The organism is Streptomyces sp. NPDC013157 (genome assembly GCF_042899865.1).
Taxonomy (GTDB): Bacteria; Actinomycetota; Actinomycetes; order Streptomycetales; family Streptomycetaceae; genus Streptomyces.
In genome coordinates, this window is sequence record NZ_JBIBAK010000014.1 from 1 (window position 1) to 227480 (window position 227480).

Consider the following 227480-nt stretch of genomic DNA (forward strand, 5'->3'; position numbering starts at 1 on the left):
AAACCCTGCGCCCCGTCCTCCGCCACGCCGACCGCACCCCGTGAACGACTGCCCCAGGACATGAACCACGGCGAGCACGTCCCACACCGACAGACACCAGTGCCGATCACCTCCCACGCACCGGACACCTTGACAACTCCCGCCGACCACCGTGCCGACCGCCCGCACCATACCCGTGTCCACACTGATCCGCCCAAGGAACTTCACCGCCAAGTCCAACAAGGCATACACCACGCGACAACGGACCCCAGCCAGTAGAACCGCACCCCCAACGAAACCGGATAGACCGCACTGCCCGGCGAACAACGCGACAGCCCGAACACCCCCCGCACACCACCCCAACCCCCACAAAGAACCTCTCCAAGCACCCCCGACCTTCCTCGACGTCGGCTCAGCCGAGACGTTCCGCGACGAGGTCGTCACCTACGCCACCCGCCTGTGGCAGGCCGGCAAAGTCGCCGAGCTCCACGTATGGCCCGGCGGCTTCCACGGCTTTGACGGCCTCATCCCCCAGGCAACCCTCTCCCAGGCCTGCCAGCCGGCCCAGATGGAGTGGCTGCGCCGACTGCTCGCGGAGTAGCGGGGCAGGCCGGAGCCCGAGGGACACGCGGCCGACGGACTCGACGGTGCGGAGAGCCGACCCGGCTCGGCCGACTGCCGCTGTTGGTTGCTGGAATGACCGGTCGCGCTCGCCCGTGTTCGTTGCCGGTCGAGTCACCCCTACCCGCGGCTGTCATGGCAGGGATGACGTCTTGGCGTTGTGGCAGCGTGAACAAGTGGTCCGGGGGTCAGGATCCGGTGCTGTAACGGCTGAGCATGAGGGCGACGGCTTCGTCCACGATCGCGGCGTCGGTGGGGTTGGGCGGGACGAAGTCGGTCCGTACGAGTTGGGGCCACAGGAACTGGCTGCAGATCATGCCGAGGAACTGTTCGGCCACTTCGGCCGCCGACTGCGGCTGTCCGTCGGCCGAACGGAAGTCGAGTGTGCCCGCCTGCGCCTCGGCCTCCAGGTAGCCGCGGAGCCGGTCGAAGAAGGGTCCGCGATCGATGGCGAAGCCGGTGCCGACGATGTCGGCGAGTTCCGGCATCTGGGGCAGCTCGGTGATGATGAGGCGGCACAGCGCCGCCGTACCGGGCCGCGCGACCAGGCAGGCGTAGTCACGGCCGATGTGGTCCAGACCGTACCGGGGGTCGCCGGGCGGGGGCGGTTCGGCGTACTCCACGTCCAGCTGCCACTGTTCGGAGGTGACGGCCGCGAACAGCGCGGCCTTGGAGGGGTACCGCTTGAAGAGGGTGCCGGTGGAGACGCGGGCCTCCTTGGCGATCTGAGCCAGGGAGGTCTTGTCGTATCCCCGGGCGAGGAAGAGGTCGCGGGCGGCGCGGATGATACGCGCACGGTTCTCCTCTTTGATCTGCGCGTGATACCCGGCCTGGCACGCATCGCCACCGCTTTCCGCTCGGTCACGGTCCGCCACCGCCATACCCACGCCCCTCGCCCGTCTCCGGCCGCATCCTCGCTGTCAGAGGACGGTCTGGCCGCCGTCCAGGATAAGGTCCTGGCCCACCGCGAAGGCGGAGGCGTCGGAGGCCAGATACACGACGGCTTCCGCGACCTCCTCGGGCAGACCCATGCGGCCCAGCGGGATGCCGGCGCTGATCCCCTCCAGGACCGCCGCCTGCTGCGCGGCGTCCTCGATCCCGAGCTTGGAGTACAGCGGGGTGTCCACCGGGCCGGGGCTGATCGCGTTGAACCGGATGCCGTGCGACCTGAGCAGGTCCGCGTTCCACGACCGCATCAGGGAGCCGAGAGCCGCCTTTGTCGCGGCGTAGGCGTTCGAATGCGCGTAGCCGCCGTGCGCGCTGCTGGACGCGTTGAGGATGACCGAGGACGGGTTGGCCAGCACGGGCACCAGGGCCTGAGTGAGAAAGAAGACGCTCTTGACGTTGATGTCGAAGAGCCGGTCGAAACTGTCCTCCGTGTGGTCCTCGAAGGGCCGCCAGTCCGAGACGCCGGCGTTCAGGAACGCCACGTCCAGCTTCCCGAAGTACTCACCCACCTGCTTGGCCAGGGCGCGCTGCGCATCGAGATCGCGCGCATCGGCCCGCACCACCGGCACCTTGTCCCCGAGGATCTGTCGCGCCCTGTCGATGCTGGCCGGGGTGACGCCCGTGACCAACACGTCGGCGCCCTCCGCGATAAAACGCTGCGCGGTCTCCAGACCGATGCCGCTCGTGCCGCCGGTGATGAGGGCGCGCTTGCCCGCAAGACGATTCATGTTCGCTGTTCCTCGCCGAGAAGTAAGGTAAGTCGATCGACTCACCACATGAAGGTAGCTCCCGCGCCACGCTTACGGCAAGTCGATCCACTTACCATCAGCGGCCCGGGGTGGTTCTGCTGAGCCGGGAAGGTGGCGAACGAGCGGGCCGCTTCCGGCGACCGAAGCTCCTGAGATCCACGCCGCGGGACGCTGTTTTAGCGCCTCGCCGGTATGCCCAGAGCCCGATGAGCGCCGCGAGATTTGTGCGGGGCCGCCCAGGCTGGGAAGACCACCATCTCCCGACTCCTCACCGACGGCCGCGACATGGCATTCGAGTTGCGCACGCCTTGCACACCGGCGGCACGGATCGTCGCTGCGCGAGCGGGGTGAGGCCCGCCCCGCCTCGAAACCGAGCGGAATCAGGCAGCGTCGACGAATATGTCGAGCGCGAGATCACCCTCGAATCCGGCAGGGCTGTAGACGGACAGGTCGGTGACGCCTTCGTCGAGCAGGACCTCGTCGTCGATGAACAGGTTGCCGGTGCACGTGCGCGCGTCACGCGTGAGGACGGCGTACGCGGCGTCAGCCATGATCTGCGGACTACGGGCTTGTCCGGCGCCGCCGACCACGTTGCGTACGGCGGCGGTGTCGATCAGGGTTCGCGGCCACAGCGAGTTGGCGGCGATGCCGTCGGCGGCGAGTTCCTCGGCGAGCCCGATGGTGCACAGACTCATCCCGTACTTCGACAGCGTGTAACCGAGATGCTTGCCCACCCAGTGCGGCGCGAGGTTCAACGGCGGCGACAGGGTGAGGATGTGCGGGTTGTCCGCTTCCCGCAGGTGCGGGATCGCGGCCTTGCTCAGCAGGAACGTGCCGCGCGTGTTGATGTCCTGCATCAGGTCGTACCGCTTCATCTCCAGCTGCTCCGTCGACGACAGGTCGATCGCGCTGGCGTTGTTGACCACGATGTCGATGCCGCCGAAGGCAGTGACCGCGGCGTTGACGGCGGTGCGTACGTCGTCCTCGTTGCGGACATCACCGACGACGGCCAGCCCCTTGCCCCCCGTGCGCTCGATCTCCTCGACCGCGGTGTGGACCGTGCCTTCGAGCTTCGGGTGCGGTACGGCGGTCTTGGCGAGCATCACCACGTTCGCACCGTCGCGGGCCGCGCGCAGGGCGATGGCGAGTCCGATGCCGCGGCTGCCTCCCGACATCAGGACGGTCTTGCCGGCCAGCGTCCGTGTCATGGTCGAACCTCCACAATCGATTGGTTAGCTAATCATACGCGATGCGAATGATATGGTCCGCGCATGACTTCCACTCCCGCACGCCAGAGCGACCGGCTCTACCACGAGCTCCTCGCCCCGAAAGAGACCCAGTCCGTACGCGCCGCCGTGCGCCGGATCGCGGAAGAAGAGGTGGCTCCGCACGCCGCGGCGATCGCGAACGGCGACGAGCGCACCGACGGCTTCCCCCGGCAGGTGTTCGACGCGCTCGCATCGGCAGGGGTCTTCCGGATCCCCTTCCCCGGCGAGGTCGGCGGCGACGGTCTGACCCACCCGGCGACCGCCACCGCCGCGGCGATCGAGGAACTGGCCTACTACTCCAGCAGCGTCGCGGCCGTCTTCGACGTGCACTGCATCCTGGCGGGCAACGCCCTGCGGCAGGGCACCGAGGAGCAGCAGCAGCGCTGGCTGCCCAAGGTCGCAAAGGGCTCGGTGGTCGGCGCGTTCGCCACCACCGAGCCGGACGCCTCCAGCGACCTGTCTCCGCAGGCCGTTCAGACCGAGGCCGTACGCACCGAGACCGGTTGGGTGCTGAAGGGCCACAAGCGGTGGATCTCCAACTCGCCCGTGGCCGCCTTCGTGGTGGTTCTCGCCCGCACCGGCGAGCGGCCGAGCATGTTCATCGTCGACACAACGCTTCCGGGCGTTCAAGTGGGCCTTGCCGACCGCAAGATGGGCAACCGCGGCCAGCTCACCGCGGACATCCGCTTCACGGACGTACACCTGTCCGACGACGACCTCCTCGGCGGCGCCGAGGGACACGGACTGCGCCACGCACTGTCCACACTGACCTACGGCCGGATCGGCATCGCGGCCGCCGGGGTCGGCATGGCACAGGCCGCCTTCGACCACACCGTGGCCCACCTGTCGACGCGACACGCCTTCGGCAAGCCGGTGGCCGCCAACCAGCACTGGCAGTTCCTGCTCGCCGAGCGGGCCACCGAGATCGACAACGCCCGCACCCTCGTCACCAAGGCCGCCCTGCGCCTGGACGCCGGCAACCCGTCCCCGGAACCCGAGGCCGCGATGGCGAAGTACTACGCCACCAAGCTGTCGGTGGACATGGCGCGCGACGCCGTCCAGGCTTTCGGAGGCCTCGGCTTCGCCCGCGAACTGGGCGCCGACGGCAGCCCTGGCCCCGTCGAGGCGATCTACCGGGACAGCAAGATCGGCGAGATCTACGAGGGCACCAACGAGATCCAGAAGTGGGTCATAGCCCGGCAGATCTTCGGCCGGACCATCGCCGGCTGAAGGCCCCGCGCATTCCCTGCCCCTCGAGCCCCGATTCCGCGCACCCCGATCGCTGCCCCGGTCCGGTCACCTCATGGGTCCGGCCACCTCAGGCCTTCTCGTACGATGGAGCCAGACGATACGCAGGGCTAACCATAGGCGGGATAAACGATGTCCGAGGCTCCGCTGGTACCGGGGACCGTGGCCGAACACACCATCTGCCTGCTGGTCAAACTCGGGCAGGTGGCATTCAGGATCGCCGAAGACGGCATCAGCGGAACCGGCCTGCGCGTGCGCCACTACAGCGTCCTGCAGGCCCTGGCCGACAATGGAGCCATGCCGCAACTGGCGCTCGGCTCGTTCCTGCGCATCGACCCGGCGACGATGGTGACGAGTCTTGACGACCTGGAGCGGGCCGGATACGCAGAGCGGACACGCGATCCGCAGGACCGACGCCGGTACGCCGTCGACATCACCGACGACGGGCGCAAGGTCCTGGCCGACCTCAACCGCACACTCGTCGGTCTCGACAGCGAAATCCTCGCCGCTCTCGGCACCACTGAACGGCACTCGCTCCACGCCCTGCTGGGCAGCCTCGCCGGGAGTCCCGCTCTCACCGCCATGTTCGATGCCGTCCGCGAGCAGAGCGGCGCGAAAAGGGCGTAACAGCAGTAGGGCTTCGCGGCCGGCGGCGGCCTCGTGCCGGTCTGCCCGCTTGCAGATCGCCATGACGGCGACGACCTCCCAGGCACGACGGCCGGCCTCATCGCAGGGATGCCGACCGACATCAGCGAGGGCCTGCCTCATCGACCGACACCTCCGCGAAGGAGAGCGCGCGCATCCTCACGCCGCTCGCCCACGGACAGTTCCTTTCGGCGGCCGGTTCAGCGCCCCCCGTAGCCACGGCACACGCCCAGGCACCGTGTCGAGGCTGAAGGCCACGACCGGGCCGTGCACACCGGGCCTGAGGACGACATCCGGCTGAGCCACGCGGGCGGCGCCCCACACCAGGGGGGATCCCGTCATCTTGTACGGATCCGGCCGGTGAGGGCCGTCGCGGCCAGGGACCGGCTTCGCTCGTGGTGGAGGCACGCGTCGAAGACTGACCTCGCCCGGGGTCCGGGCGTAGCCAACCGAGCAGCAGTCAGGTGCGCGGCCTCTTGCGCTCCATCGATAACGAAGTTATGTTGCCGCCATGAAACGTGACTTGCAGGGCAGAAAACTGGTTGTCACCGGTGCGGCACGCGGTATCGGGGAGAAGGTGGCCCGCCTGGCCGCCGCCCGCGGGGCCCGGGTGACCGTGATCGGCCTCGAAGCGGATCGGTTGCGGGCTCTTGCCGACGAGCTGGGTCCCGCCGCTTCGTGGCGTGAGGCCGATGTGCGCGACGGGGCCGCTCTGCGATCGGCGCTCGACGAGGCCGCCGAGGTCATGGGCGGCATCGACCTCGTGGTCGCCAATGCCGGCGTCGTGGCGTACGGGACGGTGCGGCAGACGGACGAGGCGTCGTTCGAGCGGGTCCTGGACATCAACCTGAACGGCGTGTTCCGCACCCTCAAGTACGCGACGCCGCACCTGGAGCGCAGCCGGGGCCACGTGCTGGTCGTCGCGTCCGCGCTGTCGTTCATGCCGCTGGCCGCGATGGCCTCCTACGGCGCGAGCAAGGCCGGGGCCGAGCTGCTCGCCCTGACCTACCGGCAGGAGGTGGCCCACCTCGGAGTCACGGTCGGCGTGGTGCACCCCTCCTGGATCGACACGGACCTCGTGCGAGGCGCCGAGGCGGACCTCCCCTCGTTCCAGGACCTGCGGGCGCGCCTCCCCTATCCGGGCAATGTCACCACGAGCTCCGACCGGGCGGCCGCCGCGATCGTCGACGGACTCGTGCGCCGGCGCGCCCGCGTGTACGTCCCGCGTGCGGTCGTTGTGGCCAACTGGGCCAAGGCGGCGCTGAATTCACCGCTGGCCTGGCCCTGGGCGAGGCGCTTCGCGGCCCGGGCGGTGCCGTCCCTCGAACGGGAGGTCGCGGCGCTGGGGAGGCAGGACCAACTCACGCCTGGCACAGATGCCCCTCCCGCGGAGACCAGGGCGTCCTAGCCGGCCGCGCACCGGGGCAGCACCCGACGACCAGGCCTCTCAGCGGCCTTGGACGATCGAGTCGTACAGGCGGGCGCCGGTCTCGTGGGAGGCCTCGGCACGTTCCCGCTGGTCACCCAGCCCGACAGCGAAGGTCACGCCCATCGGCAGGAGCACCTGCGCCACGGCGTCGTCGAACTCGACGAAGTGTTCAGCCAGTTCGAGGGTGATGTAACCGTGCACGTAGCTCCACAGCTGGGCGGCGATGACTTCGGGTTCCTGCCGCTCGACCCTGCCGGAGTCCAGGAGCCGTTCGCATGCCGCGGTGACATGGGCGTGGGCTTCCCGAAAGGCCGGGGAGTGCCCGCTCAGGCGGCGGTCCGTATCCGGCAGAGGCCGGTAGGTCGCCCGAGTGGACAGGCCGAACATCAGGTCGTAGAGGTGAGGGTTCTCGCGGGCCTGCCGACGGCAGGTCAGGGCCATGGCGAAAAGATCCGCGATCGGGTCCTCCGTCACCGGTACCCGGCCGAACGCCGCGCCGAGTTCCTTGAACCCGTGGTCGGCAACGGCGCTCATCAGCTCGGGGATCCCGCCGAAGTGGCTGTAGACCACCATCGTCGACAGTCCGCTCGCGGAGGCCACCGTGCGCGCCTTCACAGCCGACGGACCCTGCTCGGCCAGCAGGCCGATGGCCGCCTGCACAAGTCGTTCCGGTGCGTCTTCGAGCCTCGCCCGCCCTGCCATGTTCTGTACGCCTCCACCGTTGACACACCGGAAATAACTTGGTTATGTAATTCTTCACGGCAATAGTACACATCGCATGTGACGTGCCGCCTTCGATACACGCGTCCGCCTTCGGACACGTCATCACGCGCTGGTCCAGTCTCCTGCCGCCCGTGCGGGCACAGCGTGTCGGGGCGAACCCGACCTCATCGCTGCGACACGCATCCGCGGCCGTCCCGACGCACTTTCCCACCCCCGCCATGAACTCAGCACGGGAGCCGAACTCATGCCATACAAAGACAAGGGCCGTCTGACGATCGAAGATCGCGGGGCCGTCCTGATCGTCCGGGTCGACGGCGGCCCGCATCAGGAGTTCGGCCTCGACATCGCCCAGCAGCTGGACAGGCTGGTGGCCCGAGCCGACCGCGATCCGAACGTCCGTGCCGTCGTCTTCACCGGGGCGCATCCCCAGCGGTTCGTCAGCCATGCCGCGGTCCGGTGGCTGCAGGAGGAGGGCGCCGCGAGCCCTACGGTCGGCCGGCGCGGTGCCGCGGCCGTCGTCCGCATGGCGAAGCGCGTGGACCGGTCCCGCCTCCTCGGGCCCGTGATGCGCAGGACCCCGATGCGGGGAGCCCTTCAGCTGGAACGTCTGCACACGACCTTCCTGCGGATGAACGCCAGCGGCGTGCTCTACGTCGCCGCCCTCAACGGTTCGGCTCTCGGCCTCGGCGCGGAGTTCGCCTGGGCGTGCGATCTGCGGGTCATGGCCGACGGGGACTTCTTCATCGGCCAGCCGGAGATCCTCCTCGGCATCATCCCGGGCGGTGGCGGCACCCAGCGGCTGACCCGCCTGATCGGCACCCACCGGTCCCTGGCCGCGATCCTCGAAGGCAAGCCGTTCACGCCCGCGGAAGCTCTCGCCAACGGGGCGGTGGACAAGGTCGTCGCGCAGGACAAGGTGGTCGCGCAGGCGGTCGAACTCGCCGAGCACTTCGGGAAGCGGCCGAAGGGGTCGGTCGCGGCCGCCAAGAGGTCGGTGTACTTCGGCGGCTCGATGTCACTGGAGGACGGCCTGCACGTCGAACGCGCCGAGTTCTTCACCCAGGTCATGTCGAAGGAAGGACAGAGGCTGATGCTCGACTACCAGGCCATTACCCACGCCACCGGCGAACTCCCGCTCTACACACCGGGCACCTACGCCCGGGCCCTCGCGTCGGGCAGCGTGCCGGGCCGTCGCCCGACGAGCGGGCGGTGAACCGACGATGACCACTCAGCAGTCCTTCACCCGTCACGACATCACGTTCCCTTCCGGCGACAGCACCTGCGCCGGTTGGCTCTACCTCCCCACGGGCGTCACGTCTGCGCCCGTCGTCATCCTCGGGCACGGCCTCGGCGCCGTCCGCGAGATGCGCCTGGACGCCTTCGCCGAGCGCTTCGCACAGGCCGGCATCGCCGCGGTGGCCTTCACCTACCGGCACTTCGGTGACAGCGGCGGCCACCCTCGCCAACTCCTGTCGATCAAGCGTCAGCTCACCGACTGGGACGCCGCCCTCGCCTACGTCAAGGCACGCACGGACGTCGACCGCACACGCATTGCCGTATGGGGCAGCTCGTTCGGCGGCGGCCATGCCATCACCGTCGCCTCACGCCACCCCGAACTGCGCGCGGCCGTGGCGCAGTGCCCCTTCACCGACGGTCTCGCCTCCGCGCTCGCGCTCGGCCCTGCCGCCTCGCTCAAGGTCCTCCCCGTGGTAGCCCGCGATCTGGCAGCCAGAGGCCGCGGAAAGCCGCCCGTGATGGTGCCGATCGCCGCCACCCCCGGCACACCGGCCCTAATGAACGCCCCGGACGCCCTGCCCGGATACCAGGCGCTCCAGCCCGCGGGAACGACGTTCCGCAACGAGGTGGCGGCGAGGGTCATCCCGACCATCCTCGCCTACCGGCCCGGGCGCGCGGCCAGGAAGATCACCATCCCGATCCTCTTCTGCGTCAGCGACACCGACTCCGTCACGCCTCCCGCCCAGACCCTCCGCTACGCGCGCACCGCACCCAAGGGAGAGATCAAGAGGTACGACGCCGGCCACTTCGACTTCTACACCGGCGAGACCTTCGAAGTACTGGTGCGCGACCAGATCGAGTTCCTCACCCGCCAGCTGAACCCGGCAGCCGCCACGTCAGCTGCGTGACCGGACCGCATCACACCCAGACAGGTACGCCCTCGCCATGAATTTCGCATCTCTGCCCGACCGCCGCGCGGCCCTCGACCCCGACGGGGCCGCGGTCTCGGACGGCCGCCAGGCCCTCACCAACGTCCAGTTGCTGCGTCGCGTCCAGGCGGCGGCACGTCACCTCCAGGACCTCGGGGTCGGCCCCGGCGACGTCGTGGCCCTCAGGCTGACCAACCGCGTCGAGTTCGTGCTCCTGCTGTTCGCCGCCTGGCGGCTCGGCGCCACCATCACGCCGGTCAATCCGAGCATGACCGACATCGAAGTGGCCCGGCAGCTCACAGACTCCGGCGCACGCCTCCTGGTGAGCGAGGACGGTGAGGCCGCCGTGGCGGACGGGACTGCCGTCCTCGCCGTCGGCGAACTGCACCACGCAGCGGCGGAGCCGGATCAAGCACCCCTTGCGGACCCGTCCGCGCTGGCCCTGCTCATCTACACCAGCGGCACGACCGGGGTTCCCAAAGGCGTGATGCTCGACCACGCCAACATAGACGCCATGGCGGACATGGGGCGTCGGGCGCTGGAGGTCGGGCCGGCCGACCGGTGCCTGCTGATCCTGCCGCTCTTCCACGTCAACGGCATCGTGGTCAGCACCCTCATCCCGTTGCTGGCGGGCGCGAGCGTCACCATCGCCGACCGGTTCCATCCCGAGACCTTCTTCGACGTCGTCGAGCGCGAGCGCCCCACCTTCTTCAGCGCCGTGCCGACGATCTACAGCATGCTCGCGGCGCTTCCGGACCAGGTCCGCCCGGACACGTCGTCCCTGCGCTTCGGAGTCTGCGGCGCGGCACCCGCCTCCGCCGAGCTGCTGACCCGGTTCGAGGCCCGTTACGGGTTTCCGCTCGTCGAGGGGTACGGGCTGTCCGAGGGAACCTGCGCATCCACCATCAATCCTGTTGCGGGCCCCCGACGCGCCGGAACCGTGGGACTGCCCTTCCCCGGCCAGGAGATCCGGATCGTCGACGCCGACGGCAGCGAGGTGCCGCCGGGCGTGGAGGGAGAGGTCGTCGTGCGGGGACCCAACGTCATGCGGGGCTATCTCGGCCGCCCGGAAGAAACAGCCAAAGTCCTCGTCGACGGCTGGCTGCACACCGGCGACGTGGGCCGGCTCGACGCCGACGGATACCTGACCCTGGTCGGACGTTCGAAAGACATGATCATCCGTGGCGGGGAGAACATCTACCCCAAGGAGATCGAGGACGTCCTCGTCGGTGACCCATCGGTGCTCGAGGCCGCCGTGATCGGCGTCCCCGACGAGAAATGGGGAGAAGTCGTCGTCGCCTACGTCCAGCCCCGACCGGGTTCGACCGTCGATCCCTCGGCTCTGCAGTCCCTCTGCGCACGCAGCCTCACCGGCTTCAAGCGCCCGACCGCGTTCTTCGTGGTGGAAGCCATCGCGAAGAACGCGGTCGGCAAGATCGACAAGGTCTCGCTGCGCGCTGCCCACACTGAGGTCTCTGCGCGGGCCTGACCTCCATGAATGGCGCTGTGGGCTGCCTGCGGTGGCGGCCCTCAGCTCCGTGCCCGGGGCCGAGTGGCAGTTCCGGGCTCCCCCGGAACTGCGCGGGCTTCGCCACACGCCCCGCCTGCCGGGGACATCCGCGGAGTTGCTCGCAACGGCGGCGCAGGCCCTTGGCTGACTGGGCGGCGACGGTGAGGGCCGTCGCCGCCCAGCCTGACCGGTGCGCTCGCCCCCAGGCCACAGACCGTGAGGAACCTCAGCGACGATGCGGTTCAAGCAGGACGGCACAGACGGCTCGGGCATCTCCACGCTGATGTCGGACGCCGGGCTCACCAACGGAGCCTTCTACGCGCACTTCGCCTCCACGGACGACCTCGTCGCCCACGTCATGGCCGACCACGTGCGCACGCAGGTCGCGAGCCACGGCACGCTGCGGCCCGGCCGCGCCGGACTCGAGGACCTCGTCCGCGAGTACCTGTCGCCTGCGCACCGGGACCACCCGGGCACCGGATGGCCCTCCGCCGCGCTGTTCGACGAGATCGACCGCTGCGCGGGCCAGACCAAGCAGGCCTACACCGGCGCGCGGGACATTTTGGACGAGATCGCCGCCCGCCCGTCACCTGAGGACTCCCAGTCCGCTCGTGGGAAGGCCACCGGGCTCTACTGTTGGTGGAGACGTTGCAGCTGCCCCGCGCCCTCTCCGGCCGGAAGTTCGCCCGACGAGGTCCTCGAGGAGGGCATGGAGAACACCCTCACCTTCATGCGCTGAGGTGCACCGAGGAGGACGGCTCACGGCCCTCGCACAGTCGCCGGGGGCTTCGCCAGCCGGAAACACACATCGCGTATGGCGGCCCCGGACACCCGCCTGGCCATCGCCCAACTTTCAGGAAGCAAGCGGGTCAGCAACCCCGACCGGGCCGCCCGAGCCACTCGCCCAGAGGCAACACGGCTCTGAGGCAGCCTCCTCGGCCCGGGCGTCAACGGCACTCCATGCTCACTGTCGTTCGAGGAACTCGAGCGCTGTCTCCACCTGCGCCGGTCAGCTGCGGTCCTTCGGCCTGAACGTGGATCACCAACTCCTCGATCAGCCGGGTCATCCACCGCTTTCACCGACTGCGGGACAGTTACCCAAAAGAGGTCTCTACCCGGATTCACAGGCAGCCCAGTCCGCTTTGAGAATCTCTGCCATCAAGTCATCTTGTTCCGAGGTGAGTTGACCGGCGTTCCTTTTGGCACGCGTCTTGCAGAGCCAGGGTCCGATCATGACGCGTTCTCCGTCGACCTCAACCCATTCCCGGGCACCGGGCGGCCGGTTCCAGTGCTCGACGAAGAGCCCGAGGACCTGCGCGGTCTGCTCGAAGGAACGGCGGGGCCGCTTCGCCGCGGGAGGGCTCATCCGCCTCGCAGGGGGCAGGGCGGTGGCGTTCGGGGTCAGCCGCAGGCGGGCCAGGAGGTCGCGTTGCCCAGGGGCGAGCCGGTCCCAGGTGGAGAACTGGCGGTGCAGCCAGCTTCCCACCTTCACCTCGTCGATCACCGTGTCGCGGCGCAGCGTGGCGGGGCTGTGGCCGGCTTCGATGTGGCGTCGCAGGAGGTGGTATTTGCGGTGCCAGTCGGGGCCGTGCGGGAGGGTCCAGTGGGGGTCCAGGGCGGCGAGCTGGGCGTGGCGGTCGGGGTGGAGGCGGTGGTTGCGGGCGAGGGCTCGCTGGCTGACGAGGAACTGTCCGCCGGGCTGGTGGAGGGGGATGGCGAGGTGGCCGTGCTCGGTGTGGAAGGCGGTGACGGTGGTGAGGTGGCCCTGCCAGACTGCTTCGTGGTCGTCCCAGATCATGCCGAGCGCGTCGAGTTCGGCGGTCCAGTCCTCGGTGAGGAGGTTTTGTCTGCGGGCGGTGCGCTGGCCGGCGATGAAGGTGCCGAGCCGGTAGCCGTAGGCGTCCTCGTAGTCGGTGGGGACGCGCAGGTGGTGGTGTTCGGCGTGGAAGCGGGTCGCGGCCGCGAGGCCTGCCCGGCGTGGGGCGGAGAGGGCCGCGTTGTCGGCGGGCCAGGCGATCAGGTCCATGGCCCGGGCGATGACGTCGGGGTCGAGGGTGAAGTCGAAGCGGAAGCGGCGGGCGAGGAGCGTGCGGGTGCCTTGTCCGAGGCGGTGTTTGGCGGTGGTGCGCGGAGCACGGGCGGCGATGGTCTGGTCGTGGTGGCGCAGGGCCGCGGTGACGAGCCAGAGGGCTTCGTAGGGGGTTCCGAGGAGGTCGGTGGGATCGGCGCCGTGGGGGATGTAGGCGGGGATGACGAGGCTGGCGGTCTTCGTGTCCTGGGTGGGAGGTTTACGCAGGGCGCGGCCGAGGGCTTGGACGATGCGGCGGACGCTGGCGGTGCGGTCGGCGAAGACGACGGCGTCGACGGCCGGCAGGTCGACGCCCTCCCCCAGCACCTGGGCGTTGGTCAGCACGGCCCGGTCGGCGGCGGCGAAGTCGGTCAGGATGTCGTGGCGCTGGCCGGGGTTGTGGGTGCCGTTGATCGACTGGACGACCAGGTCACTGGTCCAGGCGGGACGTTGGGCTTCGGTGAGAGTGCGCAGGGTGTGGGGGAACTGGCGGGCGAAGTCGGTGGCGTCGGCGACCTGCTGGAAGTACACGATCACGTGGTGGAGGTCGTGTTCGGTCATCGCTTTGAGGATCGCCAGGTGCAGGGCGGTGGTGCGGCGTGCGGCCGGGCCGAAGCCGGAGTAGGTGTCGGGGGTGGTGAGTACGGTGCGCAGGTGGGTGTCGGTGATCGCGGGGACGACCAGTTGATAATCGGCGAGGACTCCGTCCTCGATGGCGTCGGCGTGACTGTAGGTGTGCAGGCGGGGGCCGAAGGTTTTCGTGTCCGCCATGGAGGCGACGAGGGCGGGGGTGTCCCAGGCGGGTGCGGTGGTTGCGGTGCGCTTGGGCTGGGGGCGGGTGGTGGGTGCTTCGGTCAGGCGGGGTGGGTCCCATTCGTAGGGGGTGGCGGTCAGGTAGAGACGGCGGTCGGCGCGGATGCGGGTGTGGTCGTGCAGGACGGTCCAGCCCTTGTCCCAGCTTCCTGCGGTGCGGTGTGCCTCATCGACGATCAGGAGGTCGAAGGTGGGTGCGGGAGCGCGGGTGTGCTGGGTCTGTTCGATTCTCGGGAGGGAGTCGAGCGTGACGAAGACGGTGGCGTGCTCGTGCCGGGCCAGCCAGGTCGCCAGGAACTCCGGGTTGTTGGTGCTGTGGACGGCTGCTCCGGCCAGGACCGGGTGCTTGGCCGCAGCCAGGGAGGAGACGGCCATCATCGGCTCTGGGCGTCCGTCGTTGCGGGCTGTGCGGGCCCACTGTGAGATGAGGTCCAGACTCGGCACGGCGATCAGCAGGTGCCGGGCATCAAGGGCTTCGGCGGTCCGCAGCGCGGTGAGCGTTTTTCCAGTGCCGCAGGCCGACACCATGTGTCCGCGGGTGTGTGCGCGTGCCAGGTGACGTGCCGCACTGTCGACGGCCCGCTGCTGGTCCGGGCGTAGTGAGAGCCGGGCGGGGCAGGCGCGGGAGGCGGTGACGGCGGCGATCTCGGCGATGGGCTCCTCGGAGGGCATGAAACAAGATCCTCAGTGCGCGATGGAGCGGTGGCCGGCGGGATCCATCGTGTCGGGTGTCCTTCGCTGAGTGGTGTTACGGGGGCTTGCGGGCCGGGCCGGTCGGGCGTGGGTCGTGTCGTGCAACGCTAGGGGATGCCGCGGGGCTGGTCTGGAGGCTAGGCGAACAGGGCTTCTACCAGGACTGCTTGGAGCCTCCCTTCTTCCAGGGCGGTCGTGATTTCGGCTGCGGAGGGGTCCCTGGTGAGGCCGGTGCACAGGATCGCGCAGGGCGGCTCGTTCTGGACCATCTTCCACATCGCGTCGGACAGAACGGTATTTGGGACGCGGAAAGTCTGCGTCTCTTCAAGGGTGGGGCCCCCGTAGTACAGGCCCCTGAAGGTGCGGTCCCGGGTGGCGAAGACTGCCTTCCACTTCTGGTGGGGCTCGGGGATGGCCTCTCCCTGCCAGGTCGGCCGGATGAAGCGGCTTCGATCGACGTCGGTCTCGGCCAGGTGGGTGGCGGGGCTCACCACGATCGTGTACGGAGGCCGCCGCCGACCGACTGTCAACTCAGTGATCAACAGCGTATTTGTCAGACGGCCGAGAACGGCGAACGGCGGGCGAGCGGGGAAACGGACGTCCCCTACGCCGGGGAGCTGTCAGAGAGCCGTATGGAAGCTCTGGCCGATCTCGACCCCGGGTGGCGCCCGGCGTGGGAGATCGGATGGCAGCGCGCCCTGCGGCTTGCCCTCGCCCACACGAAATCCGGGGCCGCACTCCCAACCGCGGCCGGTCAACTGATCGTCCAGGGCGAGGACCTGGGCGTCTGGATCGCCGGACAGCGCACCGGATGGGACAATCTGACGCCCGCGCAGCAGTGGCTCCTGGAGACGGTCGGGATCGAGCCCCCGGCGGAGGGTGAGCTAGTACCCGGCGCACCCCGCACGCAGGACGCCCGATGGGCCGCCAACCTCGCCGCCGCCCGCCAGTACCACGCACGGGAGGGCCATCTCCTGGTGCCCCGCAAGCACCTCGAAACGATCATCGTGGGCGAAGAGGCCGGCAGCGGCCGGGAAGAGGTCGTGAAGCTCGGAGCCTGGTTGGACAACACCCGCCGCAGGGCCGGGAAGCTGAGCCCACAACGCCGCGCCGACCTCGACCAGTTCGGCATGCGCTGGTAGACAGCGGCCGGACACGACGTTGCCCACCCCCGGGAACTCAGGGGGCGGGCAACGGTCGTACACGTGGTCGTGAAGGGCGGTCGCCTACGCGGCGAAAGGCTCCATGAGGCTTCAGCCGAACGATCGTCCTCATGGGCAATAGGTGAGGCCCGGGGACACTGTCCCCTTCACAACCACACCCCCTACAGCACGGACGGACAGTCGGGCATTCCCCGAGCAGACAAAGCGAACAAGGTCCGCCGCCGCGCAGCAGACGGCCCGCTTCGGCATCGAACGGAACACCTCAGTGAGCGGGACGCCTCCACGAGCACGAAGCAGACGAGGCGGCCGCGCCGACGACGCCGCTGGCAGCCGGGACACCTTCGCGAGCGAGCACGGAGCGGACCTCAAGGCCACCATCGAAGAAGCCGGCTTCACCGGGACACCTCCGCGGGCGCGGAGCGGACACCGTCGCCGACCAGGGTGGCTAGGGCGGCGTCATTGGGGACCACGGAGGCGGCCCGAATCGGCCCCACTTTGTGAAGATCGCTGCTCGTGAAGGTGGCCTGCAAGTCTACCGGTCTCGCGTGCCTTGGTAACAAGATCAGCTCGTCATGCCGTAGCGCTTCTCTTGGCAAGAATGTTCCCATTGACGCAGGTAGTGCGGGTGGGATGGGGACGCGCTCGGTGCAGTAGTTCGCCACCAGCGGATGGAGCTGGAAGTTTCAGATCAGCACACGGGAGGTGGCAGCCCTCGTGGTTGGTGGCCCTGAGCTGTGGTGATGAGATGAGTCCAGCAGCACCGCTGCCTGTTTCAGGTGTGCCAGCAGTGCTTTGCGACTTGGATGAAGCCGCGTACCAGTGGGCTGCATGCTGCCCTTGGCCAGGTCACGACGAGATCACTGGACGGGCGGTCACTTAGCGGGACGACGACCAGACCGGCGGGCAACGGCTGATCGATGGGAGCGAGAGCCGATGTACCGTTCCACAGGACCGCTTGCAGGCACTCCTGGATCGTTCGCATGACCGGCGACGCGTCGTTGTCGTTGTCTCCGCTGCCGGTCCAGTACGCCGTCCACACCGGATCGGCGCCCTCCGGCAGCCGGACCCACCGGCGGCCGGCGAGGTCGGTCGACGAGACCGAGGCGTGACCGGCGAACGGGTCATCGTTACGCATGACTACGCCGACGGGTACCGAGCGCAGGACGTGCATGCTGATGCCGGTGTCGTCGAAGGGAGTTCGGGTGATTGCCACGTCGACCAGCCCGGCGCGGAGTCCGGCTGTCGGGTCGCCGAGGTCGGATTCGTGGATGATGACGTGGACGTGTGGATAGCGGGCCCGGAAGAGCGAGACCAGTCGGCCGCCGACCTGTTCGGCCGCGTCCGCCAAAGTCCCGACGGCGAGGGGTGCCGTGCCCGCCGCGGCGGCCACTCGCCTGCGGATCCGGTCGGCTCGCCCCAGCAACGCCCCCGTTTCGTCGTACAGAACCTTTCCAGCGGGCGTGAGGGTGACGCCCCTGGGAGTGCGTTGGAACAGCAGGACGCCGAGTTCGTCCTCGAGCTGCCGGATCGCGCGGCTCAGTGGTGGCTGCGTCATGTGAAGGCGGTTCGCCGCCCGGCCGATGTGGCACTCCTCGGCGACGGCGATGAAATACCGGAGCGAGCGAAGGTCCACCTCAAGCACGATACCCGTGCGGTATCGGACGTTCCCAACGGGTCTTGGACAGCGGACAGAGCGACGGCCAACGATGGAAGCAGCAGATCCGACGAGGAGGAGTTTTCATGGCCGCCCCTGCCCTCACGGTCGGGTGTTTCCCGTACGACACGACGCGGGCACTGTTCGATGGGACCGTAAGCACCGACGGCATCGACGTCACGATGAAAACCGGAGCGACCCTGCCGGAGCTCTTCGAACGGCTGATCCGCGGAAACGAGTTCGACGTAGCCGAGCTCGGTCTCACGTTCTACCTTCGGCTGCTGGAGACAGGACTGCCGTACGTAGCGTTGCCGGTCTTCCCGAACCGCGTGTTCCGCCACTCGTGCATCTTCGTCAACGTCCACAGCGGGATCACGGAACCGGGCGATCTTGCGGGCAGGACCATCGGCGAGTTCGGCGTCTACGGGCAGGACTCCGGTGTGTGGGCTAAAGGGATCCTGATGGACGAGTACGGATTCAAACCCGAGGAAAGCCGCTGGGTGATCGGCGGCCTCGAACACCCCGCGCCCCCCTTCGACTTCATCCCCCATCCGCACCCGGCCGAAGTCGACGTGCGCGTCGCACCCGGGGGAAAGACACTGAGCACGATGCTCGACGCCGGTGAGATCGACGCACTGTTCTCGGCGAACGTCCCCCAGTGCGTACTCGACGGATCCCCGAACGTCACCCGGCTGTTCCCCGACTTCGAGCCGCTCGAACGCGACTACTACCGGCGAACCGGCATCTTCCCGATCATGCACACCATCGTCATCCGGCGGGAACTGCTGCGGGACCATCCCGGACTCGCGCAGAACGTCTACCGCACCTTCTCCCGGGCGAAGGACGCCGCTGCCGAACGCTATCGCCACAACCGCAGGCTCTACCAGGTCCAGACCATGATTCCGTGGATGAACGCCCTGGTGGATCGCAACGGTGAAGAGTTCCTCGAGGACTGGTGGCCCTACGGCATCGCAGCCAACCGCGCCGCCCTCGACACCTGCCTGCGCTATCACCACCAGCAGGGCCTGACCAGCCGGCAATGGAAGATCGAAGACGTCTTCGCCGGGGAATCGCTCGACACATCACCGCCCTCCTTCACGAGCAGCGATCTTGACACAGCGGGGCCGATTTGAGCCGCCTCGGTGGTCCCAAATGACGCCGCCATAGCCAACCAGGGCGTGGCCTTCCTCTACGGGACACCTCCGCGGGCGCGGAGCGGACCGCCAGACCTGATACGTGCGGTAACCCTGGGGCGGGGCGCCTCCGCGGGAGCGGAGGTGCCCCGACGGCTCATATCCGGTGACCGTTGACGGCACCGTCGGCTCCGCGCGAGCGGAGGTTTCCCAGCGGAATGCAGGGTCAGGAAGGCGCCGTGATCGACCCGGGCGGGGACTCACCGGGAACCGGGGTTCGGAAAGGTACTTCCACCGGGCTACGAGCCCGACGGCGAGACCCTGGTGCGGGAGATCGACGAGGAACTGCAGACGGCGATCGATCCCGGCTCCATGGTGCGCTTCGTCACCTTCGAGATCGGCGAGGGCCATCGGGATCACGGCCCCTTCAGGATGCTCTGTTACACCGCCGGTCACCGCGGTGAACTGACCCCGTCGAGGGAGACCGCCGAGCAGGCGTGGTTCCGCTACGCCGATCGGGACCGAGTCTCGGCCGTCGACGATGGCCTTCGACGCGTTTCACGAGGCCGGGCGGCTTCCTTGATTGCGTGACCGCGGCCTTCACGGTCGCTTCTGCGGTCCTCTTCTCCGCCGCCTACGGCCCACCGTCGAAGAAGCCGGACTTCAGGTCCCGGATGATGGCGTCGAGTGGGTGCCCGCTGACGACGAACGGTCCGTTCCAGGGCGCGCTGAGTGCGAAGAGCAACGCCAGGCTCAGCCCGACCACGCTCGCAACCCCGACGATGAGCAGCGAGGTTCGCAGACTGCTGCGGAAGACCAGTGCGCCGGAGTTCACGATCAAGGCCACCCCGCTGACCACGAGCGTGACGACGTAGAGAGCGGGAACCTCGCGTGAGGCGGCCGCGACGCGGGCGCGACGGCTACTGGTGACACCGTCCAGGGAAACCACCAGCTCCGTACCCGTCGCCGTTCCCACACCGGGCCTGGCCGCCTCGGCGCGGACCCTGCGCTCCAGCCGTGCGATCGATCGAGCGGTGGCCGGGTCGTCGCCGGACGCCGCTGCCGTGCCCTCCCACTCCCTGGCACGCGTGGTCCGCAAGTAGTCCAGCAGTGCCGCGTGGATCGGCTCCGACTGGACCTGCGGACTGGTCGCCGCCCATGCCAGGCGGGAGGCCGCGGCCGCCTCATCGCTCACCAACCCCTCGGCCGCGCGCAGGTAGCCGGCCTCGCTGGCCAGTGAGAGTGCCGCAAAGATCGCGAAGGCGGCGCCGAGCGTCGGCATCAGGGGTGTGGCGATCTGCGGCACCCGGTCCCGTTCACCGACCGGTACGAGCGCCCGGACGCCGACCCGCGCCACCGCCGCAACCAGGAGGGCGAGCAGGAGTCCGCCCGCAACCAGCACCACCGCCGGCAGCGAGGTCAACCAGTCCACCACATCACCTCCAGCGAGTTCCCGCGAGCGCTCCACGGCGACGCGACATCGGGCCTCGCGACCTGGAGCTCCTGGTCGATAACTTTCAATGAGCGATCACATGATCACAGGTCGAGGACCCCAGAAGCTCGCGACGCCCGGCAGGGCATCTCTTTCGGCCCAAGGCACCACTCACACCATGGGTGTGGATCCGGTGGGCCTTGCGGCCAGCGGGCGGCAGACCGATACGTTCACGGTCGCCGCGTACGGCGAACTTCACGATGACGGCCTGGTCCCGGCGCGCGAGGATCTCGACGAGTACTGGTGAACCCGGTTATGCGCACGTGCGGAATGGTTGATGTTCTGTGAGGTTGCCAAGCGGATCCGACCACCGCCAAGACCACTCCGATGTACGGCCTCATCGCGGTCGCACTGTCTCACCAGTCGCTGGTTCAGCGTCGCTTTCCAGTCTCGGGGGCGGTGGCGCTCTGGCTGGCGCGGCGCATGGCCTCGTACAGCGCAGCGTCTTCCGGCGGGTCCGGCAGCGGGCCGCGGGCCGGGGCCTGGAAGGACTGGATCATCCAGGCGACCAGGCGGCGCCAGGCGTCCGGGGCGGCATCGGCAGTGGCGCTGAGGACTCCGGCGTTGGCCATCAGTAGCAGCACGAGATCGCGGCTGGTGAAGTCCTCGCGCAGCTGCCCGCTGTTCTTGGCGCGGCCGATGAGTTCGAGGAAGCCCTCGTATGCCTGAGCGTGGTATGTCTCCAGCTCCGGAACGCCCGGGAAGTTCATGGTCAGGATGTCGGCGAAGCCGCGGTCGGCGGCCTGCATCGCGCAGACGTCCTGGATGTAGCCGGTGAAGCCGTGCCACGGGTCCGGATCGGCCAGGGCTGCGTCGGTGGCCTGCGCGTACGCCTTCATGCGGTCGGCGAAGACCGCGGCGAGCAGGTCCTCCTTGCGGGGGAAGTGGCGGAAGAGGGTGGCGATCCCGACGCCGGTCTCCCGTGCGACCGAGGCCATCGACGCGTTCAGCCCGTCGCGCCCGAAGACCGTGCGCGCGGCGGCGATGATCCGCCCCCGGTTGCGCTCTGCGTCGATGCGCTTGGACTGACCTGCGGAAACAGTCGCGTCGGCGCTGGCTTCGGTGTGCGGGTCTCGGGGGCTCATGACGCCAGACTAGCAAACCGGAATGCCTTATCCGATTCTCGTGTTACGGTGAGCAGCGAACCGGATAGAGCTTTCCGGAAATGAAACGGATAGCCCTATCCACCACCCCTCCAGGGAAAGGCTCTCTCATGCCCACCATCGCCATCGTCGGTGCCGGCCCTCAGCTCGGTCTCGCCATTGCCCGCACCTACGGCACTCACGGCTACGACGTCGCACTGATCGCCCGCAACCGGGCCAAGCTCGAAGTCCTTGCCGGCGAGCTGGCCGCCGAGGGCATCACCGCCGCCGCCTTCCCCGCCGACGTCCTCGACCGCCCCGCCCTCACCCAGGCACTCAAGAACGCAGCTACGCACTTCGGCGGCATCGACGTCCTGGAGTACTCCCCGGTCGGCGGCCTCCAGACCGTCATGACCACCCCGGGCGCCACCAAGCCGGCCGACGTGCAGCACGAGATGGAGTTCCAGCTCTACGGAGCGATCGACGCCACCCGTGCGGTGCTGCCCGCCATGCGGGAGGCCGGTGCGGGCACCCTGCTGTTCACCACCGGCGCCGGCTCCGTCGACCCCGTGCCGCAGGTCGCCAACGTCAACGCCGCCGCCGCGGCGCTGCGCAACTGGGTGATCAACTTGCACAAGGAGCTGGACGGCACCGGTGTCCAGGCGGCGCACGTCGCCATCAACGTGTCGATCGGCACGCCGGCGATCCCCGGATTCCCGACCGCCCAGCCCGAGGAGATCTCCCCGGTCTACTGGGACCTGCACACCACCAAGCGCGACCAGGCCGAACTCGTCTTCAGTCTCTGAAGCCCATCAGCCACCCGTCCTCATGGCCTCCCGGTATCTACGCCGCGCACTTCGTCATCAACACCTGGCCCGGGGGGCGACCCCGAAAGCATTCCCTCGGGGCCGCCCCCGAGCAAGTCGCGCACCTTTCCCCGGACCCGCCCGAGGTGCGCGAGCCGATGTCGCAGCTGTCGGCATTCAAGCGCCTGGGTGAGCCGGAGGAGGTCGCCGACGTGGTGGTCTTCCTTGCCACCGACCGGGTGCGGTGGATCACCGGTGCATCCCTCGACGCCACCGGCGGCAGCCTCCTCGGCTAGCCGCCCGCTCCGTCCCGTTCCCCTCCTCGCTCTCGTCCCGAAGGACTCCACCTCTCATGAGCATCTTCCTGTGGATCGTGCAGGCCGTACTGGCCGTCTTGTTCGCCATGGCCGGTGTCATGAAATCCACCCAGCCCAAGGACAAGCTCGTCGAGAAGCTGCCCTGGGTGGGCGACTTCTCGCCCGGCGCCGTCCGGTTCATCGGCATCGTGGAGTTGGTCGGCGCCCTCGGGCTGATCCTGCCCGCGACCACCGGCATCGCCACCGCCCTGACGCCACTGGCCGCTGTCGGCCTTGGCATAACGATGCTGCTGGCCGCGGCCTATCACGCGCGCAAGAAGGAACTCCCCGCGATCGGCCTCAACGCCGTCCTGCTGATCCTCGCCGCGCTGGTGGCCTGGGGACGCTTCGGCCCGTACAGCTTCTGAAACCGCCACCCCTCTACCGCAGCTGCTGAACGAAGGCCATCAGGCCACCGCCCCGGTCCGGCTTCTTCGGGCGTGACCCTGTCAGCTCCGCCGTGACCGGCGAGGACGCTGCCGTCTTCCTGCTGTCCGCGTGACCGCTCTCGCGGTCCGGCTTGTGTCCCACCCGGTCGATTCGAAGGAACCAGCATGCCGAGAATGTCGTTCAACGAGGCGTCCCGCACGTGCCTCACCACGAAGTACGCCACGTTTTCCGGTCGCGCCCGGCGGTCGGAGTACTGGTGGTACTCAGTGCTGTACGTGATGGCCACTGCCGTGATCGGAGGGATCGGCTGGGCAGCAGAGGCCCCGCTGCTGAGCGTCCTCCTGCTGCCGTTCATCGTGCCGATGCTGTCCGTCTCCGTCCGCCGGTTGCACGACACAGGCAGGACCGGCTGGAGGATGCTCATCGCTCTGATCCCGGTCGTCGGCCCCGTCCTCTACCTCGTGGGCATGACCGTGGACAGCGTTCCAGGTGCCAATCAGTACGGCCCGTCCCCCAAGGCAGACCATTGAGCGGGCCGCGGCTGAAATTCCTGTCCGAGGAACCCCTTTTGACGCTGACCCAGCAGGAGCAGGACACGCTACAGGACCTGGTGCAGCGAGCCCTCTCCCGCCAGCCATGATCGCGATCAGTGCCCTCGCCGGACCAGAGGTGTCGGTCAACCCTTGCTCAGCGCTTGCTCAGCGTGTTTGGACTTGACGCAGACGTCACGGTCGTACGCCCACGCACAGGGGGAAGACGCGCCGGTCCGTCTTTGATCGAGCCCGCGCCCGCCCCACGAGGGGCCCGCGGTGAGAGGAACACCGGCGGTTGGGACGACGGGGCGTGTTGCCGGCGTCAGCCGGAAGGGCAAGGTTTGTTCGGCTGGCTGTCGCTGCTACGGCCTCTGCTGATGTCGGCGGCGTACTCCGTTCGTGCACTGCCGACGGCGTCGGCCATTGGGTGGCGGCCCTTATACCGACGCCGAGGACTTGGCTGAGAACGGCGGGTGGCATCTGGGCGGCGAGGTCCTTCAGGGCGCTGTTGCGGCCGCGTCGGGAGGGCAGGCCGTAGGCGGTGAGGCGGGAGCGGAGGTGGGCCGTGCCGCGCGGGCGACCTGGGAAGAAGCCGGGCAGGAGCCAGGGCTGTTCGGCCCGGCCGAGGCCGGGAGGGCCCTCGCGGTCTTCGGCCAGAGCGAGCAGGAGCCGGTGGCGGTCCTCGACCTCGCAGTACCGGCGGTACCGGATGCGGCCGTTGCAGCCGTCGGCGGTGTGGATCAGGTGCAGGGGGGTGCCGCCGTGCTCGGCGGCACTGCTCACCGTGAGGGGGATGATGAGTATCCGGAACACGATGTGTCCGCTCCAGATAGGCGTCGTCCTGTCGCCCTTCGCCACCCTCACCCTTCGTGACCTGCGCATTCATGCTAGGTCTGTCATTGGAGGGCGTCTGGCTGGGAGCCGACGGCGGTCCGCGGTCCGGCTGGGTGGGGCGTTGCGGCCGGGCCGGCTCAAGTCGGCGATGCCCAACGCGGTGTCCGGGCGGCAGATCGGGCAGGCCGGCCGCGCTCTTCCCCGGCCTGCCGCTGCCGCAGGCCGGCCGCGTGGCGATCGATGCGGTCCACCCCGCATGGCATGCCAGACACGGATTCTGTGGAATCAAGATTGTCAAGGTTGCCTGGTGTCGGTCGGCGGAAGGCGCTAGCAGCGGACGCCGTGTTCGTGGTGGCCTTCGGCGGGGACGCGGCACCACGGGCGGCCTGAGCTCCGGTCTCGTCGTCGCCGCGGCCCGGCTCCCGGCGGCGTCCTGGCCCTCGCGGTCCTGCCGGTGGCAGCCCTCACCGCGTACCGCCAGTGGGCCTTTAGCACACCCAGGTGTGAGGTGGTTGTGTGCGTGTTCGGTCTTTCCTTAATTCTCTGAGAAATTTTCTACAACCATCCGGCTCAGATGTCCGTCTGGTTAACACAAGGGTATGTAGAGGTTGATGTAGAGGAGCTCAGAACGTGACCGTGCGTTCCTTTGCCCGGCGGATGCGACCGCGAGTCGAGCGGAAGGCCGCCGAGAAGGTCTGGCAGCTGCGCACCATGCGGCGGCGCCGCATGGCGGCGGTCACGGACCCGGTGCTCCGCCCGGTGGCGGTGCGCGGCCAGCAGCTCTACGGACGGGTCGTGACCCGGTTCAGCGCCGCCGAGGCGGCCGCCGCCAACCTCGGACTGGTCCTCGCCGCGCTGGAGCAGGACGGCATCCCCTACTTCCTGGTGCCGGCCTCGCGCACGCGCCACACGGTCGGTGTGAATGCCGTGGACCGGGAGCGTCTCCTCACCGCCCTGGAGGCGCAGAACGCGGGGAAGGCGGTGTTCATCGGCAGACCGCTGCCCGGCGGAAAGCTCAGGCACCCGGCCCTGTTCATGGACGGTGTCCTGCCGGCCGCGCTGCGTACGGCCCCGGTCCTGCGGATCGGGGAGAACCACCTGGGCCCCGCGGGCCAGCTGCTCGCCGGCCCGGAACTCGCCTGCGACGTCGAGTTCTGGGAGGACGGGGCACAGCTCCTCGCCTCCGCCGCAGGGCCCCGGCGCCTGGCCTCGGTCCAGCCGCAGGCCTGCGAGGACGTCTTCGCCGAGTCCCTCGTCGCACCCCGGAACAACGGCATCACGGACGTACTGCCGGCGTCCGAGCAGACACCGGCCGTGGTCCGGATCGGCGACCGGGAGCTGCCGAGCTTCGCCGCGCTCACCCTGCCGACCGTGAACGACGTGACCTTCCCCGTCGACGTCGTCTACACCTGGGTGGACGGCGAGGAGCCGGAGATGCGGGCCAAGCGCGCCCGCTACCAGGAGCACGGCACCGCCGAGATCCTGGACAAGGAGACCAACGCCTCCCGCTACACCAGCCACGACGAGCTGAAGTACTCACTGCGCTCGCTCGCCATGTACGCCGACTTCGTCCGCCACATCTACCTCGTGACCGACGGCCAGAAGCCGCACTGGCTCGACGACACGGCCCCGGGGATCACGGTCGTCGACCACCGCGACATCTTCCCGGCGGACGTCCTGCCGGTGTTCAACTCGCACGCGATCGAGACCCGGCTGCACCACATCCCCGGCCTGTCGGACCACTACCTCTACTTCAACGACGACGTGTTCGTCGGCCGCCGGGTCACCGCGGAGCACTTCTTCCACGGCAGCGGTCTGATGAAGATCCCGGTGTCCCCGCTCAAGATCGGGATCGGCAAGCCGCACGCCGAGGAGACCGCCACCAACTCCGCGAGCAAGAACGTCCGCCGACTGCTGCTGGAGAAGTTCGGGCGGATGACCACGAACAACTTCATGCACACCCCGCTGCCGCAGCAGCGCGAGACCCTGCGGGACCTGGAGGACCTCTTCCCGCAGGACATCGGCCGCACCACGGCGTCCCGCTTCCGCTCGCCGCAGGACATCGCTGTGACGGCCCCGCTGCTCTACCAGTACGCGCTGATGACCGGCCGCGGTGTGCCGGGCCGGTTCGGCTTCCGGTACGTCAACATCAGCCGTCCGGACGCCGAGGCCCGCCTGGCCGACCTGCGCCGCACCCGCCGCTTCGACTTCTTCTGCCTCAACGACGTCGACGTGCCGCCGGAGGAGCGGGAGCGGGTCGGCCTGCGGATGCACGAGTTCCTGGAGGACTACTTCCCCTTCGCGAGCCCCTTCGAGAAGCCCTTCGAGAAGCAGAACTGACGGGGGCTGGGGGGCATGGACATCCGTCACCGCTTCACGTTCACGGCGCCCGCCGGCCTGCGCGCCGCCCGGGACCTTCTGGCGCACCTGTGCGCCTGGCTGTCGGCCAGGCTCTGGGCGCTGCGCACGACCCGGGCCCGACGACGCCTGCGCGCCGCCGTCCCCGGGCGCGGGATCACCTTCGGACCGACGCGGCTGTACGGCCGTACGGTCGACGCCTACACGGCCGCGGACGCCGCCGAAGCCGATCTCGAACGGGTCTGCACCCTCCTGGAAGGGCTGCACGTCCCGTACTTCCTGGTCCCCTCCGACCACGGACACGGCGCGCCGCGGCAGGCCGTCGGCGTCGAGGAGACCTACCGCGACGCGATCCTCGCCCGGGCCGCCCAGCGCTTCGCCGGCACCGCCGGGTACGTCGGCGCCGTCGGACCGGGCGGCGCCGTGACGAGCGCGGTGCTGTGGGCCGACGGCAGGCTGCCCCGGGCGCTGCGGCGGGCCGCCGTACTCCGCACCGGCGTGGTGCGCCTCGGCCCGGCAGGGCAGGTGCTCAGCGGCCTGGAGACGGGGTGCGACATCGAGTTCTGGCGGCACGGCCGGGACCTCGGCGCCCCCTCGGACTCAGCCGGGGGCAGCGCCGGCGGCACCGATCCCGCCTGGCTCACCGTGCCCGGCAGCCGGCTGCCGGACGTCTTCGGGCCGGCGCTCGTCGCCCCGCGCCGCAACCCCGTGGCGGAAGTGCTCCCGGTGACGGCGCGGCAACCGGCGGCGGTGGCGGTTCGCCGCCGCACCGTCCCGACGTTCGCCCCGTTCGCCGAGCCCGGCATCGACGAGGTGCTGTTCCCCGTCGACGCCGTGTACACCTGGGTGGACGGGGACGACCCGGCGATGGCCGCGAAGCGCCGGGCCCACCAGGAACTCTCCGACAACGTCATCGCTCCGCGCGAGACCGGCGCCTCCCGCTACACCAGCCATGACGAACTGAAGTACGCGCTGCGCTCGCTGGAGATGTACGCCGGGTTCGTCCGGCACGTCTACCTGGTCACCGACTCCCAGATCCCGTCCTGGCTGGACCCGCAGGCGGAAGGCCTGACGGTGATCGACCACCGGGAGATCCTCCCGCCCGACGCGCTCCCGGTCTTCAACTCGCACGCGATAGAGAGCCGCCTGCACCACATCCCGGGCCTGCCGGAGCACTACCTCTACTTCAACGACGACGTCCTGATCAACCGCCCGGTACACCCCGAGCACTTCTTCCACGGCAACGGCATCGCCCGCATCCCCCTGTCTCCCCTGAAACTCGGCGTAGGCGCCCCGCACCCACTCGAACCCGCCCCGAACTCCGCCGGCAAGAACGCCCGCGAGGTGATCAGGCGCTTCCACGGCAGACACATCACGCACAAGTCGCTGCACACCCCGCACCCCCAACTGCTGTCCGTGATGCGCGAGATGGAGAGCCTGGGAATCAAGGAACTCGAACGGACGCCCTATTCCCGTTTCCGCTCCACCTCCGACGTCGCTCCGGCATCCACGCTCCACCACCACTGGGCGATGGCAACGGGCCGGGCCGTCCCCGCCGACTACCGCTTCCGCTACGTCCAGCTGGGCACACCGGACATGCACCGCCGCCTGGCCCGCCTCGCGGCCGGCGAGGACATCGACTTCTTCTGCCTCAACGACGTGGACACGCCCCCGGAAGCCAGACCGGCAGCCCAGGCCGCCATCCGCAGGTTCCTGGACCGCAAATACCCCTTCCCGAGCCACTACGAAAGAGCCCCCCGCACCAGCACCCGCCCCATCACACCGCTCACGACGAGAATCCCGTCCCAGCCCACACGGGAGGAAGCACAGCGCCGCGAGACGTAGACGGCCCAAGGCGGACCGGGCAGCGAAACAGCACCGTGAGTGCGTGCGTACACCCCGGTGGGCGGTGCTGGCCCGGCTCGTCTACGGCGTCGACGGCCCGCAATCCATCACCGCGTCCACTGCGGCCGGCCGCCGACGCCGCGCATGATTGCTGGCCGCCGTCGCCGCCGGCCGGTACCAGGTCCTTGCCGGGCAGGCGCGCAGCCTCGGCCTGCCCCGGCCCACCGGTCACTTCGCCCACGTCAGCAAAGCCGACGGCACGCGCGGGCCGTGGCGGTCGCAGCTGACGGAAGGGAACTGGCCGGAGAACTACGCACCCTGCAAGGCGCCGTGTACTGCTTCGTCGCCGCGCTGAGCATGATGCGCGACTCCGAGATCCAGGAGATCGGCCGCGGCGCGGTGACCGTGCACTGCGGCTCGCCCGCGGTGCGCTCCCCCCTGAGGGCGGCTGTGTGGTGGGCGGGGCGCAGGATCCCACGGTGTCCCCCGCCTCGCGGCGCAGGGGTGCCACTCCTGCCATCGCGACCGAGGACTTGCCACAGCCGGAAGGGCCCACCAGGGTGGTCCACCGCTGTTCCGCCACCACCTGTGCGATCCGGTCGTTGTCGGCGTCCCGGCCGAAGAACGCTGCAGCGTGCACCTCTTCGAACGGTTCGAGGCTGCGAAACGGCGAGGGAGGACGCGCCAAGTCTGCCAGCGGGGGCCAGGCCGCGACCAGTTCACCGATGGGAATCATGAAGCCGACCGCCGGCTCGCCCAGTTCGGCTTTGGCTATCATCCCGATCACAGCGCCGAGATTCTGGTCCCATACGGGGCTGCCGCTGAAGCCTCGTGAGACGCGATAGCCGTTTCCGGCTCGATCGACCTGAATCTGGCCGTCGGCCTGCCGCCCGCGCAGGACGCCCTCGTGCCAAACTCCCTGCCCACGTCCCTCGTGTCCGGGAAGAACGTGCCGCCGGCCTCGCCCGACGCCCTCATCACTCCCCGCTGGACGGCTCGGGGACAGGGCCATCCGCTGCGGGCTTCTTCCAGGTGAGCGTGACCTTGAAGTTGGCCGCCGCCGCGGTGGTCGACACCACGACATCAGCCTGGGCGGGCTGAGGACGGCCCCGGCTCCCGTCGGCAGGTGCCCCCAGTTCCTCGCCCTCACCAGGCGAGACCACCGCAGGTCAGTCGTGACGGAACCCGCCGAATCCGCCACCGTGGTCACCCGGCCCACCGTGATCGTGGTCACCCGGCCCACCGTGATCGTGACCGTCACCGCGGTCGTGGTCGTGGTCGCCGCCCGGGCCGCCCGGGCCGCCCGGCCTCGGCGGGAGTTCGACGGTGTCGCAGTAGATCACCGGCCCCGGCGTCGTGAGCGAAATGGGGACGTCGGGGCGGATTCCCTCGGTTTCGAGGACCAGCACCCGCAGCGGCCCACGCCGTCCGGGCGGTAGCGGGATCTGGCCCGTGTAGAAGGGCGTGTGGGAGGACTCCGCGTCCACCGAGGTGAGTTGGATGGTGGTGTCGTCGAGGGTCACCCAGCCAAGGTCGTCGTCGTCGACCAGACGGTTGCGGCGTTGCAGCGTGGCGGTGATGCGTGGCGACAGGGAGCCGGTGGGGTCCCAGGAAGGTCCGCTGACGCTGACCGTCAACGGATCGCCGAGCGTGACCCGCAACTCGCGGTCGGGCAGGGTGCGCACCAGGTCGGCGAGGACGGTCTTGGAGATCTCGGCGCCGGGAACGGATTCCGGCTGGTAGCGGACGAGGGCGAGCCGCACGAAGGGAAGACACGTGTCCCCGGTGTCCAGATCCAGGTCACAGAACCAGCGGCCGGCCTTGTCCGGGTCATCGCCGGGCTTCGGAACGGCCTTCTCGAACTGTGGGGCGAAGCCGACGACCAGTACGGGGAGTTCGATCGAGGGGGGATCGAGAGGGAGCGGCTTCGGGGTCCGCTGCACCGCGTTGGTGAACATCTCCGGGGTCGGGGACACGACCGGTGCGGAACGGTGGATGGGGTCGCGACCCATCAGGGTGACCCAGGCATCCCGTACGGACGTGGGGTCGCCTCCCGGCGGTTCGCCGAGAACCACGCCGAGCAGTTCGCCGTCTCCGGAGGAGTACCAGGGGCGGTCCAGGTAGACCCGGATCCCGCGACCGTGCCGACGGTGGACGATGACGCCGGGCGGTCCTTGGACCTCCTCCAGGGTGAGGGTGGGCACGCAGTACTGCAGTCGCGGCGCCGTGGGGCGTGCACTGCTCGGTACGGAGTGTTCCTGCGGCCGCCCCGCCACGGTCAGCACGTTCTTGCCCGGCGTGGCGAACTCCGCCGGGAAGTAGTCGGCGAACTTGCTGCTGGCCATCGGGTGGTAGCGCACCGCCCGGTGTTTGGTGTCGCCGAACTCGTGCTTACCGGGGTTGGGTGGGCCGGGGTGCTTGTCCGGGTCCGCCAACGCATCCGCGGCGTCAGCCTTCGCCTTCTTCTCCGCCGCCTCGGTATTGAAGGTCAGGACGTCGGCCCGGAGGAGGGCGGGTTCGGCGCCCGGGTCGCCCGTCTGGCTCGCCGCCCACGCCGTCAACAGGCCGAAGACCGGGGCGGTCATCTCGCGGGTGTCGCGGCCCTCGCGGCCGGCGTCCCGCACCTCGGTCCACTCGGCTATCAGGTCGACCCGGTCCGTACTGGCCTCGTCCAGTGCGATGGCCCCGGAGAGGTGTTCCGCGGTCGCTCCGAGGGGACGCAGGGTCGTCGGCGGCACCGGCTGCACGAGGCTCAACACCGGGGTCTTCAAGGGCAGTTGGACCGCGTGGACCAGTGTCAGTTCCTGCCAGGGGGTGAACATCCAGTGCCGACTGGCGGCGGCCAGTGCCAGCACGTCGTCGGTCCGCCGCGCTGCCGCCGCCCTCCTCGCCGCACCTTCCCCCTCACCCTCCCCCGCGAGCCTCGGTGCCGATTCCTGCCGCTTCCGGCACCAGCCGGCCACGCCCATGATGTGCTCGTCGAAGTCGATCCTGGAACACACCCGGACGGTCGCCACGGCGCCCTTCGGCAGCGAGACGGTCAGCACCCGGGACGCCTCGTCGAAGCGCGGCGGCGCGGTGCCCTCGGCCAGCCGCAGCCTGAGGGAGCGCGGGCGGTGCCAGGCGTCGCCGTCCCAGGGGACCGGGAAGGGCTGCCCCTCGGGCATGCCCGGCAGGTCCAGGAAGACGGCGCCCGTGGACAACGGATCGGGGAGGTAGGGGAGTTCGATCTGCTGGCCCGTGTGCAGCACGGTGTTCGCCGGATTCTCGGGGTCCGCCGCCGGCGACTTGATCGTCTTCACTTCGACGTCCGGCTGGGACGGGTCGCTCAGCGAGCCGCTCTCCCGAACGGCCAGGTCGTAGACCGCGTTCTGTACGTTCGCGTCCGTGGATCCGATGGCCTCGTCCAGCAGCCCGTGCCACTCGATGCAGCGCAGCGACGCCTTCGGTGCCACCACATGGCGTTCGTCGGTTCCCCGGTAGGGGTCGTGGGCTCCCGACGTGACCGGCGACGACCGGTTGAAGTCCGCGGCGTACTGCTCCGCCGTCATACCGGCTCCGGTGCCGGCCGCGGTACCGGTTCCCGTGCCGGTGCTGGTGCCGTCGCTGCCGCAGTCGACGACGGCGAAGCCGCTCTTGCGGCCGAGTGCGATGAGAGTCGTACAGCCGGGTTTGCCATCGGCGTCGCTGCCCGTGAAGCCCTGGGCGCGTTGCTCGGCGGCATAGGCGGCCCTGGTCTGGTCGCCGAAGAATCCGGTCGGGCCGGCCGGGAGGGGATGTCCCTGGTCGATGAGGGCCTGCTGGACGATGCGTACCTCGTCATTGGTCATGCCGGGCTGGACATTGGCCCGGTGGACGGTGACAACCGGCGTCGTCCCCGAAGTGGCCGGCGGCGGGCCGGATCCCGGGCTGCTGCGGATCACCAGCCGGAAGTCCGAGGCGCCTTCCCCGAACCGGAACCTGGACACCACGGTGGGCGCCAGAACGGGCTCGAACCTCTGGAAGGTCAGCAGCCCCGCGTCGTCGGGGAGCAACAGGGCCTTCCGGTCCTCCAGCCTTTCGGCGGCCGTCCCGTCCCCGTCCGTTCCGTTGTCCGCCAGGTCGACCAGAGCGTCGGCCTCCGACTTGTCGAGCCCGTTGCCCGCCAGGTCGACGGTGCGCATGCGTACCCGGTACTCGTTGCCGAACCGCAGCCTGGGCAGCGTGCCGGCTCGCACATTCGGCGTGATTTCCAACGGCAGTTTCGTCTGCGCCTCGTTGTCGAGTGGCACCGGCTCGTTGGGGTGGCGGTCCTCGTCGAGCGAGCCCGCATCGGTGTCGAGCACCAGGCCCGGCCGGGGCGCGGACAGTGACCAGCCGTCCCAGGTGGCCAGTTGCTCGGGCACATAGAGGTGGTCGGGGTGCATCGCCTCAGGGGGCGGTCTCAGCAGGTGGGCCTGGAAGAAGCCTTCGTCGGAGGCCGTGAGCAGGAGCGGGCCGCCGTGCGGCTTCCGGTATTCCACCTCGCGCTCGTGCAGCGAGAACCACTGACCCCGGGTCTTGTCCCAGATGTCCAGCCGGTGGCCGCGCACCAGGTTCTCGGCGAAGAGTTCGGGGGCGGGCACTTGGTCAGCTGAGGTGTGGGGGACAGCCCCCGGATTCTGCGGGTCGGGTGTCGCACCTTGCGCCTGCTGCTGCCCGACCACCCGGGTGAACGCCGCGTCGTGCTCGGCTGCCCGGGCGAACTCCTGCCGGAGGCTTTCCATGCGCTCGTCCCTGACCAGCGCGATCCCATGGGTCCGCACCGTGGCGAGCCCGGTGGCGCCCTCGGCGGGCCCGATCATTTTGCCTGCGGCGGCGTCGATGTCGGCCGGTTCGAGAGTGAAGTTCCCCTTCAGTTCCACCAGGCCGCGGGCGGGTGGCGTCAGCGGGCCGTCGGTCGGTACCCCGGCCCGGGGGGCGAAGGCGCGGTGGTCCGGAAGGAAGACATATCGCGTGCGAGGCGACACGTCGTGCGACGCCCCCTCTCCCAGTTCGGACTTCCAGTGGGGGATGACCTTCAGGAACAGCTGCCCTGACGAGACGGGAAGCAGGTCGGCCGGAAGGCGGAAGTCCAGAACGAGTCCGAGGTGCCGCAGCAGGGTGGGGTGATCGCCGAGCCAGGTGAGCATCTGGTGGAAGTCGGGGTCGTGCTTCGCGGGTCGCGGTGGTGGCGGCGGTTCTTCGCCGCCGAGGGTGGGTGGCTGCGGCGGCATGGCGATCGTGTGGAAGCTGTGCAGGCGCTGGAGCTCCGGAGGCATCGGTGGATCCTCGTCCGCGGTGATGTCGCCGACCGCCGTGGGCACGTCCCTGGGGCCCACGTCACCGGGACCCGCGGCGCCTCCGGACCCGTCGCTCGGGGAACCGCCATCCGTTGAAACGCCGTCGATGGAGCTGCCGTTGGTTGCCCCGCCGTCCGTAGGGCCGTCACTCGGTGGCATCACCAGGTCTCTGGTGGGGGGTGGCGCCTCGGGCGAGGCCATGGCCGCTTCGGCGTATTTGTCCTTGGTGAAGGTGCTGACCTCCTTGGTGGAGTAGGTCTGGCAGATCTGGTCCGTATGCCTTTCGAAGGTGTAGGGATCGAGCGGCGTGCCGGCACCGAAGAGGGCCTGCCACAAGTGCACGTCGGGCAGCGGGCCCTGCGGCTTCAGCCCGGTGACGAAGGGCGTCGAGGGAGCGGGCGTGGTGTCGGGCTCCTCGTCCGCCTCGGTGGATGTGGAGGGCTCGACGGTGCCCTCGCCGGCGGCAAAATCAAAAGTGGCGAGTGCGATCTTTTCCGGCCAGCGGAGGAAATCGGGGAAGTGCGGGTCCAGCGTGAGGCGTTTCGTCGGGTCGGGCGGGGCAGGCCCCAGCAGCCGCGGCGCGATGAACACCGACACCTTGACCTGCGTACCGTCGGCCGTCAGCCCGGCGGGGAGAACGGTCCAGTTGATCTGCTGTTCGAAGTCCATGGTGGTCTCCACGCGGCTCGCTCACGCGGCGAACGCCGCGCAGTACTTCGGCCAGTCATGCTCCTTCGAGAAGCACTGCGCGAAGGTCGGGTCGACCGGCGCGCCGGCGAAGGTCCGCTCCAGTTCGAGCGAAACGGACTTGCTGAAGAAGGCGATCCGTACGCTGACCGTGAGGGTGCCCCTGCCACGGACCATCGACTGCTTGCCCTTCTTCTCGTACGTGAGCTCCAGATAGAATTCGACGGACACTGTGACGATTCCCAGCACCGTCAGGAAGCCGTTGCACCGCAGGTAGCCGGTCAGTTTGACGTCGTCCTTGCCGTCGACCTTGGCGAGCATGAAGCGGATGCCCGCCATGATGGAGACCCCGCCGCTCGCGACCCCGAGGTCCAGCGCCGCGGCGCCGCCGAACTCGATGGCACCATCGACCTCCTGCACGCCACTGGCGTCGACCAGCAAGGAGAAGTAGCCGCCTCCGCCGAACAGGGAGACCGTGAGGTTGAAGGGATGCTTCTGCTCGCAGACCGAGAAGCGGAAAGAGACCGGCTTGCCATCGAAGGGGATCGCCAGCTCGGCCGACAGGGCGAGATTGGCCAGGTTGAAGACGCCGAGGGGGAGGGTGGGAAGGGCGAGTGTGTATCCGGCACGAATGCCGGTGGTCTGGACGTCGATGAACGCGCCGGCGCCGAAGACATCGACGGGCAGGGCGCTGCGGAGGGTGTTGACGAACTCCATGGCACCCCGGAATTTCAGCTCCACACCGGAGGCCGTCACGTCGGGCTTCTGACCCGGGCCGGTCTTGAACTTCAGCTCCTCGAACTCCACTCGGGCCATGCCCAGGAAGTCCAGCGCGAAGTGGCTCAGGCTGCCCTGCACCGTTGACTTGTCGACGGCGTCCATCGAACGGACGGTCCGGGCGTCCAGGATCAGCGACGCCTTGGACACGTCGATCAGGGCGGCCGGGGGCGGGGCCAACGGCGGCTTCCACACGTACCGCAGTTCCTTGCCCTGTCCGTCGGCCAGGTCGCGCATACGCAGCACGGGCGCGGGCAGCAGACCGTTCGCGTCCGCGAGTATGCTCTCGATCTGCTTGTCGCTCAGCTGCCGCAGTGCGCCGAGTTGGTCCTTGACAAGGCCCTTCAGGTACTTACTGAGGTCGATGCCGAGCAGCTGTGCCCCGCCGAAAGCTTCCCTGATGGCCTTGATGTCGTTCACATCAGCCACCGCTCCGGTGGCGGGGTCCGTCTTGAAGACGTCGGGGATGACGCCCGCCTGGCTGGTGATCGTCTTCACCGCGGCATTGGGGCTGGAGAGTCCGCCCGCCTGCTCCGCGCCGAAGACGAGCTTGAGCGAGTCCGTCAGATCCAGGTACGCCCCTGCCGGATGCCCGTCCATGGTCTGCCGCAGATACGTGTCGTTGAACTCGACCTTGAGGTTGCCGGCGCTCGGGGTGAACTGCTCCACGGCGGGGACACGGACCTCAGCGGCCGCAACACAGGGTTGGCCCACTACCGGCGCGCCGTTCGGCCCGAGCCGGAAGGTCAGGGAGCCGACCGCGTGACTGGTGCTGCCGGGAGCGCCGGGCGGGGGCTGCGCCATCGCCATTACCTGGCCATGCAGCTCCCGCTTCTGGCGCTGCTCCATCTTGCCGGGCTCGGCCGGTGTGTTTTCCTTCTCCGGATCGTAGAGGTCCTTCAACTGCTGCTGTTCATTGGTCAGTCCGTCGGGAACGAACACCATCGGCATGGTGAAGCTCACCTTGCGGGCCTCGGAATCCGTGCCGATCAGGGTGAATTCATGGTCCTTGCCGGATTCTTTGAGGCGCACCCAGAAGGCCGCGAGGTCCGGCTCGTCCTGTTCGGGGGGCAGTGGGGGGTCATGAGGAGGCTTGGGCGGAATGATCAGCGGAGTGACGCGGTCGGTGATGCGCAGCACCTGGAACGGCATCTCGCGTCCCTTGTGCTGGAAGCCGTTGGCTGCTCCGTACGTCATCTCCGGCTGCTTGACGATGATGCGGTCCTCCCGCTGTAGGTAGGCGACGATTCCGTCGTCCGGACGCGCGATGAAGAGTCGCTTGTACTCCTGCATGTGCAGGGCCTCATGGCCCGTGGACAAGCGGCCGTGGTGGACGATGCGGACGTACTGGTCACGCCCCAGCCCTGTGATGTGGTCGTAGGCCACCAGAGCCGGGGCACGCCGATCGACCTCCTTGTAGCGGGCGAGGGCAGGAGCCGACAACGGAACCCAGGCACCGTGCAGATGGGCCGAGGTGCCCATGGGCGTGATGAGGAACTGCTCCGCGCGCAGGGGATCACTGTGGACCTCGAGCGGCCCACCTATTCCTGGCAACGGGATGCGACTGGTGAGGGTCACGAGGTCCTGCAGGACAGGCGCTACGTACGGAGCACCGGGTGGCAGCGTCCCACCGTTCGTGACCATCGCGAAGGCCCGCAACTTCACGCTGCCGTCAGATGCACCGAGCCCGGCGCCGACCGGTGCAGGGTGCAGCCGGACATGCCACAACGCGGTGCGGCCGTCGGCTTGTTGGGGTTGCGGTCCGCCCAACCAGTCCACGGGCTCGTCGTAGCTGATCAACAGCCGGGTGGGGAACTCGATGACGCTTCTGGGGATGCCCTGGAAGACCGTCGTCCCCGGCGTGTCCGGCATTTGTTGGCCATCGGGCACCCTGAGCGGCACCAGGCGCTCCCAGTCGAGCAACCCGTCCAGCGACAGCTCCAGCTCCTTGATGTCGGCCGGCACCGAGAAGGCCAGCCGGGTGGAGCCGGCGGTGACTGCCTGCATGGGAGCAGTGACCTTGCTCAGATCGTCGGGGACCTCTTCCACCACATGCTGCGGCGGCAGACCGACGAGGATGAAGGCGTTCAGTGCGTCGGGGGCTCGCACGAGACGGTGGCGGGCGCTGTCGAAGTGCAGGCCCATCAGTGCGATGTCGACGACAAGCATGTCCGCCGGCCGCACCACCCGGAACGGCCCCTCCGCGACGTCCACCTCGTGCGGCGGCGGGGGTTCCGGGGGCCCACCCCCAGGATGCGGACCAGGACCGGGGCCGGGATGCGGACCAGGACCAGGGTGCGGGCCGGGACCGTGCGGGGGGCCAGGGTGCGGGCCGTGCGGCGGACCGAACCCGCCGCCTGGGCCACCACCCCCACCGAACCCGCCGCCCCCGAAGCCACCCCCGAACCCTCCGCCGCCGGCGCGGTCGCCGCGCTCGCCGCCGTGGTCGTCGTGCTGTTTTCTCTCCTCATCGGGATGGTTGCGCAGCTCCTCCCCGAGCCTGAGGGACACAGGACGGCGGGTACGGAATGACATGAGGAACGCCTCATCCGGGCTCATGTGAAGATGAAGAAGAAGTCGTGCGTGCGGTGAGGCGCGACGAAGGCACCTTCACCTCTCTTCCACGCTCTCTTCCATGCTCACTCCGGTGGCGGACGCCCGCCACCGGGGAGCGACAGCCGTCGCCGCATCGGCGAGGGCGGCCGGGTACGCGTCCCCGATCAGCGGCGAGGTCTCGCCCGGCACCTCGTCGGCCGCCAGGATGGGGTGCGACATGCGCCGTTGAGACCGTAGGGCAGGTGCCGGCTTCCGGACGACCGTGAAGAGCCCGAAGAGGTGCCCCGCGACCACGGTGGGACCTTCTCGCGAGGTGGCATCGGCTCCCTTGGTGCCCGTGGGTTCCCGGTACCGGCGGACGCCCGACGGCGTCCCGGCCCGACTGCCGCCTCTCCAACCACGGTGACGCCCCGTCGAGTTGCCGGCGAGCGCGGCCGGGGGCGATCGGGTGCGGGCCCGCACCCAGGGGTCTAGCGTGGAAAGGGAGCCGCCGTGCCGCCCCTGACCCGGACGACGTCCCGGCCCCCCACCCTGCCCCTCTCCCCCAGGCGGATCGCTATGTCCTCCACCGTTCGCATCGCCGGCGCGCTGCCCACGCCGGACGCCGACCCGAGCCTGAGCGTCGTCTTCGCCGGCGGTTGGTCGGTGGGTTACGACTGGGCGGCGGACCACGTGGTCACCGCGGGTGCGCCGACCCAACCGCTCTTCCCCGCGCCGTTCGACCGTGATCTGGACGGCACGCTGCTCGGCCAACAGGCCTTCAGTGACTTCGAGTACGTCTTCCAGGGCGGCAACTACCAGCGGATCAAGCTCGTCGGGCTGCAGCCGGACGGCGACCCCGCCTCGACGGCGGACAACTGGTTCCTGCCGTCCGACTGGACCACGCTCGACGCCGTCTTCCCCGGCGGTGGCGTGAAGAGCGGCTTCGCCTACTTCTTCCACGGCCCGGACTACATGCGCTTCGACTGGCCGGCCAACGCCGCCTCGGCCGGCTACCCGAAGCCGATCGGCCCGAACTGGCACACCAGCGGCGACTTCACGCACGACCTGGACGGCGAGATCACCGGCCTGCGGGCCTTCGGCACCAAGGCGTACCTGTTCCGGACCGTCACCACCATGGTGAACCAGGACGGCCGACGGACCTCGAGCGGTGGCTTCGTCGTGAATGCGCCGGTCTACTGCCGTTACGACTTCAACCGCGAGGTCGTCGACAACACCGTCACCGATCCGGCCGACGTCGTCGGGCAGTGGAACGGCCTCTTTCCGCTGCTCGACGCCGGACCCGCCATCGAGCTCGCGCTGGACTGGATCGGCCGGGCCGAGACGGCGGCCGCCGTGACACCGCTCGCTCCCGCCACCCTGACGGCGTTCGCGCATCACTTCATGACCAGGTCCCCGGACACGACCGTGGTCAACACGGTCCGCGATCGGCTCCGGCAAATCCGCGAACGGCTCACCGCACTTCCGGACCAGTTCAAGTGGACGGCGGACCTGGGGTTCCCGGCAACGACCACGCCGGGCACACTGACCGAGATCGGGAACGAGTTCTCGACCTTCCACGGTCCCAACGGCCGAGCGGCGGCGCTGATCCACGAGGCGAGCCACTTCCGCTTCGACGCCGGCGTCGACGTACCGGAGTGGTCGGGCGAGGTGGTCGCCGGAGTGCCGCAGAGCCCGGCCGTGATCAACGGTGTCACCATGCCCCGCTACAGCACCATCCCGACCGCAGACGCCCTGGTCAACCCGAGTTCGTACGCCGCGTTCGCCCAGGAGACCGCGCTGGGCGAGGACACCCGGTTCGGTGCCGCCCGGCCCCAGCTCTGAACGTGGCGCTCATGGAGCACCCATGCGGTACTCATCCAGCACCCGCCGCCTCACCTGCTGCCTCCCCCGGCGCCGGAGCCGTCCGCATGGCCACCCGGTACTCGCTCGGCGACATCCCCACCGCCGTCCGGAAGGCGCGGGAGAACCGGTCCGGCTGGGGGGGTAGCCCCAGCGGGTCGCGACGGCGTGGATGGTCAGGTGGGACAGGGCGGCGTTGGCCAGGTCACGACGGCAGCGGTCGAGACGCTGCTGCCGGATGAAGGCCATGGGGGTGGTGGCCTGCTGTTGGCAGACGCGGTGCAGGTAGCGCAGGGAGATCTGATGGGCGGCGGCGATGGTCTCCGGGCCCAGATCGGGATCGCCGAGGTGCTCGACGATGAAAGCACTGATCCGCAGGAACAGCACGTGCTGGCCCGACCTGCCCGTACTCGGCACCGCAGAGGGCATCGGCCTCCGCGGACATGAGCGCGTCGGCAAACGTCTTCACCATCGCGCGCAGCAGATCGGGACTCGCCGCGGCGAGGTTGCCCTCGGCGAGGGCATGCACCGGCAGACTGTCTGGAGCGGCCATCGTGCTGATCTCCTTCAAAGACTTGGTCGTCTTGAACGATCAGCCGATGGCCGTTCGTCTATGCGGGCCTCATCCCGACGCCGGAACAAACCCCCGGATCAGGTCGAACCCGTACACCACTTCTGTGGACGCAACCCCCGGCCGGGGCCTTGAGGAACAGGCTCCAGCGGCCGGACAGCGCAACGGGAAGACAGTCCAGCAGGACGTCAGTCAGTAGCAGGGCCACGACCACCAGAACCTGCCTACCAATATCGATGTCAGCAGCGGCACATAGGGTCTGGGCTCATGACTGAACAGCAGTGGGCGGGAGTACGTCAGCGGGTCGAGGCGGCAGGTGCAGGACCTGCGGGCAGCAAAGTGTTCGGGGCCTTGGGACACAAGTGGGTTGTGGAGGACCCGCTCACCCAGGGCGAACTTGTCGAGCTCGAGGCTCAGATAGGCGTGCAGCTGCCGGAGGAGTACCGGGCCTTCCTGCTTCATGTCGGTGCAGGTGGCGCCGGCCCCGCGTACGGCCTGTTCCCCGTTCGACGCGTGCAAGGCCGCTGGCGCTGGGAAGGCGACGGCGCTGAAATGGTCGACCTGTCGAGGCTTGCCGCGCCGTTTCCCGACCAGGGTCCGGATCCGAAGCTGCTCCAGGAACTCCTCGCCGAGTGCCCTGAGGAAGAAGACTTCGATGACATGGAAGACTTCGACGACGCCATGGAGGCGTGGGACGAGCGGTGGGGAGCGACCATGTTCGCCCCGGAACGCACCGCTGGCGCGATCGTAATCTCCCACCGGGGCTGCGCCCAGAGGGAGTGGCTGATCATCAGCGGCAGCCACCGCGGCACGATCTGGTCCGACTGCCGGGTGGACGACGTCGACCTCGCCCCGCTCCTCGGCGAGGACGGTACGCCCGTAAGGTTCGCCCGCTGGTACACCGACTGGCTGCAGAAAGCCGAACACACAGCCCTGTCGGCACCGTAAGGCCCGGCGCCCCGTGGTGCTGAACACCGTGGTTGGCCAGACGGGCCAAGTAGGGCGCTCAATCACAGCAGCGCCGTGACGGCATACCCCAGCTCACCCGCATGCCGTCTATGAGAACAAGTCGGACCGCGAAGCACTCCAGAGACGGAGACCGGGGAGGCGGAGACACGAGCTGTGCGACTTGGCCCCGGGCGGGCCGTCTACACCCCCCTCAGCTGCGATACCTGAGCAGCAGAGGACGGGACGTCGCGACACCTCACCCGCACTGCGTACCAAGGCTGGCGCGTTCTGCCCCGCTCGGAGTTCTGGTGAGACGATGCCCGTCCAGCGCCACAGAGCTCTTGGCGGATCTGGCCTTGCCGCAAGCAGCGCGGGAGCGGGCCGTCCAGCCAGGTCAGCCGTCTTCGGCGGCATCCCGTCGAATCTCGATGATCGGCAGCAGTTGGCGTGGGCCCGCTGATGTTCTGGGCCTTCGTTCAACGTCCCTGTCCCTGCCCGCGGCGCTGGGCGGGGCGTGAGGTGCGGCGCGGACGGCGGGACTGCCGCGCCTGGCCCTCGAAGGGCTGGGCGGTGGGTGAAGAGAAGCCGCCGGGGATGCCCGGCCGTGCGGGAAGCGGCACCTGGGTTCCTGGCCCTTGACCGTCCCGGCGCTGGTCCGCGCGGGGGGGCCGGGCGGCGCGGGCCAGGATGCGGGCGTTGGGGATCAGCGGTGCGCACGCCTCACAGACCTCTGAAAGTGTCCACACGCGTCCGACGACGGGATCGTGCTGCAGGACCAGTGTGACGCCGCCGGCGCAGTGGGCGGGCGTGTCCGGGTGGGTGGCGCACTGCGTGGAGCCGCAGTGGCACCACGCGTGTGCGTGGACGGTGGCCACCCGTGCGTGGGCGGCGGCGTGCTGAGCGGCGAACGTCCGAAGCCCGGCAAGGTCCTTGGAGCGGGGCGGCATCCGACAGGCCGCGGTGCTGCAGGTGACCGTAGCGGTCCGGTCGGCGTGCCCGGTCAGGCGGACCGTCCAGACCCGGCCGGGGACGCGGTCGGTGGAAGGCTCACTGGCAGCAGTCGTCACAGGCGTCCGTTCCTGAAGGGATCAATGGGGGTGGAGCAGTCCACTATGAGCTACCCGGCGCCGGTACGGCATCACCTTTGCGTCGGCACTCCGGTGTGCATTCAGCATCGTGGGGTTGCCGAGCACTACTACGGAAGCCGAGGCCGACCGGGATCCCGCAGCGTGGAAGCACCCCTGGCCCCGGCCGGAGGTCCGGGGCCACAGGACGTGCTCGTGGTGGTGAAGGGGTGGTCGCCTACGCGGCGGCGAAAGGCTCCATGAGGCTTCAGCCGAACGATCGCCCTTACGGGCAATGAGTGAGGCCCAGGGACACCGTCTCTTCCTGCGCGGCGATCTCCGGTTTCCGCTCCACCAGTCACAACCGGCTGATCCAAGCGAAACCGCCTAGGCCGCTCCTGCGGTCCGGTCATGGCCTGCGGCCGAGGCCCGGGGCGATGGTGGGGCCGGGGCCTGCAGTTCGTCGGAGTCGGGCGTTGCGGCGAGCAAGGGTCCCAGATCGTCGGAGGGACGCCGTGGTGTGCTGCCCTGTGGTGACCTTCGTCATCGGCATGATGCTCGCACCGGCTGCTGCGCCCCGATGCAGGCTGTCTTACTGCGGCATGTCGGGCTCGGGGCCGTCGGCGGCGTTCGGCTCGCCGGTCGTACTCCGGGAAACCATCTGGGACGAGATGGTGTGCCTGCGCAGGGTGCGTGAACCGGTGCGCCAGTTACTGTGCGCCGTGATCAGGCGTTGCCTTTCACCCGGTTCGGAGTCCTGCAGGACCATCCGCAGGGTGAGCAGGTCGCGGATGATGCGGGCCAATTCTGCGACGATGGACTCACCGCGCCGAGACCGTCGCACGAGCAGTGTCAGGATTGCTGGTGCGCAGATCAGCAGCGGATGCAGATGCGTCATACCGGGGCTCTCCATGGTCTTTTAGAGGGCATCTGATCTAGGTACTTGGTAGTTAGAGATGTTTTTGTGACTGCTGGCGTTGGCGGTCGTTGCACGGTGTGTGAGTGATCGTCGTCCGTACCGCAGTGATGTGTCCGATGCCCGCTGGGCCCTGATCGAGCCAGTCTTCACCGCCTGGCGGGCGAGACGGACTGGGCCCGGAACGGCAGCCCGGGTGCACGACCTGCGGGAGATCGTCAGCGCGATCCTCTATGTCAACCGCACCGGCATCCCGTGGGAGTACCTGCCTCACGACTTCCCGCCCTGCAAGACCGTCTACGACCACTACGCCAAGTGGGAAGCCGACGGCACCACGTAACAGGTCCACGACCTGTTACGCGACAAGACCCGCCGAGCCCACGGCCGCAGCACACAGCCGACCGCGGCCGTTGTCGACGCTCAAAGCGTGAAGACCTCGGCAAACGTCGCCGAGACCAGCCAGGGCATCGACGCCGGCAAGAAGATCAAAGGGCGCAAGCGGCACCTCATCACAGACACACTGGGCCTGGTCCTCGCCGTACTCGTCACCGCCGCCTCCGTGCACGACACCACCGGCGGCAAGTTGCTCCTCGACGACCTGGCCGTGGCACATCCCAGTGTCTCCAAGGTCTGGGCGGACGGCGGCCACCAGAGCAGCATCTTCAATCACGGCGCCGGACTCGGTATCGACGTGGAGGTCGTGCAGCGGCCACGGGCCAAGGGTTTCGAGCCGCTGCCGAAGCGGTGGGTGATCGAGAGGACGTTTGGCTGGCTGATGCAGCACCGCCGCCTTGCCCGGGACTACGAAGCCCTGCCGCAGAGGTCCCGAACAATGATCCACTGGGCGATGGCTAACAAAATGTCGCGCGAGCTGACCGGAGAATCCGCACCAACCTGACGAATCGAAACGAACATCCCGCTCACAACTTCGTGAACATGATCATATGCTCTCTTAGTGCCGCAACAGGCAACATGGGCCCACTCTCAAAGGTGGGAATCGGGGCGGGGCTGCTGCGGCTGGAAATGCCGCGTAGCCTGCACAGCTGTGGACAGGGAACGCAGTGCTCGGCAGCTCCGCCTGATTGGCGAGACGGTGGAGATCGCGAGTGCCGTCGGTGCGGAGGTGTGGCTCCGCGGGGGCTGGGCCGTGGACTTCTTCATCGGCGAGGTCACGCGTGAACATGTGGACATCGACTGGTTCGCCTGGGCACAGGACGCCTCTGCTCTGACCGCTGGTCTGCTGCGCTCCGGCTTTGAACCTCTGTCCGGGCCGCCTGCGGACCAACAGCTCGATTTCCGCAAGCAGGGCGTGGAGAGCAGCTTCGCTCTCTTGGCCAAGGACCGGGTCGGGCGCGTTGTGGTTGCCGGCGGCCCCTGGGCCGGACAAGTGTGGCCGGCCGGCATGCTCGATGCTTCTGCTGGCCGCATCGGGACACTGCGGTGCCGGATCATCAGTCCCCGCGCCCAGATCGAGATCAAGCAGATGATGCCGGTCTGGGTTCCGGGACGGCCCCGCCGCATGAAGGACACCGAGGACATCAGCCAGCTGGAGGCGGCCCTGCGGGAGCAGGACACCGGCCCGGCATGAGGGTTAGAAGGTGCCCAGCCGCTACCGTCTGCGAGTGGCAGAACGGGTGCGCTTACGCGAGATCGATAGGGAGGAAGGCCGAGAACCTTCGCGCTGCCCGAGCGTCACGAGATCAAGAAGATCGCCAAGTCCAGGCCGGCCGAACACGGCCTGCCGTTTTCGACCTGGAGCCTGGCCGAACTGGCCGACTTCCTGGTCGCCGAGGGGGGCGACGACATCAGCCACGAGGGCCTACGGGTCCTGCTCCGCGAGGAGGGTGTCTCTTTTCAACGCATAAAGACCTGGAAGACCTCCCGTGCCCCGGACTATGCCGCAAAGAAGGCCCGCGTCGAGCACCTCTACGCGATCGCCGACGGAGAGGTCATACCCGAGGACAGCGAGCCCGAAGTCGTCTTCTGCCTGGACGAGTTCGGCCCACTCAACCTTCAGCCCCACCCCGGAAGGCAATGGGCCGAGCGCGGCGGACGACACAAGGATCCCGACCGGGAACCCCCCACCGACGGGCGACCTACAACCGCCCGCACGGGGTGCGGCACCTGCTGGCCGCCTACGACCTGGGCAAAGACAAGCTCTACGGGCGCATCAGGCCGAACAAGAACCGCACGAGGTTCCTTCGAGAAGGACACCCGAGTCAGCAGCTCGTGGCTGAACCGCATCGAGGCCCAGTTCACCGCCCTTCGCTACTTCGCTCTGGACGTTGCCTGAAGCGGCACTGGTTAACCGTCGTTGCATTTGGCGATGCGACTGCTCTCAGTTGGCGGGTAGTCGGGTGCCGACGATCACGCTGAGGTCTGCCGCGAGGCGTAGCTCTGTGGCGCGAAGTCCGGGGTGTTCGAGCCAGTGCAGCCGAGACTGGTCGGGGACGCCGTTGAAGCGAGGTGGCCATGTGGTGGCCGGGGTGAAGTCGTCGATCACTACCGTGCCGCCGGCGGCGAGCAGGCGAGCGGGGTCCGCGGCGCCGTTGCCTTTGGCCTGGCCTCCGCCGTCGAGTACGAGCAGGTCGTAGGGGCCGCGCTCTTCGACGCGCTGCCAGTCGCCGTGGAGGATCACCACGTCGGGGCAGTCCCGGAAGACTTCCGCAGCGATGTGGGCTCGGTTCGGGTCCCGTTCTATGCTGGTCAGCCGGGTTCCTGGGGCCGCGCCGGAGGCCAGCCAGGCCAACCCGACGCCGCAGCCTGTTCCGGTCTCGGCGATGCTGTGGAGTGCCCCTGCGGCCAGCACCTGGAGCAGACGTCCCTGTTCGGGCCTGCAGGAGAAGGCGAAACCGTGCGTGCGCGCCGCCTCGACGGCCCGCTGGACCAGCGGAGGCAGGGTGTGGTCGTCTCGGTAGGCGTCTGTTCCCTGAAGCGACATGCCGCGCATTATGGCCGTGCAACCGTGCCGTTGAGTCGGCGGTAGCAGATGAGAGCGGCGGCAATTCCGGCGAAGGCAAGGAAGCGGTCTGGCTTGCGCTCGTCGCGCCGACGCAGGCGGCGTATGCCGCTCAGTCAGCTCACGGTGCGCTCGACGGTCCATCGGTGTCGCCCCAGGCGGGCCGAGGACTCGACGCCCTTGCGGGCAATGCGCGGCAGATGTTGCGATTGCGTAGCCATCGGCGCAGATGGTCGTAGTCGTAGCCCTTGTCCGCATGACATTTGTCGGGACGGCGCCGCCTCGGTCCGCGGCGGGACCGGATGGGCGGTATCCCGCGCACCAAGGGTTCGAGGCCCAGGCTGTCGTGGGTGTTTGCGGCCGGGATGCCGATGGACAGGGGCAGACCGGCTCTCTCTGTGATCAAGTGGATCTTCGATCTCTTCTTTCTCCGATCGACAGATTCGGGCCTGTCAGATCCCCCCTTTCGTCGCCCTCATGTTCACCGAGTCGACCGCGCACCGTGACCAGTCCAGTTCACCGTTCCGACCGAGTTCGTCCAGCACCAGTCGGTGCAACTTGGCCCGGACCCGGGCCTTGCTCCACTCGGCAAACCGCCGGTACACGGTCGACCAGGACGGCCCGAACGATTCCGGATTCTGCCGCCAGGCGCAGCCGGAAGTGGCCACGAACATAATCGCTGCCAGCACCTCCCGGTCGCCGTAGCGTGGACGGCCACCACCTTGCGGTCGAACCGGTGCGACCGGCACCACCCGCTGGAACAACTCCCACAACCCGTCCGGGACCGATCGCTCCATGATCGTCACAGTCAGGCAGGCTACCGATCACGCCAAATACAACGAGGTCTCAAGCAGTAGGGCGATCAACACCAGCAGTACTACGCGCTCAAGATGGAGTGGGGCAGGTCGGCGGGAATGGCTCCAGAGCTCTCGGTACGCGTCCGGAGCGATGCGTCACGCGCTGTCGAAAATTTCGAAGGTGCCGACGACTCAGTGGCGGCCGGCGGTCGGGGGCTGGGCTGTGCTGCTGCGCTCGACCAGGCTGGTGGCCAGGTCGACGCGCAGCGCGGACGGTGGGTTGCCGCGGGCGAGGTCGATCACCATGCGCGCGGCGACCTCGGCCATCTCGGTCAGCGGCTGGCGGACGGTGGTCAGGGGTGGGCCGACCCAGCGGGCGATGGGCAGGTCGTCGAAGCCGACGACGCTGAGATCCTCCGGGATGCGTAGGCCCAACTCCCGTGCGGCCTCGTAGACGCCGAGCGCCTGCAGGTCGTTGCCGGTGAAGATCGCGGTGGGCCGGTCCTTGAGGCGCAGCAGCTCCAGGCCCGCCCAGTAGCCGGTTTCGTGGTAGAAGTTGCCCTCGCGGATCAGCGCGGGATCGAAGGCGACGCCGCCCGTCTCCAGCGCGGCCCGATAGCCGTCGATCCGGGCGCGGCTGCACATCATCCGCCGTGGTCCGGCGATCATGCCGATGCGCCGGTGGCCCAGGTCGAGCAGGTGGCGGGTGGCGGCGAGGCCGCCGTTCCAGTTGGTCGTACCGACCGCCGGCATGTCCTGACCGGGGTCCCCGGCCGGGTCCATCACCACGAACGGGATATCACGACTGGTCAGCTGTGCCTGCTGGGCCTCGTCGAGTCCCGACAGCACCAGGACCACGCCGGTGGGGCGGCGGGCGAGCACCCCGTCCATCCAGGACTGCCCGACGCTGAGCCGGCCCGAGGATTCCGACAGGACGACGCTCATCCCCTCTTCGCGCACGACGTTCTCGACCCCGCGGATGACCTCCATCGCCCAGGCGCTCTCGAGCTCGTGGAACACCAGCTCCAGCAAGGGGCTGGACGGGGCGCTGTTGCTGCGTCGCCGCTGGTAGCCGTACTGATGCAGCAGCTCCTCCACCCGCTCGCGGGTGGCGGGGGCAACGTCCGCGCGGCCGTTGACGACTTTCGAAACAGTCGGTGTGGACACCCCCGCCTCGCGCGCGATTTCGGCGAGTGTCGCCGCTCTGGTCACGAGCCCCTCCTGTGCTGCCCTGGTGTGCGAAGTACGTAGCCCTCGCGGCTGTACAAGACGGATATTAGCTGGTCAGGGCCCCAGCCGGTACGACCGAATCGAGATCTTCCAAACCCTTGACGGAGATCGACGTTACGCCTAGGTTTCCCGCAGCATTCGGAACATTCTTCGAAATTATCGACGGAGTGGCAATCCCATGGGTTCTCTTCGCGTGACCGTTCGCAACGGTGCGACCCGGAACAGACTCGCCGCAGTAGCGGCAACGACCGCGCTGCTGCTCGGTCTGACCACCGCATGCGGGTCGAGCGGCGGCTCCAGCTCCGGGGCGATCCACGTCCTCGTCTACGGGGACTCCGCGAACAAGGTCGAAAAGCAGATCGTCGACACGTTCAACAAGACCTCGAAGGTCAAGGTGGTGCTGGACACCATCCCCGGCGCCGACTACCAGGCCAAGCTCAACACGATCATCAACACCCCGCAGGCCCCGGACGTCTTCTTCAACTGGGGCGGCGGCAGCATCGCGCCCTACGTCAAGAAGAACCTCCTGCTCCCCCTGGACGACATGATCGCCAAGGACCCGGGGCTCAAGGCCAACTTCCTCCCCTCGGTGTTCAACACCGCGGTGGTCGATGGCAAGTCCTACGGTGTCCCGATGCGCGGCACGCAGCCCGTGCTGCTCTTCAACAACAAGAAGGTCCTGGCGAGCGCCGGCCTGAGCGTCCCGCAGACCTGGGACGACCTGGTCAACGACGTCAAGGTGCTCAAGGGCAAGGGCCTGACCCCGATCGCGCTCGGCGGCGGCGACCAGTGGCCCACCCTCATGTGGTTCGAGTACGTCTTCGACCGGGTCGCCGGGCCGGACCTGTTCCAGAAGGCGCTCGCCGGTGACAAGAGCGCGTGGGCCAGGCCGGAAAGCCACCAGGCCCTGGGCATGCTGAAGCAGCTGGTCGACGCCGGCGCATTCGGCAGCAACTTCGACTCGGTGAAGTTCACCGACGGCGGGTCCCCGGCGCTGCTGGCCAAGGGCAAGGCCGCCTTCGAGCTGATGGGCTCCTGGGAGTACTCCACCCAGCAGTCCAACAACCCCGACTTCGCCAAGAACGACCTCGGCTACAGCTCCTTCCCGACCGTCAGCGGCGGCAAGGGCGACCCGAAGGACCTCGTCGGCAACACCAACAACTTCTACTCCGTCCTGAAGAAGACCAAGCACCCCGACGCCGTGGCGGCCTTCCTCAAGCTCATGTACTCCGACGAGTTCGTGAAGGCCCAGCTCGGCATCGGCAACCTGCCGACCACCACCAACACCGACAAGTTCCTGTCCACCTCGGCCAGCCCGGACTACTCGAAGTTCCAGTTCAACCTGGTCAAGGCGGCCCCGTCGTTCCAGCTGTCCTGGGACCAGGCCTACCCGCCGGCCGCGGCCACGCCGCTCCACACGGCCATTCAGAAGTTCTTCGACGGCAAGACCGACGCCAACGGCTTCATCCAGGCGATGCAGTCGCTGTCCAACTCCTGAGTAGGACCGATGAGCTCACTTTCTCTCGCAGCCGTGTCCGGCCGCCGCCTCAAGGCGCGCCGGGCCGGCGTCGGAGTGACCCGCCCGGGCTTCCTCTGGGCGGTACCCGCGACCGTCTTCTTCCTCCTGTTCGCGATCCTCCCGCTGGTGCTGGTCGCGGTGCTGTCCTTCACCAGCTGGGACGGCATCACCTCGCCGCACTTCAACGGCCTGGCGAACTGGACCAAGCTGATCCACGACCCGGTGATGACCCAGAGCATCTGGCTCACCCTCGTGCTCACCGTGCTCGGGGTCGTGACGCAGACGCCCATCAGCATCCTGCTGGGCGTCTGGGCGGCCGGCCACCAGCGCAACCGGGCCGTGCTGTCCGCGGTCTTCTTCGTCCCCCTGCTGCTCTCGGCGACCGCGGTCTCGGTGGTATGGCGCGCCCTGCTCGACCCCAACTTCGGCATGCCGGGCCAGCTTCCCTGGCTGTTCGGTGACGGCAACCTGCTCGGCAGCCAGACCGGTTCGATCGGGGTGCTGACCTTCGTCGGAATGTGGCAGTTCACACCCCTGCACACGCTCCTCTACCAGGGCGGCGCCCGCGCGATTCCGCAGGTGCTCTACCAGGCCGCGGCGATCGACGGGGCCGGCACCGTGCGGCAGTTCTTCCACATCACCCTGCCACAACTGCGCAACACCGCGATCACCTCGATGATCCTCATGGTCGTCGGCGGGCTGACCACGTTCGACACGGTGCTGATCCTCACCCAGGGCGGCCCCGGCACGGACACCACGGTCAGCGCGTACTACATGTACCAGCAGAGCTTCAAGAACTTCGACTTCGGCGCCGGCTCGGCCATCGCCCTGGTCCTGGTCGTGGTGGCCACGCTCATCTCCCTGGCCGTGGTCCGGCTCTCCGGCTACGACAAGATGCGCAGCACGGCGGAGGGGATCTGATGCGACAGCGCCCCAACTACCTTGCCGGTCTGGGCTCCCTGATATGGCTCGCTCTGGTCGGTCTGCCGCTCTACGTGCTGCTGACCGCGACCCTGCGCACCACCTCCAACTACTCCACCCAGGGCCCGCTGAGCTTTCCGTCGCAGCTGACCCTGAGCAACTACCTCAACGCGTTCTCCAACGGCTTCGGCCAGGACTTCCTCAACACCCTGATCGTCACCGTCAGCGTGGTCGGCATCGTGCTGGTGGTGGTGCCGCCGCTCGCCTACGCCATCGTGCGTGCCCAGGGCCGGACCATCACCGTCGTGTTCCGGGTCTTCCTGCTGGGACTCGCGATCCCCGCGCAGGCGGTGATCGTGCCGATGTTCTACGTGATCAGCCAGGCCGGGCTCTATGACCACCTGATCGGCGTCATCCTGCCCACCGCCGCGTTCTCGCTGCCGGTGTGCACCCTGGTGCTGACCGGGACGATGCGCGACATCACCCCTGAGCTGTACGAAGCCATGGCCATGGACGGAGCCTCCCCGCGGCGGGTCTTCATGCAACTGGTCCTGCCGCTGTCGAAGAGCGGACTCTCCTCCATCGTCGTCTTCTCGGCCCTCCAGGCCTGGAACGGCTTCCTCTTCCCGCTGATCCTCACCCAGTCGGAGTCGACCAAGGTGATCACCCTCGGTCTGTACAACTTCCAGACCGAACACGGCGTCGACGTCCCCGGACTGCTCAGCGCCGTGGTGCTGTCCATGCTCCCCATCTTCATCGTCTACCTGTTCGCCCGCCGCGCCCTGGTCCAGGGGCTCATGGGGGTCGGAGGAAAGTGACCGGCAACATGAACCCCACCGTCGAGCTCGCCACCCCTGTGTGGCGGGACGTCTCGCTCGACCCCGCGACCAGGGCCGACGCCCTGATCGCGGCGATGACCCTGCGGGAGAAGACAGCGCAGCTGGTCGGCGTCTGGGTGGGCGCCTCCGACGAGGGCGGCGAGGTCGCCCCGCACCAGCACGAGATGGAGGAGCCGCCGGACCTGGACGAGTTGCTGCCGAACGGTCTGGGCCAGCTGACCCGGCCCTTCGGCACCGTTCCCGTGGACGCCGCCGTCGGTGCGCTCTCCCTCGCCCGCTCCCAGCAGCGCATCGTCGCCGCCAACCGTTTCGGCATACCCGCGATCGCCCACGAGGAGTGCCTGGCCGGGTTCGCGGCCTGGGGGGCGACCGCCTACCCGGTCCCGCTGTCCTGGGGAGCGACCTTCAACCCCGAGCTGGTGCGCACCATGGCCACCGCCATCGGGACCGACATGCGCGCCGTCGGCGTCCACCAGGGTCTCGCCCCCGTGCTCGACGTGGTGCGCGACGCCCGCTGGGGCCGCGTCGAGGAGGCCATCGGCGAGGATCCGTACCTGGTCGGCACCATCGCCACCGCTTACGTGCAGGGCCTGGAGTCCGCCGGGATCGTCGCCACGCTCAAGCACTTCGCCGGCTACTCCGCCTCGCGGGCCGGCCGCAACCTCGCACCGGTCTCCATGGGCGTCCGTGAGCGCGCCGACGTCATCCTTCCCCCGTTCGAGATGGCGCTGCGCGAGGGCCGACCGCGCTCGGTCATGCACGCCTACACCGACACCGACGGCATCCCTTCGGCCGCCGACCAGGAACTGCTCACCGGTCTGCTCCGGGACACCTGGGGCTTCGACGGGACGGTGGTGGCGGACTACTTCGGCATCGCCTTCCTCAAGCTCCTGCACGGCGTCGCCGGAAGCTGGGACGAGGCCGCCGGGCTTGCCCTCGCCAGTGGCGTCGACGTCGAGCTGCCGACCGTCAAGACATTCGGACAGCCGCTGCTCGACGCGGTCGAGGCCGGCACCGTCCCTGAGGAGCTGATCGATCGCGCCCTGCGCCGGATCCTCGTCCAGAAGGCACAGCTCGGCCTGCTCGACCCCGACTGGAACCCGGTTCCGCACGCGCTCTCCGGAGCGGAACTGGCCGCTCCCGAGGCGCTGCGCGGCAGCGTCGACCTGGACCCCCCGGCCAACCGGGAGTTGGCGCGCGAGCTGGCGGAGCAGGCCGTCGTGCTGCTGCGCAATGACGGCACGCTGCCACTCGGCCGCCCCCGCCGGATCGCGCTGATCGGCCCCAACGCCGACACCCCGACGGCCGTGCTGGGCTGCTACTCCTTCCCCGTGCACGTCGGCTCGCAACACCCCGAGGTCCCGACCGGCATCGCGCTGCCCACGCTGCGCGAGACCTTGGCGGCCGAGTTCCCCGACGCCGAGATCTTCTCCGCGCCCGGTGCGACGGTCGACGGCGACAGCACGGCCGGCTTCGCCGAGGCGGTCGCGGCGGCCCGCGTCGCCGACGTCGTAGTGCTCGCTCTCGGGGACCGCGCCGGCCTGTTCGGCCGCGGCACCAGCGGCGAGGGATGTGACGCCGAATCGATGCAACTGCCCGGCGTGCAGCAGCAGTTGCTCGACGCCCTGCTGGATGCCGGCACGCCCGTGGTGCTCGTCATGCTGGCGGGCCGCCCTTACACACTGGGTCGCGCCGACACGGAGGCGGCGGCGATCGTCCAGTCCTTCTTCCCTGGGGAGGCGGGCACCGAAGCGATCGCCGGCGTGCTGAGCGGGCGGGTGAACCCCTCCGGACGGCTGCCCGTGAGTGTGCCGCGGCACAAGGGTGTTCAGCCCTCCACCTACCTGGCCGCCCGGCTGGCCCAGGACAGCGACGTGTCCAGCACCAGTACCAGCGCGGCCTACGGGTTCGGGCACGGGCTCGGCTACACGGAATTCGAGTGGTCCGCGCTCGACGTCAGCGTCGCGGAGACGGGCACCGACGGCAGCTTCCGGATCGCCTTCGAGGTCCGCAACACCGGCGATCGCTCCGGCTGCGAGGTGGTGCAGTTCTACCTGCACGACCCGGTGGCCTCCGTGGTCCAGCCGATGCAGCGCCTCGTCGGCTACCGGCGCCTCCCGCTCGAAACCGGGGAAGTCTGCCGGGTCCTCCTGGAACTTCCCGCGGACCTGGCCTCCTTCACCGGCCGCGCGGGCCGTCGCATCGTCGAACCCGGCGAGCTGGAACTACGGATCTCCGCCAGCAGCACCGACCACCGCATCACGGTCCCGCTGCGCCTGACCGGCCAGGTCCGGGAGGTCGACCACACCCGCAGGCTGCACCCCGTCGTCACCGTCGAGTGCCACTGACGCAACGAGAGCCGCGCGTGTACACCGACCTGCCCGAGGAGGCCCGCTCGTACGGCGGCGAGGCCGGCCTGACGCCGGTCAGCACCGGACTGAGCACCGTGGACACCTTCGACGGCACCTTCCCGGGCTTCGGCGAGGAGCCGGTCAAGGCGTGGCTGCGCCTGCCGGGCACGGCGACCGGCCTCCTTCCGGCCGTCGTGCAGTACGTCGGTCTTGGCGGCGGACGAGGGCATGTGCGGGAGAACCTGCGCCGGGCGTCCGCCGGGTACGCCCACCTCCAGGTGGACACGCGCGGGCCGGGCTCGGGCTGGAGCCGGGGCGCGACCCCCGACTCCGGCCCGACCGGGCCGGAGGTCTCCGGCGTGATGACCCGAGGCATCAGCTCTCCGCGCACGTACTACTACCGCCGACTGCTCACCGAGGCGGTCCGGGCCGTGGACCGTCCGCCGACTGGACCGCGTCGACCCCGACCGGGTCGCCGTGATCGGACAAGGCCAGGGCGGCGGCACCGCACTCGCTGTCCCCGGCCTGGCGCCACGACTCCTACGCCGAACTGCCGGAAGGGCGACGAGTGAGTCGCTGCGCACCGGATCCGCTTCCTCCTGCCGCACGCGGAGATCAGCTTTCCGAACTGACGCGGACGAAACCCGGTGAACAGGGCTGTCCAGGAGCGGTTCGACGCCGTGATCCAACCAGCCACGACACGATCATCTCACCCGTGACCAGCGGTTACGGCACCCGTTGGACTCGCTCCACGGCACCCGGCTGCCCGAAAGGAACACATTCTGTGCGAACGTACGACAACCCTGTGATCAGCGGGTTCCACCCCGATCCGAGCGTGTGCCGGGTCGGTGACGACTACTACCTGGTGTGCTCCAGCTTCGAATACTTCCCCGGGCTGCCGATCTTCCACAGCAAGGACCTCGTGCACTGGGAGCAGATCGGCAACGTGCTCGACCGGTCCGAACAACTGCCGCTGCCTCTCCCCGGCGCCAAGGCGTCCGGCGGCCTCTACGCCCCCACGATCCGCCACCACGACGGCCGTTACTGGGTCATCAACACCAATATCGACGGCGGCGGCAACTTCGTCGTCTCGGCCGAGCGGCCCGAGGGGCCGTGGAGCGACCCGGTGTGGATCGACCTGCACGGGATCGACCCCGATCTGGCGTGGGAGGAGGACGGCACCTGCTGGTGCGCGTTCTCCGGGCCCGAAGGCGGCATCAACATGGCCAGGATCGACCCGGTCAAGGGGGAGGTTCTAGAGGGGCCCTTTGCCACGTGGTCGGGCAGCGGCCTCAAGTATCCCGAGGCGCCGCACCTCTACCGCATCGGCGACTGGTGGTACCTGCTGATCGCGGAAGGCGGCACCGAACGCGGCCACAGCGTGTCCATCGCCCGCGGCCGCTCGCCACGCGGCCCCTGGGAAGGCGCACCCGCCAACCCCTTGCTGTCCCACAGCGGTACCGCCCGCTCCATCCAGAACACCGGCCACGCCGACCTGGTGGAGGCTCCCGACGGCAGTTGGTGGATGGTGCTGCTCGGCGTCCGGCCCCGCGGCTTCACGCCCGACGTGCACGTGCTCGGACGGGAGACGTTCCTGACCCCCGTGGAGTGGGACGAGGACGGCTGGCCCGTCGTCGCGCCCGTTCCTGAGAGCCACGCGGCCCCGGGCGGTGCCTGGCACCCCGTTCCGGCCCTGCCCGCCCGCGACGACTTCGACGAGTCCGTTCTCGCGCCGCAGTGGGTCTCGCCGTTCACCCGCCCGGAGGGCTCCTGGTCGCTCACCGAGCGCCCCGGCTGGCTGGCCCTCAACGCCACCGGCACCACCCTCGACCGCCCCGGGTACACCTTCGTCGGCCGCCGCCAGCAACACCACGACTGCCGCGTCACCGCGGCGATCGACCCGGGTGCGGGACGCGGCGGCCTCTGCGTGCGCCTGGACGAAGCCCACCACTACGAACTGGAGGTCGGGAACGGAGAGGCCGGCGTCGTCGCCCGGATCGGTCCACTGCGCCAGACCGTGGCCAGCCGACCGGTCCCGTCCGGGCCGCTGACCCTCACCGTCGCGATCCGGACGAACGACCTTGTGCCCGCGTCGCCCGAACTCACCGATGGCGGGACCACCGGCCCTGACACCGTCGCCTTCTGGGTTGGCGATCCCGACGCCTCGGACGCCCAGCCACTCGTCGAACTGGACGGGCGCTACCTGTCCACCGAGGTCGCCTGCGGCTTCACCGGCCGCGTTATCGGCATGTACGCCACCGAGGGCACGGTCGCCTTCGACTGGTTCGAGTACGCCCCGGCCTCGGCGCCCTCCGCTTGACGCCTGGCGTTCGGCCGCGTGCGGCACCTGCGTCCGTGCGGGCGCCGCACGCGGCATGCCACGAGACCGCCCCGTCAAAGGGAGTGGCCGACGATGTCGACCCGGGACGCACCGGTGGCGGCGAGCACCTGGTCGACGAAGAACGAGAGCTGCTGGGCGCCCTCAGGTTACCGGGACTCGTGCAGAAGGCCTCGGCGTTCACGACTCCGTTGGGAAAGTGCCGCTGCCCCGGACCGGCCGGCCCCGTTGATCGGCTCCGGCTGGGTGGAGCAATAGGGGGCCAAGGTCGACAACTACCGCTTCCCGAAGGGGGAGAACGTCGCCGGGAATGGGCCGAGCAGGTCGGGCGGGACGGTTCCCTCTCCTGGACGCCATCGATGGCCCGACCGCGCCGGCCTTGCTGCGCGAGATCCCTGCGGTGGGCATCGTGCGCCGGGCCTGGGCAGAGCAGTATCACCGGGAGGCAGAGGGGGTGCGCCGGCAGGAGGGCAAGGACCTTCCGCCGGCCAGAGACAGGCCTTCCTCCCCTTAGCTTGATCATTGACCTTGCTGCTGTTTCAGGCGGACGTGTTCGGTGCGGGACTCGATTCGTTTCACGATCTTCCCTGGCCCGTGACGGGAGGCCGGCCTGCGGCTCTTCGAGCCGGGTGGGCGTCCTTCTGCCCCTGGGTGATGTCGAAGGTGACCGCCTGGCCTTCCTGCAGCTCACGGAAGCCGGAGACGTTGATGTTGGAGTAGTGCGCGAAGGCGTCCGGCCCGCCGCCGTCCTGCTGGATGGAGCCGTCCGCGGCGCATTGCGCGCGCAGCAGCCGCAGGGCGTCCGCGGGCGGTTACTCGCGCCGTTCGAGCCCGGCTCCGACGAGTTCCACCAGCCAGCCCGGGATCAGCCGGTCGGGAAGGCGATCGATCCAGCCCGCCAGCTCTGCCCAGGGGAGATCCAGCACTGTGCCCCTGCGCCGCAGCACGACGAGCAGTTGGGCCCACCGGATACGACTTCCGCCTTGTCCTGGGCGACGGCGGTCACAGCCCCAACCGCGGTGGAGTCCTGCTCCCTGATGCCTTGCGCAGGTTATGGCGGTCGGGCGATCAGCCGGTCGGCTGGGGCGGGGCTAGTCCGTATGGTCGCTGGTAGCGGTTCAGTCTGCCGCACTCGCCGACTCCGGTCGTCCGTCCGACGGAGCCCGTCGACTGGACCGAGGCCCGCGCCCTGTGAAGTGACGTAAAGGTCACAAGGCGCATCCTGCCCTGTGATGTTGGGCAGATAACTCGGCCGCATCAACACTGACATGAGGAGCGTCAAGGCCGTGACCGCCTCACCCGTCAAACCTGCCCCTGTCCCGACCGCCCCTGGCGGGCTCCCGCTGATCGGGCACGCCCACCATCTGGCGCGGACCCCGCTGCCGTTCATCACCTCGCTTCGCGACCACGGCAGCGTCGTCCGCATTCGTCTGGGCCCGACCCCCGCATACGTGGTCACCGATCCTGTGCTCACCCGTACCGTACTGGTCACCGAGGCGGCGCACTTCGCCAAGGGCGGCAAGATTTTCGACGTCCTGAGGGGTGTCTTCGGCGACGGTCTGGCCACTGTCGCGGACGGCGACACCCATCTGCGCAACCGCCGCCTGATGCAGCCCATGTTCAACAAGGCCCATATCGCCACCCGTGGCAACGCCATGATCGACCAAGTCAGGTCCATGGTCGGTGCGTGGCAAGAGGATCAACTCCGCGACGTGTTCGCGGACATGAACGACGTCACCCTCGCCGCGTTCCTCGTCGCTCTCTTCGGCATGGATCTACCCGCGAACCTGCAAAGGGAGTTCACCGTCCTCATGCCCGTCATCACGAAGGGGGCGATCCGGCAGACCCTCCTGCCCCCCTGGGTGACCCGGCTCCCGCTGCCCGCGAACCGCAGCCACACCCTTTGGGTCGCCCGCCTGCGCGCCCTCATCGACCAGGCCATCGACCACCACTCCGCTCGGTCGGCGGGCACACCCCCCGCCACCGCCCACGATCCGGCCGAAGCTGCAGGATGCCCCCACAAGGCCGCCGACAACGAAGAGGCCGGGTTGTTCGAAACCCTGTTGGCAGCCGGGGATCAGTTCACCCGCAGGCAGCTCCAGGATGAAGCCATCACCCTGATGAACGCGGCGATTGAGACCACGGCCACCACCCTCGCCTGGACCTTGTACGAGCTCACCCAACACCCCGAGATCGAACAGCGTCTGCGCGCCGAACTCGCCGCCGTCTGTTCCGGCCGGTCCTTGCGCCAGGAAGACCTCGACCGGCTCCCCTACGTTCGTCAGGTCCTACAGGAAGCCGTCCGCAAATACGGGCCGGCCTGGATGGTGACCCGAACCGTCACCCGGGACATCGACCTCGGCGGACACCACATCCCCCAGGGCGCCGACATCGTGTGGAGCCCCTACCTCCACCAGAACGACCCCGCCCACTTCCCCGAACCGGCCACCTTCGACCCCGACCGCTGGCCTCCCGATCGCGTACCCACAACCCGCGATTCACTCTTCGCCTTCGGAGACGGCCGCCGCAAATGCATCGGAGAGAATTTCGCCTGGACCGAAATGCAGATCATCCTGGCAACCGTCCTGCAGACCTGGCCCCGTCTTCGCCTCGTCTCCCGCCCTCCCCGCCCTCAGACGGCCATCACCGTCAAGCCGGACAAACTGACCATTTCCTTCGGAACCTCCTGATCGCCAGGCGCTCACCCGACCCACTCCCGAAAACCCAAAGATCCGGTCTCAGCAGCCGCCCGGGACGCTCCTCGGAGATCGCCACCGCCCGCTACAACTGTGAGGATGTTGAGGTGCCGCCTCGGGCGGTGGTCCGGCCCGCGCCATGACCGCCCCTGGTGCCTTGCGTTTGATCGTGACGTACAGTGACAGGCGTCCATGCGGTTGGCCGGCGGGGACGCCTTCCCCGCGGCCCATCAGCCGAATCACTGGTCGTCACCACAACAGGCTTGCTGTCACCGAGCCCGATGGCGCAGTGTTCAACTTGCGTTGAACGAGGGGGCGCGAAAGGGAGGCGGGCGCGCCTCTTGACTGCGGGTTGACGCAAAACATTCACGGGGGGGGTGTTGTGGCCGGACGAATACTGACGCGGGGCCGCCCGATGGGTTTGGCCATTCTGCTCCTGGTGCGTTTGACGGTGGTGTTCCTGGGCGTTGAGGTCGGCGCCGGCATCCTTCTGCACGTCACGCAGAACATCTGGCTGACGTTGCTCGTCTATCCGGCGCTCTATGTCCTGGCCTTCTTTCTCCTCGCGCTGATGGTGCCGGGCATGGAAGAGCCCAAGGGCTGGGCCGTCGTGGCGATGACCGTGGCCCCCATCGCTGCTCTGGTCGTGATGCACCTGACCATTTCGGGCCTGGACCAGCGGGCGCTGCACGCCGACGGCCGGGTGGAGCGGGCCACGGTGACCAAGGTGTACTGGGTCGACCAGGGTGCCGATCCGCCGACTCACGTCGCGCAGCTGGCCGATCCGTCAGGACAGCCGCTACCGGGCGTAGTGTCCGGGGACGGGCTGAAGGCTGGCCAGACCATCACCGTCACCGTGGATCCCCATGGGAAGATCCCGGTGCTGCTGGGCACCCCTTCGACGGGTTCGGGGAAGTTTTGGCTGGCGGGCATCACCGCGGGCGTCGAAATCCTGTTCCTGGCGTTGGCGGCCTACCAGGGCGTCGCCTACCGGCCGGCCGCGAAGACGATGGACAAACCGAAGCGAACGCAGAAACCCGAAGACGTTCCGGCATGACACACCCGCAGCATCGGCCTCGACGTTCCTCGACTCCTGGATCTACGTCAGACGGAGACTCCACGTCCACCACGCAGCCGGGACGGTAGTGGCCAACCGTCTCTGAGCAAGCCGGCCAACCGTCAATGACACCGTGCTCACCAGCGGTCTCGCTCAGATGGACCCGGTCGCGCTCGCCCGCCACCTCGGCGGCCTCGTCTTCCACGCCGCCGCCAAGGACGCCCGGGTCAACCCCGAGCAGGCCGTCCTCAACGGCGTCCTCGACAACAGCTTCCGCCGCCTCGCGCCCGACGAGCCGCGCACCGACCTCGGCGGCGACGAGTGGGCCAACGAGTGGCCCAAGAACTCCGCCTGGGACTTCGTCGCCCTCGGCAAGGGCCACAACGTCGCCTACTCGACCGAGTTCCTGCGCGCGCCCTCCACGAAGTCGACCCGGACATGCTGGTCAATATCGAGCACGAGAAACCGAACTCGGCCGCGTCGAGGGCACAGTCGGTCACGATGTGCCGCTTGCGCCCGGGTACCTTCTTCCCACCGTCGTAGCCGCGTGGCGGCCGGCACCGCCGCGGCGGCCCGCACCGACTGCGCGTCGATGATCCCCGCCGTGGGCTCGGCATTCACCGCCGCTTGGGCCGGGCCCCTCATCCAGCTTCTCGTCAGCCTGCCAGACGGCGCCGCCACCAAAGGTCAGGCCACTGCCGATCAGCGGCGAGCGGATCGGGCAGCGTCCGCTCGACGTACCTGGCATCCAGGGCGTGCACTTGGCGCTCCAGCTGGGCGCGGGGCCAGGGAGACAACCGCTGCAAGACCTCCTCAAGCACGTCGCGAGCGTGCCGCACATCGCCGAAGGAGCAGCCGCGGCACGAACACTCCGCATCCTGCGGATACAGAGGTGTTCGTCCGGGGGGCTGCAGAAACGCTCGATACCGCCGCAGCGCCCGTTCGGTGGCACCGGGATAGACGAAGTAGTCGCCCGAGAACCTCTCTACTCGATCTATGGCGACGCTGGTTCGGGCAGAGAGCCCGTGGATCCGCTCTGGAGGCAAGCCCCACGCGACACGGAGAGGCTGTTCAGCGCGCAACGCGCCGGGCCGCTTACGCGGCATCGACCTTTCGGTACATGGACATGAGCAACATCATGCCAGCGCCTAGGGTCCGACGACGGCCAGGAAACCGCACCCGGCATCGCCCCATCTCCCCAGGGCTCAACCCCGCATGCCGTCCGAGACGGAGTAGCGGGACAGTCCTCAGGCACGGGCCATCATGGCCGAGTCACCTCATTGTGCAGCTGTTGCGAGACGAAAAGGGTGCGGAGCATGCCGGAATCAGGCGGAGGTCTCAGCCGGGCCCGTCCATTGTGAGTACGAACTCGGCTGCCGCGCACGGGACTTGCAATGCCACTTCGTGATTCTGCACAAGTGAGAACCCCCAGCGGAAGTCGGCAGTCTCCGGGAAATGAATGCGTAACGAAGGGCCTATTGACATCCCGTCATGCCTGACCGGCTAATTGTCCGGGACGTCATCCTGCACGCAGGTCTCCCCTGTTCCCGGCCCGATTCCGAGGGCCCGTCACGATGGGTACGAAGTGAAGCAATCGCAATTCCGAAGAGAGCGAATATCCGTGGCCCCGCGGCTCCGTTCGGGTGTAACCGCCCTGGGGCTCGCCGCCCTTGCTCTGCTCTGTATCGAGGCGCCCGCGCACGCCACGCCGGCCACGTCCTCAGGTGCCGCTGCCCCTCCGGCCCGCCTCGACAAATCTCCGGACACCGAAGCCGGCGCGGCCACCGGCCTGACTCCCGTGTGCGGCACGCCTGCCAAGGGACACGCGTCGTGCTTCGCCATGCGCTCCACGAGTGAGTCCCCGTTGCTCCGGCTGGCCGCGGCTCAGACGCCGCCGGGGCTCGGACCGCAGGACCTGCAGAGCGCCTACAGCCTCCCGGCCGACGGCGGCGCGGGGCAGACCATCGCCATCGTGGACGCCTACGACAACCCCGGCGCCGAAGCGGACCTGGCGGTCTACCGCGCCCAGTACGGGCTGCCGCCGTGCACCACGGCCAACGGCTGCTTCAGCAAGGTGGACCAGCGCGGTGGCACCGACTACCCGCTGTCCAACGACGGCTGGGCCGGTGAGATCGCCCTCGACCTCGACATGGTCTCCGCGGTCGCCCCGCAGGCACACATCCTGCTCGTGGAGACCGACAACGACGGACTCGACCGGCTCGCGGCCGGGGTCGACAAGGCGGTCGAGCTGGGCGCGAAGTACGTGTCCAACTCCTACGGCCGCTCCGGCGACTACGCCTCCGACGTCCCGACGTACGGCGCCTCCTACGACCATCCCGGCGTCGCGGTCGTCGCGGCGAGCGGGGACAACGGCTACGGCGTCGCCTTCCCGGCCACCCTTCCCACGGTGACGGCGGTCGGCGGCACCAATCTGGTCGCCGACCCGGGCACTGCCCGCGGGTGGGACGAGACCGTGTGGAAGCGCGGCTCCTACGGGCCCGGCTCGGGCTGCGCGTCGTACCAGTCCAAGCCCTCCTTCCAGCAGGACACCGGATGCCAGGGACGCAGTGTGGCGGACGTCTCCGCGGTAGCTGACAACGTTGCCGTCTACTCGACGTTCGGCAGCCACGGCACCGGCTGGCAGACCTACGGCGGCACCAGCGCGGCCACCCCGGTGATCGCCGGCGTCTACGCGCTGGCCGGCCCACCGCGCCCGGGCACCTACCCCAACGCGTATCCGTACACGGCCGGCGGCACCGGACTGAACGACATCACCTCCGGATCCAACGGCACCTGCGCCGCCGCCTACCTGTGCACCGCGGGCACCGGCTACGACGGCCCCACCGGCCTGGGCACCCCGGCCGGACTCGCGGCCTTCCGCAGCGGCCCGAGCGGGACCCTGACCGGCAAGGTGACCGACACGAGGACCGGCAAACCCGTCGCCTACGCCACCGTGGCCTCCGGCCTCGACGTGGCCACCACGAGCGCCGACGGCACGTACACCCTGAACCTGCCCGCAGGTGAGGTCGACGGGCTCACCGTCACGGCCTTCGGCTACGCGTCCACGGCACCGCTCTCCCTGGAGATCGCGGACGGCCAGGCCGTGACACGCGACTTCGGCCTCAAGGCCCTGCCCCGCACCCATGTGCGCGGCACGGTCCGGGACGGCTCGGGGCACGGCTGGCCGCTGTACGCCCGGATCGCCGTCGAGGGTTCGCCGGAGGCGCCGGTGTGGACCGACCCGGTCACCGGCCGGTACGACATCTCCCTTCCGGAGCAAGCCGGTTACACCCTGGACGTCACCGCGGCCCTGCCCGGTTACGAGGCGGTCACCCGCGAAGTGACGGTGGGCAGGAAACCCGTGACCGCCGACAGCGCCCTGGCCGCCGACCCGGACGCGGCCACCGCCGTCGGCTACGCCCTCCACACCACCGAGCACTCCGAGGGATTCGACACACCGACCGCGGCACCACAGGGCTGGACGGTGGCGAGCGCGGCGGACAGCGACAACGGCTGGCAGTTCGACGACCCCACCCAGCGTGGCAACGCCACCGGCGGCAGCGGCTCCTTCGCGACCGTCGAGAGCGACAACGCGCCCTTCGGACCGCATCAGGACACCTCGCTGGTCAGCCCCGCCTACGACCTGTCGACGGCGCAGTCGGCCAGTCTCACCTTCAAGACGCACTACATCACCAACCTCAGCCAGCAGCACATGACCGTGGACGCCAGCACCGACGACGGCGCCACCTGGCAGAACGTGTGGGCCGGCCCCAAGGCGAACGGCGAGGCCGACCACCTCACGGTGAGCGTCCCGCTGCGGCAGTACGCCGGGCATTCGTCGGTGCGGCTGCGCTTCCACTTCGTCGCGAACTGGGCCTACTTCTGGGAAGTCGACGACGTGAGCGTGCAGAGCCGGACGCTGGAGCCGGTGCCGGGCGGGCTGACGGTGGGAACCGTCCAGGACGCCCGCACCGGTACGGCGATCATCGGCGCGAAGGTCGCCGACGCCTCGGCGCCGGACACCGCCGTACTCACCGTGGCCACGCCGGAGGACCCGGCCGTGGGCGACGGTCTCTACACCCTGTTCTCGCGCGCCCCCGGCGTACACACCCTCCGGGCCACCGCGGACGGCCACCGGCCCCTCACCCGCCGGACCGTGGTGCACCGGGACCGGGCCACCCACAGGGACTTCGCGTTGAAACCCACCACGTAGGCCTCGATCACGGTGCCGTATCCACGGGTACGGCACCGTGCGCGGCGATGCCGGGCCGCACAACCGCCCTCGCGGCAGACCGCCCGAAGCCTTCCGCCGAGACACCTGGCAACCACCTTGCGGGCCCGCGCTTTCCTGACTCGATGCCCTGGATCACCGCACTCCTGCGTATCACCGACCGACCACGGCATCGCCCAAGCCCTGGCTCTCCCCCAGCCACCCCCGTTCGGCCGCCAGCAGGGCGATCTGGAAGCGGGTGCGGGCGCCGAGCCGTGTGCCCGCGTCGCTGACATGTTTCTGAACGGTGCGGCGGCTCACCTTGAGTACGCGGGCGATCGTGTCGTCCTTCATCCCCGCGGCCATCAGGTGCAGGATCTCCCGGGTACGCGGGTCGGGTGACCCCGTCGCCCCGGTGTCCGGCAGCGGCGTGCCGTGGTGGCCGCAGGCCGGCGGCAGCGCATCGGTCCGGCTGGAGAGGGACATGGGTTCGGCATCTCGCCACACACTCTCGAACAGGTCCGACAGCGCCTCGACGAGCGCGGGCGAGTGAACCACCAGTGAGCCGGCGGACGGCCGGTCCCCCCGCACCGGCAGCAGCGCCGCGGTCCGGTCGAACACCACGAGTTTCACCGGCAGCCGTGGCGCCAGCCGAAGTTCCCCGCCTCGCCCGGTGCCGCGCACCGCCGTGGCCAGGGACACCTCGTCGGAGAAGCCTTCGGTCTCGTACACGGAACGCATCCGCACCCCGTCCGCCACCCCTGATGCCTCCGCGGCCACCCCGAAACTGGTGACGTAGGGCGGTTTCGCCAGGTGCAGCACTTCGGTCGTACATCCCTTGAGCAGCTGGGCGTAGCGCGCCGATACCTCGTCCTCGCGCTCCAACAGCTCCACCAGGTGTGCCGAGCGCGGTCCGGACACCGTCTCGTACTTCTCGTGCAAACGCTCCACGAGCCCTTCGGTGCGCGCCAGTTCAGCCCGCCGACGGGCCAGCAGGGCGCTCAGGGAGGTGCGTGGGGGGCCGGCCGCCCAGCGAGGCGCGGCAGCGTCGGTGGGCAGGGCGAGCGAGGCGTCGGCGAGGTCTCGCAGAGCCCGCGCCGCGTCCGCCGTGGACACTCCGACCGCTGCCGCGACTTCGTCCGCGTCAGCCGAGGGCACAGTCACCAGGTGCTCCAGAACGCGACCGGTCAGCGGGTCCAGACCGGCTCCGGACCATGGGCTGTCCGCGGGTGCGTCCATGGGGTTTGCCACTCCTGTGTGCTGCAAGACCGGGCGGACTTGAGCCCGACCGACGGGGTACCGGCCTTGATGCTACGTTGATGCTGGCGGGCCCGGCGGCCGAGGGCGCCCTGATCGTGTTGACCGCCCCCGGCAGGCAGTGCTGGAGTCGGCACGTGGACAGCATCCCCGCCAACCGGCGGCTCTGGAACCAGATCAGCAGCGCCTACCAGCACGAGCACGACCCGCAGATCGGCGCCGCACCCCGGCTGTGGGGCATGTACTCCATCCCCGACGCGCACCTGCACGCCCTGGGCGACGTCACCGGCAAGCGCGTCCTCGAACTCGGCTGCGGCGCCGGCCAGTGGTCCAGGGCGCTCGCCGCCGAGGGCGCCACCGTGGTCGGGCTCGACCTGTCCGAAGCCCAACTCGCGGCAGCGGCCCGCGCGATGGGAGCGGCCCGCTACCGGCTGGTGCAAGGCGCCGCCGAACAACTCCCCTTCGCCGCCGACAGCTTCGACCTGGTGTTCTGCGACTTCGGTGGGCTCAGCTGGGCGCCCCCGCACCTGGCCGTCCCGCAGGCCGCACGCATCCTGCGCCGAGGCGGGCGCCTGGTGTTCAACGTCGCCAGCCCGTGGTTCGAAGCCTGCTACGACGAAGCCGCCAGCCGCGTGACCACGACGCTGCAGCAGGACTACTTCGGGCTGGACACCATCGCCGAAGACGACGGCGCGACCAGCTATCAGCTCACCTACGGCGGCTGGGTCAAGGTCCTGCGCGGCGCGGGTCTCGTCATCGACGACCTCATCGAGCCGCGGCCCGAACCCGGAACACCCAACGGCTACAACGAAACCGACCCACCCGACTGGGCACACCGCTGGCCGGCGGAACTGCTCTGGGTCACCCACAAACCGTAAGTTCCGTCGCGCCGAGACGTGAAGGCATCCCCTCGCCGGACAGGCCCTATAGGACTTGATCGTCTGGGGCACGGCTCCCGAGCGCCGCACCGAGGCGGTTGCGCGACCGCGCGTCGGTCCCCTCTTCCCGCGAGGTCATCTCGTCGTGGCGGCGGAAAGCCTTCGCCGCCACACGTACAGGGCCACAGCGAGGGTGAACAACGGGACGCCGACGGCAACGGCGATGTAGAAGCCCGGGGTGGCCCAGGCCGGCCCCGGCCACACGGACACAACGACGTCCGCCGTGTCGTCAGTCGGCTCAGGGTCGCCGCTGGGATGTCCTGGGTCGCCGTCCGAGACCGTGACCTGGCCGCTCCCCCCGGCGCTGTCCTTGTCGATGCGCACGGTGAACGGGAAGGTCGTCGTGGCTCCCACCGCCTCGACGCGCGCTGTGCACACGTAACGTCTGGCACTCGGCTGCCTGGCGGAGGCTTCGGCAAGTGGTGTGCCGTCAGCGGCGACGGCCCGGCAGTCCTGGTCGATCACCTCCTCGTCGCGTTCGGCACTGTACGGCGACGCCACGACAGTGGTGCCCTCCGGCACCGTGAAGACGACCTTGACCGTTGACGTGAGCGCACCGGGCCCGTTGTTCCGCGCGCCGATCCGCACCGTGGCGCGGCTACCGAGCGGACCGTGCACCGTGCCGGCGACCGCGGCCAGTTCGCTCTTGTTGTCGACGGTCACGCGGAGCACCTGCGGATCGTCACCGGTGCTCGTCGCACCGGCGTCGGGACGGGGGGCCGGAGCGAAACGCAGTGGAGGCCCGTCACCCGGCCGGTACGTCGCTGCGATCTCGTCCGGCGGCACGTAGTCGGTGCCGATGGCATCAGCACTGAAGTTGACGGTCGGGTAAGTGGCGTCCTCCGTGGCCCGCAGATGTTCGCGCGCATCCAGGCCGTACGACCGGCCGGGTGGAATGACGATGTCGTCCGCGGGGAGTCGGCACCATGCCGAAGTATCGCCTCGGTAGCGGCAGTTGCGATGCCGGTCGCTCAGGGTGATGCCGTCGTGCGCCTCCATGCGCAGCGCCACGCCACGGGCGGGCACATCGCCGACGTTACGCAGCGTCAGTCGGACCGCCAAGCTCCCGCCGGGTTCCACCGGGCCCGGATCCCGGTGCAGCGCGACCCGCAGCTTCGGTCTGCCGATCACGATGAGGGAGTGACCACTGACGGGTTCCAGGCCGGGCGCGGTCACGCGGTAGCGCAGCACTGCGGAGTCGCCCGCCTCCGCGCCCTTCGCGGGACTCAGGTGGAAGGCCTGGATACCGCCTGAGCCTGTCGGGCCTGCCTGCGTGTCGCAGTGATAGACGGGCAGGTGGACAACACAGCTGTCGAGTGCCCGCTTGACCGTGACGATGCCCTTCAGATCAGCGGCGTCGAAGGTCACCCGTAATCTGGCCGTCTGCGCGTCGGCCCTCTCTTCGACCTGCAGGTCAGACACGGGCTGTTGTGGATCGCGGGAAACGTAGAAGACCGAGGGAACGACCAGCTTCACCTCGGCTCCCCCGCTCGAGGAGCACCCCGAGAGGACGGATGTCATGGTGACCAGCGTGAGCAGGAGGCCGACGGCAGCCTTGCAGGCACGAACGACCTGGTTCGTTTCCCGACCCTGGCTCCCTCGACTGCGAGGGTCGCGCCGCAGAGTGTCCATGCGGCCACCCTGCCAAGTCGAGATCACGGCCACGCTTCACTGCGGTCACGGGGGCGCCTTGGCCGCCACGTCACAAGCCTGCGTAGGCAACAGCCTTCTCCACTCACCTCACTGGACCGAGCCTGGACGTCCGGGTACCGGTTGATCCTTGTTCCGGCATCCACAGCCGGCGGGCGTGTGCGACAGGTGGCGAGTTGCTCGTTTCGGAAGTGGTTCACACCTGTCTCGGAGGCCCTCGACCCCGGGCCGGACTCCGTTACACGTCTTTGCCGGAGGCGTGGGGATGGGGCTGTGCCGCCGAGGTGTGCGCGGCGGCACTCGGCTGGTTCTCCGACGCGCAGTCCGGCGAGGCGGTGGTGCTGTGCACCCAGACCGCCACCTGAAGGGTGCTGCACCAGGCTGAGTGAGGGCCGGCCGGAGCACGTTGGCGTGGCTGTCTGGTCATGACGCGAGAGCGAGGTTGTGCATGTGGGTAACGGCCTGGACCGCGTGATGAAGACCGTCGCCCCGCTGGCGGCAGTCGCGGAGGATCTTGTAGTTCTTCATCCGGCCGATGACGTGTTCCACACGCGCACGGACCTTTCGGTGCTCGGCGTTGTCGTCCTCCTCGGCCTTCAGCAAGGCCCGTCCCGGGCGTTTGCGGTGCGGCACCGTCGCCCAGCACGGTCACCCCGTCACAGTGCGAGCTCAGCCAGGACGCCCGCCAGGCGTGGGCTCGGCGGTGGTCCCCGGCACCGGACGCGCGGCCGCGATCTCCGGCCGGGTGTCGGCGTCCACGATGACCTGCGGCTCGATCACGAGCAGCGGCTCCAGCCGCTGGATGACCCGGCACACCGTGGAGGTGGAGACACCGAGCAGCGGGCCCAACTACCGCATGGTCGGATTCGTACGTGTCAACACCCCAGCAATACAAGGGAGATGCCGAGCTCAGAGCCTTGTGCAACACTCTTTGAAGGTTGTCCCGCAACCGCTGATTGCGGCGGGCGCCGGGCTGTCTCCTGTGCCGGGTGCCATTGAGCGGCGCGGGCGTTGTCAGTGGGCGAGGGCACACTGACGGCATGAGCGCCTCTTCGTCCACCGCAGCCGACGCGTGCCGCACCTCTTCCGTCTGGGTGGAGTCGATGGGCGGACCTCTGATCGTCATCCCCGTCTCCGCTCTGGCCGCGCGCGGTGGACGACCTGGCAGGTGTGATCACCGTCGGCGAGAACGGTGCGCAGGCACCGGTGCTGGCGGACGAGCCGGCCACCAGCTGCTACCTGCCCGAGCACCGCGCCTTCCTACGGTGGCTCGCCGCCGACTCCGAGGGCGGGCTGAAGGCCGCAGCAGAGGCTGTCCTCGGGGCCCCGGCCACCGAGTGGGCGGAGTCGGTGCGGCGGAGCGGGGTGTCGTCGGCGGGGGCGACGTACGACTCCGTGTCCGCGCCGTCGATCGTCTCGTGCGGGAACTCGCCGACCAGGTGCCTGGCGTGCCAGCCGCCCAGCGTCCAGCCAGCCTCGTCTGCCGGCCACGAAGATCCTCGGCAGGTCGTCGCGGAGGCGGTGCTTGACCGGGTCGTGGCCGAGGACGAAGGTACGGCCGAAGTCGGCCTCGTACTCCTCGAAGATCGGCCCGAAGCCAACGAGCTGTTCGGCACGACCCGGCACTGGCACAAGCGGATCGTGCGTTCGGGACCGAACACGCTCAAGCCGTACCGGGAGAACCCGCCGGACCGGGTGATCGCCGCGGACGACATCGTGTTCGCGGCAGTCCGCGCTCCTCGATCTCCGCGAAGAGCCGCTCGGCCCTCGCCTGGGCAGCCAGCAGTCGCGCCGCGCGCGTGGGTTCGTCATCTGCCACGGCGCCGAAGCTGACCAGCCAGATCATCCCGGGCAAACGGGATTCCTCATGGCTCCGACTCGATCCGGGCCGACGCCGCACCGAACGCTCGATGGCGGGCTCCCCGGCGGAGCGCTCCTGCTGAGCGTCCTGCCGATTTCGCTACAAGTTCCGAAATTATTCGTGATGGCTCGGCCACGCCCGTGCAACACGGCGTTCGTAGCTTCGCAGTCAGCGATAACGCTGCTTTCCCGCGAAATCCAGGAGCCCCCGAATGCCCCTCCCCTCCAGACGCGGTGCCCTGAAACTGACCGCCGGCCTGGCGCTGCTCGGCGCCGGTGCCCTCACCGGCTGTGGCCGTGGCGACGCGACCACGGCCGCGAAGTCCTCCGCCACGCCCATCGACGACTCTCCGGCCACCGGCACCCTGAACGTCTGGGCCGCCCAGGGTGACGCGGATGTCCTGGACAAGGTCATCAAGCCGTTCAAGGCGGCGAACCCGAAGCTCACGGTCAAGTTCACGCTGATCCCGAACGCCGAGTACTACACGAAGCTCCAGTCGGCGATCGCCGCGGGCAAGGGACCGGACGTCGCCCAGTTCTTCCCCGAGTCGCAGGCTCAGTTCCTCGACCCGTCGATCCTGCGTGCCGTTCCGGACGACCTCGTCGACCCCAAGTCCTTCTTCACCAGCCTGTGGGACGCCGGTCTGGTCAAGGACACCGCCTACACGGTCCCCTGGTACGCGTACACGTACGCGCTCGTGTACCGCTCCGACCTCGCCAAGAAAGCAGGCGTCACGGCGCCCACGACCTGGGCGGGGGTGGTGCCCTTCCTCAAGGCGCTCCAGGGTGCTGGGGCGGCACACGGGCTGGGGGCGGACATCGGGTGGGACATCTTCAATGGCCAGGACGTCGCCATGTACGCCTGGCAGGCGGGCGGCTCACTGCTCTCCGGGGGGAAGTGGACGCTCGACACCCCGGCCATGGCCGACGCGCTCACGTACAACGCGTCGTTCTTCACCTCCAAGGTCGCCGACACGAGCGGACCGACCTTCCTGGACGCGCAGCCGTACTTCGTGTCGGGCAAGACGGCGATGATGATCACCGGACCGTGGGTCGTCGGACAGCTCGACACCGCGGCGAAGAAGACCGGCTGGACGGCGAACCACGTCGCCACCGCCCCGCTGCCGGCCGGCTCGTCGGGCAGCGTGTCCTTCTCCGCGGGCGGCAGCTGGGGCGTGCTCGCCGACACCGGCAACGCCGACGCGTCGTGGAAGTTCGTCCGGTACCTCGCGAAGCCCAGCACCCAGGTCGCGCAGTACAAGGCGTACAGCTCGCTGCCGGCCGTCGTCTCCGCCTGGGACGATACGGCGATCAAGGGACAGCCGCTGCTCGACGCCTTCCTGACCCAGCTGAAGAACACCCGGGCGTTCCCGCAGGTGTCCACCTGGCAACAGGTCGCCACCCGGCTCGGCAAGGAGATGGAAGCGGTGGCCAAGGGCACCGAGAGCCCGGCGAAGGCGGCGGCGAACGTGCAGGCGTACGCCGAGAGTCTCGGCACGGGAGCGCAGTGAGGACCCGCCGGACGGCCGTCGCCTGGCTGTTCCTCGCCCCGTTCACGCTGGTCTTCCTGCTCTACACGGCCGTGCCCACCGTCGCCGCGCTCGGTTTCAGCCTCACCGACCTGCGCGGCTCGGACCTGCGGCACCCGCTCGCGGTGGACTTCACCGGCCCGGAGAACTACGTCCGGCTGTTCCAGGACGACAGCTTCGTGAAGGACATCGGCAACACCGCCCTGTTCGTGGCCGTCGGTGTACCCCTCACCATGGCGGTCGGGTTCGCACTGGCCCTGGCACTGAACTCCGGCATCCGGCGGCTGCGCGGCACCTTCCGCACCGTCTTCTTCGCGCCGGTCGTCACCAACGTCGTCGCGGTCGCCCTGATCTGGCGCTACGCCTTCAACGAGAACGGCACCGTCAACAGGGTCCTGTCCGCCTTCGGCATGGCCGGTCCGAACTGGCTGGACGACACCCATCTGGCCATGCCCGTGGTCATCGCGCTCGGCATCTGGCGCAACTTCGGCACCGCGATGGTGCTGTTCCTCGCCGGGCTCCAGGCGATCCCCGGGGACGTGTACGAGGCGGCGGCCCTCGACGGGGCGGGCCGATGGCGGCAGCTCAGGCACATCACCCTGCCCATGCTGATGCCCACCACCCTGATGGTGTCGGTCCTGCTCACCGTCTTCTACCTGCAAGTCTTCGACGAGCCGTACCTGCTCACCGACGGCGGCCCGCTCGGCTCGACCGAGTCGGTCGCGCTGTACACATACCACCAGTTCGGGTCAGGCCAGCTCGGTATGTCGTCCGCCGCGTCCTTCGTGATGCTCGTCCTGGTGGCCCTGGTGAGTGTCGTCCAGTTCCGACTGCTGAGGCCCCGCTCATGACCGCCGTAGCCGCGTACCAGAACGCCCAACCCACCACCGCCGGCCAAGCCGTCGTACGCCGGCGGTCCCTCTCCCAGCCCCTGCTGTACGGCGCGCTGGTGCTCTGCGCGCTGCTCACGCTGCTGCCGTTCGTCTGGGTGCTCGGCGGTTCGCTGCGCAGCCTCGACGAGATCCGCTCCGACCCCGGCGCCTGGCTGCCCCACCACGTCACCCCGGACAACTTCGTACGGCTGTTCAGGACACAGGGCTTCGGCCGGTTCCTGGTCAACAGCGTCGTCGTGGCGGTCATGGTGGTCGTCGGCAACGTCGTGGCCGCGTCGGCCGCCGGATACGCGCTCGCCAAGCTGGAGTTCGCGGGCAGGCGGCTCGCGTTCGGCGCGGTCATGGGGGCGATGATGGTGCCGTTCACCACGGTTTTCGTCACCCAGTTCGTGATCACCGTCGACCTGGGGCTGGCGGACACCCTGACCGGCATCGCGCTGCCCTCCGTGGCGCTGCCGCTGTCGGTGTTCATCATGCGGCAGTACGCGCTGTCCATCCCCGACGAGCTGCTGGAAGCCGCCCGGATCGACGGTGCCGGGGAGTTGCGGATCTTCTTCCGGATCTTCCTTCCGCTGGCCGGCCCCGCGGTCGCGACGATCACGATCATGTCGTTCCTCACCTCGTGGAACAACTTCATCTGGCCGCTCATCGTCGCCCAGAGCATGTCCACCTACACCCTCCCGGTGGGCCTCGCCGCCACCAGCCAGGCCGCCGCACACGTCACCGACTACGGTCTGATGCTCGCCGGCGCGATCGTCGTGATGCTGCCCGTGCTGGTGCTCTTCCTGTGCCTCCAGCGGTACTTCGTGCAGGGCATCGCGGGAACGGGGATGCGGTGATCACCACGGACACGGTACGGGCCCCGGCGGGCACGGTCGTCGGCCGCCGCGTGGACCGCGTGCGGCGCTTCCTCGGCATCCCGTACGCCGAAGCGCCCGTCGGCGCACGGCGGTTCGCGGTGCCCGTCCGGCGCGGGCGGTTCACCGAGCCGTACGACGCGTCCCGGCACGGCGCTACCGCACAGGCGGTGCCGCTGTCGGCAACGACCACGATCCCGGAGCCGTCCGTGCCGGGCGACGACGTGCTGAACCTGAGCGTCGTGGCCCCGTCCGGCGCCGAGCGATGCCCGGTCCTGGTGTGGATCCACGGCGGCGGCTTCCTCGCCGGAAGCCCGGCGAGCCCCTGGTACGACGGGCGCTCCTTCGCCCGCGGCGGGGTCGTCACCGTGACGGTCGGCTACCGGCTGGGCGTCGACGGATTCGCGCCGCTCGACGGCGTACCGGCCAATCTCGGGCTGCGCGACATGCTGCTCGCTCTCGACTGGGTACGCGAGAACATCGCGGCATTCGGCGGTGATCCCGATCGGGTCACCCTCGCCGGGCAGTCGGCCGGAGGCGCGGCGGTGCTGGCGCTGCTGTCGTCACCGGCCGCCCGGGGTCGCTTCCAGCGGGCAGCGAGCGTCTCCGGTGGCTTCTTCGAGGTGGCACGGGACACCGCCCACAGCTTCCTCGAACGACTCGGGGACCGCCTCGGTGCACCGCCGACACGAGAGGGATTCAGCGGCTTCGGCGTGGACCGGCTGCAGGAGGCCGTGCAGGATTTGAGAGGCGAGGAGGCGCTGGTGCTCGGACCGGTCACGGACGACGACATCCTGCCGGTGTCCCTCGCCGAAGGTCTCGCCGGGCACGGGCTGGACGTACCGCTGCTGCTCGGGGCGACCGGCGACGAGTTCGACGGCGGTGTGACGGCGGACGCGGCAGCGCGGTCCGCCCGCACGGCCGGCACCCGGGTCACCGACACCCTCTTCCGCGCCGCATGCCCACGCGTGGCACGCGCCCGGCGGAAGGCCGCCGCCGGCACCTGGCTGTACTCCTTCGAGTGGCCCTCCCCCATCACCGGTGGCGCCACGCACTGCATCGACATCCCGTTTTTCTACGACGTCCTCGACGCCCCGGGCGTCGCGGCGGCCCTCGGCCCGCGTCCGCCCCGGGAGCTGGCTGCGCGGATGCACGCGGATCTCGTCGGGTTCGTGCACGGACGACAGCCGTCCTGGGCGCCCGCGACGGGCGAGCCGGGCGATACGGCACGCGAGTACGGCCGTCCCGGCGCCGCGCCCGCCACAGACACCACGGGCGGGTACGACCCCGTGGTCCCGGCAGCGGCGGAGGCGTACTGATGGCGGGGATGAACCAGAGCGCGGTGCGCCGGGTCAACACCTCGGTGATCCTGCGGGCGCTGGCGGTGTCGGCCGGGCCGACGACGCTCACCTCTCTCTCCGAACGGACGACTCTGTCACGCCGCACCATAGAGCTGATCCTGGACTCCCTCCTGGCCGCCGGCTGGGTGGCTGAACTCGACCGGGTACCCGCCCAGGGCTGCGCCGGCCGGCCCGCCCGGCGCTACGAACTGCGGGCCGAGCACGCCCTGCTGGCGGCCGCGCAGATCACGACGGAGACGGTGTCTGCGGTCGTCGCCGACGTGCGCGGTCGTATTGTCGGCCGCGCCCACCGGCCGCTGCGCTCCTACCCGGACCCGCAGTCCTCGCTCGACGACGCGGCGACCGTGGTCCGGGAAGCCCTGGAGAACGCGGGCGGGTCGCCGGAGCGGCTGCGCGCCGGTGCGCTCGCGAGCGGCGGCGCGATCGACGACGACGGGGTGATGCGGCGGCTGGTGCACACGACCCGGTGGGAGGGCGTGGATCTGCCCACGGCACTCGCCCGCCGGATCCGGGTGCCCTGGTTCGCGGACAACGACACCAACCTCGGTGCCCTCGGGGAGCGTTGGCGTGGCGTGGCCAGCGACCACGACAACGTCGTCTGGGCGATGCTCGGCAACCGGGCCGGCCTCGGCATCCTGATCCGGGGAGCGGTGCACCGGGGACTCGACGGCGCGGCCGGCGAGATCATCGAGGCGGTGCCGATGCGGACGGACTCGGTCGAGGACCGGCCGGTCGCCTGGCTCACCTCGCCGGAGCCGCAGCGACGCGCCATCGCGCTCGGCCGCGTCGAGGCCGCCCGGGCGGGCGAAGCGGGCGCGCTCGCCGAGGTCGACGAGTTCGTGGCACACATCGCCACCATCCTCACCACCCTGTCCTGGACGGTCGCCCCCTCCCTGATCGTGCTGGGCGGCGGACTGGAGGACGCGGCCGACGTGCTGCTGCCCCGGGTCCGCGAGGCACTGCGCGCCGCCCGCACCCCCGCCGTCGAGTTGCGGGCCACCGGCCTGGGCCGCGACGCCGCCCTCGTCGGCGCCGTCAAGCTGGCGCTCGACCGCATGGACACCGAGTTGTTCGGGCCTCTGGTACCGAGCCTCTGATCCCCGCGTCATCGATCCCTTGGAGTCTTCTGTGCCCCGCACCCCCCACGCCCATGTCCTGATCGTGGGCAGCGGCATCATGGGCGCCGTCGCGGCCCGGCTGCTGCGCGAGTCCGATCCGGCGCTGCGGATCACGATGGTCGAAGCCGGCACCGCGATCGGCGAGAAACCCGGCAGACACCTGCACGACCTCGACGACCCCGCCCTGTGGTCCCGGTACAACGAGCAGGTCGCCACCGGCATCCAGGGCATGTACACGGGTGCCGAGGTGGTGCGCGAAGTGCCCGGCGACCTCACCTCCCTGCCGCCCGGCATGTATCACGCCCTCGCCTTCGGGGAGGCCGCCGAGGCGATGCCCCAGGCGGCGCTCGCGTGGAACGCGGGAGGCATGGGCGTGCACTGGACGGCCGCGACACCCTGGCCGGCCGGGCACGAGGTGTTCGACTTCGGGGACGCGGCCGGGTGGGCCGAAGACCTCGACACCGCGCGGCGACTGCTCGCGGTGGCTCCGGCCGCGATCGGTCCGACCCCGATCGGGCACCTGGTCCTCGACGTACTGCGCCGCCGCTACGGCGGCATCGGCCCGGCCGACCGCCGCCCGCAGCCGATGCCGATGGCCGTCACGCCGACGGCCGCCGGCCCCATGCCGCGTACGGCACCCGGGACGATCTTCCCGGCGCTCGCGACGGGCACGGACCCAGCCTTCGCCCTCGTCACCGGCGCCCTCGTCACCAGGCTGCGGGTCACACACGGCCGGGTCGCGGGCGCCCGGCTGCGCCGGGTCACCGACGGCTTCGAGACGGACCTGGACGCGGACGCCGTGGTGGTGTGCGCCGACGCGCTGCGCACACCCCAACTGCTCTTCGCCTCGGGCATCCGGCCGGACGCACTGGGCCGCCGGCTCAACGAGCACGCCTTCGTCACCGCCCGCGCGCTGCTCGACCCCGACCGGTTCGGCATCGGCCTCGACGCACTGCCGCTGCCACGCCCCGGCGAGTTCAGCACCGACTCCCTGTGGCTGCCGCACAACGGCGCCGAGCAGCCCTTCCACGGCCAGATCATGAACCGCACGTACCTGGACGAGACAGGACGGCCGCTCGCCCACTCGGTCGGCATCTCGCTGTACGTCCCGGTCGAGTCGCGGCCGGAGAACCGGCTGGTGTTCTCGGACTCGGACACGGACCTCGCCGGGATGCCCCGGATCGGTGTCGAGTTCACCCACTCCGCCGCCGACCTGACGCTGATCCGCCGGGCCCAGGACGAAGTCCGGTCGCTGGCCGAGGAGTTCGGCCCCTTCGACCCCGCGACCGAGAGCGCCCTGCTGCCACCCGGCTCGTCACTGCACCTGACCGGCACCGTCCGCTCCGGCCCCGCCGACGACGGCACCAGCGTGTGCGACCCGGACGGCAGGGTGTGGGGCCACGACAACCTGTACCTCGCCGGCAACGGCGTGATCCCCACCGCGATGGCCGCGAACGTCACCCTGACGGGCGCGATCACCGCCGTCCGGGCCGCCCGCGCCATCGCCGCACACACCGCTCGCCGGCCGGAGTCCACGCTCACCACCCCCCGACAGAAAGTCTGAACATGATCGAAATCTCCAGGGAGTTCCGCGTCGCGCTGCCCGCATGGATCGACGACGAGCTGGCCGACGTGGCCGCCGTCATCCCCGACCGGACGGACCGGATGCGGCTCGTGCACCGGCTGGCCGACCGCAACTGGCGCGAGGGCAACGGCGGTCCGTTCGCCGCGCTCGTCGCCGAGCAGGACACCGGCCGGATCGTCTCCGTGGGCGTGAACGTCGTCCTCGCCTCCGGGGTCTCCAGCGCGCATGCCGAGGTCCTCGCCCTCGGCCTCGCGCAGACGGCGACCGGCAGCTGGGACCTCGGCGGCCACGGCCTGCCGCCCCACGAACTCGTCGTCAACTGGCGTCCATGCGTGCAGTGTTACGGCGCCAGCCTGTGGTCCGGGGTACGCGGCCTCGTGGTCGCCGGACAGGGCCCGGAACTGGAGGAGATCACCACCTTCGACGAGGGCCCGCTCGGCGCGGACTGGGCCGAACAGTTCGAAACCCGCGGCATCAAGGTCGTCCAGGACGTGCTCCGCGACGAGGCACTGACCGTGTTCCGCGCCTACCGGGAAGCCGTCGACGCGGACGAGGTCGCCGTCTACAACGCCCGAGGAGGTTCGGAGTGACACCGCGCTTCGCCACCGACATCATCACCTTCTACCACCCCGACTTCTGGGGCCTCGACTCCGCCGACGCCGTGCGTGACCGGGCCCTCGCCCACCCCTTGGCCTTCTGGGAACGGGTGATGGACGCGATGGCCGAATCCGGCGTCACCGGCATCGAGCTGACCTTCGCACCCGGCGACATCGGCTCAGCACTGCGCGCGTTCGGCAGCGCGTCGGCGTTCCGACGAGAACTGGCCGACCGCGGACTGTCGGTGGTCAGCGCCTTCGTCGCCGACAGCGACGCCCCCGACTGGCGCGACGACAACAGCCTCCCGGCGATCGTCGCCGACGCGGAGCGCCGCGCGGCCTTCCTCGCCGAGGCCGGAGCCGACCTCCTCGTCGCCGGACTGCCCATGCGTCAGACGTTCGGGACCCGCCCACCCCTCTTCGTCGACGCCGACTACATGAACCGCCTCGCCCGAGTCGCCCACGCCGTCGGCGAGGCCGTCGCCCGGCACGGCGTGAGACTCGCCCTCCACACCGAGTCCAACAGCACTCTCTGGTACGAGCGGGACATCGACCTGTTCATGGCCCTCACCGACCCGCAGTACGTCTGGCTGTGCCCCGACTCCTGCCACATCGCCCTCGGCGGCGGCGACCCGGTGGCCGTCGCCCGCCGCCACACCCCGCGCATTGCCCTGGCCCACTGGAAGGACGCGGTCGGACCGATCGGCACCCACCTCACCATCGACGACACCGTGTACGCCCAGCAGCAGCCGTACATGACAGAACTGGGCAAGGGCATCGTGGACTGGCCAGGCTGGGCGGAGGCCATGTCCCGCACGCCGGGTGCCGGCACGGTCCTCATCGAACTCGACATGGCACCCGACCCGGTCGCGGCGCTCCAGGCCGGAACGGCCGTGGCGCGGGCATCACTGAACAGGGCCGCGTGAACGCTTGGGTCCGGATGGCACTCACCGGGTGAGTTTCGTCCAAGGGCTACGGCTCGCTGCGGAGCGAGCCGCGCCCTCAGGCGTTGTGGACGACGACGTCGGGGCGTTGGCCGCAGTCCTCGGGACGTCGATGGCTTCGCCCCTCACGGGTGTTGCGGGCGGCAAGGCACTTGACAAGGCGGACGCGGTCCTCGTCGGTGGGCATGGTGATCCTCACGGGGGGGGCGACGAACGGAGATGAGTGGTGATGAGCCCGTGGTGGCGGGTTCAGGCGTCTCGTCGGCCGTGGGCGATGCGCCCGCTGCTCCATGCCCGCTGGCGGCCCCCCGTCGGAGGTGGGTGCTGTGTACGGCACATGCGCGCATCACGACGACTCGGTCGGCGAGCGCAGGACTGGTTGCCGGTCAGCAGCTGGGGTTGGGGCAGGTGAGCCTGGCGACTACTGTCCGCCGACGAAATCGGATATGGCGGCCGCGACGCGGCACAGGGCGGGATCGATCGGGCCAGGTGCCTCCCGGAATTCTCCGAAGTCCCCGACTGCTTCCGCGTCAAGGGGCTCCGGCGCCGCGGCGGCCTGGCGCAAGTGGGGCCTGACTCCGCCGCCCCGCGCCCCCGGCCGGCAAGCCGGTGCGGCTCTCGGCGACCGGAACCGTTCCGCTCTTCACCCGCGTACCGACCGCGCAGAAGGTCGTCTTCATCACCGTGGACGACGGACAGGAGAAAGACCCCGAGTTCATCCAGATGCTGCGGGACCTGAGGGTCCAGAGGTGTGCGGCGACCAGAAGATCCTCACCAAGGAGTACCGCACCGGGCCGCTGCTGTTCCGCCCGCCCTACGGCGCGTACAACACCAACACCAAGATCGCGGTCGGGGAGTGCGGACCCCGCGCGATCGTGTGGTGGCGGGAGTCCATGCAGGTCCGCACCGTGCGGTACCGGTCAGCAGACAAGAAGCTGCACCCCGGAGACATCATCCTGGCCCACTTCCGCGGGCCGTCCGAACTCAAGGGCACCACGATGACGCACATGTTCGCCAACCTGCTCCGGCGCATCCATGAGCAGGGCTTCGCCGTGGCCCGCCTGGAGGACTGCATCCAGCCGCCGACCAGACGAACAGGCGGATGACCCGGCCGACGTTGTCGTAGTTGTCGTACAGTCCCGGGTCCGTGGGAGAGGCCGTCGCGGGACATCGTCGACAGCTGACGGGCCCTCCTCAGTAACGGTCGCAGGTCTCGCGCAGGTAGCCGTCGTGGCCGGCCGGTGTGACGTCGAGGTCACGCCGCACGACGCTGATCCGGTCGCCCCAGCCCGCGCAGGCCTTCCTCAGGCCCTTCTCGGTGTATTCGACGACGATGACGTGGTCGCCGAACGCGCCGACGTAGGATCCGCATTCGTCGTACTGCCCGCATTCCTCCACCACCGCGAAGTCGAGGCCGACCCGCTTGCGGTCCTTGGCGAGTTCGAGGGTGTTCTTCTGGGCGATGGCAAGGTGCCGGGAGTGTGCGTGGCGGGCGAGCAGGGTCTGGAACGCCTCGGCGTCGGCTGCGGTCAGCAGTCCGTGCGGGGCGCGGGTGTAGCTGTCGTAGTTGTCCGGCTCGACGGCGTCGAATCCCTTGTCGGCGCACTGGTCGATCCAGCCGTCCACCTTCTCCGCGATCCGCGCGCGCTTGCCCGGGGTGCTGATGTCGAGCATCGCCTCGCCCCAGTCCTCGTCCATGACGACCTTCCCGGAGCGGTCCCGCAGCAGGAGGTCGGCGTCCCATTCCTTCTGCGCGTCGGGCTGGGCCTGGAACGCGTTGACGTAGCAGATGTTGTACAGGCCCGCGGCGGGCGACGCCGTGTGGTCGCGGGAGACCACGGAGACGCCTTTCGGCGGGGTGTAGGCGCCGCCGAGCTGGTAGTCGACGCCGGCGTGGACGGGCGGTGTGGAGACTTTCGCCGTCGAGGCTTGCGGGGTGCTGCCCGTGTCGGTGGTGGTGCTGGAGCAGCCGGCGGTGAGGGAGGCTGCGGCCAGGACGACGGCGACGGCGAGGGGGACGGCGGCGCAGGAGACATCTGCCTGGGACTTGTGCATGACGGCCTGTCTCTGGACGGGAGAGCATGCCCCGCCTCGGACGCGCGTGGTCCTGGCGACTGGGGCCGGGCTGACGGGTCGAAGGTCCGTGTCACCGGCTGGGAATGCCATGGTTCCGCGGACCGCGACGGCGCTGGGCGGTCCGACACCGTGACGATATCAAGTCGTCGCAACCGACTTGTGCCGCCTGCGGGGGCGGGCCGGGCCGGGGACGTCCGGCCGCGGCGTGGGGCGCGGTCAGCCGCGGTCGCCGCCGGCGTCGAGCGGTGCCCGCGGCAGGGTGACCCGGAAGGCGGCGCCGCCTCCGGGCGCGTCGGTGACGGTGAGGTCCTGCCGTGGTTGCGTACGACGTCCCGTGCGATGGCCGGCCCGAGCCCGGCTCCGCCGTCGTCGCGGCTGCGCGCCTCGTCGAGGCGGACGAAGCGCTCGAAGACGCGGGCGCGGTGGGCGCGCGCGATGCCGTGACCGTCGTCGGCGACGAGCAATGTGATGCCGTGTCGATCCGGTCGGGGCAGGCTCCGCTGCCCCGACGCGTGCACCGTGCGCCGCTCCCGACGCGGCTCGTCGTCAGCCCAGTCCGCGGGCGTCCTGCTTCAGAGCCGTGTCGACCGTCAGTGCCGTGGCCACGACCAGGCTCCGCAACGGCTCGGGGAGTTGCTGGTGGATCTGGAGAACGTAGTTGTCCGCCGTGGTGAACATGGTCTTGGCGAGGCCCTCCCAGGTCTTGGTGATGCGGGCGACCTCGGTGCCCGCCTGGTCGACGACTGCGAAGTTCCAGGCGCGCCAGTTCTCTCCCTTGATGGCGCCGATCTGGGTCCCACCGGCGTTGATGGCGAAGTTGATCTTTCCGAAGACGTTCTGCTGGACCAACTCGCCCACCAGTTCTCCGTCTGGACGGGCAACGATCACCCGCGACTTGAATATCTTCGCGGGACGGGTCAGGTGCAGCACCGGCTGCCCCTGGGCGTCCCGGATCTCCAGCCTGTGGGTGAAGTACTGGTCCCAGTCGCTGATGAAGCGTACGACCTTGCGCAGCGCGCTCTGCCCGACCTCGGCCACGGACCCGAGCTGGTTGCCGTGCTGGTCCATGACCTTGTACTCGTTGGTCAGCTCTATGAGTTTGGCCTTCTGGTTCACGACCAGAACAGGTTCGGTGAAGAGGGTGCCGCCGCCGGGCCCGCTCGGGGCGATCCCGGCCTGCTGCCGCACCTGGCGACTGACCTTCGGGTCAGGAGTGTTCGATTGTGTGGTCACTGCGGCAAGTTACTCCCCGGGGGCCGCGTCCCGGTCGGCCGCGCGCCGTCTCGTGGCCACACCGTGACGAATCGCGGGGCATCGACGCCCTGCGTCGTACACCTCCCCGTCAGTCGGGGTCCGCGCGGGCGGTGAGTTCCGTCTCCACCAGGCGGTACAGGTGGCGGCGGGCGTCCTGGGTGCTGAGCGGGGGCGACTGGCGGAGCCGCTGGAGGGCGAGGCCGTCGGCCAGGGCGGCGAACCGGACGGTGAAACCGTCGAGGTCGCCGCTGCTGAAAGCACCGTCCGCGACGCCCCGTTCGGCGAGCGCGCGGATCTGCCGGTGCCAGGCCGCGTAACGCTCGGCCTGGCCGCGCGCGAACGCCTCGTCGGTGGCCGGTTCGCCCGCGTGCCAGTAGTCGAACCACATCCGCCAGTGCCGGTCGGTGTCCTCGGTGAAGAGGGCGTCCACGAGCAGCCGCAGCGCCTCGGCGCCACTGCCGGCCTGCTCGGCGGCCTCGCTGAGCTCCTGGTAGTAGCGCTCGATGTGCAGCACCATCGCCTCGGACAGGATCTCCTGCACGCTGCCGAAGTGATAGGTCACCGTGCCGACCGACACGCCGGCCGCGGCGGCCACGTCCCGGACGCCCACCGAGGCGTAGCCGCGCTCCGCGATCAGCGGGACGGCCGCCTCGACGATCAGCCGCCGGCGCACCTCGGTGGGCTGGCGGGTGCGCTCGGCGGCGGCGACGGCCCGGCGCGGGGCCTTCGCGGAGCGCTGCGGCTTGGCGGCGGTCATCCCGACGTCCGCGCGCTGGTGTGGTGCCAGGACCGCTTGACCACTGTCTCTCCGTTCGCCCGTGCCTCGATACGGCTGTCCATGACGAAGTCCGCGGCCGTGGCGCGCAGCTCCGTACGCGCCATGATCTCAGCGTCGTAGTCGTCGCCGCGCCGCAGCCGGATCCGCCACTGTGACACGGCGCTCGCGGACAGCGGGTCGTCGGCGCGGATCCGGTACGTCTCGCGTGCGCTCTCCTCGTAGCGGAGCCCGTCCGGGTACGTCCGTGATCCCCCGTAGTTGGGGTCGACCTCCAGGGTCCACTCCCCCGCCACCACGTCGTGCGTGACCAGCCGCTCGGGCCGGGCCTCGGCGGGCTCGTCGTACGTGACCGGCAGCGGCGGGGACTGCTCCGGCTCCTCGAAGGCGATCGGCGGTTCCGCCCCGGCCGCCCGCACCGGCAGCAGCACGGCGCTGTCGGCGGGTACGACCCGCAGTTCGCCGCGCTCGCCGTGCGGCCACACCCATGGCCAGTAGGCGTCGGAGACGGCGACCCGGATGCGGTGTCCGGGCGGGAAGGCGTAGCCGTTTCCGGTGAGTTCGACCTCGACGTCCTCGTACGTCCCCGGGGTCCATTCCACCGCCCTGTCCCGGCCGTGCCTGCTGAGCAGGTTGAGCACTCCGCGGGTGACGAGTGTCGAGGAGCCGTCGGATGCGACGTCGCAGAGCCGGACGATCACGTGGGCCCGTGCGGTGGCGCTGTCCAGGCGGAGCCGGACGCGGGGTCTGCCGAGGATCTCGACGCGTTCGGCGAGGGGCTCGGAGTCGAAGCAGACCGAGCGGCCGTCCTCCTCGCGCTGGTCGGGCGGCAGGTCGCCGGCGTTGCCGAAGGGGAAGAACCGGCCGGCGTCCACTCCGGTGTGGAGCGGGGAGCGGACGAGGACCGGGGCGCGGGTGCCGGGTGCCAGGGCACGTTCGCTCCAGGTCACCCTCGGGGACGGCCAGTTGTCGGCCCCCACCCAGCGGCCGGGCATCACGTCGTACGAAGTGGCGGGCGGGACGGGGTCGTTGATCCAGGCGCGCAGGAGCGGTTCCCGCATGACACCCGTGTCGGTGTCCTTGAGGTGCTGGTCCCACCAGCGCAGGGTCTCCTGGAGGAAGCCGATCGCGGGGCCGGGTGGCAGTCCTCGGTCGGGGTACTGATGGGACCAGGGGCCGAGCAGCCCGCGCACCCGGTCGGCCGGGAGGTGCTCGACGAGGCGGAACACCGTGTCGCGGTACGGGTCGTGCCAGCCGCCGACCGCGAGGACGGCGGCGTCGATGGCCGTGTAGTCCTCGCAGACGCTGCCGTGTCTCCAGTAGCCGTCCCGCTCCTGGTGGTCGAGCCAGGTGTGCAGGAGGGGTTGGAGGGCGTCGAGGCGCTCGCGCCACATGGGCAGCCAGCGGTCGGCGCCGACGATTGCCGGGTCCGGCGGGCGGGAGGCGAAGGCCAGCATGGTGCCGGCCCAGGCGAGCATGTCGATGCCGAGGACGGCGCCGCCGGTGTAGTGGACGTCGTTGTCGTAGCGGTCGTCGGTGGAGCAGACGGTGACGACCGCCTTGAGCGGTTCGGGCGCGAGGGCGGCGATCTGGAGGGAGTTGAAGCCGCCCCAGGAGATCCCGAACATGCCGACCTTGCCGGTGCACCAGGGCTGAGCGGCGAGCCAGTTGACGACGTCTACGCCGTCGGCGAGTTCCTGGGCGTCGTACTCGTCGCCGGGGGTGCCCTCGCTGTCGCCGTGGCCGCGGATGTCGACGCGGACGGAGGCGTAGCCGTGTCCGGCGTACCAGGGGTGGCGCTGGGCGTCGCGGGGCGCGGTCCAGTCGGTCTTGCGGTAGGGGAGGTATTCGAGCAGCGCGGGCACGGGGTCGGCCTCGGCGTCCACGGGCCGCCAGATCCGCGCATGCAGCCGGGTGGTGCCGTCCCGGGTGGGGATCCAGACGTCCTCGCGGACGACCTGGCGCTCGAACTGTTCGCGGTACTTCACGAAACTCCTTCGGCCACGGGGGTGTTGAGGGGCGCCCAACGGCGGACGCGGTGACCGTCTCCGAGGTCGGTCCAGCCGGCGTCCGCGTCGGTCACGTCCGCCCGGTCGAGGGCGTCGTCGGTGCGGGACGGTGCGTCGGGGCCGGGTTCCAGGGCGGCCGCCATCAGCCGCCGGGTGTAGGGGTGGCCGGGCGCGCCGAAGACGGCTTCGGTGGGGCCTTCCTCGACCACGACTCCGTGCCGCAGTACGACGACCCGGTCCGCGATACCACGCACCACGGCGAGGTCATGGCTGATGAACAGGCAGGCCAGGTCGCGTTCCCGGCGCAGGTCGTCCAGGAGGCGCAGCACCTCGGCCTGGACGGAGACGTCCAGGGCGGTGGTGATCTCGTCCGCGATCAGGACGTCCGGTTCCCCGGCCAACGCACGGGCGATGCCGATGCGTTGGCGCTGCCCACCGGAGAGCTGGGCGGGCAGCCGGTCGGCGAGGGCCGGGTCCAGGCGTACGTCGGCGATGAGCCGGCGGGCCTGTTCGGCGGCCTCGGTGCGGCCGGTCGCGGTGCCGAAGAACCGGAGCGGACGGCGGACCGCGTCGCCGACGGAGCGGCGGGGGTTGAGGGAGGTGTCGGCGTTCTGGAAGACCAGTTGGACCCGGCGCCGCAGTGAGAGCGGGCGCTTCGGGGCGGGGCGGGCCAGGTCCCCGGCCTCGTGGGTCATGGTGCCGCCGGACGGGGTGCGCAGCCCCGCCAGGGTCCAGGCCAGTGTGGACTTCCCGCTGCCCGACTCGCCGACGAGGGCGAGGACTTCGCCCCGGCGGACGTCGAAGGACACGCCGTGCACGGCGCGGGTGCTGCCGTAGTCGATGGTCACGTCGTTCGCGGCGACGGCTACCGGCGCGTCGTCGGGGACGGCGGCCTTGGCGCGGACCGTCCGCTCCCCCGCCTCGTCCACGACCGCGAGTCCGGCGTCGTCCAGGCGCGGCACGCTCGCCAACAGCCGCTTGGTGTACGGGTCCTGGGGTGCGGCGAACAGTCGGCGGGTGTCCGCCGACTCCACCACCCGGCCCGTGCTCAGGACGCACACCTCGTCGGCCATGTGCGCGACGACGCCGAGGTCGTGGCTCACCAGGACGGCGGCCAGGCCGAGTTCGTCGCGCAGGGCGGCGATCAGGTCGAGGACGCTGCGCTGGGTGATGACGTCGAGGCCGGTGGTGGGTTCGTCGAGGACGAGGACCTTGGGACGGGCGGCGATGGCCATGGCGATGGCGACGCGCTGCTGCTGGCCCCCGGAGAGTTCGTGCGGGTAGCGGCGGGCGAGTTCGGCGGGGCGGGGCAGGCGGACCTGGTCGAGCAGGTCGACGACCGGCACCTTCCCGCCCGCCTCTTCGATCTGCCGACCGATGCGCATGGTCGGGGTCAGCGCCTGACCGGCGTTCTGGCCGACCATGGCGACGGTCCCGCCGCGCAGCTGCCGCAACTCCCGTGCGGACAGCGCGAACACGTCCCGCCCGTCGACGTGGACGCTGCCGCCGGTGACACGGGAGCCGTGCCGCAGATGGCCCAGCAGGGTGGCGGCGACGGTGGACTTGCCGCTGCCGGACTCGCCGACGAGGGCGAGGGTACGGCCCGGGGCCACCTCCAGGGACACCTCGTGCACGACCGGTACCTCGCGGCCTGCCGAACGGTAGGCGACGCAGAGGGAGTCGACGGAAACGACAGAGGTCATCAGGAACCCTCCCTGATCCGGTCCACGCCCCACGCCTTGGCGAGACCGTCGGCCGCGAGGTTGAGCCCGACCACCAGGGTGGCCAGGGCGATGATCGGCGCGAGGCTCGCCATCGGGACGACGGTGATGGCGGTGCGGTTCTCGGCGACCATCAACCCCCAGTCGGGGGTGGGCGGGTCGGCGCCGAAGCCGAGGAAGGACAGTGAGGAGATCAGCAGCACCACCCAGGAGGCGCGCATCGCGAACTCGACGCAGACCACGTCGGTGATGTTCGGCAGCACCTCGCGGCGCAGGATCGCCCAGGTGCTCTCGCCACGGGCGCGGGCGGCGGTGACGTAGTCCATGGGCACGATCGCGAGGGCGGCGCCGCGCACCACGCGGACGACCTGGGGGACGTAGACGACGGCGATGGCGAGGACGATCACCGCGGGCCCGGTACCGAGGGCGGTCACGACGACCAGCAGGGCCAGGATCGACGGTACGGACAGGATCGCGTCCAGCACCCGGCCGAGCAGGTCGTCGAACCAGCCGCCGCGCAGGGCGGCGGCGCAGCCGACGACCGTGCCGAGGGCGACGGTGACCAGGGTGGCGGCGACGGACACGCCGAGCGCGTACCGGCCGCCGTACAGGACCCGGGCGAGGATGTCGCGACCGTACTGGTCGGTGCCGGTCCAGTGCTGCGGACTCGGGCCGAGCAGGGCGTGCGAGGCGTCGCCCGCGATCGGGTCGTAGGAGGTGAGCAGCGGTGCGAGCAGTGCGACGAGGATGTGGACGGCAACGACGGCCAGGCCCGCGAGGGCGGTGCGGGAGGAGCGCAGGGCGCGCCAGGCGCGGGTGACGGCGTGCGGGCCCGCCGGAGTGGCGGCCGTGGTCGCCGGGGTGGTGTCGAGTGCGGTCACCGGGTCCTCCCTCGGGTGCGGAGCCTGGGGTTGAGGGCCATGGCGCCGAGGTCGGCGGCGAGGTTGCAGACGACGTAGATCACGGCGCTGACGAGGGCGATGGCCTGGATGACGGGCAGGTCGCGGTTCTGTACGGAGGAGAGCATCAGCTTTCCGATGCCGGGGTAGTTGAAGACGTTCTCGACGACCGCGACCCCGCCCGCGAGCCAGGCGACGTTGAGGGCGATCACGTGCAGGGTCGGCAGCAGGGCACTGGGCAGGGCGTGCCGGGTGACGATCCGCCGGGTGGACAGGCCCTTGAGGCGGGCGGTGGTGACGAACTCGCCGGCCATCACGTCGATGACGGAGGTACGGGCCATGCGCACGATGTAGGCGGCCATGACCACGGCCAGCGCGAGCGCGGGCAGCCATGTGGCGGGCAGGAGTTGGCCTACGCTCGCCTCGGGGCCGTACAGGACGACCGCGGGGAACCAGGGCAGTGCGACGGAGAAGCACAGCACCAGGACGGTGGCGACCACGAACTCGGGGACGCTCATGCCGACGAGGCTGACGGTGGAGATGAGGTGGTCGGGCCAGCGGTCGCGGTAGAGGCCGGCGAGGACACCGAGGACGAGGGACCCGGTCACCGCGAACAGGACGGTGACGACGGCTATGAGCGCCGAGTTGCCGAGGTACTGGGCGACTTCGCCGCCGACGCCCTTGCCGGAGACGAGGGAGGTGCCGAGGTCACCGTGCAGGGCGCCCTTGATCCAGTCGACGTAGCGTTCCCAGGCGGGCCGGTCGAGACCGAGCTGGTCGCGCAGGGCTGCCACTGCGTCGGGGGTGGCGTCCTTGCCGAGGATCTGGGTGGCGACGTCACCGGGGAGGGCCTGGACGGCGAGGAAGACGAGGACGGAGGAGAGGAACAGGGTGCCGACGGCCGAGGCCAGCCGGCGCAGGGTGAACGACAGCATGCTCAGGCCCCCTTCACACCGATGTTGAGGTAGTCGAACTCGAAGCCGTGCTCGGCGTAGCCGCGGACCTTGCGGGAGATGCCGACGAGCCGGTCGGCGAACATCGGGGTCATCGCCCCGCCCCGTTCGATCACCAGTGTCTGTGCCTCGCCGTACAGTTCACGGCGCTTCGTGTCGTCGGTCTCGGCGCGGGCCCGGTCCAGGACGGCGTCGAACTCCTTGTCGGACCAGGCGGTCTCGTTGTAGGAGGAGCCGCTGCGGAAGATCTGGGTGAAGAGCTGGTCGACGGGCCGGCCGGTGAACCAGTAGGTGGCCATCAGCGGCTTCTTCATCCAGATCTGCGTGTAGTACGAGTCCGCGGCGGCCGTCTTCACCCGGATGCGGATGCCGGCCCGCTTGGCGGATTCCTGGTAGGCGAGGGCCATCGGCGTGAACAGCGGGTCGTAGGAGGAGGTGTAGAGGTCGACGGCCAGGCCCTCGTATCCGGCCTTCTTGAGGAGGTGGCGGGCCTGCTCGGGGTCGTGCGCGGGGTGGGCGGCGAGGTGGGCGGGGTCGCTCGGCGGTACGGGGTTGTCCCAGCCGGCGGTGCCCGCGCCCTGGAGCGCCGCCTTCACGACGTGCTCGGGGTCGTAGGCGAGTTTCATCGCCTGGCGGACGCGGACGTCGGTGAAGGGCTTCTCGGTGGTGAGCATCGGCAGCACGTACCACTGCGCGTCCTTCACCCGGGCGACGGTGGCTCGTTCGGAGGCGGCGACGACGCGGGCGGTGGCGAAGTCGAGGTTGGTCTGGGAGAGCAGGTCCACCTGGCCGGCGAGGAGGGCGTTGGCGCGGGCGGACATGTCGGCGACCGAGTAGAAGGCGATGGCGTCGAGGACCGGGCGGCCGGCCCAGTGGTCCTTGTTCGCGATGACCCGGCCGGGGCCCGCCGGGGCGAAGGACTCCAGCGTGAAGGGGCCGGTGCCGATGCCGGTGCGGCCGATGCCCTTCGCGCTCCCGTCCGGGACGACGTAGCAGTTGTAGTGCGTCAGCAGGCTCGGGAACTCGGCGTTCGGGGTCTTCAGCGGGACGACGAGGGTGTGGGCGTCGGGCGTGCGCAGGGTGTTCGGGTCGACGAGCGGGGCAAGGACGGCGGCCTGGGGTGAGGCGGTCGTCTTGTCGAGGATGTGGCGGAGCGTGTACGCGGCGTCGACGGAGGTGAAGGCGCGGCCGTCGTGGAAGGTGACGCCCTTGCGCAGCCGGAAGGTCCAGGTGCGGGCCCTGGTGTCGGACTCCCAGGACTCGGCCAGGTCGGGGGCGAGTTCGCCGTCTGCGCCGACGCGGACCAGCCGGTTGTAGAGGGCGCCGAGGTATTCGTAGGCCGACAGGGAGCTCGCCGGATCGAGGGTCTCGGCGTCGGAGGCCGGGGGCCGGGCGATGCGCAGGGTGCCGCCGGGGTCGGGGGCGCCCGTCGGGGCGGCAGCCGTCAGGTCGGGGGCGGCGGCTGCCCCCGTACAGCCGGTGAGCAGCCAGGACGCGCCGAGCGAGGCCGCGGCGGCCGCGCCCGCGGCGAGCATCGAGCGGCGCCCCGGGAGGTGGGTGTCGGGCATGGACCGACCGTCTCTCTCGCTATTCGTTCAGTGGAACGATTGAGTGAAGTCCGTGAACGATAACCAGCGGACGACTCCCCGCCAACCCGTCGGACGCAGAAATTAACCTCGGGACACGCACCGGTAACGCCCGCCCCGCCGAATCGGGTGCCGGTACGCCGGACCGGCACCGGCTCCGCCCCGCACTCCCGGGCCGGTGGATCAACTACCTTGCCCTGAGGGTGCGTTGACAGTGGACGGGATCGGCGCGACGGTGAGGGTTCCTGTTGGGCCCCGAGAGCGGAGGTCGTCACTTGGCCGGTTCGTCTGCACCTCGCTCGGACATCGATCTCGTCGAACGCGTACGCGCACTCCAACCCCTCATCCGCTCGCACGCCCTGCGTGCGGAGCGGCAAGGGCGAGTCGCCGAGGAGGTCGTCGAGGCTCTCGCGGGCGCCGGGATCCACCGTATGAACGTCCCCCGCCGCCATGGGGGTTACCAGAGCTCGCTGCGGACGCAGGTCGACGCGCTGAGCGAGGTCTCCACCGCGTGCGGGTCGGCCGGGTTCATGGCGTTGATCCAGGCCGGGTGCGCGTTCATCGCGGCCCTGTTCCCCGACAAGGCACAGGACGAGATCTTCACCCATCCCGATGTACGGGTGGGTGGCACGCTCATCCCTGGCTCGAAGGCCGTTGCGGCGGACGGTGGTTACGTGGTGAGCGGGAAGTCCCCCTTCGCAACCGGCTGTCAGGATGCCGACTGGCATCTGCTGACCGCGTCGGCCGACACCGGACAGGGGCCGCCGGAGATGCTGTGGCTGGCGATCCCCATGACCGATCTCAAGGTCCTGGACGACTGGAACGTCTCCGGCCTGGCCGGGAGCGGCAGCAACACCGTCGTCGCGCAGGAGGTGCACGTACCCGCCCATCGCGTACTGGCGGTCGGGCCGTTGCTGGCGGGCTCGTTCCCGTCGCAGCGCGCCGGCACCGACCCCTTCTACCACATGCCGGTGCTGCTGCTGTTCTGCGCCTGGACGGCCGCGAACGCCCTCGGTCTGGCACGGGCGGCTCTGACGGAATTCAGCGAGCGCATCCATCAGCGCGGGATCCCGTACACCTTCTACGAGCGCCAGCACGAGGCCCCGGTGACGCATCTCCAGTTCGCCGAGGCCGCGATGAAGGTCTCCTCCGCGGAACTGCTCGCCGCCGACTTCGTGGGGCTGATCGAATCCCGGGTGGCCGGCGGAGAGCCCTACACGACCTTGGAGCGGTCCCGGATCAGGGCTCAGTGCGGGTATCTGGCGCGGTTGTGCAAGGAGGCCGCGGACCTGGTCGGGTCCGCTTCGGGTGCCTCGTCCCTGCACCGGGAGGTGCCGATCCAGCGGATCGTGCGGGACCTCAACGCCCTGAACCTGCATTCGTTCGTCAATCCCGCCGCCAACCTGGAGTTGTACGGCAGGGTGCTGTCAGGGCTCGACGCCGGGACGCCGTTCCTCTAGTGCTGGGTTCCTCCGGCGCCCAGCGGTGCCGGCCGGGTACCGCTCGGCGGCTCGGTCACCGCGGGTGTGTTCGGCTCAGGGCTCCGGGTTCAGGCAGGTCGGTAGGGGGCCCGTGGCAGGGGGCGGGGCGGCCAGGCAGGCGGCGGCACGTTCCGGGCCCAGGAACGGGGCGAGTACGGAGAAGGCCAGGCCCGGCAGCAGTGCGGGCAGTTCGGCGGTCCGGCCGGTGGCTATGCGGCGGTAGATCGCGGAGTACACACCACCGACCACCGTGTCGACCAACTCCTCCTCCGGAATGGGGAGTTCCAGGTCGGGCAGGTCGGTGAAGTAGTCCCGGAAGCGGGTCAGCAGGTGTTCGCGGGCCTCTCGTCCGGCGGGGCCCACCGCGTCGATCTCGACGATCGCCATCGCCGCGAACGCGGGTGCCTCGGCGAGGATCACCAGCAGTGCGCCGAGGCCGGCGCGCACCTGCCCCGGCCAGTCGCGGGCCTGGGCACGGGCTTCCTCCATCGCGGCGAAAACCAGGGAGGTGCCGTGGTGGTGCGCGGCGAGGAAGGCGTCCTCCTTCCCCTTGAAGAGCTCGTAGAAGACCGGCCTGGTCACGCCGGCGGCCTGGCAGATGTCGCTGACCCGGGTGCCGGCGTAGCCGACCTGGGCGACGGTGCGGACGAACCCGTCGAGCAGCCGGTCCCGTTGGTTGGCGGCGACGGCCTCCGGCGAGGTGCGGCGCGGACCCCGCCGCAGCGAGCGCTCCGGGTCGCGCCCCTTGCGGGTACCGGGCAACACCAGCGGAGGCGGCACCGGCGAACCTGCTGCCATTCCAGGCCCCTTCTCACGACGTCACGTGTCATGCCTTGACGTTGAATACTCGTCAGGTTTACAACCTTCACAGGTTTTCTTCTCACGCGGACCTGCGGTGGACGACCTGCTGGAGCCGTCAGTGTCACGCACCCGCAAGGCGCCAACAAGTGCCCCGGCGTCCCTGACACCGGGTCAGCCATCAGCAACGCGCACCGGTCCGGCAGTCCGCCACCCAGGACCGCCATGCCCGGGCCGTCCGTCCTTCTCCATGTCCGGGACGGGCGCCCCTTCCTCATACCACCCGCACGCCCGAAAGAGGACTCCCGCATGCGCAGAATCGGTGTCTCCGCCTTAGCCGTCACCGCCGCTCTGTCCGCCCTGACCCTCCTTCCGGCCGCCTCGGTATCGGCGGCCGGCTCCGTTCTCACCTACGGCAGCGCCGGCGGCAGCGCGGTCTCCGTGGGCGACGTACTCACCGCGTCACTGGCGAGCGGCACCAAGGCCACCCTCGCCACGGCCAGCGGCGGCTCCAGCGGCATCACCTGCACCGGCTCGTCGCTGTCCGCCACGGTGACGTCGAACCCCGCCGCCCCGGGCACCGCGACCGAGTCCGCGACCTCCCAGACCTTCAGCGGCTGCACCAGCAACGTCCTCGGCGTCACCGGCGTGCAGAGCGTCACCGTCAACAACCTGCCCTACACCACGTCAGCCGCCTCGGGCGGCGCCGTGACAGTGACCCCGGCCTCGGGCAGCACCATCCAGACCACGGTGGTCCTCTCCACCCTGCTGGGCACCGTCAACTGTGTCTACCGGGCGTCCGGTCTTTCCGCGGTGAGCTCCAACACCGGCAACAGCCTGACCTTCACCAACCAGGCCTTCACCAAGGCGTCCGGATCGTCCCTGTGCGCGGCAAGCGGATACTTCACGGCCGCCTACGCGCCGGTCGTCGACAGCAGCGTCAGCGGCTCCCCGGCCGTTTACACCAACTGACCGCCGGCCGGCAGAGTGGACTGACACCCGGCCCAGAGGTCCGGCCCGCCGCCCCCGTGACGGCCGGCCGGACCTCTGGCATGCGGACCTCGCCCATCCCCGTTCGACTGCGCGAGGCGAGGGGACGCCTCGGAGAGAAAGGGGCCCGCGTTGGCGGAGACCACGAGGCACGCGGAGAATACGAAGGACGCAAGGATGGCGGTCGAGGCGGGCGGCGGCCATGTCGAGTCGCCGCCTCCGTGATCACCCGAGGTTGCGGTCCGTACGGTGGACGGTCCTCCTCCAGGACCCGCCGTACCGGATGTGCGGCGCCGAGACCGGCAGCAGGCCGGACGTCCACACGCCGTCCGTGCCGCGCAGGAGACGGACCGGTGAGTGATGCAGACGTTCCTGCCCGACCCCGACTTCCGGCAGACGGCGCTCCTGCTGGACCGGCGCCGACTGGGCAAGCAGCGCGTCGAGGCACTGCAGGTCCTCCGCGGCCTGACCGTCCCCGGCTACGGATGGCGCCGCCACCCGGCCGTACGGATGTGGACCGGTTACGAGGAGGCGCTCGTACGCTACGGCCTGGAGATCTGCCGGGTCTGGCGGGAGCAGGGACACCAGGACAGCTGCGCCGCCTCCCTGGTCGCCGACCTCGCCGCGTACCGTCCCGGCGCCCAGGTCCGTGACCAGGCGGAACTCGCGGCCGCCGGGGAACTCCCGCCCTGGCTCGGCGACGAGTCGTTCCACGAGAGCCACCGTTCGGCACTCGTCCGCAAGGACCATGACGTGTACGCCGGCCTGTTTTCCGGCGTGCGCGACGACCTGCCGTACGTGTGGCCCTCGTCGGATCGCGCCGACAGCCCCACCGGCCGGTGAACCGCGTGCCGCCGCTTGCGGCCAGGGCGTGCGGTGCATCGGCTCGGTGCCGAACGCGTCCGTTGCCAAGTCCGACGAGCACACCCCGGCACACCGGAGCAGGCGGGGCCGACCGACGAAATGCGTTTCATGAGGTGTTGCAAGGCGCAGGGTGGGATCAGCGATTCGTGCGGCCACCGCATGTCCGTCGGCGCCGGCGTCGCCGACGCGCCGCGGGCGAGCAGGGCCGCGATCGCGGGCTTTCCTGAATCCGCCCCCGGAAAGCAGCCCACTCGCCACACTGGCATCTACGCCGTGGAGAAAGGGGCTCCGCGGTCCATCGGGGGTGCGAATCATGGACGTCCTGCTGAGTGTGGTGCCGGACAGCGCTGCGAGCGCAGAGGAGAGGGAACGGCTGGCGAGGAGGCTGCTGGCCGAGTTGCGCGGGCTGGACCTCCACACGTTGCAGGCCGTGGCCGACGGCGCCCCGCGTGAGGGCTCGAAGGGGGTCACCGCGGGGGCGGTCGTCCTGGCGCTGAGCGTTCCGGGCGGCGTGCTCACCTCGCTGATCGGACTGGTGCAGGACTGGCTCGGGCGGCAGGTCGGCCGAAATCGTGTCTCGATCACCCTAGACGGCGACACACTGGATCTGCCTGCGCCGACTCCCGAAGAACGGCAGCAGCTGATCGACGCGTTCGTGCGCCGTCACGGCGCGGGTGGGGAGTAGTCGTGGGAGGCCGGTTCGCCCTGCTGATCGCCACCTGTGTCTACGAGGACCAGGGGCTGCAGCAGCTGACCGCGCCCGGCCACGACGCCGAGGCACTGGCCGAAGTCCTGCGCGACCCGGACATCGCCGGGTTCGAGGTGACGACCCTCGTCAACAGACCGCACCACGAGGTCGGGTCGGCCATCGGCGATTTCTTCCGTGCCCGCAGCCACGACGACCTCACCCTGCTGTACTTCACCGGGCATGGCCTCAAGGACGACGACGGCCGCCTCCACCTGGCCACGGTCAACACCCGCCTCGCCAACCGCACGTTCACCTCCCTGCCCGCCGAGCAGATCGACCAGGCCATGACCGCCTGCATGTCGCGCCGGCAGGTGCTGATCCTCGACTGCTGTTACAGCGGCGCCTTCCCTGCAGGCCGGCTCGCCAAGGGCGACACCGACGTGCACGCGCTGGAGCGGTTCCAGGGCCAAGGCCGTACCGTGCTGACCGCCTCCGACGCAGCCCAGCACGCCTTCGAGGGCGACCGGCTGCACGGCAGCGCCCCTCGCTCGGTCTTCACCAAGCACCTGGTGCAAGGGCTGCGCGACGGCAGCGCCGACCTCGACGGCGACGGCGACATCACCCTCGACGAGCTGTATGCCTACGTCCATGGCAAGGTCGTCGCCGAGATGCCGCAGCAGCGGCCCAAGAAACAGGAGAACATCGAGGGCCGTACCGTCATCGCTCAGAACGTCAACTGGGCCCTTCCCGCGCAGCTCCAGAACGCGCTGCAGAGTCCATTGGCGACGCAGCGGCTCGGGGGTGTGGAGCAACTCGCCCACCTGTACCGCATCGGCAACGTGACGGTCCGCGCCCGCGCGGCGGAGCAGCTCCGGCTCCTGGCGGACGACGACAGCCGCACCGTGTCCGCCGCGGCAGCCACCGTGGGAGAAACCGCCGGACACCCCCCGAACATCGCTGCAGGGCCGGCTGAGATCCAGGATCTGATCGACCAGGCGACCGAGGAACGTGACGCAGGCGCGCCCGAACAGGCCGAAGAGCGCTACTGGTCGGCTCTCGATCTCGCCATAGAGCACCGCGCCAGACGGCAGGAGGGCTGGGCCTGGGACGGCCTCGGCTCCTGCCGTTGGAGAGCCGGGGACTTCGCGATGGCGCTGAGGTTCTTCACCCGCGCCGATCGCATCGCCGACGAGACAGGTGACATGCTTCTGAAGACCTGGTCCCTGTACAACTTCGGCGTGGACCGGCGGGAACACGGCGACGTGTCGACCGCCAAGGACTTCTTCCGGCGGGCCCTGTCCGTAGCAGACGTCCATCGGTGCCACACAGCGGCAGGCTGGATCCACCACCAGATGGCCAAGATGGCGCATGCCGAGGGGGATGCCGACCAGGAGCGGGAGCACTACGAAGCCGCCGTCCACAACGGCCTGGCCGGTCACAACGAGTCTCTGACCGGCTGGAGCCTGGTTCACGTCGCCATGTGCGCAGAGCAGGCCGGCGACCTCACGCAGGCAAGCGAACACTACAGGCGCGCCGTGGAAGTCAGCTCCCGGCTCCGCCCTCGGTGGATCGCCCGGGAAGCCGAGAAGGGACTTGTGCGGATCGCCGGTCCGGCGGACCGCACACCGCACCACGACGGTACCGGGGCCTGACCCCCGGTCAACGCGCGCCGCATGGTGGCCTGCTGCGTACCGCGTAGACGAGCCCTCACCACGCCCCTGGCCAAGGCCGAGCCACCGAAGAAATGCGGCTCGTTAGGATGAGTCGGTGATCTTCAGAAGGAAGCAGAAGGCGTCGGACCTGGCCGCCGCCGTGTCCGAGCTGGAGCAGGCAGTGGCCGCTCGCGACGGTGCCCGCACCGAGCGGGCCTTCAAGACGGCGACGAGTAGGCTGCAGTCGGCGACGGAGACCGAATGCATAGCGGTGGGGCCCCGGTTGGCCGCGCTGCTTCCCGCTTTTCCGCCCACCGGCCCGCGGCCGATGCTGGCGACGGCGGCCGGCTTCTGCGTGGAACGCGGTGCCGACCCGGCGGCCTGTGCGGAGCCGATCCTCGACGGCACCCACCAGGACCTGCTCGACGCCCTGGAGTTCGCCCGCCTCTGGACCGCGACTGGCGGCCCCGAGGATGAACTGCCTGAACCCGACACGGAGGTCATCGACGACGCGCTGATGGCCCGACTCGGCGACGAGGCACACGAGGCTCTGCGGCTGGCGCTCGCCTGGTGCTCGGTCGAGGAGTGGCAGCCGCCCGCGCTGGCCGTGCTGTGCCGCAGCGCTGAGGTGCGCCGCCGATACGCATCCGCGCTCCTCCCCGCCTGCCGCGACCTGGCGGCGCTGGAGCGGCACGACCTCAAGTGCCTGGCCTACGCCTTGGCGATCTTGGACGACGAGCCCCTGGTGGTGCTGCACCGGCCCACTGGGACCGGGTTCGAGGTGCGCATCGGCGGCATCGGGGACAACTTCCAGTTGCACACGCTGCTCGCCCACGTTCTCATCGGCGGCAGACACGTGCCCGGCACCGCACCGTCGGCGGAGAGCGTCCGTCTGGCCACGGACCCCGAACCGGCCCGGGGGCGCACCGGGATCGTCTCGACCGGGGCCTTCGAAATGCTTGCTCCGGACGGGGAGCGGATCTGGAACGAGGGGCTGCCTGACGACATCCCCGTTGTGGAGGGGCGCCGCCTGCTCGTGCTGGACGAGCCGGCGTACCCGCGCAGTTGGAACGCCGACCGGTTCTTCCCGATGCTCCCGGGCACGGTCGAGGTGGCCCGTGTCCTGTCCGCAGACGAGGCGCAGACCTGGTTCGCCTGCACCTCGTCCGGCAATGGGACCAGGCGGACGTCTTGACCTGGTCGACCAGGCCGCCGCCGCACGGCGTCGACTGTTCTGCTACGGCCGGAAGTCGGGGCTCGGACCTGCCCGCTCCGTCGAACGAGGAGTGCGCCGGAGCGCTGTCGGAACCACTGAACATCCGCTGTCTCGTGATGGTGGCTGAGACAGCCCGAAAACCGCCCGGCCGGTGTGCAGTGCGGCCGGCAGCGCTGCGCCGTGAACGAGGTACGGCCGCAAGTCGAAGAGGTGCTGTTCTCCTCGCTGGACCGTGCCGGTGGAGTCGGTCGAGGTGTCCGACATGGTTGTCCGGGTCGAGGCCCCGAAATACTGCCCGGCAGGCGACCGGCCCCGGCCGTGAGCGCCCCTCAGGGCGAATACACGGCTCCTGTCCGCGGTGCGGGCAAGCCCGTCGTGGTGGGATTGAGGGAGCGCCGGATCATCTGTGACGAGGCGGCTCGGCATGGCGGGCGGACCGATCAGCGGAGGCGGTAGAGGGCGTGGTTGTCCACCGGCTCAGGCGGTGTCAGGTCGTCGGAACGCTTCGGCGTTACGCGCGCACCAGTCGGCGAAAGTCCGCGGCCTGCGTCCGAGCAGCCGCTCCACGGTGTCCGTCCGGAACCCTGCGGTGTCGGCCCGCATGAGGGTGAAGCCCTCCGTGATGGCCTCGGCAAGTGCCTTGGGTGCCCCGTCGGGAAAGCGGAACCGTACGGCCTCGGCCGTTGTGGCCGTTGCCCGGACCTCGATGTCGCGGCCGATCGTCTCGGCGATGATCCGGACCTGTTCGGCTACGGTGAACACCTCGTCGCCGGTGAGGACGTACTCCTTGTGGTGGTGGCCGGCCTCGGTCAGGGCGAGGGCGGCGACCGCGGCGATGTCCGCGGGGTCGATCGGCGCGTAGCGGCCGGGGCCGACCGGGTCGAGGACGTATTGTCCCTCGCGGATAGTGAGCAGCCAGTCAAGGGCGTTGGTCATGAAGCCGCCGGGCCGCAGGAATGTGGCGGGTATGCCGGACGCGCGGATGATCTTCTCGCGTTCGTGGTGCCAGCGCCCCATGGCGGGTATCGGGTCGAAGGTGACGTGGAAAGAGGACAGGTGCACGATGTGACGCACCCCTGCGGCCTCGGCTGCGGCGATGGCGGCGGCGGTGTGGTCGGTGCCGATGCCCTGTGTGAGCAGGAAGAGTCTGTCGACGCCGGCGAAGGCGGGAGCCAGTGTCGTGGGCTCCCCCAGGTCGCCGACGGCGCGCTCGGCACGCTCGGGCAGTCGTGCCGCGCGGGCGGGGTCGCGGACGAGCAGACGTAACTTCGCGCCTTTCGCGTCGAGTTCGCGAACGAGTTCACGGCCGATGTTCCCGGTGGCTCCGGTGACCAGTATCATCATGGCTCCTCAAAGTCGTTTGCCGTCTAGTGAATCCGAGCGGACGTTAGCCGGTTAATGATTAGCCGTCAATCGACTTGCGCGCGGCCCGGGCGTCCGGCCCCCGCACACCACCGAAAGGCTGCGATGTCAGAGTTCCTGGACCTGCACGGCAGAACGTCGAAGGTGCTCCGCGCCCTGGCCGACGGGGCCATGCGACGCCATGGGTTGCACGTCGGACAGAACTACCTGCTCGCCGTGTTGTGGGAGCGGGACGGCAGCACGCCCGGCGAAGTCGCCGCCGCACTGAACGTCACGACGCCCACCGTCGTCAAGATGGCCGACCGGATGACCGCAACCGGACTGCTCACCCGCCGCCGTGACGAACGGGACAACCGACTCGTCCGGCTCTGGCTCACTGACGCGGGGCGTGCGCTGCGGAAACCGATCGAGGCGGAACGGCGGTTGATCGAGGAAAAGGTCACCGCGGATCTCACCGAGGCCGAACGCGAATCCCTCTTGAACGCCCTGACGAAGGTCCATCGGGCGGCGAGCAAACTACTGAGCGAGCCCATCGATCACGGCGACTCGGCCATCACCTGAAACCAGCTCGCCACCGACGGCTTCCCCGTCCCCGACGAGCTGCTCGCCCAGCCATCCCCGCCTTTCGGTGCAACCACATCCACTTCAACGGCCGCTATGCCTTCACCTGGCCCGCGGCGCCCGGCCTGCGCCCGTTGCGTGATCCCCACGCGCACGACGAGTCGGACGACGGCGAGGCCGAGGAACGGAGACGCTGTACGCGGCCTGATCGCTTCCGCCGGCACCAGGGCGGTGGTCGCAGCCATCCGTATTCGCCACACGCTTCCCGGCCGGGCTCTTCTCGGACTTGTACGGCGCCAGGAGGTGGCGGGCCAGGGCGAGTGCGGCGAGCAGTGCGACGAGCACGCACACGCCCCACCAGCCGGCCTGGCTCCAGACGCGTACCCCGAGCCAGGAACCTGCGCTGCCGCCCAGGTAGGCGCAGGTCATGTAGGCGGTGTTCAGTCTGCTGCGGGCGTCGATGCGCAGAGCGTAGACGCGGACTTGGTTGGCGACCATGCCGGCCTGCATGGTGGTGTCGAGGAGCAGCGTGCCGAGTGTCAGGGCGACCAGTCCCAGGGTGCCGCCCCGGGCACCCATGGTGAGGATCGCGGCTGAGACGAGGACGCCGAGCAGGCAGACGAGGTTCACCGGATCGGGGCCGTAGCGGTCCACCAGGCGGCCGGCAAGCGGGGTGCAGACCATGGTCGCCGCCCCGACCAGGGCGATCATCCCTACCGCCTGGGCACCCAGTCCGTAGGCCGGTCCGGCGAGCAGGAGCGCCAGGCATGTCCAGACAGCGGAGAACCCGGCGAAGACGGCTGCCTGGTAGAAGCACGAGCGGCGCAGGTCAGGCTCGGTGCGCAGCAGGCGCAGCGGCTCGGCCAGAAGCGCTGTGTACGGCCGACGGGAGGACGGCGTTGTGGTCGGCACCGCGAGGGCCAGGACGGTGGCGAGGATCAGGGCCAGGATGGCGGCGATCAGGTAGGGGGCCCGCCAGCCCAGCCACTCACCGAGCGTGGCGCTGAAGGTCCGCGCCAGCAGCATGCCGCCGGTCGATCCGCTCAACAGGGTCCCGATCACCGCTCCTTGGCGGTCGGCGGCCACGAGACCGGCTGCCAGTGGGCCGACGATCTGCGCACCCACGGTGGCCAGGCCGACAAGGGTGCTGGCGGCGATGAGGGCCGGCAGACCCGGTGCGCAACCCGCCGCGGTCAGTGCCAGGCCGGTCAGGGCGAGGAGGACGACGAGGTACGGGCGGTGCGGGAACCGGTCGCCGAGCGGCACCAGCAAGACCATCCCGGCCGTGTAGCCGGCCTGTGTGGCGGTCACCACCGAAGCGGCCGCATCAGGCGACACGTGCAGCCCGGCGGCGACCAGCGGACCGACGGCCTGCGGAAAGTAGATGTTGCCTACCGCCACGGCGCACGTGACAGCCAGGATCAGGATCATCCGGCGGCTCATCCTTCAGTCCACCGGCCCCCCGCCGCGCAGATGACCCGACCGGAGACGAATCCCGGCGCGATGGCGTTCGCGGTCATGCCACACGGTCCGAACTGGAGAGCCGGGGACTCGGTGAATCCGACCAGACCCGCCTTCGCCATGCGCGGGCAGACGGCCCGGGCGGCGAAGAACGGGCCGCTGCGGTTGATCCCCGGGACCACCGTCCCCCGCTGCTGCGTGGTCATCCCCACCAGGCCGGCACGGGGGCCGATGCGGGCGTCGTCGACCAGCACCGTCGGCGGCCCACCGGTGGCAGCCGCCCTGTGCTGCAGATGAGTTGTGTGTGTCATGGGAGGAAGTCCACGGCATCGACGCTGCGTCGCCCATCGATGTAGCGTATGCCTTAATGATCAGCTTTGTGCTCGGCGTCGAGGACCTCGCGGACACCCGATTCGCCCTCTCGCCCCTGCACGAAACCCTGTTCAGCCTGCGGGTGCTGCAGGATCCGGGCCTGTCGGCGCTGCATCTGCCCTGGCGCAGGTCCGTACTCGGCAGACTCGGCACGCTCGACACCGGTCTGCTGATGTCCCTGGTCGCCCAGCGGCGCACTCTCCCCGACTTCCTGACCCCGAATCCCGCGAGCTTCGCGCCCGCCTTCGAAGAAGAACTCTCCGTCGTCCGTCAGGCGTCCTGCGCTCGAGTCCGCCATGACCTGCTGCTCGCACACGCACCCGACCCCGTCCCCGAAGCCCTCCGCGACGCCACCGCCGCCGAAGACGCACCTGTCGCCGGACTCCGCAACGCCATCTGCGATCTGCTGCGGCAGTACTGGGAGCTGGCCCTCGAACCGGTATGGCCGCAGATGCGGTTGGTACTGGAAGCCGACATGACCTACCGTGCCCGTCGGCTCGCTCTGGGCGGCGCCCGACAGCTGTTCGCCGGCATGCACCCGAACCTGCGCTGGCAGGACGGAGAGCTGCACATCGACAAGATGATCAGCAAGCACCGTGTTGCGGCATCCGGCCGGGGGCTGTTGCTCATGCCGTCCGTGTTCGCACACAAGCCTGCGCCCCCCGTCAGCCCGGACGAGCCGCCGAGCCTGGTCTACCCCAGCCGGGGCGTAGCCACGCTGTGGGGCACGGAGATGCCCACCGTCGACACAACCGCCCTGGTCTCTCTGCTCGGTTCATCCCGCGCGAGACTGCTCAGCCTCCTGGAAGAGCCGCTGCCCACCGTAGAACTCGCCCGCCGTCTCAGGGTCACCCCGAGCGCTGTCTCCCAGCACCTGGGTGTCCTGCACTCCACAGGACTGGTCACCCGGACACGTGACGGACGGCATGTGCTGTACCGGAGAAGCGCACTCGGCGACCGACTCACGACCACCTCTACCAGACCGCGCACCCACGACAACTGAAGCCGTTGGACCCGTTGGCGGTGGCGCGGCACAGGGTTCGGGGCGCGGAGACGCGGTCGGCGGAGAGGGAACGGTGGACGGCGGGACTGTACGAGATCTGGCGGCGCGCGGAGGTGTCGCGCCGGCTCGACGTGCTGTCGGGCTTCATCGCGATGTGCGTGGCGGGGGACGACCACGCGCGACACCGTCTCGCCCAGCTGGTTGCCGGCGCTGACGCGGCCCTCTCCGCCTCGCCCCCGGATCTGGCGGTCGCCTCGGAGCACCTGGACGAACTCGTCCGGTGGGCTGACACGGAGTGGGCCGATCATCCCTGTCGTCCCGTGGAAGCCCGCCCCGACGAGGCCGACCGGCAGACGCGTGGCTACGCCAAGGATCTCCGGCACGCCGCACTCTCGGCCGGCGTCCGGGACGAGATGGGCCGCATCGAACTCGGTCTCGAGGTGCGGTTCCTGGCTTTGTGCCGCCGACCGGGGCTGGACTGTCGGACCCGGCAGGACATCTTCTACGTCGCCGGACGTGCCGCGATGGCCCTCGACCTCGGGCACCTGGAAGCAGCGGAGCGGGAGATCCGGCGCATGGAGCAGGTGGGTTCCGTGGAGCGACGAGAGAGCCGCTGCGGCTGATTCGCGGCTTTCCGAGGTCCCCAGGTGTGGAACGATCTCTTCACATGGCTGGTGTGACCACGGCTCCGGAACCGCATGGGACAGCCCCGTTCAGCGGGCGGCAACCGCGCGACTTCCGCAGGCTGATCGTCTGTTGCGGCGAGAAGGTGCCGAGCCGGCTCGCCGGCGGCGCCCCTGGACACTGACACTGCGCCAGCTCGCCCAGCCGTTCGGCATCTCCAAGTCAGCTGCCGATCGCATCGTCAACCACGTCGGGCCGGTGCCGGCGCCGCCGACCAGTCCAAGAACCGGCGCGAGGGCCTCCGTCGGCCGTACCCCCTTGATCGCGGACGGCGGTCACCGAGGCACCGGCCCGGTCATCCCACACCGCCGCGAACCAGGCCAGGCCGGCCCCCCCCCTGGTCCGGGGTGCGGCCGACGGGTCCGGCACGGCTTCCGTGCAGGTGGCGGTTGGCCAGGAGCGGCCGGGTGGTCACCGTGGAACTGTCCCCGCCGCCCCTCGCCTCGGTCGCCGCGTCGAGCCTGCACCTAGGCAGACACAGGATTGAGGAGGCTCAGTGAGGCGAGACGTCCATAGGTGGGATGTCCAGGGCACGCGCTACCGACCGACCACGGCTGCGGACGCCGAACTTGCCGAAGATGCACTTCAGATGGTCCTGCACGGTGTAGAGGGACAAGGTCAGTTCGGACGCGATCCCGGTCGAGGACCGGCCGGAGATCACGTGCTGCAGGATCTCCCGTTCCCATGCTGTCAGCCCGTACCCGAGGGCCAGCATCTCGGTGATGCCGGAGGTCGGCGTCGGCTGGATGACGACCGAGGTCCCACTGGCCGACGCGCCGTTGCCCGGATCGCCGCCGAGCGGCGAGGGCCACCGCCCCGTGCGGGACCGTACCCGCAGATACGCCTCCTCACCCCGGCCGGCCCGGGCGTCCGCCGACACCTCGTGCAGGGCCTGGGCACCGATCTCGTCCAGCCAGCGTACGAGCCCGTCCTGCCCGGCGTCACCGCCGGCGCCCTGATGATCACCGAGGCCGGCGGCATCGTCACCCGCATCGACGGCTCCCCGTGGAGCCCGGGCGCCGACACCATCCTGGCCACCGCCCCGGCGCTGCACACCCCCGCCGTCCGGGTCCTGGCCACGGTCGCCTGAACGGGCCCGCGGCCACGGACATCATCGAGAACCGGAACCCGGAGACATGTCGTGCACGTGACCATTCTGGCCGCCTCGGGCGCCGTCGGGTTCGCCCTGACCCGCCAGGCCCTCGAACGCGGGCACACCGTCACCGCGGTCGCCCGCACCCCGGCACGTATCACCGTGCCCGACTCACCCCGACTGACCCTCGTGGCCGCCGACGTACACGATCCGGGGAGCATCGCGGAGGCACTGCGCGGCAGCGAGGTCGTCCTGTCCGGCCTGGGCGTGGCCCGGGGGGACAAGCCCGGCGCCCTCACCATCGGTTCCCGCGCGGTGCTGGACGCGCGGCCGGGCGGGATCGTCTGGCTCGGCGCCTACGGCACGGGCCCGTCCGCGCGGCCCGCCGGCTTCGCCACCCGCACCCTGCTCAAGGCACTGGGCGCGGAACTGACCGACAAGGTCACCGCCGACGCCGCCGTACTGGCCGCCGGAGGCACCGTCTTACACTCCGGCCCCTTCGCGAACGGCCCCGCGAGCACGACGCGCCGCACCGTCGGACTGAACGAGCCCCCCCTAGCGGTTCTTCCCGGCCCGCATCAGCCGGGAGACGGTCGCCGCCGCCATGCTCGACGAGGCACAGACCCCACGCTTTCCCGGCCGGATCGCCGTCCCCCTCGGGGCCTGACCGCCGGGCGGGGCACCGCTCCACAACCGGGAGGGTCGCGCACCGGGAGCACGGCTGGGGCCATACCCGATCGTCCTTCCACGAACTCGGCTCGCGGAGGGTCACGCGGCGGCGCGCCGAGAGGCGGCTCGCCGGCTGGAACACGCACGCACAACCACCGGTCGCAGTCAGGAACCTGAGACGCCCCGGCGACATCGCCGGGAGCCGGAGCACCGCCGGTGCACAAGCTGCCCAAGCTGTTCGGCTGACGGCCGAGGCACTGCTGACTCAGCCTCACCCCGGACCGTCGACCGCGAATCCCGGGCGACACGGTCGTCCGTCCGGCAGCAGTTCGAGGGTGCGATCTGGCGGTTCAGGACCGGCGGGTTGTCCGATGCGACCGAACCTTGAGCATGTGCGTCGAAACTCAAGGGGGCAGCGTCGCTGACGCCTGTCCCTGGGAGTACTGGTATCGGCGAGATCTGGAACGCGGCGACCCGGCTGCCGACCATGAACGCATGGCACATGTACTCGTCACGGGCGGAACCGGGTTTCTGGGTTCCCACACGATCGCGCAGCTCCTGACCGCCGGGCACACCGTCACGACCACGGTGCGCTCACTGACCCGGCGGTCCGACGTCGAGCGGATGCTCAAGGTGGCTGGATCGCCGCACGCGGACCGTGTCTCCTATGTGGAGGCGGATCTGACGTCTGACCGGGGCTGGGACCGGGCGGTGGCGGGAGCCGAATACGTCCTCCACGTGGCCTCGCCGTTTCCCGGAACGCGGCCGAAGGACGAGGACGAGGTGATCGTCCCGGCCCGTGACGGGGCCCTGCGTGTGCTGCGCGCCGCCCGGGAGGCGGGTGTCCGTCGCACTGTGCTGACCTCCTCCTTCGCGGCGGTGGGTTACGGTCACGGGCGCACCGGACGAACGTTCGGCGAGGACGACTGGACGGAGACCGACGGGCCGGGGGTGTCCGCGTACATCAAGTCCAAGACGGTTGCCGAACGGGCCGCCTGGGACTTCGTCGAGCGCGAGGGCGACGGGCTGGAGCTGGCGGTCGTCAACCCCGTGGGCATCTTCGGGCCGGTCCTCGGACCGGACTACTCCGCGTCGATCCGTATCGTCCACGCGATGCTGACCGGCGCAATGCGGGCCGCGCCGCCGATCTGGACCAACACCGTGGACGTCCGAGACGCGGCCGACCTGCATCTACGTGCCATGACGGCGCCCGAGGCCGCCGGGCAGCGATACTTGGCGCTCGCGGGCGAGCCGATCTCCTTCCACCACATCGCCCTGGCGTTGCGTGCGCGGCTGGGCGAGGCCGCCGTCAAGGCCCCCACCGGGACGGCCCCGGCCTGGCTGCTGCGCCTGCTGGCCACGGTCAACCCGGCGCTGCGTGAGATGGTGCCGCAGCTGGGCGTGGTACGCCGGGCGTCCAACGCCAAGGCCCGCAAGGAGCTGGACTGGTCTCCTCGTTCCAACGAGAACGCCGTCGTGGCCACCGCGGAGAGCCTGGTCCGTCTCGGGCTGCTGAGCGGTTAGCGTCAAGAGCATGACACGCGAGACGGCCGACACCCTGGGCGAGTTCCTGCGGGCCCGGCGCGGGCAGATCAGCCCCCAGCAGGTCGGGCTGCCCGTCGGCGAGCGGCGCCGGGTCCCCGGACTGCGGCGCGAGGAGGTCGCCCAGCTCGCCGGCATCAGTCCCGAGTACTACCTGCGCCTGGAACAGGGCCGCAACCTCAACCCCTCCGACCAGATCCTGGCCGCCCTGGCCGGCGCGCTCCAGCTCGACGAGGACGCCGTCGCCTACCTGCACCGCCTCGCCCACCCCGCCCCACCCAGCCGCAGGCCGCGCAGCCGCCCCCGTACCCACCAGGGCGATCTCCAGCCGCTGCTGGACAGCTGGCCGCAGACCCCTGCCTATGCCCAGGGGCCCAGCGGACGGGTCGTCGCCGCGAACCGGCTGGCCGTGCTCCTGTGCCCGTTCTTCGCCATCGGTCACAACCCGCTGCGGGCTGCCTTCCTCGAACCCGAGATGCGCAGCCTCTATCCGCAGTGGGACGACATGACCGCGAAGGCCGTCTCCGGACTGCGCGCCGTCATCGACGTCGACGAGGCCGACCCGGAGCTACTGGAGACCATCGGCGAACTCACCGTCGCCAGCGAGCGGTTCAGCACCCTGTGGACGCGCCGCGAGGTCCGCCGCCGCGACACCGGCCTCACCCGGCTGAACCACCCGTTGGTCGGCGAACTCGACCTGCACTACGAGAAGATGGTGCGTCCGCAAGCCCGCCAACTGATCGTCGTCTACTACGCCGACCAGGACTCCACCAGCGCCGAGCGCCTGGCACTCCTCAGCAGCCTCTGACAGCGTGCGAGGACAGCGGATCCCACAGCAGCGAGGCGAGTGAGCTTCTTCCGGTCCCAGCCCCATGCGAGGTGAAGCGTGGGGACGGCCTTCACGAGGCTCGCCGTCCCCACCCCTGCGGCCGTGGACCGCCTCGCACCCGCAGCCCTGGCTGCGTCACGGCGGCGGGTGCGCACGACACCTGCTCATCACCCGCACCGGGAGCTCAACGCCGTCCTTTCCTCGGAACGCGCCTCCGGGGCCGTCGTCCACCGGGCCGAGCGGCGCGGTCTGCTGAGCCCACCATGAACAGGCGCTTTCTGAACCCGCGCGCCTGGTCCCCGGACGGCTCACGCCCGGCCGTCGCGGCACCCCGCGGCTCTGCCCACTCGGCGTGGTTCGCCGTGTAGTACATCCGCCGCCGGTCATTCCCGGTGACGATCTCGGATGATCCGACCGGCCATCGCCGCGGCCCGGTCCGGGTGCTTCTCGGACCAGGCGCCGAGATGTTCTTGGACGGCCTCCCCGACGCAGGCGCGCACCTCGGCGCCGCCGAGCCGTCCGCGGATCGGGCCGAGGAACTCGGGGTGGTCCAGCTTCACCGACACGACGGCGGTGAGGCTCCCACCGAACCGGCCGGTGCCTGAACCCCCGGCGGACCCGAGCGGGCGAGCGCCGATCGGGTGCGACCGGCTTCTCGCAAGGGCCGCGGAGCCCCGCGGCCAGCGCCCTGATCAGGCGGAGTTGGGTGCGAAGCGGAACTCCCATCCCCGGGAGTGGTCGCGGAGGGGCACCGGAGCACGACCATCTTCCGGATTCGCGGCGAGGACGCGGGAGTCGGATTCGAACCACTCTGCAAGATGATCCAGCTTCAGTGGCACTTCGCAGTTGATCGGGGCCGTGTCTCACATGGACGGGTTCGATTCGCTCGAAGCCTCAGATGCCGAGTCCCTCAGACGGTTCGATCGGGGGACATTGCGTCCGAGGACGGGCCTGATTCGGTCGTCACACGAGAGAACGCGCGATGCGGAATCCGACGTCGTCGACCTGGAAGGTCGGGTGGCTGCGGCGCCGTGCGGAGGCCCGGCAACTCCAGTGCTCATCGAACCAGCCGCCGCCACGGAGCACTCGGTACGTACCGTAGACCTCGGCGTCGTAGACGTCCCAGCACCAGTCCCAGACGTTTCCGAGCATGTCGTGGAGCCCCCACGCGTTGGGCTGCTTTCCGCCCACGTCGCGGATGCGTTCGTGGGAGTTGCCGCGATACCAGGCGATGTCGTCGAGTTCCGCGTAACGCGGTCCTGTCGTACCGGCGCGACAGGCGTGCTCCCACTCCGCTTCGGTCGGTAGCCGGTAGCCGTCGGCGGTTGCGTCCCACTCGATTCCCTCGTCGCCGCTACGGAGGCGGTACGCGGGCGTGAACCCGTCGCGCCGGGACAAGGCGTTGCAGAATCGCACCGCGTCCCACCAGGAGACGGACTCGACGGGCAACCGGTCCCCCTGGGCGACACTCGGCCGCCCGCCTGTGACCTGCGCGTACAACGCCTGCGTGACCGGGAACGCCGCGAGCTGGTAGGGCGAAACCTCGACCGACCAGCTGCGCTGTGTCCGCCGGTCCGACAGCGTCACCGGCCCCGGCGGGATGGCGACCATCTCGTTCCCCGTCATCACGTCCATGATCGGGAGATCCTAACGAGACCTGCCCCGGCGGAACGGCAGAACCGAAGGGGAACGGCTGAGAAGCACCCGGCGGCACGTGCTCCGGGCCGGCTCGACCGGCCTATCGGCGGCGCTCGGAACGGTCGTCGTACCATCCGCAGGCGCCGCGTCGCGGACGGACGCGGGCGGGCCGCTCCCGGCCGCAGCGCAGAACTGCCCCGCCGTGGCCACCAAGGTCGTTCCGCGGTCCGCGCGCAACGCCCACGTCGCCTGCACCGACGACGTCCCCACCGCCACGGTCCCGTCCCACGGCCAAGACGGCCAAGACGGCCAACAAGCCGACCTGCACCAATGGCTAGCCAGGATCATCCTTTCGCCGGCCGGCCCCATTCCCAGTGCGGGAACGGGCCAGGGCCGGTCGATGCCCGCCGACGTCAAAGGCCCTTCAGGACGCGATCGAGTGCCGACCGGCCCGCCGGCCCCCAGTTCGGCTTGCCGCCGGGCAAACCGCGGTCCCCGTTCTGGCCCATCAGCATCAGGAACAGGCACTTCATCGCGGCCAGTCCGCGCGCCCGCCGCACCGTCGCCGCGTCCGCGTCCGCGTAGTTGTCGAAGAACCGTGAGGCGCCGCCCGCGGGGAGCAGCAGCCACGCGGCCGCAAGGTCCCATGCCGGGTCGCCGGTGACGAGTGCGCCGAAGTCGACGATGCCCGCCAGTGTCCCGTCCGCGACGACGACGTTGGCGGGATGCAGGTCGCCGTGCACCCACACCCGCGGGCCCTCCCACTCGGGAGCCGCCACCGCGCCGTCCCACACGGCCCGGATGTCGTCCTCGGCGAAGGGGCCGAGGTCCACGGCCCGCAGGAAGCTCTCGAAGCCGTCCGTGCACTTGCTGGGAGGAGCGCCGAAGTCCGAGGCGTCCGGCGCATCGGCGGGCGCCTCCGCATGCAGTGCCTCGAGGAAGGCGGCCAGCGTGTCGGCAGCGTCGTTGACGCGGGTGATCGAGCCGTGGTCCAGCGGCGTGCCTTCCACCCATGTCATGACGGTCCAGACCTTGGGGAAGCGCTCGGACGGTGCCCCGCTCCGCACCGGGGTCGGGATCGGAAGCGGCAGGCGCGGGGCCAGCACCGGCAGCCAGCGGCGCTCCTTGAGCTGCGGATCGGGGAGCGTGTCCATCCGCTGCATCCGGACGGCCAACTCGTCCCCGAGGCGCCACATCTGGTTGCCCCAGCCGCCCTCCACCTCCCGGATGGGCAGCTCCGCCAGGTCCGGATGCTGTTCCCGCAGCAGGGCGCGGACCAGATCCTCGCTGATCTCGATCTCGGATTCGATCACGCCAAGTCACAGTACTCGAGGTGGGCGGAGCCGACCTTGTCCTGGGAAGATCCGGCTTCCGGTTCGATCTGCCCGGCCCTGGAGCCAGCCGGCGGTTCCGGGCGTGCATCGACTCAAGAGGGGCGTCCTCCAGTTCGGTGCCGACGAGGTCGGCCTGCCCGGCCGTTCCTCGGGTGCCTGGGCTCACCTGGGCTGGCCCCCAAGCCAGCCGGTTCCGGCAAGATCAATCTCAGCGCGGCTCTGCACCGGGCAGCAACGAATTCACCCCCGCCAACCGAGCGCGGTCCTCAGGACAGGTAGCCCTCGACCTCTGAGGCGGGCCGGACGTTCGCCTCGCCCGGGTCCTGCCCCGCCTCGATCCTGGCGCGGCGCTGCCGCAGCAGGTCCCAGCACCGGTCCAGTTCGGTCTCCAGGCTTGCGAGGCGGGCGTGCTCGGTCGGCTCGTCGATCTCCTGCCGCGCCAGACGATCACGCAGCTCCTTCTCCTGGCTGATCATTTCCGTGATGTGGCCGAGGATCTCCCTCTCGGCCCCGGCCTCGGACCCTGCCATGGCTGCCCCTTCCCGGACGACATGTGGACGGTGGTCTCGGCGAGGGCGTCCGCCCGTCCGTGCACCCCTGCCCCCTCACTACCTTCTCTCACCCGGAGCTCAAACGCATCGGGCAGAGGACCACCGGTTCCTGGCCCCTCCCAGAAATGGCGCGCCGACGCCATCCGGGCAGGGTACGGTGGCCCGCGGACCGGGGGAAAGCGGTTGCTGAAGGTCGGGGACGGGGACAGGGGAGGATCACCGCCGATGGCGTCGACGTCGGAACGGCCGCTCGACCACCGCTACCGGGGCGAACACCCCGTCCGGACGCTCGCCTATCTGCTGCGCGCGGACCGGCGGAAGCTGGCGGCGGCGGTCGTCGTGTTCACCGTCAAGCACAGCCCCATCTGGCTCCTGCCCCTGATCACCGCGTCCGTCGTGGACACGGTCGTCCGGCACGGGCCGGTCTCCCGGCTGTGGACGTCCGTCGCGGTCATCATGGCGATCCTGCTGGTCAACTATCCGCTGCACGTGCTGTACGTACGGCTCCTCTACGGCAGCGTCCGCCGGATGGGGACCACGCTGCGCTCCGCGCTCTGCACGCGGATGCAGCAGTTGTCCATCGGCTACCATTCCCGGGTCAGCGCCGGCGTGCTCCAGGCCAAGGTCGTACGGGATGTCGAGACCGTCGAGCAGATGGTCCAGCAGACCGCCGAGCAGGGTCTGGGCGCGCTGACCGTGCTGGCCGGCGGACTGGTCATCATCGGCGTCCGCACACCGGAGTTCCTGCCGGTCTTCCTGGTCGTGGTGCCGGCGGCGACGCTGCTCGTGGCCCGTTTGCGGGCGCGGCTGCGGACCCACAACGAGCACTTCCGCCACGAGGTGGAGACGCTGTCCTCGCGGGTGACCGAGATGACGCGGCTCATCCCGGTCACCCGGGCCCACGGCCTGGAAGGCAAGGCGCTGCGCCGGATGGACGGCACCCTGAGCCGGCTGCTCACCTCGGGGATGCGCCTGGACCTGGTCAACGGCCGCTTCGGCTCGCTGGCCTGGGTGGTGCTGAACGTGATCGGCGTCGCCGTCCTGGCCGCCGCCGCGCTGGTGTCGTACTACGGCGTGTGGGGCGTCACGCCCGGCGACGTCGTCATGCTCAGCGCCTTCCTCACCACGCTGACCAACTCCACGACGACGCTGACGAGTCTGGCGCCGGTCATCACCAAGGGCCTGGAGTCGGTGCGTTCGGTGGGCGAGGTGCTCCAGGCTCCCGAACTGGAGGACAACGAGGGCCGGGTGGAGGTCAGCGCCGTCCGTGGGGCGGTCGCCTTCGAGCGGGTCGGCTTCGAGTACGAGGACGCCGGGCGGGCGGCCGTGGCGGAGTTCAGCCTCGACGTCGCCCCGGGTGAGACGGTCGCGCTGGTGGGCGCCTCGGGGGCCGGCAAGTCCACCGTGCTCAACCTGGTCATCGGGTTCATCCGGCCCACCTCCGGCCGGCTGCTCCTGGACGGCACCGACATGAGCGGCCTCGATCTGCGCACCTACCGGCGGTTCGTCTCGGTCGTGCCGCAGGAGTCGATCCTCTTCGACGGCACGGTCCGGGAGAACGTCGCCTACGGCATGGAGGACGAGGCCGACGAGGAGGCGGTGCGCGCCGCGCTGCGGGATGCCAACGCCCTGGAGTTCGTGGACCAGTTGCCGCACGGTCTGGACACCGTGGTCGGCGAGCGCGGCGCCCGGCTCTCCGGCGGCCAGCGTCAACGCCTCGCGATCGCGAGGGCGTTGATCCGGGATCCGCGCGTCCTGGTGCTGGACGAGGCCACCTCCGCACTGGACACCCGCTCCGAGGCGCTGGTGCAGCAGGCGCTGGCCCGACTGCTGCGCGGCCGTACGACGTTCGTGGTGGCCCACCGGCTGTCCACCGTGCGCGGTGCCGACCGCATCGTGGTGATGGACGAGGGCCGTATCCGCGAGACCGGCACGCACGAGGAACTGCTGCGCCGGGGCGGCGCCTACACCGCGCTGCACGGCGGCCAGGTGGCCTGACGGGCGTCGGCGCAGGGCCGTTGCTCGATACGAGCGGGCAACCCTCGGCAGTCTTGGTCCTCTTGAATCGTTGTCGCACCTCTTGACCTTGGTTTGAGGGCCGGACTACCGTTCCCGCGTCCACCTCGATTGAAACGATTCAATCACCCTGTCCGTAGCCGCCCTTGGGACCACTTGGGGTTGAACCATGCTCGAATCCTCCTCTCAGCGCGGCGGGGCGACCCGCCGGTCGGTGCTTGCGGCCGGTCTGTCGGCCGGTGCCCTCGCCGCTCTCGGGCCTGCGGCCGGTGCCTTCGCCGCACCCGGTGGTGCCGTCTCCGCAGCTGCCGGACCCGCCGCCGACTGGTTCGCCCAGCCCGCCAAGGCCGTGCGGCCGAAGTTCCGCTGGTGGTGGCCGGACGGGCTGGTCGATCCGGCCGAGATCGCGCGGGAGATCGACCAGATGGCGGACGCGGGATTCGGCGGGGCCGAGATCGCGGCCGTGCACCACAGCATCGCCGACACCTCCGTTCTGGACACCGGACGCCACGGGTGGGGCAGCACCCCCTGGCGCGACGGTGTGAAGGCCGCGCTGCGCCAGGCGGCCCGGCGCGGACTGACCGTGGACCTCACCCTCGGCCCGAGCTGGCCCGTCGCCGTACCCGGTGTCACCCCCGACGACGAGGCGGCGGTCAAGGAACTCGCCTACGGCAAGGTCACGTTGACGGGCGGTGCCGGGTACGACGGACCGGTGCCGGCCTCGGTCTACCCGGCCGCTTCCGGAGTGACCGTGCAGCGGTTGTTCGCGATACAGGCCGCCCGGGTCAACACCGCCTACTCCAGCGGCAAGGCGACCGGCCTGGATGCCGACAGCGTCACCGACCTGACCGCCCGGGTCTCCGGCTCCACGCTGACCTGGACCCCGCCGGACTCGGCGACCTGGGTGATCCTGGCGTACTGGCAGCGGGGTTCGGGACAGCAGCCCGAGGCGGGCCCGCACTCCTCCCCCGCCGCGTACGTCGTCGACCACTTCAGCGCGGCCGGTACCGCGGCCGTCACCCGGTACTGGGACCGCGAGATCCTCGACGCCGGCCTGCGCAGACTGCTCGCATCGGCGGGCGGCGCCTTCTTCGAGGACTCCGTCGAGCTGGAGACCAAGGGCCTGCAGTGGACGCCCGCGCTGCCCGACGCGTTCCGCCGGCACACCGGGCGCGACCTGCTGCCGTACCTGCCGGCCGTCGTCCTCGACAACGGCAACCAGATCTTCGCCTTCGAGGCCCGGCTCACCCAGGAGATCCGCCACGACTTCTGGGAGACCGTGTCGAACCTGTTCAACGTGCACCACCTCGGGGTCCTGCGGGACTGGGCGCACGGCCACGGCATGAAGCTGCGCTCGCAGCCGTACGGCCTCCAGACCGACGCCATCGCCTCGGCGGCCGTCCTCGACATCCCCGAGGGCGAGTCGCTCGGCTTCAAGAACCTGGACGACTACCGCTGTCTCGCCGGCGGCCGGGACATGGCCGGGCACCGCATCCTGTCCTGCGAGGCGGGCGCGTACGCGGGCGGCGCCTACAACACGACCTGGGACAGGTTCCTGCGCACCATGGGCGGCGCGTACGCGGCGGGCGTCAACCAGACCGTGATCCACGGCTTCTCCTACGCGACGGCGCCGGGGGTCGCCTGGCCCGGGTTCGCGGCGTTCAGCCCCTACAACGGGACGGTGGGGTACGGAGAGTCCTGGGGGCCGCGCCAGCCCACCTGGCAGCATGTCCCGGACATCGCCGGCTACCTCGGACGGGTGCACCAGGTACTCCAGTCCGGCACCGTCCGCGCCGACGTCGCCGTCTTCCGGCAGACCGGGTACAGCGCCACCGGCATCGGAGCGTCCTGGCTCACCTCCACCGGCGTCCCGCTCGGCTGGACCCACCAGTTCCTCAGCGGGCCACTGCTCGACCTGCCCTCGGCCAGGGTGTCCGGAAAGCGGCTCGCGCCGGACGGGCCCGCCTACAAGGCGCTGTTCCTCGAAGGCGACTTCTTCTACGGTTCCAGCCCGACGCTGGCCGTCGCCGACGCCCGCAGGCTGCTCGCGTTCGCCCGGGCCGGGCTGCCCACCGTACTGTTCGGCGCCTTCGACCAGGCCCTCACCCCGGGCCTCCCCGACGACGCCGAGACCGACGAACTGCGTGCCCTGACCGCCCAGTTGCTGGCCCTCCCGAACGTCCGCAGGGTCACCGACAAGACCCTGGTCGGCGCGGCCTTCGCGGACCTCGGCGTGACGCCCGACGTCGCCTACGGCACGCCCTCGACCCTGCTCAACGCGCACCGGGCGACCGACGACGCCGACTTCTACTACTTCTGCAACGGCAAGCACGCCGAGACTGTCAAGCCGCCGGTGGCCGCCGTCGACCACGACGTGACGGTGCACAGCACCCGGCGCGCCGGTTCCGGCACGGTCCCCTATCTGCTGGATCCCTGGACCGGGCAGGTCACCCGGCTCGCCGAGTACACCCAGGACGGGGACGCGTTCACGTTCCGGGTGGCGCTCCAGCCCGGTGAGACGCTCGTCGTCGCGCTGGCGCGGCCCGCCGCGTTCGGGGACCGTACCGGGGCACGTCCGCACGCGGTGGCGACCGAGGCGGACAGCGTGCTGTTCGCGGACGGTTCGCTGGCCGTGCGCGCGGCGACGGCAGGGACGTACGTCACGACCCTGTCGAACGGCCGCACGGTCACCGCGCAGATCCCCGAGGTGCCCGCGCCCGTCGCCCTCGACCAGTGGACCCTCACCGTCGACGACTGGCGGCCCGGCGCCGACGCCACCAGCACCGAGGTCGTCGGGCACACCCTGGCCCTCGACGCGCTGCTGCCCTGGTCGCAGATCCCGGAGCTGGCCGACGTGGGCGGCATCGGCCGCTACCGGACGACCGTCACACTGCCGGAGAACTGGACCTCGTCCACGGGGGCCGTGCTGCGGCTCGGCAGCGTCGGCGACACCTGCCGGGTGACCGTCAACGGCACCCGGGTCGGACCCGTCGACCGCCTCGACCCCGAGGTGGACCTCGGCGGTGTGCTCCGCGCGGGCACCAACACGGTCGAAGTCGAGGTCGCCACCCCGCTGTTCAACCGGCTGCGGGTCAGCAACCCGGCGGTGTTCGGGACGGCGACACGCCAGGCGTACGGCCTCGTCGGCCCGGTCCGGCTCGTCCCCTACGTCCAGCGGACCGTGGCCTGATCCGGGGAGTGGGCGACGCTGTTCAAGTGGCGTCCGCGGACAGGCGTGGGTCGGCGGCGACGATCGCGCGGACCGTTTCGGTGACCAGCCGGCGGTCCAGGGGTGCGTCGGCGAACGCCCGGTGCATCGGCCAGCCCTCGATCAGCGCGTCGAGGGCGCGGGACACTCCGGGCGCGAAGTGCAGGGCGAGGCTGTCCCTGCTGCGTTCGAGCCAGGTGCGGGTCGTGGCGGAGACCGCCTCGTTGTGGTTGGCGTAGGCGTACATCTCGAAGATGAGGGTCATGTCGCGTTCCGTGGCGTAGGCCGGACCGCAGATCAGCTCGACGACGGCCGCCTCGGCCTCTGCCGTGGAGCCGGCGGACTCCAGGGTCCGCCGGTAGAGCCCGGACATGGTGTCCGACAGCCGGGCGAAGGCCTGGGCGAGCAGGTCCGCCATGCCGTCGAAGTAGTAGGTGAGCGAGCCCAGCGGGACGTCCGCCCGCGCCGCGATCTTCCGGTGGGTGGTGCTGTGTACGCCGCTCTCGGAGATCACGTCCAGGGCTGCATCGAGGATCCGCTCCTTGCGTCCGGGATCGTTCGGGATCTCGCGTCGTGTGCCGCTCACGCCCTCAATGTGCCATGGGTTGCCCCCTGCCGAGTGTGTACAGACGTACAGGTCAGTGTGTACGGTCGTACAGACTTGTGTAGGGATCCCGCTGGAGCCACCGCTCATGACCTCTGACCTCGCCCGGCGTCGCACCGCCGTCTTCGTCCTCTTCTTCGCGCCCGGGCTGACCATCTCCTCCTGGGTCACCCGCACCCCGGACGTACGCGACCTGCTCGACGCCTCCACGGCGCAGATGGGTCTGATCCTGTTCGGGCTCTCGGTCGGCTCGATGCTCGGCATCCTGTCCTCGGGCACGGTCGTGGCCCGCTGGGGTGCCCGGCTCGTCATCCTGGCCGGCACGTCGGCCGTCGCCGCCGGTGCCGCGGTGGTCGGGGTGGGGGCCGCCGTCGGTTCGGGGGCCTGTGTCGCGCTGGGCCTCGGACTGTTCGGTCTCGGCATGGGCGGCGGCGAGGTGGCCCTCAACGTCGAGGGCGCCGAGGTCGAGCGGCTGCTCGGCCGCTCCACGCTGCCCGCCATGCACGGCTTCTTCAGTCTCGGCACCGTGCTCGGGGCGGTCGCCGGCATGTGCCTGACGGCGGTCGGCTTCCCGGTCCTGGTCCATCTGCTCGTCGTGGCCGCGGTGGTGCTGGGCGCGCTGGCCCTGGTCATCCGGCGGGTCCCGGCCGAGGTGGGCCGGCAGACCGCCGCCGGACGCCGCGCGACGGGCGCGCCGCGCGCCGCGGTGTGGAAGGATCCCGCACTGCTGCTCATCGGCTGTGTCATCCTCGCGCTCGCCATGGCCGAGGGCACCGCGAACGACTGGCTGCCCCTGGTCATGGTGGACGGCCACGGCTTCGACGCCGCGCTGGGCTCGGCCGTGTACGCGGTCTTCGCCGCCGCGATGACCGTGGGGCGCTTCGTCGGCGGACGGTTCGTCGACCGGTTCGGGCGGGCGGCGGCGCTGTGCGGGAGCGCGCTCGTCGGGGCCGCCGGGCTGGCCCTCGTGATCTTCGTCGACAACCAGGCGGTCGCGGCTGCCGCCGCCGTCCTGTGGGGCCTCGGGGCGTCCCTCGGGTTTCCCGTGGCGCTCTCCGCGGCGGGCGATTCCGGTGCCGACTCCGCCGCCCGCGTCGCGCTCGCCGCGACCGTCGGGTACGTGGCCTTCCTGGTGGGCCCGCCCTCCCTCGGCTACCTCGGTGAGCACTTCGGGCTGCGGCACGCCCTGATCCTGGTGCTCGTCCTGGTGGTCGCCGCCGTCTTCGCCACACCGGCCGCGCGCTCGCCCCGGGGGGCGGGCGATCCGGAACCGGCGGGCACCTGAGGCCAGAACCCGTCAGGTACCCGCCGGCTCCCGCCCGCGGGCCCCACGAAGCTGTTGCCGAGGATGCCGAGCCGGGCACCGACCTGTGCCCGGGCTTCCGTCTCGCCGGTTGTGCCGAGGGCCCCGGACCGCCGGGCGTCGTCGAGCCCTCGGTCCGCGCTTCGTGCCGGTGGCCCGAGCCGCTCGTCCCGTCGATCCAGCCGCCCAGTCCGGGGCGTGATCTCCAGAACTCCGCCGATGCAGAGAATGCCGGCGGTGGACGACCGACTCCTGCCGGTTGAATCCCACCCCCTGAGTTCTGACTCCAGCGGCGGGGTGGTGGTGGGCGTGTCCGGTTGCTACTCGGCCTGCAGGACGAAGAACAGGAAGCACAGGAAGCGCGGCTTGGCTGCGATGACTTCGGGGAACAGCTCGCGGGCGGCTGGATCGGGCTCCGGCTCGCTGATGACGGTTATCCGGAAGCCGGCCCCGGTGAAAGCCTCGATCATCGCGTGCAGCGGCCTGTGCCAGAGGCTCATCAGAGCGGTCTGGCCGCCCATGGTCCACTCTTCGGTCCAGTTGGTGGTGTCGAAGTACTTGTACTCGGTCTCGCGGCCGGCCTGCCGGTGCATGAGGTTGACGGCAAAGGGATGGTCGACAGACGCGATCAGCCGACCGCCGGGCCTGAGCACGCGGCGCAGCTCGGCGAGTGCCGGCCCCCAGTCCTCCAGGTAGTGCAGCACCAGGGAGGCGACGACATCGTCGAACGTGTCATCCGAGTAAGGAAGCGGGCTGCCCAGGTCCGCCACCTGCAGGTCCGCATCGCCGAGCCGCCTCCGGGCCAGCTCCAGCATCCCGGCACTCGCATCGAAACCGCTCACGAGGGCGCCACGGTCGCGCAGCGCCGCGAACAGGGGCCCGGACCCGCAGCCGGCGTCGAGGATCCGCCGGCCGGCCACATCTCCGGCCAGTGCCAGCATCGCGGGCCGCTCGTAGTGGGCATTGATGAGGTTGGTTTCGTTTTCGGCCGTGTAGGCCTCGGCGAAGCTGTTGTAGTCGTTGACCTTCGGCGGATCCACAGTCACCGCGGGCGGCGTGGTGCGCCCGGTGGAGCTCGTGTGCTCTTGGTGCTCGTTGGAGATCATGGTGCGGGAGACGTCTGCCGCATCAGCTCGGTTCCTGTCGCTAGGTGCGCGAGGTAGGTGTCCTCGCCCAGGCCCGCGTCCCGGCAACGGGCGTGGTCGCGCGTCCACACACGCGGGACGCACAACTCGCCGGTCTCGTCACGGCACAGCATGGACTGCACGCCACAGCGGTCGGCCTCTCCGGCCCACTCGGCGAACTGCAGGCAGTTCTTGCGTGGCAGATCTGACAGGAGCCCGATTTCTTTCACACAGCCTTCGTTGATCAAGGGTGGCTGCAATCAGTTGTCTCGGACAGTCCGGGCAAGTTATCGGTGCCAGCTGCTACGAATGGCGGCATGACCGACGACGAGATCATCCATGCGATCCGGGAGCAGGATGCCGCCGCTCCTCAGGCGGATCCCTCTCGAAGCCGCCGGCGGTGGGTTCGGCCGCTGGGGTGAGGCTTTGGCTCTCGATACGGACTACAGCTTCAGCGACAGTGGTCGGCTGCTGGAGGCGTACTTGGGCTGGCGCGGAACCCCCAACTACCCGAGGCCTGTTGTACCGCTCCTGACATGGGGCTGTGCGATCTGGTCCCTCGTCGACTACAGCACCCCCGAAGGCCACAGGTGAGGTTGGGATCCCAACGCCCGATGCCCGGAACACGGATACGCTCTGTTCCCCGAGGACCTCACTCTTGCGGAACGGCTCTGCGGTTGGCTGGACGGACGAGACGACTTCCCGAAGGCGCCCGCAGGTCCGTACTGCCTGACGAAACCGTGCTTCGGCTGACGGTGGCAGGGCGCGGGTGGAGAAGTCGGTGGCAGGCTGACCGCCCGTAAGGGACGATCACGACGTGCACCGCCCTGTTCCTGCCAGACGCGCCCGAACGCGTTGAGCGTTGTGGTGCCGTGCTGTTGACGGATCGATGCTCGGCCTGGCGCTCTCCACGCCGGGCCGGAGAGGACGCGTGTGTCGCTCGCTCTTGAAGATCGCTTGGCCATCACCGAACTGGTCTCGTTGCATGGTCACCTCGTTGACGACGGAAGCCTTGACCGGTTGGAGGAGTTGTTCACCTCCGATGTGGTCTACGACCTCACTGACTTCGGCCAGGCGCCGCTGTCCGGGGTGGCGGCCATCCGAGAAGCGGCCTGGGTGCTGGGAGCCGCCAACCCCGTCGCGCATCACGTCACCAACGTCGTCGTAATGGCGTCGGTGGACGGTCGGGTGCAGGTCCGATCCAAGGGGTTGGGCATCAAGGCGGACGGCTCGTGCGGTTCCGTCTCCTACGACGACACCGTCGTGCGCACCGCTGACGGCTGGCGGATCAGTCATCGCAAGATCTCGCCACGCCGAACTCCCTTGAACGGGATGACAAAGCCCGGCTGACCAAGAACGTCTCACCTGGTCCTAGCTGGTAAGGACGGCATTGTGCAGGCGGGCGACGCCGAGCATGGCGTGGTGGAGACCGTCGCCCTTCAGGCGGCAGTCGCGCAGGATCTTCCAGGTCTTCATGTAGGCGAAGACGTGCTCGACACGGGCCGGACTTTGCGGTGGGAGGCGTTGCGCTCCTCCTGCCAAGCGCGACAGTGGCCTTGGCTCCGGACAGTTCCCATGCCTCGCAGTCGTGGTTGGCGGAGGTACCGATGGTTCTTCGACTGCTCGGCGGCCGTATGGTCGCGAGTGGGGACCAGGGTGCGGTCTACGATCAGGACGGCGTCCTTGCTGAACCCCTTACGGAGCTTGAGCGCGAGTAACCGCCCGAGAGGGCCGATGACGCGGTGGGCGGCCGACTTCGATACCCCGAACAGCGGCGCCAGCTGCCGCAGGGGCAGGTTCGTCCGCCAGTACGCGGCGACCAGCAGCAGCCGGTCCTCGAACGGAGGGCTCCACGACCGGCCCTTGCGGACACGGAGATCATTGCGGATCTGAGCAGCTGTCCAACGGTCATCAGTCCGTTAGGGACAGGCAGAACTCGTTGCCTTCGGGATCGGCCAGGACGATGTTGTCCGCGTGCCGGGCCTGAACGGTCGCACCGAGAGCAGTCAGACGCTGCATCTCCGCTTCTGAGTCCACAGCGAGCAGGTCCAGGTGAACGCGATTCTTCGCGGCCTTGGCCTCTGGCACCAGTTGGAACCACAGGCGGGGCCCTCCGTCTGGCGACTCAACTAGGACAGTGGGGTCATCCTCAGTCGAAGACGATGTCGTGGAGGGCCGGGAGAGCTACTCGCGCCGGTCGTCGGCCGAAGTCCAAGGCCAAGATCGTCTGACATGTCGTTCGGGGCCGTCTTCGGGTTCTGCTTCACCGCTCTTGCGATCCGTGGCCTGGCAGGTACGCCGAGAGCGCGTGGGAGGGTGCGGGGATGCAGGAGCTGGAGCGGATCACGGCTCGCCCGCGGGAACTGGACACGTCGCCGCGGAGTTGGCCAAGCATCTGCAGGAGGTCCAGGCCGAGCGGGAGGAGCTCGTGATCGCCTGGGCGAAGATGCCGAGTCCCACCGGCCGAGCCGGCCTGCGGGGAAGAACCGGGGCCGTCGTCGCCGAACTGCCGGTGTCGGGTCATCGAGCGGTGAGGACGTGCGCCCATGGCTCATCGATGTCGGCCAGACCCAGCACGGCGACGACGTTGTCGAGCATTCCGGCGCCGAACCAGCGCCGCACGGCGTCGTCGTCGCCCAGCAGCTGCCGAACGGTGTCAACCTGCTTGGCGTAGCACCGACGCACGGCCTGTGCCACCAGCGGCTCGCCGACGGCACAGTTCGCGTGCATGAGGAAACGCAGGATGTTCCGGTCCGCGACGAGCGCGGCATAGGCGCCGCGTGCGGCATCCAACGCCGCCTCGGGAGCCAACCCCGCCCCACCCGACGCCGGCGAGTGCGCGACCAGCGTTTCGGTCATGACGACGGACACGTGGTCGACCGCCGCCGCGAACAGCGCTTCCTTGTTCGGGTACAGGCGGTAGAGATACGGCTGAGAGATACCGACCCACTCTGCGATCTCGTGCGTCGTCGTACCGTAGAAACCTTTTTGCGCGAAGCAGTCGACCGCGGCGGCCATGATGGTCCGACGTCGTTCGTCGCTCTTCGTGCTGGTACCGGCGGCAGGCATGGGCGTCAGTCAAACACGACTCCCTTCAGCCTCCAAACGTCACGCTGAGGTCGGAGTCGGACGGTACGTCGTCGGGCGTGAGCGCCTCGATCGCCACCAACGGGTTCCAGTAGTCCAGGTAGTGGGTGATGAGCCCGTCGTCATCGGTCCGCACGACGGAGATGCACGTCTGCTCGTACGGCTTGCCGGTCGGCAGCGCAGTGCCCTTCGAGCGGAATTCAGCGATCACCAGACCCGGATCGACCGTGTCATGGAATACCAGGTCGACGAACTCCACGTCGAAGGTCTCGGGAAAGTTGCTCATGTGCGCGACCAGTGCGTCCCGCCCTGTCACCCGCCGAGGCACGCCGGCCGGCGCGTACGGGAACTCGAGCACCGCGTCCGGGGCGAACAGCTCCACCCATTCGTCGGTGCGTCCTGCCGCGGTAAGGCGCAGGTGCTCGGCCAAGGCGTGCTGAGCAGTGGCGCGGCGGTCGGCGTCGCCTTCCTTGACTGTCATCTTCCCTCCTACGTTAGTGGTCGACCTATAACCTACCATGCCGACACCGTTGAAGACGCTCCCTCGGCGACGGGCGACGGGCGACGGGCGACGGGCGGCGGGCGGCGGGCCGGTACTACCGGCGCCCGCCACGCTTCGCGGAAGATCGTCGGTCACCGGGAGACTTCGCGGTTCGTCAGGACAGCAGGGCCCTCACCAGGGCGGTCGCCCACTTCGGGTCGCTGCGTACCTTGCCGAGAACGCGCCAGCTCTTCAGGTGGGCGAAGCCGTGCTCGACCGGCGCCCGCACCGCGGCCAGCGCCTTGTCGGACAGCTTCTGCCCTCGCGTCAGGGGCCGGTTCCGGGCGGCCCTGTAGCCGGTGATCACCGCCGGATCGGCGTCGGGACCGCTGTCGTCGAGTCCGACGAGTCCCAGGTCGGCCATGGCGCCGAGACCGGCGGCCCGCAGGCGGGCGGGGAGCTTGTCGTGGCGGCAGGCGGTGTCAGTCCGGCAGAGGGAGCAACCTGCCGCTCCAACGCTCGTCGTCGACGTCGTCCGGTTGCCTCAGCCGGATGTCAAAGGCGTTCTCTACCAGCGCCAGGACGCTGTACAGGGGCGCGACCTGCCCTGGAATGAGCCCAAGGGGCCTCATGGCGTCTTCGAGTCTTGCCGGGTCATGCCCGGTCGGTTCGATCGCCTGGAGCGTGTGGAAGTCGACGATGATCTCGCCGCCCACCGCGTACTTGAACCAGTACATGGGCTTCTCGTTGTAGTGAAGCACCACGGCCTCCGTGCCCATGGAGACGCGACTCAAGATCCTCTCATCGAGTCCATGCACGCCACCCTGCTCCCATGCCCACGTCCACGAGCCGTCGATGCCGCTGGTGACGACGGGTTCTTCATCGTCGAACAGGTCGTCACCCAAGTCGTCCACCAGATCCACGGCGTCTCGAAGCGCCAAGGTCTCCGGGTCCACCCCCATGCGGGTAAGCAGCTGAGCAGGGGGCAGATCCCGCACGAAGGTCAGTGTGTAGATGGGGAAATCGCCCTCTCGGAACAAGTCCAGTCCGCGGTCCATCCCTGTGCTCGTCATGCCGTGGATGCTGCCACACACCACCGACACGCCTCCCAGACGGGCGACGAGCCTGGACCAGGTGCCGTGCTGCTGCCAGGGCCAGACAGTCGTAGACCCGAGTCCCGGAGTCCGTGGCGTTCCGGTGCATCGTGCTGGCCCGCGCGGGCGCAGGTCGCACCGAGAACCTCCAGGCGCGCGGTCAGCTCCGCCTGATGCGTTGCCGAGTTGGTGACGAGATCAAGGTGCGCACGATCCTTGGCCGTTGTCTTGGTTTCAGGGACCGGAACGACGTCGACGCAGACGGTGACCCGGTCCGGCCGGACGAGGCCGCCGGTGGGTCCGACGGGGTGGGGCGCCGGAGCTACAGACACTCCAGCCGAGCGGTTGCGGCCAGAGGCGGCCCCGGCTGCGGAGCGGTCAAGAGCCTTCATGTTCACCATGACAGGTCGCTGTTTCCATGCCGGCGACTCTGTACGCCCGTTCTGCCAGTGCCGCATGCGGTCTGTCTGCAGGTGACCGGCCCGGTGGCGCCCTGCACGAGCCGAGGTGGGGACCGTCAGCCGGTGCCTCCGTCGCCGCCCGTGCCGCCGTTGGCGCTGCCGTTGCACCGTCCGGCGCAGATCCCCCCGTCCCGGCTGCCGTTGCTCCCGTTGACGGTGCCGTCGCAGTTGCCCGCGCAGACCCGGTCGCCGATCCGCACACTGCCGTCGCCCGCGCTGACAGCGCCGAACAGGATGTGGCTGCCGCCCGGTCTGGCGCTGTCGGCGGGAAGCGGCCGCGACGGCCATGCGGCTCTGGGGTGCCGGTGCCGGCGCCGCCGTCGCGGCCGGGGCCAGTGCGCCGACCGCGACACCGGCGGCCAGTGCGGCCGAGGCCGTGAGTCCGAGACGGGCCTTCCAAGAACGCGTACGCATGGCATTCCTCATTTCGAATGAAGTGTCTGCCGTACGGTGGCTGCGCCGTGGAATGTTCAAGAGCGCCCCGGCCCACGCCGGGCCGGGTAGCCGCCGCCGATGAGGCCGCCACCGCCTGCACCTCGGTCGCCGCCGGCGCCGCCACCGTGGACGAAGCTCACGACAGGCGCGGCGGGCATCGGGGCGGCCACCGCGGCGGACGCCGGCAGGACGACGCCCCCGGTGACCACCGCGGCCGAGGCCGCGAGCGCCGCGAGACCGAAGCGCCGACGCCCGGAACCGTTCTTGCTGCTGGTTCGAAAAATGCGATTCATGGATTCTCTCCGGTCGATGCACGGGGTTTTCCGTCTGCCCCGGAAATTCCGGTGCGGATTCAAGTCCCGCCGTTCTGCCTCATTTGTGTTCCGGATTTCCTTTCCGGTGAGGCCCGCACTTCAAGTACGCCCGGCGGACACCGCACGGTCACGTTCCGAGGGGTCGTGACTTGACCCGACGGGATGAATCGGGTAGTGCGCGCGAAAGGGGGCCACGAGGCATGCGGGCGGGCGGCGTCCTCACGGAGCCGCGCCGGGGTCGCGCCGGTCCGTGCGTGTTCCTGTGGCGGTCAGCGGCCGGTGGAGGCGGGGCGCTCCTTTGCCGGGTCCAGGCCGGCCATCAGTTCCGCGAAGGCCCGCACGGCAGCCGGGGAGGTGAAGAGCCGGTCGAGGCGGGCTCGGGCCAGACGGTTCAGGAAGGGGCCGCAGCGGGTGCTGTCCCCGGCGTCGTGGACCGTCTGGGTCAGCCAGTGGGAGAACTCCTGGTCGCTCCATACGCGCCGCAGGCAGCGCTCGGAGTAGGTGCGCAGTGCGGTGTCGTCCCCGTCGCGGACGTGGTCGCGGACGGCGCGGGCGAAGAGGTCGGCGTCGTACAGGGCGAGGTTCATACCCTTGCCGCCCATGGGGGACACGATGTGGGCGGCGTCCCCGACGAGGAACAGCCGGCCGTACTGCATGGGGTCGGTCACGAGACTGCGCAGCCGGAAGGTCTCGCGGTCGGTGACCGGGCCCGCGGCGAGGGCGGGGTCGGCGAGCCGGGTGCGCAGCGCGCCCCAGACCCGGTGGTCGGGCCACGCGTCGGGCAGGTCGTCGGGCGGGCACTGGAGGTAGTAGCGGCTGCTGTGCGGCCCGCGAGGGAAGTGCGCGGCGAAGCCCTGCGCGCTGACGGCGAGCAGGGGGTGGGCGGGGGGTGGGGCGTCGGCGAGGACGGTGAGCCAGCCGATGCCGTGGTCGAAGGTGTGCGCGGTGAGGTGGCCGCCCGGGACGGCGGCGCGGGTGACGCCGTGGTCACCGTCGCAGCCGGCGACGAAGGCGCAGGTGATCGCGTGCGGGGTGCCGTCGGCGGAGCGGTAGCGGACCACCGGGCGCTCCCCCGTCAGGTCGTGCAGGGTGACGTCGGCCGCCTCGTAGCGCAGGTCGCCGCCGTCGGCGAGGAGGGCTGCCGTGAGCCTGTGCACGAGGACCTGCTGGGGACACAGACGCGCCCCGGGGCCCTCCCCGCCGCCGCTGTCGTCGACGAGGTGGCTCACGCCGTCCACCCGGAACTCCAGGATGCCGTCGTGCGGCGGCCCCGCCAGCACCAGGTCAGCCAGCCCCCAGGACTCGAACATCCGAACGGCGCGAGCCTCCACGATGCCGGCCCGCTGCCGCTGCGCCACGTGCTCACGGCTGCGGCGCTCCAGGACGACACAGTCCACGCCGCACCGGCGCAGCAGAGCGGCCACGGTCAGCCCGGCCGGACCCCCGCCGACCACCACAACGGTCGCGCACTCCCGCACCTCGTCCAACTGCCGCTGCGCCTCGGCCACTTGGCACCTCCGGAGCCAGCGTAGCCGCGCAACCGGCGGACTGGGGCCTCGACCACGACGAGTTGCCGTTGCCGATGCATGGACAGGCCTCCCGCACCGGGAGTGGCGTCTTGGGCGGCAGAGACGGGGCGGCTGCCAAGGCACGACTCCCGGGCCGGTCCCGAGGCCGTCAGGTGTCCTCGGCTTCCTTGAGGTCCAACTGGACGCTGCTTGAGGTTGCCAGGGCGACAAACAGCGGCATCTTGGACAGCGGTGGAGGTTCGCCTGCCAGTCCGAGTCGCTGCCATGCCAGCCGAGCCGAGATCTTGAGCACCCGGCGCGCGCGCATGACGAGCAGGAAGGCGAGCGGCAGTTCTACCAGCACGGCCGAGGCTATGCTTTCCCACACGTCGCCTCGCCCCCAGCTCAGGGAAACGTCGAACCAGGCATCGCAGACCAGGAGCGTGGCCGCCACGAAGGACATCGGGACCAGGGCCTGCCGCCTCAGCCAGACCGCCAGCCCGGCGCCCGCCAGCGACACGAGCAGCATGACGTCGAAGCCCACCCAGACCATGGGCCAGTACCGAGCCTCGAAGCGATCGGGCAGCGAAACGGCCAGGAAAACGGTCCAAGGGACGAGCACGAACACGCACAGGGCAAGCTGGCCTACCGCCCGTCGGTGGCGGCGACGCAGCGTGGGACCGTCCAGTGCGAACGGCTTGACCGTCGTACCCGTCGTACCCGTCGTACCCGTCATGGCGGTGGGGTTGCTCTGCTCGCTCATCCTCGCCTGTCCCTGATATCAGCTCCCGGCCCGGGCCGATTCCGTCGGTGACCGCACTGCTGATCGCGTCACACGGGCACGGCGCGGGCGTGAGGCCACGCGGTGAAAGCCGCCGATCGCCCTTCGATGGTACGGCGGCCTTCCATCCGGCCTGCAGGCAGAGCCACTGACGGCGTCGGCGACGACCACGAGCGCCGGTTGGGCGATCGGAGCCGCGCTGGTACGACGGGGGCGCCGAGGAGGTACGACCCGCCGACCCGTCCGCCGCTGATCAGCCCTCGGCCTGCCGGATTCGGCCCCGCAGCGCGATGTCCCGGGCGAGCGTGAGGCTCCCGATCAGCTCGGCGCGGGTGCCGAGGGCGGACGCGGCGACCATGACGCGGCTGTCGAAGCCGGGTTGGGCGAGCCGTTCGATCGAGTCGCGGACGCCGTCGACGAACGCCTCGCCCGCCTGGCTCATCTCGCCGCCGATGATGACGGCCGCGGGGTCGAGCAGTGCGCACAGATTGGCCAGGACCCGGCCGAGGGTACGGCCGGACTCGGCGAAGATCTTCCGGGCCACCGGGTGGTGGGCGATCTCCGGCAGCCGGGACCGCAGGTCGGTGTCGCCCGGGTAGAAGTCCTGGACCTGCTGAAGCACCTGGCGGACCGAGACGATCGTCTCCAGGCAGCCGCGGTTGCCGCACCGGCACCAGTCTCCGTCCGGGATGACCTGGGTGTGCCCGATCTCGCCCGCGGCCCCGAAACTGCCGCTGACCGGGATGCCGTGGACGATGAGGCCCGCCCCGATGCCGTCGGACGCCTTGACGTAGATGAGGTTGCCGCGGTTGTCGGTGGCACCGTGCCGGTGTTCGGCGAGGGCTCCGAGATTCGCGTCGTTGTCGAGGGAGACCATCAGTCCCGTCCGGGAGCCCAGTTCGGCCGCCAGATCGAGCCCGGACCAGCTGGACAGGATGGTGGGCGAGGCGATCGCCCGTTTGCTCATGTCCAGCGGCCCCGGTATGCCGACGACGCACGCGCTCACGGGGCCGTCGACCGTGAGCCGGACCTCCTCGACGGTCTGCCGGATCACGTCGGCCGTGATGTCCAGGGCCGCGGTCGGCCGCCTGTCCACATCGATCGCCACCCGCCGCTCGGCCCGGACGGCCAGGTCGAGGGTGGCCGCGGCGACGGTGAGATGCCGGTGGCTGACGTCCACCCCGACGACCGCGCCCGCCGGATAGCGCGGCCGAAGCCGTCGGCCGGGGCGCCCACGGCCGCCCGTGTTCTCCCCCCGGTGCTCGGTCAGCAGCTCCTCGGCGAGGAGGTCGCGGACGACGGCCGCGACAACCGGACGGCTGATGCCGAGCGCCGCCTGCAGTTCGGGGCGCGACGCGCTCCCGTACCGCCGGACATGGGCCAGGACCTCGTCACGAGCCGACACGTGTCACCTCCCTTGTGAGGGCGTCAATTTATGTCTGGCAAGAGCGGAATTCCAGAGGGTTGACGCGTCGAATGTGCGAATTTAACCTCCTTGAACGTTCGATCTTTTATAGAGCCACCTGCTCTGACTCGAATTCTGTCCAGCGGAGACATAAATCGTCGAGCACTTCAGTGGTGAGGAGTCCGCATGGAGCCCGATCGGAGATCGGTACGAAGCCACGGCAGCCGTTTACGCCGTACGGCGCTGATCGCGGCGGTGAGCGCGGCGCTCCTCGCCGGGAGCACGGCCGTGGCTCCCGGCGCCTCGGGCGCGGGCAGCGCGGACGTGACCGTCAAGGTGTCCGCCCGCGTCGCCGCCCTCATCGCCCGGATGACGCTGGACGAGAAGCTGTCCTTCGTCCATGGCGGCACCGATCCCCGGGCGCTCGGGCAGGCCGGGTACATCCCGGGGGTGCCCCGCCTCGGCATCCCCGAACTGCGGCTCACCGACGGCCCGGCGGGCGTCCGGGTCAACGAGCACGCCACCGCGATGCCGGCGCCGGTCGCGCTCGCCTCGTCCTTCGACGACGGGCTGGCCCGGGAGTTCGGCCGGACCGTCGGACGCGACGGCCGCGCGCTCGGCCAGGACGTCCTGCTCGCGCCCATGACGAACACCATCCGGGTGCCATACGCGGGGCGGAACTTCGAGACCTTCAGCGAGGACCCGCTGCTCAGCTCCCGCATGGTGGCGGGCGAGGTCGCGGGCGTCCAGAGCCAGGGCCTGATCGCCACCGTCAAGCACTACGCGGAGAACAACCAGGAAGACAACCGCATGGGGGTGAACGTCCACGTCGACGAGCAGACCCTGCGTCAGATCGAGCTGCCCGCCTTCGAGGCAGCCGTCAAGGCCGGCGCCGGGGCGGTGATGTGCTCGTACAACTCGGTGAACGGCAGCCACGGCTGCGGCAGCGACGAGCTGCTCGACTCGGTCCTCAAGGAGCAGTGGGGCTTCACGGGCTGGGTCATGTCGGACTGGGGCGCGACCCATGCGACGACCGACATCGTGAACGGCCTCGACCAGGAGATGCCGAGCGGCGTCTACCTCGGCGAGGAACTGAAGACCGCGATAACCGACGGCACCGTTCCGGTCTCGGAGCTGAACGATTCGGTCGCGCGCATTCTGCAGCAGATGACGAGATTCGGTCTCCTCGACGGTGCGGCGGCCCACCGGCCCGCACGCGATCCGAAAGGCGGCGCGAAAGTCGCCCAGAAGGTGGCCGAATCCGGCGCGGTCCTGCTGAAGAACACCGGCGAAGCGCTTCCGCTGACCGGCGCGGACACCAGCATCGGGCTCGTCGGCCCGACCGCGAAGACGCCGAAGGTCACCGGCGGCGGCAGCTCCAACGTCGTACCGGACTCCGCTGCCTCGCCGCTGGACACCATCACCGCGCGGGCCGGCCGGCACGCCACGGTGCGCTACGCGGCCGGCGTCGACACCGGCGACCCCATTCCCGCCTCGGCCCTCAGCCCCGCCCTGCCGGTCGACGCGGACGGTACGATCCCCGTCACACCGGACGCCTCCTTCGACTACAGCGGCACCCTCACCGTGCCGACCGACGGCGACTACTCCTTCGTCTTCGACCTCCCCGCCGCGTACGGCCTGGTGAAGATCGACGGGAACAGCGTCATCACCGGCTTCCTGGGCTCCAGCAGCGCCACGGTGCACCTCACGGCGGGAGCGCACAGCTTCGCGGCCGGTGCCCTCGCGATCCAGGGCGGACCGACGAAGGTCCGGCTGAACTGGGTCACCCCGCAGGCCGCGCAGGCCGCACGGGAGCAGGCGGTGGCCCTGGCCCGCCAGGTCAAGACCCCCGTCGTCTTCGCCTACGACGACGGCACCGAGGGCTTCGACCGGAAGAACCTCTCCCTGCCGGCCGACCAGGACGGGCTGATCTCCGCCGTCGCCGACGCCAACCCGAACACGATCGTCGTCCTCAACGCCGGGTCGTCGATCGCCATGCCGTGGCTGTCCAAGGTGAAGGCGGTCCTCGACATGTACTACCCCGGGGAGAACGGGGCCGAGGCCACCGCCGGGCTGCTCTTCGGCGACGTGAACCCCTCGGGCAAGCTCACCCAGACGTTCCCCGCGAGCGAGTCCGCGACACCGGTGGCCGGCGACCCGCTCAGGTACCCGGGAGTGGACGACCAGGAGAACTACTCCGAGGGCGTCTACGTGGGCTACCGCTGGTACGACAAGGAGCGGTCCGCCCCTCTCTTCCCGTTCGGCTACGGACTGTCGTACACCTCCTTCGCCTATCGCGACCTCGCGGTACGGCAGAGTCACGGCGCGTTGACCGTCTCGTTCACCCTGAAGAACACCGGCACCCGCGCCGGTGCCGAGGTCGCCCAGGTCTACGTCGGGGCCAGCCGCGCGACCACCGCGCCGCAGGCGGTGCGCTCGCTCGGCGGCTATCAGAAGGTGCGGCTGCGCGCGGGTCAGTCGAAGACGGTACGCATCCGGGTCGACGCCCAGCAGCTGGAGTACTGGAACACGTCCTCCCACGCCTGGGTGCTCGGCACCGGGAAACGGGACGTGTGGGTCGGCTCCTCGTCGCGGACGCTCCCCCTGCACGGCGGCGTCGGCGTCACCCGCTGACCGCCCGGCCACTCCCCACCATCAGGCGTGCCGGCCGCACCGCCGCGGCCGGCATCCCCCCAGAGAGGTCTCCATGACTGCGAGCAGAATCCGCACTGCCCTGGGCGGCGCGCTGATCCTGTCCATGACCGCCGTCGGGCTGCTGCCCGCGACGGCGTCGGCGGCAGCGCCCGTGACGGCGTCCGCGAGTGCGGCGACCGTGGTGCCCACCGACCACGGCGCCGTGCGCGGCGCCGTCTCCCAAGGCGTCGAGCGGTTCCTGGGCATCCCCTACGCGGCCTCCCCCACCGGCGCCCTGCGCTGGAAACCGCCGCGGCCCGCGGCGCGCTGGGCCGGCGTTCGGGAAGCCACCGCCTTCGGCGATCCCTGCCCCGTACTCCCCAGCGGCAACGGCCCGCGCAGCGAGACCGAGGACTGTCTGGACGTCAACGTGTGGCGGCCGGCGGGAGTGCGGGCCGGCGCCCGTCTTCCCGTGCACGTGTTCATCCACGGCGGTGGCCTGACCAACGGCAGCGGCGCGCAGAACGACGAGTCGAAGCTCGTACGGGAGACGGGCGTCATCGGCGTCTCGCTCAACTACCGGCTCGGCGTCTTCGGCTTCCTCGGGCTGCCCGCCCTCACCGAGGAGGGCGGCGAGTCCGGCAACTACGGCTTCATGGACCAGCAGGCCGCGCTGCGCTGGGTGCAGCGGAACATCGCGGCCTTCGGCGGGGACCCCGCCGCGGTCACCATCGACGGCGAGTCCGCGGGCGGCTGGTCCGTCTGCGGACATCTGGTGTCGCCCGGCTCCCGCGGTCTGTTCGCCCGTGCCATGATGCAGAGCGGATCCTGCCCCAGCGAGCCGCAGGCTCAGGCCGAGACGGCCGGAACGGCGTTCGCCCGGCAGGCCGGCTGCGACTCCACCGACCAGGCCGCCGTCCTCGGCTGTCTCCGGTCGGCTTCGGCGGGTTCGCTCCTCGACGCGAGCCGGGCCTTCTCGGCCGCCTTCGTGGACGGGACTCCGACGTTTCCGGTCAACGTGCGCGAGGCGGTGGGCAGCGGCCGGTTCGCCCGCGTGCCGCTGGTCGTCGGTGCCAACCGTGACGAGGGCCGCACCTTCGCCCAGGGCTACATCGGGGCGGGCAAGGAGGCCTACCTCGCCTTCGTCCAGGGCGTCGCCGGGGACCGGGCCGACGAGGTCCTCGCCCGCTACCCGTGGCCCGAGTCGTCCGGCACGTACACCGCGGCGTACCTCGTCGGCGCGATCATGACCGACTCGGGGATGATCGGCGGGATCGGCGGGTGCGGGCAGCGCTCGCTCGTCCGGACCTTCGAGCGCTACACCCCCACCTACTCGTACGAGTTCGACCACCGCACCGGGCCCGGCCTGACGCAGATACCCGGTTACGTCTGGGGAGCCGGCCACGCCGCGGAACTCGCCTACATCTGGCCCAGCTTCGACAACGGCACGCCGATCGCCCCGCTGTTCGACGCCGGCGAGCGCCGGCTGGCCCGCGAGATGACGCAGTACTGGGGCGCCTTCACGAGGACCGGCCGACCGCACGTCGCCCGGCAGTCCGCCTGGCCCGCCTACCACAGCGGCAAGGGGTTGACGCTGTCGCTGCGGGCGGGAGGCAGGAGTGTCCTGATCGACGACGCCCAGGTCTCCGCCGAACACCGGTGTTCGTTCTGGGACACCATGGCGGTCAGCCACGGCTCCTGAGGGCACGATGCGTTGGGCACGACCAATGACCGCCCGTCAGCGGGCAGGCGGTCGTCGTCGAAGGGGCGCCCGAGCGTGGACCGGTCGCCGTGCGTCGACGCACGGCGAGCGGTCCACGCTCGGGCGCGAGGTCTAGAACTGCTCGACGAAGTAGGGCTCGACGGTCATCCAGCCGTTGCCCGAGGCGCCGTTCAGCCGGCCGGAGGAGTTCTGGGCGAGGGTGTACCAGGACTCCACGTAGTCGGGGTCGTCGGTGAACCAGCTGTCGGGGATCGCGCTCAGGACCGCGTTCACCAGCGGGATGTAGGTGCCCTGGTCGGTCACGGTGAGCAGCGCCGTGGTGATCGCCTGCGCCAGCGCACGGTAGTTGGTGCCGTCGTCGTCCTCCATCATGACGACGTCGGCCAGGTTGTACTTGTAGTTGGACCAGTTGACCAGGATCTGGTTCGGGTAGTAGACGGTGCCGTCGTAGTCCAGGTAGGGCATGTCCACCGAGTCGACGCGCGCCGTGCCGTCCTGGCCGAAGCCGGTCACCAGCGAGAACATCTCGGCGGCGCCCTTGAACCAGGGCTCCTGGTCGTCGTTCACCTCGACGGCCGTGACCTTGGTCGCCCACCAGCCCGCCGCGCTCGCGGCGTCGGCGCTGTTCGCCGCCGCCTTCTTCGGGAGGGAGTTCAGGCCCTTGTCCGTGAAGGCCTTCCGCAGCACCTTCAGGCCGGCCCGGTGGGCCTTGGTGACGTCGATGTCCAGGATGTACAGCGGGCGGTCGGGAACGTGCGCGGTGCCGATCGTGTGGGCGTGGCCGCGGCTGTCGTAGGCCGTGATGTCCTTGGCGTCGTCGTCGGGCGCGGCGACGGCGATCCAGGGAGTGACTTCGGCGTTCAGGTGCGACCGCATGGACGGCGCGCCCAGGCGGACGCGCAGCAGTGACCCGGTCGACGCGGGCAGGCCCTTCAGGTCCACGATGCGACGGTCCGCGGCGGAGACGGAGGCGTACAGGTCCCTGCCCTCCGGGGAGGCGGTCCGGCCTGTCAGCGCCTGCAGGTCCACGTCCTCGGTGCCGAGGGCGGCCGCCCGGACCTGTGCGCGCCACCGCGGGTCACGCAGCGAGGCGGACAGGGCCCGCGCGATGTCCCGTTCGGTCGACCACACCGGAGATTTCCGGAACGTCGTGGCCTGGTCCCCGGCGTCCCGCACCGGCGCCGCGATCGCCGGCTGGACGGAGGCGCCGATGACCGCGGACAGCATCATGCCGATGAGGAGGCCGCGTCTCTTGCTTGATCTGCTCACCATGCTCCTTGTGTTGTCGGTCGCCGCCGCGCCCACGATGGACGGGCGGCCGTCATTGGGTGATGACCCCGGAAGCAAATTTGTCCGGGGCATGACATGCGGAGTACGCGCGGGGCGAACGCGCATCCGCGCATGGAAGACATGAAAGATCGGAGCTGCACCGAGGTCTGGCCGGTTCGCCGCACACGGCTCGCCTCGGCGGCAGCCGAAGCGCCAGCGAGCCGCGGTTGGGGAGCGCGGCTACCGGGGGCTGTCGGCGGGCGGCCGTCCGCGAGGACTGGTCAGCGAACCGAGCATGATCTTCTCGGTGTCGGCCAGATACGTCTCCGCCGCGCGCCGCGCCCCCGCGACGTCCCGGCCGGCCACGGCCCGTACCACCGGCACGAGGCGGTCCGCCGCCCGCGCCGCGTCCTCGAACGGCGCCCGCAGCGCGGCCCGTACCGGAAGATAGGCGTTGAACAGCGTGTTCGTGAGGAGCAGATAGACCCGGTTGCCCGTCGCCCGTGCCAGTTCGCGGTGCACTTCCACGTCGGCGAGCTGGACGGCGTCGGCGTCCGGGCCGTCCGCGACCTGACGCAGCAGGTGTTCCAGCCGCCGGGCCTGCCGGTCCGTTCGCCGGTCGGCCGCGCGGCCGGCGATCAGGGTGCCGATGTGCCGTCGTACCTCGAAGACCTCCCGCAGCCACGTGGGGTCCTGTGCCGCCAGCATCGGAAGCAGGTCGGCGCCACCGATCCGCAGGTAGTCCAGGACGCGTGTGCCGATGCCGTGCCGGGTGCTCAGCAGTCCCGCCTGCTCCAGCCGCGTCAGCGCGTGCTTCAACGTCGTACGGGTGACCCCGTACCCGGCGGCCAGCTCCCGCTCGGGGGGCAGCAGGGATCCGGGGCCGTGCGTGCCGCTGAGGATGTCCTCACGCAGTCGTGCTTCAAGCAGGTCGACCACGGTTCGACGCGGAATGCTCTCGACGGCCACGGAGGATCTCCCAGGCTTCGGTCAGTGGTTCAGCGGCTCACCGGTCTGGCGGCCCACTGGTTCAGCGACTTACTGGTCTAGTGGCTCAGCCACTGCCTCAGTGAAGCAGTCCCCCGACCGCGTCGTCAATTACCTGTGACGGCCGAGGAGTTGAGCACGGTCCGCGCCGCTGAAAGCTTCTGTCCCGCAGGCGGGGATCCGGGGCTCCGGGGCCGGTCACAGGGTGGCTCCGTAGGGGTCCCGGTCCTCGGGGACGAGCGGTGTCGCGGGCGCCGTGCTGCCGACGCGGACGGTCTCGCCGGAGGTGACGGCCTCGTCGATGGACACCATGGTGTCCAGGACGTGGTAGCCGAGGTCGCCACTGGCGATGTGCGGTCCTCCGCCGCGGACGGCCCGCGCCATGTCCAGGACTCCCAGTCCGCGGCCGCCCTCGACGCCGACGGGCGGGACGGTCTCCCACTCCGCCTCCCGGCCCCGCTGCGGCACGCGGGTGATCCTGACCTCGCCGGCGAAGGTGTTGGGGTCGGGCAGGACCAGGGTGCCCTCGGTGCCGGTGATCTCGACGAACCCGGTGCGGGTGAGCGGGGAGTCGAAGCTGAAGACACTCTGGCCGACGCCGCCGCTCTCGAACTGCGTGAGCGCGGAGACATGGGTGGGTACGGCGACGGTGAACTCGGTGCCCGCGCGGGCCCCGCTGCGTACCGTTCGGACCGTGCGGGCGGTCGACCCGAGCGCGGCGACCCGGGAGACCGGCCCGAACAGGCAGACCAGGGCGGTGAGGTAGTAGGGCCCCATGTCGAAGAGGGGGCCGGCGCCTCTGGCGAACAGGAACTCCGGGTTCGGGTGCCACAGGTCGGGTCCCGCGTACTGCATGACGGTCTGCGCGGACAGCGGGGCGCCGATGTCGCCGCGGGCGATCGCGCGCAGGGCGGTCTGGAGGCCCGGGCCGAGGATCGTGTCCGGGGCGACTCCGACCCGCAGGCCGGCCGCGGCGGCCTGGTCGAGCAGGGCTCGTGCGTCGGCGCGGTCCACGGCGATGGGCTTCTCGGACCAGACGTGCCTGCCCGCCGCGAGGATCGCCGAACTGACCTCGGCGTGCACGGCGGGGACGGTCAGGTTGACGATGATCTCGACGTCCGGGTGGGCGAGGACGTCCGCGGCCGTTCCCCACTCCTCGACGCCGTACGCGCGGGCCTGGGCCTCGGCCCGCGCGGTGTCGAGGTCGCCCACGACGGCCACGTGCAGGTCGGGGTACCGGGTGAGGCTGGTCAGGTACTGGTCGCTGATGTTGCCGGCGCCGATGACTCCCACGCCGACCGGGTGGTGTGCCGTCATCAGGCGATGCCCTTCCCCTTCAGGTAGGTGATGCCTGTCGCGATGCCCTCGAAGACGTCGCCGTCGTAGTGGTCGAACTCGATGACGGCGTACTCGGCGTGTGTGGCCGCGGCCAGCGAGGCGGCCAGCGGGATCTGCCCCCGGCCCGCCGCGACCTGCCCGGTGTCGGCGGGGTCGAAGGGGGCGCCGGAGGTGAACGGGTCGTCGATGACGGGGCCGTCCTTCACGTGCAGGGCGCGCACCCGGGAACCCAGCCGGCCGAGGAGGGCGACGACGTCGTTGCCGCCGGCCGCGGCCCAGAACAGGTCGATCTCCAGGACGACTTCCGGGTTCAGGAGGTCGGCGAAGCGGTCGAAGGCGCTGACGCCGGCGACGGTGTGCACGAACTCCTGGGAGTGGTTGTGGTAGCCGACCCTGAGTCCGTGCCCGGCGGCACGCTCGGCGGCCTCGTTCAGGAGGGCCGCGGTACGGGCGACCTCCTTCTCGTCGGCCCACCGGGAGGCCGGCACGAACGGGTCGAAGAGGATTTCCACGCCCAGTCGCCGGGCGGCCCGGAACGTGTCGTCGAGGTCGGTGCCCGACGTGCCGTCCGGCGACAGGAAGCCGGCGTGTCCGGTCCGTGCGGACAGGCCGTGCCGGGCGAGCGCGTCGGCGAGTTCGGCCGCGCGGTGCGTGAAGCCGAAGGCCTCGACGTTGGTCAGCCCCAAGGCGGCCAGACGGCCGAGGGCGGCGTCTTCGTCTGCCTCCAGAGCCTGGCGTACGGAGTAGAGCTGAACCGACAACTGTGGTGTCGACAAGGGGGACTCCTCTCGTGGCGGACGGCCGGGAAACAGAATACCGACAGGGGTGATGGTTTCTAGGGGTCGTTAGCATCTCGTTCATGGCAAGGGAAACGGCGCGGCCGGGGGCGGCCCCGCGGAACTACCCCAAAGGGGAACGGCGGCGCGCCCAGATCATCGAGGCCGCGTTCACCGCGTTCGGGCAGGTCGGCTACCGCAACGCGAGCATGGTGCAGCTCGCCGCCGCCTGCGGTGTCTCACGCGCGGGCCTGCTGCACCACTTCCCGACCAAGGAGTCGCTCCTGGAGGCGGTCCTGGAGGCACGCGACCGTCAGGACGGCGAGCACTTCCTCGAGTCGGGCGCACTCAGCCAGGACGGCCTCGCCTACTTCGCCGCGATGATCAGGCTCGTCGCGCACAACCAGGCCAACCCCCTCATCGTGAGCCTGTTCGCGGTGCTGTCCAGTGAGGCCACGGCGGCGGACCACCCGGCGCGCCCGTACTTCACCGCACGCTACGAACGCACCCGCCGCGAGATGCAGTCGGCCGTCGACGACCTGGCACGGCGCGGGCTGCTGCGCCCCCATGTGGACGCCTCGCACCTGGCGGCGGATCTGGTCGCGTTCATCGACGGCCTGCAGGTCCAGTGGCTGCTCAGCCCGGACACCATCGACATGCCGGATCACCTGCGCGGGATGCTGCGCAACGTCATCGGCGTCGAACTCCCCTAGTCTCCAGTGGTTTCCAGCCTGTTGCGACGTTCCGGAAAGGCCGAGTCGGCGTGGATGTGTACGAGGCGGTGGACAGCCGCCGGGCCGTACGGGCGTTCAGCGATCGGCCGGTGCCCCGGGAGGTGCTGACCCGGGTGCTGGCCGCGGCCTCGCGGGCGCCGTCCAGTGGGAACCTCCAGCCCTGGCAGGTGTACGTGGTGTCCGGCGAGCCGCTGGCCGAGCTGAAGCGGCAGGCCACGGCCAGGGCGCTGGCGGCCGACCCGGGCGACGAGCGGGAGTACCCGATGTACCCGGCCGAGCCGGCCGCGCCGTATCCGGAGCGCTTCGCCGCCGCGGCCGCGCAGCGGTACGCGGCGCTGGGCATCGAGCGCCAGGACCCGCAACGGCCCGTGAAGATCGCCGCGTTGAACACACAGGCGTTCGGCGCGCCCCTCGTGCTGTTCTGCTACCTCGACCGGGCGATGGGCCCCGGGCAGTGGGCGGACGCCGGGATGTACCTCCAGACGGTCATGCTGCTGCTGAGGGCAGAAGGCCTGCACAGCTGCCCGCAGGTGATGTGGACGATGTACCGCCGGACGGTCAGCCGGCTGGTCGGCGCCGGTGACCGGCTCGTGCTGCTGTGCGGTGTCGCGGTGGGCTTCGAGGAAGAGGGCGCGCCACGGGTCCGCACCGACCGGGCCGCGGTGGCCGAGACGGTGCGGTTCATCGGGCTTTAGCGGGCTTGCCGGCCCGGGTGGGGCGGTGTGCTTGAATGCCGGGTATGGACGGCTCCGCCCGCATGTGGATCAGCGAGATCCCCTCCCTCGACCCGGACGCCCGGGGAGTGATTCTCGACCTCGACCAGACATCCGCCGATCCGGCCGAGCGGATCGCCTGCATGCTGCTGAACCGCGGGCACGAGGGCGAGGCCGGGGTGTTCTACCTGCTGCCGGAGGATCTTTCGGCACGCTACGAGCGGACCGGGAACCGGCTCGCCGTGTCCCTGCTGGCCCGCCGGGACGTACTCGCCCAGGACCTGGTCTCACGGCCGGCCGCGCTGCGTGCGCACCTCGACCGGCTGCCCCGCGACCCCTTGCATGACGGCCGTGTCGTCCTCGTGCGCCGGGAGACCGTCACCGACTTCGTGCCCGCCGAGCGGGACGGTTTCCAGCAGCCCGTGGTGCTGATCGACCACAGCGCCGAGGACGGCGACGGGCCGGTCGCCCTGACCGAGCTGCTGAGCCTGTTCGAGAGGCACGAGGCGGGCGTCGTGGTCGTCGCCGCGCCCAAGGCGGCGCAGGCCTGACCGCACCGGCCCGCCACTGCGCCCCGCGGCGGACGGATGACGGTCACAGCCCGAACAGGCGTGCCGCATTGTCGTGGCACACCGCGCGCAGCCACTCCTCGCCGAGCTCCAGCCGCTCCAGGGCGTGGAGCTGGTGCACGTAGGGGTACGGGATGTTGGGGAAGTCGGAGCCGAGCAGGACGCGGTCGCCCAGAGCGGCGATCCGGGGCAGCGCCCGGGGCGGGAACGGCATGAACCGCTCGGTGAAGTCCGTGAAGGCCATCGTGGTGTCCAGCCGCACCTCCCCGTACCGCTCGGCGAGGCCGGCGAACTCCTCGTACTCCGGCATCCCCATGTGCGCGATGATCAGCCGCAGCCTCGGATGGCGGGCCAGTACCCGCGCGACCGGACCGGGACCGGTGTGCTTGCCGGGGGCGGGACCGGAGCCGCAGTGGATCACGACGGGAATCCCGGCGTCGGCCAGCAGACCCCAGGCCCCGTCGAGGAGTTCGTCGGCCGGGTCGTACCCGCCCACCTGCACGTGCGCCTTGAACACCCGGGCGCCGGCCTCGACGGCCGCCCGGACGTACGTCTCGACGCCCTGTTCGGGGAAGAGGGTCGCCGTGTGCAGGCAGTCGGGGGTACGTCCGGCGAAGTCGGCGGCCCACGCGTTCAGCCAGACCGCCATGCCGGGCTTGTGCGGGTAGAGCATCGAGGTGAAGGACCGGACGCCGAACTCCCTGAGGAGAGCGGTGCGTTCCGCCTCCTCCTTCCGGTAGGTGATGGGCCACGCGAGGTCGCCGATCAGCGGTCCGTTCGCGTCGAAGTAGTTCCAGACCTTGTGCAGGACCCGCTCGGGCATGAAGTGGGTGTGGACGTCGATCAGCCCGGCCAGGCCGAGCCGTTCCCTGAAGAGCCGGATCGCCTCAGGTTCGGCGGGGACGGCGGAGGTGGCGGGGGCCGTGCGGTGATCGTTCATACCGCCAACGATCGGTGCCGGGGAGCGACGAGTCCAGCCCCAGCCGCATCGGCCGGGCGCGGACCGGGACCGGCGCAGTGGTGACGAAGCGTCAAGTTTCTTTGATTGATGCGGAATTCAGGCGACAGCACTGGCGCTCCACACCTACCAGCGGGTAAGTCATGGCTCTGCCACCTTCGGCAACTCGTGTCACAGCGAAGGGATATCCCGTGCGTCTGCGCCCCCTGCGCGTCCTGTGCTGTTCCGCCGTCCTCGCCCTGTCGGCGCCCGCGTTCCTCCCGGGCACCGCGTCGGCCGCGGTCCCCGCCTCCTCGGTCTACCTCCAGAACTACGTCACCGGTCTCAACGCCGCCGACAGCGGCGGCACCGTCGCCGCGCACAACCCCAAGGGCAACGAGGACCACCAGCAGTGGACCGCCGTCGCGGTCAGCGGTGGCTACCAGCTCCAGAACGCCGACGAGTCCGGCACCTGCCTGGGACGCAGCGGCACCACCGCGGTCACCGCCGCCTGCGGTACGGACGGCACCACCTGGACGATCACCGCCGGCGCCGACGGCACCTACTCCGTCACCGTCCCCGGCACCTCGCAGTACCTCACCGGCTCCTCCTCGGACTCCGGCGCCGTACAGGTCGGCTCCTCCGGTGACCTCGCCCGCTGGTACCTCACCCCGGTCTCCTACGCCACCACCGCGATGCCCTCCGCCGACACCCGCACCCTCGACCAGGTCACGTTCCTGACCGCCCACAACGCCTTCGCCAACGGCTCGGACGGCAACTTCGCGTCCTTCCCGGTCAACCTGTTCCCCAACCAGAACTACGGCATCAGCCGGCAACTGTCCGACGGCGTGCGGGGCTTCATGCTCGACGACTACACGGTCTCCGGGCAGGCCGTGCTGTGCCACAACAGCTGCTCCGGCGTGAGCAACCCGGTCCCGCTCGCCACCGACCTCCAGCGCATCGTGGACTTCCTCAAGGCCAACCCCGGCCAGTTCGCCACCGTGTTCCTGGAGGACTACGCCTCCTCCGACGTGCTGAAGTCCTCCCTCGCCTCCGTCAACGGCCTGTACGACGTGCTGTACCGGCCCGACCAGGAGGGCGTCGCCACCAAGGGCTGGCCCACCATGGCCGACCTCGCGGCCCGCGGCAAGCAGTTGCTGGTCTTCAGCGACCGGACCCGGGCGAGCGACACCGCCAACGGGTATGCCACCCGCGACACGTTCGGTGTGATGTACCAGCGCGAGTGGACCGTGGAGAACTACTGGTCCATGGGCGGCGGCCTCGGTGACTCCGACTGGTCCTGCTACAGCCGATGGGGCACCGACAGACCGCTGACCACGGACTCGTCCGCCTTCCACCCGCTGTTCGTGATGAACCACTTCCGGGACTATCCCATCGCCGGCACCGCCGCCACCGACAACGGCAAGATCCTCAACCGGGCGCAGAACTTCTGCACTCCCGCCGCCCGGAAGAAGCCCAACTACGTGGCCGTGGACCGGTACGACACCGGGTCGCCCACGCCGCTGAGCACGGTGGGCAGCCTGAACACGTACGTCCTCGCACCCGGACAGTGAGCGCGGGCCGGGCGAGGCGGCGGGTGGGCCCTCGCCCCGCCCCGCCCGGCCGGGACCGGGCACGTCCGGCTCAGGGGCCGTCGCGGTGGGAGCCCGGGGTGTGGCCGAAGGCGCGGCGGAAGGCGTCGATGAAGGCGCTGGCCGACGAACAGCCGCAGGCGTGGGCCACCGCCGTCACCGGCATCCGGTCGGCGAGCAGGACCAGGGCGTGCTGAAGGCGCAGCTGGGTGCGCCACTGCGGGAAGGTCATGCCGAGGTCGGCGCGGAAGAGCCGGGAGAGGGTGCGGTCGCCGGCGCCGACCGTACGGCCGAGTTCCCTGAGGGTGCGGCCGTCGGCCGGGGCGGCCCGCAGGATCGCGCACACCTCGCGGAGCAGGGGTGCGGTGGGGGCGGGCAGGTGCAGCGGCTGCTGCGGTGAGGCCTGCAGCCGGTCGAGCAGGACGGCACGCAGGCGGGCCCGTTCCGGGCTGTCGTCGTCCTCGTCGCGGGTGTAGGCGATGATCAGCTCGCGCAGCAGCGGCCCGACGGCGAGCACGGTGGGGGTGTCGAGCGCGAGCGGGTTCTCGGCGGCGGGCAGTCCGACGAAGTGGAGTTCGAGTTCGCCGTAGGCCCGGTGTGCGTGGACGGTGCCGGCCGGCACCCAGATGGCGCGGTTGCCCGGGGCGCCCCGGGCAACCGCGCCGGTCGTCACGGCCAGCACGCCGCGGCCCGCGTAGACGATCTGGTGGTCGTCGTGGCGGTGGGCGTCGACCTCGTGGCCGGCGGCGAGCCAGCGGGTCCGGGTCGGCGCGACGGCCTCGTGGCGGATTCCCGTCTCACTTGGCAGATGACCGGAAGCGCGACAGGCGGCCCGGCCCGGAGCATGGCGGGGTGCGAAGGAACTCGTCGATCACTCTGCTCTCCGTCGGCCATGGCCGTGTCGACATCTACCAGGGCGACGTCGCGGCGCTGCTGCCGTTCTTCGTCGCCGAGCGCGGGTATGCGTACGCGGTCGCCTCCGGGGTCGTACTGGCCGCATCCGTGCTTTCGTCGGTGGCGCAGCCGCTGTTCGGGCGGTCACCGACCGCCGGCCGCTGCCCTGGCTGCTGCCGGTGAGCACCCTGCTCGGCGGTGCGGGGGTGGCGTTCAGCGGGCTGGGCGACTCCTATGCCCTGACCCTCGTGTTCACGGCGCTGTCCGGGATCGGCGTGGCCGCCTACCACCCCGAGTCCGCCCGGGTCGCGCGGCTCGCCAGCCGGGGCAGCCACGGTGCGATGGCGGTGTTCGCCACCGGCGGCAACATCGGCTTCGCACTGGCCCCGCTGATGGTGGGTGCCGTGGTGGCGGGCTGCGGGCTGCGCTGGACGCCGTTGCTGGTGATACCGGCGCTGGCCGGTGCCGCGCTGTGCCTGCCGGTGCTGCGCGAACTGCGGAGCCCGGGCCCCCGGGCCGCCCCGTGGAGGTCATTCGTGCGCGCTGGGCACCCGGAGCGGGTCGTGAGGAGCGTCGGGCTCGGCGGCGGCGAGTCGCTCGCCCAGTTCGCCCAGCCGGCTGTGGCCGAGAGCGGAGCGGACCTTGGGGAACCACTCCTTCTCTTCCTCCTCGACGTGGTGCCGCACGTTCTCGATGAGAACGGTCATCTTGGCGTCGAACCGTTCGTCTTCGGGGTCTGGGCCCGCCAGTTCGGAGAGCATCCGCAGGACGACGTGATGTTCCTCGACGCTCTCCAGTACGTGGTCGGTGGTGTCCGGCACGGCGGCACGCGCGGCGGGGTAGAAGATCTCCTCCTCGATCCAGGCGTGGACCGTCAGCTCCTCGATCACCCAGTCGGCGATCTTTCGCCTGGTCTTGTAGGCACGGTCCCCGGCCTGCTCGAACTCCTTGAACAGCTTCTCGACCGTCTGGTGGTCGTCCTTGAGCAGCACAATCGCGTCCATGGGCCCGCCTTCGCGTTGTCCGGGACGTCCCGCAAGAGAGCGGGGAGTTTTCGCTGGTGGAAATACCGAAAGCCGATCGGCTCCCACGCTCCGGTTACGCCCGGCAGTGCGTCCGACTCATCCGAAGCGCGCCTTTTGCGGCGTACTGTCATGTCGTGAATACAGTTGATTACTGAACGTAATCACCGCCAGTCAAAGTGCACGTCCACACCATGTCCCGGCTGCGGGTACGCCGCGGGTTGCGAAGTGAAAGCGAACTGCTGTGCGCCGAACTCGACGCGGCGTAGGCTGAAGGTGCGTTCTTGATCCCGGCGCCCCCGTCGACAGACGGCGTCGTCCTTCGGCAAGCGGACCAGCTTCCCTGTTGTGTGCTCAGGTGGTCTCCTACCGGCGGTAGCACCGGTCCGTCGGCGAACTCGCTGCTCACCTTTCGAGCGCGCCTGCACGGATGCAGCCTCTGCGGTGGCTTCGGTACGGGCGGGAAAGCCGAGGCGCTGTGCAATTTGTGCATACGATGATCCGGTACCGAGGCGATGGCCGGGTGACCGTCTTCCTGGAGGGTGAGATCGATCGGACCACCGTTCCTGCCGTCGGCGCCGCCCTGGCGACATGTCTGGCCAACAGGATGACGGAGATCGACGTCGATCTCGCCGCCGTCGGATTCTGCGACGCCAGCGGTCTGAACGTCTTCCTCGAAGTCTCCCAGCACCTGGCCGCCTCGGATGGCGAGCTGCGGCTGCACCATCCAGCCCCGGTCGTGAGTCGGCTCCTGGACCTCACGGGCACGGGATTCCTCCTGGCAGAAGAGGAGTCGGGCGTTGAACAGCCTGCAGCCGAGACAGCTCAGCCGTCCGGCGAAGTCGCATGATCAGCGATCGGATGGCGGAGATCCTGCGGCTGCTTCAAACCGAGGAGTGGCCGGACGTGGCGGCGGATGCGGCTGAGCTGCTCGCTGTGGACGGGATTGCGGTCAGCGCGGGCAACGCACCAGGAGGGACGGAGATCCTCTGGTCCTCGGGCAGCCTCTCGCGTGACTTCGAGGACCTGCAGCTCACCCTCGGATACGGACCGGGGCCGGACTGCCTGGCCGACGGCATCGCGGTGCGCGTGCCCGATCTGGGCCGCGTGAGAGAGGACCGCTGGCCCGCCCTCCTCGTCGAGGGGTCCGCCCTGAACGTTCGGGCCGTGTTCTGCTTCCCCCTGCACATCGGTGCCATCACACTGGGCGTGCTGACCCTGGTCAGAAGGACCCCAGGGCACCTGACACCCCTGCAGGGCGACGATGTCAACGTACTGGCCGTCGCCCTGACGAAGCGCGTCCTGGATCTCGGGAGCCCGCTGCTGTCGGCCGCGGAGAACCAGGACCTGGTTGCCCCGGTACTGCATCAGGCGGTCCTCCACCAGGCGACCGGCATGGTCAGCGTCCAGCTTTCCGTAACCCTGGCGGAGGCTCTGCTGCGGCTCCGTGCCTACGCCTACGGCAACAGCCGCACCCTCACCGACACAGCCCGGGACGTCGTGGACAGGCGGCTGCGGCTCGAACCCGACCCGCACCCGACGAACGTCACCGAAGACGAAGACGAGGACTGATCTCGATGGCAACCCGTGAACATCAACTCACCGAAGTCTTCGTCGAGGTGGCCGACTCCCTGATCGACGACTTCGACGTCATCGACTTCCTGCAGAAGCTGTCCGTGCACTGCATGGAACTGCTGGATGTCGCCGCCGTCGGCATCCTGCTCGCGGACGAGAACGACAAGCTCCACGTTCTCGCCGCTTCCGACGAACACACCCGGCTGCTGGAACTTTTCGCCCTCCAGCACGAGCAGGGCCCCTGCGTCGACTGCTACCACGACGGCCTGCCGCGGATCAACGTCAGCCTCACCGACCCCACGGCGACCACCAGGTGGCCACAGTTCGCCCGCAGCGCCCAGGACACCGGTTTCGTCTCCACCAACGCCCTGCCGCTGCGGCTGCGCGGACGGGTCATCGGCGCGCTCAGCCTGTTCAGGGCGGGGCCCGCGCCGCTGGCCGAACAGGACCTCTCCCTCGCCCAGGCTCTCGCCGACGTGGCGACCATCGCCATCCTTCAACAGCGCACGCTCGCCCACAGCGAGGCCGAGCGCGACCAGCTCCAGTACGCCCTCAACAGCCGTATCGTCATCGAGCAGGTCAAGGGCATCCTTGCCGAGCGATGGCAGATGCCCATCGACGAGGCGTTCGGCATCTTCCGCGCGTACGCTCGCGCCCACCACCGCAAACTCTCCGAACTCGCCCGGGCCATCGCCGGCGGCACGCAGGGCACCGACACGATCCGCGCCTTTCCCCCGCGGGCAACGCAAACGGACAGCTGAACCTGCCGAGCTCGTCCACCGATCGTTCCCGCCGCGCCGAGGGGCGATCGCCGGCCTGCTTGCGCCTGGGCACGGTGGACGCCGGCCGGAGGCGCGCTCCGCAGATGCCAAGCGACGACACCACGTCGGCGCCGTGACCATGAAGCCGCGTACCGCGCCCGGTGCCGTCCCGTCGGCGCCCACCAGTCGTCGTTCACGCTTCGATCGGCCGGGTAACCACACACCACGGACCGCCGAATCATGACACCAGCCACGCCCGGCCGGGGCGCCTCAAAAAGATCCCGCTACGAGCCCGTACGCGTGGACGGGGAATTGGTGCACCATGGCCCCGGGACTCCTTGACGAGCCCCGGGGCTCTCGCGTGCCCGGGGGCGCGAGTTCAGGCGATGCGTGGGGATCTGGAACAGAGACCACTCACATCGCCTGTAGCCGCCGTCGCTCAGGCTCTCCACACGACCGACCTACCAGGCCGGGGCCGCGTCGTGAACCAGAGACCCGCCCGGTCCGAAGTGTCAGGGGGCACCGGTGAACTTGAACTCGCCGGCGTGGTCGCCAGTCCCGCCATCGAAAGGCCGGACCGACTGGTCCTGGTCGCGGCGGAGTGGCCGAACGACCGAGCAACCGCAACCGCGTCACTGACCCGCTCGTCGACAGGTGGCCGCCGGCTGATCTGACTCGGTGCCGCCCAGTTACACTCGGCCGGCTCAGTCCGCCGGGTGGCCTGGGGTGATGTCATGGGTGTCGTTCAGCGTCAGCAGCGGGCTTCTGGTGCCCGAAGGGTTGTCCGCCGCCTCCGGAGCGAGCAGGAAACCGACGTGGTCGCCGCCGTCGATCCGGTTCTCCACGCGACCGACGAACCAGGCGGGGGCCTCGTCGAGGATCAGCGATCCGCCCGGTCCTGGATGCCACGGGATGTGCGTGAACTTGTCGGTGCGGTCGCCGGTCTCGCCGCCGAAGAGCCGGGCCAGCCGGTTCCGGTCGCGGCGGAGGAGATGGACCGCCAGACGTTCGGCACGCTCGGCGACCTGGTACGTCCGGTTGGCTTTGGACAGCCAGACCATGAACCGGGCTGGCCGGATCGAGCACTGCGAGGCGAATCCGACCAGGCAGCCGGCTCTTTCCCCATCGGCCACCGCGGTCACGACGTACATCGGATAGTCGAGCAGGTCGGTGAAGGGATCAAGATCGGTCACGGTAGCTGGCTCCCGCTTCAAGAGATCGGACATCGGGTCACTCCGCGCCCTGTCGGTGTGCCCCTGCGGCGCCCGGATGATCATCGAAGTGTCCGCTATGCCGTGTGAGGTCCAATTCGCCGGGCACTCGGAACAGTGACGCATGGGTCGGGTGTGCCCTGCGAGGCTCGCCCGTGAGGCGCCCCCTCATATCGAGCCACCCGACGAGTGAGTCCGGTGACACGCTCGGGGCGCGGGCTGCGAGATGTACATGTGATTGACACGACGACCCGGAACGACAGCGCGGGCGACTCGGTGCTGGCCCCGTGGCGGGTGTACGCCCCCAGCACGACACCGTGTTGTCGACCCGGGCTCTCTACCGGGAGCGCGTCTGCGCGGGGGCCGCTGTCCTGGACATGGGATCCGGTGCCGGTGCCCTCGCGCTGGCCGCCGCCCGGCGGGGCGCCCACGTCACCGCCTTCGACAGGACCTCCCGGGCGGTCCTGGCCACCCGGTTCAACGCCCGGCTCACGCGACTGCCCGTCGAAGTCCTCCACGGTGATCTGTTCGGCCCGGTTGCCGGCCGCAGGTTCGACCTGGTCGTGAGCAATCCGCCCTATGTCCCCGCGCCCCCGGGTCCGTCCCGCGCTGCCACCACACCGCGGTGACGTGGGATGCGGGTGCCGACGGACGCCTCCTGCTGGACCGGATCTGCCGCCGCGCGCACACGTCACTGGTTCCCGGCGGTGTGCTACTGCTCGTGCACTCCGCGCTGTGCGGCATCGCACCGACCCTGGCCGCGTTGGAGCGGTCGGGACTCCAAGCCCGGGTGATCGACCGGCGTCTCGTGCCGTTCGGTCCGGTGCTCCGCTCGCGCGGGGCGTGGCTGCGAGAGCGGGGGCTCGTCGACGCCGGCGAGGAGAAGGAAGAGCTGGTGATCATCCGTGCCGAACGATGACGGTCCCGGACCCGAGCGGTCCGGGAAGCACACGGCACGGGAGGACCCCGGCCTGTCGTCTGAGATGCGGCCGGGGTCCCGGGCTGCTGTTGAGGCTCTGGTGTGTCGGCCCGGCTCAGCCGGGAGAAGTCTGCGGTGTGCCGGTCCGGGCTCCGACGGCTGTGGCCCCGGTGGCCGCCACTGGAGTGCGCACGGCCCTCACCTCGCCGTCGGCGGAGCGGAAACGGCCGGGATCTGCGGGCGTGCCGCGGGATCGCGGACTTCGTGGTCTTCTCGGCGCGCGGGCACGGGCCCCCGGTGAGCAGCGCCGACAGCGGATCGAGCACGGCCGTCGGCGAGGACCCGAGGGGAGCGCAAGAGATCCGGAATGACGTGAGGCAGCGCGTGCTGCCGGGGATCGGCGTGAGGGAAACGGTCGCAGTCATGACGCGAACCCTGCTCCGGGCCGACCGGAACCGGCCCGGCGTGATCAGATCGCCGAAAGTGACAGCGACATGGAAGCCGGTGCACGAAATACCCTCGGTCACACCGGCATACTCCCACGCCGGTCCGACCAGACTCCCCGTCCGGGCAGCGCGGCCGGCCCAGGACCGTGCACATGGAGCCTGCCATGCGGGATCCGGTGACAACACCCCAGGCCGACACGCGGAGTGCGGACCCGGGGGCGGTCCGGCGGCCACCGTCAACGGACTGCGACTCCCAAGCCCACGCTGTCCTTCACAACGGTGGACATACTCTCCATGAGCCGCCCGACCTCCGCGACCGTGGCGGCGGGCGGCACCACCAGCAGGTCCCACCGGCCGCGGCCGGGCGCCAGCAGGCAGACGATGGACGGGGAGCGCTGGGTGGTCGTCCGGCGCAGGCGTACGACCTGGTTGGCGACGAGCAGCCGAGCCGGGAACGCGGACCATACGGCCTCATCCACAAGGGCGCTGGTGATCTGTCCCCAGGCGTGCGGCAGGCCGCCCAGCAGCCTGGGCAGTTCGGACGCCAGATCGGGCGAGTGGGGCCACCAGACGCCGTCGATGCGCCGGGCCATGTGGCCCTGTGCCGGCTGGGACGCCAGGCGCAGGCGGACGGCGGACGTCGAGGAGAGCGGGGGCGGTGGGGCGAGTGTCATGGAAACTCCTGAAGGGGATGCGGTCGCTCGGGTTCACACGCGGCGGGCGGCGATACGGTCCGGGGTGGGCCAGCGCACGTCCCTGACCCAACCGAGACATTCGAAGAAGCGGATCAAGGCGGCGGACGGATCGAGCTGGCCGCGGTCGACGCCGTGCCGGGCACAGGTGGGATCGGCGTGGTGCAGGTTGTGCCAGCTCTCGCCGAACGAGATCAGGGCCAGGGGCCACAGGTTGGTGGCGCGGTCGTGGCGACGGGTACGGAACGGGCGCTCACCGATCACATGGCAGAGAGAGTTCACGCTCCACGTCACGTGGTGGAGCAGGGCGATGCGGACAAGTCCCGCCCACAGCAGGGCGGTCAGGGCGGACACCCAGCTGCCGCCGATCAGCCACCCCACGGCGAAGGGCAGCGCGAGGGTGAGCACACACAGGGCCGGGAAGGCCCGGGACACGGCCCGGATGTCACGGTCAGCCAGCAGATCGGGAGCGTAACCCGTCGCGGACGTGGGGTCGTTGCGGAACAACCAGCCGACGTGGGCATCCACAAGTCCCCGCAGGTGACCGCACACAGACGTGCCGTAGCGATACGGAGAGTGAGGGTCGCCCGGCCGGTCGGTGAAGGCGTGATGGCGGCGATGGGTGGCGACCCAGCCGATCACGTCCCCCTGGAAGCTCATGGACCCGGCCACCGCGAGCGCGATGCGCAGCGGCCGTACGGCCCGGTAGCTGCCGTGGGTCAGACCACGGTGGAAGCCGACCGTGACGCCCAGGCCCGTGACTGCGTAGAGCAGCGCGGCGAGCAGGACATCGACGGGATGGATCACGCGCCCCCACGACAGCCAGACGGCCAGACCGACTGCCAGGAACGGGAGAAAGACGATCAACGCCGTGATCGCCAGGGACAGCCGCTCGCTGCCGGTGCGCTCGGCAGCCGTTCCCTCGCGCGGGAAGGGTGCCCTCCCCTCGTACTCCGGGGACGGCGGGGAGCCGTCCGGCGGGACGGCGGACGGGGAACGGGGGATACGGAGAGACATGCGCGGTCCTTGACCTCGGTGACGACAGTGCGGCCGGGGTCTTGGGCTGCGCCTCTTCGACGGTGACTGCGTACCGCATCGCTGAGAGCGGATGCGAGTCGCACGGACGGTGGATACGGGAGCCACAGGGGCTTGGGCTGGTGAGGACGTGGACAGGGGGCGGCGGGTCCCTCAGGCCGTCTCGCCCGGGTGGGTGCGATCGTCGGGCGGTCTGCTCGAGTCGAGCCAGGAGCCGAGCGGACCGGCGGCGCGCGAGGCGTCCAGTGTGAGGTGCAACCGCGTCCCGGTGCCCGAGGGGCCCGCAGGATAGCTGCGCTGCTCATCGCCGGCGAACAGCACCCGAAGCGCGTCCGCGACGCGTCGGGCCGCTTCGGGGTCGGCGGAGACCAGGCGAACCTCCACCCGGCCCTGCCCACTCGGCTCGTGCGCGGCCTCGGGACGGGATGGGCGGTGCGGGGCTTCGGATGTCACAGGGCGGAACCTGCCCGGACCTGAGCGGCCCACATCTCTCGTACGACGAGGACGAGACCGGTCTGAACACCGGCGTACGACGTGCCCTCGACTTTTTCAGCTTACTCCTGCCGCTCGGGACAGCCGCGCCGACACACCTGAAGTGGTGCGGTGTCCGCCGAAGCCGTCGGCCGGCGCCCGATGACGGCAAAGACAGCCCTGCCGGGCGCCCGGACCTCCAGAGGTCATCCTCGGGCTCGTGGCGTTTCCCGCCGGTCCGAGGGTCCTCCGCGGGGATCGGGTGTGCCTGATGGGTGCCGGTGGCGATGAGGATCTGTGCGGCATGGGTGACGTCGTCGGCTCGGACGGCCCTGGCCATCGCGGCAAGGGCGGCGTCGGGTGTCGCGTGCGGCGGGACCACGAGAAGGGAGGAGTGGTCCTGGTCGCCCCGAGTGATCAGGACGGTGTCATCACCGACCGGGAAGGAGTCGAAATGGACGACCTGGTCGTCGATGACCAGGCGCGTGGGAAGTTCATCCCATGCGGCCAGAAGGTCTGGGGCGACGTCGGCACGGACGCCATGTGGTCCTCGAGCACCATCAAGGTCATCGGCAGCGAAATCGATGACCCGGACTTCGCCGACAGGCTCTCCCGTCTCATCGGCGACCACGGCGCGGAAACCACGTCCACCTCCGTCTCCGAATAGGGTGAGTCCACCTCGACGTCGATGCGGCAGGAACGGACCCTTCCCGCGGGCGCGATCCGCGCCCTGCCCGAGGGCACGTGGTACCTCGAACCCGGCGCCGACGCCCTGGCCGCCGCCTCCGCCCACGCGACGAAGGCCATCACCGCCCGCGCTGTCGCCAAGCAAACGCCTCGCCAGGGCGACTGCGACATCGCCGCCTGCCCCACCGCGCGTCCTCACTTGCCTCCAGTTCGGTTCGGCCCGCACATGCACCGCTGCCGATTCGGCGCCAGCCGTCTCCACCCGTCACCGGCGCTCCCTCTCGGTGCTCGCACGGTCACCTGGTCATCTCCCGGAGAAACACGCCGGCACCACGACCGGCCCATTTTCATCCTGCCGCCCGAAACCGCCCCGGACGCACACGAGCGGGCCGGCGTCGCCGTGTTCGGGCTCATGTCCCACACCATCGAGGCGCCGTGGATGTCGGCGGTGGTGCGGACCGTGAGCAGGTCGGCCGGGTGTGCCTCGATGAACCGGTCCCAGACGGCGATCTCGGCGAGGGTGTGCTCGTACGGCGGCAGGTCGTCCATGGTGTAGCCGAGGGTGATGTTCACGGCGGTCAGGCCGGAGGCGTGGGCGTCGGCGATCGCGTGGGCGTCGACCGCGAGTTGTTGTCGAGCTGGCCCAGGGCGTTGACGATCACGGGGCGGCCGGAGGCGGTGTCGGCGTCGGTCACTGGGCGTCCTTCTCGAACTCGGCGCGGTCGAAGCGGTGTCCGCGTCTGACGGTGTACGTGATGGTGCGCAGGTTGCCGATGTCGTGGAGGGGGTTCTCGTCCAGGACGGCGAAGTTGGCGAGCTTGCCGGGTTCGACGGTGCCCATGTCCGCCTCGGTGCCGGCGGCGCGGGCGCCGACGAGGGTGGCCGAGCGCAGGACGTGGGCGGCGGGGACGCCGCAGCGGTCGACGAGGAAGGCGAGTTCGCCGTACAGGGCGGGGAAGGGGTCGGCGGGGTCGGTCTCGTGGTCGGTGCCGGTGCAGACATCGACTCCGGCGCGGTACGCCTGGGCGGTGACGGCGGCGGCCAACTCGGCGTTGCGGGCGGCCCGTTCGGCGGACTCGGCGCTGTCGCCCCGGAGTTCGTCGCTGGCCCACATGGACGCGGTGGCGTCCAGGACCGTGCCGCGGCGGCGCATCTCGGCGAAGAGGGCGGCCAGTTTCGGGTCGTCGCCCGCGGCGAAACGGTCGTGGTCGACCGGCGGTTTGGTCTTGTAGCTGCTCAGCGGCTCGGTGGGGTCCTCGAAGGCGAGCAGGGTGACGTGGGAGACGCTGTCGACGCCCGCTGCGACGACCTCGCCGGGCGCGGCCGGGAAGACGGTGGCGTGTGCCCAGACGGCGATGCCCTGGCGGTGTGCCTCGGCGGTGACGGCGGCGACGGTCGCGGCGTCCAGGTCGGCGTAGACCTTGATCGCGGCGGCGTGGGTGCCGCGGGCGAGGGCGACGGCGATCGCCAGGTCGGTGTCGGGGGTGACGGCCTGCATCCAGGGGACGGCGCCGGGTACGGCGCCGCGGGAGACCTCGTGGGTGCGGGGGTCGTCGAAGAAGGAGGGCCCGGCCATGAGGGCGGCGTAGCGGATGTCGGGGCCGGGGATCTCGCCGACCAGGGTGGCCCGGGCGAGGTCGCCGATGTGGCGCAGGTCGTCGGCCATGTCGCGGACGGCGGTGACCCCGCCGTTCACCAGGCGCCGGAGGACCGCTTCGGCGACGGGGCGGTCGGGCGGGGTGGCCAGGTGCTGGTGGGTGTCGATGAGGCCGGGGAGGACGAACCGTCCGTCGAGGTCGACCTGGGGGGCGTCGGCGGCGTGCGGGGGCAGCGGGTCGGCGTCGCCGGTGACGGTGTGCAGCCGGGCGCCGTCGGTGACGATCGTGGTGTTCGGCCGGAGCGGGCCGCCGGTGCCGTCGAAGAGGGTGGCGCCGCGGTAGACCGTGACGGTTCCGGCGGGTGGAGCGGCCCAGGGGGTGGGGGCGCCCGGGGGCAGGTCGGTCATGGTCACCCTTCGGTCCGCTGAGGCTGTGCTGCTTTGTTACGTGGTACGTAACAGCTGTATCGTGTGGTGAAAACCCAGGTAACTGTACTCTGCAGCCGGTGGACCGCCGCAAGGGCCCGTACCGGACAGGACGCGCCGGGCCGCGCAGCGCGGCACCGGGGCCGAGAGGGAAGAGCCGCCGTCATGCCCGACGCACCCGTCGCCCCGGGGCCGCCCCGGTCGGCCGTGGACAAGGCCCTCGACCTGGTCGAGGCCGTCTCGCGCGCGCCGCAGCCCGTGCGGCTGACCGATCTCGCGGCCGAGGTCGGGCTGCACCGCGCCACGGCGTACCGGATCCTGCTCGACCTGGTCCGGCGGGGCTGGGTGCTGCGGGCCGGCGACCGGTACCTGCCGGGCGCCGCCGTGCTGCGGATGTCCGCGTCGGCCGCGGGCAACTCGCTGACCGCGCTGGCCCGTCCGGTGCTGGAGCGGTTGTCGGCCAGGACCTCGATGATGGTGAACCTCCAGGTGCTGGAGGAGGGCGGCGGCCGGGTGATCGACGTGGTCAGACCCGAACGGCTCGCCATGATCAGCCATCTGCGGGGCGAGCTGCTGCCCGTACGACGGTTCGCCGGGCCACTGGCCCTGGTCGCCGCGCTCGAACCGGAGGCGCGGAAGCGGTGGCTGGGCAGGCTGCCCGATGACGACGCCGACCTCACGCGGGAGTTGGCCGAGGTCGCGCGGACGGGTATCGCCGTCGAGCACGGCCGTAACGACAAACTGGTGGCTTCCGTCAGCCGCGCGGTCGTGCCCGCCGCTGGGGCGCCGGTGTGCGCGCTGACGGTCGTGGGGCCGGAGGCCGAGTTCGACGGCCCGAAACTGGCCGCCGTGGAACGGGAGTTGACCGTGGCTTCCGATGAACTGGTGGCGGCGCTGACCGCCGACGGAGCGGAGGCGGGCCGATGAGCGGTGTGCTGGTGCTGGACCGCCGGCAGACGGCCGCGGCGCTGGAGCCGGCCGCCGTGCTCGACGCGGTGGGCCGGGCGCTCGTCGCCGTCGCCCGTGGCGAGGTCTCCGTTCCGCCGCGGATCGCCGCCCTGACGCCGGCCGGCCTGCTCGGCGCGATGCCCGGGTACGTCGGCGGGCTGGGCCTGGCCGCGAAGCTGGTGACCGTGACCGCCGATCCGGAGCACCCCGGACGGAGTTTCCACCGCGGGCTCGTGGTCCTGTTCGACGAGCATGACGGGCGGGCTCTCGCACTCGTGGACGCCGAGGCGCTCACCGAAGTCCGGACGGCCGCGTCCGCCACACACAGTGCGCTGGCCCTGGCCGCACGGCCCGGTCTCGGCCGGGTGGCGGTGGTGGGGACGGGGGCGCAGGCGCGGGCCCAGTTGGCGCTCCTCGCCGCCGTCCGGCCGCAGGCGGAGGTCGCCGTGGCGGGCCGCGACCCGGTGCGGGCGGGTGAGGCGGCCGTGCTGTTCCCGGGTGCGCGGGTCGCCACGGGCATCGAGGACGCCGTGCGCACGGCCGACGTGGTGTTCTGCTGCACCGGCGCCACCGCTCCCGTCGTCCGCAGGGAGTGGCTCTCCCCCGGCGTCCATGTCTCCTCGGTCGGCGGCTCGCAGGGCCCCGAACTGGATCCCGGCACGGTCCGGGACGCGGCCCTGTTCGCCGAGTGGACCGGCGCGGCCGCATCGCCGCCGCCGGCGGGCGCGCACGAACTCCAGGACCTGCCCCCGGGGCGGTCCCCCGCCCTCCTCGGCTCCGTCCTCGCCGGCGACCACCCGGGGCGGGACGGTGACACCGGGGCGCTCACGGTCTTCAAGTCCACCGGGCACGCCGCGCTGGATGTGGCGGCGGTCCGGGTGGCCTACGACGCGGCAAGGGCACGGGGGTTGGGGGTACGCGTCGACCTGTGACGGTCACCGGGACCGCCCTGCCGGGAGAAGCCCCTCCCCCACCCTTTGTTTCACAGTACATCTAGATGCATAATGTGATTATGGACGACCGGGTCGAGGAGCGGGCCGCCGACGGCCGACCGGGCGGCGAGGCGGGTCTCGCCGGGGCACCGGAGCAGCTGATGGCCGCCGTCGAGCAGTTGGTACGGCATGTACGGCACAGCGCCACCGCCGGCGGCCTGAGTACCGCCGCCTCCTCGGCGCTGGCCCGGCTGGGCCGGGAGGGTCCGCTGCGACTGACCGAACTGGCCCGCGCCGAAGGCGTCTCGCAGCCGGGGATGACCCAGCTCATCGGCCGGCTGGAGCGCGCGGGGCTGGTGGCGCGCAACGCCGACAGCACCGACGGCCGGGGGGTCCTCGTGGAGATCACCGCGACCGGCCTCGACGTCTTCCGGCAGCGCCGCGCCGAGCGCACCCACGCCCTTCAGGAACTGGTCGAGGAACTGACCGGGCCCGAACAACGGGCCGTACGGCTCGCCCTGCCCGCCCTGGCCCGCGTGATCGAGGAGCGCCGGGCACGCGGCTGAGGCGCAACCCGACCTGCGCGCCTCCAGGAGAGACACCCTTCCGCCTCCGTCCCGTCCGTCCGCATCCGGAGAGAGGACCGTTGATGAGTGCACCGCACCAGAGGGCCGCGAGCCCCTTCAGGCAGCCGAAGGCCGTGTGGGCCGTGGCGTTCGCCTGCGTGATCTCTTTCATGGGCATCGGCCTGGTGGACCCGATCCTGCCCGCGCTGGCCGACAGCCTGCACGCCTCGCCCAGCCAGGTATCGCTGCTGTTCAGCAGCTACCTGATCGTGACCGCGGTCGCGATGCTGATCGTCGGCTGGGTGTCCAGCCGGATCGGTGCCAAGCGCACCCTCGTCACCGGTCTCGCGATCATCGTCGTCTTCGCCGCGCTGGCCGGCGCCTCCGGCTCGATCAACGGCATCGTCGGTTTCCGGGCCGGGTGGGGGCTGGGCAACGCCCTGTTCATCGCCACCTCGCTGGCCGTCATCGTCGCCTCGGCCAGCGGCGGCTTCGCCGGGGCGATCATCCTCTACGAGACCGCCCTCGGCCTCGGTATAGCCGTCGGCCCGCTGCTGGGCGGCGAGTTGGGCGGCATCAGCTGGCGGGGGCCGTTCTTCGGTGTCGCCGTCCTGATGGCGATCGCGCTCGTCGCGACGCTGGCCTTCGTGCCGGCGCTGCCCAGGCCGGAACGCCGTACCTCGCCGCTGGCGCCGATCACGGCGTTGCGTCACCGTGGCCTGCTGACCATGGGCATCATGGCCCTGCTGTACAACTGGGGCTTCTTCACGATGCTCGGCTACGCGCCCTATCCGATGGAGCTGAGCGCCCATCAGCTGGGGCTCGTCTTCACCGGCTGGGGGCTGCTGGTGGCCGCGTTCAGCGTCTTCTTCGCACCGCGTCTGCAGGCCCGCTTCGGCACCGCACCCGTGCTGTACGCCAACCTCGTCGGCCTCGGCGCGGTGATGGCCGTCATCGCCGCGGGCGTCGGCACGCCGACGGTCGTGATCGTCGCGGTGATCGTCAGCGGCATCTTCATCGGCGTCAACAACACGCTCACCACCCAGGCGGTGATGGTCGTCTCGCCGGTCGAGCGTCCCGTCGCCTCCTCCGCCTACGGCTTCCTGCGGTTCATCGGCGGCGGCCTGGCCCCTTACGTCGCCGGGAAGCTGGCCGACGCGACCGACCTGAGCGTGCCGTTCTACCTGGGCGCCTGCACCTTCCTGCTCGCGATCCCGGTGCTGGCCAGCGGGCACCGGCTGCTGCGGGACGCGGAGGCCCGCCTGGCCGGAGGCGAGCCGGCCGTCCCCGCGCTCACGCCCGTCGGGCGGCAGACCGCGCCCGGCACGGCCCCGGTCGTCGTGGCCGTCGGCGCCCACGGGCGGGCCGCGGCCGTCGTGGACGCCGCCGCCCGGCTCGCACGGGACACCGGCAGTCCGTTGGAGGTGGTGCACGTCCAGCGGACCGCCGTCGTGGAGGAGTTGGCGGCGGACACCGAGACCCCCGATGAGGCCCGGGCCGCGGTCGTCGCCCATCTCGACCGGCTCGCCGCCCAGGGGTTCGCCGCCACCGGCCAGATCCTGGACAGCGTCGGCGACCACGCCGCCGCAGGCCGGGTCCTCGCCCGGCATGCGGCCGAGGTCCACGCCCGCGCCGTCGCCGTCGGCCGCTCACCGCGCGGACCGCTCGCCCAGTTCGCCGACGGCAGCCTCACCACCGCGCTCGCCCACGCCGCGACCTGCACGGTCGTCCTGGTCGACCCGGCCGACGCGCCGCTTCCGCTGACCGCGTCGACGCTCGTCGAACTCCGCGAACGGCCCGCCTGATCCGGGGGCGGCCGACCGTACTGTCGCAGGAAGGCGTGCGGTTGAGCCGGTCGCCCGAAATTCGTTCGGCGCCCGTCCTGCAGCGGAGCTAGCCTCGCTGCTCATGGGAGCACGAGCGCAGTACGTGGTGGTCGAGAACGGCGCCTGGCAGCGGTACTACTCACACTGGGCCGCCAACCGGGTGGTCCAGGATCTGCTGCCCGGCCCGGCCGCGGCGACCCGCTGCTTCCGCGCCAACCGGGAGATCGACGAATGGCTCGACGACGTGTGGTGCGAGGGTGCGGCACTCGTCGACCACGACCGCCGGATCCTGCTCTGGTTCGCCTACGCGGGCGACTGGGCCGACCACCTCGCCGCCCGCTCCGTACTGGCGCGGACATGGCCCGGCTGGGACGTCCGCTTCGCGCACGACGGCATGGGTGACCTGACCCACCACCTGGGCCTCGGCAGGGACCTGACCCGTACGCCGGGCTGGTTCGAGACCTTCGAGCCTTCCGGGTTCGCGGCCAGCGAGTACACCGAGCCCTCCTCCGTCGTCTCCCTGCGGCTGCCCGACGGAAGCGTCCGCGCGTGGGGCAGCGACTGGGAGCCCGTCGAGCACCTCGCCGGCGGCCCCCGCCTGGTCGACCTGGTCGCCGCGTCGTCAGCCACTCCTGCGCTCACGGACATGCCGCACGGCGGTGTCCATTTCGACCCGCAGGCCCGCACCGTCTCACTGTGGGCGGTGCAGACCGTGGCCGGCGTTCACGACTGGCCGTTGCCGCGCTGGGAGGACTGGGTCCTGGACTTCCGCGGCGACGACCACACCCTCCAGGCCGGGCTGCTCCCCGCGGACTTCCCCTTCCCGGCGCCTCCGCTCGCGACCGCACTACGGGGGCTCGGCGACTGCTTCGGAGCCCCGCTGCCCGACGTGAGCGCACTTCTTGCCCGCGCCGCGGGTGCCCCCGGCCCTGAGGGCACCACCTCCGTGGTGAACCCCGCCGCGCAGGTGCCGCACGAGCCTGCCGATCCCGCACCGGCCGAACTGGCCGCGCTGCGTGGGGCGATCGATGTGCTGGTCTCAGAGGCGGAGGCCGGCTGACCAAGCCCGGGTGGGTGCCCCGGTCCGGCGTGGAGTCATCGCATACCGAACCCGAACACCATGTCGGGCCAGCCGGTGTCAGGCGTTCGGCCGTCGAGCGCCTCAGTGATCGTCCGCTCCTCGTACCGGAAGTGGGATTCCATGATCGCCGCCAATCCGTCGAGTTCGCGCCCGATCGCCTCCAGGGTTGAACCACGCGGTTCGGCAGCCCCGTCGGCGAGTTCCCTCACCCGGGACAGGATCGAGGCGATCAGTCCATAGTCCTCGACGAGATTCGCGACCGTCGCGGCAAGATCCGGGCGTTCTCGGAGCAGTTGGGAGAACATCCCGTTGTCCTCCCCCTCATGGTGCGAGGACAACGCGTTGCAGAAAGCCAGGCAATGAGTGAGCAGCACGTCGTCACCCGAACGACGGTGTCCCAGGCCTGTCCTGATCTCACGGATCTGGCGACGCAGTTCTTCATGCGCTCGCGCAAGTTGCCGGCTCAGGGCGACCGCGCGGTCGCCGTCACGGGAAGCCACGGAAGGCGGCCCCTTCGCTTCCGCACCTCCATGCCTGACGCAGACCGTCACCGGCACGCGATGCTGCCGCCATACGATCATGCGACGCGGTGGAACGGCAAGCACGATTGCCGTTCCAGCGGCAGCGCCGTGACGGCGCGGGCGACACACGTGGGTGCGGGCCGTCAGGCCGCCGTGCTGCCGGACCGCCTCGGACGAGAAGGTCAGCCCCGGTTCGGCCCGGTCACGCCCTGGGTGGGTGCGGCGGGCCGGGCCGGCTCCGCGGTTTCCTGGCCGGTGACCACCTTGGAGGGGCGGTTGCCGCGGTCCAGGCGGCCGCCGGTGACGGCCAGGCCGAGGCCGGCCGCGGCGAGGAGCGCGCCGACCAGGTTGGGTGCCGCCCAGCCCCAGCCCGCCGAGATGACCAGGCCGCCGAGCCAGGCACCGGCCGCGTTGGCCATGTTGAAGGCGGAGTGGTTGGAGGCCGCCGCCATCGTCGGGGCGTCCTTCGCGTTGATCATCAGCAGCATCTGGACGGGGGTGGTGATGAGCGCGCCCATCGCGCCGATGAAGGTGACCGTCACCAGGGCCGGCACCGTGCTGTGGACGGTGAAGTAGAACGTCACCAGCGCGGCGCCCAGCAGGATGATCCCTGCGTACAGAGTGGAGCGCAGGGCGCGGTCGGTGAGGGGGCCGGCGACCAGGGTGCCGGCGGTCATACCGACGCCGTAGAGGGCGAGGACCCAGGTGGTCGACGAGTCGGAGAGGCCCGTCAGGTGCGTCAGCATGGGGACGAGATAGCTGTAGACGGCGAAGAAGCCGCCGAACCCGACGACGGCGGTGGCCAGGCCGATGAAGACCTGCCGGTTGCCCATCGCACGCAGTTCCTGCCGGATGCCCGCCTGCGGGCCGCGCGGCTGGTGGGGTACGAGCAGGGCGAGGGCGAGGAGCGCCACGAGGCCGATGACGGCGACCGCGCAGTAGGCGTACCGCCAGCCCAGGTGCTGGCCGAGGGCGGTGCCGGCGGGGACGCCGACGATGTTGGCGATGGTGAGGCCGAGGAAGACCCGGGAGACGGCGCGTGCCGCGCGGTCGGAGGCCACCAGCCGCGAGGCGACGACGGCGCCCACGCCGAAGAGGGCGCCGTGCGGCAGTCCGGCCAGGAAGCGGGCGGCGAACAGCAGGCCGAAGTTCGGGGCGAGCGCGGACGCCGTGTTGCCCACCACGAAGAGCCCGGTCAGCAGGAGCAGCAGCCGCTTGTGGGGCACGCGGGCGCCGATGCCGGTCAGCAGGGGGGCGCCGACGACGACACCGAGGGCGTAGGCCGAGACGAGGTTGCCGGCGTGCGGCACCGACACTCCGACGCCGTCCGCGATCTGGGGCAGCAGGCCCATGGTGGCGAACTCGGTGGTGCCGATGCCGAAGGTGACGACGGCAAGGGCCAGCAGAGCCAGAGGCATGATGAGCGGGGGAACCTTTCGGGGACGGCGGGTCCGGGAGGGGAGGCCGGACGGAAGCGAATGGTTTCTTCACCTTCCGTGGCCGACCGCACCGAGCGCCCTTGCCCAGTCCACCCCCGAGAACGTTGCAGCGGAATACGGCGAGCGCGCATTCCTGGATGGGCCCACGCGACGGGGTGACCTGCGTCACGCGAGGGAGTGCCGGCTGGGCCTACTGCTGTGCGGTGGCCTGCCGGCACTCCGCGCACCGTCCCCGCCAGGTGATCTCGGCCTCGTCGACGCCTAATCCCTTGTCCTCGTCGGAGGTGAGGCACGGTGCCGCGCCGACGCTGCAGTCGACGTCCTCGATCGTGCCGCACCGGCGGCAGACGAGATGGTGGTGGTTGTCGCCGACGCGCAGTTCGTACCGGGTGGGTGAACCGGCGGGCTCGATGCAGCGGACCAGTTGGGCCTTGGTCAGGTCTTCCAGCACGTTGTACAGGCCCTGCCGGGAGAGTCCGCCGGCCTCGGCCCGGTCCGTGCCGATGCGTGTCTCGAGGTCGGCCGCCGTGGAGCATCTCGGCCTGGATCCGAGTGATCGCGGTGGACTCGCTGCGCGGCCGCGCCTACGACCCTCAGGCCCTGATGGCCACCACCCGTTCCAGCGCCTACTGGTGCTCGGGCGGCTTCCGGCTGCCCGCGGTGCTCGGCTGGGCGCTCGCCATCGTCGCCGGCCTGCTCTTCACCAAGGCCTCGACCAGTGCGGACGGCGTCTGGTTCGCGGGGCCCCTCAGCGACACCTGGTTCGGTGTCAACGGCCTCGGCTGGGCGGTCTCGACGGCCGTCGCCGCGGCGGTGTACGCCCTGTGCGGCAGGCGCGGCACACCCGCCCGGTTTGACAGCGGTGAACCCGCCGCCGCCCGCCTCCAGGAAGCCGGCCGATGAACCGGTCGACGAGCCGGCGGATCGTGCTCGCCGGGAACGTGATCGCCGACGTGGTGATCGAGATCCCCGCGCTGCCCGAACGCGGTGGTGACGTCGTCGGCACCCGTACCGTGACGACCGCGGGCGGCGGTTTCAACACGCTGGTGGCGGCCCGCCGGCTGGGCGCGGAGGCGGTCCACGCCGGTCTGCACGGGACCCGACCGCACGGCGATCTGGTCCGGGCGGCGGTGGCCGCCGAGGACATCGGGACGCTGCTGCCCGCCCGCGCGGACGGCGGCACCGGCTTCACGGTGGCCCTGGTGGACTCCGGCGGCGAGCGCACCTTCGTGACCAGCTTCGGAGCCGAGGCCACGCTGGCGCCGGCCGACATGGCCGCGGTCGGGGCCCAGCTGCGTCCGGGCGACCTCGTCCAGCTCTCCGGCTACGGGCTGGCCCTGCCGGGCAACGGCCCACTGCTGTCCGGCCTCACCGCCGCGGTGCCCGCCGACAGCATCCTCTGCTTCGATTGCTTCGATCCGCGCCCCCTGGTCGCCGACATCCCCGAGAGCGTCCTCGCCCCCGTCCTGGCCCGCACCGACTGGCTCAGCGCGAACGCCCGCGACGCCCGCATCATGACCGGGCACGAGGATCCCCGTACCGCGGCGGCGGCCCTCGGGCAGCGGCTGGCCCCCGGGGCGGGAGCGCTCGTCCGGGCCGACAGGGACGGCTGCCGGCCGGCCGCCCCCGGGCAGCAGCCCGTGCACGTACCGGGTTTCCCGGTCACCGCGGTGGACGGCAACGGCGCGGGCGACGCGCACGTCGGGGCGTTTCTCGCCCTGCTCGGCCAGGGGTTCGACGCGCTGACGGCCGCGCGCGGGGCCGACGCGGCGGTGGCCCTCTCGGTGACCCGTCGCGGCCCGGCCACGGCGCCCGACCGGGCAGAGCTGGCCGTGTTCCTGGCCGGCGACCCGCTCGCCGGGCAACTCGCCTGAATTGCCAGGGCCTTGGCGAACTTCGCGTCCGGTTCCGGGAAGAGAGTCGCGCCGTCGGGTCGTTGAACGCCAAGCCGTGGTCGGTGTGTGGCCGGACGGCGGCTCGTCGGCCAGGGCTTCTCCCAGCGAGGAAGAACGGTGATCACGCGATGAAGGCGGTGCGGTTCCACGCGTACGGCGGGATCGATGTGCTGCGGGTGGAGGAGGTCGAGCGGCCGGTGCCGGGCCCCGGGCAGGTGCTGGTCGAGGTCCGCGCGGCCGGGATCCAGCCCGGCGAGGTGATGATCCGCGAGGGTGCCCGGCACGGGCGCTGGCCCGCGACGTTCCCCTCCGGGCAGGGCAGCGATCTGGCCGGCGTCGTGGTGGCGGCCGGGCCCGAGGTGCGCGGCTTCGCGGTGGGCGACGAGGTCCTCGGCTTCACCCACGGCAGGGCGAGCCACGCAGAGTACGTCGTGGCCGAGGACGTCAACCTGGTGTCCCGTCCCGAAGGACTCCCCTGGGAGGTGGCCGGATCGCTGTACGTGGCCGGCACCACCGCGTACGCGACCGTGTTCGCGGTGGACCCCCGGCCGGAGGAGACCGTCGTGGTGTCCGGCGCGGCCGGCGGCGTGGGGGCACTCGCCGTACAGCTCGCGCGGCGGCGCGGTGCCACCGTCGTCGGGCTGGCGAGCGAGGCGAACCACGCCTGGCTGGCGGCCCACGGCGTCGTCCCGGTCGTCTACGGGGAGGGGGCGGCCGAGCGGATCCGGAAGGCCGCCGGGGGCAGGGACGTCGACGCGTTCATCGACACCTTCGGCGACGGCTACGTGGACATGGCCGTGGACCTGGGCGTACGGCCCGAACGGATCAACACGATCCGTGACTGGTCGGCCGCGGCGCGCGTCGGCGCCCGGACCTACGGGGAGGGCTCGGCGGCGGCCGCGGTCGTCGTCGGTGAACTCGCGCGGCTCGCCGCCCGGGGCGAGCTGGACGTCCCCGTCGCCCGCGTCTACCCGCTGGAACAGGTGCGGGACGCCTTCCGCGACCTGGAACGGGGACACGCCCAGGGCAAGATCGCGCTCCGGCCGTAGTCCCGCTCCGTACCGGCGGCGGCGGGCGCTCCCGGGCTGAGCGGGCGGGGCGCAGCGGGCATGCTGGAACCATGGTGGTGATCGCCGTGCTCTTCGCCGTCCTGGGTGCCGTCAGCAACGCGGCGGGCACGGCCTTCCAGCGCAAGGCCGCCTCCACCGTGCCCGGCCGCAGTGGAGTGCGCCTGCTGCTGGTGCTCATGCGGCGGCCGGCCTGGGCCGTCGGTATCGCCGGAGTGGCGGGGGCCGCGGTCTTCCAGGCGCTCGCCCTGGTCAACGGGCCGATGGCGCTGGTCCAGCCGCTGTTCATGCTGGAACTGCCGTTCGCGCTGCTGATCGCCGTGCCGCTGATGCATCGCAGGCCGAGTCCGGAGGGATGGCGGACGATCGCCGTGGTGGTGGCCGGCCTGGCCCTGCTGCTCGCCTCGGCGGCCCCGTCCGGGGGCCGGCAGCAGGCGTCCATGCAGCGCTGGATCCCGGTCCTCGCTCTCACCCTGGGCGCCATCGCCGTCACCGTGCTGCTCGTACGGTCCTCGTCGTCGCCGCTGTTCCGCGCGGCGGCCCTGGCCACGGGTGCGGCGATCGGGAACGCGCTGACCGCCGCGCTCATGAAGTCGGCCACCGGCCGTCTCGCCGACGACGGACTGGCTGCGTTTCTCACCGCCTGGCAGACCTACGGCTTCGCGGTCACCGGGATCGCGGCGCTGCTGCTCCTGGAGAACTCGCTGCAGGCCGGTCCGCTCGTCGCCTCCCAGCCGGCGCTGACGATCGGCGATGCGGCGGTGAGTCTGCTGCTGGGCGTCACCCTGTTCGACGAGTCGGTCCGCACCGGGTGGTGGCTGCTGCCCGAGGTGGCCGGGGCCGGTCTGATCCTGTGGGGCGTGACCCGGCTGACCCGGGTCGTGCCTCACCTCGTCGATGTCATGCAATGAGGCGACCGCAGGACCACCGCGGGTCCGGCCGACCGGTCGATCCCGGCCGATACCGCCCGGCTCTCGGCAGTTCAGTGGCTGTTACACGGGCCGCCGTCCCTCGCGCCGACGACTGGTGAGATGATCACATGGTGGGGTTGGAAGAACTCGTTCGGCGCCGGACGCGCCGACCCGTCACGCCGTGATCCGGCGTCCCTGACCACCGAGTAGACCTTCCACGCCCCCGGAAGGGGAAACAGAGTGTCCGTGTTCCAGCGCATCCTGGTCGCCGTCGATCCCAGCCCCGCCCGCCGCTCCGCCGTGCGGCTGGCCGGCGAGCTGGCCAAGCTGACGAACGCCGAGGTCCGCGTCGTACACGTCATCGCCTCCGCCGCCTCCGTCGCCGCGGTCGTGCCCCTGGAGGAGGACGCCGAGGCCAAGGCGGTCCTCGACGAGGCGCTGACGGCCCTGCGCGAGCAGGACGTCAAGGCTGAAGGGACCTTGATCAGGGGGCTTACCACGCAGGTCGCGACCGCCATCGCCGACACCGCCGAGGAGTTCGGGGCCGATCTCATCGTCCTGAGCCCGCACCACCGGAGCTCCGTCGAGGCGCTGTTCGACCCGCGGGTCAGCGACGCCGTCGCGCACCGCACCAACACCGCGATCCTGCTGGCCCCGGACGGCCACGACGAGGTCTGACCGGCCACCGGCCGACACCGGCCACCGGCCCCGGGGCCAGCTGCGGATTCGTCGTCCGCGGCGGGCCCCGGGGCCGTCGGGCCGTGGAGCGGTGGGCGCGGCGTCAGCGGCGCCGCCAGGGCAGTGCCTCCTGTTCGCCGCTGTCGGCGTCCATGCGTTGCAGGGCGGCGTTGACGGCCTCGCCGATCTCGGCGAACTGGGTGACCTGCTCGGGGGTGAGGGCGTCGAAGACGGCTCGGCGTACCGCCTCGACATGGCCGGGGGCCGCACGCTCCAGGAGGCTCATGCCGGCCGTGGTGAGGACGGCGTGCTGGTTGCGGCGGTTGACGGGGTCCTCGCGGCGGTCGACGTAGCCCGCCTCCTGGAGGCGGGTCACGGCGTGGGTGAGCCGGCTCCGGGTGATCTTCAGTCGTTCGGCCAGCTCGGACATGGTCAGGCTGTGGTCCTCGACCGAGGACAGATTGGCGAGGAGTGTGTAGTCGGCGTGGGTCATCCCCGCGTCGCGCCGCAGCTGGCGGTTCAGGTGGTCCGACAGGTGCGTGGAGAACTGGACGTAGGCGAGCCACGCCCGTCGTTCCTCGGGGTTCAGCCAGCGTGGCGTCGTGGTCATGGGCGCAGCCTAACCATCAACGTTTGAGCATTCAAACCTCGCGCGGGGCGGTCCGCCCCGAGGGGATCCCGTCTCCTCGGGGCGGCCCGGGTCAGGCTCCGACGTACTCCGCAAGGTGCTGCGCGGTGAGCGTGGAGCGGGCCGCCACCAGGTCGGCCGGGGTGCCCTCGAAGACGATCCGGCCGCCGTCGTGGCCGGCGCCCGGGCCGAGGTCGATGATCCAGTCGGCGTGGGCCATGACCGCCTGGTGGTGCTCGACGACGATGACCGACTTGCCGGTGTCGACCAGCCGGTCCAGCAGTCCGAGAAGCTGCTCGACGTCGGCGAGGTGCAGGCCCGCGGTCGGCTCGTCGAGGACGTACACGCCGCCCTTGTCGGCCATGTGCGTGGCCAGCTTGAGGCGCTGGCGCTCGCCGCCGGACAGGGTGGTGAGGGGCTGGCCGATGGTGAGGTAGCCGAGGCCGACGTCCGTGAGCCGCTGGAGGATGCGGTGGGCGGCCGGGGTGTGCGCCTCGCCCGCGGCGAAGAACTCCTCGGCCTCGGTCACCGGCATCGCGAGCACCTCGCTGATGTCCCGGCCGCCGAGGCGGTAGTCGAGGACGGACGCCTCGAACCGCTTCCCGTCGCAGTCCTCGCAGGTGGTGGCCACGCCGGCCATCATCGCCAGGTCGGTGTAGATCACGCCGGCGCCGTTGCAGGTGGGGCAGGCGCCCTCGGAGTTCGAGCTGAAGAGGGCCGGCTTGACGCCGTTCTCCTTGGCGAAGGCCTTGCGGATCGGGTCGAGCAGTCCGGTGTACGTCGCCGGGTTGCTGCGCCGGGAGCCGCGGATGGCGCCCTGGTCGACGGAGATCACCCCGGCGCCGGCCGGGATCGAGCCGTGCACCAGGGAGCTCTTGCCGGAGCCCGCGACACCGGTCACGACGGCGAGGACGCCGAGCGGGATGTCGACGTCGACGCCCTGGAGGTTGTGGGTGCTCGCGCCGCGGATCTCCAGCGTGCCGGTGGGCTTGCGGACCGTGTCCTTGAGGGCGGCCCGGTCGTCGAAGTGGCGGCCGGTGATGGTGCCGCCGGTGCGCAGGGCCTCGACGGTGCCCTCGAAGCAGACCGTGCCGCCCCCCGCCCCGGCGCCGGGGCCGAGGTCGACGACGTGGTCGGCGATGGCGATGACCTCCGGCTTGTGCTCCACGACGAGGACCGTGTTGCCCTTGTCGCGCAGCCGCAGCAGCAGGCCGTTCATGCGCTGGATGTCGTGCGGGTGCAGGCCGGTGGTGGGCTCGTCGAAGACGTAGGTGACGTCGGTGAGCGAGGAGCCGAGGTGGCGGATCATCTTGGTGCGCTGGGCCTCGCCGCCGGAGAGGGTGCCGGCGGGGCGGTCGAGGGAGAGATAGCCGAGGCCGATCTCCACGAACGATTCGAGGGTGTGCCGGAGCGTGGCGAGGAGCGGTGCCACCGACGGTTCGTCGAGGCCGCGCACCCAGGCCGCCAGGTCGCTGATCTGCATCGCGCAGGCGTCGGCGATGCTGATCCCGTCGATCTTCGAGGAGCGGGCGCCCTCGCTGAGCCGGGTTCCGTCGCAGTCGGGGCAGGTGGCGAAGGTGACCGCGCGCTCCACGAACTCGCGGATGTGCGGCTGCATCGACTCCTTGTCCTTGGAGAGCATCGACTTCTGGATGCGCGGGATCAGACCTTCGTAGGTCATGTTGATGCCCGCGATCTTCATCCGGGTCGGCTCGCGGTACAGGAAGTCCTGCAGCTCCTTCTTGGTGAACTTGCTGACGGGCTTGTCCGGGTCGAAGAAGCCGGACTCGATGTAGAGGCGGGAGTTCCAGCCGCCGCCCTTGTAGCCGGGGACGGTGATCGCGCCCTCGCTGAGGGACAGGGTCTCGTCGTAGAGCTGGGCGAGGTCGAGGTCGGTGACGGCGCCCCGGCCCTCGCAGCGCGGGCACATGCCGCCGGTGATGCTGAAGCTGCGCCGCTCCTTCACCCTCTGGCCGGCGCGTTCGACGGTGACGGCGCCGGCCCCGCTGATGGAGGCGATGTTGAAGGAGAACGCCTTGGGCGAGCCGATGTGCGGCTTGCCGAGGCGGCTGAAGAGGATGCGCAGCAGGGCGTTGGCGTCGGTGGCGGTGCCGACGGTGGAGCGCGGGTCGCCGCCCATCCGCTGCTGGTCGACGATGATCGCGGTGGTCAGTCCTTCGAGGACGTCGACCTCGGGGCGGGCCAGGTTGGGCATGAAGCCCTGGACGAAGGCGGGGTAGGTCTCGTTGATCAGCCGCTGCGACTCGGCGGCGATGGTGTCGAACACCAGCGAGCTCTTGCCCGAGCCGGAGACTCCGGTGAAGACCGTCAGCCGGCGCTTCGGGATCTCGATGCTGACGTCCTTGAGGTTGTTCTCCCGCGCGCCGTGTACGCGGATCAGGCCGTGGCTGTCGGCCACGTGCGGCGTGGACGTCGTCTTCTCGGTCTCTGTGGCCATGCTCAAACCCGTCTCCGTCTGCTGCGCGGGGTCCTGGTCGATCGCCGCCACGCTAGCCGGGGTCAGAAGCCTAATGCTTCTCCATTCCTGACCGGTTCGCGTGCACCGGGGGCGACGCCCGGTTGCCCCGCCCGCTGCCCGGCGGATGCGCGGGGGCTCAGCCGAACCACCGGGTGATCGACACCCGCTGGGGACGATGACGCGGGCAGACGGGTCGAGCGCGAGCGGCTACGAAGATTTTGCGTTCTCGCGGGACACCCATGAACCGGCCCCCACCTGCGCCGAGTCCGCTATGTCCGCCCGTACGCCCCACAGGTAACGGTGAGTTCACCCGGCTTCTCTTCCTCGACAGTCTACGCGCGTGGTGTCATGCCCACGCTCACCCACCCCCCACGTGAGCGTCTACTCGACTAGGAGTCACGCACATGCTGTCGAAGCTTCTCGTTCGCGCGGGTGTCGCCCTGGCGGCCACTGCGGCCGTGGTCACCACCGCGGTCCCCGCGAACGCCGCGAGCTACTCCGCGTTCGCCTTCTCGCTCAGCAGCAGCGAGCCCACGATCTACGACTTCATCAACTCGGCCACCAGCTCGCTCGACATGACGATGTACGAGCTGGAGGACACCACGGCCGTCAACGACCTCATAGCCCTGGAGAACAAGGGCGTCACCGTGCGGGTCGTCCTGGACCAGGCGCACAAGAGCGCCAACAACTCCGCCTACACCTCCCTCACGAACGCGGGCGTGGGTGTGGTCTGGTCGCCGTCCAGCTTCGTCTACACGCACCAGAAGACCATCACGGTCGACGGCACCAAGTCGCTCGTCCTGACCGGCAACCTGACCTCCCAGTACTACTCGACCGGCCGGGACTACGGCGTCTTCACCGACGACACCAGGGACGTCGCGGCGATCGAGAAGGTCTTCAACGCCGACTACGCCGGAACCTCCGTCACCCCCACCGACGGCGACCACCTGCTCTGGTCCCCCACCGACTCGCGCAGCCGCCTGCTGACCGTGGTCAACGCCGCCACCAAGACGCTCGACGTCGAGGAACTGGAGTTCAGCGACAGCACGGTGGTCAACGCCATCGTGGCGAGGGCCAAGGCGGGCGTGAAGGTGCGGGTCGTGCTGGAGACGCCCGGCGACTACTCCAGCGAGGTCTCCGCGGTGAAGGCCGCCGGCGGCACGGTCGTCGGCTACTCCGACCCCAACGGCTTCTACATCCACGCCAAGGCCATGGTCGCCGACTACGGCCTGTCCACCCAGGAGGTGGAGGCCGGCTCCATGAACATCAGCAGCAACTCCCTCTCCAACAACCGTGAGCTGGGCATCATCCTCACGGGCACCGGGGTGGCGCAGTCGGTGGCCACGACCGTCGAGACCACGTTCAACAGCGACTACTCGGGCGGCACAGCCGCGTAGCGACCGGATTCCGCCGGCCCGCCCCGGCCGTGCCGCACCACGGCCGGGGCGGGCACCGCCCGTGGTGCGGCACGGAGCCCGGTGCCGGTCGGCCGCTGTTCGGCAGGCCACCCACGCCCTGTACGTCCGCCACCTGGCCGTAATCTTGCGCACGTGAACGCCGAGATCGCCCCGGACCCCCTGGACGCCCCGCAGCCCCGGCCGCAGTCGCTCCTGCTCGCCTTCTTCGGCAACCACGTACTGGAGCAGGGCCCGCTGGCCGTCTACTCGGGCAGCATCATCACGGTCCTGGGCCGGGCGGGCGTCGGCGAGCAGGCCGTACGCTCCACGCTGACCCGCATGGTCAACCGGAACCTGCTGCAACGCCAACGGCAGGGCCGCAAGATGTACTTCGGCCTGACGCCGTCGGCCACAGAGATCCTCCATGACGGCCGGCGCCGCATCTGGGAGACGGGCGCCGTCAACGACGACTGGGACGGATCCTGGACCCTGCTGGGGTTCTCGCTGCCGGAGTCCTGGCAGCGCCAGCGGCACGATCTGCGCTCCCAGCTCGGCTGGTCGGGGTTCGGTCCGCTCTACAGCGGCCTGTGGATCGCGCCCGGCCGGGTGGACGTCTCCGGCGTCGTCGCCGAACTCGGGCTCTCCGCCCACGTGAAGATCTTCCACGCGCTGGCCGACGAGGCCACGGACATCGACCTCATGATCCGCGACACCTGGGACCTGGAGTCCGTCGCGGCCCGGTACGAGGACTTCCGCACCCGCTGGGAGGCCTGGCGGGCCGGCCCGGATGACGACGCCGTGGTCACCCGGCTGCGGCTGGTCAGCGAGTGGCTGGGCATCATCCGCACCGATCCCCGGCTGCCGGTCCGGCACCTGCCCGCCGACTGGCCGGCCCACGAGGCGGAGACGGCGTTCCACCACCTCGCGGCCGAGACTGAGGCCCCGGCCCGCCGGATGGCCGCGGCCCTGCTGGAGACCACGCCCCTGTGACCCGCCGTGTGCGGAGAACGGGCGCGCGGTCTGCGCGGAATCCCTGATCAGCCCGGATGGCGCGGCGATCTATGCTGCTGGGGGCAGGTGGTTCGCCAGACCGTCGATGGAGAGGGTGCCGGGGTACGGCGACGCTCCCTGTCCGGCATCCGCACCGTGTCCGTCTCTCCCGAGGAAGCCCCGTTGAACTTCTGGTCGATCTATGAGCATGGTTTCGCGCGCGTCGCCTCGTGCACGGGCCACACCGTCATCGCCGACCCGCGCGCCAACGCCGACGCGGTGCTGCGACAGGCCCGCCGTTGCGCCGAGGAGGGCGTCGCGGTGGCGGTCTTCCCGGAGCTCGGCCTGACCGGTTACTCGATCGAGGACCTGCTGCTCCAGGACGCGGTGCTCGACCAGGTCGAGGAAGCCGTCGAGGCGGTGCGGGCCGGTTCCGCCGGGCTGCTGCCGGTCCTCGTCGTCGGCGCCCCGCTGCGGCACCGCAACCGCGTCTACAACTGCGCGGTCTTCGTGCACCGCGGCCGGATCCTCGGGGTCGCGCCCAAGTCGTACCCGCCGAACTACCGGGAGTTCTACGAGCGGCGCCAGATCGCCGCCGGCGACGACGAGCGGGGCGGCACCATCCGGATCGGCGGCGAGAGGGTGCCGTTCGGGGTGGACCTGCTCTTCGAGGCGGAGGACGTCCCCGGTCTCGTGCTGCACGCCGAGATCTGTGAGGACATGTGGGTGCCGGTGCCGCCGAGCGCGGAGGCGGCGCTGGCCGGCGCGACCGTGCTGGTCAACCTCTCCGGCAGCCCCATCACGGTCGGCCGCGCGGAGGACCGGAAGCTGCTGTGCCGCTCCGCGTCGCAGCGCTGCCTCGCCGCGTACGTCTACGCGGCGGCCGGGCTCGGCGAGTCGTCGACGGACCTGTCCTGGGACGGCCAGACCATGATCTACGAGAACGGCGCGCTGCTGGCCGAGACGGACCGGTTCCCGCTCGACGACCAGTACGCGGTGGCCGACGTCGACCTGGACCTGCTGCGGCAGGAGCGGGCCCGGATGGGCTCGTTCGACGACAACCGCCGTACCCACGCGGCCCGCGCCGGCGGCTTCCGGACCGTTGTCTTCCGGCTCGACCCGCCGGCGGCCGACCTCGGGCTGCGGCGCCGGGTGGAGCGCTTCCCCTTCGTCCCGGCCGACCCGCAGCGGCTGGCCCAGGACTGCTACGAGGCGTACAACATCCAGGTCGCCGCGCTCCAGCAGCGGCTGGCGGCGATCGGCGGCCCGAAGATCGTCATCGGCGTGTCCGGCGGCCTCGACTCCACGCACGCGCTGATCGTCGCCGCCCGTGCCATGGACCGCGCGGGCCGCCCGCGCAGCGACATCCTGGCCTTCACCCTGCCGGGCTTCGCGACCGGCGAGCACACCAAGGGCAACGCCCACCGGCTGATGAACTCGCTCGGCGTGACGGCGGCCGAGCTGGACATCACGCCGACCGCGCGGCTGATGCTGGAGGAGATGGGCCACCCGTTCGCCGCCGGCGAGCCGGTCTACGACGTGACCTTCGAGAACGTGCAGGCCGGGCTGCGCACCGACTACCTGTTCCGGCTGGCCAACCAGCGCGGTGGCATCGTCCTCGGCACCGGGGACCTGTCGGAGCTGGCGCTGGGCTGGTCGACGTACGGCGTCGGCGACCAGATGAGCCACTACAACGTCAACTCCGGGGTGCCGAAGACGCTGATCCAGCACCTGATCCGCTGGGTCATCAGCAGCGAGCAGTTCGACGCGGAGACCGGCAGGACCCTCGCGGCGATCCTCGACACCGAGATCAGCCCGGAGCTGGTGCCGGGTGAGGAACTGCAGTCCACCGAGTCGAAGATCGGCCCGTACGCGCTGCACGACTTCACCCTCTACCAGGTGCTGCGGCACGGGTTCCGGCCGTCGAAGATCGCCTTCCTGGCCTGGCACGCCTGGCACGACCGGAAGGCGGGCGCCTGGCCGCCCGGCTTCCCCGAGGGCGAGCGCAAGGCGTACGACCTGGCGGAGATCCGGCACTGGCTCGACTACTTCTGCCGCCGCTTCTTCGCCTTCGCCCAGTTCAAGCGCTCGGCGATGCCGAACGGACCGAAGGTCTCGGCGGGCGGTTCGCTCTCCCCGCGCGGCGACTGGCGTGCTCCGTCGGACAGTTCGGCGAAGGCCTGGCTGCACGACCTGGCCCGCGTCCCCGAGTAGCCGCCGGATCGGCCTGCCACGCGCGGAGCCCCGCACCCGATCCGCCGGGTGCGGGGCTCCGCGCGTGGGTCCGGTCCGCCGTCAGTCGCCGGCCGGTCGCATGACGAGGCAGGTGGTGGTCGCGTGGGCGATCAGTTTCCCGCGCTCGTCGAGCACCTTTCCTTCGGCCGTGGCGGTGGTGCGGCCGACATGGATGACGTTCCCCTCGGCCCTGAGGGTCTGGCCTCCGGTGTGGGCGGCGCGGATGTAGTTGACCTTGAGTTCGAGGGTGGTGTAGCCGACGCCTGCGGGCAGGGTGCTGTGGACGGCGCAGCCCATCACGGAGTCGAGGAGGGTGGCCGCGATGCCGCCGTGGACGGTGCCGAGGGGGTTGGCGAAGTCGGGGCGGGTGTCGAGCGACATGACCATACGGCCGTACTCCACCTCGTCGAAGCGCATGCCGAGCAGCCTGCCGATCGAAGGGGGCACGGTGTCGGTCGGCCGCGCGGACTGTATCCAGTGCATCAGTTCGAGGCCGGACAGGGCGGCGAGGTCGGTGGTGGACACGGGTGGCTCCTCGGTGTGCTGGTGGCGGTGCGGGCCGGTCCGCCGCTCTCCGGGCAGCGGGCCGCAGTGGTCGTCAGGTGTCGTCACCGGTGGTGGCAGGCGTGGGTCGGCAGGTCGTCACCGGTCGCTGAAGGCGTGGGTCAGCAGGTCGCGCAGTTCGGCGGCGGCCGCGTCCAGCGGTGCGGTGGTCTGCTCGGCACGGCACATGATCACGGCGCCTTCGAGGGCGGCGATGACGAAGGCGGCCAGCCGGGTGCTGCGCGGCTGCGGGAGACCGTGCCGGCAGAAGTGCGCGGCCAGTGCCTGCTGCCAGCGGGCGAAGACGGCGGCGGCCGAGCGGGCCAGCTGGGGTGCCTCGTCGTTGGTCTCCGCGGCCACGGCCACGACCGGGCAGCCGACGCGGTAGCCGCTCTCCGTCAGCCGCTCCCGCCACAGTGCGACGAAGGAGTCGACCGCCGCCACGGGGTCGTCGGCCTCCATGGCCGCGTCGATCCGCCTCGCCATGCGGTCGCCGGACCGGTTCACCGCCTCCTCGACCAGCTGTGCACGGCCGCCGGGGAAGTGGTGGTAGACGGAGCCCCGGGGAGCGCCGGTGCGTGCGAGGACCCGGTCGATGCTGGTGGCTCCGGCTCCGTACTCGCGCAGCAGGTCGGCGGCGCCACGCAGCATCCGTTCCCGGCTGTCGCTCCTGCGCGGACTCATGCGACCACCGCCCTTCGTTCCCGTGGAGACACATCACGTCCCTACGCAAGAGTAACTTATGGTGTGTGCCATAGAACATGCAAGAGTGGAGACGAGGAGCACCCGGCCCGGTTCGGGGCCGGCACCCCGGCCGGGGTAGGCTTGATCTTGAGCGAGGCACCCAGTTCCGGGTGGCACGCGACGCGTTGGTGGTCCAAGGAAAGACGCCCCGCTTCCTGCGGGGAAATGCAGGTGCAAGGCCTGCCCGGCGCTCCGCGCGAAGAGCCCCGTCCCTGACGAATCAGGGACGGGGCTCTTCGCGCGTGCGGCCCGCGCCGGCGGCCCGGCGCACTCTGACGGCCGAACATCCGGACGGCGCCCGGTACCGGGGCAAACCACCTGGTCAGAGCGTTCGCCTTGGCATGGTCGCCGCGCGGCACGGGGGGTGACCGGTTGCGGGGCCGCACCCCGCTTTCCACGGTGGGCGAAAGACAGCAGTTCTCGAAAGGAACCCCATGCGCGCCCTAGCCTCCCGCGGCCTCCTCGTCTCCCCCCTGGTCTGTGCCGCCCTGGTTCTCGGCCCGGCGGCCGCCTCCGCTGCCGCCGCCGACGCCGGCCGAGAAGCGACGGAACCCGGTGTCGCGCAGACGGCTCCGCGGCCCGGCACCGACCTCGCCACGCTCCTCGACCGGATCGACGCGATCGACTCGACCAAGTACGACCGTGCCCTGACACCCCTGCTGGACGCGCTGCCCGGTCTCGCCGCGACGGAGGGCACGCCCATCGCCCCGGCGCAGGCCGCCGCCTATGCGAAGGCGCTGCAGGAGTGGAGCAACACGGTCCAGGAGCGGCTGCGGCGCCTGGACGCGGGCGCCACCGACCGCGCGCACCGGGCCGCCGACCCCGTCTCGGACCTGGTGAACGCGATCCAGGCCGCTGTCGACAGCCTGCTCGGCTCGCTGACCTCGCTCGACCTCGGCGGGGTGCTGGGCGCCGTCACCGGGCTGCTGGCCCCCATTCTCGACGCGGTCACCGGCCTGCTCGGCGCCGTACCCGCGCTGCCGTCGCTGCCCTCGACGGGCAGCCTCGTCTCCACGACGACCGTCGCGCCGTGAGGACCTGACACGGCGTCGGTGCGGCCTCCGCCGCCGGGCCGCCCCGAGATCCGGGCGGCCCGGCGGCGCGCCCGCTCCCTCCCGAGACCGTCAGTGCCCGTTCCAGCCGGGGACGGTCGGCAGGACCTGCTCCGCGACCCGGACCAGGGCGGTGTCGTCCGGGGGTACGTCGTCCTGCCGCCAGAGCGCGACCTCGAACGTGCCCCCGCCGTCGTCCCTGCCGTGCTTGGAGACCAGGAGGCACCGCGCGGTGCCGCCGGGGCCCGTGCTCGCCTTGCCGCCACCGAGGTTGAATCCGATGGAGATGGTCGGGCTGGAGTAGAGGACGGCGGGGTGCCCGAGGACGGTCGTCCTGCGGGCGTCGCCCATCAGGTCGCCCGCCGTGGAGACGGTCATGTGGTCGTACGACGCCGTCAGCTTCACGGAGTACGTCTCCAGGGTCACCGTCGCCTCGGGTTCGGCGATCTTCGTGCCCCCGGCGAGCGTGAGCCACTCCCCGCTGCCGTCGGCGGTCTCGGCGTGCTCGTGCGAGGTCCCCAACAGGGCGGGCAGGTCCGGGCGGTTGAGCGCCCTGCACAACCGGCCACCGGAGACATAGCGGGCCGGCAGGTGGTCGTCCGGCTTCGAGCAGGCGGCCGGCTCGCTCGCCGTGTCCTTCGGGTGGACGAACTCCTTCTGCGCCCACAGAGCGCCCACCACGACGGCGAACAACGCCACTGCCGCGAGGGCCTGAAGCCCCGGTCTGCCGTCCTTTTCGGGCTCGGCGAAGCCCTCGGTCATGTCCCCCACCCCCGCTGTGCGTCCCCTGTGCGCGGTGGAGCCTAACTGATGTTCACGGGGAAGGCACGCGCCGCACATGCCTCTCGGTGGCAGGGGATTCCTCCGGGAGTGTTTGATGGCGGGAGCACGCTGCAAGCCGGAGGAAGCAGGGGGGACGCGGTGACCGACGGACGGGTCGTCGAGGCGGGCGGGAGCGCGCTGGTGGTGCGTCGCAGGCCGCGGGAGCAGACCCGTGCCGCGGTGCTCGTCCTGCACGGCGGGCAGGAGAACGGACTCCGCCCGGCGCGCTCCTGGCAGCCGGCCGCGCTGCGCATGCGCCCGTTCGTCAGTGCCGCCGCCTCGGTCTCCTCGCCCCGTGACGTGCTGATCGGTCAGGTGCGTTACCGCTATCAGGGCTGGAACGACGCCGCCGACCCGCTCCAGGACACGCTGCGTGCGCTCGACGAGCTGCGTGGTCTGGCCGGCGACGCGTCCGTGGTGCTGGTCGGCCACTCCATGGGCGGCCGGGCGGCGCTGCGCGCGGCGGCCGATCCCGCGGTGCGCGGGGTGCTCGCGCTGGCCCCCTGGTGCCCGTCCGGCGACCCGGTCGACGATCTCACCGGGACGAGGATCGTCGTCCTGCACGGGGACCGTGACCGGACCACAGCTCCCTCGGACTCGGCCGCGTACGTACGGCAGGCCCGCGGCGCCGGTGCGCAGGCGGGGATGGTGCTGCTCAGAGGCGGCGAGCACGCGATGCTCCGCCGCAGCCGTGACTGGCACCGCGCCTCGGCGGCCGCCATCAGGCGGTTGCTGCGCCCCGAACGCGACCTCGACGGATGGACGGCCGAGGCCTGCGCGGCGGACGGGCCGCTTCTGCGCTGATCCGCGCCCTGGTAGGGTGCCTCGCCCCCTTGGGACATCCACCCGCACGGGACATCCACCCAGAGGACTGCCGATGCCGATCGCACGACCGTTCCGGATTGTCACGTACCTGACAGTCACGCTCCTGGTTCTCGCCCTCTCCGGCACCGCCCCGGCCGCTGCCGGACCGCAGTCCGCGCAGTCCGCACAGTCCGCCGCGCAGGCACCGGCCACCGGCACCTGGCAGCCCCCGCTGTCCACCCGGGGCCGCTACATCGTCGACGCCGCCGGCAATCGCTTCCGCCTCAAGGCCGCCAACTGGGACGGCGCACAGGGCTCCTGGACGGGCAGCGGCAGCAGCGCCGATCCCGCGAACCACCACGCCGGCCAGGACTCCTACGGCATCCCCCTCGGCCTGGACCGCGCGCCCCTGTCCCAGCTCGTCTCGGACTTCCAGGCACTCGGCATCAACAGCATCCGGCTGCCGTTCTCGAACGAGATGATCCACACGACGACCCCGGTGCCGGACGCCGCGGTCACCGCCAATCCGCAGCTGCGCGGCAGGACCCCGCTGAAGGTCTACGACGCCGTCGTGACCGCCCTCACCGGGGCGGGCTTCGCCGTCATCCTCAACAACCACACCAACACCTCCCGTTGGTGCTGCGGAGTCGACGGCAACGAGCGCTGGAACAGCAGCCAGTCGACCCAGCAGTGGGCCGACGACTGGGTCTTCATGGCCCGCCGTTACGCCGCGAACTCCCGTGTCGTGGGCGCCGATCTCTACAACGAGGTACGCCGGGACGTGCTCGACGACCCCAACTGGGGCCTGGGCGACGGCCACGACTGGTACGCGGCCGCCCAGCTCGCCGGCGACCGCATCCTCACCGAGGCGAACCCGAACCTACTCATCGTCGTCGAAGGCATCAACTGGACCGGCCTGCCGGTCGACGGACTCCCCCACGGCCGCCCCATGCTCACCCCCGTCCGCACCCTCTCCCACACCCTCGTCGACGCCCACAAGCTGGTCTACTCGGCCCACTTCTACGGCTACACCGGCCCCCGTCACAGCGGCGCCACCGGCATCGGCGAGACCAGCGACCCCCGCTACCAGGACCTGACCCGCGACGAGCTGTACCAGGCCCTCGCCGACGAGGCCTTCTTCGTCACCACCCAGGGGAAGCACTACACGGCGCCGGTCTGGATCAGCGAGTTCGGCATCGGTGCGAACGAGACGGGCACGGCCGCCCGCACCTGGTTCGGCAACATCACCGACTACTTCGCCGACCAGGACGCCGACTTCGCCTACTGGCCGCTGGTCGGCTGGGCGGGCCACGACGACTGGGCGCTGCTGAGCTACGACAGCTCCGGGCACCGGTCCGGCATCCTGGACGGAGGCGACTGGCGGGTCACCGCCTGGAACCACCTCATGAGCTCCGCCGGCCGCACCGGGTACGTCGAGCCGGGGACGACCTGGCGCATGCTGTCCACGGACCACGGCGACCAGGTGGAGTCCCTGCGCGTTCGGGCGGGCGGCGACTGGGACTCTGGCGCCTACAAGGCGGTCTGCCCGGACGGGCTGCGGCTGATCGGTCTCGCGCACTCCGGCGGCCGCGGTCTGTGCACCGACGCGACCGCCGGCGACCTGCGCGCCACGGGCAGCGCCCAGACGGTGGTCACGGACGAACGGTACCTCCCGGCGGGCGGCGACTGGGCGTCCGGCTACACCAAACTGCAGTGCCCGGCGGGACAGTTCGTCATCGGCTACAGCCGCCGCGGGGAGCGGGTGTCAGCGGTGCTGTGCGCACCCGCGTCCGCCGCGCTGGGCGCGAGCGGCCGGACCGTGTGGTTCGACCGCTCCGACAACCGGCCCGCCGACGGAGCGGGCGACGACTTCGCGTACGGCGCCTACAAGGGCCAGTGTGCCGCAGGCGAGTTCATCGCGGGCGTCGCCTTCACCACCCGGGTGGGCAGCGCCCAGGGGCCGGCCGCCGTGCTGTGCGTCCCGCTGCCGTCCTGAAAGAAGGTCCTGTTCCGGCGAGGTTGTCCGGTGGCGCTTCGAAGGACGCACGGGTCCGCGACTGCTGGGGCGAGAGCGGTCAACGCAGCCGAAGCGCCGCCGGTTGGCACCGCCCGTCGTGTCCGTGCCCGCGTGCGCGGCGGTCATGGGGCAAGCAACAGCCGTCCGACGACGGCAAGGCTGCCGGCCGCCGCTGCGGGCACGGCCAGGACGGCTCGCCTCCCGCTTGCCGGGCGGTCAGTCGGCGCAGACGGCCGGTGGTCTTCGGGCGGCGATGGTCTTGCGGAGGCGGTCCTGCGCGTCGGTGGGGGCGTCGGCGGTCACCAGTGCCTGCGCCACCGCGCCCGCGACCGGGGCCACGTCGAGGACCCGGGGGCGGGCCAGCGGGGCCTCGTCGGCCAGGCGGGCGCCGATGTGGTCCCGGAGCAGCAGCTGGTCGTTCTGGAGGGTGCCGCCGCCCAGGACCACCGGGGTCGGGGTGCGCAGCAGTCGCAGGCGGCGGAGCAGCGCGGTGACCATGGCGACGATCTCGTCGCCGAGGCGTTCCACGATGCCCCGTGCCACGGCGTCGCCGCTCTCGGCGGTCGCGAAGACCACGGGCGCCAGGCCGTGCAGGGCTGTCACCGGGAGCTCACCGGCGCTCACGGCCAGCGCGACGGCCTCCACGCTGTCCAGGCCGAAGCGTGCCGGCAGCTCCTTGCGGAGCCGGGTGGCCGGCCCGCGTCCGTCGCCCGCGCGCACCGCCGCGCCCAGGCCGGCCCGGGCCACCGCGAGCCCGCCGCCCCAGTCTCCGGTGATGTCGCCGAGGGACAGGAACCGGGCCGTGCGGCCGTCAGGGTGGACGGCGGCCGCGTTGATGCCTGCGCCGGACACCACCGCCACTCCCCAGCCGTCCGGCGCGCCGGCCCGCAGGACGGCGAGGGTGTCGTTGCGGACCAGGACCTGATCCGCCACGCCCAGCGCGCTCAACTGCCCCAGCGCCAGCCGCTCCTGGGCCCGGCGGTCGACGTTCGCGAGGAAGTACGCGCCGACCTGGACCGGGGTCGTGGCCTGCAGGCCCGCCTCAGCGAGCGCGTGCCGGCCGAGGCGGGCGAGCCGTTCGGTGGTGGTTTCCATGCCCTCGGTGTGCGGGCGGGTGCCCGCACCGCGCACCCAGGACAGCAGCCGGCCCTCGGTGTCCGCGAGGACGAGGTCGGTCTTGGAGTTCCCGCCGTCGACGCCCACCACCAGCTCAGGCATCGGCGGCCTCGCTCGCGAAGAACCGGGGCAGACGGGCGCGGTTGGCCCCCAGCAGGGCGTCGAGGAGCTCGGCGGCGAGCCCCCATTCGCGGACGAGGGGGTTGGCCACCAGTGCCCTCCGGGCCACCGCACGGTCCCCGGTCAGGGCGGCCTCGATCGCCAGCGTCTCGTACGCGGTGACCGCCTGGACCAGCCCGAGCATCTCGGGCGGCAACGGCGGCACGGGCACCGGGTGCGGCCCGTCGGCGTCGACGTCGGCGGCCACTTCGACCACGGCCTGGTCGGGCAGCCCGGCCAGCAGTCCGTCGTTGCGGACGTTGACGTAGTGATGGGCGCCGTCGCCGGTGAGCAGGCTGGTGACCAGGGCGGCCGCGGCCTCGCTGTAGTAGGCCCCGCCGCGCTGCTCCAGCAGGTCGGGCTTGTGGTCCAGGCCGGGGTCGGCGTAGAGGGTGAGCAGTTCCTTCTCGATGGCGAGGACCCGCTCGGCCCGGTGGCCGCCCGCTCGCTGGGCCTGGACCTCCTGTTCCGTGCAGTAGAAGTAGTGGAGGTAGTAGGAGGGGATCGCGCCGAGGTCGCGCAGGGCCCCGGCGGGGACGCGGATCTCCGCGGCGAGCTCGTCGAGGGCGGGCCCGCCCAGCAGTTCCGGCAGGCGGTCCACGCCGTCGACGGTGACCGAGCGGATCCAGGACAGGTGGTTGAGGCCCGCGTGGCCGAGGCGCACCCGGTCGGGGTCGGTGCCGAGCCGGGCGGCCAGCTGACGCTGGAACTTGATCGCCACGTTGCACAGGCCGACCGCGCGATGACCCGCGTCGAGCAGGGCTCGGGTGACGATGCCGACCGGGTTGGTGAAGTCGACGATCCAGGCGCCGGGCAGCGCCCGGCGGCGTACCTCCTCCGCGATGTCGAGCACCACCGGCACCGTGCGCAGGGCCTTGGCGAAGCCGCCGGGGCCGGTGGTCTCCTGGCCGAGCAGGCCGAACCGGTTCGGCAGGGTCTCGTCGACCAGCCGGGCGGCCTGGCCGCCCACCCGCAGCTGGATCAGGACCGCGGCCGCTCCGTCGACCGCCTCGGTGAGGTCGGTCGTCATGGTCAGCCGGCCGGGGAAGCCCCGGCGGGCGAGGATACGGCGGGCCAGGCCGCCGATGACGGTGAGGCGTCCCGCATCGATGTCGTGCAGGACGAGTTCGTCGACCGGCAGCACGTCGGCGCGCCGGGCGAAGCCCTCGATGAGTTCGGGCGTGTAGGTACTGCCACCGCCGACAACGGTGATCTTCACTCGTACTCCTGTGGGAGATGTGGGGGCGGCTCGGCCCCGGGAGGTCGGCCCCGGAGGGCTCAGCCCTTGACGCCGGTCAGCGCGATGCCCTCGACGAAGACCTTCTGCGCCAGGAAGAACAGCACCAGGACCGGCAGCAGGAACATGAGCGAGGCCGCCATCTGCAGTTGATAGGCGTTCTGGTGCCCGTTCTTGGCGAGCTGGCTGAGGGCCACCGCGAGGGTCTGGCCGGTGTCGCTGTTGCCCGTGTACAGCAGCGGGTTGTAGAAGTCGTTCCAGGCGTAGAGGAAGGCGAACAGGCCGACCGCGGCGATCGCCGGGCGGGCCATCGGGATCAGCACCCGCCACAGGATGCGCAGTTCGCCCGCGCCGTCCACCCGGGCCGCCTCGGTGAACTCGTCCGGGATCGTGAGGAAGAACTGGCGCAGCAGGAAGATGCTGAACGCGTCGCCGAAGAACGACGGCACGATGAGCGGCTTGAGGGTACCGATCCAGCCGGCGTGCGCGTACATGACGTACAGCGGCAGGCTGGTGACCTGGGCCGGGATCATCATCGCGGCGAGGACGACCAGGAAGACCGCCTCCCGGCCGCGCCACTTCAGCCGGGCCAGCGCGTAGGCCACCGGCACCGAGGAGACGACCACGCCGATCGTGGACAGCCCGGCGTAGAGCATGGTGTTGAGCAGGTCGCGGCCGAACGGCATGGCCTTGAAGACCTCGCCGAAGTTGCCGAACTCCCAGGGCGAGGGCCACAGCGAGCCCGTGCCGGCCTGGTGCTGGGTCATGAACGCGGTGAGCACACCGATCGTCAGCGGGAGCAGGAAGCAGAGCGCGACGGCGACGGCGGGTGCGTGCTCGGCGAGCACGTGCAGCGCTCGGCGCCCGGCACGGGGCCCGGTCAGGGGAACAGTGCTCATCGGCCACCGCCCGAGTAGTGCACGAAACGGCGCGAGGCGCGGATGAAGACCACGGTCGCCGCGAAGATGACGAGGAACAGCAGCCAGGCCATGGCCGAGGCGTAGCCGGTCTTGAAGTACGCGAAGCCCTGCCGGTACAGCTCGGTCGAGTAGAACAGCAGCGAGTTGGCGGGGTAGCCGATCAGGTCGTTGCTGGACGAGGTGGCGTTCGCGGAGCTGGAGGCGACGAATGCCTCGGTGAAGTACTGGAAGGTGTAGATCATCCCGGTGAGCAGCGCGAAGAAGATCACCGGGGAGATCGCCGGGAGGGTGACGCTGCGGAACTTCTGCAGCGGGCCCGCACCGTCGAGTTCGGCGGCCTCGTACAGCTCACGGGGCACGTCCAGCATGGCGGCGGAGAAGATCACCATGACGTTGCCGCTCGCCCACAGCGCCATCAGCACGAGGCTGGGCTTGGACCAGGCGGGGTCGGAGAACCAGCCGGGGCCGTCGATGCCCACCCAGCTCAGCATCCGGTCGAGCGGGCCGACCGGGTTGAGCAGCACGATGAACGACAGGGCGGCGGCCACCACGGGCACCATCGACGGCAGGAAGAACAGCGTGCGGTACACGGCCCGGCCGCGCTTGACCCGGATGATCACCCAGGCGGTGACCATGGCCCAGGCGGTGCGCAGCGGCACCATGACGACGACCATCCACAAGGTGTTGCGCACGGCCGTCCAGAACGTGTCGGACTGGGTGAACAGGGCGCGGTAGTTGCGCAGTCCGACGAACTGCACCGGGCGGTAGGAGCCGGCCTGGAAGTCGGTGAGCGAGTAGTAGAGCGTGGCGGCCACCGGGTAGAGCACGAAGACGCAGAACCCGATGACGAACGGGGACAGGAAGGCGAGCACGACCCACCAGCGGGCCCCGCTCGCGCGCCGCCGCCCGCCCCGGGCGGCGCGCGTGCGCGCGGTGCCCGGGGCCTCGCCGACGGGGGCGAGAACGGTCGTCATCTCTACTGCCCGCTCTCGGAGTTGAGGTCGTCGATCTTCTTCCCGACCCCGGCGAGACCGCTCGCGGCGCTGCTCACCTTGCCCTGCTCGTAGTCGAGGAGGAACGCCCGCCAGGTGTCCATGTCCTCGATGCCGGCCGGGGTGAGCGTCTTGTAGGAGGAGTTCTTGTTCTCGAAGACGTCGACGAACGGCTTCCAGTGCGGGTCGTCCCGCTTGTCCCAGGCCTTGAGCGCGGCGAACGTGGTCGGGATGTTGTAGACCGTGTCCGCGAGGGTGTTCAGGAAGGTCGTGTCGGTGGTGAGCTGCTGGAGCGCGAAGAACGCCTCCTGCTTGTGCCGCGACCCGGCGGACAGATAGGCGACCGTGCCGAGGGTGCTGCCCGCGCCGTAGGTGCCCGACGAGCCGTCCAGGACCGGCATCGGCACCACGCCGTAGTCGAAGTCCTTCTTCTCCGAGGCGATCTCGCCGACGTGCCACTCGCCGTCGTACTCCATGGCCGCTGCCCCGGTCAGCAGCGGGTTGCCCGCGTCGTCGGCGTGCGGCTGGTAACGGCCCACGAACCTCTGGACGTTCGCCTCGCCGTAGTAGCCGATCAACTCCTTGTCCCAGCTCAGCAGTTGCTGCCACTTGGCATCGGAGGCGAAGGTGGTCCTGCCGTCCTTGCCGTAGAACTCGGTGCCGCTGTGCGCGCCGGTGAACAGGTAGCGGTTGACGTCGTAGTCGGAGCGGGGCACGAAGCCGTACGTCTTGATCGAGCCGTCGGCGTTCTTGACGGTCAGCTTCTTGGCGTCGGCGGTGAGTTCGGCGAGGGTGGTGGGCGGCTCGGTGATACCGGCCGCCTTGAACATCCGCTTGTTGTAGTAGAGCGCGAAGGCGTCGGTCAGCAGCGGGAGCGCGCACTGCTTGCCCTGGTAGCGGGTGTAGGCGAGGGTCGCGGCCGGGAAGGTCTTCGCCGTGTCGATCTTGGCGGAGGTGAGGTAGGGGCCGATGTCGGCGACCGTGCCGTTGTAACAGAACTTCGCCACGTTGTCGGGCGCGGAGCTGATGAAGACGTCCGGGGGATCGCCCGCGGCGACCGCTTTGGCGTAGGCGGCGTCGTCCTTGTTCGGCACGAACTTCACGGTCAGCCACGGGTACTGGGTGTGCAGCCGGTTCAGGGTCGCCTTGAACGCGGCCACCTCGTTGGGGAGGTGGTTGAAGGTCCAGACGGTGACGGTGGTGGGCTGGTGCGAGGCGCCCGCGGAGATGGCGGTGTCGGGTTCTGACGACGAGGGCCCGGTGGACGTGCAGCCGGCCAGCAGCAGCACTCCGGCGGCCGTGGCGGACACGGCCCCGGTGATAGGTTTGAACACTGATCGTCCTTCCTCGGAGACGGGATTTCCTGGGTGACGGATCGGTCGTCGGTCGACGGGCACGGCAATGCCCGGTGACCTTGAGCGGCGGCGCTGTCCGGCAAGACGGCGTCGCCGCGTCGTCTCTCAGGACAGAGCCGAGGGCTCGGCCTGGGGGACGGGGGTGGTGGCGGCGGCGAAGGCGGCCTCGCGGGCCAGCTTCGCCGACATGGTGGTCGCTCCGGTGAGCACGGCGTCCTGGCCGAGCCCGGAGGCGACGATGGGCGGCCGGAACGTACTGAAATCGGCCAGGTGGCGGGCGACGGGTTCGAGCAGCAGATCGCCGTTGGCGCCGATGGCGCCGCCCAGCACGATCAGCGCCGGGTCGATCAGGGGTACGACACAGGCCACCACGTAGGCGACGCTGCGGGCGGTGTCGTCCACGATCTCCAGCGCGCCGGGGTCGCCGGCGCGGGCCAGTTCGAAGACGGTGAGCGGGCTGCCGTCGCCCGGCAGGCCCAGCCGGCGGGCCTCGGCGCTGATGTAGCGGGCGCCCAGGTGTTCCTGCACCAGGTCGCGGCGCTGCCCCACCGGCGCGATCATGCGGTCGCTGGGCAGATAGCCGGCCTCGCCCGCGACACCCGTTGCGCCCCGCCGGACCTTGCCGTCCACCACCAGCCCGAGACCGAGCCCGACGCCGAGGCTGACCAGGACGAAGTCGTCGGTCTCGGTGCCGAGGCCATGGGTGCGCTCGGCCAAGGCAGCGAGATTGACGTCGTTCTCCAGGACCAGGGGGACAGGGATCGCCCGGCCGAGCGCCTCGCCCAGTCCGCTCCCCGCGTCGGGCAGCCCGGTGGTGTACGACAGTTGACGTCCGTCGGGGCCGACCGCGGCCGGCAGCCCGGCGACGACCTGGGTGATCTCCCCGAGCTCCCGTCCGACCTGTCCGGCCAGGTCCACACACATGTGCAGGATCTGCCCGACGAACGCCTCGGCGCCCCGCTCCCCGTGCTGCTCGGCCTCGGCGCGCGCCCGCACCCGGCCCGTGACGTCGGCGACCGCGGCACGGATCCTGCGGTGTCCGACGTCCACGCCGATCGCGAAGGCACAGTCGGCGTTCACCCCGTACTGAGCCGGTGCCGGCCCCTTGCGGCCGGTCGCCGGGCCCACCTCGGTGATGACCCCGCGCTCCAGCAGCAGGCCGACCGCGGCGGCAACCGTCGGCCGGGAGAGCGGGATCCGGCCCGCCAGGTCGGTGGTCGTGACGGGGCCTGCCTCGTCGATCGCCTCCAGGACGGCACGGCCGTTGAGCGAACGCAGCAACCCCTGCGGACCTGCTGGATAACGGCGGGTCACGGTGCCCCCATCTCGCCATCGACGGCCTCCGGGAAAGGCCTGCACGCGCTTGTAAGAAAGAAAGTTGCTTATTTATACGCTCGGACCTGGCCGGAATCAACCCTTCGGGCGCGACCTCCGGGGCGGGCGTGACAAGCCAGTGCGGATGGTGCCGCATCACGGTTTCCGCAGCCTTGACGTCGTGCACCGCGCCGGGCAGCGCGTGAGGCTCACAGCGGGTTCCCGAACCGATCGGCCAGGAGCTACCGGTTCACAGCGCGCGAGCCAGTCCCCCGCCCGGCGCCGGTGCCGCCAGGTCGTCGTGGTGTGACGGGGTGCCGGGGTTGTCGGCGGCGGCCGTGAGGATGGACTGCTGGAGGCGGCGCAGGCGGGCCGACGGTTCCAGTCCCAGGTCCCTGACGAGGAAGGTGCGCAGCTGCTGGTAGACGAGGAGGGCCTCGCCGCGGCGCCCGGAGCGGTAGAGGGCGAGCATGAACTGGGCGTGCAGGTTCTCGTGGGTGCGGTAGCGGCTGGTCAGGACGGTGAGTTCGGCGAGCAGTTCGCGGTGTCGGCCCAGCCGGAGATCGGCCTCGATGCGCTGGTCCAGGGCGCACAGCCGGCTCTCCTCCAGCCGCCGCGCCTCCACGGCCAGATGGGCCCCGGTGGATACGTCGGCGAAGGGCGGCCCGGTCCACAGGTCCAGCGCCCGGCGCAGAGTACCCGAGGCGCCTGTGAGGTTCCCGTCGTCCATGGCGCGACAGCCCTGTCGGCACAGCCGCTCGAACTCCCGGATGTCGCTGCTTCCGCCTCCCGCAGCGAGCAGGTAGCCGCCCGGCAGGGTCATCAGCACGTCCTTCGCGGACGGGGCGGCCACGGCCCCGGAATCCGCGCCCCGGCACAGCGCCGCCGCGATGAGGTCCCTGAGCTGGAGCACATAGGTCTGCAGGGTGGTGCGGGCGCTGCGCGGCGGAGTGCCCGCCCAGAGTTCCTCGATCAGGGTCCGGACCGGCACCACCTGGTCGGCGCGCAGTGCCAGCAGGGCCAGCAGCTGACGGGGCTTCGGCGCGGTCGGGGCGATGGAGGTCCCGTTCTCCCTCACGTTCAGTGCACCCAGCAGCCCGATGTCCACACGCGTCTCCCTGACCTTCTGATCTGACACCCCGCCAGTAGAAAACAGCATGAACGGTCTGTCAACACGCGTTCGGCCGGACTGTTTCCGGCGAACCGGAGGAGACCGGCCGCAGGAGTGCGCTTCCCTCCGGCCGGTCGCCGAAATAGCAGTGCAGAGCGGCTATTTCGGCGACATACAGGTGGCTTGCCACCGTGGCGATCCCTCGGATCGGCGAAGGAATCCGGCGCGATCTCGCCCTCGGGGACAGCCAAAAAGAGACCATCCGGTCGGTTAATTGCCCGCTCGGGTCAGGTGTCTCGCCCGCCGGTGCCGCCGGGGACGGCGAGCAGCACGATACCGAGGGCCAGAACCGCCAGTCCGCACCAGGAGACGCCCGGCAGGCGCTCGCCCAGGACCGCGACTCCCAGGACCGCGGCCACGGCCGGCTCGGCCAGCGTCAGGGTCGTCGCGACCTGAGGGGTGGTGTGACCGAGGCCGTGCCCGAACAGGCGGTAGCAGAGGAAGGTGGTGACCGCCCCCAGATACAGGACGACCGCCGTTCCCCGCACCGTCAGCAGGCCGCCGGCGCCGCCCCACAGCGCCACCGGCAGCACGAGCAGTGCCGCTCCCGCGAACATCACGCCCAGTACGGCGCCGGCGGCGTGCCCGCGGGCGATGAGCTGCCCGCCGACCAGGGCGTACACCGCGTACGACAGGCCCGCGAGCCCCGCCAGCAGCACACCGAGGGCGTCCACGGGGCGCCGTCACCGGCGAGTCCGGGGCCGAGGACGAGCACCGTGCAGCCGAGGACGGCCGCCGCGGTCGCGGCGGCCCAGCGGGCCGAGGGCCGGGACCGGCGGGTGAACCAGGCGAGGAGACCGGCGAGGACGGGGGCGCCGCCGAGCGCGATCACGGTGGCCACGGCCACCCCGGTACGCGCGACGGCGGGATAGAAGGTGAGCGGGTAGCCGGCCACCGCGAGGCTGCCCACGGCGAGCAGCCGGCGTTCGCCGCCGTTGCAGACCCCGGCCAGGGAGCGACTGCCGGGTGCGGTCAGGAACAGCAGCAGGCCGCCGAGGGCCAGGCCGGCGGCGCCGATGGCGGCGGCCGGTACTCCGGAGGGGGCGAGGGAACTCGCGGTCCCGGTGGTGCCCCACAGCACGGCGGCGGTGAGGATCGGGAGCGGTCCGGCAAGCGGGCCGGTGCGGCGGGGACGCGGGCGCGCGGCGGCGGCGCCGTCCGGCGCGCCGGAAGAGCGGGATGAGCGGGAAGAGTAGGAAGAGTGGGATGAGGCGTCGTTCGGCACAGTCGTGAACTTCCGTCGTCGAATACCGTCTGCGGACTGGTTTCGATACGGGCGCACGACACAGGCACCGGGCCGCCTCGAAGGCAGGGCCGGAAGCTTGGGTTCGATCCGTCGGTGTGTGCGTCCGTCAGGCGCAGAGCGGCGGCAGAACGACGTGCCAGTAGGTGTTCACGGGCTGATCGTACGGGGGCGGCCGCCGGGGCCTGGTGGCCGCGGTCTCCGGTCAGGGGGCGAACCGGGGGTCCGCCGCGGTCGGCGCGGCGGCTCGCCGTCCTCGGCACCGGCCGGCGTGAAGATCGATCCTGTCGCTTCCGTGATCGTCGGCATCCGTCCCTCGCACGTCGATGACATGCCCAACGTCACTTGTCGTATAGTTCGACCAAGTTTTGGACAACGTGCGTCGATATCGTTTCCCAGCGCCTGCCCGTGGGACAGACTCACCCGCGGAGGGGGGACGAGCACGTCCGTTTCACGCCGGACGTGCCATCCCGCAGTGTCGCGTCGCCCAGGGGAAGGCGGCGAGAAGACCAGCGGAGGAATGCATGACGCAGTCGCTTCCGGGGCAGCGCCCTGCCCAGGAGCAGGCCGGCGCCGGGAACGGGCGGCCACCCGTTGTCGTGATCGGCGCGGGACCCTACGGGCTGTCGGTGGCCGCCCACTTGCGGGCGGCGGAGGTGCCGGTGCGCGTCTTCGGTGACGTGATGGGCAGTTGGCGGCACGCCATGGCCACCGGGATGTACCTGAAATCGACGCCGGCCGCGACCGACCTGTCGGCGCCGGAGCCAGGCGGCCGCCTGGCGGACTTCCGGCGCGAGCACGGCGAGCCGGAACTGACCGAGCTGACACCGATCCCGTGCGACGTCTTCGTCCGGTACGGACAGTGGTTCCAGAAGCGGTACGTCGGTGGGGTCGAGCCGACCCGGGTGACGGCCGTCGATCGGGCGGCGGCCGGACCCGGCTTCGTCGTCCGGCTGGACGACGGGACGGAGATGGCGGCCTCGGCCGTCGTGGTGGCGACCGGACTGAACGGTCTCGCCCATGTCCCGGACGAGTTGCGGCACCTCGCGCCCGAGGGGCCGGGCCCACGGGCCCGTGTGTCGCACACCAGCCACCACACGGATCTGTCCGTGTACGCGGGACGGCGGGTGGCCGTCATCGGCGGGGGTCAGTCCGCGCTGGAGAGCGCCGCGCTGCTGCACGAGGCCGGTGCCGAGACGCAGGTCCTGGTCCGTGAGCGGACGGTGCTGTGGGGCATGACGCCCGACCTGGCCCGGCCCTGGACGCAGCGGGTGGCCAAACCGGCCTCGCCCCTCGGCACGGGCTGGATCCTGGCGGGTGTCTGCGCGTCACCCGGTGGCGTGCGGTGGCTGCCCGCGGCAGCCCGGCTGCTGCTGTTCCGGCGGGCGCTCGGCCCTTCGGGCGGCTGGTGGCTGCGGGACCGGGTGGTAGGTGTCGTACCGGTGCACACCTCGCGCCGGGTCACGGGTGCCGTGGTCCACGGGCCGGAGGTGTGTCTGGACGTCGCGGGCCCCGGGGGCGAGCGCGAGTCCCTCACGGTCGACCACGTGCTGGCGGCCACCGGTTACCGGCTGGACCTGGACGCACTGCCGTTCCTGTCGCCCACGGTGCGGCGCGCCCTGGCGTACGTGCCGGGTTCGAAGGCGCCCGCGCTGCGGGGGACGTTCGAGTCGTCGGTACCCGGCCTGTACTTCACCGGTTCGCTCGCGGCGCCGATGTTCGGGCCGATGATGCGGTTCGTGGCGGGCACGGAGTTCGCCGCCGTCCGCATCTCCCGGCACGTCGCGGCCGGCTGAGGAACCCGACGGCCGATCCCGGCGGGCCCGTCAGCACATCCTGGCGAGCGGGTCCGCCGCGCCGGGTGCCGGGGTGTCGCCGGTGGGGGCCGACAGCACCGACTGCCGTATCCGGCCCAGCGCGGCCGAGGGTTCCAGGCCCTGGTCGCGCACCAGAGTGGTGCGCAGTCGCCGGTAGGCGTCCAGGGCGTCGCTCCGGCGGCCCGAGCGGTGCAGGGCGAGCATGAGCTGGCCGCACAGGCTCTCGTGGGTGGGGTGCCGGTCGGCCAGTACGGTGAGTTCGGGGATCAGCTCACGGTGCCGGCCGAGCCGCAGGTCGGCCTCGATGCGCTGGTCCAGCGCGCACAGCCGGCTCTCCTCCAGCGCCCGGATCCGGGTGCGCAGGTACTCCCCCGCGGTGATGTCGGCCAGGGCCGGCCCCCGCCACAGGCCGAGCGCGGCGCGCAGCAGCCGGGCCGCCTCGCGCTGGTCACCTGCCTCCCTCGTCCGGTATCCGGTTCCGGCGATCCGCTCGAACTCCCTTACGTCGCTGGTGCCTTCGCCGCTGTCGAGCAGATAGCCGCCGGGTACGGTGCGCAGGACCTGTTTGGCGGTGCGCTTGCCCGCCCCGTCGGGGGCTCCTTGCAGCGCCGGGGCGATGAGGTCGCGCAGGTGCATGATGTACGTCTGCAGGATGGGGCGGGCACTGCGCGGGGGCCGTCGTCCCCAGAGCTCCTCGGTCAGTGTGCCGACGGTGACCGCCTGGTCGGCGTGGAGCGCGAGCACGGCGAGCACCTGGCGCGGCTTGGATGCGGTCGGGACGACGGAGACGCCGCTCTCCCGCACGTCGAGAACGCCGAGTATGCCGATGTCCATGCCGTCCCCCTGCTCGTCCGCCACCGTGGGTGGTGCGGGGCGGTTCCCGGGCCCCCGAGTCAAAAACGGCGCGGGCGGTTTGTCAAACCGAACTCCGGCCGGTCGGCATGCTCTTGGCCCGGGGCCGGGGAGCCGGGGAGCGCAACACTCGCGAACTGGTCTCCGTGCGCGGCGAGTTGGGGCAGCACCAGGGACCAGAACTGTTCGACGTGCCGGGCTGGGATCCGGTCGCGGTCCTCCGAGCCGAGCACCTCGAAGCCGAGGGTCGCGGCGACTATCACCGCGGCCACCCGGTCCGGTGACACCCCTTCGGCCAGCTGCCCGGCGCGCTGCGCCCGCAGCAGCTCTTCGCACACCCAGGCACGCCACCAACAGCCGAACCCCATGCCGTTCTTACGGGAGGGATCGACACTCAGCTTGAATCCGGCACGGACGACGACGTCGGCGGCGACCGCGGCCAGGACCTCCCGCACCACCGTGACCAGCAGATCCAGTGCGGAGGCGGTCGACGGCCGCCGGTCGGCGACCAGTTGCTCGACGGCCCGCCGGGCCGCGCTCTCCACCTCGCCCGCGAGAGCTTCCTTGCTGGGAAAGTGGAAGTGCAGCGCTCCGGCGCTCACCCCGGCCCGCCGACTGATCGCGGGCAGCGAGGACAGCGCGTACCCGTCGGTGGCGAAGATCTCGGCGGCGGCCAGAACGAGGGCCTGCCGGGTTCGGGCCGCCCGGAGCTGCTTGACCATCGCGTCCCCCTGTTGTTCCGGGCGAATCCGGAATTGGACGGTCCGATTCCCCCTGGGCCTGCAACATTGCGCTTCGAGAACCTCAGTAAACAGCACGATTGGTTGGTTGTCGGCGTTCGAGGCCCGGCCGGGCGACTACGGCTGTACTCGCGCGCCCCGGAGGCATCGGCCCGGCACGTGACAAACCAGGCAGGCGGTTTGGTTCAAGGCTGGTCAGGCCTCGGTGGGCACGGGCGATTCCTGCCGGTGGCGCTCGACTTCCTCGACGACCCGGGCGCCCCGGTCCGGCGCGGTGTCCAGCCGGATCAGGGCCGCGGGGGTGGCTATGGCCGGCAGTACGTGGTTGTAGAGGACGGAGATCCGGTCGTTGAGGTCGGTCCAGTCGGAGACCACCTCGGACATGAACTGGGTCCCGATCCAGGCCCCGAGGAAGCACTCCGCGGTCTCGCGCGGCGTGACGTGCGGCAGCACCTCCCCGCGTTCCTTGGCCTCCACGAGCTTGTCCGTCACCAGCTCGGTCCAGGCGGGCCAGGCACTGCCGAACAGGGAGCGCCCCTGGAGGTCGGCGGAGAGCCGTATGCCGGCGAGGAGGATGACCTCCTTGGGGATCCGGTGGGCCAGCGTCATGCCGATGTCCACCCACTCCTGGAGCTTCAGCTCGCGCGGCACCCAGTAGTCGTCGCTGATCTGGGCGTTGATCACACCCCGTGCGAGGGCTTCCTTGGAGTCGAAGTGGAAGTACAGGGCGCCCTTGGTGACTCCGGCCCGCTCGAGGATCTCGGCGATCGTCGCCGCCGTGTACCCACGCTCGGCGAAGACCGCGGCGGCGGCCTCGACAACAGCGCGCCGGGTCCGAATCGCACGCTCCTGACGCGCCATGGGGACCCCTCCTCGGTCAAAACAAAACCGGACGTGACGTACCTTACCCCAATCGGGGGTCGGCATTTCGGCCGCGCAGGGCCCGTTCCCGGCCGGTCCCGTCGCCGTCCGGTCCCGGTCCCGCGCCGGGGCCGGAGCGTCGGCTCGGGCGACGTGCCGGGCAGTTCACCAGGCGGTGCGCCCGCCGTCCACGGTAAGTGTGACACTCGCGACGAAGCTCGCCTTGTCACCGCACCGCCGGGCGGCGGGCTCCGCGGCCTCCTCCGGATCGGCGGCACGGGCCTGCGGGGCGGAGCGGTGGGCGCGCACCCTCGATCTCGGGGACCTGGCGAACCAGTCGTCGGTCATCTCCGAGCGGCGCCCTCCCCCGCGGTCATCCGGTCACCTCACGTGCGCCGGAGAGGGAGCCGGCGTCCTGCCAGACGGCGCCGAGCCCGGCCTCGCGGTCGAGGGTGCGCAGGCGTTCCTCGTCGATCTCGGCGAGGCCGCCGACCAGGTGCCGGACGCCCAGTTCGCGCATCAGCTCGCGCTGGAAGCCGTGTTCGAAGGTGCTGGGGTGGCCGACGAAGGGCACGTCCAGCTCCTTGGCGTGGCCGGCGAAGCGGGCGACGTCGTCGATGAAGACCGTCTGGTGGTAGTCGAGGCCGAAGCGGTCCCGGACGATCTCCCGGATGCCCGGGCGGAAGTCGTTGGTGCAGATGTAGTGGGGGGCGGTGAACAGGTGCTCCCAGGCGCCGAGATGACGGCGGAAGTGGGTGTCGTCGAGACCGCCGTAGCAGATGACGTCCAGGCCCAGGGCGCGCAGGCGGTGCAGGAGTTCCTCGGCGCCGTCGAGGGTGTGGACGGGGTGGTCGCGCACGTACCGCTCGCGCTCCGCGAAGTAGTCGGCGATGGCCTCCTGCTCGCTCACTCCGGCGCCGGTCTCCTCGATCAGCACCTTCGCGGCCGCGAGCCGGGACTGCGAGAAGAGCCGCTGCTCCAGCTCCCGGGTGTACGTGCCGCCGTACTTGAGGACGAGCCGGTGCAGGACGGGGCTGAAGCTGTCGTTGAGCAGGACGCCGTCTATGTTGACGGCGGCGAGGCGCAGGGTGCGCAATGATTCCATCGGGTCTCCCTCTCGCAGGCCGTTCGACCATCATGCAGGGCCTGTGGAGGCGAGGTGGGGCTCGGGTACCGCGAGGGGCGGGCCAACTCCCGGGATCTTGGCCGAAAGAAACCGTCGACCGGGTTTTCAGGGGGCGACAGGGACCCCGCATCCCACGACAACAAGCCGTCGACATCCGCCAGTTAGTCCGCTTTTCGCCGTGCCTTCGGCGTGGTTGAGCGCAAAAATACTTGGCCAAACCACCACTGAGCGGAGTCATGCATGGATCGAGTCGAACCACGCTTGGCGAATCCTTTACCTAGTGGCCGACCCGAGAAAACCGGTAGGTCCGTATCTTATAGGCGTCGAACAGAGCTTCAAGCCAACGAAGAGCTTTCCGACGGGGGGTCATCGATGAGTCTGTCCGCCAGCGAGATCGGAGTCGGTCTGCCCGTACTGCCTCGGCTGACCACCACGGTCCCCAAGGAGTACGTCCACCGGGCGTCCCTCGCCGAGGTGTTCCTCACCGGCTGTACCGCCCAGGCCGACGGGAGGCGGTTCTCCCTCACCGGGCAGTGGCCCCGCGCCCACACGTTCTTCAACAGCGCCGACGGTTCGAGTCATGACCCGCTCCAGGCCGCGGAGACCTTTCGGCAGGCCGGCATGTTCGTGACGCACGCGGAGCACGGCGTACCGCTCGGCCATCACTTCGTGCTGTGGTCGCTCAGTTGCCACACCGATCTGGAGCGGCTGCGGATCGCCTCCCGCCCCACCGACTTCCAGCTCGACGTGGCCTGCCCGGACTCCGCACCGCACGGCCGGGCGTCCGCGCGCCGGATGGGCATCGGGTTCACCCTGCGCCGGGACGGCGTCCCCGTGGCCCGCGGGGAGGGTCGGTACTCCGTCGTCACACCGCCGGTCTACGCCCGACTGCGTGCCAACCGGCCGGAGAATCAGGCCGCTACGGCCGACCCGGCCGTCGCGGCCGACCCGATGTCACCGGCGGCCGTCGGCCGCACCTCCCCCGCCGACGTGGTACTGACGGCCACGGACACGCCGGACCGCTGGCTGCTCACCCCGGACCTGGACCACCCGATCCTGTTCGACCACGACGGCGACCACCTGCCCGGCATGGTCCTGATGGAGGGCGCCCGGCAGGCCGCCTGCGCCCGGCTGGCGCCCCGCGCGCTGATCCCGGCGAGCACGTCCACGTCGTTCAACCGCTACGTCGAACTCGACAGCCCCTGCTGGATCGACGTCACGGAGGTGACGTCCAGGGGCGACGGCACGGCGACCGTCGACGTGGTCGGCGTACAGGACGGCGAGGTCGTCTTCACGTCCACGGTGAGCGGGCCGGTCGTCCAGGCCTGACAAGGGGCGCCGCAGTCACACACATCCGCCGCCGGGCCCCTCGACGGGGCCGGCGGCGGATGTCTCACGGGTCAGCGACGGTGGCTGAAGGCGTGCGGGTCCTCCACGGCCGGTTGGGCGACGGCGTGCCGCTCGTCGCCGGGACGGTGAGCGAAGCCGTGCCGCTCGTCACCGGGACGGTGGGCAAAGGCGTGCCGCTCGTCACCGGGACGGTGAGCGAAGGCGTGCCGCTCGTCACCGGGACGGTGGGCAAAGGCGTGCCGCTCGTCCGCGTCGCGGCGGTGGTGCAGGCCCCAGGAGGCGGAGTCGACGTAGCGCCCGCGGTCGTTGCGCAGGGTGGCGGTGTCGGCGTCGCGGTTCCACACGGAGGAGCGGCGGTCCTGGTACAGGTCCGTCCTGGTGTCCCGGCCCTCCCCGGTGTGGACGCGGACCGTGGCGCCGCCCGCCAGGCGGTAGTGGCGGAAGCTGTAGCTGTGGCCCTCGGCGTCCGACAGCGACCAGCCGCTGAGGTTCACCTCCCGGCGCGAGGTGTTGGTGACGTCCACCCACTCCCGGTTCAGGGCACGGCCGGAGAAGACCGCGCGGCCCTGCAGGTCGTGCTGTACGGCACTGATGACGACCGCGTCGCGGTGCGGCACCGCGGGTCGGGCGGCGGTCGCCGCGGCCGGCAGGGCCGTGACGCCCACCAGGGCAGCCGCCACGGCTGCGGCGGAACCGAGACGGCGGGCGGTCGCGGAAACGGAAACGGACACGTGTTCCCCCTTCACGGGGTTCGAGCACACTCCAGCCGCGTGCGGCGCGAAGCCGCAGGCCGCGAGGGGTGTGTGGGGCGAGGTGGCGACCGGTCGGCCGCGCAGCCACACCCTGCGCCCCCGCCGGGCGCAGACCGGGCGGCACACGGCGCCTATTACGGATCCTTCGCTTTCCTATGACTCTCGGATGTAACGTCCATTTATTAGTTGAATGGATGGATTTGACACCCTTTAACTCCCTTCCGCCCCGCAGGCAACGGCCTCGGCCGCCACCGGCCCCCTGGACGAACAGCGCCCCGCTCACCCGAAAGTGAGTAACAGCCAGCGCCCGATCGGCTCCACGGCAGAAGCGGATCTTCCGCGCGTCATGAGGAATTTCCAAACTGGTTAGTAACAAGGGGGGTTCGGGAGAAAGCGTTTGCCGCTACGTTTTGGCGTGCCTCATTGGCATGCCCACAACCCTCAGCGCACACCCTCCCCGTAGGAGACACCCCCATGCGCAGACTCGTTGCCTGTCTGGCGGCCGCGGTCGCCGCTCTCGGCGGGCTCACGGCGACGGCCACCCCGGCCGCGGCGGCCGGCTCGGGCACGTTCAGCGTGCTCACGTACAACGTCGCCGGACTTCCGGAAGGCCTGTCGAGCGCCCCCACCCCGCGCGACACCAGCACCACGGAGATCGGCAAGCGCATCGCGCCGTACGACATCGTCAACGTCCAGGAGGACTTCAACTACCACGCGTACCTGTACGCCACCGACACGCACCCCTACCGCACCGCCACCAGCGGCGGCGCGGGCATCGGCAGCGGGCTCAACACCGTCTCGAACTACGCCTGGGACGGCGACGACTTCGAGCGCGTCGGCTGGAACTCCTGCCAGCTCGACTCGGGCGACTGCCTCACGCCGAAGGGCTTCACCTTCATGCGCGAGCGGCTCGCCGAGGGCGTCTACGTCGACTTCTACAACCTGCACACCAACGCGGGCACGAACGACGGCGACGAGGCCTCCCGGGCGGACAACCTCAGCCAGCTGACCGACTTCATCAGCACCCACTCGGCGGGCAACGCCGTCGTGGTGATGGGTGACACCAACACCCGGTACACGCGCTCCGCCGACACGATCGCGGAATTCGCCTCGAACAACGGGCTCACCGACGCCTGGGTGCAGCTGGTCCGCGGCGGCAGCGCGCCGGCCAAGGGCAGCGACGCGCTGGTCTGCGACGACACCGCGGCGACCGTCCCCAACACCTGCGAGGTCGTCGACAAGGTCCTGTACCGCAGCAGCAAGCTGGTGAACCTGAACGCGACCTCGTACAACAACGAGCACGCCAAGTTCCTGACGAGCGACGGCCTGATGCTCTCCGACCACGACCCGATCACGGTCGGCTTCTCCTGGTCGCAGAACGCCGACTTCCAGCTGAGCGACCAGTTCGGCGGTCCGCACGGCGACTACTACCAGGACATCGACAAGGTGGCCGCGGGCGCCCGCGCCACCAGCATCTCGCTGCGCTCGGGCTCCCGTGTCGACCAGGTCGGCGTCACCCTCGCCGACGGCACGACGCTGACCCACGGCGGCACCGGCGGGACTGCGTCCTCGCTGACGCTGGGCAGCAGCGAGTACGTGACGACGGCGTACCTGTGCGAGGGCAAGTACAACAACACCACCCGCATCTTCTACGCGAAGTTCACCACCAACCTGGGCCGCACCCTCGCCGGTGGTGCGACGACCTCGGACTGCGCGACCCGCACCGCGCCGTCGGGCTGGCAGATCGCCGGCTTCCACGGCCGCTCCGGTGACGAGCTGGACAAGGTCGGCTTCATCTACACGAAGCGCTGACCACGCCCGGCCGGCCGGCGGACCGCTCATCGCGTCCGCCGCCCGGCCGGGGCGAGGGGCACATCGGCGATGATGGCCGCATGGCCGCCATGGACCTCCGCATCGACGTCACCGACCTGCCCGGCCGCTCCTCCCCGGCGCCCGGAGACAGCGGTTTCTCCCGCTACGGCGGCATCCATGTCGCCGTACAGCGCCGCAACCGCCCAGCCGAGCTACTCGACCCGCAGCCCGGCGACGCCGCCTCCGCGACCTGGAACCTGCCCTGCACGACGGCGGTCTCGGCCACCGGCGTCGACTTCACCGGACCGTACGTCCAGGGCGGTCCCGGCGGCCGGTTCGTCTACCTTTCCTGGGTGGCCGCGGACGCCGGGGGCGCCTTCACGATGTTCCGCAGGGCCAAGCTGATGCTCGGCGCCGTCCCCGGCCCGGTGGCCGAGGCGGCGGCCCGGGACGGGCTGCTGGTCGGACGCCTCGGGCTGACCGACGCCCGGGGCATGCCGCTGTGCGCACGGGTCGTACCGCCGGCCGTCGCCTGGAGCGCCGGGAGCGGTCCTCGGCCGGGTGCCTCGCGGTAGTCGGCGAGGGCGGGCCCTCCGAAGGAGGCCCGGCTGTGCAGCGTCCCGGCAAGCGCTACCCGTTCAACCCGCCGAACAGGCCGAGGGCGCAGGCCGCTCGGCCCATGGTCCGTGCATTGACCATCGATGGTTTTGGTTGAGCTTTGTACCATTTCGGAGAAACCGCTTCACACAAACACCGGCCGATTCCGATCGCTGGGTGTTAGAAATTGGCCACAGAACGTCGGGCTGCGCACAGCCCTGCACGCCATCCCTGTTGTGAAATGGGACGATCTTGTCCAAGTCCAGACCTCTGACCGGCAATTGGCGCGTCGCAAGACGCCTCCAGGCCATCCTGCTGATCCCGGTGCTCGCGGCGCTCGGCCTGGGCGGCCTCCGGGTGAAGAACTCGATCGACACGCTGCGGGACGCCAACGACGCGGTGCACGTGGCGGAGTTGGTGCAGGCGGCGAACGCCTACGCCAGTGACGCGATCAACGAGCGCGACGTCTCGGTCATCCCGCTCCTGCAGGGCAAGCGGGACGCCCCCGCCGTGGTTGCGGCCCGCAAGGTCACCGACGCCGACGCGAAGGCCTTCGACGTGGCGGTGGCCCGGGCACCGAAGACCGCGGGACTCACCCGGCGGATCGAGCTGGTGCGGGCGGGCGAGAAACAGCTGGCGGCGGTGCGGGCCGACGCGTTCACGGCCAAGTCGTCGGGGGTGCAGACGGAGGAGAGCTACCACGCCGTCCAGCACCCGCTGATGGAGCTCTCGAACGAACTGGGCTTCGGCAGCAACAACCAGGCGAGCTTCGGGCGGACCCTGTACGCCATCTCCCTGACCCAGGCGGCGGAGTCCCTGGTCCGCAGTATCGGCACACACCTGCTGGTGGAGAACCGCGACGCGCTCGCCGGGGGCGAACTGCAGACCCAGCTCGGCTCGTTCAGCTCCTACGCCTACCTGGAGCAGGTGGGCCTCCAGGAGTACGCGGGCGCCGGCACCGCCGGGGACATGACCCGGCTGCGGGCGGCGCTGGCGGACGCGCAGAAGAAGGGTGTACAGCAGACGGCCGAGGCCGCCCGGAAGGCCAAGGCCGCCGGGCAGGCCTTCGTCACGCCGCCGGCCCTGACGAAGATGATCAGCGAGATCGCCGCCGGGCGGACGACCGAGCAGCTGGCCGCCGAGGGCATCACGCCCGAGTCGTTCTTCGCCGCCTCCGCGCTCGCCTTCGACGCCTACCGGGGCATCGAGGTGCATCTCACCGACACCGCCCTCGCCGCTGCCCGCAGCATCGCCGCCGACGCCAGACGGGACGCGATCACCAACGGCTCCGTCGCCCTCGGCGCCGTACTCGCGGCCGTTCTCCTCGCCGCCTGGGTGGCGCGCTCGATGAGCCGGGGCATGCGCAGGCTCAGCGCCTCGGCGATGGAGATCGCCGAGCAGCGGCTGCCCGCGGTGATCACCCAGCTGTCGCAGGCCGTGCCCGGCCAGGTGGACACCAGGGTCACGCCGATCCCGATCACCACCACCGACGAGATCGGCGAGGTCGCCCGCGCCTTCGACCATGTGCACCGGGAGGCGGTCCGGCTGGCCGCCGAGCAGGCCCTGCTGCGCGGCAACGTCAACACGATCTTCACCAACCTCTCCCGCCGCAACCAGTCGCTGATCGAGCGCCAGCTCGCCCTGATCACCGACCTGGAGGAGCGCGAGGCCGACCCCGAGCAGCTGGCGAACCTGTTCAGGCTGGACCACCTGGCCACGCGGGTGCGCCGCAACGGCGAGAACCTGCTGGTGCTGGGCGGCGAGCGCCCCACCCAGCAGTGGGACCACCCGCTGCCGCTGGTCGACGTCATCCGGGCGGCGGCCTCCGAGGTGGAGCAGTACGAGCGGATCCAGCTGGAGGGCATCCCGGAGGCCGAGATCCACGGCCGCGCCGTCACCGACCTGGTGCATCTGCTCGCCGAGCTGCTGGAGAACGCCACCTCGTTCTCCTCGCCGCGCTCGACGGTCCGGGTCACGGCGACCCGGCTGCCCGACACCCGGATCATGGTCGAGATCCATGACCAGGGCATCGGCCTCGCGCCCGAGGACTTCGCGCTGATCAACCACAAGCTGGCGAACCCCCCGACCGCCGACGCCGACGTCTACCAGTACATGGGCCTGTTCGTGGTGGGCAGACTCGCCGACCGGCACGGCATCCGGGTCCAGCTGCGGCCGTCCGCCGCGGAGTCCGGCACGACCTCCCTCGTCATGCTCCCGGGCACCGTCACCTGGCGCAGCGGCACCGGGTCGGACTCCGACACGCTGGCGCTCGCGACCGTCAGGGCACGCGCCACGCCCGAGCTGGCGGCGCTGCTCGCGGACGGGCCGGCCGATCCCTTCGGCGCGCACGAGGCCTGGGACGACGGCATGCCGGCACCCCGCCCTGCCGTGCCGTCCGCTGCGCCCGCCGCGGCCGGGGTTCCCGGCCCCTCCGCCACTCCGGCCGCATCCGAGTTCGCCTCAGCGCCCGACGTCCCCGGCGCCTCCGCGCCGTCCGGTCGTACCCGGCACGGGTCGAAGCGCGGCCGTCGCCCCGCCAAGGAGGGCTGAGTTTCCGGCTCCCGGGTCAGGGCGGCGGCACCGGGCGCAGGGCCCGCGCCACCGACCAGACGACGGAGATGAACGGCACGGCCACGACGGCGCCGATCACCCCCGCGACGATGCTGCCCGCGATGACGGAGACGGCGACGACGAGGGGGTGCAGCCGTACCGCCCAGCTCATCACCAGCGGATGCAGCACATGCCCCTCCAGCTGGCCGATGACGACGATGAGCACGAGGACGGCGGCGGCCGTGAGCGGACCGCGCCCGGCCAGCGCCACCACCGTGGCCACGCTCAGCGCGACCGGTGAGCCGACCAGCGGGACGAACGTGGCGAAGAACTCCAGCAGGGTGAGCGGCAGCGCGAGCGGCACCCGCAGGACGAGCAGGGCGATGCCGACGAGGACGGCGTTGGTGGCGGCCACGATGATGATGCCGCGGGTATATCCGGCGAACGTCCGCCAGGCCGCGTGCCCCGCCCGGTCCCAGGCGCCGCGGGCGCCGACGGGCAGCAGTTCACTGCTCGTCCAGGCCCACAGCCGTTCGCCGGAGTGGATGAAGAAGACCGAGGTGAAGAGCGCGAGCGCGCCTCCGGTGACCAGTTCGACGAGGGTGCCGAAGCCGCTGAGCGCCCTGCTCGCCAGGTTGGAGCGGTGGGCCTGGATGTAGTCGACGATCTGCTGCTGGAGGTGCGACAGGGCGCCCGGGCCGAGCCGGAAGGGCGGTCGCTGCAGCCATACCTCGATGCGGTGGATGCCGCCGCGGAACTCGTCGGCCAGCGTCGCCGACTCCTGCGCGACCGCGTTGCCCACCAGGGCCAGCAGGCCGAAGAACAGGCAGATGCTGCCGACCAGGCTCACCGCCACGGACAGCGGCCTGGGGAGCCACCGGGCCAGCAGGTCGGCGAGGGGGCGCAGTACCGAGGTGATGACCAGGCCCAGGAACACGGCGCCGGCGATCAGCTGGAAGCGGCCGAGGACGACGAAGACGCCGTAGACGACGATGCCGACCACGATGAGCCGCCAGGCGTAGGCGGCTGCGATCCGCAGGGCGGGGACCACGACCGCGCTGGCGGAGGCGGAGGCGCGCGGGTCGCGGGCCCGTTTCGGGATCCGGATCGCGCGTGCGGCCCGGCTGTACGGTGCCGCGCCGCGGCACCGGCGCGTGCGGCCCCGCCCGGCCGTCGGCCCGCCCGCACCCGCCACCCTGCCTCCCGTTGCCGGCCTCCGTCGCCTCTAGTGCACGTTAGGGGTATTTCGGGCGGCGGGCGGGTTGCGGTGGGCCAAGGGGGTCAGTGCGCGGCCGTCTCGGAGACGGCGGTGCGGACGGCTCGTTCCACCAGGTTCACGCCGTCCGGCATGGACGCGTTGCCGTCGGAGAGGACCGCGACGAGGTAGTGATGACCGCCCCTCGTGATGCGCCCGATGCTGTTGATGTCCCACCGGGCGGTCGTGGTGCGCATGAGCCAGCCGTTCTTCAGCGCCCACCCGGCGTCGGCGGCGGCGGAGACGCCCCAGGACTGGTCGGTGGCGATCTCGGTCATCAGGGTGCCGATACGGTTCCGGGACGCCGTGTCGAGGGGCGTGGCGCCGGTGCCGAAGATCGCGCGCAGCAGTCGTATCTGATCGGCGGCGGTGGTCCGGGTGAGTCCCCACAGGCCACCGGGGCCGCCCTGGGTCGAGGTCAGTCCGAGCCGTTCGTTGGCCGACGCCAGGCCGGGGGCCTCGCCGATGGCCCGCCACAGTGCGGTGGCCGCGGTGTTGTCGCTGTCGCGGATCATCACCTCCGCCTCGGCGCTCTCCCGGGCGGTGAGGGCGCGCCGGTGGTCCCGCGCGTGGAGGAGCATGGCGGCGAGGATGTCGACCTTGACGATGCTCGCCGTGTCGTACGGCGTGTCGTCGCCGTAGACGGCGGGTTCCCCGCCGGTGCCGTCCAGATCGAGGACGGCGGCGGTCACGCGGGCCGGGCCCTGCGCCTGGACGACGGTGCGGAAGTCGGTGGTGCCGGAGCCGGCGTCGGCCGCCATGGCCGCCGGCGCGGCTCCGGCGAGCAGGGTCACCACCGTGGCCACGACGGACAGGGTTCGGTTGAGCATGGCGGGAACCTTCGCAGTTCGGGTCGGGGGGACGCAGACCTGCGAACGTAGACAAAATGTCCGTCCTGCGACATGACCGCCGCCACGCCTGGAGCGGTTCGGGGCCGATTGTGAGCAGGGCAACAGGGCTGGCTGTGAGCAGGGCGACAAGGCCGTGTGCGGGCAGGACGACAGGTCCGCGCGCGAGACGGGTCTTCCGGTGTGCGGAACACGGATTCCGTAGGCCTCATCCGTATCGGTCCGGGGGAAGAATGAGGTCAGAGCGACGGACCTGGGCCTGGGAGGTGCCATGAGCACATCGGCGGAACCGCGGGTGAGCGGTCTGGAGGTCCGGTCCATCGACTACGTGCCGCTGGACGAGCGGCACGGCAAGCTGTGGCATCTGGGTCCGCTGTGGTTCATGTCCAACGCGCAGATCGCCACCCTGGCGGTGGGGCTGATCAGCATCACGGAGGGCGGCAACCTGATCTGGTCGCTGCTGGCGATCGTCGCGGGCACGCTGATCGGTACGTTCTTCATGGCGTTCCACTCGGCGCAGGGGCCGCAGCTGGGACTGCCGCAGATGATCCAGTCCCGCCCGCAGTTCGGTTACGTCGGGGCGCTGCTGGTGTGGCTGTTCGCGTACGTGCAGTACGCGGGATTCAACGTGTTCAACACCATCCTGGCCGGGCAGGCCCTGGACACGACGATCCACGGCGGGGTGAAGCTGTGGGTGGTCGTGGTCACGGTGATCGGGCTGGTCGTGGCGCTGGTGGGGTACGACGTCATCCACAAGGCCGAGCGGTTCCTGACCTACACGTTCCTGGTCGTCTTCGGGATCTTCACCGTCGGTGTCCTGGTGACGCTGCACTACCCGGCGGGCTCCTTCGACCTCGGCGCCTTCAAGGCCACCCCGTTCCTGGCGCAGTTCGGCGTGGTCGCCGGCTACCAGATCAGCTGGGCCATCTACGTCTCGGACTACTCGCGCTATCTGCCGCCGGACGTCACCGTCCGCAAGACCTTCTACTGGACCTACTTCGGCTCGGCGCTCGGCGGCATCTGGCTGATGGTGCTGGGGACGCTGCTGGCCGGCTGGGCGGGTGACAGCTTCGACACGATCCCGTCGATCAACGCCGCCGGCGACAAGGTCTTCGACGGCTTCGGCGCGATCGTGCTGCTGTTCTCGGCGCTGGGCCTGATCTCCGTCACGGCCCTGAACATGTACGGCGGTTCGCTGACGCTGATCAGCGCCATCGACTCGTTCCGACGGGTGCGGCCGACCCTGGGCGTGCGTCTGGTCACCCTCGTGGTGACCGCGGCGCTCTCCCTGATCGGCGCCCTGGCGGCGACGTCGAACTTCCTGACGAACTTCAACAACTTCCTGTTGCTGGTGCTCTACCTGTTCATCCCGTGGACGTCCGTGAACCTGATGGACTACTACGTGGTGCGCCGGGGCCACTACGCGATCGCCGAGATCTTCAAGCCGAACGGCATCTACGGCCGCTGGGGCTGGCAGGGGATCGTCTCGTACCTGGTCGGGTTCGCCGTCATGATCCCGTTCTTCTCGGTCGGCACGCTCTATGTCGGTCCCGCCGCCAAGGCTCTCGACGGCGCCGACATCTCCCTGTTCATCGGGTTGCCGGTCTCGGCGCTGCTGTACTGGTGGCTGACCCGCTCGATCGACGTCGAGGAGGAGACCCGCATCGCCGAGGCGGAGGCCGCCGCCCTGGAACAGGCGGCACACGAGCACCGCGAGCCGTGACCGCGGCGGGCGTCAGAGGCGGGGTCCGCTCCGCTCCCGCGTGCCGGTGTCGGCCGGTCCGGCGGACGAGGGGTCTGCCGACCCCCTCGTCGACTCGTTCCTGCTACGGCACGACGGCCGGGTCAGTACGCGGAGTTGACGTTGTCGATGGAGCCGTACCGGTGGGCGGCGTAGTTGGCCGCAGCGGTGATGTTGGCGACCGGGTCGGTGACGCTGCCCGAGGTGCCGGCGACGTGGTACGCGTTGAAGGTGGGGTCGATGACCTGGAGCAGGCCCTTGGAGGGGGTGCCCTTCTTGGCGTTGACGTCCCAGTTGTTCTGGGCGCTCGGGTTGCCGCCGGACTCGCGCATGATGTTGCGCTTGAGGCCCTCGTAGCTGCCCGGGATGCCCTTGGACTTCATGATCTGCAGGGACTGCTTGATCCAGCCGTCGAGGTTGTGGGCGGAACCGGTCTGCGAGGCGGTGCGGCTGCTGTCGCCGGAGGAGGCCGTGACCGCGGTCGAGGTGTGCGCCTGCGTCATCTCGGCAGCCTGTGCGTTCGCCGGCATCAGGGTGAGGGCGGCGGCCGCGGCACCCGTCGTGACGAGGCCGGTGAGGCCGATGGTGCGCAGGCGGGCGATGCGGGTGCGGTTGATCGTGGTCATGTGAAAGCAACTCTCCGGTGGGGGACGGCGTCGGCGCCGGCCGCGGTGGGCGGCGGCGGTGGGCGGAGCCCGTACTACCGGCGGGAGTGGGCGGGCCCGGCGTGATCCGCTCGGCCCGTCGCCCGTCTCCCGGCGACGACAGCAATGGTTAGCGGTCGGCGGAGCGGGCCGCAATGATGTGACGTACTACCCGACTTCGGAATGAATGGATGTAATGCCCCTTTTGGGCGCCTTGTCGCCAGTTCAGGGCGTTCCGTTCCTACGACGCCGGATAGGATGTGATCTGGCTCCTATGGGGGGTGTCACGCCTCCGGGGCCCTTTCGCGGGGTCCGCGGCACGGTCGCCGCGGCCTCCACAGCTCTCGTACAGGCCGCCGCGAGAGCATCCGTGCATGCCTGACACCCCCACACCGGCACCGGGCGCGATCCGGGTGCTGATCGTCGACGACGAGCCCGAGCTGACCGAACTGCTCTCGGTCGCGGTCAGCGCGGCGGGCTGGCAGCCGTACGTGGCCCGCAACGGGTACGGCGCGCTGCGCACCGCCCGTGCCTGCGGACCGCACGCCGTCGTGCTGGACGGCATGCTGCCGGACCTGGACGGGATCCAGGTGCTGCGCCGGCTCCGGTACGAGAACGCCAGGCTGCCGGTGCTGATGCTGACCGCCCGGGACGCGGTGGAGCACCGCCTCGACGGGCTCGCCACCGGTGCCGACGACTACGTGACCAAGCCCTTCTCCCTGGAGGAGGTGATGCTCCGGCTGGGCGGGCTGCTGCGCCGCTCCGGGGCGGGCGAGGTCGCCGCGGAGGAGGGGGTACGGGTCCTCGGCGACCTGGTGCTGGGTGAGCGGACCCGCGAGGTGCGCCGGGGCGGCACGCCGATCTCGCTCACCGCGAAGGAGTTCGACCTGCTGCGGTTCCTGATGGACCACCCCCGCCAGGTGCTCAGCAAGACGCAGATCCTCGACCACGTGTGGAACAGCTCGTTCGACGGCGGCGGGAACCTGGTGGAGGTGTACGTCTACGGCCTGCGCGCGAAGATCGACAAGGAGCGCCGGCCGATGATCCACACCGTGCGCGGCGCCGGGTACGTCATCAGAGCGGCGGACGACGAGGGATGACCGCCGTCGGACGGGCCCTGGCCCGGCTGCGCGGGCGCTCACTGCGGGCCCGGATGGTCCTCGTCCACTCCCTCACCCTGACCGCCGTGTGCACGGCGATGGCCGTGGCGACCGTGCTCGTCCAGCGCTACTACCTGATCAGGGACCTGGACCAGCGGGTCACCGACGCCGCCGAGCACAGCCAGGGCGGCCGGGAGCACGCACCGGCCGGTGCGAAACTCGGCTTCCTCAACGAGCGCGGCCAGCACACCGGCACCCTGGCCGCGCTGATGGACGGCCAGAAGATCGCCACGGCCGAGGTGGTGACCGACGACGGCCCGCGCTCCCTGACCGCGGCCCAGTGTGCCGCCCTCGACGGCATCCCGGCCGACGGGACCCTGCGTACCCGGACCGTCCCGGGCCTGGGCAGCTACCGGCTGACGGCGGTCAGCGAGGACGGCACCACCATGCTGGCCGGGCTGCCCGTGGACGGCGTGCAGCGGATGATCGACTCCCTGGTCGCGATCGAGGCCGGCATCGCCGGGGTCGGGCTGGTACTGGCGGGTTCCGTGTCGGCCGTGGCGGTCCGGCGTCAGCTGCGGCCGCTGCGGCGGGTCGCCGCCACCGCCGTGGAGGTCTCGCACGCACCGCTCGACCGGGGCGAGGTGAGCGGGCTCACCCGGGTGCCGGCGCCGGACACCGATGCGGGCACCGAGGTCGGCCAGGTCGGCGTCGCGCTGAACCGGCTGATCGACCACGTGGAGTGGTCCCTGTCGGAACGCCAGCGCGCCGAGGAGCACATGCGGCGCTTCCTCGCCGATGCCAGCCACGAGCTGCGCACCCCGCTCGCCTCGATCGCCGGATACGCCGAGCTGATGCTGACGGGCGTGGACTCCCGGAAGATCGAACCCGAGCTGGCCTGGCGCCGGGTCTCGGACCAGTCGGCGCGGATGACGGGGCTGGTGGAGGACCTGCTGCTGCTCGCCCGGCTGGAGGAGGGCAGACCGCTGGAGGCCGCCGAGGTGAACCTGGCGACCCTGGTCGGGGACGCGGTGTGGGACGCCCGCGCGGCAGGGGCGGACCACCACTGGCAGCTGGTGCTCCGCCTGGACGCGCCCGCCACGGTGACCGGCGACCCGTCCCGGCTGCACCAGGTGGTGGCCAACCTGCTGGCCAACGCCCGGGTGCACACCCCCGCCGGGACCCGGATCACCGTCACCGTGGAGACGGCCGACGGGCACTGTGCGATCCGGGTGCGCGACGACGGCCCGGGTGTCCCGGCCGATCTCCTGCCGACGGTCTTCGGCCGCTTCACCCGGGGCGACGCCTCCCGCTCCCGCGCCCCCGGCGCCGCGGGCGGGGCAGGTCTCGGGCTGGCCATCGCGGCCGCGATCACCCAGGCGCACGGCGGCCGCGTGGAGGTGGACAGCGCACCCGGCCGCACCGAGTTCACCGTCACACTGCCGCTCGCGGACGCCGTCGCCGCGCACATCTCCCTGATGCCTTCCTGAATCCTCAGCTTCCTCACATAACCCCAGGTCAACGATCACCTCCGGGCCCGTGTGGGCAACTCGGTTCAGCGCAGCCTCAGTTAGGCGCAGCAGGCTGGTCGTCCGGTGGCCGTCCACGCGGGACGCGCCCATGACGAAGGGAGCCGCATGCCCGAGATCGACGCCGGTGGGGGTCCGGAGCGGGTACCGGAGCGGCCCGAGGCGAGTCGCCGCAACTTCATGCGCAAGGTGTTCTTCGCGTCCGGGGCGACGGCCCTCGTGACGATGGGCAGCGCGGGGGCCTGGACGGCGCTCGCCGACGACGGCACGGGCACCGCCGACGCCTCGGCGAGCCCCTCCCCCAGCGGTGCGCCGAGCGGCGGTCCGGGCGGGGGCGCCGGGGGTCCGGGCAACCAGTCGCTGACGGAGGAGTTCTTCGGTCTGACGACGGACGGCAAGCGGATCGACGACCTGTTCACGGTCCACTCGACCAGGGTCGACACGGCCCCCGTCATCAGCGCCGCGAACGCCTTCCTGGCCGGGCTGACCGACACCCAGAAGACCGCGACCCAGTTCACGGTCCACTCCACCGAGTGGCGGCTGTGGAGCAACGTCGACTCCTACAGCCGGCAGGGCGTGTCGCTCGCGGACCTCACCGACACGCAGAAGGACCTGGGGACGGCCCTGCTGAAGGCCGCGCTCAGCGCGGACGGCCTGGAGACCACGGAGAAGATACGGAAGATCAACCAGGCGGCCGGCGAGGCGATCGGCAACACCGCCTCGTTCAACGAGGACGCCTACTACTGGACCCTGATGGGCACCCCCTCGGACAGCGAGCCCTGGGGCTTCCAGTTCGACGGCCACCACTGCGTCGTCAACTACTTCGTCCTCGGTGACCAGGTCGTCATGAGCCCCTGCTTCTGGGGCTCCGAGCCGACCTCCATGGAGATCGACGGCGAGACGGTCACCGTCTGCCACGAGGAGGTGCTGGCGAGCCTCGCGTTCGTCGGCTCGCTCACCGCCGACCAGCAGGCGGTCGCGATCGTCTCCGCGACCAAGACCAGCGAGTCGATGAAGGCCGGCGCCTTCTCCGACAACGCGGTCCAGGCCTACGAGGGCCTGCGCGGCAACGCCCTCGGCCGCGCGCAGAAGCAGAAGCTCCTCGGCATCGTCGAGGCGTTCGTCGACCGGTCCAGGGCGGACGCGGCGAAGGTGCGGATGGCCGAGGTGCGGGCGCATCTCGACGACACGTACGTGACGTGGGCCGGCGGCACGGGCGCGGACGACGCGTTCTACGTCCGGGTGCACAGCCCGGTGGTCTGGGTCGAGGTCGACTGCCAGGCGCCCGGCCCGCTGCGCGGCGCCTACGGCGGCACCGAGGGCGTCCCGACCCAGATGCACGTGCACTCGATCATCCGCACGCCCAACGGCAACGACTACGGAAAGGAACTGCTCCGCCAGCACTACCTGACGTCACCGCACCACCGGTAGGCCCTCCCCCGCGGGCTTCCACCGCAGGTGGACGCTCCAGGTCGGCGCGGGTGCCGTGCGCCCTAACAGGTGTGGACGACCGACAGGGCGTGGGCGCCTGCGGGCCCCCGGAGGGTCCTGTCCAGCTCCTCGAAGAGCGCGCCGGCGGTGTCGCCGGTCCAGCCCGGCGGCAGCAGGGACAGCGGGAGCCCGGGATCACGGTACGGGAGCCGGCGCCACTCGGTGAGCATCGGCAGATGGATCCCGAACGCCTCCCGGGCCGGGATCGCGCCCGCCGCCGCGCGCTCGCGCACCGGCCGGTACCGCTCCAGGAAGTCCGCGTAGAGCGCGGTGAGCCCGTCGAGGTCCCACCACTCGCGGACCTTCGCCGACAGGTCACCGAAGGCGAAGTGCTCGCCGGCGAAGATGTCCACGTACGGCGCCAGCCCGAGGCGTTGCAGGGTGCGGCGGGTCTCGTCGGCCAGGATGCCGGGCGCCGCCCACACGCCGGGGGCCGCGGTGCCGAAGCCCAGCCGGGTCAGGGCGGTGCGCAGGGCGTGGCGCTTGTCGCGCTCGGACTCCGGCACGGAGAACACGACGACGAGCCAGCCGTCGCCGGCCGCGGCCCGGTTCCGTTCGAAGACGCGCACGACCCCGTCCTCCAGCACCTGCGGCGTGCCCGCGGAGACGGCGTACCCGGCGGCGCCCTCGTGGCGCTCACCACGCAGCACCCCGCGCCGCTTCAGCCGGGAGACCGCCGAGCGTACGGCCTGGCCCTCCACGCCGAGGTCGGCCATCAGGCGTATCACGGCGGCGACGGAGAGCCAGTTGTGCTCGCCCCGGGCATACAGCGCGAAGAGGGTGACGATGAGCGGGCCCAGCCGGCTGTCCCGGCCACCCGTGCCGACGGCCGACGACGGCTCGACCTGCGCTGTCACGCCCACCCGCCTCCGGCCGAAGTCACCCTTCTGATCGCGCAGCAGCCTACCGCGCGTGCGGGAGCCGCAGCCGCGGTGCGGCTCCCTGCCTCGGGCCCGCCCCGCACGTCGTGCTGCGGGTCGGCTGCCGACGGCACATGGTGGTGGTACGGCACGGGCGGCGGCGTCCGGCCGGGCATCGTGTCCACCGGCGCGGTCGTTGTCCCTGACACCTCTCGATACCTCTGATACCTCTAGTGCTTCAGATAGCTCTGGTGCCTTCGTCGCCTCTGTTGGGGAGTCCGTCATGACCACACCCCGGGACCTGTTCCTCGTCACCGTGTACGACGCCGCCGCGCGGCCCGTCGAGCAGGGTGACCTCTCGCTGGCGCTCGCGGGAGCCGAACTGGTCGATCTCATCGACGCCGGGGCGGTCACGCTCGACGGCGAGCTCATCGTGCCCGCACCGGCGGGCGGGACGGTCGACCGGCTCCTCGACGAGGCTGCGGCGGCGCTGCGGCGGGAGACGCCGTACGAGTCGGTCGAGGACTGGCTGTGGCGGCGGGGCCGCGGCCTGGGCGCCGCCTATCTGGACGCCCTGGAGGCGGACGGGACCGTGGCCCAGCAGCGGCGGCGCTGGCTGCCGCTGCCGACCGGGCGGACGGAGGCCGCCGACTCGCCCGAGCGCGCGCAGGCGCACGAGCGCTGGGCGTCGGGTGAGCCGGTGCTCGCCGCCCTCACGGCCGCGGTGGGGATCCGGGACGAGGCGGCCAAGGACCTCGCGAGTGCGGTCTCCGACGCGATCGTGACGGTGGTGGCCGCCGTGGACGACGCCGTGACGGAACTGGCCGCCGTACGCCAGCGCAGGGAGATCGAGGACGCGGCCTTCGACAACGTCTGGCGCGGCCTGTGACGGCCGTCCTCCGGCTCCCCGGGGTTCCCGCCCGGACCTTCGACCGCGTCGGCCGCGTACGGTGGGGGCATGGCGCCGCCGCTCCCGGGCCCGCTGGCTCATCTGGCCCCGCTGCTCACCCACTACGGCTACTGGGCCGTCGGTGCCGTGGTCCTGGTGGAGGACTTCGGAGTCCCCGCCCCGGGGGAGACCATCCTGATCGCCGCGGGCATCTACGCGGGGGCCGGACAACTGAACATCGTGGCCGTCGCGGTCATCGCGTTCGCCGCCGCCGTGGCCGGGGACAACATCGGCTATCTGATCGGCCACACCGGCGGCCGGGCCTTCGTGCACCGCTGGGGACGCTATGTGTTCCTGACCCCGGAGCGCTTCCGGACGGCCGAGCAGTTCTTCACCCACCATGGCGGCAAGATCGTCGCGGTGGCCCGCTTCGTGGAAGGGCTCCGCCAGGTCAACGGCATCATCGCGGGCACCAGCGGTATGCCCTGGCGCCGATTCCTGGTCTTCAACGCCCTCGGCGCGGCACTGTGGGTCGGCCTGTGGGCGAGCCTCGCCTATGTGACGGGCACCCACATCACCGCCGTCTACGACACGATCAGCCGCTACCAGCTGTACGCGCTCATCGCCCTCGGCGTGCTCGTCGCCGCGCTCGTCCTGCGGCACCTCCTGCGCCGCCGGCGCCTGGACTGACCGGGAGACCGTTCACCTTTCCGGCTCGCCCCCGGGTACGGCCGGCACCGTCCGACGTCGGACGAGCGCGACCACCGCGCCCAGCCCGGTCAGGACCGCGAGCGCCCCGTAGCCGTAGGTGAGCGAGGCGAGCCAGGCGACCGCGGCGACGAGCAACGGGCCCCCCGCGTCGCCGAGTTCGCGGCCGAGCTCGGCGGCACCCATGGTCTGCCCCAGTCGTTCGGCGGGGGTGCTCGCGGCCAGCGCGGCGAAGCCGAGCGGGGTGATCAGCCCGGTACCGGCGCCGATCAGGGCGGCCCCGACGAGGATGCCGGTCAGTCCCGGCAGCATCGCGCAGGCCAGCCCCACGGCGGTGACCGACAGTCCCGCGGCGAGGCCGGTGCGCGTGGTCAGGCGCCCGTCGTCCAGGGCGCGTCCGGCGCGTGGCTGGACCACTGCGGCGGTCGCGGCGAGCAGCGAGACGGCGGCGCCGGTGGCGACCGTGTCCAGCCCGGCGGCGCGGCCGGAGACGGGCAGGAAGCCGACCCCGACCGAGAGTGCCGCGGTGGCGGCGGCCAGCGCGGAGGTGGGGGCGAGGAACGCCGGGTCGGCGAGCCGACGGGCCAGGTCGAGGACCGTCTGGCGGGCTTTGGACAGCGGCGGTACGGCGGGTACGGCGAGCGCGGCCCATACGGCGACCGCCGCCCCCAGCACCGCGAGGACGGCGAACAGCAGTCGCAGTCCGCCGACCCGGACCAGCACTCCGCCGAGCAGCGGGCCGAGGGTGTAGCCGATGGACTTGTAGAAGCCGTAACCGCCGAAGGCACGGCCGTGCTTGGCGGCCGGGTTGAGGCGGGCGACCAGGGCGGAGGCCGACGGCGAGAAGGCGGAGGCCGCGGCCCCCTGCCCGAGGCGCGCGGCCCAGAGCCAGCCGGGGCTGTCGGCGGCGACGTACAGCGCGGACGCGACGGCGAAGGACACCAGCCCGCCGAGCAGGACCGGACGGGCGCCGATCCGGTCGGCGAGGGTGCCGAACACCGGCTTCAGCAGCACCTCGGCGCCGTCGTACAGCGCGAGCAGCCCGCCCAGCACCAGCAGCGAGATGTGCGCGTCGCCGCCGAGGCTCGCGGCGATGCCGTGCGCCCCGAAGGCGGTGGTGAACCCCGCGGCGTACAGCGGCCACATCTGCCGCTCCGGCGCGGGCCGCGCGGTCACCGCCACCTCCGGTGTCTGCACTCCGGCCTCACCCGCTTCCAGCGCCTGCGTCCCGACCAAAGTACCCGGGGGAGATCGCTCCCCGCCCGTACGGGGTCACCAGGTGTGAGCCACGTCCACCACGAGGTGGTTGGCCGTCTGGAAGACCCGGAACGGCAGCCGGGCACGGACGCCCAGGCCCGCCTGGGTGTACCCCTCCGAGCCACCCGTGACCTTGAACTCCCGGAACGTCCGGTACCCGGTGACGTCGACGGCCGGAAGCGGCGGGTAGGGCACTCCGGTCGCCGGGTCGTAGCGCGGAGCGAACAGCGAGATCTCCAGAATGGCTCCGCCCTTGATCGGCACCACGGCGTCGGACGGGTCCTGGTGCAGTACGTCGACGTAGCGGACGGTGTAGCCGATCGGGTCGGCCGACGTGCCCTGGGCGTCGAAGACCAGCCGGTCGAAGCACTCGTGCTGTCCGGTCCGCACGTCGGTCAGTCGCCTGGAGGCGACAGCGTCACCGGTCTTGTCCAGGCTTCCCCACGTCACGGCACAGTCGACGGCCGTCGGCGCGGCCGTCGCCGGAACCGCGCCGGCCAACAGCCCGCCGCCCGCCAGCATCATCGCGGCCAGTGCAGTACCTGTTCGTCGCATGGCTACCCCCCAGCAGCTCGCGTAGGTGTGTGTCTGTTCAGACCGGCGGCCCTCCGAAAGGTTGTACGTGGCGGAGAAGTCCTTTTCAGCCCGGTTCCAGTACGAAGTCGTACTCGGCCAGCAGGTACGGAACTTCGCGCGTGCTGCCATCAGGAGCCGTGCCTCCACCCGGAGAAATGATGAACTCATCAGAATTGCGTGACGACGACTCCGGCCGGAAGGCGGCGCGGCATGACGCGGCCGGGCGGGACCGGTGACGGGAACGGGAACGGGAACGGGAACGGGAACGGTCCGGAAGGTCAGTCGTCGGGGATACCGGCGCCGCTGAGCGCGGGGACGGTCCCCTCGGGGCGGGCCGGAGAGCGGGCGCCGAGGCGGAACTGCGCCCGCCGACCGGAGGGCGGCATCTGCAATCCGTGCAGGAACAAGGAGCCGGATGCCAAGAGCTCGTAACAGGATCTTGTTGAGGCGCCCTGGTCGAGCGTGACTGACGTGATGATTCGACCGTTCACGTCGTGTGACGCCTCGGCCGTGGACCGTGGACGACGACTTGTGGGCACGGATCGAACCGCTGCTGCCGCCCTGGCCCGAGCGGTCACCGGGGCCCAAGCCGGTGGACGAGCGGCTATGCCTGCAGGGCATTCTGTACGTCCTGCATCAGGACATCGCCTGGCAACTCCTGCCCCTGGAAATGGGGTTCGGCTCCGGACAGACGTGCTGGAGGCGCCTGAACCGCTGGCAGAAGGCCGGAGTCTTCGAACAGCTGCACCGCCTCCTGCACGCCGAACTGAACCCGGCCGGCGAACTCGACTGGTCGCGCGCGTGCGTGGACGGCTCCCACGTCCGCGCGAAAAAAGGGGGAGCCGCGACCGGCCCGTCGCCGGTCGACCGGCGCAAGACGGGCAGCAAACACCACCTGATCTGCGACGGGAAGGGCACCCCGCTCAAGGTCATCACCACTGCGGCGAACGTCAACGACATCACGCAGACTCTGGCCCTCGTCGACGGCGTCCCGCCAGTGGCCGGGCGGCCAGGCCATCCCCGCCGACGCCCCGACGCAGTGCTGGGTGACAAGGCGTACGACTCCCTGGCCGTCCGTCGCGAACTGCGCAAACGCCGGATCATGCCGGTGATCTCTCACAGGGGCACCCCGGACATCAAGGGCCTGGGAAAGCTCCGCTACGTCGTCGAGCAGACCTTTGCCCTACTCCATCAGTCAAACGCCTCGCCGTCCGATGGGAACGACGCCTCGAACTCCACGACGCCTTCCTATCGTTGGGCTGCAGTCTCATCTGTTGGAGGCGACTGAAGAAGGTTCTCTCCTGCTGGAACTGATCGCACAGCCACACGTGTGCTTCGTAGACTCAGGCTCGGTGTGATCACGAGGCGCAGGAGGATTCGATCATGGGAAGTGCCCCGACCCCTGAGCAACCGATGACCCGCGAGGTGCTGCTGGAGGGGCGGCTGCCCATGGCACTGACCACTGAGCGGGTCGAGGTGAGGCGCATCCATATTCTTGCGGGACACCCGGCAGGGCGGCATGCACACAATGGGCCGGTGTTCGGGAGCATCGTCAAGGGCTCGGTGCTGTTCCAGGTCGAGGGCGAGGCCGAGGTGATTCTGCGTCCAGGCGATGTGTTCTTCGAGCCCGCCGGCGTTCCTGTCGCACACTTCGATGCGCTGGACGAGAACGTGACTTTCCTTGCTTACTTCCCGCTCGCTGCTGGCCAGGAGCCCGGCTTGTTGTGAAGCACCCAACGCCCCCTCGCCAAGCGGATGCCGTCCGTCGTCGCAACCCGTGATCGTGTTACGCGTTCCAAGGAGGAATGCGCCGACTGCCGCCGGATGATGATCTCGTACCGGCGCCTGCCCGAGGGCACCAGCCTCTGCCAGACCTGTTCTCCCAAGAACACTCAGGTCTGCTGCCGTTGCGGACGACTACGCCGGGTCAACGCACTGACCTCCGACGGACCGGTCTGCGGCAGCTGCTACTCCACCCCTGCCCGCCTGTGCGGTGTCTGCGGACAGATCGTTCCCATCGTCGCCCGAGCCGACGGCACCAGGCCGGACACCTGCGACCGGTGCTACAAGCGACACGAGAAGACCTGCGCCATCTGTGAAAGGGTCCGCCCAGGTCACCACATCAACGGTGGCCTGGGCCCGTTCCACTGCGACACGTGCCGCCCTCGCGAAGAGTGCGCATGTGCCCTGTGCGGCAAGGTCACGAAGGTCAAGGTCTTCTGGCCGCGAGGGCCAGTGTGCGACTCCTGCTACAGGGCCACTCTGTCGACTCCTGCACCGTGCGCCTCTTGCAGTCGACATCGCTTTCTGCTCGGTCAGACCGCCGAGGGAACTCTCCTGTGCAAGGCGTGCTCGTTCCCCGACGAACGGGTCGAGCGCTGTTCGGCCTGCGGTGAGGCGGCGGACCTCTACTCAGGCCACCACTGTCCCCGCTGCACCCTGGCCGCCCGCGTGACCGACCTTCTTTCCGTAGACGGCGCAAGCGTGGCCCAGCCACTTCAACCCCTCACCGTCGTCCGGACCGGCGCGGAAAATCCCTACCGCGTCCTGCAGTGGCTGCGCCGCACGGCCGCCGCCAACTCGGGTCAGGGGTTCCTCAGGGGTGAGATCAGGGACAGTCCGGAGGCGTGGATGCCACGAACGGCCCTAGCGTCGGTGCGGCGGGTGACCGATGCCCCTATGGAAAGGCGAGCGAGTGCTCCGGAACAAGGCTCTACCGGCACAGGCTTCGAGTCCGGCCTTCGTCGGTGCGGAGAGGCTGGGCCACATTGCCTGCCTGACCGCCGTGCACAAGGCGTACAGCCGTGGCGACAACCGGGTGCGGGCGCTCGATGGGGTGGACGTCAACTTCGCGGCGGGTACCTTCACCGCCATCATGGGCCCCTCGGGCTCGGGCAAGTCGACGCTGCTGCAGTGCGCGGCGGGCCTGGACCGGGTCGACGCGGGCGAGATCCTGTTGGACGGTGTGCCGTTGCACCGGCTCTCCGAGCGGGCGCTGACGGAGTTGCGCCGCGAGCACATGGGCTTCGTCTTCCAGTCCTTCAACCTGATTCCGGCACTGACGGCCCGACAGAACATTGAACTGCCACTCCGGTTGGCCGGGCGCTCCATCGATCCGGCGCTGATCGACAAGGGGCTGGCCGAGGTCGGCCTCGCCGAGCGGGGCGAGCACCGGCCGGCCGAACTGTCGGGTGGTCAGCAGCAGCGCGTCGCGATCGCGCGGGCGCTGGTGACCAGGCCCAAGGTGGTTTTCGCGGACGAGCCGACCGGTGCGCTGGACTCGCGTACCGCGCGTGAGGTCCTGACTCTGCTGCGTGGCGTCGTCGAGCAGCACGGACAGACGGTGATCATGGTCACGCACGACCCGGTGGCCGCCTCGTACGCGCAGCGCGTGGTCTTCCTCGCCGACGGCCAGGTGACCGGCGAGCTGGCCGAGCCGACGGCCGAGACCGTGGCCCTGCGGATGGCCGCGCTGGAGCCCGGCGAGAGCGAGACGAAGCCGTGCTGAGTATCGCCGCAGCCACCCTCCGGCACCGTCTGATGGGCTCCGTGGGCGCCTTCCTCGCCCTCGCCCTCGGCACGACGATGATCGGCATGATGACGCTGACCCTGGCGGCCACCTTTGGCACGCCGCATCCGGGGCCGCAGCGGTTCAAGGAAGCCTTGACCGTCATCGCGCCGCAGGGCTTCGAGGGGCGCCCGATGAGGGCCCCCGCGGTGCTGCCCGCCGACGTTGTGACCAAGGCGACCGAGGCCGGGAAGGCCACGGCCGACCGCAGCTTCCCGGTACGGCTGAATCCCGGCTTTGGGGAGACGACCGGCCACCCCTGGACCTCGGCCAGCTTCGCGGGATACCACCTGGTGGCCGGGCGCGCGCCGCAGGCCCCGGACGAGATCGTCGTCGCCGGTGGCGCCAGATCGCTCATCGGGCGTGAAGCCGAGGCCGTCACCTCCGACGGCGCCGGCCGCTACCGGGTGGTGGGCGTCACCGACGTCCTCTGGTTCGAGAACGCGGTCTTCTTCAGTGGTGCTGAGGCGAAGCGCCTGTCGCCCGGCGTCAACGCACTGGTCACCGACCAGGACGCGAAACAGTTGTCTGCCCTCGTGGGCGGCCGGGCCGTGGTCCTCAGCGGCCACGACCTGACCCGGGTCGACCCCGATTCCACCGGCGGCGCCCAGGCGCTGGCCAACGCCCAGGCGATGGCGGGCAGTACGACCGGACTGGCCGTGTGCGTCGCGGTGTTCGTGGTCATCGCGACCTTCGCCTTCGCCACCGAGCAGCGCCGCCGCGAACTGGCCCTGCTGCGGCTGGTGGGCGCCGCGCCACGGCAGGTGCGGCGCATGGTCCTCGGCGAGGCGATGCTGATCGGCCTGGCGGCGGCGGCCGCCGGCTGCGTCTTCGCACCGCTGGGCACCATGCCGCTGCGCTCCTGGATGCTCGACCATAACGTCGCCCCGTCCTGGTTCGCCATCCCCTTCAACCCGCTGCCGCTGCTGATCTCCTTCGTCATCGGCGTGGCCGCGGCGCTGGCCGGCTCGGCCGCCACCCTCGTCCGGGTCTCGCTGATCCGGCCGATCGAGGTGCTGCGCGAAAGCGTGGTGGAGCGTCGCGGTCTGACGCCGATCCGCTGGCTGCTCGGGATCGGGATGCTGATCGGCGCAGTCGTCGCGGGGATCGTGATCTCCCGGACCGAGCCGTATCTGGCGTCCAGTGCCCGCAAGTATGAGGCGGTGCCGGTCCTCTACGTCGGGGCGGTCACCCTGCTGGCGCCGATCCTGCTGCGACCGGTCACCCGGCTGCTGACCGGCCCGCTGCGCGGCTCGGCCAAGGCCGGCCCGCTGCTGGTGCGCGAGAACATCCTCACCTCCCGGCGGCGTACGGCCGCCATGGTGGCGCCGATCGTGGTGGCCGTCGGGCTGGTCGGCGCCCTGTTGACGATGCAGAAGTCCGGTGACGCCGCGGTCCTCGCCCGCCAGCAGCAGGAGACCAAGGCGGCGGACGTCGTCGTGCCCGGCGGTTCCGGGATCGACGCCCGCACGCTGCGGCGGCTGACGGCCGTGCCCGGGCTCCGGGTCACCCCGGTGACCTCGATGAACGTCCGGATCGGCACCGCCCAGGGCGAGCAGATCGACTCGCTCACCACCAACGCGGTGCCCGCGGCGGCGCTGGGCGCCACGATCACGCCGCCCGTGCTCTCCGGGTCCCTCGCCTCGCCGCCGGACAACTTCCTGGTCGTCGACGAGCACGCGGCCCAGTCCGACAGCCTGTCGGCAGGGGACCACGTGGTCACGCTGCTGCCGACCGGCGAGAAGGTCCGAACCGTCATCGCGGCAGTGGTCGCGCGCGGTCTGAACGGCGACGACACCTATGTGTCCGCGTCACTGACCGGCGCGGTGATGCCGAGCCAGGTCTATCTCGATTCGACGGCGGGCCCGGGCCGGCCGCTCGACGAGCGGCAGACGGCCGCGGTGAACCAGGCGCTGGCCGGCTCCGGCGCGCACGTCCTGGCCTATGGCGCCTACCTGGAGGCCCAGCGCGCGCACGCCGCCGAGCAGACGAACAACGCCGCGGTGGTCATCCTGGGGATCGCACTGGCTTACGCGCTGATCGCGGTCGCCAACACGCTGATCATGGCGATGGCCGGGCGGCGGAAGGAGTTCGCCCTGCTCGGGCTGGCCGGCACGGTGCGTAGTCAGATCGTGAAGGTCGCCGCCGCCGAGACTGCTGTGGCGGTGGTCGTCGGCACCGTACTCGCCGCCGTGGCGACCGGACTCGCCGCAGTGACCCAGCACGTCTCGCTGAGCAGACTCGTGACCGGCGCGCCGACGTTGATCCCGTGGGCGCAGGTCCTGGGGACCGTCGTGCTCTGCGCCCTCGTCACCGTGGTCACCGCGTCGGGAGCGGCCTGGCGTGCGACCCGCCGACGCGCGATCGAAGCCGCAGGCATCCGCGAGTAGGGTCTGGCCGGGACCACGCGCGGGCCGCTGGTTCATTCCCACCTCTCGTCAGCCACTGTCGCCAGCTGCTGCTCGGCGTCCCTGCCGAGCGCCCTGGCGCTGTCAAAACCAATGAACATTTCGACTCGCTCCCGGCGGCCAGATGCCTCACGAGCCGGAGCTGACCAGTCCCGGAATACTGCAACCCTCGAATACCGGCACTTCACCAGTGGTTCGAGAAGGCCGCCGCCGACGACGACCCGCTGCGCGCACCCTCTCCCCCGGCACCGACGAGCCCCTCGAGGTGTCGGTCTTCCTGGAGGTCGAGGGCGCCGCCCACTACCTGCCCGCCTACGCCGGGAACCTCGACAGTCGCCGATGCCCTCGCGGCACACGGCGTGGTCTGGATCCCCGACTACGTCGCCGGTGCCGGAGGCATCGTCTACGCGCTCGGCCGGGAATCGGAGAACCACGGCCACGAGGCCGCCCTCCGGCGGGTGGAGGGCATCGGCGACACCGTCGGCCGTGTTCCCGACCTGGCGCGTGCGACCGGCGTCACCCCGCAGCGGGCCGCCCGGCAGATCGCCGGGGCCCGGCTCACTGCCGCCGCCTCACCCGTTACTTGAGGCCGCTGAGCATGACACCCCTGATGTAGTACTTCTGGAGCAGCAGGAAGAGGACCAGGACCGGCAGGACGCTCAGGACCAGGCCGGCCATGACGATGGGCAGGGTGCGGGTCGGGTCGACGTAGTCCTGGAGGAACTGGATGCCGACGGGCAGGGTCATCACGTCGGGGTTGGCGGTCGAGACGAGCAGGGCCCAGATGTACTCGTTCCAGGCGTCGACGAAGGTCAGCAGGCCGAGGGTGACCAGGACCGGCTTGGTCTGCGGGACGACGATCCGCCACCAGACGGTGAACTCGCCGGCGCCGTCGATGCGCGCGGCCTCCAGGACCTCGTCCGGGATCGAGACCATGAACTGGCGGGTCAGGAAGATCCCGAAGCTGCTGACGAGGAACGGCATGGCGAGCGCCACGATGCTGACGGTCAGTCCGGCGCCGCCGCGCCCGAGGAGGTCGTTGCCGCCGGCCAGCGGCCAGTGCACCAGGATCAGGAAGTGCGGGATGAAGAAGAGGAACGGCGGGAACATCATCGTCGACAGCACGAGACGGAAGACGAAGGCCCGGCCGGGAAAGCGGAGTTTGGCGAGCGCGTAGCCGGCGAGCGACGACGTGAGCAGCACCGAACCGGTGATCGTGGTGGTGGCGACGACGCTGTTGCGGAAGAGCACCGGAAGGTCGAGCTGCTGGATCGCCGCCCGGTAGTTGGACAGGTCGAACGCCTTCGGCAGGAACCGGTACGGCAGCGTGCCGGCCTCGTCCGGTCCCTTGAAGGAGGTCATCAGCATGTCGGCGAACGGCACCACCGTGAGCACCGCGCCGACGCCGACCAGCAGATACGACAGCCACGGGACTCGGCGGCGGATCATGCGTCCTCCCCTTTGCGCCGGAAGAGCCACAACTGCACCAGCGTGACCGCGAGGACGACCGTGAACAGCACGAAGGCGGCGGCGCTCGCGGTGCCCCAGTCACCGTAGGAGAAGGCCTGCCGGTACATCTCGAGGGCGGCCACGTCGGTGGCGTCCCCGGGTCCGCCCTTGGTCATCACGATGATCAGCGCGAAGGACTGGAGACCGGTGAGGAACTGGGTGACGCACACGAACAGCAGGGACGGCCGCAGCAACGGCAGCGTGATCCGCCAGAAGACGGTCACGGGCCCGGCGCCGTCGAGCGCGGCGGCCTCGTAGTACGACTCGGGGATGGACTTCAGCCCGGCGGTCAGGACGAGGATCGCCGAGCCGACGGAGGCCCAGGCCTGGACGACCACCACCGAGGGCAGCGCGGTGTCCGGGTCCTGGAGGAAGGCCACCGAGCCGAGCCCGGCGGCGTTGAGGACACCGTTGACGAGGCCGCCCGGCTGGTACATGTACTTCCAGACGTTGCCGACGGCGACGACGGTGGTGACGATCGGCAGGAAGTACAGGGTGCGCCACAGCCCCTGGAACCGCAGCTTGTCGATGCAGGTGGCGACGAGCACGGAGCCGGCGAGCGCGAGGACCACCGTGCCCAGGGCGAACAGCAGCGTGTTGGTGAGGACCGGCGTCAGGAACGTCGAGCCGGCGGTGAACAGGCCGGCGAAGTTGTCCAGGCCGACCGGGTCGATGTCACCGAGGTCGAACCCGGCCCACCGGGACGTCGACAGCAGCACCGCGAAGCCGAGCGGGAGGGCGAGGAAGACGGCGTAGAACAGGAGCGTCGGGGCCAGGAAGAGGTAGGCGACGACGGCCTGGCGGCGCCGGTTCCGGGCGCGGACGCGGACTCCGTCGGCGGCGGACCTCTCGCGCGCCGCCCGTTCGGTCGGCTCCGGTGCCAGGGTGGCGTTCACCATGACCGCGACACCTCCTGGTCGACCTGGCGGCGGGTGGAGCGCAAGGCCTCGTCGACCGTCTGCTGACCGGTCCACAGGGCCTCGACGTTCTTGCGCAGCAGTGACTTGGCCTGCTGCGCGCCCGGCACGTTCGGTTCGGGTACGGCGTACGCCAGCGCGTCCAGGAACGGGTGCAGGTTCGGGTCGCCGCCCGAGCCGAGGAGTCTCCGCATGTCGTCGGCGCGGCCGGTGAGGGAGCCGACCGATGCCTGCAGGGCGCTCATCCGGGTCGTGCCGCGCACCTTCTCGGTGTTGAGCCAGCGCAGGAACTCCCAGGCCTCGCGCGGATGCCGGCTGGCCGTGTTGACGCCGAGCATGAAGCCGGTGGAGAGCGTGGCGCGCCTGCCGTCCGCTGCGGGCAGGGGTACGGGAGCGACGCCGACGTCACGGTAGGCGGTGCCCATCAGCGCCTTCAGGTTCGCGGTCCACCAGCCGGCGCTGATCACCATGGCGACCTGGCCGGAGGCGAACGCCTGGTAGACGTTGACGGCGGGGGCGCTCGCGTGCCGGTCCACGAGGCGGCGCTCCAGGTCGAGGACGGCGCGGCCGGCCGGCGAGTCGATGGCGGTGCTCCTGCCGTCCGCCGACACGAACCGCCCGCCGGCCGCGTTGAGCAGGGCGAGGGTCTGGCCGACGGTCGTGGAGTCGTCGAAGGTCGACAGGCCGAACCCCTGGACGAGCGTGTTGCCGTAGCGGTCCTGCCGGGCGGTGCGGTACGCGGTCTGCTCCAGCTCCGGCCAGGTGCGCGGCGGGCCGTCGACGCCGGCCTCGCGCAGCAGTCGCCTGTTGTAGTAGAGGGCGTACGTCTGCATCTCGGTGGGGTAGCCGTACACCGTGCCGTCGACCGACGCGGAGCCGACCGCGGCGGCGCCGTAGCCGCGGTGGATCTCCTCGGCGTGCTCGGGCGGCGCGGGCCGCAGCACTCCGGCCCGGACGAGCTGGCCGTTCCACAGGCAGTACGGGTGCAGGATGTCCGTGCCCTGGCCCGCGGCCTGCCGGACCATGAAGGTGGTCAGCAGGTCGGTGAACTCGACGGCTTTCGTCCGCACCTTGACCCGGTCGTGCAGGGCGTTCCACTCGTCCACCGGGCCCTGTAGGGCCTTCTTCAGCTCCCCGCTCGCGTAGTGGGAGAGCAGGGTGAGGACGACCGGATCACCGGCCCGCCCGGTCCCCTCGTGCGGGGCGGCGCACCCGGACGCGAGGAGCGCCGAGGGCAGCCCGAGCGCGAAGCCACGCCGGCTCAGCGACCGGCCCGGTGAGCGGCGGTGTGAGGGGCCCGGTGACCGGCTCGGTGACGGTGTCACCGGGCGGCCTCCCGGCGCATCACCCGGAACACCCGGGTGGTGGTGAAGCCGCTCTTGCGGTAGAGGTGGCCCGCCGGCGACTGCGCGCCGGTCCACAGGAACCACGCGGAGTGCGCGCGGAGCGCCCGCATCCGCTCCAGGACCAGGTGGAGCAGGACCTCTCCGAGACCGGTGCCGCGCAGTTCCTCCAGCACGCCGATCGGGCCGAACCGCTCGTCGACCGAGTCGAACGCGCCGTGCATGGCCCAGCCGGCCATGCGGCCCTCGGGGTCGCGGGCCACGACGATCCGGTCGAGCGGCGTGCCCGCGGTCAGGCACGCCCGGATCGTGGCCGCCCAGTCCGGCCCGAAGTGGCCCCCGGCGAGCGCGAGCAGGTCCACCAGGTCGTCGTCGGCCGGGGTGCCGAACCGGTAGCCCCGCGCGGTGAGTTCGGCCACCCGGAGCGCGACGTCCGCCGGGAGGCGGTAGCCGACCAGGACGCGGTCCATCGCCGCCGCCTCGTACAGGGTGCGAAAGCCCAGGGAGTCGAGGAGCCCGGCCGCCTCCGGGTAGGCCTCCGCGTCCAGGCCGGGGAAGACGTAGTTCGGGGTGTACGAGGAGAAGTCCACCCGGGTACGACCGTGGCCGTGCAGCCACTCGAGGGCCTCGGTCAGCAGCCGGCGGCCGAGGCCGAGGCCGCGGGCGTCCGGGTCGACGAAGAAGAACGGGATCCAGCCCTGTTCGGGCTCCAGGTCGGTGCCGGCCATCGGGGTCAGCCGGCGCACCGCGTAGGCGGCGCCGACGACACGTTCGCCGTCTACGGCGACCCGTAGGCCGTCCGGGTCGAAGTTGGGGTCGAGGAGCACCAGGGAGCGGAACCGGTCCGCGGTGACGGGGTCGGCGGGCGCGCTCCGCCGCCACGTCTCCACCAGCCGCGGTCCGTCGCCCGCGCGGAAGCCGCGGACCCCGGCCCGGGTCGTCGTCGTGAGAGTCGTGAGATCGGTCATCGACGGGGTGTCCTTCCGAGCGGGGCGGCGGCTGTCGGGGAGGGAGCGGCGGGAGTCAGGGGTAGAGCAGCACGTCGTCGCCGGCCCAGCGGCCGGGCGGGGCCGGCGGGTCGCACAGCGGCAGCGGGTCGTCGCCGGCGTCGACGGCGCGCCGCAGCCGGTCGGAACCCCACAGCAGGTCCACGAGGTGACGGTGGCCGGTCCGCTCGGCGCCGCCGTCCGTGGTGTGCCACGCGAAGTCGTCCGGGTACAGCCGCCGCAGCGTGGCGAGCATCGCGACGGCGGTGCGTACGGGGGCGAACGCCGCACGGTCGGTGACGTGGAGCTGGACCCCGCGCAGCGGTCGTCCGGCGTGTTTGTGGAAGGCCGGTACGAACCGCAGGTCGCGGAAGTGCACGCCGGGCAGACCGAGTTCGGCGAGGGCGGGGGCGAAGCGGGCGTCGAGATAGGGGGCGCCGACGATCTCGAAGGGCTGGGTGGTGCCCCGGCCCTCGGAGAGGTTGGTGCCCTCGAAGAGGCAGGTGCCGGGGTACACGGTGGCGGTGGCGGGTGTCGGGATGTTCGGCGAGGGCGCGATCCAGGGCAGCCCGGTGGCGGCGGTGTCCATGGCGCGCCGCCAGCCGAGGGCCTGGATCACCGTCAGGTCGGCCGCTCGGCCCGCCGCCCGGGGCACGGCCGAGGCGTTGAGGTACCGGGCGAGTTCGCCGCAGGTGAGACCGTGCCGGACGGGGATCGGGGCGCGGCCGACGAAGCTGGCCCACGCCGGTTCGAGCAGTGGGCCCTCGCTGACGAGTCCGCCGAGCGGATTGGGCCGGTCGGCGACCACGAACCGGATGCCGGTGCGGGCCGCCGAGACCATCAGGTCGAACATGGTCCACACGTAGGTGTAGTACCGGGCGCCGATGTCCTGGAGGTCGTGGACCAGGGCGTCGACCCCGCTGTCGATCAGCAGCTTGTCGAGCCGTTCGCCGTCGCACCGGTAGGTGTCGTGGACCGGCAGCCCGGTGTCGGGGTCGGTCCGGGCGGTCTCGCCCTCACCGGCCTGACCGGTCCCGTGCAGTCCGTGTTCGGGACCGAACAGGGCGACCAGCGGCGCGCCGGCCGCGAGCAGCGCGGGTGCGGCCGGGCGCAGGCCGGGCAGGACGCCGGTGTGGTTGGTCACCAGCCCGAAGCGGCCGGGCCCGGCGAGTGCGGGCGCCGCGTGCAGCCGTGCGATCCCGGTCGTCACCGTGACGCGGTCGTCCGTGCTCATCCCTTGCCCCGTCTGCCGGTGACACCTCTCTCAAGCAATAGCCAGGAATTTACTCTTATGTCCCGTAATTCCGGCCATGAATCGCCGACGGCTCACGCGCCCCGTGTGTCACCCGCCCGCACGCGCCCGCCGCCTGATCAACTGCCGTCACTGTTCCCCCACTTACCTCCTAAGCTGCGCACCAGGGCAAACGCCCCCACGGGGAGGGAACTCACACATGGGCAGATCTGCCATGCCGTCGGGCCGCCTGCGCGCAGCGGCCCCACGACGCCGGTCGCCGTCTCACTCGCCCTCGGGGGCACGGGGCTTTCACGTCTACGGAGACGGATCCGGCGGCCTGCCGGACGGCAGCGGCGACCTGCTCGCCCTCGACGCCCACGGCCGGACCTGGCTCCACTACGGCACGCTGAACCACGTGTGGCAGATGGGCAGCGGCCGGCCCGCCACCGCCAGGCCCGTGGCCATGGGCGACCTGAGCGGTGACGGCTGCAACGACGTGGCCGTCGGCGCCGGGGACCTCAACGGCGACGGCATCGGCGACCTGCCGGCCCGGGACAGGTCGAACAACCTGTACCGCTACTACGGCAAGGGCAACGGCACCTTCTCCGCGCGGGTGAAGATCGCCTCCGGCCGGGGCGCCTCGTACAACGTGGCCCTCGGGGTCGGGGACGTCGCCGGAGACGGCAAGGCCGACCTGGTCGCCCGGGACGCGGCCAACCGCCTGTACCGGCAGAACGGCACCGGGAAGGGCACGTTCGGCCCCAGGGTGTTGGTCAACCACGGCGGTTTCGGCTACACCGCGTCGTTCTGAGCCGCCCCTTCCGGTCCCCGTGGCGGAACGGCAGCGGGATCAGCACGGGAACCGCCGGGGCGAGGAGGTAGCGGCAGCCGAAGATGCCGGTCATGGCCTTTCGGGTCGTGACCGGCAGACATCGCCGCGGCCGCTGCCCAGCCCGTGGGAGCGCCCGTCCGGGGAACCCGTTGCCCCGATGGTGTGACGACACCGGTCACGCCGACTCCCTTGCGCCTCGGGGACGTTTGAACAGACATGGGCCTCAGCGACACTCCCCCCTCCGCCCAGCTGTCGGACGCCTGCCGGCCGGACCGGCGCCATCCGGACGGGCGCGTACCGGATCCGCCGCTCCAGGGCCCGGCGCCGGGTTTCGTGTGGCGGACCGCGATGGTCGGCCTGTCGGCGCTCACCGTCGCGGTCGCCCTGGTGGTGGCCTTCGTGTGAGCCCTCCCACCCCCGCCGGCCGGACCCGGCGTCACGGCAGGCCGACGGGTGTCGCTCGGACGTGGGACGTATGCGTGTCGCCGGGCCGTCCGGGTGGGGTGACGGTGTGTGATGTCGCGGTGCCCAGGCGTCACCGCGGCTCCTTGTCGCCGTTGTCACCATTGTCACAGTTGTCACAGTTGAACTTCACGAAGGACTTCACGATGCGTCTGCTCCGTCCGCTCGCCGTCGCTCTCGGCGGGCTTGCCCTCACCGTCATCACCGTGGGTCCGGCGGCCGC

197 protein-coding genes and 20 pseudogenes (1 of these 217 running past the window's edge) are annotated in these 227480 nt (G+C 70.7%); 111 read left to right on the top strand and 106 right to left on the bottom strand.

All coding sequences use genetic code 11. The annotated features are described in order from the left end of the window. Positions 1-258 precede the first annotated feature (258 nt). Positions 259-580, top strand: a pseudogene (locus ACFY6U_RS34230) (alpha/beta hydrolase); the annotation flags it as partial. Between the two features lie 208 nt (positions 581-788). Here the strand turns inward: ACFY6U_RS34230 and ACFY6U_RS34235 are convergent. The 3 genes from ACFY6U_RS34235 to ACFY6U_RS34245 all read right to left on the bottom strand — a co-directional run bounded on the left by ACFY6U_RS34235 (position 789) and on the right by ACFY6U_RS34245 (position 3505). After that, positions 789-1481: a TetR/AcrR family transcriptional regulator gene (locus ACFY6U_RS34235; RefSeq protein ID WP_390044468.1), complete on the bottom strand. Its 693-nt coding sequence runs from the start codon at positions 1479-1481 to the stop codon at positions 789-791. A gap of 39 nt (positions 1482-1520) precedes the next feature. Further along, positions 1521-2276, bottom strand: coding sequence for an SDR family oxidoreductase (locus ACFY6U_RS34240; protein WP_390044470.1), 756 nt, complete (start codon positions 2274-2276; stop codon positions 1521-1523). Positions 2277-2677: 401 nt separating this feature from the next. Beyond that, the gene (locus ACFY6U_RS34245; protein ID WP_390044472.1) at positions 2678-3505 is read right to left on the bottom strand and encodes an SDR family oxidoreductase; all 828 of its coding nucleotides are present in this window, start codon (positions 3503-3505) and stop codon (positions 2678-2680) included. 63 nt (positions 3506-3568) lie between these two features. On the opposite strand from ACFY6U_RS34245, the gene ACFY6U_RS34250 reads away from it, so the two are divergent. The 3 genes from ACFY6U_RS34250 to ACFY6U_RS34260 all read left to right on the top strand — a co-directional run bounded on the left by ACFY6U_RS34250 (position 3569) and on the right by ACFY6U_RS34260 (position 6866). After that, a complete protein-coding gene (locus tag ACFY6U_RS34250; protein WP_390044474.1) occupies positions 3569-4795 on the top strand; it encodes an acyl-CoA dehydrogenase family protein in 1227 nt (408 codons plus the stop codon). Positions 4796-4945: 150 nt separating this feature from the next. Next, positions 4946-5440, top strand: a complete 495-nt coding sequence (locus tag ACFY6U_RS34255) for a MarR family winged helix-turn-helix transcriptional regulator (RefSeq protein ID WP_390044476.1) — start codon at positions 4946-4948, stop codon at positions 5438-5440. A gap of 529 nt (positions 5441-5969) precedes the next feature. Further along, a complete protein-coding gene (locus ACFY6U_RS34260; RefSeq protein ID WP_390044478.1) occupies positions 5970-6866 on the top strand; it encodes a short-chain dehydrogenase/reductase in 897 nt (298 codons plus the stop codon). 39 nt (positions 6867-6905) lie between these two features. On the opposite strand, the gene ACFY6U_RS34265 is transcribed toward ACFY6U_RS34260, so the two are convergent. Then, positions 6906-7589: a TetR/AcrR family transcriptional regulator gene (locus ACFY6U_RS34265; RefSeq protein WP_390044480.1), complete on the bottom strand. Its 684-nt coding sequence runs from the start codon at positions 7587-7589 to the stop codon at positions 6906-6908. A 265-nt stretch (positions 7590-7854) separates the two neighbouring features. On the opposite strand from ACFY6U_RS34265, the gene ACFY6U_RS34270 reads away from it, so the two are divergent. From ACFY6U_RS34270 to ACFY6U_RS34285, 4 genes and pseudogenes are all read left to right on the top strand, one after another. Beyond that, a complete protein-coding gene (locus ACFY6U_RS34270; RefSeq protein ID WP_390044482.1) occupies positions 7855-8823 on the top strand; it encodes an enoyl-CoA hydratase/isomerase family protein in 969 nt (322 codons plus the stop codon). Positions 8824-8830: 7 nt separating this feature from the next. Then, the gene (locus tag ACFY6U_RS34275) at positions 8831-9754 is read left to right on the top strand and encodes an alpha/beta hydrolase (RefSeq protein WP_390044484.1); all 924 of its coding nucleotides are present in this window, start codon (positions 8831-8833) and stop codon (positions 9752-9754) included. 37 nt (positions 9755-9791) lie between these two features. Continuing rightward, on the top strand, positions 9792-11264 hold the full coding sequence (locus ACFY6U_RS34280; protein ID WP_390044486.1) for a class I adenylate-forming enzyme family protein: 1473 nt from the start codon (positions 9792-9794) through the stop codon (positions 11262-11264). A 256-nt stretch (positions 11265-11520) separates the two neighbouring features. After that, positions 11521-12024, top strand: a pseudogene (locus ACFY6U_RS34285) (TetR/AcrR family transcriptional regulator). A 372-nt stretch (positions 12025-12396) separates the two neighbouring features. On the opposite strand, the gene ACFY6U_RS34290 reads toward ACFY6U_RS34285, so the two are convergent. After that, complete coding sequence (locus tag ACFY6U_RS34290) at positions 12397-14838, bottom strand: Helicase associated domain protein (RefSeq protein WP_390044488.1); 2442 nt, start codon at positions 14836-14838, stop codon at positions 12397-12399. A gap of 158 nt (positions 14839-14996) precedes the next feature. Next, complete coding sequence (locus ACFY6U_RS34295) at positions 14997-15350, bottom strand: hypothetical protein (protein ID WP_390044490.1); 354 nt, start codon at positions 15348-15350, stop codon at positions 14997-14999. A gap of 141 nt (positions 15351-15491) precedes the next feature. Here ACFY6U_RS34295 and ACFY6U_RS34300 point away from each other — a divergent pair, with 141 nt between their 5' ends. Continuing rightward, positions 15492-16001 (top strand): helicase associated domain-containing protein, encoded by a 510-nt coding sequence (locus ACFY6U_RS34300; protein ID WP_390044492.1) that lies wholly within the window; start codon positions 15492-15494, stop codon positions 15999-16001. A gap of 793 nt (positions 16002-16794) precedes the next feature. Here ACFY6U_RS34300 and ACFY6U_RS34305 read toward each other — a convergent pair. Further along, entirely contained in the window at positions 16795-17655 is an 861-nt protein-coding gene (locus ACFY6U_RS34305; protein ID WP_390044494.1) for a LysR family transcriptional regulator, read from the bottom strand. 107 nt (positions 17656-17762) lie between these two features. On the opposite strand from ACFY6U_RS34305, the gene ACFY6U_RS34310 reads away from it, so the two are divergent. After that, entirely contained in the window at positions 17763-18809 is a 1047-nt protein-coding gene (locus ACFY6U_RS34310; protein ID WP_390044496.1) for a 4,5-dihydroxyphthalate decarboxylase, read from the top strand. A 324-nt stretch (positions 18810-19133) separates the two neighbouring features. Continuing rightward, positions 19134-19400 (top strand): hypothetical protein, encoded by a 267-nt coding sequence (locus ACFY6U_RS34315; RefSeq protein ID WP_390044498.1) that lies wholly within the window; start codon positions 19134-19136, stop codon positions 19398-19400. 43 nt (positions 19401-19443) lie between these two features. Here the strand turns inward: ACFY6U_RS34315 and ACFY6U_RS34320 are convergent, their stop codons facing one another. Next, on the bottom strand, positions 19444-20241 hold the full coding sequence (locus ACFY6U_RS34320) for a hypothetical protein (protein ID WP_390044500.1): 798 nt from the start codon (positions 20239-20241) through the stop codon (positions 19444-19446). 100 nt (positions 20242-20341) lie between these two features. Here ACFY6U_RS34320 and ACFY6U_RS34325 point away from each other — a divergent pair, with 100 nt between their 5' ends. Further along, a complete protein-coding gene (locus tag ACFY6U_RS34325) occupies positions 20342-20548 on the top strand; it encodes a hypothetical protein (protein WP_390044502.1) in 207 nt (68 codons plus the stop codon). A gap of 124 nt (positions 20549-20672) precedes the next feature. Here ACFY6U_RS34325 and ACFY6U_RS34330 read toward each other — a convergent pair whose 3' ends face one another. After that, positions 20673-21386 (bottom strand): TetR/AcrR family transcriptional regulator, encoded by a 714-nt coding sequence (locus ACFY6U_RS34330; protein WP_390044503.1) that lies wholly within the window; start codon positions 21384-21386, stop codon positions 20673-20675. 128 nt (positions 21387-21514) lie between these two features. Here ACFY6U_RS34330 and ACFY6U_RS34335 point away from each other — a divergent pair, with 128 nt between their 5' ends. From ACFY6U_RS34335 to ACFY6U_RS34360, 6 genes are all read left to right on the top strand, one after another. Next, the gene (locus ACFY6U_RS34335; RefSeq protein WP_390044505.1) at positions 21515-22189 is read left to right on the top strand and encodes an SDR family NAD(P)-dependent oxidoreductase; all 675 of its coding nucleotides are present in this window, start codon (positions 21515-21517) and stop codon (positions 22187-22189) included. Positions 22190-22245: 56 nt separating this feature from the next. After that, positions 22246-22485: an SDR family oxidoreductase gene (locus ACFY6U_RS34340; RefSeq protein ID WP_390044977.1), complete on the top strand. Its 240-nt coding sequence runs from the start codon at positions 22246-22248 to the stop codon at positions 22483-22485. A gap of 56 nt (positions 22486-22541) precedes the next feature. After that, on the top strand, positions 22542-22913 hold the full coding sequence (locus ACFY6U_RS34345; protein WP_390044507.1) for a DoxX family protein: 372 nt from the start codon (positions 22542-22544) through the stop codon (positions 22911-22913). A gap of 186 nt (positions 22914-23099) precedes the next feature. Continuing rightward, the gene (locus ACFY6U_RS34350; protein ID WP_390044509.1) at positions 23100-23465 is read left to right on the top strand and encodes a DUF805 domain-containing protein; all 366 of its coding nucleotides are present in this window, start codon (positions 23100-23102) and stop codon (positions 23463-23465) included. Positions 23466-24932: 1467 nt separating this feature from the next. Further along, complete coding sequence (locus ACFY6U_RS34355) at positions 24933-26642, top strand: stealth family protein (RefSeq protein ID WP_390044511.1); 1710 nt, start codon at positions 24933-24935, stop codon at positions 26640-26642. A 15-nt stretch (positions 26643-26657) separates the two neighbouring features. Continuing rightward, positions 26658-28505 carry a stealth family protein gene (locus ACFY6U_RS34360; protein ID WP_390044512.1) on the top strand — a complete coding sequence of 616 codons (1848 nt, stop codon included), beginning with the start codon at positions 26658-26660 and terminating at the stop codon, positions 28503-28505. Positions 28506-28983: 478 nt separating this feature from the next. On the opposite strand, the pseudogene ACFY6U_RS34365 reads toward ACFY6U_RS34360, so the two are convergent. From ACFY6U_RS34365 to ACFY6U_RS34375, 3 genes and pseudogenes are all read right to left on the bottom strand, one after another. Next, positions 28984-29517, bottom strand: a pseudogene (locus ACFY6U_RS34365) (serine protease); the annotation flags it as partial. A gap of 157 nt (positions 29518-29674) precedes the next feature. After that, positions 29675-34474, bottom strand: a complete 4800-nt coding sequence (locus ACFY6U_RS34370; RefSeq protein WP_390044514.1) for a hypothetical protein — start codon at positions 34472-34474, stop codon at positions 29675-29677. A gap of 21 nt (positions 34475-34495) precedes the next feature. After that, positions 34496-37438 (bottom strand): hypothetical protein, encoded by a 2943-nt coding sequence (locus tag ACFY6U_RS34375; RefSeq protein ID WP_390044515.1) that lies wholly within the window; start codon positions 37436-37438, stop codon positions 34496-34498. Positions 37439-37546: 108 nt separating this feature from the next. On the opposite strand from ACFY6U_RS34375, the gene ACFY6U_RS34380 reads away from it, so the two are divergent. Next, positions 37547-37801 (top strand): hypothetical protein, encoded by a 255-nt coding sequence (locus ACFY6U_RS34380; RefSeq protein ID WP_390044517.1) that lies wholly within the window; start codon positions 37547-37549, stop codon positions 37799-37801. Positions 37802-37879: 78 nt separating this feature from the next. Here the strand turns inward: ACFY6U_RS34380 and ACFY6U_RS34385 are convergent, their stop codons facing one another. Continuing rightward, the gene (locus ACFY6U_RS34385) at positions 37880-38044 is read right to left on the bottom strand and encodes a hypothetical protein (protein WP_390044519.1); all 165 of its coding nucleotides are present in this window, start codon (positions 38042-38044) and stop codon (positions 37880-37882) included. A 339-nt stretch (positions 38045-38383) separates the two neighbouring features. Here ACFY6U_RS34385 and ACFY6U_RS34390 point away from each other — a divergent pair, with 339 nt between their 5' ends. Beyond that, entirely contained in the window at positions 38384-39649 is a 1266-nt protein-coding gene (locus ACFY6U_RS34390; RefSeq protein ID WP_390044521.1) for a hypothetical protein, read from the top strand. A gap of 9 nt (positions 39650-39658) precedes the next feature. On the opposite strand, the gene ACFY6U_RS34395 is transcribed toward ACFY6U_RS34390, so the two are convergent. Both ACFY6U_RS34395 and ACFY6U_RS34400 read right to left on the bottom strand, forming a co-directional pair. After that, positions 39659-40096, bottom strand: coding sequence for a helix-turn-helix domain-containing protein (locus ACFY6U_RS34395; protein WP_390044523.1), 438 nt, complete (start codon positions 40094-40096; stop codon positions 39659-39661). Then, positions 40053-40220 (bottom strand): annotated as a pseudogene (locus tag ACFY6U_RS34400) (transposase); the annotation flags it as partial. The gene ACFY6U_RS34395 and the pseudogene ACFY6U_RS34400, both read right to left, overlap by 44 nt. A 285-nt stretch (positions 40221-40505) precedes the next feature. Between ACFY6U_RS34400 and ACFY6U_RS34405 the strand changes: the two are divergent. Next, a complete protein-coding gene (locus ACFY6U_RS34405) occupies positions 40506-41186 on the top strand; it encodes an SMI1/KNR4 family protein (protein WP_390044525.1) in 681 nt (226 codons plus the stop codon). 476 nt (positions 41187-41662) lie between these two features. Here ACFY6U_RS34405 and ACFY6U_RS34410 read toward each other — a convergent pair whose 3' ends face one another. After that, on the bottom strand, positions 41663-42253 hold the full coding sequence (locus ACFY6U_RS34410) for a hypothetical protein (RefSeq protein ID WP_390044527.1): 591 nt from the start codon (positions 42251-42253) through the stop codon (positions 41663-41665). Positions 42254-42842: 589 nt separating this feature from the next. Next, positions 42843-43148 (bottom strand): hypothetical protein, encoded by a 306-nt coding sequence (locus tag ACFY6U_RS34415; protein ID WP_390044529.1) that lies wholly within the window; start codon positions 43146-43148, stop codon positions 42843-42845. A 100-nt stretch (positions 43149-43248) separates the two neighbouring features. On the opposite strand from ACFY6U_RS34415, the pseudogene ACFY6U_RS34420 reads away from it, so the two are divergent. The 3 genes and pseudogenes from ACFY6U_RS34420 to ACFY6U_RS34430 all read left to right on the top strand — a co-directional run. After that, positions 43249-44064, top strand: a pseudogene (locus ACFY6U_RS34420) (IS5 family transposase). A 147-nt stretch (positions 44065-44211) separates the two neighbouring features. Then, complete coding sequence (locus ACFY6U_RS34425; RefSeq protein ID WP_390044531.1) at positions 44212-44754, top strand: nucleotidyltransferase domain-containing protein; 543 nt, start codon at positions 44212-44214, stop codon at positions 44752-44754. Positions 44755-44823: 69 nt separating this feature from the next. Beyond that, positions 44824-45450: pseudogene (locus ACFY6U_RS34430) on the top strand (IS630 family transposase); the annotation flags it as partial. Positions 45451-45504: 54 nt separating this feature from the next. On the opposite strand, the gene ACFY6U_RS34435 reads toward ACFY6U_RS34430, so the two are convergent. The 3 genes and pseudogenes from ACFY6U_RS34435 to ACFY6U_RS34445 all read right to left on the bottom strand — a co-directional run bounded on the left by ACFY6U_RS34435 (position 45505) and on the right by ACFY6U_RS34445 (position 48134). Continuing rightward, the gene (locus ACFY6U_RS34435) at positions 45505-46107 is read right to left on the bottom strand and encodes an O-methyltransferase (RefSeq protein WP_390044533.1); all 603 of its coding nucleotides are present in this window, start codon (positions 46105-46107) and stop codon (positions 45505-45507) included. 8 nt (positions 46108-46115) lie between these two features. Then, positions 46116-46922, bottom strand: a pseudogene (locus ACFY6U_RS34440) (IS5 family transposase). Between the two features lie 192 nt (positions 46923-47114). Then, positions 47115-48134: a LacI family DNA-binding transcriptional regulator gene (locus ACFY6U_RS34445; RefSeq protein ID WP_390044535.1), complete on the bottom strand. Its 1020-nt coding sequence runs from the start codon at positions 48132-48134 to the stop codon at positions 47115-47117. A gap of 196 nt (positions 48135-48330) precedes the next feature. Between ACFY6U_RS34445 and ACFY6U_RS34450 the strand changes: the two genes are divergently transcribed. The 5 genes and pseudogenes from ACFY6U_RS34450 to ACFY6U_RS34470 all read left to right on the top strand — a co-directional run. Continuing rightward, on the top strand, positions 48331-49650 hold the full coding sequence (locus ACFY6U_RS34450) for an extracellular solute-binding protein (RefSeq protein WP_390044537.1): 1320 nt from the start codon (positions 48331-48333) through the stop codon (positions 49648-49650). A gap of 9 nt (positions 49651-49659) precedes the next feature. Next, positions 49660-50592, top strand: coding sequence for a carbohydrate ABC transporter permease (locus ACFY6U_RS34455; RefSeq protein WP_390044539.1), 933 nt, complete (start codon positions 49660-49662; stop codon positions 50590-50592). Continuing rightward, on the top strand, positions 50592-51410 hold the full coding sequence (locus ACFY6U_RS34460) for a carbohydrate ABC transporter permease (protein ID WP_352357809.1): 819 nt from the start codon (positions 50592-50594) through the stop codon (positions 51408-51410). Before ACFY6U_RS34455 ends, ACFY6U_RS34460 begins: the two co-directional genes overlap by 1 nt. Before the next feature lie 8 nt (positions 51411-51418). After that, positions 51419-53779: a beta-glucosidase gene (locus ACFY6U_RS34465; RefSeq protein ID WP_390044541.1), complete on the top strand. Its 2361-nt coding sequence runs from the start codon at positions 51419-51421 to the stop codon at positions 53777-53779. A gap of 98 nt (positions 53780-53877) precedes the next feature. Next, positions 53878-54159: pseudogene (locus ACFY6U_RS34470) on the top strand (acetylxylan esterase); the annotation flags it as partial. 201 nt (positions 54160-54360) lie between these two features. Here ACFY6U_RS34470 and ACFY6U_RS34475 read toward each other — a convergent pair. Continuing rightward, a pseudogene (locus ACFY6U_RS34475) lies at positions 54361-54479 on the bottom strand (IS5/IS1182 family transposase); the annotation flags it as partial. Between the two features lie 87 nt (positions 54480-54566). Here ACFY6U_RS34475 and ACFY6U_RS34480 point away from each other — a divergent pair. After that, positions 54567-56102 carry a glycoside hydrolase family 43 protein gene (locus ACFY6U_RS34480; protein ID WP_390044543.1) on the top strand — a complete coding sequence of 512 codons (1536 nt, stop codon included), beginning with the start codon at positions 54567-54569 and terminating at the stop codon, positions 56100-56102. Positions 56103-56695: 593 nt separating this feature from the next. Here ACFY6U_RS34480 and ACFY6U_RS34485 read toward each other — a convergent pair. Then, on the bottom strand, positions 56696-56917 hold the full coding sequence (locus ACFY6U_RS34485) for a cold shock domain-containing protein (RefSeq protein ID WP_390044979.1): 222 nt from the start codon (positions 56915-56917) through the stop codon (positions 56696-56698). Between the two features lie 489 nt (positions 56918-57406). On the opposite strand from ACFY6U_RS34485, the gene ACFY6U_RS34490 reads away from it, so the two are divergent. After that, positions 57407-58810 carry a cytochrome P450 gene (locus ACFY6U_RS34490; protein ID WP_390044545.1) on the top strand — a complete coding sequence of 468 codons (1404 nt, stop codon included), beginning with the start codon at positions 57407-57409 and terminating at the stop codon, positions 58808-58810. A 445-nt stretch (positions 58811-59255) separates the two neighbouring features. Then, positions 59256-59873: a hypothetical protein gene (locus ACFY6U_RS34495; RefSeq protein WP_390044547.1), complete on the top strand. Its 618-nt coding sequence runs from the start codon at positions 59256-59258 to the stop codon at positions 59871-59873. A gap of 491 nt (positions 59874-60364) precedes the next feature. Here ACFY6U_RS34495 and ACFY6U_RS34500 read toward each other — a convergent pair. Then, positions 60365-60488: pseudogene (locus tag ACFY6U_RS34500) on the bottom strand (transposase); the annotation flags it as partial. A 1225-nt stretch (positions 60489-61713) separates the two neighbouring features. On the opposite strand from ACFY6U_RS34500, the gene ACFY6U_RS34505 reads away from it, so the two are divergent. Then, positions 61714-64086, top strand: coding sequence for a carboxypeptidase regulatory-like domain-containing protein (locus ACFY6U_RS34505; RefSeq protein WP_390044549.1), 2373 nt, complete (start codon positions 61714-61716; stop codon positions 64084-64086). Positions 64087-64257: 171 nt separating this feature from the next. On the opposite strand, the gene ACFY6U_RS34510 is transcribed toward ACFY6U_RS34505, so the two are convergent. Further along, complete coding sequence (locus ACFY6U_RS34510) at positions 64258-65322, bottom strand: LuxR C-terminal-related transcriptional regulator (protein WP_390044551.1); 1065 nt, start codon at positions 65320-65322, stop codon at positions 64258-64260. Between the two features lie 155 nt (positions 65323-65477). Between ACFY6U_RS34510 and ACFY6U_RS34515 the strand changes: the two genes are divergently transcribed. Further along, positions 65478-66218, top strand: coding sequence for a class I SAM-dependent methyltransferase (locus tag ACFY6U_RS34515; RefSeq protein ID WP_390044980.1), 741 nt, complete (start codon positions 65478-65480; stop codon positions 66216-66218). A 135-nt stretch (positions 66219-66353) separates the two neighbouring features. On the opposite strand, the gene ACFY6U_RS34520 is transcribed toward ACFY6U_RS34515, so the two are convergent. Then, positions 66354-67754: a hypothetical protein gene (locus tag ACFY6U_RS34520; protein WP_390044553.1), complete on the bottom strand. Its 1401-nt coding sequence runs from the start codon at positions 67752-67754 to the stop codon at positions 66354-66356. Between the two features lie 597 nt (positions 67755-68351). Next, positions 68352-68819, bottom strand: a pseudogene (locus ACFY6U_RS34525) (transposase family protein); the annotation flags it as partial. Between the two features lie 261 nt (positions 68820-69080). On the opposite strand from ACFY6U_RS34525, the gene ACFY6U_RS34530 reads away from it, so the two are divergent. From ACFY6U_RS34530 to ACFY6U_RS34575, 10 genes are all read left to right on the top strand, one after another. Beyond that, a complete protein-coding gene (locus ACFY6U_RS34530; RefSeq protein ID WP_390044555.1) occupies positions 69081-69761 on the top strand; it encodes an Imm21 family immunity protein in 681 nt (226 codons plus the stop codon). A gap of 239 nt (positions 69762-70000) precedes the next feature. Beyond that, the gene (locus ACFY6U_RS34535) at positions 70001-71299 is read left to right on the top strand and encodes an extracellular solute-binding protein (RefSeq protein ID WP_390044557.1); all 1299 of its coding nucleotides are present in this window, start codon (positions 70001-70003) and stop codon (positions 71297-71299) included. Further along, complete coding sequence (locus ACFY6U_RS34540; RefSeq protein ID WP_390044559.1) at positions 71296-72168, top strand: carbohydrate ABC transporter permease; 873 nt, start codon at positions 71296-71298, stop codon at positions 72166-72168. Before ACFY6U_RS34535 ends, ACFY6U_RS34540 begins: the two co-directional genes overlap by 4 nt. After that, entirely contained in the window at positions 72165-73049 is an 885-nt protein-coding gene (locus ACFY6U_RS34545; protein WP_390044561.1) for a carbohydrate ABC transporter permease, read from the top strand. The genes ACFY6U_RS34540 and ACFY6U_RS34545 overlap by 4 nt, the downstream gene beginning before the upstream one ends. After that, entirely contained in the window at positions 73046-74386 is a 1341-nt protein-coding gene (locus ACFY6U_RS34550; protein WP_390044563.1) for a carboxylesterase family protein, read from the top strand. The genes ACFY6U_RS34545 and ACFY6U_RS34550 overlap by 4 nt, the downstream gene beginning before the upstream one ends. Positions 74387-74394: 8 nt before the next feature. Next, the gene (locus tag ACFY6U_RS34555; RefSeq protein WP_390044981.1) at positions 74395-75525 is read left to right on the top strand and encodes an ROK family protein; all 1131 of its coding nucleotides are present in this window, start codon (positions 74395-74397) and stop codon (positions 75523-75525) included. 31 nt (positions 75526-75556) lie between these two features. Next, positions 75557-77110: a GMC oxidoreductase gene (locus ACFY6U_RS34560; RefSeq protein WP_390044565.1), complete on the top strand. Its 1554-nt coding sequence runs from the start codon at positions 75557-75559 to the stop codon at positions 77108-77110. Positions 77111-77112: 2 nt separating this feature from the next. Beyond that, entirely contained in the window at positions 77113-77721 is a 609-nt protein-coding gene (locus ACFY6U_RS34565; RefSeq protein WP_390044566.1) for a nucleoside deaminase, read from the top strand. Next, a complete protein-coding gene (locus ACFY6U_RS34570) occupies positions 77718-78653 on the top strand; it encodes a sugar phosphate isomerase/epimerase family protein (protein WP_390044568.1) in 936 nt (311 codons plus the stop codon). Before ACFY6U_RS34565 ends, ACFY6U_RS34570 begins: the two co-directional genes overlap by 4 nt. Positions 78654-79420: 767 nt before the next feature. Beyond that, on the top strand, positions 79421-79777 hold the full coding sequence (locus ACFY6U_RS34575) for a hypothetical protein (RefSeq protein ID WP_390044569.1): 357 nt from the start codon (positions 79421-79423) through the stop codon (positions 79775-79777). Positions 79778-79865: 88 nt separating this feature from the next. On the opposite strand, the gene ACFY6U_RS34580 is transcribed toward ACFY6U_RS34575, so the two are convergent. The 9 genes and pseudogenes from ACFY6U_RS34580 to ACFY6U_RS34620 form a co-directional block, all read right to left on the bottom strand. Continuing rightward, positions 79866-80726 carry an endo alpha-1,4 polygalactosaminidase gene (locus ACFY6U_RS34580; RefSeq protein WP_390044571.1) on the bottom strand — a complete coding sequence of 287 codons (861 nt, stop codon included), beginning with the start codon at positions 80724-80726 and terminating at the stop codon, positions 79866-79868. Positions 80727-81058: 332 nt separating this feature from the next. Next, a pseudogene (locus ACFY6U_RS34585) lies at positions 81059-81166 on the bottom strand (hypothetical protein); the annotation flags it as partial. Between the two features lie 127 nt (positions 81167-81293). Next, on the bottom strand, positions 81294-81980 hold the full coding sequence (locus ACFY6U_RS34590; protein ID WP_351493697.1) for a phospholipid scramblase-related protein: 687 nt from the start codon (positions 81978-81980) through the stop codon (positions 81294-81296). A 109-nt stretch (positions 81981-82089) separates the two neighbouring features. Next, positions 82090-82758, bottom strand: coding sequence for a TetR/AcrR family transcriptional regulator (locus ACFY6U_RS34595; RefSeq protein WP_390044573.1), 669 nt, complete (start codon positions 82756-82758; stop codon positions 82090-82092). Next, complete coding sequence (locus tag ACFY6U_RS34600) at positions 82755-84764, bottom strand: CocE/NonD family hydrolase (protein ID WP_390044575.1); 2010 nt, start codon at positions 84762-84764, stop codon at positions 82755-82757. The genes ACFY6U_RS34595 and ACFY6U_RS34600 overlap by 4 nt, the downstream gene beginning before the upstream one ends. Then, positions 84761-86488, bottom strand: a complete 1728-nt coding sequence (locus tag ACFY6U_RS34605) for a dipeptide ABC transporter ATP-binding protein (protein ID WP_390044577.1) — start codon at positions 86486-86488, stop codon at positions 84761-84763. Before ACFY6U_RS34605 ends, ACFY6U_RS34600 begins: the two co-directional genes overlap by 4 nt. Further along, positions 86488-87387: an ABC transporter permease gene (locus ACFY6U_RS34610; protein ID WP_390044579.1), complete on the bottom strand. Its 900-nt coding sequence runs from the start codon at positions 87385-87387 to the stop codon at positions 86488-86490. The genes ACFY6U_RS34605 and ACFY6U_RS34610 overlap by 1 nt, the downstream gene beginning before the upstream one ends. Beyond that, positions 87384-88340, bottom strand: a complete 957-nt coding sequence (locus ACFY6U_RS34615; RefSeq protein ID WP_390044581.1) for an ABC transporter permease — start codon at positions 88338-88340, stop codon at positions 87384-87386. Before ACFY6U_RS34615 ends, ACFY6U_RS34610 begins: the two co-directional genes overlap by 4 nt. 2 nt (positions 88341-88342) lie before the next feature. After that, on the bottom strand, positions 88343-89926 hold the full coding sequence (locus ACFY6U_RS34620; protein ID WP_390044583.1) for an ABC transporter substrate-binding protein: 1584 nt from the start codon (positions 89924-89926) through the stop codon (positions 88343-88345). A 293-nt stretch (positions 89927-90219) separates the two neighbouring features. On the opposite strand from ACFY6U_RS34620, the gene ACFY6U_RS34625 reads away from it, so the two are divergent. Then, on the top strand, positions 90220-91404 hold the full coding sequence (locus ACFY6U_RS34625; RefSeq protein WP_390044585.1) for an acyl-CoA dehydrogenase family protein: 1185 nt from the start codon (positions 90220-90222) through the stop codon (positions 91402-91404). 75 nt (positions 91405-91479) lie between these two features. On the opposite strand, the gene ACFY6U_RS34630 is transcribed toward ACFY6U_RS34625, so the two are convergent. Further along, positions 91480-92223: a TetR/AcrR family transcriptional regulator gene (locus ACFY6U_RS34630; RefSeq protein ID WP_390044587.1), complete on the bottom strand. Its 744-nt coding sequence runs from the start codon at positions 92221-92223 to the stop codon at positions 91480-91482. A gap of 309 nt (positions 92224-92532) precedes the next feature. Here ACFY6U_RS34630 and ACFY6U_RS34635 point away from each other — a divergent pair, with 309 nt between their 5' ends. From ACFY6U_RS34635 to ACFY6U_RS34655, 5 genes are all read left to right on the top strand, one after another. Next, on the top strand, positions 92533-93195 hold the full coding sequence (locus ACFY6U_RS34635) for a Tat pathway signal sequence domain protein (protein WP_390044589.1): 663 nt from the start codon (positions 92533-92535) through the stop codon (positions 93193-93195). A gap of 378 nt (positions 93196-93573) precedes the next feature. Next, positions 93574-94056 carry an MSMEG_6728 family protein gene (locus ACFY6U_RS34640; protein WP_390044982.1) on the top strand — a complete coding sequence of 161 codons (483 nt, stop codon included), beginning with the start codon at positions 93574-93576 and terminating at the stop codon, positions 94054-94056. A 334-nt stretch (positions 94057-94390) separates the two neighbouring features. After that, positions 94391-94762: a hypothetical protein gene (locus ACFY6U_RS34645; protein WP_390044591.1), complete on the top strand. Its 372-nt coding sequence runs from the start codon at positions 94391-94393 to the stop codon at positions 94760-94762. Positions 94763-94764: 2 nt separating this feature from the next. Then, positions 94765-96417: a caspase family protein gene (locus ACFY6U_RS34650; RefSeq protein WP_390044593.1), complete on the top strand. Its 1653-nt coding sequence runs from the start codon at positions 94765-94767 to the stop codon at positions 96415-96417. A gap of 115 nt (positions 96418-96532) precedes the next feature. After that, on the top strand, positions 96533-97612 hold the full coding sequence (locus tag ACFY6U_RS34655; protein WP_390044595.1) for a hypothetical protein: 1080 nt from the start codon (positions 96533-96535) through the stop codon (positions 97610-97612). 498 nt (positions 97613-98110) lie between these two features. Here the strand turns inward: ACFY6U_RS34655 and ACFY6U_RS34660 are convergent, their stop codons facing one another. After that, the gene (locus ACFY6U_RS34660) at positions 98111-98977 is read right to left on the bottom strand and encodes an NAD(P)H-binding protein (RefSeq protein WP_390044597.1); all 867 of its coding nucleotides are present in this window, start codon (positions 98975-98977) and stop codon (positions 98111-98113) included. Between the two features lie 162 nt (positions 98978-99139). Here ACFY6U_RS34660 and ACFY6U_RS34665 point away from each other — a divergent pair, with 162 nt between their 5' ends. Then, complete coding sequence (locus ACFY6U_RS34665) at positions 99140-99556, top strand: MarR family winged helix-turn-helix transcriptional regulator (RefSeq protein ID WP_390044599.1); 417 nt, start codon at positions 99140-99142, stop codon at positions 99554-99556. Positions 99557-99658: 102 nt separating this feature from the next. On the opposite strand, the gene ACFY6U_RS34670 is transcribed toward ACFY6U_RS34665, so the two are convergent. Together ACFY6U_RS34670 and ACFY6U_RS34675 are read right to left on the bottom strand one after the other, a co-directional pair. After that, positions 99659-100987, bottom strand: coding sequence for an MFS transporter (locus ACFY6U_RS34670; protein ID WP_390044601.1), 1329 nt, complete (start codon positions 100985-100987; stop codon positions 99659-99661). Between the two features lie 56 nt (positions 100988-101043). After that, positions 101044-101136, bottom strand: a pseudogene (locus ACFY6U_RS34675) (beta-ketoacyl-ACP reductase); the annotation flags it as partial. A gap of 248 nt (positions 101137-101384) precedes the next feature. On the opposite strand from ACFY6U_RS34675, the gene ACFY6U_RS34680 reads away from it, so the two are divergent. From ACFY6U_RS34680 to ACFY6U_RS34690, 3 genes and pseudogenes are all read left to right on the top strand, one after another. Continuing rightward, positions 101385-102392 carry an ArsR family transcriptional regulator gene (locus ACFY6U_RS34680; protein WP_390044603.1) on the top strand — a complete coding sequence of 336 codons (1008 nt, stop codon included), beginning with the start codon at positions 101385-101387 and terminating at the stop codon, positions 102390-102392. A 20-nt stretch (positions 102393-102412) separates the two neighbouring features. Further along, positions 102413-103015, top strand: a complete 603-nt coding sequence (locus ACFY6U_RS34685; protein WP_390044604.1) for a hypothetical protein — start codon at positions 102413-102415, stop codon at positions 103013-103015. A 44-nt stretch (positions 103016-103059) separates the two neighbouring features. Continuing rightward, positions 103060-103412: pseudogene (locus ACFY6U_RS34690) on the top strand (hypothetical protein); the annotation flags it as partial. Between the two features lie 157 nt (positions 103413-103569). Here ACFY6U_RS34690 and ACFY6U_RS34695 read toward each other — a convergent pair. Further along, on the bottom strand, positions 103570-103956 hold the full coding sequence (locus ACFY6U_RS34695; RefSeq protein WP_390044606.1) for a response regulator transcription factor: 387 nt from the start codon (positions 103954-103956) through the stop codon (positions 103570-103572). Positions 103957-103959: 3 nt separating this feature from the next. Here ACFY6U_RS34695 and ACFY6U_RS34700 point away from each other — a divergent pair, with 3 nt between their 5' ends. The 4 genes from ACFY6U_RS34700 to ACFY6U_RS34715 all read left to right on the top strand — a co-directional run bounded on the left by ACFY6U_RS34700 (position 103960) and on the right by ACFY6U_RS34715 (position 107188). Then, entirely contained in the window at positions 103960-104166 is a 207-nt protein-coding gene (locus ACFY6U_RS34700) for a hypothetical protein (RefSeq protein ID WP_390044608.1), read from the top strand. Positions 104167-104217: 51 nt separating this feature from the next. Further along, complete coding sequence (locus tag ACFY6U_RS34705) at positions 104218-105015, top strand: NAD(P)-dependent oxidoreductase (RefSeq protein WP_390044610.1); 798 nt, start codon at positions 104218-104220, stop codon at positions 105013-105015. Between the two features lie 318 nt (positions 105016-105333). Beyond that, positions 105334-106362: an SDR family oxidoreductase gene (locus tag ACFY6U_RS34710; RefSeq protein ID WP_390044612.1), complete on the top strand. Its 1029-nt coding sequence runs from the start codon at positions 105334-105336 to the stop codon at positions 106360-106362. 10 nt (positions 106363-106372) lie between these two features. Beyond that, the gene (locus tag ACFY6U_RS34715; protein WP_390044614.1) at positions 106373-107188 is read left to right on the top strand and encodes a helix-turn-helix domain-containing protein; all 816 of its coding nucleotides are present in this window, start codon (positions 106373-106375) and stop codon (positions 107186-107188) included. A gap of 404 nt (positions 107189-107592) precedes the next feature. Here the strand turns inward: ACFY6U_RS34715 and ACFY6U_RS34720 are convergent, their stop codons facing one another. The 4 genes from ACFY6U_RS34720 to ACFY6U_RS34735 form a co-directional block, all read right to left on the bottom strand. After that, the gene (locus ACFY6U_RS34720; RefSeq protein ID WP_390044983.1) at positions 107593-107847 is read right to left on the bottom strand and encodes a hypothetical protein; all 255 of its coding nucleotides are present in this window, start codon (positions 107845-107847) and stop codon (positions 107593-107595) included. 325 nt (positions 107848-108172) lie between these two features. Beyond that, complete coding sequence (locus tag ACFY6U_RS34725; RefSeq protein ID WP_390044616.1) at positions 108173-108844, bottom strand: formylglycine-generating enzyme family protein; 672 nt, start codon at positions 108842-108844, stop codon at positions 108173-108175. A 416-nt stretch (positions 108845-109260) separates the two neighbouring features. After that, positions 109261-110160 carry a phosphotransferase gene (locus ACFY6U_RS34730; RefSeq protein ID WP_390044617.1) on the bottom strand — a complete coding sequence of 300 codons (900 nt, stop codon included), beginning with the start codon at positions 110158-110160 and terminating at the stop codon, positions 109261-109263. A gap of 287 nt (positions 110161-110447) precedes the next feature. Further along, a complete protein-coding gene (locus ACFY6U_RS34735; RefSeq protein ID WP_390044619.1) occupies positions 110448-110711 on the bottom strand; it encodes a DUF2630 family protein in 264 nt (87 codons plus the stop codon). A 246-nt stretch (positions 110712-110957) separates the two neighbouring features. On the opposite strand from ACFY6U_RS34735, the gene ACFY6U_RS34740 reads away from it, so the two are divergent. Then, the gene (locus ACFY6U_RS34740; RefSeq protein ID WP_390044621.1) at positions 110958-112730 is read left to right on the top strand and encodes an ABC transporter ATP-binding protein; all 1773 of its coding nucleotides are present in this window, start codon (positions 110958-110960) and stop codon (positions 112728-112730) included. Positions 112731-112917: 187 nt separating this feature from the next. Further along, a complete protein-coding gene (locus tag ACFY6U_RS34745; RefSeq protein WP_390044623.1) occupies positions 112918-115938 on the top strand; it encodes a glycosyl hydrolase in 3021 nt (1006 codons plus the stop codon). 22 nt (positions 115939-115960) lie between these two features. Here ACFY6U_RS34745 and ACFY6U_RS34750 read toward each other — a convergent pair whose 3' ends face one another. Then, positions 115961-116542: a TetR family transcriptional regulator gene (locus ACFY6U_RS34750; RefSeq protein ID WP_351493652.1), complete on the bottom strand. Its 582-nt coding sequence runs from the start codon at positions 116540-116542 to the stop codon at positions 115961-115963. A 106-nt stretch (positions 116543-116648) separates the two neighbouring features. Between ACFY6U_RS34750 and ACFY6U_RS34755 the strand changes: the two genes are divergently transcribed. Continuing rightward, positions 116649-117845 (top strand): MFS transporter, encoded by a 1197-nt coding sequence (locus ACFY6U_RS34755; RefSeq protein WP_390044625.1) that lies wholly within the window; start codon positions 116649-116651, stop codon positions 117843-117845. A gap of 338 nt (positions 117846-118183) precedes the next feature. Here the strand turns inward: ACFY6U_RS34755 and ACFY6U_RS34760 are convergent, their stop codons facing one another. Then, on the bottom strand, positions 118184-118969 hold the full coding sequence (locus ACFY6U_RS34760) for a class I SAM-dependent methyltransferase (protein ID WP_390044627.1): 786 nt from the start codon (positions 118967-118969) through the stop codon (positions 118184-118186). Then, positions 118966-119217 carry a hypothetical protein gene (locus ACFY6U_RS34765; protein WP_390044629.1) on the bottom strand — a complete coding sequence of 84 codons (252 nt, stop codon included), beginning with the start codon at positions 119215-119217 and terminating at the stop codon, positions 118966-118968. The genes ACFY6U_RS34760 and ACFY6U_RS34765 overlap by 4 nt, the downstream gene beginning before the upstream one ends. A gap of 703 nt (positions 119218-119920) precedes the next feature. Here ACFY6U_RS34765 and ACFY6U_RS34770 point away from each other — a divergent pair. Beyond that, positions 119921-120337: a nuclear transport factor 2 family protein gene (locus ACFY6U_RS34770; RefSeq protein ID WP_390044631.1), complete on the top strand. Its 417-nt coding sequence runs from the start codon at positions 119921-119923 to the stop codon at positions 120335-120337. 21 nt (positions 120338-120358) lie between these two features. Here ACFY6U_RS34770 and ACFY6U_RS34775 read toward each other — a convergent pair. The 11 genes and pseudogenes from ACFY6U_RS34775 to ACFY6U_RS34825 all read right to left on the bottom strand — a co-directional run. Further along, positions 120359-120858: pseudogene (locus ACFY6U_RS34775) on the bottom strand (transposase family protein); the annotation flags it as partial. Positions 120859-120898: 40 nt separating this feature from the next. Continuing rightward, positions 120899-121138, bottom strand: a pseudogene (locus ACFY6U_RS34780) (VOC family protein); the annotation flags it as partial. Between the two features lie 369 nt (positions 121139-121507). Next, positions 121508-122056 (bottom strand): TetR/AcrR family transcriptional regulator, encoded by a 549-nt coding sequence (locus ACFY6U_RS34785; RefSeq protein WP_390044633.1) that lies wholly within the window; start codon positions 122054-122056, stop codon positions 121508-121510. A 25-nt stretch (positions 122057-122081) separates the two neighbouring features. Next, positions 122082-122555, bottom strand: coding sequence for a nuclear transport factor 2 family protein (locus ACFY6U_RS34790; RefSeq protein WP_390044635.1), 474 nt, complete (start codon positions 122553-122555; stop codon positions 122082-122084). A 175-nt stretch (positions 122556-122730) separates the two neighbouring features. Then, positions 122731-122979 carry a transposase family protein gene (locus tag ACFY6U_RS34795; RefSeq protein WP_390044637.1) on the bottom strand — a complete coding sequence of 83 codons (249 nt, stop codon included), beginning with the start codon at positions 122977-122979 and terminating at the stop codon, positions 122731-122733. Positions 122980-123037: 58 nt separating this feature from the next. Next, a complete protein-coding gene (locus tag ACFY6U_RS34800) occupies positions 123038-123628 on the bottom strand; it encodes a DUF6461 domain-containing protein (protein WP_390044639.1) in 591 nt (196 codons plus the stop codon). Positions 123629-124166: 538 nt separating this feature from the next. Then, positions 124167-124310: a hypothetical protein gene (locus tag ACFY6U_RS34805; RefSeq protein WP_390044641.1), complete on the bottom strand. Its 144-nt coding sequence runs from the start codon at positions 124308-124310 to the stop codon at positions 124167-124169. Between the two features lie 270 nt (positions 124311-124580). Further along, the gene (locus ACFY6U_RS34810; protein ID WP_390044643.1) at positions 124581-124838 is read right to left on the bottom strand and encodes a hypothetical protein; all 258 of its coding nucleotides are present in this window, start codon (positions 124836-124838) and stop codon (positions 124581-124583) included. Between the two features lie 290 nt (positions 124839-125128). Then, positions 125129-126367: a 4-hydroxybenzoate 3-monooxygenase gene (locus ACFY6U_RS34815; protein WP_390044645.1), complete on the bottom strand. Its 1239-nt coding sequence runs from the start codon at positions 126365-126367 to the stop codon at positions 125129-125131. A gap of 169 nt (positions 126368-126536) precedes the next feature. After that, positions 126537-127130, bottom strand: coding sequence for a hypothetical protein (locus ACFY6U_RS34820; RefSeq protein ID WP_390044647.1), 594 nt, complete (start codon positions 127128-127130; stop codon positions 126537-126539). Between the two features lie 271 nt (positions 127131-127401). After that, a complete protein-coding gene (locus ACFY6U_RS34825) occupies positions 127402-128553 on the bottom strand; it encodes an ROK family protein (protein ID WP_390044649.1) in 1152 nt (383 codons plus the stop codon). A 186-nt stretch (positions 128554-128739) separates the two neighbouring features. Between ACFY6U_RS34825 and ACFY6U_RS34830 the strand changes: the two genes are divergently transcribed. Next, positions 128740-131187 (top strand): glycoside hydrolase family 3 C-terminal domain-containing protein, encoded by a 2448-nt coding sequence (locus ACFY6U_RS34830; protein WP_390044651.1) that lies wholly within the window; start codon positions 128740-128742, stop codon positions 131185-131187. A gap of 73 nt (positions 131188-131260) precedes the next feature. Continuing rightward, positions 131261-132889 carry a carboxylesterase/lipase family protein gene (locus ACFY6U_RS34835; RefSeq protein ID WP_390044653.1) on the top strand — a complete coding sequence of 543 codons (1629 nt, stop codon included), beginning with the start codon at positions 131261-131263 and terminating at the stop codon, positions 132887-132889. A 132-nt stretch (positions 132890-133021) separates the two neighbouring features. Here ACFY6U_RS34835 and ACFY6U_RS34840 read toward each other — a convergent pair whose 3' ends face one another. From ACFY6U_RS34840 to ACFY6U_RS34855, 4 genes are all read right to left on the bottom strand, one after another. Beyond that, the gene (locus ACFY6U_RS34840; protein WP_390044655.1) at positions 133022-134182 is read right to left on the bottom strand and encodes a DUF3103 family protein; all 1161 of its coding nucleotides are present in this window, start codon (positions 134180-134182) and stop codon (positions 133022-133024) included. Positions 134183-134419: 237 nt separating this feature from the next. Continuing rightward, positions 134420-135148 (bottom strand): FadR/GntR family transcriptional regulator, encoded by a 729-nt coding sequence (locus tag ACFY6U_RS34845; protein WP_390044657.1) that lies wholly within the window; start codon positions 135146-135148, stop codon positions 134420-134422. A gap of 216 nt (positions 135149-135364) precedes the next feature. Beyond that, positions 135365-136483, bottom strand: a complete 1119-nt coding sequence (locus ACFY6U_RS34850) for a Gfo/Idh/MocA family protein (protein ID WP_390044659.1) — start codon at positions 136481-136483, stop codon at positions 135365-135367. Next, on the bottom strand, positions 136483-137280 hold the full coding sequence (locus ACFY6U_RS34855) for a sugar phosphate isomerase/epimerase family protein (RefSeq protein WP_390044661.1): 798 nt from the start codon (positions 137278-137280) through the stop codon (positions 136483-136485). Before ACFY6U_RS34855 ends, ACFY6U_RS34850 begins: the two co-directional genes overlap by 1 nt. Positions 137281-137363: 83 nt before the next feature. On the opposite strand from ACFY6U_RS34855, the gene ACFY6U_RS34860 reads away from it, so the two are divergent. From ACFY6U_RS34860 to ACFY6U_RS34870, 3 genes are read left to right on the top strand one after another with little or no spacing between them, the layout of a single operon-like run. Then, on the top strand, positions 137364-137993 hold the full coding sequence (locus tag ACFY6U_RS34860) for a TetR/AcrR family transcriptional regulator (protein ID WP_390044663.1): 630 nt from the start codon (positions 137364-137366) through the stop codon (positions 137991-137993). A 50-nt stretch (positions 137994-138043) separates the two neighbouring features. After that, positions 138044-138709 (top strand): nitroreductase, encoded by a 666-nt coding sequence (locus ACFY6U_RS34865; RefSeq protein ID WP_390044665.1) that lies wholly within the window; start codon positions 138044-138046, stop codon positions 138707-138709. Positions 138710-138753: 44 nt separating this feature from the next. Next, a complete protein-coding gene (locus ACFY6U_RS34870; protein ID WP_390044667.1) occupies positions 138754-139278 on the top strand; it encodes a hypothetical protein in 525 nt (174 codons plus the stop codon). Positions 139279-139321: 43 nt separating this feature from the next. Here ACFY6U_RS34870 and ACFY6U_RS34875 read toward each other — a convergent pair whose 3' ends face one another. Further along, the gene (locus ACFY6U_RS34875) at positions 139322-140236 is read right to left on the bottom strand and encodes an amidohydrolase family protein (protein WP_390044669.1); all 915 of its coding nucleotides are present in this window, start codon (positions 140234-140236) and stop codon (positions 139322-139324) included. Positions 140237-140451: 215 nt separating this feature from the next. Here ACFY6U_RS34875 and ACFY6U_RS34880 point away from each other — a divergent pair, with 215 nt between their 5' ends. Continuing rightward, positions 140452-141807, top strand: a complete 1356-nt coding sequence (locus ACFY6U_RS34880) for an RICIN domain-containing protein (RefSeq protein WP_390044985.1) — start codon at positions 140452-140454, stop codon at positions 141805-141807. A 70-nt stretch (positions 141808-141877) separates the two neighbouring features. Here ACFY6U_RS34880 and ACFY6U_RS34885 read toward each other — a convergent pair whose 3' ends face one another. Continuing rightward, positions 141878-142633, bottom strand: coding sequence for an AraC family transcriptional regulator (locus ACFY6U_RS34885; RefSeq protein WP_390044987.1), 756 nt, complete (start codon positions 142631-142633; stop codon positions 141878-141880). Positions 142634-142677: 44 nt separating this feature from the next. Here ACFY6U_RS34885 and ACFY6U_RS34890 point away from each other — a divergent pair. Next, a pseudogene (locus ACFY6U_RS34890) lies at positions 142678-143228 on the top strand (MFS transporter); the annotation flags it as partial. Between the two features lie 21 nt (positions 143229-143249). On the opposite strand, the gene ACFY6U_RS34895 reads toward ACFY6U_RS34890, so the two are convergent. Next, a complete protein-coding gene (locus ACFY6U_RS34895; protein WP_390044989.1) occupies positions 143250-143723 on the bottom strand; it encodes a hemerythrin domain-containing protein in 474 nt (157 codons plus the stop codon). A 541-nt stretch (positions 143724-144264) separates the two neighbouring features. Here ACFY6U_RS34895 and ACFY6U_RS34900 point away from each other — a divergent pair. The 3 genes from ACFY6U_RS34900 to ACFY6U_RS34910 are packed head-to-tail and all read left to right on the top strand — an operon-like array spanning position 144265 to position 146077. Further along, positions 144265-144591 carry an STAS domain-containing protein gene (locus ACFY6U_RS34900; RefSeq protein ID WP_390044671.1) on the top strand — a complete coding sequence of 109 codons (327 nt, stop codon included), beginning with the start codon at positions 144265-144267 and terminating at the stop codon, positions 144589-144591. Continuing rightward, positions 144588-145313 carry a GAF and ANTAR domain-containing protein gene (locus ACFY6U_RS34905; RefSeq protein WP_390044673.1) on the top strand — a complete coding sequence of 242 codons (726 nt, stop codon included), beginning with the start codon at positions 144588-144590 and terminating at the stop codon, positions 145311-145313. Before ACFY6U_RS34900 ends, ACFY6U_RS34905 begins: the two co-directional genes overlap by 4 nt. A gap of 5 nt (positions 145314-145318) precedes the next feature. After that, the gene (locus ACFY6U_RS34910) at positions 145319-146077 is read left to right on the top strand and encodes an ANTAR domain-containing protein (RefSeq protein ID WP_390044675.1); all 759 of its coding nucleotides are present in this window, start codon (positions 145319-145321) and stop codon (positions 146075-146077) included. 704 nt (positions 146078-146781) lie between these two features. Here the strand turns inward: ACFY6U_RS34910 and ACFY6U_RS34915 are convergent. Further along, the gene (locus ACFY6U_RS34915; RefSeq protein ID WP_390044677.1) at positions 146782-147270 is read right to left on the bottom strand and encodes a flavin reductase family protein; all 489 of its coding nucleotides are present in this window, start codon (positions 147268-147270) and stop codon (positions 146782-146784) included. Between the two features lie 305 nt (positions 147271-147575). Here ACFY6U_RS34915 and ACFY6U_RS34920 point away from each other — a divergent pair, with 305 nt between their 5' ends. Continuing rightward, complete coding sequence (locus ACFY6U_RS34920) at positions 147576-147917, top strand: methyltransferase (protein ID WP_390044678.1); 342 nt, start codon at positions 147576-147578, stop codon at positions 147915-147917. Next, a complete protein-coding gene (locus ACFY6U_RS34925; protein WP_390044680.1) occupies positions 147914-148207 on the top strand; it encodes a hypothetical protein in 294 nt (97 codons plus the stop codon). Before ACFY6U_RS34920 ends, ACFY6U_RS34925 begins: the two co-directional genes overlap by 4 nt. A gap of 682 nt (positions 148208-148889) precedes the next feature. Here the strand turns inward: ACFY6U_RS34925 and ACFY6U_RS34930 are convergent. The 4 genes and pseudogenes from ACFY6U_RS34930 to ACFY6U_RS34945 all read right to left on the bottom strand — a co-directional run. Beyond that, positions 148890-149327: a DUF5994 family protein gene (locus ACFY6U_RS34930; protein WP_390044681.1), complete on the bottom strand. Its 438-nt coding sequence runs from the start codon at positions 149325-149327 to the stop codon at positions 148890-148892. 33 nt (positions 149328-149360) lie between these two features. After that, entirely contained in the window at positions 149361-150362 is a 1002-nt protein-coding gene (locus ACFY6U_RS34935; RefSeq protein ID WP_390044683.1) for an acyl-CoA desaturase, read from the bottom strand. 171 nt (positions 150363-150533) lie between these two features. Next, a complete protein-coding gene (locus ACFY6U_RS34940; protein WP_390044685.1) occupies positions 150534-150833 on the bottom strand; it encodes a hypothetical protein in 300 nt (99 codons plus the stop codon). Positions 150834-151074: 241 nt separating this feature from the next. Continuing rightward, positions 151075-151356: pseudogene (locus ACFY6U_RS34945) on the bottom strand (DUF5994 family protein); the annotation flags it as partial. Here ACFY6U_RS34945 and ACFY6U_RS34950 point away from each other — a divergent pair. Beyond that, a pseudogene (locus ACFY6U_RS34950) lies at positions 151357-151716 on the top strand (TraM recognition domain-containing protein); the annotation flags it as partial. It lies immediately after the preceding pseudogene. A 17-nt stretch (positions 151717-151733) separates the two neighbouring features. Here ACFY6U_RS34950 and ACFY6U_RS34955 read toward each other — a convergent pair. Beyond that, positions 151734-152111: a hypothetical protein gene (locus tag ACFY6U_RS34955; RefSeq protein WP_390045013.1), complete on the bottom strand. Its 378-nt coding sequence runs from the start codon at positions 152109-152111 to the stop codon at positions 151734-151736. Between the two features lie 118 nt (positions 152112-152229). Continuing rightward, on the bottom strand, positions 152230-153543 hold the full coding sequence (locus tag ACFY6U_RS34960; RefSeq protein WP_390044687.1) for an amidohydrolase family protein: 1314 nt from the start codon (positions 153541-153543) through the stop codon (positions 152230-152232). A 183-nt stretch (positions 153544-153726) separates the two neighbouring features. On the opposite strand from ACFY6U_RS34960, the gene ACFY6U_RS34965 reads away from it, so the two are divergent. The 5 genes from ACFY6U_RS34965 (at position 153727) to ACFY6U_RS34985 (ending at position 158893) form a co-directional block, all read left to right on the top strand. Continuing rightward, entirely contained in the window at positions 153727-154488 is a 762-nt protein-coding gene (locus ACFY6U_RS34965) for an IclR family transcriptional regulator (protein ID WP_390044689.1), read from the top strand. Continuing rightward, positions 154485-155441, top strand: coding sequence for an ornithine cyclodeaminase family protein (locus ACFY6U_RS34970; protein ID WP_390044691.1), 957 nt, complete (start codon positions 154485-154487; stop codon positions 155439-155441). The genes ACFY6U_RS34965 and ACFY6U_RS34970 overlap by 4 nt, the downstream gene beginning before the upstream one ends. Positions 155442-155602: 161 nt before the next feature. After that, positions 155603-156007, top strand: a complete 405-nt coding sequence (locus ACFY6U_RS34975; RefSeq protein ID WP_390044991.1) for a MarR family winged helix-turn-helix transcriptional regulator — start codon at positions 155603-155605, stop codon at positions 156005-156007. A gap of 83 nt (positions 156008-156090) precedes the next feature. Next, positions 156091-157812 (top strand): MFS transporter, encoded by a 1722-nt coding sequence (locus tag ACFY6U_RS34980; RefSeq protein ID WP_390044693.1) that lies wholly within the window; start codon positions 156091-156093, stop codon positions 157810-157812. A 103-nt stretch (positions 157813-157915) separates the two neighbouring features. Then, positions 157916-158893: a hypothetical protein gene (locus ACFY6U_RS34985; RefSeq protein ID WP_390044695.1), complete on the top strand. Its 978-nt coding sequence runs from the start codon at positions 157916-157918 to the stop codon at positions 158891-158893. A 35-nt stretch (positions 158894-158928) separates the two neighbouring features. On the opposite strand, the gene ACFY6U_RS34990 is transcribed toward ACFY6U_RS34985, so the two are convergent. From ACFY6U_RS34990 to ACFY6U_RS35000, 3 genes are all read right to left on the bottom strand, one after another. After that, positions 158929-159414: a hemerythrin domain-containing protein gene (locus tag ACFY6U_RS34990; protein ID WP_390044697.1), complete on the bottom strand. Its 486-nt coding sequence runs from the start codon at positions 159412-159414 to the stop codon at positions 158929-158931. Between the two features lie 203 nt (positions 159415-159617). Continuing rightward, positions 159618-160853, bottom strand: coding sequence for an MFS transporter (locus ACFY6U_RS34995; protein WP_390044699.1), 1236 nt, complete (start codon positions 160851-160853; stop codon positions 159618-159620). A 211-nt stretch (positions 160854-161064) separates the two neighbouring features. Next, on the bottom strand, positions 161065-161379 hold the full coding sequence (locus ACFY6U_RS35000) for a Fur family transcriptional regulator (protein WP_390044993.1): 315 nt from the start codon (positions 161377-161379) through the stop codon (positions 161065-161067). 47 nt (positions 161380-161426) lie between these two features. On the opposite strand from ACFY6U_RS35000, the gene ACFY6U_RS35005 reads away from it, so the two are divergent. The 5 genes from ACFY6U_RS35005 to ACFY6U_RS35025 all read left to right on the top strand — a co-directional run bounded on the left by ACFY6U_RS35005 (position 161427) and on the right by ACFY6U_RS35025 (position 165425). Beyond that, positions 161427-161777, top strand: a complete 351-nt coding sequence (locus ACFY6U_RS35005) for a hypothetical protein (RefSeq protein ID WP_390044701.1) — start codon at positions 161427-161429, stop codon at positions 161775-161777. Further along, positions 161774-162748 carry a PfkB family carbohydrate kinase gene (locus ACFY6U_RS35010; RefSeq protein WP_390044703.1) on the top strand — a complete coding sequence of 325 codons (975 nt, stop codon included), beginning with the start codon at positions 161774-161776 and terminating at the stop codon, positions 162746-162748. Before ACFY6U_RS35005 ends, ACFY6U_RS35010 begins: the two co-directional genes overlap by 4 nt. A gap of 149 nt (positions 162749-162897) precedes the next feature. Beyond that, positions 162898-163818, top strand: a complete 921-nt coding sequence (locus tag ACFY6U_RS35015) for an NADP-dependent oxidoreductase (protein ID WP_390044705.1) — start codon at positions 162898-162900, stop codon at positions 163816-163818. A 71-nt stretch (positions 163819-163889) separates the two neighbouring features. Beyond that, positions 163890-164747 carry a DMT family transporter gene (locus ACFY6U_RS35020; RefSeq protein WP_390044707.1) on the top strand — a complete coding sequence of 286 codons (858 nt, stop codon included), beginning with the start codon at positions 163890-163892 and terminating at the stop codon, positions 164745-164747. A 240-nt stretch (positions 164748-164987) separates the two neighbouring features. Further along, a complete protein-coding gene (locus tag ACFY6U_RS35025) occupies positions 164988-165425 on the top strand; it encodes a universal stress protein (protein WP_390044709.1) in 438 nt (145 codons plus the stop codon). A 103-nt stretch (positions 165426-165528) separates the two neighbouring features. On the opposite strand, the gene ACFY6U_RS35030 is transcribed toward ACFY6U_RS35025, so the two are convergent. Beyond that, positions 165529-166035 carry a MarR family transcriptional regulator gene (locus tag ACFY6U_RS35030; RefSeq protein WP_351497121.1) on the bottom strand — a complete coding sequence of 169 codons (507 nt, stop codon included), beginning with the start codon at positions 166033-166035 and terminating at the stop codon, positions 165529-165531. A gap of 91 nt (positions 166036-166126) precedes the next feature. Further along, positions 166127-168511, bottom strand: a complete 2385-nt coding sequence (locus tag ACFY6U_RS35035; RefSeq protein WP_390044711.1) for an ATP-binding cassette domain-containing protein — start codon at positions 168509-168511, stop codon at positions 166127-166129. A 425-nt stretch (positions 168512-168936) separates the two neighbouring features. Here ACFY6U_RS35035 and ACFY6U_RS35040 point away from each other — a divergent pair, with 425 nt between their 5' ends. The 3 genes from ACFY6U_RS35040 (at position 168937) to ACFY6U_RS35050 (ending at position 173133) form a co-directional block, all read left to right on the top strand. Further along, positions 168937-169929 (top strand): phospholipase D-like domain-containing protein, encoded by a 993-nt coding sequence (locus ACFY6U_RS35040; protein WP_390044713.1) that lies wholly within the window; start codon positions 168937-168939, stop codon positions 169927-169929. Between the two features lie 153 nt (positions 169930-170082). Beyond that, positions 170083-170919: a PaaX family transcriptional regulator C-terminal domain-containing protein gene (locus ACFY6U_RS35045; protein ID WP_390044715.1), complete on the top strand. Its 837-nt coding sequence runs from the start codon at positions 170083-170085 to the stop codon at positions 170917-170919. Between the two features lie 183 nt (positions 170920-171102). Then, positions 171103-173133: an NAD(+) synthase gene (locus tag ACFY6U_RS35050; protein WP_390044995.1), complete on the top strand. Its 2031-nt coding sequence runs from the start codon at positions 171103-171105 to the stop codon at positions 173131-173133. 81 nt (positions 173134-173214) lie between these two features. Here the strand turns inward: ACFY6U_RS35050 and ACFY6U_RS35055 are convergent, their stop codons facing one another. Both ACFY6U_RS35055 and ACFY6U_RS35060 read right to left on the bottom strand, forming a co-directional pair. Beyond that, positions 173215-173679, bottom strand: a complete 465-nt coding sequence (locus tag ACFY6U_RS35055; RefSeq protein ID WP_390044717.1) for a PaaI family thioesterase — start codon at positions 173677-173679, stop codon at positions 173215-173217. A 117-nt stretch (positions 173680-173796) separates the two neighbouring features. Beyond that, a complete protein-coding gene (locus tag ACFY6U_RS35060; RefSeq protein WP_390044719.1) occupies positions 173797-174381 on the bottom strand; it encodes a TetR/AcrR family transcriptional regulator in 585 nt (194 codons plus the stop codon). A gap of 494 nt (positions 174382-174875) precedes the next feature. Here ACFY6U_RS35060 and ACFY6U_RS35065 point away from each other — a divergent pair, with 494 nt between their 5' ends. Continuing rightward, a complete protein-coding gene (locus ACFY6U_RS35065; protein ID WP_390044721.1) occupies positions 174876-175475 on the top strand; it encodes a hypothetical protein in 600 nt (199 codons plus the stop codon). A 90-nt stretch (positions 175476-175565) separates the two neighbouring features. Here ACFY6U_RS35065 and ACFY6U_RS35070 read toward each other — a convergent pair whose 3' ends face one another. Continuing rightward, positions 175566-176255, bottom strand: a complete 690-nt coding sequence (locus ACFY6U_RS35070; protein WP_390044723.1) for a DUF6215 domain-containing protein — start codon at positions 176253-176255, stop codon at positions 175566-175568. Positions 176256-176414: 159 nt separating this feature from the next. On the opposite strand from ACFY6U_RS35070, the gene ACFY6U_RS35075 reads away from it, so the two are divergent. Then, positions 176415-177119, top strand: a complete 705-nt coding sequence (locus tag ACFY6U_RS35075) for an alpha/beta fold hydrolase (protein ID WP_390044724.1) — start codon at positions 176415-176417, stop codon at positions 177117-177119. Positions 177120-177192: 73 nt separating this feature from the next. Further along, the gene (locus ACFY6U_RS35080) at positions 177193-179115 is read left to right on the top strand and encodes a glycoside hydrolase family 5 protein (protein WP_390044726.1); all 1923 of its coding nucleotides are present in this window, start codon (positions 177193-177195) and stop codon (positions 179113-179115) included. Between the two features lie 237 nt (positions 179116-179352). Here ACFY6U_RS35080 and ACFY6U_RS35085 read toward each other — a convergent pair whose 3' ends face one another. From ACFY6U_RS35085 to ACFY6U_RS35125, 9 genes are all read right to left on the bottom strand, one after another. Next, positions 179353-180354 (bottom strand): N-acetylglucosamine kinase, encoded by a 1002-nt coding sequence (locus tag ACFY6U_RS35085; RefSeq protein ID WP_390044727.1) that lies wholly within the window; start codon positions 180352-180354, stop codon positions 179353-179355. Continuing rightward, on the bottom strand, positions 180347-181630 hold the full coding sequence (locus tag ACFY6U_RS35090) for a 6-phospho-beta-glucosidase (protein WP_390044729.1): 1284 nt from the start codon (positions 181628-181630) through the stop codon (positions 180347-180349). Before ACFY6U_RS35090 ends, ACFY6U_RS35085 begins: the two co-directional genes overlap by 8 nt. Before the next feature lie 59 nt (positions 181631-181689). Further along, entirely contained in the window at positions 181690-182547 is an 858-nt protein-coding gene (locus tag ACFY6U_RS35095) for a carbohydrate ABC transporter permease (protein ID WP_390044731.1), read from the bottom strand. After that, complete coding sequence (locus ACFY6U_RS35100) at positions 182544-183542, bottom strand: carbohydrate ABC transporter permease (RefSeq protein ID WP_390044733.1); 999 nt, start codon at positions 183540-183542, stop codon at positions 182544-182546. The genes ACFY6U_RS35095 and ACFY6U_RS35100 overlap by 4 nt, the downstream gene beginning before the upstream one ends. A 2-nt stretch (positions 183543-183544) precedes the next feature. Further along, positions 183545-184870, bottom strand: a complete 1326-nt coding sequence (locus ACFY6U_RS35105) for an ABC transporter substrate-binding protein (RefSeq protein ID WP_390044735.1) — start codon at positions 184868-184870, stop codon at positions 183545-183547. 150 nt (positions 184871-185020) lie between these two features. Then, entirely contained in the window at positions 185021-186229 is a 1209-nt protein-coding gene (locus ACFY6U_RS35110) for an ROK family transcriptional regulator (RefSeq protein WP_390044737.1), read from the bottom strand. Positions 186230-186479: 250 nt separating this feature from the next. After that, positions 186480-187337 (bottom strand): BTAD domain-containing putative transcriptional regulator, encoded by an 858-nt coding sequence (locus ACFY6U_RS35115; protein ID WP_390044997.1) that lies wholly within the window; start codon positions 187335-187337, stop codon positions 186480-186482. Between the two features lie 290 nt (positions 187338-187627). Then, on the bottom strand, positions 187628-188074 hold the full coding sequence (locus ACFY6U_RS35120) for an EamA family transporter (RefSeq protein WP_390044739.1): 447 nt from the start codon (positions 188072-188074) through the stop codon (positions 187628-187630). Next, positions 187957-188481: an EamA family transporter gene (locus ACFY6U_RS35125; RefSeq protein WP_390044741.1), complete on the bottom strand. Its 525-nt coding sequence runs from the start codon at positions 188479-188481 to the stop codon at positions 187957-187959. Before ACFY6U_RS35125 ends, ACFY6U_RS35120 begins: the two co-directional genes overlap by 118 nt. A gap of 686 nt (positions 188482-189167) precedes the next feature. Here ACFY6U_RS35125 and ACFY6U_RS35130 point away from each other — a divergent pair. Next, positions 189168-190439 (top strand): FAD-dependent oxidoreductase, encoded by a 1272-nt coding sequence (locus ACFY6U_RS35130; protein ID WP_390044743.1) that lies wholly within the window; start codon positions 189168-189170, stop codon positions 190437-190439. A gap of 30 nt (positions 190440-190469) precedes the next feature. On the opposite strand, the gene ACFY6U_RS35135 is transcribed toward ACFY6U_RS35130, so the two are convergent. The 5 genes from ACFY6U_RS35135 to ACFY6U_RS35155 all read right to left on the bottom strand — a co-directional run bounded on the left by ACFY6U_RS35135 (position 190470) and on the right by ACFY6U_RS35155 (position 194018). Next, positions 190470-191294: a BTAD domain-containing putative transcriptional regulator gene (locus tag ACFY6U_RS35135; protein WP_390044745.1), complete on the bottom strand. Its 825-nt coding sequence runs from the start codon at positions 191292-191294 to the stop codon at positions 190470-190472. Positions 191295-191353: 59 nt separating this feature from the next. Continuing rightward, the gene (locus ACFY6U_RS35140; protein ID WP_390044747.1) at positions 191354-192034 is read right to left on the bottom strand and encodes a ScbR family autoregulator-binding transcription factor; all 681 of its coding nucleotides are present in this window, start codon (positions 192032-192034) and stop codon (positions 191354-191356) included. Between the two features lie 213 nt (positions 192035-192247). Beyond that, complete coding sequence (locus tag ACFY6U_RS35145; RefSeq protein ID WP_351497159.1) at positions 192248-192913, bottom strand: ScbR family autoregulator-binding transcription factor; 666 nt, start codon at positions 192911-192913, stop codon at positions 192248-192250. A gap of 165 nt (positions 192914-193078) precedes the next feature. After that, positions 193079-193261, bottom strand: coding sequence for a hypothetical protein (locus ACFY6U_RS35150; RefSeq protein WP_390044749.1), 183 nt, complete (start codon positions 193259-193261; stop codon positions 193079-193081). Between the two features lie 25 nt (positions 193262-193286). Continuing rightward, positions 193287-194018 (bottom strand): HAD family phosphatase, encoded by a 732-nt coding sequence (locus tag ACFY6U_RS35155; protein WP_390044751.1) that lies wholly within the window; start codon positions 194016-194018, stop codon positions 193287-193289. Between the two features lie 393 nt (positions 194019-194411). Here ACFY6U_RS35155 and ACFY6U_RS35160 point away from each other — a divergent pair, with 393 nt between their 5' ends. Next, on the top strand, positions 194412-195368 hold the full coding sequence (locus ACFY6U_RS35160) for a ScbA/BarX family gamma-butyrolactone biosynthesis protein (RefSeq protein ID WP_390044753.1): 957 nt from the start codon (positions 194412-194414) through the stop codon (positions 195366-195368). A gap of 71 nt (positions 195369-195439) precedes the next feature. On the opposite strand, the gene ACFY6U_RS35165 is transcribed toward ACFY6U_RS35160, so the two are convergent. Beyond that, entirely contained in the window at positions 195440-196120 is a 681-nt protein-coding gene (locus tag ACFY6U_RS35165) for a lamin tail domain-containing protein (RefSeq protein WP_390044755.1), read from the bottom strand. 495 nt (positions 196121-196615) lie between these two features. On the opposite strand from ACFY6U_RS35165, the gene ACFY6U_RS35170 reads away from it, so the two are divergent. From ACFY6U_RS35170 to ACFY6U_RS35180, 3 genes are all read left to right on the top strand, one after another. Next, a complete protein-coding gene (locus tag ACFY6U_RS35170; protein WP_390044757.1) occupies positions 196616-197953 on the top strand; it encodes a jacalin-like lectin in 1338 nt (445 codons plus the stop codon). An 89-nt stretch (positions 197954-198042) separates the two neighbouring features. Further along, positions 198043-198528 (top strand): DUF5990 family protein, encoded by a 486-nt coding sequence (locus ACFY6U_RS35175; protein ID WP_390044999.1) that lies wholly within the window; start codon positions 198043-198045, stop codon positions 198526-198528. A gap of 274 nt (positions 198529-198802) precedes the next feature. Further along, the gene (locus ACFY6U_RS35180) at positions 198803-201100 is read left to right on the top strand and encodes a nitrate- and nitrite sensing domain-containing protein (RefSeq protein WP_390044759.1); all 2298 of its coding nucleotides are present in this window, start codon (positions 198803-198805) and stop codon (positions 201098-201100) included. A gap of 16 nt (positions 201101-201116) precedes the next feature. On the opposite strand, the gene ACFY6U_RS35185 is transcribed toward ACFY6U_RS35180, so the two are convergent. After that, positions 201117-202295, bottom strand: a complete 1179-nt coding sequence (locus tag ACFY6U_RS35185) for an AI-2E family transporter (protein ID WP_390044761.1) — start codon at positions 202293-202295, stop codon at positions 201117-201119. A gap of 86 nt (positions 202296-202381) precedes the next feature. Further along, positions 202382-203185: a serine hydrolase gene (locus tag ACFY6U_RS35190; protein WP_390044763.1), complete on the bottom strand. Its 804-nt coding sequence runs from the start codon at positions 203183-203185 to the stop codon at positions 202382-202384. Positions 203186-203474: 289 nt separating this feature from the next. On the opposite strand from ACFY6U_RS35190, the gene ACFY6U_RS35195 reads away from it, so the two are divergent. Further along, entirely contained in the window at positions 203475-204926 is a 1452-nt protein-coding gene (locus ACFY6U_RS35195; RefSeq protein WP_390044765.1) for a purine-cytosine permease family protein, read from the top strand. 122 nt (positions 204927-205048) lie between these two features. Here ACFY6U_RS35195 and ACFY6U_RS35200 read toward each other — a convergent pair whose 3' ends face one another. Then, entirely contained in the window at positions 205049-205570 is a 522-nt protein-coding gene (locus tag ACFY6U_RS35200; protein ID WP_390044767.1) for a transglycosylase SLT domain-containing protein, read from the bottom strand. A 392-nt stretch (positions 205571-205962) separates the two neighbouring features. Here ACFY6U_RS35200 and ACFY6U_RS35205 point away from each other — a divergent pair, with 392 nt between their 5' ends. The 3 genes from ACFY6U_RS35205 to ACFY6U_RS35215 all read left to right on the top strand — a co-directional run bounded on the left by ACFY6U_RS35205 (position 205963) and on the right by ACFY6U_RS35215 (position 209648). Continuing rightward, positions 205963-206688 (top strand): response regulator transcription factor, encoded by a 726-nt coding sequence (locus ACFY6U_RS35205; RefSeq protein ID WP_390044769.1) that lies wholly within the window; start codon positions 205963-205965, stop codon positions 206686-206688. Continuing rightward, the gene (locus tag ACFY6U_RS35210; RefSeq protein ID WP_390044771.1) at positions 206685-208178 is read left to right on the top strand and encodes a sensor histidine kinase; all 1494 of its coding nucleotides are present in this window, start codon (positions 206685-206687) and stop codon (positions 208176-208178) included. Before ACFY6U_RS35205 ends, ACFY6U_RS35210 begins: the two co-directional genes overlap by 4 nt. A 147-nt stretch (positions 208179-208325) precedes the next feature. Next, positions 208326-209648, top strand: a complete 1323-nt coding sequence (locus tag ACFY6U_RS35215) for a DUF3500 domain-containing protein (protein WP_390044773.1) — start codon at positions 208326-208328, stop codon at positions 209646-209648. Between the two features lie 62 nt (positions 209649-209710). Here the strand turns inward: ACFY6U_RS35215 and ACFY6U_RS35220 are convergent, their stop codons facing one another. Beyond that, the gene (locus ACFY6U_RS35220) at positions 209711-210565 is read right to left on the bottom strand and encodes a PaaX family transcriptional regulator C-terminal domain-containing protein (RefSeq protein ID WP_390044775.1); all 855 of its coding nucleotides are present in this window, start codon (positions 210563-210565) and stop codon (positions 209711-209713) included. A gap of 286 nt (positions 210566-210851) precedes the next feature. Between ACFY6U_RS35220 and ACFY6U_RS35225 the strand changes: the two genes are divergently transcribed. Both ACFY6U_RS35225 and ACFY6U_RS35230 read left to right on the top strand, forming a co-directional pair. Next, positions 210852-211457 carry a GPP34 family phosphoprotein gene (locus tag ACFY6U_RS35225; RefSeq protein ID WP_390044777.1) on the top strand — a complete coding sequence of 202 codons (606 nt, stop codon included), beginning with the start codon at positions 210852-210854 and terminating at the stop codon, positions 211455-211457. 69 nt (positions 211458-211526) lie between these two features. Further along, complete coding sequence (locus tag ACFY6U_RS35230; protein WP_390044779.1) at positions 211527-212147, top strand: DedA family protein; 621 nt, start codon at positions 211527-211529, stop codon at positions 212145-212147. A 12-nt stretch (positions 212148-212159) separates the two neighbouring features. On the opposite strand, the gene ACFY6U_RS35235 is transcribed toward ACFY6U_RS35230, so the two are convergent. Further along, the gene (locus ACFY6U_RS35235) at positions 212160-213311 is read right to left on the bottom strand and encodes an MFS transporter (protein WP_390045000.1); all 1152 of its coding nucleotides are present in this window, start codon (positions 213309-213311) and stop codon (positions 212160-212162) included. 126 nt (positions 213312-213437) lie between these two features. After that, positions 213438-213977 carry a hypothetical protein gene (locus tag ACFY6U_RS35240; protein WP_390044781.1) on the bottom strand — a complete coding sequence of 180 codons (540 nt, stop codon included), beginning with the start codon at positions 213975-213977 and terminating at the stop codon, positions 213438-213440. A 517-nt stretch (positions 213978-214494) separates the two neighbouring features. Here ACFY6U_RS35240 and ACFY6U_RS35245 point away from each other — a divergent pair. The 6 genes and pseudogenes from ACFY6U_RS35245 (at position 214495) to ACFY6U_RS35270 (ending at position 220561) form a co-directional block, all read left to right on the top strand. After that, positions 214495-215312, top strand: a protein-coding gene (locus ACFY6U_RS35245) for an IS5 family transposase (protein WP_390044783.1) whose coding sequence is annotated in 2 segments (ribosomal slippage) — positions 214495-215191 and positions 215191-215312 — 819 coding nt in all. Because the reading frame shifts where the segments join, the coding sequence is not laid out codon by codon here. Positions 215313-215381: 69 nt separating this feature from the next. Next, positions 215382-215726, top strand: coding sequence for a cupin domain-containing protein (locus tag ACFY6U_RS35250; protein ID WP_390044785.1), 345 nt, complete (start codon positions 215382-215384; stop codon positions 215724-215726). A gap of 1057 nt (positions 215727-216783) precedes the next feature. After that, positions 216784-217506 (top strand): ABC transporter ATP-binding protein, encoded by a 723-nt coding sequence (locus ACFY6U_RS35255; RefSeq protein ID WP_390044787.1) that lies wholly within the window; start codon positions 216784-216786, stop codon positions 217504-217506. Beyond that, a complete protein-coding gene (locus tag ACFY6U_RS35260; RefSeq protein ID WP_390044789.1) occupies positions 217500-219956 on the top strand; it encodes an FtsX-like permease family protein in 2457 nt (818 codons plus the stop codon). The genes ACFY6U_RS35255 and ACFY6U_RS35260 overlap by 7 nt, the downstream gene beginning before the upstream one ends. Before the next feature lie 250 nt (positions 219957-220206). Further along, positions 220207-220305 (top strand): annotated as a pseudogene (locus tag ACFY6U_RS35265) (acetaldehyde dehydrogenase (acetylating)); the annotation flags it as partial. Between the two features lie 28 nt (positions 220306-220333). After that, positions 220334-220561, top strand: a complete 228-nt coding sequence (locus ACFY6U_RS35270; protein WP_390044791.1) for a hypothetical protein — start codon at positions 220334-220336, stop codon at positions 220559-220561. On the opposite strand, the gene ACFY6U_RS35275 is transcribed toward ACFY6U_RS35270, so the two are convergent. From ACFY6U_RS35275 to ACFY6U_RS35295, 5 genes are read right to left on the bottom strand one after another with little or no spacing between them, the layout of a single operon-like run. Continuing rightward, on the bottom strand, positions 220554-221423 hold the full coding sequence (locus ACFY6U_RS35275) for a carbohydrate ABC transporter permease (protein ID WP_390044793.1): 870 nt from the start codon (positions 221421-221423) through the stop codon (positions 220554-220556). The two genes, ACFY6U_RS35270 and ACFY6U_RS35275, sit on opposite strands and share 8 nt — an antisense overlap. Beyond that, positions 221420-222382, bottom strand: coding sequence for a carbohydrate ABC transporter permease (locus ACFY6U_RS35280; protein ID WP_390044795.1), 963 nt, complete (start codon positions 222380-222382; stop codon positions 221420-221422). The genes ACFY6U_RS35275 and ACFY6U_RS35280 overlap by 4 nt, the downstream gene beginning before the upstream one ends. Then, positions 222376-223725 (bottom strand): ABC transporter substrate-binding protein, encoded by a 1350-nt coding sequence (locus ACFY6U_RS35285; protein ID WP_390044797.1) that lies wholly within the window; start codon positions 223723-223725, stop codon positions 222376-222378. The genes ACFY6U_RS35280 and ACFY6U_RS35285 overlap by 7 nt, the downstream gene beginning before the upstream one ends. Next, positions 223722-224711 (bottom strand): GNAT family N-acetyltransferase, encoded by a 990-nt coding sequence (locus ACFY6U_RS35290; protein WP_390044799.1) that lies wholly within the window; start codon positions 224709-224711, stop codon positions 223722-223724. Before ACFY6U_RS35290 ends, ACFY6U_RS35285 begins: the two co-directional genes overlap by 4 nt. Positions 224712-224766: 55 nt before the next feature. Next, positions 224767-225963, bottom strand: a complete 1197-nt coding sequence (locus tag ACFY6U_RS35295) for an exo-beta-N-acetylmuramidase NamZ domain-containing protein (protein ID WP_390044801.1) — start codon at positions 225961-225963, stop codon at positions 224767-224769. A 217-nt stretch (positions 225964-226180) separates the two neighbouring features. Between ACFY6U_RS35295 and ACFY6U_RS35300 the strand changes: the two genes are divergently transcribed. The 3 genes from ACFY6U_RS35300 to ACFY6U_RS35310 all read left to right on the top strand — a co-directional run. Continuing rightward, a complete protein-coding gene (locus ACFY6U_RS35300; RefSeq protein WP_390044803.1) occupies positions 226181-226774 on the top strand; it encodes an FG-GAP repeat domain-containing protein in 594 nt (197 codons plus the stop codon). Positions 226775-227011: 237 nt separating this feature from the next. After that, entirely contained in the window at positions 227012-227200 is a 189-nt protein-coding gene (locus ACFY6U_RS35305) for a hypothetical protein (protein WP_390044805.1), read from the top strand. Positions 227201-227403: 203 nt separating this feature from the next. Continuing rightward, on the top strand, positions 227404-227480 hold the start of the coding sequence (locus ACFY6U_RS35310) for a hypothetical protein (protein WP_390044807.1). 238 nt of this gene lie beyond the right edge of the window; 77 of the gene's 315 nt are visible here — the first part of the coding sequence; the start codon lies at positions 227404-227406; the stop codon falls past the right edge of the window.

Excerpts from the sequence above, each read along its gene's own strand:
- ACFY6U_RS34235 (WP_390044468.1), bottom strand. The coding sequence starts at position 1,481 with ATGGCGGTGGCGGACCGTGACCGAGCGGAAAGCGGTGGCGATGCGTGC.
- ACFY6U_RS34240 (WP_390044470.1), bottom strand. The coding sequence starts at position 2,276 with ATGAATCGTCTTGCGGGCAAGCGCGCCCTCATCACCGGCGGCACGAGC.
- ACFY6U_RS34245 (WP_390044472.1), bottom strand. The coding sequence starts at position 3,505 with ATGACACGGACGCTGGCCGGCAAGACCGTCCTGATGTCGGGAGGCAGC.
- ACFY6U_RS34250 (WP_390044474.1), top strand. The coding sequence starts at position 3,569 with ATGACTTCCACTCCCGCACGCCAGAGCGACCGGCTCTACCACGAGCTC.
- ACFY6U_RS34255 (WP_390044476.1), top strand. The coding sequence starts at position 4,946 with ATGTCCGAGGCTCCGCTGGTACCGGGGACCGTGGCCGAACACACCATC.
- ACFY6U_RS34260 (WP_390044478.1), top strand. The coding sequence starts at position 5,970 with ATGAAACGTGACTTGCAGGGCAGAAAACTGGTTGTCACCGGTGCGGCA.
- ACFY6U_RS34265 (WP_390044480.1), bottom strand. The coding sequence starts at position 7,589 with ATGGCAGGGCGGGCGAGGCTCGAAGACGCACCGGAACGACTTGTGCAG.
- ACFY6U_RS34270 (WP_390044482.1), top strand. The coding sequence starts at position 7,855 with ATGCCATACAAAGACAAGGGCCGTCTGACGATCGAAGATCGCGGGGCC.
- ACFY6U_RS34275 (WP_390044484.1), top strand. The coding sequence starts at position 8,831 with ATGACCACTCAGCAGTCCTTCACCCGTCACGACATCACGTTCCCTTCC.
- ACFY6U_RS34280 (WP_390044486.1), top strand. The coding sequence starts at position 9,792 with ATGAATTTCGCATCTCTGCCCGACCGCCGCGCGGCCCTCGACCCCGAC.
- ACFY6U_RS34290 (WP_390044488.1), bottom strand. The coding sequence starts at position 14,838 with ATGCCCTCCGAGGAGCCCATCGCCGAGATCGCCGCCGTCACCGCCTCC.
- ACFY6U_RS34300 (WP_390044492.1), top strand. The coding sequence starts at position 15,492 with ATGGAAGCTCTGGCCGATCTCGACCCCGGGTGGCGCCCGGCGTGGGAG.
- ACFY6U_RS34310 (WP_390044496.1), top strand. The coding sequence starts at position 17,763 with ATGGCCGCCCCTGCCCTCACGGTCGGGTGTTTCCCGTACGACACGACG.
- ACFY6U_RS34325 (WP_390044502.1), top strand. The coding sequence starts at position 20,342 with ATGATCACAGGTCGAGGACCCCAGAAGCTCGCGACGCCCGGCAGGGCA.
- ACFY6U_RS34330 (WP_390044503.1), bottom strand. The coding sequence starts at position 21,386 with ATGAGCCCCCGAGACCCGCACACCGAAGCCAGCGCCGACGCGACTGTT.
- ACFY6U_RS34335 (WP_390044505.1), top strand. The coding sequence starts at position 21,515 with ATGCCCACCATCGCCATCGTCGGTGCCGGCCCTCAGCTCGGTCTCGCC.
- ACFY6U_RS34345 (WP_390044507.1), top strand. The coding sequence starts at position 22,542 with ATGAGCATCTTCCTGTGGATCGTGCAGGCCGTACTGGCCGTCTTGTTC.
- ACFY6U_RS34350 (WP_390044509.1), top strand. The coding sequence starts at position 23,100 with ATGCCGAGAATGTCGTTCAACGAGGCGTCCCGCACGTGCCTCACCACG.
- ACFY6U_RS34360 (WP_390044512.1), top strand. The coding sequence starts at position 26,658 with ATGGACATCCGTCACCGCTTCACGTTCACGGCGCCCGCCGGCCTGCGC.
- ACFY6U_RS34370 (WP_390044514.1), bottom strand. The coding sequence starts at position 34,474 with ATGGACTTCGAACAGCAGATCAACTGGACCGTTCTCCCCGCCGGGCTG.
- ACFY6U_RS34375 (WP_390044515.1), bottom strand. The coding sequence starts at position 37,438 with ATGCTTGTCGTCGACATCGCACTGATGGGCCTGCACTTCGACAGCGCC.
- ACFY6U_RS34380 (WP_390044517.1), top strand. The coding sequence starts at position 37,547 with ATGCGGACCAGGACCAGGGTGCGGGCCGGGACCGTGCGGGGGGCCAGG.
- ACFY6U_RS34385 (WP_390044519.1), bottom strand. The coding sequence starts at position 38,044 with ATGTCGCACCCCATCCTGGCGGCCGACGAGGTGCCGGGCGAGACCTCG.
- ACFY6U_RS34390 (WP_390044521.1), top strand. The coding sequence starts at position 38,384 with ATGTCCTCCACCGTTCGCATCGCCGGCGCGCTGCCCACGCCGGACGCC.
- ACFY6U_RS34395 (WP_390044523.1), bottom strand. The coding sequence starts at position 40,096 with ATGCCCTCTGCGGTGCCGAGTACGGGCAGGTCGGGCCAGCACGTGCTG.
- ACFY6U_RS34405 (WP_390044525.1), top strand. The coding sequence starts at position 40,506 with ATGACTGAACAGCAGTGGGCGGGAGTACGTCAGCGGGTCGAGGCGGCA.
- ACFY6U_RS34415 (WP_390044529.1), bottom strand. The coding sequence starts at position 43,148 with ATGACGCATCTGCATCCGCTGCTGATCTGCGCACCAGCAATCCTGACA.
- ACFY6U_RS34435 (WP_390044533.1), bottom strand. The coding sequence starts at position 46,107 with ATGTCGCTTCAGGGAACAGACGCCTACCGAGACGACCACACCCTGCCT.
- ACFY6U_RS34450 (WP_390044537.1), top strand. The coding sequence starts at position 48,331 with ATGGGTTCTCTTCGCGTGACCGTTCGCAACGGTGCGACCCGGAACAGA.
- ACFY6U_RS34455 (WP_390044539.1), top strand. The coding sequence starts at position 49,660 with ATGAGCTCACTTTCTCTCGCAGCCGTGTCCGGCCGCCGCCTCAAGGCG.
- ACFY6U_RS34460 (WP_352357809.1), top strand. The coding sequence starts at position 50,592 with ATGCGACAGCGCCCCAACTACCTTGCCGGTCTGGGCTCCCTGATATGG.
- ACFY6U_RS34465 (WP_390044541.1), top strand. The coding sequence starts at position 51,419 with ATGAACCCCACCGTCGAGCTCGCCACCCCTGTGTGGCGGGACGTCTCG.
- ACFY6U_RS34505 (WP_390044549.1), top strand. The coding sequence starts at position 61,714 with ATGCGCTCCACGAGTGAGTCCCCGTTGCTCCGGCTGGCCGCGGCTCAG.
- ACFY6U_RS34510 (WP_390044551.1), bottom strand. The coding sequence starts at position 65,322 with ATGGACGCACCCGCGGACAGCCCATGGTCCGGAGCCGGTCTGGACCCG.
- ACFY6U_RS34535 (WP_390044557.1), top strand. The coding sequence starts at position 70,001 with ATGCCCCTCCCCTCCAGACGCGGTGCCCTGAAACTGACCGCCGGCCTG.
- ACFY6U_RS34545 (WP_390044561.1), top strand. The coding sequence starts at position 72,165 with ATGACCGCCGTAGCCGCGTACCAGAACGCCCAACCCACCACCGCCGGC.
- ACFY6U_RS34555 (WP_390044981.1), top strand. The coding sequence starts at position 74,395 with ATGAACCAGAGCGCGGTGCGCCGGGTCAACACCTCGGTGATCCTGCGG.
- ACFY6U_RS34565 (WP_390044566.1), top strand. The coding sequence starts at position 77,113 with ATGATCGAAATCTCCAGGGAGTTCCGCGTCGCGCTGCCCGCATGGATC.
- ACFY6U_RS34580 (WP_390044571.1), bottom strand. The coding sequence starts at position 80,726 with ATGCACAAGTCCCAGGCAGATGTCTCCTGCGCCGCCGTCCCCCTCGCC.
- ACFY6U_RS34595 (WP_390044573.1), bottom strand. The coding sequence starts at position 82,758 with ATGACCGCCGCCAAGCCGCAGCGCTCCGCGAAGGCCCCGCGCCGGGCC.
- ACFY6U_RS34605 (WP_390044577.1), bottom strand. The coding sequence starts at position 86,488 with ATGACCTCTGTCGTTTCCGTCGACTCCCTCTGCGTCGCCTACCGTTCG.
- ACFY6U_RS34615 (WP_390044581.1), bottom strand. The coding sequence starts at position 88,340 with ATGCTGTCGTTCACCCTGCGCCGGCTGGCCTCGGCCGTCGGCACCCTG.
- ACFY6U_RS34620 (WP_390044583.1), bottom strand. The coding sequence starts at position 89,926 with ATGCCCGACACCCACCTCCCGGGGCGCCGCTCGATGCTCGCCGCGGGC.
- ACFY6U_RS34630 (WP_390044587.1), bottom strand. The coding sequence starts at position 92,223 with ATGGCAGCAGGTTCGCCGGTGCCGCCTCCGCTGGTGTTGCCCGGTACC.
- ACFY6U_RS34635 (WP_390044589.1), top strand. The coding sequence starts at position 92,533 with ATGCGCAGAATCGGTGTCTCCGCCTTAGCCGTCACCGCCGCTCTGTCC.
- ACFY6U_RS34640 (WP_390044982.1), top strand. The coding sequence starts at position 93,574 with ATGCAGACGTTCCTGCCCGACCCCGACTTCCGGCAGACGGCGCTCCTG.
- ACFY6U_RS34645 (WP_390044591.1), top strand. The coding sequence starts at position 94,391 with ATGGACGTCCTGCTGAGTGTGGTGCCGGACAGCGCTGCGAGCGCAGAG.
- ACFY6U_RS34660 (WP_390044597.1), bottom strand. The coding sequence starts at position 98,977 with ATGATGATACTGGTCACCGGAGCCACCGGGAACATCGGCCGTGAACTC.
- ACFY6U_RS34670 (WP_390044601.1), bottom strand. The coding sequence starts at position 100,987 with ATGATCCTGATCCTGGCTGTCACGTGCGCCGTGGCGGTAGGCAACATC.
- ACFY6U_RS34680 (WP_390044603.1), top strand. The coding sequence starts at position 101,385 with ATGATCAGCTTTGTGCTCGGCGTCGAGGACCTCGCGGACACCCGATTC.
- ACFY6U_RS34710 (WP_390044612.1), top strand. The coding sequence starts at position 105,334 with ATGGCACATGTACTCGTCACGGGCGGAACCGGGTTTCTGGGTTCCCAC.
- ACFY6U_RS34715 (WP_390044614.1), top strand. The coding sequence starts at position 106,373 with ATGACACGCGAGACGGCCGACACCCTGGGCGAGTTCCTGCGGGCCCGG.
- ACFY6U_RS34725 (WP_390044616.1), bottom strand. The coding sequence starts at position 108,844 with ATGGACGTGATGACGGGGAACGAGATGGTCGCCATCCCGCCGGGGCCG.
- ACFY6U_RS34735 (WP_390044619.1), bottom strand. The coding sequence starts at position 110,711 with ATGGCAGGGTCCGAGGCCGGGGCCGAGAGGGAGATCCTCGGCCACATC.
- ACFY6U_RS34740 (WP_390044621.1), top strand. The coding sequence starts at position 110,958 with ATGGCGTCGACGTCGGAACGGCCGCTCGACCACCGCTACCGGGGCGAA.
- ACFY6U_RS34745 (WP_390044623.1), top strand. The coding sequence starts at position 112,918 with ATGCTCGAATCCTCCTCTCAGCGCGGCGGGGCGACCCGCCGGTCGGTG.
- ACFY6U_RS34755 (WP_390044625.1), top strand. The coding sequence starts at position 116,649 with ATGACCTCTGACCTCGCCCGGCGTCGCACCGCCGTCTTCGTCCTCTTC.
- ACFY6U_RS34760 (WP_390044627.1), bottom strand. The coding sequence starts at position 118,969 with ATGATCTCCAACGAGCACCAAGAGCACACGAGCTCCACCGGGCGCACC.
- ACFY6U_RS34785 (WP_390044633.1), bottom strand. The coding sequence starts at position 122,056 with ATGCCTGCCGCCGGTACCAGCACGAAGAGCGACGAACGACGTCGGACC.
- ACFY6U_RS34790 (WP_390044635.1), bottom strand. The coding sequence starts at position 122,555 with ATGACAGTCAAGGAAGGCGACGCCGACCGCCGCGCCACTGCTCAGCAC.
- ACFY6U_RS34795 (WP_390044637.1), bottom strand. The coding sequence starts at position 122,979 with ATGGCCGACCTGGGACTCGTCGGACTCGACGACAGCGGTCCCGACGCC.
- ACFY6U_RS34800 (WP_390044639.1), bottom strand. The coding sequence starts at position 123,628 with ATGACGAGCACAGGGATGGACCGCGGACTGGACTTGTTCCGAGAGGGC.
- ACFY6U_RS34810 (WP_390044643.1), bottom strand. The coding sequence starts at position 124,838 with ATGAATCGCATTTTTCGAACCAGCAGCAAGAACGGTTCCGGGCGTCGG.
- ACFY6U_RS34820 (WP_390044647.1), bottom strand. The coding sequence starts at position 127,130 with ATGAGCGAGCAGAGCAACCCCACCGCCATGACGGGTACGACGGGTACG.
- ACFY6U_RS34830 (WP_390044651.1), top strand. The coding sequence starts at position 128,740 with ATGGAGCCCGATCGGAGATCGGTACGAAGCCACGGCAGCCGTTTACGC.
- ACFY6U_RS34835 (WP_390044653.1), top strand. The coding sequence starts at position 131,261 with ATGACTGCGAGCAGAATCCGCACTGCCCTGGGCGGCGCGCTGATCCTG.
- ACFY6U_RS34840 (WP_390044655.1), bottom strand. The coding sequence starts at position 134,182 with ATGGTGAGCAGATCAAGCAAGAGACGCGGCCTCCTCATCGGCATGATG.
- ACFY6U_RS34850 (WP_390044659.1), bottom strand. The coding sequence starts at position 136,483 with ATGACGGCACACCACCCGGTCGGCGTGGGAGTCATCGGCGCCGGCAAC.
- ACFY6U_RS34860 (WP_390044663.1), top strand. The coding sequence starts at position 137,364 with ATGGCAAGGGAAACGGCGCGGCCGGGGGCGGCCCCGCGGAACTACCCC.
- ACFY6U_RS34870 (WP_390044667.1), top strand. The coding sequence starts at position 138,754 with ATGGACGGCTCCGCCCGCATGTGGATCAGCGAGATCCCCTCCCTCGAC.
- ACFY6U_RS34875 (WP_390044669.1), bottom strand. The coding sequence starts at position 140,236 with ATGAACGATCACCGCACGGCCCCCGCCACCTCCGCCGTCCCCGCCGAA.
- ACFY6U_RS34895 (WP_390044989.1), bottom strand. The coding sequence starts at position 143,723 with ATGGACGCGATTGTGCTGCTCAAGGACGACCACCAGACGGTCGAGAAG.
- ACFY6U_RS34905 (WP_390044673.1), top strand. The coding sequence starts at position 144,588 with ATGATCAGCGATCGGATGGCGGAGATCCTGCGGCTGCTTCAAACCGAG.
- ACFY6U_RS34910 (WP_390044675.1), top strand. The coding sequence starts at position 145,319 with ATGGCAACCCGTGAACATCAACTCACCGAAGTCTTCGTCGAGGTGGCC.
- ACFY6U_RS34930 (WP_390044681.1), bottom strand. The coding sequence starts at position 149,327 with ATGACACTCGCCCCACCGCCCCCGCTCTCCTCGACGTCCGCCGTCCGC.
- ACFY6U_RS34935 (WP_390044683.1), bottom strand. The coding sequence starts at position 150,362 with ATGTCTCTCCGTATCCCCCGTTCCCCGTCCGCCGTCCCGCCGGACGGC.
- ACFY6U_RS34960 (WP_390044687.1), bottom strand. The coding sequence starts at position 153,543 with ATGACCGACCTGCCCCCGGGCGCCCCCACCCCCTGGGCCGCTCCACCC.
- ACFY6U_RS34965 (WP_390044689.1), top strand. The coding sequence starts at position 153,727 with ATGCCCGACGCACCCGTCGCCCCGGGGCCGCCCCGGTCGGCCGTGGAC.
- ACFY6U_RS34970 (WP_390044691.1), top strand. The coding sequence starts at position 154,485 with ATGAGCGGTGTGCTGGTGCTGGACCGCCGGCAGACGGCCGCGGCGCTG.
- ACFY6U_RS34975 (WP_390044991.1), top strand. The coding sequence starts at position 155,603 with ATGGCCGCCGTCGAGCAGTTGGTACGGCATGTACGGCACAGCGCCACC.
- ACFY6U_RS34980 (WP_390044693.1), top strand. The coding sequence starts at position 156,091 with ATGAGTGCACCGCACCAGAGGGCCGCGAGCCCCTTCAGGCAGCCGAAG.
- ACFY6U_RS34985 (WP_390044695.1), top strand. The coding sequence starts at position 157,916 with ATGGGAGCACGAGCGCAGTACGTGGTGGTCGAGAACGGCGCCTGGCAG.
- ACFY6U_RS34995 (WP_390044699.1), bottom strand. The coding sequence starts at position 160,853 with ATGCCTCTGGCTCTGCTGGCCCTTGCCGTCGTCACCTTCGGCATCGGC.
- ACFY6U_RS35010 (WP_390044703.1), top strand. The coding sequence starts at position 161,774 with ATGAACCGGTCGACGAGCCGGCGGATCGTGCTCGCCGGGAACGTGATC.
- ACFY6U_RS35015 (WP_390044705.1), top strand. The coding sequence starts at position 162,898 with ATGAAGGCGGTGCGGTTCCACGCGTACGGCGGGATCGATGTGCTGCGG.
- ACFY6U_RS35020 (WP_390044707.1), top strand. The coding sequence starts at position 163,890 with ATGGTGGTGATCGCCGTGCTCTTCGCCGTCCTGGGTGCCGTCAGCAAC.
- ACFY6U_RS35030 (WP_351497121.1), bottom strand. The coding sequence starts at position 166,035 with ATGACCACGACGCCACGCTGGCTGAACCCCGAGGAACGACGGGCGTGG.
- ACFY6U_RS35035 (WP_390044711.1), bottom strand. The coding sequence starts at position 168,511 with ATGGCCACAGAGACCGAGAAGACGACGTCCACGCCGCACGTGGCCGAC.
- ACFY6U_RS35040 (WP_390044713.1), top strand. The coding sequence starts at position 168,937 with ATGCTGTCGAAGCTTCTCGTTCGCGCGGGTGTCGCCCTGGCGGCCACT.
- ACFY6U_RS35060 (WP_390044719.1), bottom strand. The coding sequence starts at position 174,381 with ATGAGTCCGCGCAGGAGCGACAGCCGGGAACGGATGCTGCGTGGCGCC.
- ACFY6U_RS35065 (WP_390044721.1), top strand. The coding sequence starts at position 174,876 with ATGCGCGCCCTAGCCTCCCGCGGCCTCCTCGTCTCCCCCCTGGTCTGT.
- ACFY6U_RS35070 (WP_390044723.1), bottom strand. The coding sequence starts at position 176,255 with ATGACCGAGGGCTTCGCCGAGCCCGAAAAGGACGGCAGACCGGGGCTT.
- ACFY6U_RS35080 (WP_390044726.1), top strand. The coding sequence starts at position 177,193 with ATGCCGATCGCACGACCGTTCCGGATTGTCACGTACCTGACAGTCACG.
- ACFY6U_RS35085 (WP_390044727.1), bottom strand. The coding sequence starts at position 180,354 with ATGCCTGAGCTGGTGGTGGGCGTCGACGGCGGGAACTCCAAGACCGAC.
- ACFY6U_RS35095 (WP_390044731.1), bottom strand. The coding sequence starts at position 182,547 with ATGAGCACTGTTCCCCTGACCGGGCCCCGTGCCGGGCGCCGAGCGCTG.
- ACFY6U_RS35100 (WP_390044733.1), bottom strand. The coding sequence starts at position 183,542 with ATGACGACCGTTCTCGCCCCCGTCGGCGAGGCCCCGGGCACCGCGCGC.
- ACFY6U_RS35130 (WP_390044743.1), top strand. The coding sequence starts at position 189,168 with ATGACGCAGTCGCTTCCGGGGCAGCGCCCTGCCCAGGAGCAGGCCGGC.
- ACFY6U_RS35135 (WP_390044745.1), bottom strand. The coding sequence starts at position 191,294 with ATGGACATCGGCATACTCGGCGTTCTCGACGTGCGGGAGAGCGGCGTC.
- ACFY6U_RS35140 (WP_390044747.1), bottom strand. The coding sequence starts at position 192,034 with ATGGTCAAGCAGCTCCGGGCGGCCCGAACCCGGCAGGCCCTCGTTCTG.
- ACFY6U_RS35145 (WP_351497159.1), bottom strand. The coding sequence starts at position 192,913 with ATGGCGCGTCAGGAGCGTGCGATTCGGACCCGGCGCGCTGTTGTCGAG.
- ACFY6U_RS35150 (WP_390044749.1), bottom strand. The coding sequence starts at position 193,261 with ATGACCGACGACTGGTTCGCCAGGTCCCCGAGATCGAGGGTGCGCGCC.
- ACFY6U_RS35155 (WP_390044751.1), bottom strand. The coding sequence starts at position 194,018 with ATGGAATCATTGCGCACCCTGCGCCTCGCCGCCGTCAACATAGACGGC.
- ACFY6U_RS35160 (WP_390044753.1), top strand. The coding sequence starts at position 194,412 with ATGAGTCTGTCCGCCAGCGAGATCGGAGTCGGTCTGCCCGTACTGCCT.
- ACFY6U_RS35170 (WP_390044757.1), top strand. The coding sequence starts at position 196,616 with ATGCGCAGACTCGTTGCCTGTCTGGCGGCCGCGGTCGCCGCTCTCGGC.
- ACFY6U_RS35175 (WP_390044999.1), top strand. The coding sequence starts at position 198,043 with ATGGACCTCCGCATCGACGTCACCGACCTGCCCGGCCGCTCCTCCCCG.
- ACFY6U_RS35190 (WP_390044763.1), bottom strand. The coding sequence starts at position 203,185 with ATGCTCAACCGAACCCTGTCCGTCGTGGCCACGGTGGTGACCCTGCTC.
- ACFY6U_RS35195 (WP_390044765.1), top strand. The coding sequence starts at position 203,475 with ATGAGCACATCGGCGGAACCGCGGGTGAGCGGTCTGGAGGTCCGGTCC.
- ACFY6U_RS35200 (WP_390044767.1), bottom strand. The coding sequence starts at position 205,570 with ATGACCACGATCAACCGCACCCGCATCGCCCGCCTGCGCACCATCGGC.
- ACFY6U_RS35205 (WP_390044769.1), top strand. The coding sequence starts at position 205,963 with ATGCCTGACACCCCCACACCGGCACCGGGCGCGATCCGGGTGCTGATC.
- ACFY6U_RS35210 (WP_390044771.1), top strand. The coding sequence starts at position 206,685 with ATGACCGCCGTCGGACGGGCCCTGGCCCGGCTGCGCGGGCGCTCACTG.
- ACFY6U_RS35215 (WP_390044773.1), top strand. The coding sequence starts at position 208,326 with ATGCCCGAGATCGACGCCGGTGGGGGTCCGGAGCGGGTACCGGAGCGG.
- ACFY6U_RS35225 (WP_390044777.1), top strand. The coding sequence starts at position 210,852 with ATGACCACACCCCGGGACCTGTTCCTCGTCACCGTGTACGACGCCGCC.
- ACFY6U_RS35230 (WP_390044779.1), top strand. The coding sequence starts at position 211,527 with ATGGCGCCGCCGCTCCCGGGCCCGCTGGCTCATCTGGCCCCGCTGCTC.
- ACFY6U_RS35235 (WP_390045000.1), bottom strand. The coding sequence starts at position 213,311 with ATGTGGCCGCTGTACGCCGCGGGGTTCACCACCGCCTTCGGGGCGCAC.
- ACFY6U_RS35240 (WP_390044781.1), bottom strand. The coding sequence starts at position 213,977 with ATGCGACGAACAGGTACTGCACTGGCCGCGATGATGCTGGCGGGCGGC.
- ACFY6U_RS35250 (WP_390044785.1), top strand. The coding sequence starts at position 215,382 with ATGGGAAGTGCCCCGACCCCTGAGCAACCGATGACCCGCGAGGTGCTG.
- ACFY6U_RS35275 (WP_390044793.1), bottom strand. The coding sequence starts at position 221,423 with ATGATCCGCCGCCGAGTCCCGTGGCTGTCGTATCTGCTGGTCGGCGTC.
- ACFY6U_RS35280 (WP_390044795.1), bottom strand. The coding sequence starts at position 222,382 with ATGGTGAACGCCACCCTGGCACCGGAGCCGACCGAACGGGCGGCGCGC.
- ACFY6U_RS35290 (WP_390044799.1), bottom strand. The coding sequence starts at position 224,711 with ATGACCGATCTCACGACTCTCACGACGACGACCCGGGCCGGGGTCCGC.
- ACFY6U_RS35295 (WP_390044801.1), bottom strand. The coding sequence starts at position 225,963 with ATGAGCACGGACGACCGCGTCACGGTGACGACCGGGATCGCACGGCTG.
- ACFY6U_RS35300 (WP_390044803.1), top strand. The coding sequence starts at position 226,181 with ATGGGCAGATCTGCCATGCCGTCGGGCCGCCTGCGCGCAGCGGCCCCA.
- ACFY6U_RS35305 (WP_390044805.1), top strand. The coding sequence starts at position 227,012 with ATGGGCCTCAGCGACACTCCCCCCTCCGCCCAGCTGTCGGACGCCTGC.